The organism is Thioalkalivibrio sp. K90mix (assembly GCF_000025545.1).
Lineage (GTDB): Bacteria > Pseudomonadota > Gammaproteobacteria > Ectothiorhodospirales > Ectothiorhodospiraceae > Thioalkalivibrio.
This window is the reverse complement of sequence record NC_013889.1, coordinates 880019-1108788: the sequence shown is the minus strand read 5'-3', so window position 1 is coordinate 1108788 and position 228770 is coordinate 880019. Positions and strand designations below refer to the sequence as shown.

Annotated in this window: 223 protein-coding genes, 3 tRNA genes and 2 pseudogenes (1 of these 228 cut by a window edge); 114 read left to right on the top strand and 114 right to left on the bottom strand. The window is 65.4% G+C overall.

Features of this window, described 5'->3' with window-relative positions; genetic code table 11:
* The first annotated feature begins 111 nt into the window (after window positions 1-111).
* The 3 genes from TK90_RS05265 to TK90_RS05255 all read left to right on the top strand — a co-directional run bounded on the left by TK90_RS05265 (window position 112) and on the right by TK90_RS05255 (window position 3560).
* Window positions 112-786: a lysozyme-like domain containing protein gene (locus TK90_RS05265; protein WP_041444199.1), complete on the top strand. Its 675-nt coding sequence runs from the start codon at window positions 112-114 to the stop codon at window positions 784-786.
* Between the two features lie 229 nt (window positions 787-1015).
* Window positions 1016-1516, top strand: a complete 501-nt coding sequence (gene gloA, locus TK90_RS05260) for a lactoylglutathione lyase (protein WP_012982453.1) — start codon at window positions 1016-1018, stop codon at window positions 1514-1516.
* A 160-nt stretch (window positions 1517-1676) separates the two neighbouring features.
* Window positions 1677-3560, top strand: a complete 1884-nt coding sequence (locus tag TK90_RS05255) for a DEAD/DEAH box helicase (RefSeq protein WP_012982452.1) — start codon at window positions 1677-1679, stop codon at window positions 3558-3560.
* Between the two features lie 50 nt (window positions 3561-3610).
* On the opposite strand, the gene TK90_RS05250 is transcribed toward TK90_RS05255, so the two are convergent.
* Both TK90_RS05250 and TK90_RS05245 read right to left on the bottom strand, forming a co-directional pair.
* Complete coding sequence (locus TK90_RS05250; RefSeq protein ID WP_041444311.1) at window positions 3611-4372, bottom strand: TIGR01458 family HAD-type hydrolase; 762 nt, start codon at window positions 4370-4372, stop codon at window positions 3611-3613.
* Between the two features lie 114 nt (window positions 4373-4486).
* On the bottom strand, window positions 4487-5107 hold the full coding sequence (locus tag TK90_RS05245; RefSeq protein WP_012982450.1) for a methyltransferase domain-containing protein: 621 nt from the start codon (window positions 5105-5107) through the stop codon (window positions 4487-4489).
* A gap of 79 nt (window positions 5108-5186) precedes the next feature.
* Between TK90_RS05245 and TK90_RS05240 the strand changes: the two genes are divergently transcribed.
* The 5 genes from TK90_RS05240 to TK90_RS05220 all read left to right on the top strand — a co-directional run bounded on the left by TK90_RS05240 (window position 5187) and on the right by TK90_RS05220 (window position 7949).
* Entirely contained in the window at window positions 5187-5894 is a 708-nt protein-coding gene (locus TK90_RS05240) for an MBL fold metallo-hydrolase (RefSeq protein ID WP_012982449.1), read from the top strand.
* Window positions 5895-5959: 65 nt separating this feature from the next.
* Window positions 5960-6036: transfer RNA gene (locus TK90_RS05235), tRNA-Arg, on the top strand.
* A gap of 345 nt (window positions 6037-6381) precedes the next feature.
* On the top strand, window positions 6382-6771 hold the full coding sequence (locus TK90_RS05230) for a hypothetical protein (protein WP_041444310.1): 390 nt from the start codon (window positions 6382-6384) through the stop codon (window positions 6769-6771).
* A 120-nt stretch (window positions 6772-6891) separates the two neighbouring features.
* A complete protein-coding gene (locus TK90_RS05225) occupies window positions 6892-7212 on the top strand; it encodes a rhodanese-like domain-containing protein (RefSeq protein WP_012982447.1) in 321 nt (106 codons plus the stop codon).
* A gap of 8 nt (window positions 7213-7220) precedes the next feature.
* A complete protein-coding gene (locus TK90_RS05220; protein ID WP_012982446.1) occupies window positions 7221-7949 on the top strand; it encodes a glycosyltransferase in 729 nt (242 codons plus the stop codon).
* A gap of 14 nt (window positions 7950-7963) precedes the next feature.
* Here the strand turns inward: TK90_RS05220 and TK90_RS05215 are convergent.
* From TK90_RS05215 to TK90_RS05205, 3 genes and pseudogenes are all read right to left on the bottom strand, one after another.
* Window positions 7964-8335: pseudogene (locus tag TK90_RS05215) on the bottom strand (MBL fold metallo-hydrolase); the annotation flags it as partial.
* A gap of 255 nt (window positions 8336-8590) precedes the next feature.
* Window positions 8591-9412 carry a transglutaminase family protein gene (locus TK90_RS05210; protein ID WP_012982445.1) on the bottom strand — a complete coding sequence of 274 codons (822 nt, stop codon included), beginning with the start codon at window positions 9410-9412 and terminating at the stop codon, window positions 8591-8593.
* Window positions 9409-10278, bottom strand: a complete 870-nt coding sequence (locus tag TK90_RS05205; protein ID WP_012982444.1) for an N-formylglutamate amidohydrolase — start codon at window positions 10276-10278, stop codon at window positions 9409-9411. Before TK90_RS05205 ends, TK90_RS05210 begins: the two co-directional genes overlap by 4 nt.
* Before the next feature lie 385 nt (window positions 10279-10663).
* Between TK90_RS05205 and TK90_RS05200 the strand changes: the two genes are divergently transcribed.
* Together TK90_RS05200 and TK90_RS14640 are read left to right on the top strand one after the other, a co-directional pair.
* A complete protein-coding gene (locus tag TK90_RS05200) occupies window positions 10664-10984 on the top strand; it encodes a rhodanese-like domain-containing protein (RefSeq protein WP_012982443.1) in 321 nt (106 codons plus the stop codon).
* A 13-nt stretch (window positions 10985-10997) separates the two neighbouring features.
* Window positions 10998-11426 (top strand): annotated as a pseudogene (locus TK90_RS14640) (hypothetical protein).
* A 30-nt stretch (window positions 11427-11456) separates the two neighbouring features.
* On the opposite strand, the gene TK90_RS05190 reads toward TK90_RS14640, so the two are convergent.
* A complete protein-coding gene (locus tag TK90_RS05190; protein WP_026148112.1) occupies window positions 11457-12386 on the bottom strand; it encodes an MBL fold metallo-hydrolase in 930 nt (309 codons plus the stop codon).
* A 239-nt stretch (window positions 12387-12625) separates the two neighbouring features.
* Here TK90_RS05190 and dapC point away from each other — a divergent pair, with 239 nt between their 5' ends.
* From dapC to TK90_RS05175, 3 genes are read left to right on the top strand one after another with little or no spacing between them, the layout of a single operon-like run.
* Entirely contained in the window at window positions 12626-13819 is a 1194-nt protein-coding gene (gene dapC / locus TK90_RS05185) for a succinyldiaminopimelate transaminase (protein WP_012982441.1), read from the top strand.
* 32 nt (window positions 13820-13851) lie between these two features.
* The gene (gene dapD / locus TK90_RS05180) at window positions 13852-14673 is read left to right on the top strand and encodes a 2,3,4,5-tetrahydropyridine-2,6-dicarboxylate N-succinyltransferase (protein WP_012982440.1); all 822 of its coding nucleotides are present in this window, start codon (window positions 13852-13854) and stop codon (window positions 14671-14673) included.
* Window positions 14666-15019, top strand: coding sequence for an ArsC family reductase (locus TK90_RS05175; protein WP_012982439.1), 354 nt, complete (start codon window positions 14666-14668; stop codon window positions 15017-15019). Before dapD ends, TK90_RS05175 begins: the two co-directional genes overlap by 8 nt.
* A gap of 263 nt (window positions 15020-15282) precedes the next feature.
* On the opposite strand, the gene TK90_RS05170 is transcribed toward TK90_RS05175, so the two are convergent.
* Both TK90_RS05170 and TK90_RS05165 read right to left on the bottom strand, forming a co-directional pair.
* On the bottom strand, window positions 15283-16518 hold the full coding sequence (locus tag TK90_RS05170; RefSeq protein WP_012982438.1) for a methyl-accepting chemotaxis protein: 1236 nt from the start codon (window positions 16516-16518) through the stop codon (window positions 15283-15285).
* A gap of 181 nt (window positions 16519-16699) precedes the next feature.
* Complete coding sequence (locus TK90_RS05165) at window positions 16700-18025, bottom strand: DEAD/DEAH box helicase (protein WP_012982437.1); 1326 nt, start codon at window positions 18023-18025, stop codon at window positions 16700-16702.
* A gap of 475 nt (window positions 18026-18500) precedes the next feature.
* On the opposite strand from TK90_RS05165, the gene TK90_RS05160 reads away from it, so the two are divergent.
* Both TK90_RS05160 and TK90_RS05155 read left to right on the top strand, forming a co-directional pair.
* Window positions 18501-21029 carry an EAL domain-containing protein gene (locus tag TK90_RS05160; RefSeq protein ID WP_012982436.1) on the top strand — a complete coding sequence of 843 codons (2529 nt, stop codon included), beginning with the start codon at window positions 18501-18503 and terminating at the stop codon, window positions 21027-21029.
* Between the two features lie 248 nt (window positions 21030-21277).
* Entirely contained in the window at window positions 21278-23614 is a 2337-nt protein-coding gene (locus TK90_RS05155) for an EAL domain-containing protein (RefSeq protein WP_041444197.1), read from the top strand.
* 57 nt (window positions 23615-23671) lie between these two features.
* Here the strand turns inward: TK90_RS05155 and TK90_RS05150 are convergent, their stop codons facing one another.
* A complete protein-coding gene (locus TK90_RS05150) occupies window positions 23672-24043 on the bottom strand; it encodes a hypothetical protein (RefSeq protein ID WP_012982434.1) in 372 nt (123 codons plus the stop codon).
* Window positions 24044-24228: 185 nt separating this feature from the next.
* On the opposite strand from TK90_RS05150, the gene TK90_RS05145 reads away from it, so the two are divergent.
* The 6 genes from TK90_RS05145 (at window position 24229) to TK90_RS05120 (ending at window position 28390) form a co-directional block, all read left to right on the top strand.
* Window positions 24229-24876 (top strand): ERCC4 domain-containing protein, encoded by a 648-nt coding sequence (locus TK90_RS05145; RefSeq protein WP_012982433.1) that lies wholly within the window; start codon window positions 24229-24231, stop codon window positions 24874-24876.
* 153 nt (window positions 24877-25029) lie between these two features.
* On the top strand, window positions 25030-25353 hold the full coding sequence (fdxA, locus tag TK90_RS05140; RefSeq protein WP_012982432.1) for a ferredoxin FdxA: 324 nt from the start codon (window positions 25030-25032) through the stop codon (window positions 25351-25353).
* A gap of 440 nt (window positions 25354-25793) precedes the next feature.
* Window positions 25794-26699, top strand: a complete 906-nt coding sequence (locus TK90_RS05135; RefSeq protein ID WP_012982431.1) for a hypothetical protein — start codon at window positions 25794-25796, stop codon at window positions 26697-26699.
* A 137-nt stretch (window positions 26700-26836) separates the two neighbouring features.
* Entirely contained in the window at window positions 26837-27169 is a 333-nt protein-coding gene (locus TK90_RS05130; protein WP_018993558.1) for a hypothetical protein, read from the top strand.
* A gap of 10 nt (window positions 27170-27179) precedes the next feature.
* Entirely contained in the window at window positions 27180-27887 is a 708-nt protein-coding gene (locus tag TK90_RS05125) for a C39 family peptidase (protein WP_012982429.1), read from the top strand.
* Window positions 27884-28390, top strand: coding sequence for a hypothetical protein (locus tag TK90_RS05120; RefSeq protein ID WP_020146169.1), 507 nt, complete (start codon window positions 27884-27886; stop codon window positions 28388-28390). Before TK90_RS05125 ends, TK90_RS05120 begins: the two co-directional genes overlap by 4 nt.
* Before the next feature lie 25 nt (window positions 28391-28415).
* Here the strand turns inward: TK90_RS05120 and TK90_RS05115 are convergent, their stop codons facing one another.
* From TK90_RS05115 to TK90_RS05095, 5 genes are all read right to left on the bottom strand, one after another.
* The gene (locus TK90_RS05115) at window positions 28416-29432 is read right to left on the bottom strand and encodes a transporter (RefSeq protein ID WP_018174524.1); all 1017 of its coding nucleotides are present in this window, start codon (window positions 29430-29432) and stop codon (window positions 28416-28418) included.
* A gap of 97 nt (window positions 29433-29529) precedes the next feature.
* Window positions 29530-30960, bottom strand: a complete 1431-nt coding sequence (locus TK90_RS05110; RefSeq protein ID WP_020146171.1) for a sigma-54 dependent transcriptional regulator — start codon at window positions 30958-30960, stop codon at window positions 29530-29532.
* 341 nt (window positions 30961-31301) lie between these two features.
* Window positions 31302-31691 carry a DUF4870 domain-containing protein gene (locus TK90_RS05105; protein ID WP_018174522.1) on the bottom strand — a complete coding sequence of 130 codons (390 nt, stop codon included), beginning with the start codon at window positions 31689-31691 and terminating at the stop codon, window positions 31302-31304.
* 94 nt (window positions 31692-31785) lie between these two features.
* The gene (locus TK90_RS05100; protein WP_012982424.1) at window positions 31786-32676 is read right to left on the bottom strand and encodes a DMT family transporter; all 891 of its coding nucleotides are present in this window, start codon (window positions 32674-32676) and stop codon (window positions 31786-31788) included.
* A gap of 42 nt (window positions 32677-32718) precedes the next feature.
* Window positions 32719-33234 carry a hypothetical protein gene (locus tag TK90_RS05095; RefSeq protein ID WP_012982423.1) on the bottom strand — a complete coding sequence of 172 codons (516 nt, stop codon included), beginning with the start codon at window positions 33232-33234 and terminating at the stop codon, window positions 32719-32721.
* Window positions 33235-33407: 173 nt separating this feature from the next.
* Between TK90_RS05095 and TK90_RS05090 the strand changes: the two genes are divergently transcribed.
* The 15 genes from TK90_RS05090 (at window position 33408) to TK90_RS05020 (ending at window position 47421) form a co-directional block, all read left to right on the top strand.
* Window positions 33408-34283 (top strand): decaprenyl-phosphate phosphoribosyltransferase, encoded by an 876-nt coding sequence (locus TK90_RS05090; RefSeq protein WP_012982422.1) that lies wholly within the window; start codon window positions 33408-33410, stop codon window positions 34281-34283.
* On the top strand, window positions 34280-35251 hold the full coding sequence (locus TK90_RS05085) for a lysylphosphatidylglycerol synthase transmembrane domain-containing protein (protein ID WP_012982421.1): 972 nt from the start codon (window positions 34280-34282) through the stop codon (window positions 35249-35251). Before TK90_RS05090 ends, TK90_RS05085 begins: the two co-directional genes overlap by 4 nt.
* Window positions 35248-36546, top strand: a complete 1299-nt coding sequence (locus tag TK90_RS05080; RefSeq protein ID WP_012982420.1) for an FAD-binding oxidoreductase — start codon at window positions 35248-35250, stop codon at window positions 36544-36546. The genes TK90_RS05085 and TK90_RS05080 overlap by 4 nt, the downstream gene beginning before the upstream one ends.
* Complete coding sequence (locus tag TK90_RS05075; protein ID WP_012982419.1) at window positions 36543-37307, top strand: SDR family oxidoreductase; 765 nt, start codon at window positions 36543-36545, stop codon at window positions 37305-37307. Before TK90_RS05080 ends, TK90_RS05075 begins: the two co-directional genes overlap by 4 nt.
* Complete coding sequence (locus tag TK90_RS05070) at window positions 37307-37960, top strand: HAD family hydrolase (protein ID WP_012982418.1); 654 nt, start codon at window positions 37307-37309, stop codon at window positions 37958-37960. The genes TK90_RS05075 and TK90_RS05070 overlap by 1 nt, the downstream gene beginning before the upstream one ends.
* Window positions 37957-39468, top strand: coding sequence for a glycosyltransferase family 39 protein (locus tag TK90_RS05065; RefSeq protein WP_012982417.1), 1512 nt, complete (start codon window positions 37957-37959; stop codon window positions 39466-39468). Before TK90_RS05070 ends, TK90_RS05065 begins: the two co-directional genes overlap by 4 nt.
* A gap of 118 nt (window positions 39469-39586) precedes the next feature.
* The gene (locus tag TK90_RS05060; RefSeq protein ID WP_012982416.1) at window positions 39587-40117 is read left to right on the top strand and encodes an invasion associated locus B family protein; all 531 of its coding nucleotides are present in this window, start codon (window positions 39587-39589) and stop codon (window positions 40115-40117) included.
* A 34-nt stretch (window positions 40118-40151) separates the two neighbouring features.
* Window positions 40152-40706, top strand: coding sequence for a Na+/H+ antiporter subunit E (locus tag TK90_RS05055; RefSeq protein ID WP_012982415.1), 555 nt, complete (start codon window positions 40152-40154; stop codon window positions 40704-40706).
* A complete protein-coding gene (locus tag TK90_RS05050; protein WP_012982414.1) occupies window positions 40703-41020 on the top strand; it encodes a monovalent cation/H+ antiporter complex subunit F in 318 nt (105 codons plus the stop codon). The genes TK90_RS05055 and TK90_RS05050 overlap by 4 nt, the downstream gene beginning before the upstream one ends.
* Entirely contained in the window at window positions 41010-41306 is a 297-nt protein-coding gene (locus TK90_RS05045) for a monovalent cation/H(+) antiporter subunit G (protein ID WP_012982413.1), read from the top strand. Before TK90_RS05050 ends, TK90_RS05045 begins: the two co-directional genes overlap by 11 nt.
* A complete protein-coding gene (locus TK90_RS05040) occupies window positions 41303-42298 on the top strand; it encodes a hydrogenase subunit MbhD domain-containing protein (protein WP_012982412.1) in 996 nt (331 codons plus the stop codon). The genes TK90_RS05045 and TK90_RS05040 overlap by 4 nt, the downstream gene beginning before the upstream one ends.
* Complete coding sequence (locus TK90_RS05035; RefSeq protein ID WP_012982411.1) at window positions 42298-42699, top strand: cation:proton antiporter subunit C; 402 nt, start codon at window positions 42298-42300, stop codon at window positions 42697-42699. The genes TK90_RS05040 and TK90_RS05035 overlap by 1 nt, the downstream gene beginning before the upstream one ends.
* Window positions 42696-44180: a complex I subunit 5 family protein gene (locus TK90_RS05030; RefSeq protein ID WP_012982410.1), complete on the top strand. Its 1485-nt coding sequence runs from the start codon at window positions 42696-42698 to the stop codon at window positions 44178-44180. Before TK90_RS05035 ends, TK90_RS05030 begins: the two co-directional genes overlap by 4 nt.
* The gene (locus TK90_RS05025) at window positions 44177-45700 is read left to right on the top strand and encodes a complex I subunit 5 family protein (RefSeq protein WP_012982409.1); all 1524 of its coding nucleotides are present in this window, start codon (window positions 44177-44179) and stop codon (window positions 45698-45700) included. Before TK90_RS05030 ends, TK90_RS05025 begins: the two co-directional genes overlap by 4 nt.
* Complete coding sequence (locus tag TK90_RS05020; RefSeq protein ID WP_012982408.1) at window positions 45697-47421, top strand: complex I subunit 5 family protein; 1725 nt, start codon at window positions 45697-45699, stop codon at window positions 47419-47421. Before TK90_RS05025 ends, TK90_RS05020 begins: the two co-directional genes overlap by 4 nt.
* Window positions 47422-47479: 58 nt before the next feature.
* Here the strand turns inward: TK90_RS05020 and TK90_RS05015 are convergent, their stop codons facing one another.
* Window positions 47480-48379 (bottom strand): alpha/beta hydrolase, encoded by a 900-nt coding sequence (locus TK90_RS05015; protein WP_012982407.1) that lies wholly within the window; start codon window positions 48377-48379, stop codon window positions 47480-47482.
* A gap of 272 nt (window positions 48380-48651) precedes the next feature.
* On the opposite strand from TK90_RS05015, the gene TK90_RS05010 reads away from it, so the two are divergent.
* From TK90_RS05010 to TK90_RS04985, 6 genes are all read left to right on the top strand, one after another.
* Window positions 48652-50148 (top strand): FAD-linked oxidase C-terminal domain-containing protein, encoded by a 1497-nt coding sequence (locus TK90_RS05010; RefSeq protein WP_012982406.1) that lies wholly within the window; start codon window positions 48652-48654, stop codon window positions 50146-50148.
* Between the two features lie 124 nt (window positions 50149-50272).
* Window positions 50273-51247, top strand: a complete 975-nt coding sequence (locus TK90_RS05005) for a sensor domain-containing diguanylate cyclase (RefSeq protein WP_012982405.1) — start codon at window positions 50273-50275, stop codon at window positions 51245-51247.
* Between the two features lie 134 nt (window positions 51248-51381).
* Window positions 51382-52686, top strand: coding sequence for a citrate synthase (locus TK90_RS05000; protein WP_012982404.1), 1305 nt, complete (start codon window positions 51382-51384; stop codon window positions 52684-52686).
* Window positions 52687-52775: 89 nt separating this feature from the next.
* On the top strand, window positions 52776-52979 hold the full coding sequence (locus TK90_RS04995) for a DUF2892 domain-containing protein (protein ID WP_012982403.1): 204 nt from the start codon (window positions 52776-52778) through the stop codon (window positions 52977-52979).
* 109 nt (window positions 52980-53088) lie between these two features.
* The gene (locus tag TK90_RS04990; protein WP_012982402.1) at window positions 53089-53292 is read left to right on the top strand and encodes a DUF2892 domain-containing protein; all 204 of its coding nucleotides are present in this window, start codon (window positions 53089-53091) and stop codon (window positions 53290-53292) included.
* A 139-nt stretch (window positions 53293-53431) separates the two neighbouring features.
* Window positions 53432-54166 carry a hypothetical protein gene (locus TK90_RS04985; protein WP_012982401.1) on the top strand — a complete coding sequence of 245 codons (735 nt, stop codon included), beginning with the start codon at window positions 53432-53434 and terminating at the stop codon, window positions 54164-54166.
* Here the strand turns inward: TK90_RS04985 and TK90_RS04980 are convergent.
* The gene (locus tag TK90_RS04980; RefSeq protein ID WP_026148110.1) at window positions 54158-55210 is read right to left on the bottom strand and encodes an acyltransferase family protein; all 1053 of its coding nucleotides are present in this window, start codon (window positions 55208-55210) and stop codon (window positions 54158-54160) included. The two genes, TK90_RS04985 and TK90_RS04980, sit on opposite strands and share 9 nt — an antisense overlap.
* A 213-nt stretch (window positions 55211-55423) precedes the next feature.
* On the opposite strand from TK90_RS04980, the gene TK90_RS04975 reads away from it, so the two are divergent.
* Window positions 55424-55927, top strand: a complete 504-nt coding sequence (locus TK90_RS04975) for a heme-binding protein (RefSeq protein ID WP_012982399.1) — start codon at window positions 55424-55426, stop codon at window positions 55925-55927.
* A 69-nt stretch (window positions 55928-55996) separates the two neighbouring features.
* Here the strand turns inward: TK90_RS04975 and TK90_RS04970 are convergent, their stop codons facing one another.
* The 3 genes from TK90_RS04970 to TK90_RS04960 all read right to left on the bottom strand — a co-directional run bounded on the left by TK90_RS04970 (window position 55997) and on the right by TK90_RS04960 (window position 60143).
* On the bottom strand, window positions 55997-57118 hold the full coding sequence (locus tag TK90_RS04970; protein WP_017925425.1) for a PQQ-dependent sugar dehydrogenase: 1122 nt from the start codon (window positions 57116-57118) through the stop codon (window positions 55997-55999).
* A 137-nt stretch (window positions 57119-57255) separates the two neighbouring features.
* Window positions 57256-58662 (bottom strand): sigma-54 dependent transcriptional regulator, encoded by a 1407-nt coding sequence (locus TK90_RS04965; RefSeq protein ID WP_012982397.1) that lies wholly within the window; start codon window positions 58660-58662, stop codon window positions 57256-57258.
* Window positions 58659-60143: a sensor histidine kinase gene (locus tag TK90_RS04960; protein ID WP_012982396.1), complete on the bottom strand. Its 1485-nt coding sequence runs from the start codon at window positions 60141-60143 to the stop codon at window positions 58659-58661. The genes TK90_RS04965 and TK90_RS04960 overlap by 4 nt, the downstream gene beginning before the upstream one ends.
* 206 nt (window positions 60144-60349) lie before the next feature.
* Here TK90_RS04960 and TK90_RS04955 point away from each other — a divergent pair, with 206 nt between their 5' ends.
* From TK90_RS04955 to TK90_RS04945, 3 genes are all read left to right on the top strand, one after another.
* Complete coding sequence (locus TK90_RS04955) at window positions 60350-60928, top strand: hypothetical protein (RefSeq protein ID WP_012982395.1); 579 nt, start codon at window positions 60350-60352, stop codon at window positions 60926-60928.
* Between the two features lie 96 nt (window positions 60929-61024).
* Complete coding sequence (locus tag TK90_RS04950; protein WP_012982394.1) at window positions 61025-63157, top strand: SulP family inorganic anion transporter; 2133 nt, start codon at window positions 61025-61027, stop codon at window positions 63155-63157.
* 65 nt (window positions 63158-63222) lie between these two features.
* Complete coding sequence (locus TK90_RS04945) at window positions 63223-63693, top strand: PepSY domain-containing protein (protein WP_012982393.1); 471 nt, start codon at window positions 63223-63225, stop codon at window positions 63691-63693.
* Between the two features lie 47 nt (window positions 63694-63740).
* On the opposite strand, the gene lysS is transcribed toward TK90_RS04945, so the two are convergent.
* The 4 genes from lysS to TK90_RS04925 form a co-directional block, all read right to left on the bottom strand.
* Window positions 63741-65231: a lysine--tRNA ligase gene (gene lysS, locus TK90_RS04940; protein ID WP_012982392.1), complete on the bottom strand. Its 1491-nt coding sequence runs from the start codon at window positions 65229-65231 to the stop codon at window positions 63741-63743.
* A 24-nt stretch (window positions 65232-65255) separates the two neighbouring features.
* A protein-coding gene (gene prfB, locus TK90_RS04935; RefSeq protein WP_148216245.1) for a peptide chain release factor 2 occupies window positions 65256-66351 on the bottom strand; the annotation gives its coding sequence in 2 pieces (ribosomal slippage) (window positions 65256-66278 and window positions 66280-66351; 1095 coding nt in all).
* A gap of 73 nt (window positions 66352-66424) precedes the next feature.
* Window positions 66425-67699 (bottom strand): IS256 family transposase, encoded by a 1275-nt coding sequence (locus TK90_RS04930; protein ID WP_012981820.1) that lies wholly within the window; start codon window positions 67697-67699, stop codon window positions 66425-66427.
* A 174-nt stretch (window positions 67700-67873) separates the two neighbouring features.
* Entirely contained in the window at window positions 67874-68821 is a 948-nt protein-coding gene (locus TK90_RS04925; protein ID WP_041444194.1) for a hypothetical protein, read from the bottom strand.
* 166 nt (window positions 68822-68987) lie between these two features.
* Between TK90_RS04925 and TK90_RS04920 the strand changes: the two genes are divergently transcribed.
* Window positions 68988-70598 (top strand): DUF255 domain-containing protein, encoded by a 1611-nt coding sequence (locus TK90_RS04920; RefSeq protein WP_012982389.1) that lies wholly within the window; start codon window positions 68988-68990, stop codon window positions 70596-70598.
* A 1-nt stretch (window position 70599) separates the two neighbouring features.
* On the opposite strand, the gene TK90_RS15240 is transcribed toward TK90_RS04920, so the two are convergent.
* The 3 genes from TK90_RS15240 to TK90_RS04910 are packed head-to-tail and all read right to left on the bottom strand — an operon-like array spanning window position 70600 to window position 72321.
* Entirely contained in the window at window positions 70600-70773 is a 174-nt protein-coding gene (locus tag TK90_RS15240; RefSeq protein WP_012982388.1) for a hypothetical protein, read from the bottom strand.
* Window positions 70773-71522, bottom strand: a complete 750-nt coding sequence (locus TK90_RS04915) for a type III pantothenate kinase (protein WP_012982387.1) — start codon at window positions 71520-71522, stop codon at window positions 70773-70775. Before TK90_RS04915 ends, TK90_RS15240 begins: the two co-directional genes overlap by 1 nt.
* Window positions 71515-72321 carry a biotin--[acetyl-CoA-carboxylase] ligase gene (locus tag TK90_RS04910; protein WP_041444309.1) on the bottom strand — a complete coding sequence of 269 codons (807 nt, stop codon included), beginning with the start codon at window positions 72319-72321 and terminating at the stop codon, window positions 71515-71517. Before TK90_RS04910 ends, TK90_RS04915 begins: the two co-directional genes overlap by 8 nt.
* Before the next feature lie 59 nt (window positions 72322-72380).
* Between TK90_RS04910 and TK90_RS04905 the strand changes: the two genes are divergently transcribed.
* On the top strand, window positions 72381-73166 hold the full coding sequence (locus tag TK90_RS04905) for a lytic transglycosylase domain-containing protein (protein ID WP_012982385.1): 786 nt from the start codon (window positions 72381-72383) through the stop codon (window positions 73164-73166).
* A 33-nt stretch (window positions 73167-73199) separates the two neighbouring features.
* On the opposite strand, the gene TK90_RS04900 is transcribed toward TK90_RS04905, so the two are convergent.
* The 6 genes from TK90_RS04900 to TK90_RS04875 all read right to left on the bottom strand — a co-directional run bounded on the left by TK90_RS04900 (window position 73200) and on the right by TK90_RS04875 (window position 77900).
* Window positions 73200-73514 carry a DUF2007 domain-containing protein gene (locus TK90_RS04900; RefSeq protein WP_012982384.1) on the bottom strand — a complete coding sequence of 105 codons (315 nt, stop codon included), beginning with the start codon at window positions 73512-73514 and terminating at the stop codon, window positions 73200-73202.
* A gap of 26 nt (window positions 73515-73540) precedes the next feature.
* Window positions 73541-74167, bottom strand: coding sequence for a hypothetical protein (locus TK90_RS04895; RefSeq protein WP_012982383.1), 627 nt, complete (start codon window positions 74165-74167; stop codon window positions 73541-73543).
* A 132-nt stretch (window positions 74168-74299) separates the two neighbouring features.
* Window positions 74300-75730: an FAD-dependent oxidoreductase gene (locus TK90_RS04890; protein WP_012982382.1), complete on the bottom strand. Its 1431-nt coding sequence runs from the start codon at window positions 75728-75730 to the stop codon at window positions 74300-74302.
* A complete protein-coding gene (locus TK90_RS04885; RefSeq protein WP_012982381.1) occupies window positions 75730-76110 on the bottom strand; it encodes a DUF302 domain-containing protein in 381 nt (126 codons plus the stop codon). Before TK90_RS04885 ends, TK90_RS04890 begins: the two co-directional genes overlap by 1 nt.
* Before the next feature lie 68 nt (window positions 76111-76178).
* Window positions 76179-77318: an acyl-CoA dehydrogenase family protein gene (locus tag TK90_RS04880; RefSeq protein ID WP_012982380.1), complete on the bottom strand. Its 1140-nt coding sequence runs from the start codon at window positions 77316-77318 to the stop codon at window positions 76179-76181.
* 33 nt (window positions 77319-77351) lie between these two features.
* On the bottom strand, window positions 77352-77900 hold the full coding sequence (locus tag TK90_RS04875; protein ID WP_012982379.1) for an OsmC family protein: 549 nt from the start codon (window positions 77898-77900) through the stop codon (window positions 77352-77354).
* A gap of 434 nt (window positions 77901-78334) precedes the next feature.
* Here TK90_RS04875 and TK90_RS04870 point away from each other — a divergent pair, with 434 nt between their 5' ends.
* From TK90_RS04870 to cynS, 8 genes are all read left to right on the top strand, one after another.
* Window positions 78335-79165, top strand: a complete 831-nt coding sequence (locus tag TK90_RS04870; protein ID WP_012982378.1) for an ABC transporter ATP-binding protein — start codon at window positions 78335-78337, stop codon at window positions 79163-79165.
* A gap of 60 nt (window positions 79166-79225) precedes the next feature.
* Window positions 79226-80509 (top strand): ABC transporter substrate-binding protein, encoded by a 1284-nt coding sequence (locus TK90_RS04865; protein ID WP_012982377.1) that lies wholly within the window; start codon window positions 79226-79228, stop codon window positions 80507-80509.
* Window positions 80506-81345, top strand: coding sequence for an ABC transporter permease (locus TK90_RS04860; protein ID WP_012982376.1), 840 nt, complete (start codon window positions 80506-80508; stop codon window positions 81343-81345). Before TK90_RS04865 ends, TK90_RS04860 begins: the two co-directional genes overlap by 4 nt.
* Window positions 81346-81487: 142 nt before the next feature.
* Entirely contained in the window at window positions 81488-83128 is a 1641-nt protein-coding gene (locus TK90_RS04855) for a sigma-54-dependent Fis family transcriptional regulator (RefSeq protein ID WP_012982375.1), read from the top strand.
* Window positions 83129-83318: 190 nt separating this feature from the next.
* Complete coding sequence (locus tag TK90_RS04850; RefSeq protein ID WP_012982374.1) at window positions 83319-84779, top strand: ABC transporter substrate-binding protein; 1461 nt, start codon at window positions 83319-83321, stop codon at window positions 84777-84779.
* A 3-nt stretch (window positions 84780-84782) separates the two neighbouring features.
* Entirely contained in the window at window positions 84783-85628 is an 846-nt protein-coding gene (gene ntrB / locus TK90_RS04845) for a nitrate ABC transporter permease (RefSeq protein WP_012982373.1), read from the top strand.
* 30 nt (window positions 85629-85658) lie between these two features.
* Window positions 85659-86573, top strand: a complete 915-nt coding sequence (locus tag TK90_RS04840; RefSeq protein WP_012982372.1) for an ABC transporter ATP-binding protein — start codon at window positions 85659-85661, stop codon at window positions 86571-86573.
* Window positions 86574-86613: 40 nt separating this feature from the next.
* Window positions 86614-87060 (top strand): cyanase, encoded by a 447-nt coding sequence (cynS, locus tag TK90_RS04835; RefSeq protein WP_012982371.1) that lies wholly within the window; start codon window positions 86614-86616, stop codon window positions 87058-87060.
* 63 nt (window positions 87061-87123) lie between these two features.
* Here the strand turns inward: cynS and TK90_RS04830 are convergent.
* Window positions 87124-87199, bottom strand: a tRNA-Ala gene (locus tag TK90_RS04830).
* A 357-nt stretch (window positions 87200-87556) separates the two neighbouring features.
* On the opposite strand from TK90_RS04830, the gene TK90_RS04825 reads away from it, so the two are divergent.
* From TK90_RS04825 to TK90_RS04775, 11 genes are all read left to right on the top strand, one after another.
* Complete coding sequence (locus TK90_RS04825; RefSeq protein WP_012982370.1) at window positions 87557-88360, top strand: MBL fold metallo-hydrolase; 804 nt, start codon at window positions 87557-87559, stop codon at window positions 88358-88360.
* A 106-nt stretch (window positions 88361-88466) separates the two neighbouring features.
* Window positions 88467-89156, top strand: a complete 690-nt coding sequence (gene phoB, locus TK90_RS04820; protein WP_012982369.1) for a phosphate regulon transcriptional regulator PhoB — start codon at window positions 88467-88469, stop codon at window positions 89154-89156.
* 45 nt (window positions 89157-89201) lie between these two features.
* Window positions 89202-90524 (top strand): phosphate regulon sensor histidine kinase PhoR, encoded by a 1323-nt coding sequence (gene phoR / locus TK90_RS04815; RefSeq protein ID WP_012982368.1) that lies wholly within the window; start codon window positions 89202-89204, stop codon window positions 90522-90524.
* 123 nt (window positions 90525-90647) lie between these two features.
* The gene (locus TK90_RS04810) at window positions 90648-91622 is read left to right on the top strand and encodes a PstS family phosphate ABC transporter substrate-binding protein (protein WP_012982367.1); all 975 of its coding nucleotides are present in this window, start codon (window positions 90648-90650) and stop codon (window positions 91620-91622) included.
* Window positions 91623-91829: 207 nt separating this feature from the next.
* On the top strand, window positions 91830-94100 hold the full coding sequence (locus TK90_RS04805; RefSeq protein WP_012982366.1) for an ABC transporter permease subunit: 2271 nt from the start codon (window positions 91830-91832) through the stop codon (window positions 94098-94100).
* A gap of 10 nt (window positions 94101-94110) precedes the next feature.
* Window positions 94111-95778, top strand: coding sequence for a phosphate ABC transporter permease PstA (pstA, locus tag TK90_RS04800; protein ID WP_012982365.1), 1668 nt, complete (start codon window positions 94111-94113; stop codon window positions 95776-95778).
* A gap of 190 nt (window positions 95779-95968) precedes the next feature.
* Entirely contained in the window at window positions 95969-96799 is an 831-nt protein-coding gene (gene pstB, locus TK90_RS04795) for a phosphate ABC transporter ATP-binding protein PstB (protein WP_012982364.1), read from the top strand.
* Between the two features lie 26 nt (window positions 96800-96825).
* Window positions 96826-97548 (top strand): phosphate signaling complex protein PhoU, encoded by a 723-nt coding sequence (gene phoU / locus TK90_RS04790; protein WP_012982363.1) that lies wholly within the window; start codon window positions 96826-96828, stop codon window positions 97546-97548.
* Window positions 97549-97637: 89 nt separating this feature from the next.
* A complete protein-coding gene (locus tag TK90_RS04785; RefSeq protein ID WP_012982362.1) occupies window positions 97638-98204 on the top strand; it encodes a DsrE family protein in 567 nt (188 codons plus the stop codon).
* Between the two features lie 60 nt (window positions 98205-98264).
* Window positions 98265-98708, top strand: a complete 444-nt coding sequence (locus TK90_RS04780) for a glutathione S-transferase N-terminal domain-containing protein (RefSeq protein ID WP_012982361.1) — start codon at window positions 98265-98267, stop codon at window positions 98706-98708.
* Between the two features lie 89 nt (window positions 98709-98797).
* The gene (locus tag TK90_RS04775) at window positions 98798-99667 is read left to right on the top strand and encodes an amidohydrolase 2 (RefSeq protein ID WP_012982360.1); all 870 of its coding nucleotides are present in this window, start codon (window positions 98798-98800) and stop codon (window positions 99665-99667) included.
* Between the two features lie 63 nt (window positions 99668-99730).
* On the opposite strand, the gene TK90_RS04770 is transcribed toward TK90_RS04775, so the two are convergent.
* Together TK90_RS04770 and TK90_RS04765 are read right to left on the bottom strand one after the other, a co-directional pair.
* Window positions 99731-101641: a methyl-accepting chemotaxis protein gene (locus tag TK90_RS04770; RefSeq protein WP_012982359.1), complete on the bottom strand. Its 1911-nt coding sequence runs from the start codon at window positions 101639-101641 to the stop codon at window positions 99731-99733.
* Window positions 101642-101772: 131 nt separating this feature from the next.
* Window positions 101773-103302: a DASS family sodium-coupled anion symporter gene (locus tag TK90_RS04765; protein ID WP_012982358.1), complete on the bottom strand. Its 1530-nt coding sequence runs from the start codon at window positions 103300-103302 to the stop codon at window positions 101773-101775.
* 167 nt (window positions 103303-103469) lie between these two features.
* On the opposite strand from TK90_RS04765, the gene TK90_RS04760 reads away from it, so the two are divergent.
* The 4 genes from TK90_RS04760 to ppk1 all read left to right on the top strand — a co-directional run bounded on the left by TK90_RS04760 (window position 103470) and on the right by ppk1 (window position 108405).
* Entirely contained in the window at window positions 103470-104051 is a 582-nt protein-coding gene (locus tag TK90_RS04760) for a superoxide dismutase (RefSeq protein ID WP_012982357.1), read from the top strand.
* A gap of 96 nt (window positions 104052-104147) precedes the next feature.
* Window positions 104148-105344, top strand: a complete 1197-nt coding sequence (locus TK90_RS04755) for an acetylornithine transaminase (protein ID WP_012982356.1) — start codon at window positions 104148-104150, stop codon at window positions 105342-105344.
* Window positions 105341-106255: an ornithine carbamoyltransferase gene (gene argF / locus TK90_RS04750; RefSeq protein ID WP_012982355.1), complete on the top strand. Its 915-nt coding sequence runs from the start codon at window positions 105341-105343 to the stop codon at window positions 106253-106255. The genes TK90_RS04755 and argF overlap by 4 nt, the downstream gene beginning before the upstream one ends.
* Window positions 106256-106332: 77 nt before the next feature.
* Complete coding sequence (gene ppk1 / locus TK90_RS04745; protein ID WP_012982354.1) at window positions 106333-108405, top strand: polyphosphate kinase 1; 2073 nt, start codon at window positions 106333-106335, stop codon at window positions 108403-108405.
* Here the strand turns inward: ppk1 and TK90_RS04740 are convergent.
* Genes TK90_RS04740 through egtD form a run of 3 tightly spaced genes read right to left on the bottom strand, consistent with a single transcriptional unit; the run spans window position 108398 to window position 111432 of the window.
* Complete coding sequence (locus TK90_RS04740; RefSeq protein ID WP_012982353.1) at window positions 108398-109897, bottom strand: exopolyphosphatase; 1500 nt, start codon at window positions 109895-109897, stop codon at window positions 108398-108400. The genes ppk1 and TK90_RS04740 overlap by 8 nt on opposite strands.
* A complete protein-coding gene (locus TK90_RS04735; RefSeq protein WP_012982352.1) occupies window positions 109898-110410 on the bottom strand; it encodes a histidine phosphatase family protein in 513 nt (170 codons plus the stop codon).
* The gene (gene egtD, locus TK90_RS04730; protein ID WP_012982351.1) at window positions 110407-111432 is read right to left on the bottom strand and encodes an L-histidine N(alpha)-methyltransferase; all 1026 of its coding nucleotides are present in this window, start codon (window positions 111430-111432) and stop codon (window positions 110407-110409) included. Before egtD ends, TK90_RS04735 begins: the two co-directional genes overlap by 4 nt.
* Window positions 111433-111514: 82 nt before the next feature.
* Here egtD and egtC point away from each other — a divergent pair, with 82 nt between their 5' ends.
* The 3 genes from egtC to TK90_RS04715 all read left to right on the top strand — a co-directional run bounded on the left by egtC (window position 111515) and on the right by TK90_RS04715 (window position 114271).
* Entirely contained in the window at window positions 111515-112297 is a 783-nt protein-coding gene (egtC, locus tag TK90_RS04725) for an ergothioneine biosynthesis protein EgtC (RefSeq protein ID WP_012982350.1), read from the top strand.
* Window positions 112298-112362: 65 nt separating this feature from the next.
* Window positions 112363-113517 (top strand): SUMF1/EgtB/PvdO family nonheme iron enzyme, encoded by a 1155-nt coding sequence (locus tag TK90_RS04720; protein WP_012982349.1) that lies wholly within the window; start codon window positions 112363-112365, stop codon window positions 113515-113517.
* Window positions 113518-113536: 19 nt separating this feature from the next.
* Window positions 113537-114271 (top strand): SIMPL domain-containing protein, encoded by a 735-nt coding sequence (locus TK90_RS04715; RefSeq protein ID WP_012982348.1) that lies wholly within the window; start codon window positions 113537-113539, stop codon window positions 114269-114271.
* A gap of 23 nt (window positions 114272-114294) precedes the next feature.
* Here the strand turns inward: TK90_RS04715 and TK90_RS04710 are convergent, their stop codons facing one another.
* The 14 genes from TK90_RS04710 to TK90_RS04645 all read right to left on the bottom strand — a co-directional run bounded on the left by TK90_RS04710 (window position 114295) and on the right by TK90_RS04645 (window position 127893).
* Window positions 114295-114981 carry a hypothetical protein gene (locus TK90_RS04710; RefSeq protein ID WP_012982347.1) on the bottom strand — a complete coding sequence of 229 codons (687 nt, stop codon included), beginning with the start codon at window positions 114979-114981 and terminating at the stop codon, window positions 114295-114297.
* Between the two features lie 92 nt (window positions 114982-115073).
* Complete coding sequence (flgL, locus tag TK90_RS04705; RefSeq protein WP_012982346.1) at window positions 115074-116324, bottom strand: flagellar hook-associated protein FlgL; 1251 nt, start codon at window positions 116322-116324, stop codon at window positions 115074-115076.
* 17 nt (window positions 116325-116341) lie between these two features.
* Window positions 116342-118264 carry a flagellar hook-associated protein FlgK gene (flgK, locus tag TK90_RS04700; RefSeq protein ID WP_012982345.1) on the bottom strand — a complete coding sequence of 641 codons (1923 nt, stop codon included), beginning with the start codon at window positions 118262-118264 and terminating at the stop codon, window positions 116342-116344.
* Window positions 118265-118320: 56 nt separating this feature from the next.
* Window positions 118321-119376, bottom strand: coding sequence for a flagellar assembly peptidoglycan hydrolase FlgJ (gene flgJ, locus TK90_RS04695; protein ID WP_012982344.1), 1056 nt, complete (start codon window positions 119374-119376; stop codon window positions 118321-118323).
* Window positions 119376-120545 carry a flagellar basal body P-ring protein FlgI gene (locus TK90_RS04690; protein WP_041444308.1) on the bottom strand — a complete coding sequence of 390 codons (1170 nt, stop codon included), beginning with the start codon at window positions 120543-120545 and terminating at the stop codon, window positions 119376-119378. Before TK90_RS04690 ends, flgJ begins: the two co-directional genes overlap by 1 nt.
* Window positions 120546-120595: 50 nt before the next feature.
* Window positions 120596-121294, bottom strand: a complete 699-nt coding sequence (flgH, locus tag TK90_RS04685) for a flagellar basal body L-ring protein FlgH (RefSeq protein ID WP_012982342.1) — start codon at window positions 121292-121294, stop codon at window positions 120596-120598.
* Window positions 121295-121298: 4 nt separating this feature from the next.
* Window positions 121299-122087 (bottom strand): flagellar basal-body rod protein FlgG, encoded by a 789-nt coding sequence (gene flgG, locus TK90_RS04680; RefSeq protein ID WP_012982341.1) that lies wholly within the window; start codon window positions 122085-122087, stop codon window positions 121299-121301.
* Window positions 122088-122118: 31 nt separating this feature from the next.
* On the bottom strand, window positions 122119-122859 hold the full coding sequence (gene flgF / locus TK90_RS04675; RefSeq protein ID WP_012982340.1) for a flagellar basal-body rod protein FlgF: 741 nt from the start codon (window positions 122857-122859) through the stop codon (window positions 122119-122121).
* A gap of 29 nt (window positions 122860-122888) precedes the next feature.
* Window positions 122889-124115, bottom strand: a complete 1227-nt coding sequence (gene flgE / locus TK90_RS04670; protein WP_012982339.1) for a flagellar hook protein FlgE — start codon at window positions 124113-124115, stop codon at window positions 122889-122891.
* Window positions 124116-124140: 25 nt separating this feature from the next.
* Window positions 124141-124812: a flagellar hook assembly protein FlgD gene (locus TK90_RS04665; RefSeq protein WP_012982338.1), complete on the bottom strand. Its 672-nt coding sequence runs from the start codon at window positions 124810-124812 to the stop codon at window positions 124141-124143.
* Between the two features lie 14 nt (window positions 124813-124826).
* Window positions 124827-125246, bottom strand: coding sequence for a flagellar basal body rod protein FlgC (gene flgC, locus TK90_RS04660; protein ID WP_012982337.1), 420 nt, complete (start codon window positions 125244-125246; stop codon window positions 124827-124829).
* A gap of 36 nt (window positions 125247-125282) precedes the next feature.
* Complete coding sequence (gene flgB / locus TK90_RS04655) at window positions 125283-125693, bottom strand: flagellar basal body rod protein FlgB (RefSeq protein ID WP_012982336.1); 411 nt, start codon at window positions 125691-125693, stop codon at window positions 125283-125285.
* 181 nt (window positions 125694-125874) lie between these two features.
* Window positions 125875-126690, bottom strand: coding sequence for a protein-glutamate O-methyltransferase CheR (locus TK90_RS04650; protein ID WP_012982335.1), 816 nt, complete (start codon window positions 126688-126690; stop codon window positions 125875-125877).
* 273 nt (window positions 126691-126963) lie between these two features.
* On the bottom strand, window positions 126964-127893 hold the full coding sequence (locus tag TK90_RS04645) for a chemotaxis protein (RefSeq protein WP_012982334.1): 930 nt from the start codon (window positions 127891-127893) through the stop codon (window positions 126964-126966).
* A 242-nt stretch (window positions 127894-128135) separates the two neighbouring features.
* Here TK90_RS04645 and flgA point away from each other — a divergent pair, with 242 nt between their 5' ends.
* The 4 genes from flgA to TK90_RS04625 all read left to right on the top strand — a co-directional run bounded on the left by flgA (window position 128136) and on the right by TK90_RS04625 (window position 130663).
* Window positions 128136-128870, top strand: coding sequence for a flagellar basal body P-ring formation chaperone FlgA (gene flgA / locus TK90_RS04640; RefSeq protein ID WP_012982333.1), 735 nt, complete (start codon window positions 128136-128138; stop codon window positions 128868-128870).
* Between the two features lie 133 nt (window positions 128871-129003).
* Window positions 129004-129318 carry a flagellar biosynthesis anti-sigma factor FlgM gene (gene flgM / locus TK90_RS04635; protein ID WP_012982332.1) on the top strand — a complete coding sequence of 105 codons (315 nt, stop codon included), beginning with the start codon at window positions 129004-129006 and terminating at the stop codon, window positions 129316-129318.
* 24 nt (window positions 129319-129342) lie between these two features.
* Window positions 129343-129828, top strand: coding sequence for a flagella synthesis protein FlgN (locus tag TK90_RS04630; RefSeq protein ID WP_012982331.1), 486 nt, complete (start codon window positions 129343-129345; stop codon window positions 129826-129828).
* Window positions 129829-129946: 118 nt separating this feature from the next.
* Window positions 129947-130663 carry a flagellar brake protein gene (locus tag TK90_RS04625; RefSeq protein ID WP_012982330.1) on the top strand — a complete coding sequence of 239 codons (717 nt, stop codon included), beginning with the start codon at window positions 129947-129949 and terminating at the stop codon, window positions 130661-130663.
* Between the two features lie 100 nt (window positions 130664-130763).
* Here TK90_RS04625 and TK90_RS04620 read toward each other — a convergent pair.
* The 11 genes from TK90_RS04620 to TK90_RS04570 form a co-directional block, all read right to left on the bottom strand.
* Window positions 130764-130840 (bottom strand) — tRNA-Pro (locus TK90_RS04620).
* Window positions 130841-131111: 271 nt separating this feature from the next.
* The gene (locus TK90_RS04615; protein WP_012982329.1) at window positions 131112-131468 is read right to left on the bottom strand and encodes a MerR family transcriptional regulator; all 357 of its coding nucleotides are present in this window, start codon (window positions 131466-131468) and stop codon (window positions 131112-131114) included.
* Window positions 131452-131751: an integration host factor subunit alpha gene (locus TK90_RS04610; RefSeq protein WP_012982328.1), complete on the bottom strand. Its 300-nt coding sequence runs from the start codon at window positions 131749-131751 to the stop codon at window positions 131452-131454. The genes TK90_RS04615 and TK90_RS04610 overlap by 17 nt, the downstream gene beginning before the upstream one ends.
* 4 nt (window positions 131752-131755) lie before the next feature.
* The gene (gene pheT / locus TK90_RS04605) at window positions 131756-134116 is read right to left on the bottom strand and encodes a phenylalanine--tRNA ligase subunit beta (protein ID WP_012982327.1); all 2361 of its coding nucleotides are present in this window, start codon (window positions 134114-134116) and stop codon (window positions 131756-131758) included.
* Window positions 134116-135144 (bottom strand): phenylalanine--tRNA ligase subunit alpha, encoded by a 1029-nt coding sequence (gene pheS, locus TK90_RS04600; RefSeq protein ID WP_012982326.1) that lies wholly within the window; start codon window positions 135142-135144, stop codon window positions 134116-134118. Before pheS ends, pheT begins: the two co-directional genes overlap by 1 nt.
* A 143-nt stretch (window positions 135145-135287) precedes the next feature.
* Window positions 135288-135647, bottom strand: coding sequence for a 50S ribosomal protein L20 (gene rplT / locus TK90_RS04595; RefSeq protein WP_012982325.1), 360 nt, complete (start codon window positions 135645-135647; stop codon window positions 135288-135290).
* Between the two features lie 20 nt (window positions 135648-135667).
* A complete protein-coding gene (gene rpmI / locus TK90_RS04590; RefSeq protein WP_012982324.1) occupies window positions 135668-135865 on the bottom strand; it encodes a 50S ribosomal protein L35 in 198 nt (65 codons plus the stop codon).
* Window positions 135866-135967: 102 nt separating this feature from the next.
* Window positions 135968-136501 carry a translation initiation factor IF-3 gene (gene infC, locus TK90_RS04585; protein ID WP_083767890.1) on the bottom strand — a complete coding sequence of 178 codons (534 nt, stop codon included), beginning with the start codon at window positions 136499-136501 and terminating at the stop codon, window positions 135968-135970.
* Between the two features lie 7 nt (window positions 136502-136508).
* A complete protein-coding gene (gene thrS / locus TK90_RS04580; RefSeq protein WP_012982322.1) occupies window positions 136509-138425 on the bottom strand; it encodes a threonine--tRNA ligase in 1917 nt (638 codons plus the stop codon).
* Window positions 138426-138574: 149 nt separating this feature from the next.
* On the bottom strand, window positions 138575-139567 hold the full coding sequence (locus TK90_RS04575) for an MBL fold metallo-hydrolase (RefSeq protein ID WP_012982321.1): 993 nt from the start codon (window positions 139565-139567) through the stop codon (window positions 138575-138577).
* A 147-nt stretch (window positions 139568-139714) separates the two neighbouring features.
* Window positions 139715-140395 (bottom strand): TVP38/TMEM64 family protein, encoded by a 681-nt coding sequence (locus TK90_RS04570; protein WP_017925353.1) that lies wholly within the window; start codon window positions 140393-140395, stop codon window positions 139715-139717.
* Between the two features lie 88 nt (window positions 140396-140483).
* On the opposite strand from TK90_RS04570, the gene TK90_RS04565 reads away from it, so the two are divergent.
* Window positions 140484-141509, top strand: a complete 1026-nt coding sequence (locus TK90_RS04565) for a serine/threonine protein kinase (protein WP_012982319.1) — start codon at window positions 140484-140486, stop codon at window positions 141507-141509.
* A 3-nt stretch (window positions 141510-141512) separates the two neighbouring features.
* Here TK90_RS04565 and TK90_RS04560 read toward each other — a convergent pair whose 3' ends face one another.
* Window positions 141513-141995, bottom strand: coding sequence for a hypothetical protein (locus tag TK90_RS04560; RefSeq protein WP_012982318.1), 483 nt, complete (start codon window positions 141993-141995; stop codon window positions 141513-141515).
* 178 nt (window positions 141996-142173) lie between these two features.
* Window positions 142174-142614 carry a nucleoside deaminase gene (locus TK90_RS04555; RefSeq protein ID WP_012982317.1) on the bottom strand — a complete coding sequence of 147 codons (441 nt, stop codon included), beginning with the start codon at window positions 142612-142614 and terminating at the stop codon, window positions 142174-142176.
* Window positions 142615-142733: 119 nt separating this feature from the next.
* Here TK90_RS04555 and TK90_RS04550 point away from each other — a divergent pair, with 119 nt between their 5' ends.
* Window positions 142734-144017: a phosphatidylserine/phosphatidylglycerophosphate/cardiolipin synthase family protein gene (locus tag TK90_RS04550; protein ID WP_012982316.1), complete on the top strand. Its 1284-nt coding sequence runs from the start codon at window positions 142734-142736 to the stop codon at window positions 144015-144017.
* Between the two features lie 17 nt (window positions 144018-144034).
* Here TK90_RS04550 and TK90_RS04545 read toward each other — a convergent pair whose 3' ends face one another.
* The 3 genes from TK90_RS04545 to TK90_RS04535 form a co-directional block, all read right to left on the bottom strand.
* A complete protein-coding gene (locus TK90_RS04545) occupies window positions 144035-144610 on the bottom strand; it encodes a histidine phosphatase family protein (protein WP_012982315.1) in 576 nt (191 codons plus the stop codon).
* Between the two features lie 73 nt (window positions 144611-144683).
* Complete coding sequence (locus tag TK90_RS04540) at window positions 144684-145070, bottom strand: thiol-disulfide oxidoreductase DCC family protein (RefSeq protein ID WP_012982314.1); 387 nt, start codon at window positions 145068-145070, stop codon at window positions 144684-144686.
* Window positions 145071-145074: 4 nt separating this feature from the next.
* Complete coding sequence (locus TK90_RS04535) at window positions 145075-145404, bottom strand: hypothetical protein (RefSeq protein WP_012982313.1); 330 nt, start codon at window positions 145402-145404, stop codon at window positions 145075-145077.
* A gap of 209 nt (window positions 145405-145613) precedes the next feature.
* On the opposite strand from TK90_RS04535, the gene mtgA reads away from it, so the two are divergent.
* The 10 genes from mtgA (at window position 145614) to TK90_RS04485 (ending at window position 156546) form a co-directional block, all read left to right on the top strand.
* Entirely contained in the window at window positions 145614-146336 is a 723-nt protein-coding gene (mtgA, locus tag TK90_RS04530) for a monofunctional biosynthetic peptidoglycan transglycosylase (protein ID WP_012982312.1), read from the top strand.
* A 133-nt stretch (window positions 146337-146469) separates the two neighbouring features.
* Entirely contained in the window at window positions 146470-148770 is a 2301-nt protein-coding gene (locus tag TK90_RS04525) for a mechanosensitive ion channel domain-containing protein (RefSeq protein ID WP_012982311.1), read from the top strand.
* Between the two features lie 72 nt (window positions 148771-148842).
* Entirely contained in the window at window positions 148843-149529 is a 687-nt protein-coding gene (locus tag TK90_RS04520; RefSeq protein WP_012982310.1) for a zinc metallopeptidase, read from the top strand.
* A 14-nt stretch (window positions 149530-149543) separates the two neighbouring features.
* Window positions 149544-150197, top strand: a complete 654-nt coding sequence (locus tag TK90_RS04515; protein WP_012982309.1) for a class I SAM-dependent methyltransferase — start codon at window positions 149544-149546, stop codon at window positions 150195-150197.
* 443 nt (window positions 150198-150640) lie between these two features.
* Window positions 150641-151225, top strand: coding sequence for a hypothetical protein (locus TK90_RS04510; RefSeq protein WP_012982308.1), 585 nt, complete (start codon window positions 150641-150643; stop codon window positions 151223-151225).
* 317 nt (window positions 151226-151542) lie between these two features.
* Window positions 151543-153615: a SulP family inorganic anion transporter gene (locus TK90_RS04505; RefSeq protein WP_012982307.1), complete on the top strand. Its 2073-nt coding sequence runs from the start codon at window positions 151543-151545 to the stop codon at window positions 153613-153615.
* Between the two features lie 95 nt (window positions 153616-153710).
* Complete coding sequence (locus TK90_RS04500; protein WP_012982306.1) at window positions 153711-154400, top strand: Bax inhibitor-1/YccA family protein; 690 nt, start codon at window positions 153711-153713, stop codon at window positions 154398-154400.
* A 181-nt stretch (window positions 154401-154581) separates the two neighbouring features.
* Entirely contained in the window at window positions 154582-155562 is a 981-nt protein-coding gene (locus TK90_RS04495) for a D-2-hydroxyacid dehydrogenase (protein WP_012982305.1), read from the top strand.
* Window positions 155549-155791, top strand: a complete 243-nt coding sequence (locus tag TK90_RS04490) for a SlyX family protein (protein ID WP_012982304.1) — start codon at window positions 155549-155551, stop codon at window positions 155789-155791. Before TK90_RS04495 ends, TK90_RS04490 begins: the two co-directional genes overlap by 14 nt.
* A gap of 2 nt (window positions 155792-155793) precedes the next feature.
* On the top strand, window positions 155794-156546 hold the full coding sequence (locus TK90_RS04485; RefSeq protein WP_012982303.1) for a class I SAM-dependent methyltransferase: 753 nt from the start codon (window positions 155794-155796) through the stop codon (window positions 156544-156546).
* A gap of 33 nt (window positions 156547-156579) precedes the next feature.
* Here the strand turns inward: TK90_RS04485 and TK90_RS04480 are convergent, their stop codons facing one another.
* Window positions 156580-157140, bottom strand: a complete 561-nt coding sequence (locus tag TK90_RS04480; protein WP_026148099.1) for a ubiquinol-cytochrome c reductase iron-sulfur subunit — start codon at window positions 157138-157140, stop codon at window positions 156580-156582.
* 131 nt (window positions 157141-157271) lie between these two features.
* Between TK90_RS04480 and TK90_RS04475 the strand changes: the two genes are divergently transcribed.
* The 3 genes from TK90_RS04475 to cyaY all read left to right on the top strand — a co-directional run bounded on the left by TK90_RS04475 (window position 157272) and on the right by cyaY (window position 158563).
* Window positions 157272-157544, top strand: coding sequence for a hypothetical protein (locus tag TK90_RS04475; RefSeq protein WP_026148098.1), 273 nt, complete (start codon window positions 157272-157274; stop codon window positions 157542-157544).
* 205 nt (window positions 157545-157749) lie between these two features.
* Entirely contained in the window at window positions 157750-158142 is a 393-nt protein-coding gene (locus tag TK90_RS04470; protein WP_012982300.1) for a DUF423 domain-containing protein, read from the top strand.
* A 97-nt stretch (window positions 158143-158239) separates the two neighbouring features.
* Window positions 158240-158563, top strand: a complete 324-nt coding sequence (gene cyaY, locus TK90_RS04465) for an iron donor protein CyaY (RefSeq protein ID WP_012982299.1) — start codon at window positions 158240-158242, stop codon at window positions 158561-158563.
* 296 nt (window positions 158564-158859) lie between these two features.
* On the opposite strand, the gene TK90_RS04460 is transcribed toward cyaY, so the two are convergent.
* From TK90_RS04460 to TK90_RS04440, 5 genes are all read right to left on the bottom strand, one after another.
* On the bottom strand, window positions 158860-159267 hold the full coding sequence (locus tag TK90_RS04460) for a hypothetical protein (protein WP_012982298.1): 408 nt from the start codon (window positions 159265-159267) through the stop codon (window positions 158860-158862).
* 127 nt (window positions 159268-159394) lie between these two features.
* Window positions 159395-160423, bottom strand: coding sequence for a thioredoxin fold domain-containing protein (locus tag TK90_RS04455; RefSeq protein ID WP_012982297.1), 1029 nt, complete (start codon window positions 160421-160423; stop codon window positions 159395-159397).
* A 21-nt stretch (window positions 160424-160444) separates the two neighbouring features.
* Window positions 160445-161734 carry a serine--tRNA ligase gene (gene serS / locus TK90_RS04450; protein WP_012982296.1) on the bottom strand — a complete coding sequence of 430 codons (1290 nt, stop codon included), beginning with the start codon at window positions 161732-161734 and terminating at the stop codon, window positions 160445-160447.
* Window positions 161735-161820: 86 nt separating this feature from the next.
* Complete coding sequence (crcB, locus tag TK90_RS04445; RefSeq protein ID WP_012982295.1) at window positions 161821-162237, bottom strand: fluoride efflux transporter CrcB; 417 nt, start codon at window positions 162235-162237, stop codon at window positions 161821-161823.
* Entirely contained in the window at window positions 162234-162629 is a 396-nt protein-coding gene (locus tag TK90_RS04440; RefSeq protein WP_012982294.1) for a CrcB family protein, read from the bottom strand. Before TK90_RS04440 ends, crcB begins: the two co-directional genes overlap by 4 nt.
* A 139-nt stretch (window positions 162630-162768) precedes the next feature.
* On the opposite strand from TK90_RS04440, the gene TK90_RS04435 reads away from it, so the two are divergent.
* The 7 genes from TK90_RS04435 to ettA all read left to right on the top strand — a co-directional run bounded on the left by TK90_RS04435 (window position 162769) and on the right by ettA (window position 174894).
* Entirely contained in the window at window positions 162769-165477 is a 2709-nt protein-coding gene (locus TK90_RS04435; protein ID WP_012982293.1) for a cation-transporting P-type ATPase, read from the top strand.
* Window positions 165478-165598: 121 nt separating this feature from the next.
* Window positions 165599-166873: an IS256 family transposase gene (locus tag TK90_RS04430; protein ID WP_012981820.1), complete on the top strand. Its 1275-nt coding sequence runs from the start codon at window positions 165599-165601 to the stop codon at window positions 166871-166873.
* 244 nt (window positions 166874-167117) lie between these two features.
* Window positions 167118-168800: an NADH-quinone oxidoreductase subunit L gene (locus TK90_RS04425; RefSeq protein WP_012982292.1), complete on the top strand. Its 1683-nt coding sequence runs from the start codon at window positions 167118-167120 to the stop codon at window positions 168798-168800.
* Window position 168801: 1 nt separating this feature from the next.
* Window positions 168802-169554 (top strand): hypothetical protein, encoded by a 753-nt coding sequence (locus TK90_RS04420; RefSeq protein WP_012982291.1) that lies wholly within the window; start codon window positions 168802-168804, stop codon window positions 169552-169554.
* Complete coding sequence (locus TK90_RS04415; RefSeq protein ID WP_012982290.1) at window positions 169551-172685, top strand: DUF2309 domain-containing protein; 3135 nt, start codon at window positions 169551-169553, stop codon at window positions 172683-172685. Before TK90_RS04420 ends, TK90_RS04415 begins: the two co-directional genes overlap by 4 nt.
* A complete protein-coding gene (locus tag TK90_RS04410) occupies window positions 172682-173008 on the top strand; it encodes a P-II family nitrogen regulator (protein ID WP_012982289.1) in 327 nt (108 codons plus the stop codon). Before TK90_RS04415 ends, TK90_RS04410 begins: the two co-directional genes overlap by 4 nt.
* Window positions 173009-173226: 218 nt before the next feature.
* Window positions 173227-174894, top strand: coding sequence for an energy-dependent translational throttle protein EttA (ettA, locus tag TK90_RS04405; protein WP_012982288.1), 1668 nt, complete (start codon window positions 173227-173229; stop codon window positions 174892-174894).
* Window positions 174895-174942: 48 nt separating this feature from the next.
* Here the strand turns inward: ettA and TK90_RS04400 are convergent, their stop codons facing one another.
* The 24 genes from TK90_RS04400 to TK90_RS04285 all read right to left on the bottom strand — a co-directional run bounded on the left by TK90_RS04400 (window position 174943) and on the right by TK90_RS04285 (window position 198465).
* Window positions 174943-175941 carry a phosphotransferase gene (locus TK90_RS04400; protein ID WP_012982287.1) on the bottom strand — a complete coding sequence of 333 codons (999 nt, stop codon included), beginning with the start codon at window positions 175939-175941 and terminating at the stop codon, window positions 174943-174945.
* Window positions 175934-176416: a hypothetical protein gene (locus tag TK90_RS04395; RefSeq protein WP_012982286.1), complete on the bottom strand. Its 483-nt coding sequence runs from the start codon at window positions 176414-176416 to the stop codon at window positions 175934-175936. The genes TK90_RS04400 and TK90_RS04395 overlap by 8 nt, the downstream gene beginning before the upstream one ends.
* Window positions 176417-176493: 77 nt before the next feature.
* Window positions 176494-177060 carry an SgcJ/EcaC family oxidoreductase gene (locus TK90_RS04390; RefSeq protein ID WP_012982285.1) on the bottom strand — a complete coding sequence of 189 codons (567 nt, stop codon included), beginning with the start codon at window positions 177058-177060 and terminating at the stop codon, window positions 176494-176496.
* Between the two features lie 83 nt (window positions 177061-177143).
* Window positions 177144-178121 carry a LysR family transcriptional regulator gene (locus TK90_RS04385; protein WP_012982284.1) on the bottom strand — a complete coding sequence of 326 codons (978 nt, stop codon included), beginning with the start codon at window positions 178119-178121 and terminating at the stop codon, window positions 177144-177146.
* Window positions 178122-178179: 58 nt separating this feature from the next.
* Window positions 178180-180501, bottom strand: a complete 2322-nt coding sequence (locus TK90_RS04380) for a nitric oxide reductase activation protein NorD (RefSeq protein WP_012982283.1) — start codon at window positions 180499-180501, stop codon at window positions 178180-178182.
* 25 nt (window positions 180502-180526) lie between these two features.
* Entirely contained in the window at window positions 180527-181330 is an 804-nt protein-coding gene (locus TK90_RS04375; RefSeq protein ID WP_012982282.1) for a CbbQ/NirQ/NorQ/GpvN family protein, read from the bottom strand.
* An 81-nt stretch (window positions 181331-181411) separates the two neighbouring features.
* Window positions 181412-181834: a hypothetical protein gene (locus tag TK90_RS04370; RefSeq protein WP_012982281.1), complete on the bottom strand. Its 423-nt coding sequence runs from the start codon at window positions 181832-181834 to the stop codon at window positions 181412-181414.
* Window positions 181831-182466, bottom strand: a complete 636-nt coding sequence (gene parA / locus TK90_RS04365; RefSeq protein ID WP_012982280.1) for a ParA family partition ATPase — start codon at window positions 182464-182466, stop codon at window positions 181831-181833. The genes TK90_RS04370 and parA overlap by 4 nt, the downstream gene beginning before the upstream one ends.
* Window positions 182467-182616: 150 nt before the next feature.
* Window positions 182617-182898, bottom strand: coding sequence for a 4a-hydroxytetrahydrobiopterin dehydratase (locus TK90_RS04360; protein ID WP_012982279.1), 282 nt, complete (start codon window positions 182896-182898; stop codon window positions 182617-182619).
* A 32-nt stretch (window positions 182899-182930) separates the two neighbouring features.
* A complete protein-coding gene (locus TK90_RS04355) occupies window positions 182931-183356 on the bottom strand; it encodes a bacterioferritin (RefSeq protein ID WP_012982278.1) in 426 nt (141 codons plus the stop codon).
* A 10-nt stretch (window positions 183357-183366) separates the two neighbouring features.
* Window positions 183367-183681, bottom strand: a complete 315-nt coding sequence (locus tag TK90_RS04350; protein WP_012982277.1) for a BMC domain-containing protein — start codon at window positions 183679-183681, stop codon at window positions 183367-183369.
* 68 nt (window positions 183682-183749) lie between these two features.
* Complete coding sequence (locus tag TK90_RS04345; RefSeq protein ID WP_012982276.1) at window positions 183750-184043, bottom strand: BMC domain-containing protein; 294 nt, start codon at window positions 184041-184043, stop codon at window positions 183750-183752.
* Between the two features lie 31 nt (window positions 184044-184074).
* Window positions 184075-184374 carry a BMC domain-containing protein gene (locus TK90_RS04340; protein ID WP_012982275.1) on the bottom strand — a complete coding sequence of 100 codons (300 nt, stop codon included), beginning with the start codon at window positions 184372-184374 and terminating at the stop codon, window positions 184075-184077.
* A 44-nt stretch (window positions 184375-184418) separates the two neighbouring features.
* Window positions 184419-184751: a carboxysome peptide B gene (locus tag TK90_RS04335; protein ID WP_012982274.1), complete on the bottom strand. Its 333-nt coding sequence runs from the start codon at window positions 184749-184751 to the stop codon at window positions 184419-184421.
* Window positions 184752-184755: 4 nt separating this feature from the next.
* Window positions 184756-185007, bottom strand: coding sequence for a carboxysome peptide A (locus TK90_RS04330; protein WP_012982273.1), 252 nt, complete (start codon window positions 185005-185007; stop codon window positions 184756-184758).
* Window positions 185008-185023: 16 nt separating this feature from the next.
* A complete protein-coding gene (locus tag TK90_RS04325) occupies window positions 185024-186439 on the bottom strand; it encodes a carboxysome shell carbonic anhydrase (RefSeq protein WP_041444306.1) in 1416 nt (471 codons plus the stop codon).
* A gap of 182 nt (window positions 186440-186621) precedes the next feature.
* Complete coding sequence (locus TK90_RS04320) at window positions 186622-189561, bottom strand: CsoS2 family carboxysome shell protein (protein ID WP_041444186.1); 2940 nt, start codon at window positions 189559-189561, stop codon at window positions 186622-186624.
* A gap of 161 nt (window positions 189562-189722) precedes the next feature.
* Entirely contained in the window at window positions 189723-190055 is a 333-nt protein-coding gene (locus tag TK90_RS04315) for a ribulose bisphosphate carboxylase small subunit (protein WP_012982270.1), read from the bottom strand.
* Between the two features lie 69 nt (window positions 190056-190124).
* Window positions 190125-191546: a form I ribulose bisphosphate carboxylase large subunit gene (locus TK90_RS04310; protein ID WP_012982269.1), complete on the bottom strand. Its 1422-nt coding sequence runs from the start codon at window positions 191544-191546 to the stop codon at window positions 190125-190127.
* A 300-nt stretch (window positions 191547-191846) separates the two neighbouring features.
* Window positions 191847-194948, bottom strand: a complete 3102-nt coding sequence (locus tag TK90_RS04305; RefSeq protein WP_012982268.1) for an efflux RND transporter permease subunit — start codon at window positions 194946-194948, stop codon at window positions 191847-191849.
* A gap of 14 nt (window positions 194949-194962) precedes the next feature.
* A complete protein-coding gene (locus TK90_RS04300; RefSeq protein ID WP_012982267.1) occupies window positions 194963-196075 on the bottom strand; it encodes an efflux RND transporter periplasmic adaptor subunit in 1113 nt (370 codons plus the stop codon).
* Window positions 196072-196806, bottom strand: a complete 735-nt coding sequence (locus TK90_RS04295) for a TetR/AcrR family transcriptional regulator (RefSeq protein WP_012982266.1) — start codon at window positions 196804-196806, stop codon at window positions 196072-196074. Before TK90_RS04295 ends, TK90_RS04300 begins: the two co-directional genes overlap by 4 nt.
* A 103-nt stretch (window positions 196807-196909) precedes the next feature.
* A complete protein-coding gene (locus TK90_RS04290) occupies window positions 196910-197584 on the bottom strand; it encodes a type 1 glutamine amidotransferase domain-containing protein (protein ID WP_012982265.1) in 675 nt (224 codons plus the stop codon).
* A 116-nt stretch (window positions 197585-197700) separates the two neighbouring features.
* Complete coding sequence (locus TK90_RS04285) at window positions 197701-198465, bottom strand: HAD family hydrolase (RefSeq protein WP_012982264.1); 765 nt, start codon at window positions 198463-198465, stop codon at window positions 197701-197703.
* A 136-nt stretch (window positions 198466-198601) separates the two neighbouring features.
* On the opposite strand from TK90_RS04285, the gene dksA reads away from it, so the two are divergent.
* The 6 genes from dksA (at window position 198602) to thpR (ending at window position 205372) form a co-directional block, all read left to right on the top strand.
* On the top strand, window positions 198602-199054 hold the full coding sequence (dksA, locus tag TK90_RS04280; protein WP_012982263.1) for an RNA polymerase-binding protein DksA: 453 nt from the start codon (window positions 198602-198604) through the stop codon (window positions 199052-199054).
* 314 nt (window positions 199055-199368) lie between these two features.
* On the top strand, window positions 199369-200310 hold the full coding sequence (gene gluQRS, locus TK90_RS04275; RefSeq protein ID WP_012982262.1) for a tRNA glutamyl-Q(34) synthetase GluQRS: 942 nt from the start codon (window positions 199369-199371) through the stop codon (window positions 200308-200310).
* Window positions 200311-200402: 92 nt separating this feature from the next.
* The gene (locus TK90_RS15230; protein WP_012982261.1) at window positions 200403-200576 is read left to right on the top strand and encodes a hypothetical protein; all 174 of its coding nucleotides are present in this window, start codon (window positions 200403-200405) and stop codon (window positions 200574-200576) included.
* On the top strand, window positions 200566-203511 hold the full coding sequence (locus TK90_RS04270) for a sensor histidine kinase (protein ID WP_012982260.1): 2946 nt from the start codon (window positions 200566-200568) through the stop codon (window positions 203509-203511). Before TK90_RS15230 ends, TK90_RS04270 begins: the two co-directional genes overlap by 11 nt.
* Window positions 203508-204821: a sigma-54 dependent transcriptional regulator gene (locus tag TK90_RS04265; protein ID WP_012982259.1), complete on the top strand. Its 1314-nt coding sequence runs from the start codon at window positions 203508-203510 to the stop codon at window positions 204819-204821. Before TK90_RS04270 ends, TK90_RS04265 begins: the two co-directional genes overlap by 4 nt.
* Before the next feature lie 29 nt (window positions 204822-204850).
* Window positions 204851-205372: an RNA 2',3'-cyclic phosphodiesterase gene (gene thpR / locus TK90_RS04260; RefSeq protein ID WP_012982258.1), complete on the top strand. Its 522-nt coding sequence runs from the start codon at window positions 204851-204853 to the stop codon at window positions 205370-205372.
* Here thpR and TK90_RS04255 read toward each other — a convergent pair.
* Window positions 205362-205652: a P-II family nitrogen regulator gene (locus TK90_RS04255; RefSeq protein WP_012982257.1), complete on the bottom strand. Its 291-nt coding sequence runs from the start codon at window positions 205650-205652 to the stop codon at window positions 205362-205364. The two genes, thpR and TK90_RS04255, sit on opposite strands and share 11 nt — an antisense overlap.
* Before the next feature lie 4 nt (window positions 205653-205656).
* The gene (locus TK90_RS04250) at window positions 205657-206604 is read right to left on the bottom strand and encodes a sodium-dependent bicarbonate transport family permease (protein ID WP_012982256.1); all 948 of its coding nucleotides are present in this window, start codon (window positions 206602-206604) and stop codon (window positions 205657-205659) included.
* Between the two features lie 172 nt (window positions 206605-206776).
* On the opposite strand from TK90_RS04250, the gene TK90_RS04245 reads away from it, so the two are divergent.
* Together TK90_RS04245 and codB are read left to right on the top strand one after the other, a co-directional pair.
* A complete protein-coding gene (locus tag TK90_RS04245; RefSeq protein ID WP_012982255.1) occupies window positions 206777-207355 on the top strand; it encodes an NAD(P)H-dependent oxidoreductase in 579 nt (192 codons plus the stop codon).
* 45 nt (window positions 207356-207400) lie between these two features.
* On the top strand, window positions 207401-208663 hold the full coding sequence (gene codB / locus TK90_RS04240; protein WP_012982254.1) for a cytosine permease: 1263 nt from the start codon (window positions 207401-207403) through the stop codon (window positions 208661-208663).
* A gap of 9 nt (window positions 208664-208672) precedes the next feature.
* On the opposite strand, the gene TK90_RS14625 is transcribed toward codB, so the two are convergent.
* Window positions 208673-208990, bottom strand: a complete 318-nt coding sequence (locus TK90_RS14625) for a hypothetical protein (protein WP_012982253.1) — start codon at window positions 208988-208990, stop codon at window positions 208673-208675.
* A 222-nt stretch (window positions 208991-209212) separates the two neighbouring features.
* On the opposite strand from TK90_RS14625, the gene TK90_RS04235 reads away from it, so the two are divergent.
* Window positions 209213-209593: a DUF2237 family protein gene (locus TK90_RS04235; RefSeq protein WP_012982252.1), complete on the top strand. Its 381-nt coding sequence runs from the start codon at window positions 209213-209215 to the stop codon at window positions 209591-209593.
* A gap of 10 nt (window positions 209594-209603) precedes the next feature.
* Here the strand turns inward: TK90_RS04235 and TK90_RS04230 are convergent, their stop codons facing one another.
* Complete coding sequence (locus TK90_RS04230) at window positions 209604-210359, bottom strand: DUF3581 family protein (RefSeq protein WP_012982251.1); 756 nt, start codon at window positions 210357-210359, stop codon at window positions 209604-209606.
* Between the two features lie 78 nt (window positions 210360-210437).
* Entirely contained in the window at window positions 210438-212318 is a 1881-nt protein-coding gene (gene recQ / locus TK90_RS04225) for a DNA helicase RecQ (protein WP_012982250.1), read from the bottom strand.
* 208 nt (window positions 212319-212526) lie between these two features.
* Between recQ and TK90_RS04220 the strand changes: the two genes are divergently transcribed.
* Complete coding sequence (locus TK90_RS04220) at window positions 212527-213525, top strand: diguanylate cyclase (RefSeq protein ID WP_012982249.1); 999 nt, start codon at window positions 212527-212529, stop codon at window positions 213523-213525.
* Window positions 213526-215337, top strand: coding sequence for an ABC transporter ATP-binding protein/permease (locus TK90_RS04215; RefSeq protein ID WP_012982248.1), 1812 nt, complete (start codon window positions 213526-213528; stop codon window positions 215335-215337).
* A gap of 1 nt (window position 215338) precedes the next feature.
* Here the strand turns inward: TK90_RS04215 and iscX are convergent, their stop codons facing one another.
* The 10 genes from iscX to TK90_RS04165 all read right to left on the bottom strand — a co-directional run bounded on the left by iscX (window position 215339) and on the right by TK90_RS04165 (window position 222678).
* On the bottom strand, window positions 215339-215542 hold the full coding sequence (gene iscX / locus TK90_RS04210) for a Fe-S cluster assembly protein IscX (RefSeq protein ID WP_012982247.1): 204 nt from the start codon (window positions 215540-215542) through the stop codon (window positions 215339-215341).
* A 10-nt stretch (window positions 215543-215552) separates the two neighbouring features.
* A complete protein-coding gene (fdx, locus tag TK90_RS04205) occupies window positions 215553-215891 on the bottom strand; it encodes an ISC system 2Fe-2S type ferredoxin (RefSeq protein WP_012982246.1) in 339 nt (112 codons plus the stop codon).
* A 4-nt stretch (window positions 215892-215895) separates the two neighbouring features.
* Window positions 215896-217779, bottom strand: coding sequence for a Fe-S protein assembly chaperone HscA (gene hscA, locus TK90_RS04200; protein WP_012982245.1), 1884 nt, complete (start codon window positions 217777-217779; stop codon window positions 215896-215898).
* Window positions 217780-217818: 39 nt separating this feature from the next.
* Window positions 217819-218343 carry a Fe-S protein assembly co-chaperone HscB gene (gene hscB / locus TK90_RS04195; protein ID WP_012982244.1) on the bottom strand — a complete coding sequence of 175 codons (525 nt, stop codon included), beginning with the start codon at window positions 218341-218343 and terminating at the stop codon, window positions 217819-217821.
* A 121-nt stretch (window positions 218344-218464) separates the two neighbouring features.
* On the bottom strand, window positions 218465-218788 hold the full coding sequence (gene iscA / locus TK90_RS04190) for an iron-sulfur cluster assembly protein IscA (RefSeq protein ID WP_012982243.1): 324 nt from the start codon (window positions 218786-218788) through the stop codon (window positions 218465-218467).
* A gap of 7 nt (window positions 218789-218795) precedes the next feature.
* Window positions 218796-219197, bottom strand: a complete 402-nt coding sequence (iscU, locus tag TK90_RS04185; RefSeq protein WP_012982242.1) for a Fe-S cluster assembly scaffold IscU — start codon at window positions 219195-219197, stop codon at window positions 218796-218798.
* Between the two features lie 55 nt (window positions 219198-219252).
* A complete protein-coding gene (locus TK90_RS04180) occupies window positions 219253-220476 on the bottom strand; it encodes an IscS subfamily cysteine desulfurase (protein WP_012982241.1) in 1224 nt (407 codons plus the stop codon).
* Window positions 220477-220503: 27 nt separating this feature from the next.
* Window positions 220504-220998 carry an Rrf2 family transcriptional regulator gene (locus TK90_RS04175; RefSeq protein WP_012982240.1) on the bottom strand — a complete coding sequence of 165 codons (495 nt, stop codon included), beginning with the start codon at window positions 220996-220998 and terminating at the stop codon, window positions 220504-220506.
* Between the two features lie 57 nt (window positions 220999-221055).
* A complete protein-coding gene (gene cysE / locus TK90_RS04170; protein ID WP_012982239.1) occupies window positions 221056-221883 on the bottom strand; it encodes a serine O-acetyltransferase in 828 nt (275 codons plus the stop codon).
* A 57-nt stretch (window positions 221884-221940) separates the two neighbouring features.
* Window positions 221941-222678 (bottom strand): RNA methyltransferase, encoded by a 738-nt coding sequence (locus TK90_RS04165; protein ID WP_012982238.1) that lies wholly within the window; start codon window positions 222676-222678, stop codon window positions 221941-221943.
* A gap of 149 nt (window positions 222679-222827) precedes the next feature.
* On the opposite strand from TK90_RS04165, the gene TK90_RS04160 reads away from it, so the two are divergent.
* Window positions 222828-223646: an inositol monophosphatase family protein gene (locus TK90_RS04160; protein ID WP_012982237.1), complete on the top strand. Its 819-nt coding sequence runs from the start codon at window positions 222828-222830 to the stop codon at window positions 223644-223646.
* Window positions 223647-223700: 54 nt separating this feature from the next.
* Window positions 223701-224872 (top strand): IS3 family transposase gene (locus tag TK90_RS04150; RefSeq protein WP_148216244.1). Its coding sequence is split into 2 segments (ribosomal slippage): window positions 223701-223959 and window positions 223959-224872, totalling 1173 coding nucleotides; the frame shifts between segments, so codons are not numbered across the junction.
* Window positions 224873-225734: 862 nt separating this feature from the next.
* Here the strand turns inward: TK90_RS04150 and TK90_RS04145 are convergent.
* Complete coding sequence (locus TK90_RS04145) at window positions 225735-227591, bottom strand: thioredoxin domain-containing protein (RefSeq protein ID WP_041444305.1); 1857 nt, start codon at window positions 227589-227591, stop codon at window positions 225735-225737.
* Window positions 227592-227844: 253 nt separating this feature from the next.
* Here TK90_RS04145 and TK90_RS04140 point away from each other — a divergent pair, with 253 nt between their 5' ends.
* Window positions 227845-228770 carry the 5' portion of a MerR family transcriptional regulator gene (locus TK90_RS04140; RefSeq protein WP_012982234.1) on the top strand. Its footprint extends 58 nt past the window's final position, so only the first 926 of its 984 coding nucleotides appear in the window; the start codon lies at window positions 227845-227847; its stop codon lies off the right edge, out of view.

The following is a 228770-nucleotide window of genomic DNA, read 5'->3' as shown; positions in this document are numbered from 1 at the left end:
CGCGGGGGCCGCGGCAACCTCCCCAACCGGGAACGGCGCATGGCGCGCTCTTGGCCACTGTGGCGGGTGCTTTATACTGCCGGCCACTGGGGAACCGGGCGGGAGATTCGGGTGGGCAAGGCATATCAGGGGGAATGGCGGGCCGTAGCGCTCAATGGGCTGCGCGTGGGCCTGCTGCTGGCGCTGGCCGCGATCACGGCGGGCTGTGCGACGCTGGCGCCATCGCCGCCGTCGGATCAGAGCAACATCTGCGAGATCTTCCGCGACCAGCCGCGCTGGTACGACTACGCGCGCGACTCCGAACGCGAATGGGGCACCCCCATCGCCACACAGATGTCGTTTATCCAGCAGGAGTCGTCGTTCCGCAGCCATGTGCGACCGGATCGCGAACGCCTGCTGGGATTTATCCCGTGGCGCCGTCCCTCCTCTGCCTATGGCTATGCCCAGGCGCAGGACCCGGTCTGGGGCGAGTACCGCGAGGATGCCGGAAGCCGGATGGCGCGGCGCACACACATGAAGCACGCGACCGACTTTATCGGCTGGTACAACGCGCGCACCCAGCGCATCACCGGGGTCTCCCTGCACAATAGCGAGCACCTGTACCTGGCTTACCACGAGGGCCAGGGCGGCTATAACCGCGGCAGTTACCGCAGCAAGCCCCAGGTCCAGGCCGCGGCACGACAGGTCGCGCAGCGCGCAGGCCGCTACGAGTCCCAACTGCAAAGCTGCGAGTCCGAGTTCCGCTGCCGCCGCTTCTACCAATTCGGTCCGTTCTGCCGACAGTAGCCGGACCCCCACGGACCACGTTCAACCCCCGTCATCGCGAGCAAAGTGAAGCGATCTCCCAGCGCAGGCACCGACGGTGGGGCAAACCCGGCCAACTGCCGCGTCGGCTGCGCCTCCTCGCAGTGACGGGGGATCGCGGACGGTGTGATGGTGGTACTTGAGGGAACCTCGGGCCCTGTGTTCCAGTCTTCCGGGACACCCCCCCCTTTAGCCGATACAAGGACGCACCATGAGCGACAATCCCACCGCAGGCTTTCGCTTCAACCACACCATGCTGCGCGTGAAGGATCCGCAGAAGGCACTGGACTTCTATCAGCGCGTGTTCGGCATGCAGCTGGTCAAGACGCTGGACTTCCCGGAGTTCGAGTTCACGCTCTACTTCCTGGCGCAGATCGGCGAGGACGAGCCCCACCCGCCCAAGGACGGCGGCGAGGCCACCCGCTGGATGTTCAGCCAGCGCGGCATCCTGGAGCTGACCTACAACTACGGAACGGAGAAGGACGCCGACTTCCACTACCACGACGGCAACGAGGAGCCGCAGGGCTTCGGCCACATCTGCTTCTCGGTCCCCGATCTGGACGCGGCCGTACGCTGGTTCGACGAGAATAACGTCGAGTTCGTGAAGCGGCCGGACGAGGGTGGGCTGAAGGACATCGCCTTCGTGAAGGACGTGGACGGCTACTGGATCGAGATCCTGGAGCCGGCCCGGCTGACCGGGCTGGGGCAGTAGCAGACCCCAAGCCCACGTAATGCCCGTGTTTTGCGCGGGCAAGAGTTTTATTGCATATGCGCAGACGTATTTCGTTCCGCAATTCGTGTATGATGCGCGCTGAGTAGATTCATCCGATTTTCGCCGGGCCTTTGTTCCGGCCCGCCCGAGTACCCCCAGCATGTCCGAATCCCCCTCCTTCGCCGAACTCGGCCTGTCCGAGTCGTTGGCCCGTGCCCTGTTGCAACTGGGCTTCACCACCCCGACCCCGGTCCAGGCCGCGTGCATCCCGGCCCTGCTGGCCGGCGACGACGTGCTGGGCGAGGCCCAGACCGGCACCGGCAAGACCGGCGCCTTCGGCCTGCCGCTGATCGACTCGATCGATCCCGCGCAGCGTCGCGTGCAGGCGCTGATCCTCGCGCCGACCCGCGAGCTGGCCGGCCAGGTCGCCACTGCCCTGGAGGGCTTCGCGGCCAGCATCGACGGGCTCGAGATCCTGCCGGTCTACGGCGGCCAGCCGATGGGCGTGCAGATCCGCGCCCTGCGCGATGGTGCGCAGGTCGTGGTCGGGACGCCCGGCCGCGTGGTTGACCACATCAAGCGCGGCACGCTGACACTGGATGCGCTGCGCATGGTGGTGCTGGACGAGGCCGACGAGATGCTGCGCATGGGCTTTGTGGAGGAGATCGAATGGATCCTCGAACAGACCCCGGCCGAGCGCCAGACCACGCTGTTCTCCGCGACCATGCCGGCACCGATCCGCCGTATCGCGCACCGCCACATGCGCGAGCCGCAGGAAATCCGCATTGGCGCGGGCAACGAGGCCGGCACCGACATCGACCAGAGCTACTGCCTGGTCGACCAGCGCCACAAGACCGAGGCCCTGGGCCGGATGATCGAGGTGGAAGCGGGACTGGACGCAGCGATCGTGTTTGCCCGTACCAAGGCCGCGACCGCGGAGATCGCCGAGGCCCTGAATGCCCAGGGCGTGCAGTCCTCCCCGCTTAATGGCGACATGGAACAGGGCGAGCGCGAGCGCGTAGTCGCCGACCTGCGCGATGGCCGTCTGGACGTGATCGTGGCCACCGACGTGGCCGCCCGCGGCATCGATGTCCCGCGCATCACCCATGTCTTCAACTACGACGCCCCGGGCGATGCCGAGGTGTACGTGCACCGCATCGGCCGCACCGGCCGCGCCGGACGCAAGGGCCGTGCGATCCTGTTCCTGGAGCCGCGCAAGCGGCGCATGCTGCGCGATATCGAACGCCTGACCGGCAAGCCCGTGCGCGAGCAGAAGGTCCCGGATCGCGCCGCCGTGATCGCCCGCCGCGAGGAGCGCCTGGCCGAACGCCTGCAGGCCGAGCTGGCCGGCGAAGCATCGCCACAGCTCGACGCCCTGCTGGACCGACTGCTGGCCAACGGCCAGATGGGCGAACGCGATCTCGCCCGCGCCCTGCTCGCCCTGGCAACCCAGGGCACGCCGCTGGATGGCACGCCCAACGCGCACGACCCGGTGACGGCGGCCGCCAGCCGACCCGAGCGCGACAGTCATCGTGCGGATCGCAACCGTGACCGCGCCCCCCGCCCCAGCCGCGGCAAGGACCGTGGGCCGGAAGCGGACATGGTGCGCTACTACATGCCGGTCGGTCGCAATCACGGCATCGCGCCCGGCGCGATTGTCGGCGCGCTGGCCAACGAGGGTGGCCTGAACGGCCGCGACATCGGCCGGATCGGCCTGCAGGACGACCACAGCCATGTGGACCTGCCGGCCGCGCTGGACGAGGCCGCAGTGCGCCGACTGGGCAATATCCATGTCGCCAACCGTCGCCTGGAGATGGCGCGCTCCGTGCCGACCCGGGACTCGCGTGCGACCGAGCGCCACGCCCCGGCCGCGCGCAAGCCCCGTGGTCCCGGCAAGCCGGCCGCCAAGCGGCGCGGCCCGGCCCCGGCCAACGGCAAGCGCCCGGCCTATGCGGCTGCCGGAAAGCCGCGCAAGGCGCCGAGCCGCAAGGCCGCCGACAGCCGCGGTGACGGCACCCTGTCGGTCAAGCGCCGCTCCGCCTGATCAAGGCCAGGACCCGCGCACCGGCCGTTGATGGCCGGCGCGCGGTCACCTCAACCCAATAAAGCATCCACGATGTCGGCCAGGCGATCCGCCAGGCCGGCACCGCGGTGTTGTGCCCGCTGTTCGTCGCCGTCCTGATACTTGCCAGTGCGCACCAGACAGGCTGCCAGACCCGCGGCGCGCGCGCCGTCCACGTCCCCCAATACATCGTCGCCCACCATCAGCACCTGCTCCGGTGGCAGATCGAGATCCGCAATCGCCGTGTGGAACAGCCGGGCATCCGGCTTGCCGAAGTTCTCGGCCTCCACATCGGCCGCATACTCCAGTGCGCGCACGAACGGGCCGATATCCAGCGACAGGCCATCCGCCTCGCGAAAGTAGCGGTTGGTCCCCATCACCCATAGCGGTGCGCCCTCCATCAGCACGCGAAACGCACGGTTGAGCACCGCGTAGTCGAACGCGGCGCCCATATCGCCCAGCACGACGACATCCGGCTCGCCCGTGGGCACGCCCTCGAACTCGGGTTCCAGCGCCGGGTGTACCAGCAGTAGCGGGGTGCGGGACTCGGCCTCGAGCCGCTCGCGGATCGCGGAGGGGGCTGTCGTCAACTGCGCGGACTCGAACGCGAACCCGAGGCCGGCCAGCTTGTCGATGATGGCCGCGCGCGGCTCGCGCGTGGTGTTGGTGATCAGACGGATCGGGAGCTCGGCGGCCTGTGCCCGCTGCACCGCCTCGATGGCGCCAGGGAGGGCCTCGTCGCCCACGTACAGCACACCGGAGAGGTCCAGCAACAGCGCGCGGACCTGCTCCATCCCCTGCGGAGTCGACTCAAGCATGGGTACCCCCCTTGCCGCGGCACGTCACGCGGTATCCGACCGGGATCCATGGGCCCCGGCCCGGGGCACGGATGTGCCCCTTCACCCGATTCAACGCCGAATCAGCCGATGAAGCAACTCGAACTTGCCATTGGTGTGCTCGGTGCGCCCGGCGTCGTTGTGCCACTCCCAGCGGCTGTCCGGGAACAGCGCCCGCATGTCGGCTATCTCGCAGTGAAACGGCGGCCCGCCCTCGCCCCCGGTCTGCATGAAGCACGCGAACAGCTCGCCGCCCGGACGCAGCCAGGCGTGCAGCTGCTGCTCGTAGGCGGGCCACTGCTCGGGCGGGATCGCGCACAGGGAGGTCTGCTCGTAGACGCCATCCACCGGCATCTCCGGCTGCCATGCCAGCATGTCGGCCTGAACGACCTCCGCCTCCAGCCCCTCCCGCTCCAGCTGTTCGCGCAGATGCCGCACCGGGGTAGGCGCCACATCCAGACCGATCGGGTAATAGCCAAGGCGCGCCAGAGCCGGGACTTCGTGCCCGAAGCCGCAGCCCGGCACCACGATCCGCGAGCCATTCGCCAGATCGGTGACCGCCAGCCAGGCCTCCAGCGACGGGCTGGGGCCACCGCGATCCCAGCGCGTGGAGCCCTCCTGATAGCGGGACTCCCAGTCGGCCTCCGCATCCAGGGCGGCGTTATCGGCAGACGACTCTTCGGAATTTTGCATCTCTCTCCTTCCGTGCGGACGATGGAACCACTCGAGTAGTAGAGCCTACCAACATGGAAACGACTCAATGGAGAAGCCGATGGACCGCAACGACCTGCCCTACCGCATCCACCGCCAGGAACTCGGCCCGATGGAAAACTTTGTCTACCTGATCGAGGACATGGCCAGCCGTCGCGCGGCCGTGGTGGACCCGGCCTGGGAACCGGATGCGATCCTCAGCCAGGCGCGCGAGAAGGACGTGACCATCTCCGACATCCTGCTGACCCACAGCCACCACGATCACATCAACGGCGTCGAGGCGATCCTGGAGCAGTACCCGAATGCCCGGCTGCATATCCTCAAGCCCGAGGCCGAGTTCTGGGGCAAGGAGCTGGAGCGCCCGCAACTCCACCACGGCGGCGACACGATGAAGCTGGGCGACACCGAGATCCGCTTCCTGCACACGCCCGGCCACACCCCCGGCTCCGCCTGCTTCCACATGCCGGCCGGCGACGACCTGATTACCGGTGACACGCTGTTTGTGTTCGGCTGCGGCCGCTGCGACCTCTCCGGGGGCGACCCGGAGCAGATGTTCCATACGCTGAACGGGCTGCGCGAAGGCCTCCCGGCGCATACCTGCATCCACCCGGGACACAACTACGCAGAGAAGGCCGAATCCACCCTGGCGGAACAGGACGAGTGCAACCCGTTCCTGCACTTCCAGGACAAGGACGAATTCGTCCACTACCGCATGAACGAACACGACCGGGTGCGCTCCACGCCCTACCATCCCATCCCGCGCGGCTGAGACAAATGCCTCATGGCGCTTGCATCCCTCGGGACCAATCGCGATAATGCGCGCCTTCAGTCGATGCGCCCGTAGCTCAGCTGGATAGAGTACCTGGCTACGAACCAGGTGGTCGGAGGTTCGAATCCTTCCGGGCGCGCCATATTCCCGAGAGAGGGCACTCACACCAGGGTGCCCTTTTTCATTAGTAGAAAGCCCCAAAGGATTCGAACCTCCGTTCAACAATCCGGTTCGATCCCGAGCGCAGCGAGGAACGTGTCGGCCCACGGCCGACACCCGGAAGGGCCAGGCGCGTAGCGCCGCCGCTATCCTTCCGGGCGCGCCATATTCTTGGAGAAGGGCACTCACATTTGGGTGCCCTTTTTCGTTTAACGAAGCCGAGAGAGAGCCGCGACCCAATCGGTTCGATCTACTCAACAAACAGCCCCTCATGTACCAGACCACTGCCCCCGCCCCCGACTCCATCCCCGGCCTCCGTCCCTGCTGGATGGATGCGCTGATCACACCAAAGGCCTCCACCCGTCTGCGGCACGTCGCCCTGGGCCTGGTACTGGCGATCGCCCTGCTGGCCGCGGAGTTTGAAGCCGCGGCGACGGGCTGGATCCTGCTTGGCCTGCTGGGCTCTGTTACGGTGCTGGCGCTTTCGGTCGATCCGCGCTGGCTCTACCGCATGGCCTATCCGGGCGTGGTCGTACTGGCGGTGGCCGTCGCCGTACCCGCCGCCTATTCCGCCTACATCCTGGGCCTTGCAGGGGCTGTCGCCCCCGCGATTGTGTGCGCCCTGATCGCCCTGGCGGCCACTCTGCTGGGCCCCGAGGAAGGCAGCCGCTGGCTGGAGCACCGTAGCCGCGAAGAGGACCGCCTGCGCCGCGGTTGAGACAGCCGCCACCGTCCATCCGCGCGTCCTCGCACCCACCATCCCTGCGTAGCAGCCGGCCTCTTGCGGCCAACCCCCTGTGAACTTAGCGTGTTGGCATCCACCGACACGGAATTCGCCATGCGCCAGATGTCTCCCCGGGAATTGCAGGACCACCTCGCCGAGACGGACCAGCCGCCGGTGCTGCTGGATGTACGCGAGCCCTGGGAGTACCAGCGCTGCCGCATCGACGGCTCGAAGCTGATCCCTATGGGCGAGATTCCGGCGGCATACCAGGAGCTGAACCCGGACGACGAGATCGTGGTGATCTGTCACCACGGGGTGCGCAGCCAGCAGGTGTGCTGGTTTCTGCAGCGGGCCGGGTTCAGTAAGGTGATCAACTTGGCCGGCGGCATCGACGCCTGGGCGCGGGACGTCGATCCCCATATGGCGACCTACTGATACCCCCTGTGCGCGGGCTCCCGGCCCTGTCGGTCATCATCCCGGCCTGGAACGAGGCGCAGTGGCTGCCGCACACCCTGGCGGCGCTGCGGCAGGCCCTCGCCGACGTGGATCGACGAACCGAGATCATCGTCGTCGACAATGCCTCCACGGATTCCACTCCGCAGATCGCGCAGCAGGCCGGTTGCCGGGTCGTGTTCGAGCCGGAGCGGCGCATCAGCCGCGCCCGCAACGCGGGTGCCCGGGCCGCCTGTGGCGACTACCTGCTGTTCGTCGATGCCGACACCTGGCCCGACGCCGACCTGATCCGCGCGACACTCGACGCCCTGGACAGCGGCGCGGTCTGTGGCGGCGGAGCCCGCGTCGCGTTCGATCACCTGACCCATCGCATCTACCGCTGGGGCGCGGCGGCCTGGAACACCCTGTCGGCACGGCTGGGACTCGCCGCCGGCTGCTACGTCTTCTGCACCCGCGAGGCCTTCGAGGCAGTCGGGGGGTTCAGCGAGCGGGTCTATGCGGGCGAGGAAGTGTTCCTGTCGCGAGCGATGGCGCGCTGGGGCCGCCAGCACGAGCAGCGGTTCCGGATGCTGGAGACACCCGTGATGACCTCGGGGCGCAAGGCGGACTGGTTCAGCCCCGCCCAGCACATCCTGGTAGTGCTACAGGCCCTGCTGCTGCCCTGGAGCCTGCGCTCGCGCCGGCTGGCCTGGTTCTGGTACACGCGCCCGAAGGGATGAGCGCCCGTTGCGCGCTACTGGCGACGGGCGGTGTCGAGACGCGCCATTAACGTGAGCAGGCGCATGATGTCCGGGGGTGTGGTATCGCCGCGATATTCGCGGTACAGCGTGTCCACATTGACCGCGATCCGCTCGGCATCCCCCCAGTTGGCGTAGTCGTCCAGCGCGATGTCGAACGCGGCCTCCTCCGCCGGCATTCCTGCTTCGAAACGCGCCCGCGCCTGCGCATCGATATACACCAGATAGTCGCGCACGCGCCGGGCACCGGCCTTGTCGGTGATGGGCCCGTGGCCGGGCACAATCAGCTCGACATCCATCGCCAGGATCCGGTCGATCGCCGCGATCCAGTTGCCCACCGGACCGGCCCACATGATGGGTGTCCTTTCGTTATGGGTGTCCTTTCGTTATGGGTGTCCTTTCGTTATGGGTGTCCTTTCGTTATGGGTGTCCTTTCAGTATCGCCGGGGGCACATCGTCGCCCTCGACCGACCCGGGCTGGAGGCGCGTGTCTGCGAGTGCTACGCAACCGTCCGCAGTGAGTACGATCGCCTTCTGTCGCCTCCATTCTAGGGAGACGCCCGCCAACGTAACGTGCAGGGTCGTCGTTCCCCTGGGTCTCCCACAGCGGTTGGCCCTGGACATCACGCGGACGGCCCCTCACCAATCTCCTCGGCGTAGACCTTGAATCCGCGCAGGGTGTTCGGGCCGAACGTATTGCTGATCGCAACATCGGCGGCATCGCGTCCACGGGCGATCAGAACGCGACCTATACGCGGGGTGTTGTTGCGGGGGTCGAAGGTGTACCAGTGGCCGTCCAGATACGCCTCGATCCAGCCGGCGAAATCCATCTCGCTGTAGGGCGGTGGCACGCCGATGTCGGTCAGGTAGCCCGTACAATAACGGGCGGGAATATTCATGCACCGGCAGAACGTAATCGCCAGATGCGCGTAGTCACGGCATACCCCAACACCCTCCTGGTACACATCGAACGCGGTCTTGGTCGGTCGCGCATGTTCGTAACCGAAGGTGATATGTCGGTGGACGAAGTCGCAGATTGCCTGGACGCGTCCCCAACCTTCCGGGGCGTGTTCGAACAGATGCCACGCGGTTTCCGAGAGCCGGTCGGTCTCGCAGTAGCGACTTCCCAGCAGGAATTGCAGGGTCTCGTCCGGCAGATCCTCCGCCCGAATCTGTCGCGCCTGCGGGACTACCACATCGGGCTGGCCGGTGTCGTTCACCAGGGTGCTCGCAGACAGCCGGAGAAGCCCCTGCGGCGCGACGATACGCGAGCACCAGTTACCGAAGCTGTCGCGATAGGCGGTGACCGGCACTGGCGGGTCGGCAATCATGTGATCGGGCGCGAGGAGATCGGAGATCCTTGTGTAATGCACATTCAGCGTGAGGATCATCGGGGTCGGCTGGGGACAGTCGTAGACAAGCTCGTAACCGATACGGATCTTCATTGCAGTACTCCCTTGGCATGCCGTTCATCCCTGGGTACGGCGGGAAGCTGTGGGGCATCCAGGTCACGCCGCTGACCCCCTTCGTTTGCCGTCTCCAGGCTGCCCGTGCCGCGTGGAGCGAATGCGGTCCGCAAGGACGCGATGACCGTCTCGCGCAGGGCGGCCCAGTGCCGCCCACCACGCAGCACGTGCCGCTGATTGATCTCCAGTTCGACCCCGGCATAGCACTCGGGTGAGAGGCCCTTGCGCAGCGAGGTGGTCAGTCCGTCGTTGCGGCCCGCATAGGGGTAGTTGCGGCGCACCGTGAGCTCGGGGGCGCATGCCTTGATTGCGGCCTTCCAGCGTGCGGCCAGAGCCACCTCGCCTGGCCGGGCCGGGTCGTACAGCAATCCGATATCGGCCGTGCGGACCTTGCCATCCAGCTCGGGGGTGAAACTGTGACTGGAAACGTGCACCACTTGGCCATCCCGGGCGATTCCCTCCCGCACGAGAAGCTCGACCTGAGAGCGATAGGGCTGATAGTGACGTTCCACGATCCGCGCCCGTACAGACGCAGGCAGCTTCCGGACCGCCGCACAGTGCAGTTGGGGGTGCCCGAGCGAGCGGTTCAGATCGACCAGCAGGCGAGTGACCGTGGCCGCCGCCAGGGGTGCACCAAATGCCCGCGCCAGATCCCGCGCCATCTGCAACGACCCGGCATCAAACCCGCGATGGCTTTGCAGTATGGCCCGGTACGGCCGCAACAGGTCACGATAGGGCGCAGGGATGCGATTGCCACCGTGCTCGCACGTAATCACCAGCCCGGCATCTGGTGGACCATCCGGGAGCTCATTGTGGGCCCTTCCAACCACGCCCTTCACCTGCATGCCTGCTCCGCTATCCATTCCGTGAGGACCAAAGCGCCGGGCCGGGCAACCCTTGCCTTGGCCTGCTTTTCGCCCCGCTCGTAGGAAAAACCGTCATTCGCTTGGACCCGCATCCGCCCGACCCGTGCGACTCTTTCTTCGATCCCCCGAACCAGCCGGAAGGAATGACCCGCGCAGGGGCACCGATTGCTCATCCGGATGAGCCTACTCCGGGGACGCCGGCATCCTCTGTGCGCTGGCGCGCTGAGGGTCGAATGACCCAGGCCCGCGTCTTCGACGACGGCTCGCTCGCTCCACAGCCCCCTGCCCTCATCCGGCACCCGCTCCATTGCAAAATCGAACCCTCGACGCCAGCCTGAACCATTCCCCCATCACGGAACGAACCATGCGACAGATGTCTCCCCGGGAATTGCAGGACTACCTCTCGCAGGCCAAAGCACCGCCGTTGCTGCTGGACGTGCGCGAACCCTGGGAGTTTCAGCGCTGCCGCATCGACGGCTCGCGGCTACTCCCGATGGGGCAGATTCCGACCGAATATCAGGACCTGAATCCGGACGACGAGATCGTGGTGATCCGCCACCACGGGGTGCGCAGCCAGCAGGTGTGCGGATTCCTGGCCCGTGTCGGTTTCAAGAACGTGATCAACCTGTCCGGCGGCATCGATGCCTGGGCGCGTGACGTTGACCCCCACATGGCGACCTACTGACCCTCGCCGCTACGTGACCCGCGCTCCCGCCGTTTCGGTGATTATCCCGGCCTGGAACGAGGCCGAGTGGCTGCCACGGATGCGGCCCCATATGTCGCCCAGGGCGCCGGGTGCCGCTTCATCTTCGAGCCGGAGCGCCGAAGGGGCCAGCGGGGACTACCTGCTGTTTGTCGATGCCGATACCTGGCCCGCCGCCCGGCTGCTGAAGGCCACGCTCACGGCACTGAATAGGGGCAGGGTCTGCGACGGTGGCACACTGGGGCCCGACACGCACGGCCAGCGCGTCGAGGTCCTGGACACGCCGGCACTAACCTCCGGGTGCAAGGCCGAATGATTCAGTCCCGCGCGCCACGTCCCGGTCGTTTTACCGGCGCTCCTGTTCCCCTGGAGCCTGCGCTCGCACCGTCTCGCCTGGTTCTCGTACACGCCGCCGAAGGACTGAGGGGTCATTGCCGGCGTCTCGCGAAACCGCTCAGCGAGAACCCCGCCGCGCCGCATCCAGCCGCGCCATCAGACGCAGCAGCTGCATGATGTCCGGCGTTGTAGTGTCTCCGGCGTATTCGCGGTACAGGGTGTCGACGTTGACCGCAATGCGCTCGGCATCGCCCCAGTTGGCGTAATCCCCCAGCGCAATGTCGAAGGACGCCTCCGCTGCCGGCATCCCGGCGTCGAAGCGCGCCCGCGCCTCGCGATCGATATACACCAGGTAGTCGCGTACCTGCCGGGCACCGGCATGGTCAGTGATCGGACCATGTCCCGGGACGATGGTCTCGACATCCATGCCCAGAATACGGTCGATCGCCGCGATCCAGTTGCCCACCGGACCGGCCCACATGACGGGCGTACCCTCGATAAACAAGATATCGCCGGTATACACAACGCGATCGGAGGGCACATGCACCAGCACATCGCCACGGGTATGCGCCGGCCCGACCTCGATCAGTTTCACGTCCTTGTCACCGACCTTGAGTCCCAGCTCGCCGCTGAAGGTGCGCGTCGGGAGAGTCAACTCCACCCCACCGAAATCGAACGCACCGAAGGAGCGCTGCAGGTATTTCCCCACCTCGCCCATCGCGCCGCTTTGCGCCATCAGTCCGGCCAGCATCGCCGGCGGCAGCTCCGGCATCTCGTCGGCACTCGCCTGAGAGGCAATGATCTCGGCCTGATGCACCAGGCGGTTGCCGAAGGTGTGGTCACCATTGGCGTGCGTATTGACCAGGAGGTTGATATCCCCCGCGCCGATCCCGGTCGCGGCATCCATTTGTGCGAGCATCTCGGCGGTCAGGCGCTCGTCGAACAAGGTGTCGACCAGCAGGGCCTCTTCGCCATCGCGGATCAACCCGGCATTGCTCCAGCCCCAGCCACCGTCGGGTTGCAGATAGGCCCAGGTGCCGTTCCCCAGGTCATGCAATCCCTTGCGGTAGGTTGTCGCGCCGCGCTTCCCCTGCGCCGTGTGGTCATGACTGCACGCCATGCATCGCCCCCGATCGGAAACGGCTAAGCCTGCCGCATGGCCCGCTCGAGAGCAAAACCAGCGCCTCCATACTGGCCGCACAGGAAGCGTGTGGATCGCCCATTGGTGTTTGGCTCCGGTATACTGCGCGGTCTTTCGTTTCCCTCGAACACGACGCCCGAGCCGCCATGAACCCAAGCCTGGACCGGCTACAGCCCTATCCGTTTGAACGCCTGCGTCGGCTGTTCGCGGACCTGGAACAACCCGCCGACCGGGAGCCGATCGCCCTGTCGATCGGCGAGCCGCGCCATGCGCTGCCGGGGTTTGTCGAACCGGTACTGCGCGACGCCCTCCAGGGCTACAACCACTACCCCACCACCCGCGGCGAACCCGCGCTGCGCGAGACCATCGCCGCATGGCTGCAGCGGCGCTTCCAGCTGGACGAGGTGGACGCCAACCGGCAGGTCCTGCCCGTCAGCGGTACGCGCGAGGCCCTGTTCGCGATCGCGCAGGCCGTCGTTGCGGAGAAGTCCGGGGCGCGTGTGCTGATGCCGAATCCCTTCTATCAGATCTACGAAGGCGCGGCCCGGCTGGCCGGGGCGGAGCCGGCCTTCTACGACCTGACGCCGGAGAACGGCTACCTCCCCGACTTCTCCGCGGTCGATGCCGCGACCTGGGATGCGGTGCAGCTGGTCTACATCTGCAACCCCGGCAACCCGGCCGGGGCCTGCATGTCCGAGGCGGCGATGCAGGAGCTGATCCGCCTCGCCGACCGGCACGACTTCGTGATCGCGGCGGACGAGTGCTACTCCGAGATCTACCACCCGGATGCCGAACCGCCGGCCGGCCTGCTCGGGGCCGCTGCGCGCATGGGCCGGAGCGGCTTCGAGCGTTGCGTGGTGTTCCACAGCCTGTCCAAACGCTCCAACCTGCCGGGCCTGCGCTCGGGGTTCGTCGCCGGCGATGCCGATCGGCTCGAACGCTTTGCGCTGTACCGCACCTATCATGGCTGCACCCTGCCTCCGCCCACGCAGGCGGTCAGCCGCGCGGCCTGGGCGGACGAGACCCATGTCGCCGATAATCGCGCGCTGTACGCCGAAAAGTTCGCCGCGGTCGTGCCGATCCTGCAGGAAGTCCTGGACGTGGAACCGCCCGCCGCGGGCTTCTACCTCTGGCCACGCGTGCCGGATGGCGACGACGAGGCCTTCGCCCGTCGCCTGTATGCCGAAGCCGGCGTCACGGTGCTGGCCGGACGCTACCTCTCCCGCAGCGACCCCGAGACCGGGCACAATCCCGGGGCCGGACACGTGCGCATGGCGCTGGTCGCCGAACCGGCGGCCTGCATCGAGGCGGCCGAACGCATCGCCAAACTCTACAAATAACGCATTTTTTAAAAACTTAAAAGGACTGCTTCATGTCGGACATCAAGAGCATCATCGAGACCGCCTTCGAAAGCCGCGCCGAGATCAACCCGCGCAACGTGGAAACCAACGTGCGTGATGCCGTGAACGAGGCCATGGCGATGCTCGACAGCGGCCAGGCCCGCGTTGCCGAGAAAAAGGGTGGCGACTGGGTCGTCAACGAGTGGCTGAAGAAGGCCGTGCTGCTGTCGTTCCGCATTGCCGAGAACGAGTTCATCAAGGGTGGCTTCACCAACTACTACGACAAGGTGCCGTCCAAGTACGCCGACACCTCCAGCCGCGACTTCCGCGAGGGCGGTGTGCGCGTCGTGCCGCCGGCCACCGCCCGTCGCGGCAGCTACATCGCTCCCAACGTGGTGCTGATGCCCTCCTACGTGAACATCGGCGCCTATGTTGACGAAGGCACCATGGTGGACACCTGGGCGACCGTCGGTTCCTGCGCCCAGATCGGCAAGAACGTGCACCTGTCCGGCGGCGTCGGCATCGGTGGCGTGCTGGAGCCGCTGCAGGCCGCCCCGACCATCATCGAAGACAACTGCTTTATCGGTGCGCGCTCCGAGGTGGTCGAGGGTGTGATCGTGGAGGAAGGCGCGGTGATCTCCATGGGCGTGTACCTCGGCCAGTCCACCCGCATCTACGACCGCGAGAACGATGAGATCCTGTACGGCCGTGTGCCGGCCGGCGCGGTGGTGGTGCCGGGCAACCTGCCGTCCAAGGATGGCAAGTATTCGCTGTACTGCGCGGTCATCGTGAAGCGCGTGGACGAGAAGACCAAGGCCAAGGTCGGCCTGAACGCCCTGCTGCGCGATGTCTGAGCGGGTCGTCTACGGGATCGCCAACTGCGACACCGTGCGCAAGGCACGCCGGGCGCTGGATGCGGCCGGCGTAGACTTCCGCTTCGTGGACTTTCGCAAGGACGGGCTCGAGGAGGCGCGCTTGCGCCGCTGGGTGGATGCCGTGGGCTGGGAGGCCCTGGTCAACCGCCGTGGTACGACCTGGCGCCAGCTCCCCGAAGAGACGCGTGTGGCCATCGACCAGGAGCGTGCCATCGCCCTGATGCTCGAGCATCCGACGCTGATCAAGCGCCCGGTCGTCGAGCGTGGCAGCGACGTGTACGTTGGCTGGAATGCGGCGACCGCGAGTAAGCTTGGGGCTGGCTGACCGTTTCTAGCGGGCTCCGGCGCTCGTGGCTCTCTTCGGCGTGGTCATGGCTGGGCCTGGTTCGGCATCGGGGGTTTACGAGCCTTCGTCCGGCCGCCTGCCAAGCGCTGTTTCGGCAGCGCACCCCGCCCTTTGTTGATCAAAAACGGGCGCGGCGCGCTGGCGAGACAGCGCAGGCAGACGGTGGACCGAAGCCACCGTAAACTCCAGATGCCGAACCAGGCCCAGCCCCAAGGACGCTAGTAGAGGGCTGACCCCGGGTGTCAGGCGGGTTGCTGGCGGAAGCCGGCTACCTCGGCCTGGAGGCGTTCGGCCAGGCCTTCCAGGGCCTCGACAGCCTCCTGCATCTCGCGGGCGCCGTCGGCGCTGCGTACCGCGATGTCGTTGATGTGGTGGATGTTGCGGTTGATCTCCTCGGCGACCTGGCTCTGCTGCTCGGTGGCCGAGGCGACCTGACGCGTCATGTCGTCGATGGTGGTCACCGAGTCATGGATGTATCCCAGGGTCTCCTCCGCTTCGCCGGCCTTGCTGACCGAGGCCTCGGCCTGCTGCTGACTCACCTCCATCGCCTGCACCGCCTTGCCAGCCGCACCTTGCAGACGCTGGATGATCTCGCGGATCTCGCCGGTGGAGTCGTTGGTGCGCTGGGCCAGATGGCGGACCTCGTCGGCGACCACGGCAAAGCCGCGACCGGCCTCCCCGGCCCGGGCCGCCTCGATCGCGGCGTTAAGCGCCAGCAGGTTAGTCTTCTCGGCGATCTCCTCGATCACCTCGAGGATGGACCCGATGTTGTCGGAGTCCCCCTTGAGCTCGTCGATCACCGTACTGGCCTTGCGGATCTCGCTGGCCAGGGCATTGATCGAGCCCTGGGTCGCCTGCACTACATTGCGCCCGCCCTCGGCCGCACGGGTCGCCTGACCGGCGCTTTCCGCCGTGCTCTGGGTGTTGTTGGCGACCTCCTGCACGGTCGCGGACATCTGGTTCATTGCGGTGACCACCTGCTCGACATCCGAGCGCTGCTCGTTGGTCTCGCGACTGAGCTCGTTGCTACGACCCTCCAACTGGCGCGCCGAGGCGGCGATGCCGTCGGCCGCATCCGCCACCTGCGTGATCAGGCCCGACAACCGCTCCATGACCGCGTTGAATGCGGTGCTGGTGCGACCAATCTCGTCGTCGGTGGTGACCTCGACCCGGTGGCCAAGGTCCGCCTGACCGGATGCGATCGCCTCCAGCCCCGAGGCCAGCCGTTCCAGCGGCCGCACCAGCATGTTGGCCGCAAACCAGCCGATCGCCAGCGCAATCAGAAAGGCCACCACCCACAGGCCCCAGAGGAGCCACCACAACTGATCGACCAGCGCCGCGTCGACATTCGTCGCCAGGTCGCCTTTCATGGTGTGGAAGGTCACCCCACCCATGATCGAGAGCGGGATGGTACTGACGAGAATCACAAGGATCACAAGCTTGAGGCGCAGTCCGCCGATCTTCAGAAGCCGGTTCATGGGGTCCCTCCTTTCCCCGCTATAACGGCCAGAGTGGCCGCTTCTTGATAGCACGCCCATCTTCGCGCAAGCGCCTCCAAGAGCAGGTGATCCGGATCAAGGCGACCGCAGGTTCGCGAACACAAAAAAGCCCGCGTCCCCATGGGAGACGCGGGCGGAGTTGGTCAGAACGGCCGAGGGTCTAGCGGCTGCGTGCAGCCCGGTTGCCCTGGGCCGCGCGGCCCTGACCGCCACCGCGATTGCCGCCGGGCTTGCCGCCGGGCTTGCCGCCACGGCTCTGGCGCGGCTTGCCATTACGCGCACCACCGCCCGGCTTGCCGCCACGGCGTTGGCCATTGCCATCGTTGGCCGCCGGCTTCGGGGTCGCGAAGCCATCGGTTTCGATGCGCTCGATCGGGCGCTGAATCAGGCGTTCGATGCCCTTCAGGAGCTTCATCTCTTCACCATCCACCAGCGACAGGGCGGCACCAACGGAACCGGCACGACCGGTGCGGCCGATGCGGTGTACGTAGTCTTCCGGCACATTTGGCAGCTCGAAGTTGACCACCTGCGGCAACTGGTCGATGTCCAGGCCGCGCGCCGCGATGTCCGTCGCGACCAGGACCGGAACGGCCCCGGTCTTGAACTGCTTGAGCGCCTTGGTACGGGCCGCCTGGCTCTTGTTGCCATGGATCGCCTCGGAGGGCACGCCATCCTGCGTCAGCTTCTGTGCCAGGCGATTGGCGCCGTGTTTGGTACGGGTAAACACCAGCACCTGGCCCCAGTCGTTGCTGCGGATCAGGTGGCTCAGCAGCTCGCGCTTTCGGCTGCTCTCCACCAGATGCACGGTCTGCTGCACGGTCTCGGCGGCGGTGTTGCGCGGGGCCACGTCGACCTCGGCCGGCTTGTTCAGCAGGCTCGACGCCAGTGTGCGGATCTCGCCGGAGAAGGTCGCCGAGAACATCAGGTTCTGACGCTGCTTGGGCATCAGGCCAATCAGACGACGAATGTCGCGGATGAAGCCCATGTCCAGCATGCGATCGGCCTCATCCAGCACCAGGATCTCCACGCCGGAGAGGTCGATCGTCTTCTGGCCAGCATGGTCCAGCAGGCGACCCGGGGTCGCCACGACGATATCCATGGGGCCCCGCAGTGCCTTGATCTGCGGATTCATGTTCACGCCACCAAAGATGGTCATCGACTTCAGCGACAGGTGGCGGCCATAGGTACGGACGGAATCGTGGACCTGAGCAGCCAGCTCGCGCGTCGGCGTCAGGATCAGTGCCCGCGGACGCCCCGGCTTGCGCTCGGGCGTTTGCCCGGTGGTCAGTCGCTGCAGGATCGGCAGGGTAAAGCCGGCGGTCTTGCCGGTCCCGGTCTGCGCGGCGGCCAGCAGATCCCCGCCTTTAAGAACTTCCGGGATCGCCTGGGCCTGGATCGGGGTCGGCGTCTTGTAACCGGCCTGGTCCAGCGCACGCAAAAGGGATTCGGCCAACCCAAGGTCGGCAAAAGAAGAAACAGAAGACATGCAATACTCCAACGGCTACCCGCCGCTCGTACTCGAGGGGCACCCATCGGGGTATGACGAAATCGGGGGGACGGGAACCGAGAGGGTTCCGAATCAGTGAACGGACGCTGACGGGCGGGGCGTTCGGTGCGGTCACTATACCGGGTCAGAAGATGAAAGCAAGTGATTCTCCGCGGATTTTCTCTGAATACCCAATTCCCACGGTAAAGAATCTGGGCTGATTCCAAAAACGATCGTATAATACGAAGATTATAAGAATAAACGCGCCAGGGATGGCCGGGTGACGAAGGTCCAGCGATACGGATCCGTTGCACCCCGTGTCAGACGCGCGTGCCTCACGGCAACGGCATACATCCAGGAGTTCGATCGTCCGTTGCCGACTGTGGAGGGGCACGATGGCGCAGTACGTCCGGTGCAGCTACCCGAGCGAAGGGTCGCCAAGCGTGCACATGAGTCGTGTCGCTCAGGGGCCCCGATGAACGCCCTTCCCCGCTCCCCGGCTCTACCCCATATGCCCCTGATGTGGCTGACATTGCTGGCACTGTTCATGCTGCCCGCGCTCCTCTGGATGGTCGGCATCCCCGTCCCGCCTCTGGTCCCGCTGGAGCACATGACCGCGTTCCACACGGCCACCGAACTGTTCGCGGTGGTCGTGGCAATCGGCGTGTTCGCGGTCGCCTATCACGTGCGCGACCGCCGTCGGCTGATGGCCACTCTGGTCCTCGCCACAGCGTTTCTGGCGGTTGGCCTGCTCGATTTCCTGCACCTGATGACCTATCCGCAGATGCCGGATTTCATCACTCCCAACTCCTCGCAGCAGACGATCTTTTTCTGGCTGGCCGCGCGGCTCGTCGGCGCGCTGGCTCTTCTGCTCTACGTAGCACTTCCCCTGGTCCCGAGAAGCCAGGGACCCGCTCCCAGAGGCATGCTGGCGGGTGCGTTGGTACTTGTTGCGTTGCTTGCCTGGGTAGGGCTGTGGCATGAGCAGCGCATCCCGGCACTGTTCATCCCGGGCGAGGGACTGACGCCGTTCAAGATCGCGCTGGAGGGCGTGGTGGTGGCACTGCATGCGGCCACCCTGGTGATCCTGCTACTGCGCCCGCAGCTCATGCAGCGCCCGGGCATGCCGCTGGTGGCCGCCGCGCTGATGATCCTGATGGCCAGCGAGGTGTTCTTTACCCTGTACGACAACCTGTCCGACGGCTTCTTCGTACTCGGCCATATCTACAAGGTGGCGGCCTATGCGCTGATTTACTGGGCCGTATTCATCGAAAGCGTGCGAGCGCCCATGGCCCAGCTGAGGGCTGCCCACCGGGATATCGAGCTGCGCCAGCAGCGCTACGAGCAACTGATCGACACGGCGCCGGACGGGGTGCTGGTGACCGACGGCGGCGGCACCATCCTGATGGCGAATCGCAACCTCGAACGGCTGTTCGGGTACCCGCGACGGCATCTGATTGGCCAGCCCGTGGAGAACCTGATCCCCGAGCGCCTGCGCGAACACCACCGATCGGTCCGCTTGCAGCAGGGCGACAACATCTCGGAACGCACCATGGGCCAAATACCCGACCTGCGGGGACGTCGGCTGGACGGTACCGAGTTTCCAGTCGACATCAGCCTGAATGCCTTCGAGGACCAGGGCGGGCGGCGCATCACCGCCTTTATCCGTGACATTACGGACCGCCAGCGCCGCGAGGCCCGTATCCAGCACCAGGCGACTCATGACAGCCTGACCGGCCTGCCCAACCGCTGGCTCCTGCACGATCGGCTTGCCCAGAGTATTGCCCATGCCAGCCGGCACGAACACCGCATTGCGGTGATGCTGCTCGATCTCGACCACTTCAAGATGATCAACGACACCTTCGGGCACCACGAGGGTGACGAACTGCTGCGCGAAGTGGCGCAGCGCCTGAAGGACGCAGCGGGCACCGACGCCACGATCGGGCGTTTTGGCGGCGACGAGTTCATGATCCTGCTCCCCGAGATTACGGATGAACTGCAGGTCGGAGAGCGCGGCCAGGAGATCCTGGCGCAGTTCGACCGGCCGTTTCACACCGGCCCCACGCGCCAATTCAGCTCCAGTGCCAGTCTCGGGATCGCGCTGTTCCCGCAGGATGCGCGGGACGCGAACACCCTGGTGCGCTATGCCGACATGGCGATGTACGAAGCGAAGCGGTCCGGGCGCAACACCTACGCATTCTATTCCGAACACCTGGATGCCCAGGTACGTGCGGAACAGCAGCTCCAGGAGCGACTGAAACACGCACTGGAGCACGACCAGCTGGCACTCCACTTCCAGCCGTTGATCGATGCCCACTCCGGGGCCGTTACCGCCGCCGAGGCCCTGCTCCGCTGGAACGATCCGGAACTGGGTGCCGTACCACCATCGCGCTTTATCCCCAGCGCCGAGGCGAACGGGTTGATTCTGCCGCTCGGCGACTGGGTGATCCGTCGCGCCTGCCAGCAACTGGCCGACTGGGCACAACTGGATGTCGACACCTCCATTTGCATCAATGTCTCGGCGCTTCAGTTCCGACAGCCGGATCTCGTCTCCCGACTCGCTGCGGCCCTGAAGGAGGCCGGCGCTTCGCCCGAACATCTAGAGATCGAGGTGACCGAGACCGTGGCCATGGCCGATGTCGCCCTGACGCGCGAGCACCTCTCCGGGCTCAAGGCCCTCGGTGTGCGCGTATCGCTGGATGATTTCGGCACCGGGTATTCTTCGCTCGCCTATCTGAAGTCGTTGCCGATCGACAAGATCAAGATTGACCGCTCGTTCATCGCGGGGATCGGCCACGACCGCGACGCCGAGATGATTCTGCGTTCGGTGATGGGCCTCGGTCACAGCCTGCATTTGAAGCTGGTGGCAGAAGGCGTCGAGACAGCCGAGCAGCTCGCCTTTCTGCGCAGAGAAGGCTGCGACCTGTACCAGGGCTGGTTCTATTCGCCCGCGCTTTCGGTGGAGGAGTTCCGTGCCACGGTCCACTCGCAACTGGATGCCTGAAACCCGCCCTGCTGGCTGCATTTTGAACATACATTAGCATTCACTGTTTGACACTCAGCTAACACTCCCATTGAATCAGCAACATAACGCCTGGAATGAACGGGTCATAAAAAGAAGGAAGGGGGACGCCAGCTCGGCCGAGCCCCCTCGCGACACAGGGAGTGGGCGTGGCAGGGAGATTCCTCAAAGGGCCGGCACCCGGGCCTGGCGGTAGCGCGCCGGCGGAGCCGCGCAGCCGTTCCGCATGGGTGATTGGGCTCGGGTTTACCATCGTGCTCGTGCTGATGGCGGCGTTGATCGCGCTGGGCCTGAATCGTATGGCTCAGGTGCACGACCGCCTTGAGCTGATTGTCCACGAACACAACGTGAAGACTGAGCTGCTGGGCAACATGCGCAACGCCGCCCGCGAACGCTCGGTAACCCTGCTCCAGCTGTCGATCACCACCGACCCGTTCGACCTCGATGAAGGGATCATGACCTTTCGTGGCCATGCCTCGAAGTTCATGTACAACCGCCAGCAGCTGGATGCGATGCCGATGACGGCGGCCGAACAGCGGCTGCTGGACGAGTCCCGCGGACTGACCGAGCGCGCGGTTCAGGTCCAGGAACGCGTGCTCGACCACATCCTGGACGGCGAGACCGACGAGGCGACGAGCTGGCTGCTCGCGGAGGCTATCCCGAAACAGGGGCGCGTGCTGGAACACCTGGACGCGATGATCAACCTTCAGCAGGAGGCCGGACTGACAGCCGTGCGCGACACCGCGCGTCAATACCGTACCGCGGTCGTTCTGATGCTGGTGCTCGGCGGCGCCGCCCTACTGATAGGTGTGCTGATCACGCTAGGTGTCCTGCGTCATACGCGGCGGATCGAATCCGCACTGCACGAAGAAAAGGAACGCGCCCAGGTCACATTGCACGCCATTGGCGATGGCGTGATCACCACGGACCTCGAGGGCCGGGTCGACTATCTCAACCCGGTCGCCGAGCACCTGACGGGGTGGGACCAGGCGTCCGCCTACAACCAGCCCCTTGCAAGCGTGTTCCACATCATCCGGGAGTCCACCGGCGAGCGGCTCAACCATCCGCTGACCGAACGCATGCCGGATGGCACGGCCTGCACGCTGGACCAGGAGGCCATCCTGATCTCGGCCGAGGGTCGCGAACACGCCATCGAAGAGGTCTCGGCCCCCATCCGCGACCGCGATGGCACCATCATCGGCGCGGCCCTGGTATTCCGTGATGTCTCCAAGGCACGCGAGATGGCCCGCGAACTGTCCTGGGCCGCCACCCACGACTGCCTGACCTCGCTGGCCAACCGTGCGGAATTCGAGCGGCGCCTGAGCCAGCTGGTGGCCACAGCCCAGCAGGAAAACCGCGAACACGCCCTGCTCTACATGGACCTGGACCAGTTCAAGCTGGTCAACGACACCTGCGGACACGGGGCAGGCGACGACCTGTTGTGCCAGCTGACCTCGCAGCTGCACAGCCAGCTGCGCGAGAGCGACACCCTGGCACGCCTGGGAGGCGACGAGTTTGGCGTGCTGCTGTCGAACTGCCCGCTGGTACAGGCGGAACGCATCGCGGAGACCCTGCGCACAACCGTCGACAACTACCGGTTCGAGTGGCAGGGACGAATCTTCCGCGTCGGGATCAGCATCGGGGTAGTCCCGGTGTTCGGGCACCTGAAAGACACGGTGCAGTACATGAGCGAGGCCGATGCCGCCTGCTACCTGGCCAAGGAACAGGGACGCAACCGCATCCATGTCTCGCGGGCCGGGGACGCCGAGCTGTCGCATTGCCAGGGCGAGATGAACTGCGTCCAGCGCATTACCCATGCCCTGCAGCACAACCGATTCTGGTTACACGGGCAAAGGATCGTTCCGGTCTCCGGCGACGAACCCACACACACCGAGGTCCTGCTGCGGATGGTCGAGGAGGACGGCACGGTCGTCCTGCCGGCCACCTTCATCCCCGCCGCAGAGCGCTACGGGCAGATGCCCGCAATCGATCGCTGGGTGATCAAGCGGGTGCTTCAGCACGTGGCCACCGACACCGATACCGAGGGTCACTTCGCCGTGAACCTGTCCGGCCAGTCCCTCTGTGACCGGGGCATGCTGGACTATATCGTCCATCAGCTGCAGAACAGCGGCGTCGAGCCCAGCCGAATCTGTTTCGAGATTACCGAGACCGCCGCGATCGCCAACCTGAGCCAGGCCAGCCGCTTCATCCGCGAATTGAGGGGCATGGGCTGTCACTTCTCGCTGGACGACTTCGGGACGGGTATGGCCTCGTTCGGCTACCTCAAGACACTGAAGGTCGACTACCTGAAGATTGATGGCAGCTTCGTGCGCGATATGGCGGAGGACCGGGTCAGCCGGGCGATGGTCGAGAGCATTCACCACATCGGCCGCGTGATCGGGGTCAAGACGGTCGCGGAGTGTGTCTCGCACGAGCGCCTGATGGACGCCCTGCGGCTGGTGGGGGTGGACTATGCCCAGGGCTTTGGACTCCACGTGCCGGAGCCCCTGGAACCCTGTCCTGTTCCGGTCGCGGAAAGCCGGCGTTCCGGATCGGTCGCCGGCTGAATACCGCAGAACACCGGTGCGGCCGGGAACGAACCCCGACCGCCTGTTTAACCCCGGTCAGTAGCCCATGTTCGCGTGGACGTCCGGCGGGGCCTCGTGCGTCAACAGCGACCAGGTCAGATGCGCCATGACCTCGGGCGCCACCACGGTGTGGCAATTGCCCCCGCGCTGCATCCCCTCGCGCAGGCGCTGGCGCACCTCGGCCTGCCCCGTCAGGTCATAGACCACATCCACCTGATCACCACGGGCCAGGATCTCCTCGACCGATTCCACCGGAATCCCGCGCGCCTGCGCCAGTTTGCGGCCGTCGGTGTCGCCCTGCTCCGATACCGCGGAAATCTCCATTCCCGGCGTATCGCTGTCCAGCAGCAGTTCCAGAAAACGGCCCCCTACGCGGCCCAGCCCCACAATCGCGATCTGAATCGCCATCACTCCCTCCTGTGTTTTCGTTATATCCGGCATGCATCGTTCGGCATGCCCATCGGAGTATAGGGGACATTCTCGCTTTCGCACGCGTGACAGATGCTGGCGGAGACATGGGGAAGATCGGGCCTTTTGGGCCCCGAGCTCGAGCCCCCTACACTCGGCGCATTCACTGCAATGGAGTACACCGCATGAGTCAGTTGCATCTCCCGATCCGCGTGGATCGCCGCGAACAGGGCAAGATCATCCAGCGCCTCGAGCGCCTGGAGGGCGTGGAGCTGGAGTTCGTCGATCTTGATGTCGGCGACTACGAACTCCCCGGTGGGGTCGTCGTGGAGCGCAAGTCCGCCACCGACATGGTGCTGAGCGTCGTGGACCAGACCCTGTGGGAGAACGCCGCCAAGCTTAAGGCGACGCACGACAAGGTGATCTACGTAGTCGAGGGGGACCTCTACGAACCACGCTTCCACCAGCAGGCGCTGGACATCCACCGCGCCCTGACGCATCTGACGATCGCGCTCGGGATCAGTGTGCTGCCCTCCAATGACGAAGACACCAGCGGCATGCTGATCTACCTGCTAGGCATGAACGCCCAGGTGGACCCCGACCCAATCGCACGCCCCGCCAAGCCCGAAAAGCGCCGTGCAGCGGCGGAGTTCATTATCAGCGGCCTGCCCGGTGTGGAACCCGATCTGGCCCGCGACCTGCTGCGCCAGTTCGGCAGCGTGCGCGACGTGCTGAACACGGATGCCGAGCAACTAGCCGAGGTCGATGGCATGGACCTGGAACGCGCCCAGCGCATCGAGTCCGTCGTGACCCATGGCAGCCGCAAAGGGTAATCCCGCAGGGTGCGGGGATTCACGTGTCTCGCCCCTCGCCTGACGTTACAATGCGCGCTGCAGCCCATGCGCAGGCCCCGGGGGCACGCGCGGCGGCGCTCGCCAGACCACCGGAAGGCGGGACCGCAATTAACTGATTTCAGGGAGAAACCAATGGCGTTCATCGTTCTCGAGAACTGCATCAAGTGCAAGTACACCGATTGCGTCGAGGTCTGCCCGGTCGACTGCTTCCACGAAGGCCCCAACTTCCTCGCGATCGACCCTGACGAGTGCATCGACTGCACGCTCTGCGAGCCGGAGTGCCCGGCCGAGGCGATTGTGCCGGAGGATGATGTCCCGGAAGACCAGCTCCAGTTTATCGAGCTGAACGCCGAGCTCTCGCGCACCTGGCCGGTGATCACCGCGCGCAAGGATCCGCCGGAAGACGCCGAGGAGTGGGACGGCGTCGAGGGCAAGCTGAAGCATCTGGAACGCTAAGTCCGCATCAATGGGGCTGCCAGGCAGCCCCACAATCTCGCTGCATCCGCCTGGCCAGGCGCCCCCCTCTGCATCTCCCGATGCGCTGCAACGGCCTTCTTCCCGACCGCCACCCACCCTCCTCGTCCCTGCAAGTCAGCCCGCGGCAACCGTAGCTGGGGTACCCGGTGTCTCCTCGTTGAGTCACTCACGCGAAACCCGATTCCCTCGTGATTTCAATAGGTTCAACCTCGAATGGCCGCGCCCGAGCGCACGCACTGTATCGCGGATGGCACAGATTGGGTCCGATCGCGATACCCCTTGACTCTATAAGTCATTGTTCTCCCGGACAAACCGTCCGCTGGCCCAAGTCCTGCTAGTTGGGTTGTTGCGTAGCACGGGCCACGTGCACCGGGGCTACGACAACCGTCTATTGCTGGCTAGCCAATGGAGACAAAGCCATGAACTTCAAAAAGACCCTGATTGCTTCCGCTATCGCCCTGGCCTTCGGCCTGAGCTCGGGCCTGGCCCTGGCCAACCCGACCAATACCGCCGATGGCGAAGTCGGTGATCAGACCGCCACCGCCACCTCCTCGGCCGATGGCGGCGGCGCCTCGGCGAACGAGTATTCCCAGGCGTTCGCAATCAATGACTCCGACCTGTCGAACAGCTCGGACAACAGCACCGCGATCTCGGACTCGGGCAATGACAGCTCCGACAACAGCACGAGCATTTCGGATTCGGGCAATGACAACTCGGACAACAGCACGAGCATCTCCGACTCGGGCAACGACAGCTCCGACAACAGCACCGCGATCTCCGACTCCGGCAACACCACAGTCTCGGATTCGGGGAACGACAATTCGGACAACAGCCTGAATGTCTCGGATTCGGGCAATGACAGCTCCGATAACAGCACGAATGTCTCCGACTCCGGGAATGACAGCTCCGACAACAGCCTGAACATCTCCGACTCGGGCAACGACAACTCCGACAACAGCATGGCCCACGCGGACGACAACAGTGCAGCCGCCAACAACGGTTCCACTGCCTCGGTGACCCGTGATCAGAGCGACAACTCCGACAACAGCTCGGCCATCATGGATTCCGGCAACTACACCGCAACGGACAGCTTCAACACGTCGCTGCAGGTGAACGCCGTGGTCAGCCAGAACGAACTGTCGGGTACTGTGACCGGGAACTACGTCGACATCGCCGGTCGTGCCAACCAGGAGAGCCACAACTACATCGGCTCGGATTCCTTCGTGGCCCCGGCGGGGATTACCCAGGTGTCGCAGAACAGCGGCGCGAACAGCCTGACCCAGCAACAGGTCTCGGTGCAGGCGCATCTGAACCTGGGCAACTAACCGACACGGCGTGTCGGAACGGCATGCGGCGGGATCATCCCCGCCGCATTCTCCCTGCCATGCAAGAGGGTCCGGTCATGAGTAATCCGTCAGCTCACCGGGGCGGCATCGGTTCTGCTGCCTTTCTGTCCGCCGGCATGCTGCTGGTGACAGCCATCGCCCATGCCGAAGTCCCGCCGGCCGGCGATGAACTGCTGTTCGGCTCGGCTCCCGACGCCTATGAGGTGGTCGATCTGGCCACACTGGACGCGCAACGGGCACGCCAGGGCGTGACCAATATTCAGCTCGGTCAGATCCACTCGCGCATTGACCTCGCGAACAACCACGCCGTGAACTCCACCACCGGCAAGAACTTCGTGGCGGCCGGGGCCTTCGACAATGCCCGCGGGATCTCCACGGTCATTCAGAACAGCGGCAACAACGTCGCCATACAGGAATCGATGATCGTGAACATCACGATCAACCCCTGAGGAATCACCAATGCCCATCCGCCGTTGGTTCCTCTGCGTAGTCATCACCACCGCGCTGATGCTTTCGCCTGCCCTGTCCGCATGGGCCGGCGGGGCCCAGTTCCCCGGCATGATCGGCAGCATGAACGTGCCGGTGGAGAGCCTGAAAGACCTGCGCTTTCGCTCCATCGTCCCGCAGCGATACGACTTCAGCTGCGGCTCCGCCGCCCTGGCTACGCTGCTCACGTACCACTACGACCGCCCCACCACAGAGGTCGAGACCTTCGACAGCATGTTCCGACGCGGCGACCAAGACCTGATCCGCGAACAGGGCTTCTCCATGCTCGACATGAAGCACTACCTGGAGGCCGAACAGGGCATGCCCGCCGACGGCTTTCGCATCGGGCTGGATGACCTCGACAATCTCGGGGTGCCGGCGATCGCGATGATCGAGACTCGGGGCTATCGCCACTTCGTGGTAATCAAGGGGCTCGAAGGCGGACGGGTACTGGTGGGAGATCCGGCTCTCGGGGTCAACAGCTACACCCGTAACGAGTTCCAGCAGATCTGGGTCAACGACATCCTGTTCATCATTCGCGAGGACGTGGACCTCGCCCGGCATCGCTTCAATGCCTCCGAAACCTGGGCCGCCGTGACCCGCGCGCCGATCGAGTCGGGTGTCGTGCGCAGCGACCTGGCGAGCTTCACCCTGCATCTGCCCCGCGCGAGCGACTGGTGAGCGCCATGATGAAACGCCTGCCCTGCTGCATCCTGGGCGTCATCCTGGCCAGCGCGACATGGGCTACAACGGCTCATGCCCTGGATGTCCTGCCCCCCCTCGGCGACGAGCGCGTAGTACCGGATTCGGTACTGGAGGCCCAGCGCGGCGGCTTCTTCGGGCGCGATGGTCTGGAGATCTCGATCGGGCTGGAGCAGATCACGTCACTCAATGGCGAGGTGATCAATCACTCGACACTACGCCCCCTTAGCGATATCGCCAGCGGCTCCCACTGGCCCGGCACCGACCTGCGTTCGGTCGTCATCCAGACCGGGGGCGCGATGCCGGCGGAAAGCTGGACCTCGGGCATGGGCTGGGTCACTGCGATCCAGAACGAGCTCGACGGACAGGACATCCGCCACCAGACCATCCTGCAACTGGAGCTTGGCAATCTGCAGATGCCGCGCGGGGACCTGGGCCGGGCACTGGAACAGCACATGCTCGAGCGTGGCGGAGGCTTCTGAACCCTCCGCCACGGCAACGCGCCCCTCAAAAACGGATCGGCACCCGCAGGGTGGCCTGCACATCCGGTGCGGCCTCGGTCGCCCCGACACCGAGCGAGAAATTCACACTGGTGCGGTCCGTCAGCCGGTGCGAGATACCCCACAGTACGGTCCCCACCTGGCGCCGCCCGAACACGGGCTCCAGCCCGCTTTCGTTCTCCACCCGCGTGCGGAATACCGTGCTGTGGTCGTAGCCAAAGCTCATCGAGGTGCGGTCGTTCAGGCTGATGGCCATCCCCAGGCTCATGCCGACCGCGTCGCCGGGATTGACCTTGCCATAGCCATCGCCCACATCGCGCTCGATGTTCCAGAGATAGCTGACGTTCGCAAAGATCACGGCCGGGTCGGTCGGATAGATCATCGTCACGCTGGGCTGGATACTCCAGAACCCGGAACCGGTGGGCTGCTCGAGGAAGATCTCGCCCAGGCGATTGCCCTCGTCATCCAGGATCTCGCGGCGGGCGACATCGAAGGGCCCCTTACCAGTCGTGCTCTTCGCCTTGAGGTTGCCGATAAAGAACGGCCGACCTCGATCCGCCATGTTGAACTGGTAAGACACGCCGAACTCGATATCGCCCAATCCCTGCCCGGTGGAGCCCGTCACACGCTCCAGCGCGGTCGCCTCGAGGATGTCGCGCCGGCGCACCTGCTGCTCGCGGTAGACATACGGGATCTTCATCCCGACCTCCAGCCGCTCGGTCAGGCCATAGCGAAAGCTCACCGCCGCGGTCAGCGTGTCGCGCTCCGTCTCGCTGACATCAATCAGCCCGATCGCCAGGGCCGGGATGATGGTGAACCCCTCGATCGACACATCCAGCGAACTGCTGTGCACGTACGACAACGACGGCTCCACTACCCACTGCCCCTTCGGTGTGAGCACACCACGTTCCTCGAAGACCGTCACCTCGGGGCCCGAATCCACCGGGGCGTCCCCGACCGCCTCGCGAGCCTCCTGGCCCACGGCCGGCCCGGCCAACCCGATACAAAACGGTACGATCCCCAACCCACTTCTCCTGACCCATCGCTTGTCCACCGTCGTTCTCCATGGCCCCAGGGGCCGAACTGTTACGCAAGGGCCACTCTCTTCCCCGTCACAAGATTCAGGGCGCATTGGAACGCAGCCCGTACTTGTCGAGCAGGCGGTAGAGCGTCATCCGGCCCACCCCCAACTGGCGCGCGGCCCGCGAGACATTGTTGTCGCACTGGCCCAGCACCTTGATCAGCAATTCCCGTTCGGCGGTCGAGCGCGCCTGGGCCAGCGTTTGCGGCTTCTCGGCATTGCCCGAAGCGGCCAGTCCCAGATCCTCCGGCCGAATCAGGCGTCCCTCCGCCATCGTCACCGCCCGCCGCACCCGGTTCACCAGCTCGCGTACGTTTCCGGGCCAGGCATGTGCATACATCGCCTGCCACGCGGCCTGGGTAAAGCCGCGCAGCCGAGGGTTCTGGCTGCGGAACTGTTCGAAATAGAAGCGCGCGAGTTCTTTCAGATCCGTGCCCCGCTCTCGCAACGGGGGCACATCCAGCTGGATGACATTCAGGCGGTAGTAGAGGTCCTCGCGGAAACGACCGCTCTCGACGGCCTCGTCCAGCGCGACATGGGTCGCCGCGAGCACGCGCACATCCACCTTGATAGGCTGCAACCCGCCGACCCGCACCAGCGTTCCCTCTTGCAGGAAACGCAGCAGATTGACCTGTAGCTCCAGGCTGAGATCGCCAATCTCGTCCAGCAGCAGCGTGCCGCCATGCGCCAGCTCGAACTGCCCGATCTTGCGTCGACCCGCCCCGGTAAAGGCGCCTGCCTCGTGGCCAAACAGTTCCGACTGGATCAGCTGCGCCGGCAATGCCCCGCAGTTCACTGCCACAAAAGGCCCGTTCGCCCTTCGTGAATGTCGGTGCACCGCCAGCGCAGCCAGTTCCTTGCCGGTGCCGCTCTCGCCCTGAAAGAGCACCGGTGCCTCGGAGCCCGCGACGCGCTCGATCTGGCGGGCCAGTCCCTGCATCGCCGGGCTATGCCCAACGATGGGAATATGGTCCGACTCGGCATCCTGATTGGGACGAGTGGGCCGCGCTTCCAGCGCCGCCATGCCGCATGCCCGTCCCAGCGTGATTTCAAGGCGCGCCTGGTCGAATGGCAGGGTATGAAAGTCGTAACAGGACTCGCGGATCAGCTCGCGAACGTCGTCGCGCAGTAATAGATCCGGGTGAACGAGCGCGATCCACTTCACATGCTGATGAGTGTGTACAAACTCGGTCACCCAGTTCGGGATGGGGCTGCCCAGGTCGACAAGCCCAACACGCACCTTGCTGAGTGTCCCCTCCGTTACCCCACCCGGCCCCGGGACGCGCCACAGCGTCCAGGCATCGGAGAAGCTCGGCATCGATTCCCCCGCGCCGCCGCCACCGTCTACCCATGCCACCTCGCGCACCATCGCAGTCGCACAGGCGCGCTGCAGTGCATAACGCGATTCGTCGGAATCCCCCCGGGGCAGGAAAGTCCCGCCATCCACCGACCGCAAAAAGGAACCATTCAACCTTCGCGATCCGGCCATGCCCGTCCCTATTGTTCAGATCCAGCTTTACTTGCCGGTTCGACGCAACCGACCCATCGCTGGAAATTCAGCGTTGTCTCTGCCGGAATATAGGGGAAAAGAACGATCGAAACATTAAACAAGGAGCGCGAAATTAACCACCAAAAAGACTTACAATTTATTTTAATGAAGGGCATTAATATTCCCGAAGCCAGATTCGCCCGAAAATAAAAAGGGCCGCTCGAGAGCGGCCCTTTTTGTGATGCATTTAAAATCCCCGACCGTATGATACGGGGACACTACGTCTCAAACACGAGACAATTCCTGAGTATCACTAACCAATGTCACCACAGCCAGGTCTCCGGCTGCTCGATCGACCGGTCTTCGTTATTCGCCAGCAGACCCTTGATGCAACGCACCAAAAGCCAGACGATCATGAACAGCAAGACCAGGAATCCAATACCGATCGGGGTCAAAACAGCCCCTACGATCACGCCGAGCAAGCCAATCCAGAATGTACGAATCTGGTAGGTAAAATGCGTGTCGCTGACCGCGTCCCCATCGTTGCGCTTGATGTAAGCAATAATCAAACCGGCGATCGCGGTGAGCGCGGTCAGAAAGCTGACCAGATACAGTACGTACACCACAGTCACCATCGTGCGCTCCTTGCGCGGACCCGGCACGGGGCGGCTCACATCGCTCGGTTCGACTTCCGGTCGTGTTCCTTCGCTCACCTTGCACCTCCTGTCGGCATGGTCATGCTCATTGCGAGCCTGTTCGCCGAGACTAGCACTTCTGCTACTGACCCAGTGACAGGCGCAAGCCCCCCTACGCTGGACCCGCCCAGACGATCAGCACGATCCCGAGCAGGGCGAACACGAAGCCTGCCAGTTGCACACGCGACATACGCTCGGCCTGAAACAGGCGGGCCATCAGCGCGGTCGGCGCGGGCGACAGCGCCCCGGCCACCGCAATGATCGACAGCAGTCCCATGCGTACGGCCACGACAAAGGCCAGGGTCGCTGCCGCCTGGAACAGCCCCGCCAGCGCCAGCAGCACGAAGGTGGAGCGGCTCATCCCGCGTTCGGGCCGCAAGACCAGCATGACAAGGGCAAGCGTCAGGGCCCCGACCGCCGAGGTGGCCACCACGGGCCACAACGGTGATCCGGCCTGGGCCTGATCGAGAAACACGAAGACCAGGCCGAAGCAGACCCCGGCGATCACGGCGTCCAGCAGCCCCTTGACCGGATGCTCACCCCGCGCCAGCGCAATCAGGCCACGAACGGGTTGATCCAGACGCCGCGGGCTGGCCTTGCGCGCCCCGCCCGAGATCATGCCGATGGCCACCACGATGGCGGCAATGCCGACCAGCGCCAGCACGCCCGGCCGCTCACCGAGGGCCAGGCCCACCCCCAGCGGCACCAGAGCGGAGATCACACCAGTAATCGCCGCCACCAGGCCCATCGAGCCCTCGGCCAGCCCGCGATAATAGGCGAGAAGGCCCAGCGCCAGCGCCAGCCCGGAGGCACCCCCCCAGATCAACGCCTGCGGGCCCGGCAGCCCCGCAAGCGGAACGGCGATCAGCAGCAGCGCGCCGGTGGCCAGGAACTGCGAATAGCAGGCCACCACGAGCGCGGGGATTCGGCGCGAGGCCAGGCCACCAAAGAAATCCCCAGCGCCAAACCCGAGCGCCGTCAGGAGTCCGAGGAAAAAGGCCATCAGCGACGCCGCCGCGAAACCGGCGCTCGCCGCTTCAGGGGCTTATTCACCCGCCTGTTCGAGCAACTCCTTCAGCCGGTTCTCGTTCGCGGCGCTATGAATACCGGTAACGGTGCCGTCACCGTCCAGCAGGATCACGGTGACCTCTTCCGGTGTGTGCGGCATGAAGCCCGCGTCCTGTTCGGACTGGGTCACCACCGTCGGGTATTCACGTGCCTGCATGCGCGGCAGCACGACGTTCTCCATCACGTGCGGCGGCATCTGGTGGATATCCGCGATGTAGATCACACCGATCTCGTTGCGCTCTTCCTCGGTCATCTCGCCGAGCACGGCGTTGGCGATATCGGCCGGGGCCATCTCCACCGTCTTGAGGATCACGCGCGCATCACCCGGTATCTGCAGCGGGTTGCCGTGCTGGTCATTCAGCGTGCGCTCGGGGAAGGCCTCGCCTTCGGCCACTTCGTCGGCCGAGGCGTTGGCACCGCCGTCGCAGGCCGCGAGGAACAGGGTGGAAGTCGCCAATAGCGCGGCGAGCAGGAGTGCGGACAGTCGGTTCATGGGGGTTCCTCCAGGGCTGTGAAACAATGCGCGCCGTGAACGGTCGGTCGTTCGCGGCAAACGCCGCCGATGGTAACGCATCCCTGGCCCCAGTAGACTTCACGGACTCGCCGACCCATGTACCCACTCGCGTTGGTCCGTGTTTCCCAGAGCAAATGCCCCGGAACCCCTCGATGCTTCAGCCACTGATCAAACTGCTGCGGCCGCACCAGTACATCAAGAACGGGTTTGTCCTGCTGGGCGTCGTATTCGCCCACGAGTGGGAACCGGCGATGCTGCTGGCCGCGGGGGTCGCCTTTATCGCCTTCTGTGCGATTGCGAGTGCGGTGTATGTGCTGAACGACATCGTCGATGTCGAGGCCGACCGCCAGCACCCGGTCAAGTGCAACCGGCCCATCGCCAGCGGGGCAATCCCGGTCGGGACGGCCTGGGCGATCTTCGCCACACTGGTGGTGGTCGCCCTCGTACTGGCGGCCATGGTCAGCACCGGCGTGACCGCCCTAGTGCTTGCCTACCTGGTGCTGAACGTCGCCTACTCCTGGTGGTTGAAGCATGTCGTCATCCTGGATGTGTTCAGCATCTCGGCGGGCTTCATGCTGCGCATCCTGGCCGGCACGCTCGGGCTCGGGATCGAGCCCTCGCAGTGGCTGCTGCTGTGCGGCCTGATGCTCACACTGTTTCTCGGCTTCGCCAAGCGCCGCGCGGAACTGGCGGATACCGCAATCGAGCGCTCTCCCGAACGGGAAGGCCCGCGCCGCGTACTCAATGACTACAGCGTGGGCCTGGTGGACCAGTTCATCGCGATCAGCGCGGCCTGCACAGTCCTGTCGTACGGGCTCTACACGGTCAGTGCCCAGACGATCGACCTGCACGGCACGGATGGACTGATCTACACGCTGCCGTTCGTGATCTACGGCATCTTCCGCTACCTGTTCCTGCTGCACGCCCGTGGTGGCGGCAACGACACCTCGCGCGACCTGGTCACCGACCCGCACCTGCTCGCAACGGTTGCCGTCTGGCTGGGCGTCACCATCGCCGTACTCGCATGAGTGCGGTCCTGCTGTCCGGCTGGCGCATGCGGGCCGTGATGCTATCCGTCATCGCGGCCGTTGTGCTGTATCTCGGGGTTGCGCTGTGGGCGGGGGCCGCCGAGGTCTGGCATGCCCTCGCGCTGGTGGGGATCGGGGGCCTGCTGCTGGCCCTGTCGCTCTCATTGGTGAACTACTCGCTGCGTTTCACACGCTGGCAGCTCTATCTGCGCCGGCTGGGTCACCACGTGCCCCTGCGCAGGAGCGCCCACATCTACCTGGCGGGCTTTGCCCTGACCACCACACCCGGAAAGGCCGGCGAGGCCCTGCGCGGCGTATTGCTGAAGCGACGCCATGTTCCCTATCCCGACAGCTTGGCGGCCTTCGTCAGCGAGCGTCTGTCCGATCTGATCGCGGTCGTGCTGCTGTCGATGCTGGGCTTCACCCTGGTGGCCCAGGGTGGCTGGCTGATCCTCGCCGGGGCCAGTGCGGTGGCGCTCGCGCTGGTCATCCTGTCGTGGCGCCGACCACTCGCACGACTGCAGACGTGGACGGACCGGCCCGGCCAGCGCCTGTGGCGGACCGTTCATCACCTGGCGACTATCCTGCTGCAGGCCCGGCGCTGCCACCGCCCCACCCTGCTGGCCGGGGCGACCATTCTGAGTGTGGTCGCCTGGAGCGCGGAGGCGCTCGCCTTCTGGTGGATCCTCAACGCAATGGGCTTCGAGGCCAGCTTTGCCTTCGCCGCATTCGTGTTTGCGCTGGCGATGCTGGCCGGCGCGCTGAGCTTCCTGCCCGGCGGGCTCGGCGGGACCGAGGCCGTGATGGTCGGCCTGTTGCTGCTGCACGACATGCCCGCGGCCGATGCGGTCGCCGCCACCATGCTGATCCGCTTCACCACCCTGTGGTTCGCGGTCATCCTGGGCCTGATGGCCCTGGGCACCAACCCCGAGGCTCGCGGCCGCGAACAACCGGAGGCCACGGCATGACCACGAGCTGGAACCGCATCCCGCGTGTCGCGCACGCCGCCGAGGTCACGCTGAACCGGCGCGGCCAGCCCCTGCCCGGGGCTTCACACCCACTGCTGGCCTACGGCCTCGGCCGCAGCTACGGCGACGTCTGCCTGAATCCCGGCGGGAGCCTGCTGCATACTCGCGACCTTGATCGCTTCATCGCCTTCGATCCCGATACGGGCCGCATCACCGCCGAGGCCGGCCTGACCCTGGACGACTTGCTGCGCTTCGCGGTCCCGCGCGGCTGGTTCGTGCCGGTGGTACCCGGCACGCGCTTTGTCACGCTCGGAGGCGCGGTGGCCAACGACGTGCACGGCAAGAACCACCACCATGCCGGCAGCTTCGGCGAGCACGTCCGCGCCATGACCCTGCGCCGCTCGGCCGGCGAATGCCTCGAGGTGACCCCCGACGACACCCCGGACTGGTTCGCCGCGACCGTCGGCGGGCTCGGGCTGACGGGCCTGATCGAGACGGTCACGCTGCAGCTCGTGCCCGTACGCACGCCCTGGATGCGCGCGTGGTCGCAGCGCTTCGACAGCCTGGACGAGTTCTGGGAGCTGGACGCCCGGGCCGAGCGCGAATGGCCCTACACCGTCGCCTGGATCGACTGCCTGAACCCGGGCCCGCGCGGCGAGGTCGGGCGCGGCATCTACAGCGGGGCGCGCCACGCCACCACCGCACCGGCGCGCAGCCAATACCGGGAGCCCCGCCGTGCCATACCGCTGGACCCGCCGGTTTCACTGGTCAACCGGGTGACCCTGCGGCTGTTCAACCAGCTCTATTACCGCCAATCCGTACACCCGACCGCCCGCGCCGTCCATCACCTGCCCTGGCTTTTTCCGCTGGACGCGATCCGCCACTGGAACCGCATCTACGGGTACAAGGGCTTTTACCAGTACCAGTGCGTGCTGCCCCCGCATGCGCAAAAGGACGGCATGCAGGCGTTGCTCGACGCCGTGGCCGCCAGCGGCCAGGGCTCGTTCCTCGCCGTGCTCAAGCGCTTCGGGGATCGCGCGGGGCCGGGCATGCTGTCATTCCCCCGTCCTGGGGCGACCCTGGCGCTGGACTTCCCCGAACGCGGCAACGAGACCGAGCACCTGTTCCGGCGCCTGGACCACATCGTGCAGGAGGCCGGCGGCGCGCTGTACCCGGCCAAGGATGCGCGCATGTCACCCGACCTGTTCCGCAGCGGCTTTCCCCGCTGGGAGGAGTTCGCTAGCTTTGTCGACCCCGAATTCTCCTCCGGCTTCTGGCGCAGGGTGACCAAATGAACCGTTTGCAGTCTGTCGTGATCCTCGGCGCCACCTCGGCGATCGCCACCGCCGTCGCGCGCGAACTCGCCGAGCACGGGGCCCGACTGTTTCTGGTCGCGCGCGACGGCGAGCGCCTGGAGCCCCTGCTGCAGGATCTGCGCGTACGCGGCGACGATGCCTCCGGCACGCGCATCCTCGGCACGACGGCCGACCTGGCGGACATCGACGCCCACGCGGATGTTTGGGCGCAGGCCCGCGAAGCGCTGAGCGATAACATCGATGCGGTGCTGCTGGCCTGGGGCACGCTGCCGGATCAGGAGGCCTGCAACACGTCGGTCGCGACCACACTGGAGGCGATCCATGTGAACGGCACCAGCGCCATCGCCTTCCTGGCCTGCATCGCACCCGACTTCGAGCAGCGCGGCCGTGGCGTGATCGCCGCCATCGGCTCGGTCGCCGGCGACCGCGGGCGTCAGAGCAACTACGTCTACGGCACCGCCAAGGGCATGCTGGCCACCTATCTCCAGGGGCTGCGCAACCGGCTGTTCTTCAGCGGCGTGGATGTGGTCACGATCAAGCCGGGTTTCGTGCGCACCCCGATGACCGAGGGCTTCAACCGCGCCGGCGCGCTGTGGGCGGAGCCCGATACGGTCGCGCGCGGGATCGTCAAGGCCATGCGCCGCGGCCGCGATGTCGCCTACCTGCCCTGGATCTGGTGGGGCATCATGACCGTGATCCGCCTCATCCCCGAATACCTGTTCAAACGCCTGAAGCTGTAATGACGGCGCCGCAACGCATCGTGCTGTTCGACTTCGACGGGACCCTGACCCGACGCGACAGCCTGTTCCCGTTCCTGCGCTTCGCGCTGGGTACGCCGCGCTTTGTCGCGGCCCTGCCCGGCTGCCTGCCGACCCTGGCGGGCTTCGCGCGCGGCCGCATCGCCAACCAGGTCGCCAAGGAGGCCGTGCTCCAGCGGATGATCGGCGGCGCATCCCTGGACGATCTGCAGGCCCGGGGCCATGCCTTCGCGGATCGCGTGCTGGACCGCCTGCTGCGACCGGCCGGCATGGAACGCCTGCAACACCATCAGGCGGCCGGCGACACCTGCGTGCTGGTCTCGGCCTCGCTGGATCTGTGGCTGCAGCCCTGGGCCGAGCGCCATGGCCTGGCCGACGTGATCTGCTCGCGCCTGGCGGTCGACGAGCACGGCCGCGTCAGCGGGCATCTGGACGGAACCAACTGCCAGGGCGCGGCCAAGCCCGCCGCGATCGCCAGCTGGCTGGGTCGCTTTGACCCGCACACGCCCGTCGACCTCTACGCCGCCTACGGCGACAGCGCGGGGGACGAACCCATGCTGCAGATGGTCACCACGGGTTACCGACTGCGGGGCGGCCGCTTCGAGCCAATCCAGACGGACACGCACAAGGCATGAGTGCCGATCGCCTGCCTCCCGGCGCGCCCTGGCTCGCGCGCCACTACGGTGCGGTGCTGCTGACCGCCCTGGCCGCCAAGATCCTGATCGCCTGGACCCTGCCGATCACGGGCGATGAGGCGTACTTCCTGATCTGGGGGCAGCACCCCGATCCTGGCTACTACGACCATCCCCCGATGGTTGGCTGGTGGCTGAGCCTGGTGCTCGCGATCTCGGACCACCCGCTCGCGATCCGGGCGCTGGGGATCGCCGTATCCATGGCCCCCGCCCTGCTGATCCTTGCGCTGTGGCGCCGGCAGGACCCGGTTCGGGCGCGGCTGGTCTCGCTGATCGCCCTGTTCGTGCCGCTGCTGTTCATCGCGGTACTGACCGCCACGGACACCCCGCTGCTCCTGTTCGGCCTGCTGGCCACCGGTCTGACCTGGCACGCGCTGCGCACCGGGCGTCCGGGCTGGTTCCTGCTGGCGGGATTCGTGCTGGGCCTGGCCTTCCTGTCGAAGTACTTCGCGGTGCTGCTCGGGATTGCGCTGGGGCTGCACATCCTGCTGTTCGCGCCGCGCCACTGGCGCGGACTGCTGCTGATCATCCTCGGTGTCGTGCCGGCGGTGGCCCTGAACCTGTACTGGAACTGGGACAACTGCTGGTACAACGTGATGTTCAACATCGTGAACCGGCATGGCGGCGACGGGATCGACCCGACCAACCTGCTCGCCTACGCGGCGATGCTGGTCTACGTTTTCACCCCCTGGCTGCTGTGGTTCATCGCCCGCGAGTTCCGCGCGCTGGGCCCCGGCATCCGCGAACATCACCTTGACGTCTTCCTGAGCGCCGGACTGATCCCGCTCGCGGTGTTCGCCCTGCTGGCGCCGTTCAAGAGCATCGGCCTGCACTGGCTGGCGGTGTTCGTACCCTTCCTGCTGCTGCCCGCCCTGTTCCTGAGCACCCGCGCACTGAACATCAGCGCCTGGCTCTCGGCCATCCTGGCCGGCGTACACGCAGCCGTACTCCTGACCATCGCGCTAATGCCCGTGGAATGGCTCGAGGACCACGGGCGCTACGCCGATGCGGTCTACTATCTCGCCCCGGAGTCCGTGGCCGAGGCCGTGAACGAATACGAGCCGGACTGGCACGTATTCACGCGCAGCTATTCGCGCTCCGCCGTACTCGCCTACTACGCCGGACGCGACGTCGGGGTACTCGGCTCCGGCTCGCACTACGGCCGTCAGGACGACCTGCTGACCGACTTCCGCGCCCTGGACGGCGAGAACCTGCTGTACGTCGCGACCCGCGGCGAGGTCGACCCGGGCGACCTGGAACCCTTCTTCGACGAGGTCGTGATCCGCCGCCAGCCGATCCGCGGGATCGACTGGGAATTCGCCGAAGGCCACGGATTTCGCTATGACGCCTACCGCGAGCAGGTCCTGACCGAGATCCTGGCCGACTACTACGCCATCCCCGCCTGGCTCCCCGAAGGCCGCTGCGACTTCACCGATCGCTACAGCCCGTAACGCCGCGAACGTCGGTGCGGTATTACGGTCACACAGGCACGGCGATATGCTTGAACCCGGCGCAACGCGCGTTCAAGCTGACGCGTTTGTTTGCCAATGCAATGACGGAGATCCCTACATGAAGCCTTACCTGGCATTCGCTGGTGCGCTGCTGCTGGCCATCCCGGGCCTGACCCTGGCCCAGGCCCAGACCGACCCGCAGATGGAAGAGCAGATGCAGCAGCAGGAGCCGGAGACCACGACCTACCAGGACTGGGAGGTCGCCTGCATTGAGGTTCAGGGCGGCGAGCGCTGCCGTATGCAGCAGACCCTGCAGATCCAGGACGAGCAGGCGCAGGGCGCCTACCTGCAGGCCTCGCTGTTCCGCGATGGCGACAGCTACATCATCGAGATCCTGCTGCCGCTGGGCGTGGATCTGCGCCCCGGCATCCTGATGCAGGTCGATGAGGACGGCGAGGAGATCGAGGCCCCCTACATCGCCTGTGTGGAGCAGGGCTGCGTGGCAGGCCATGAGCTCACGGAAAGCCAGTTCAGCGCGATGCGTGGTGGTAGTGCGCTGACAGTCGGCTTCTGGCCGCTGCATGGCGACCAGCCGCTGGCCTTCGACGTCTCGCTGATGGGCTTCACTGACGCCAGCGAGCGGCTCTAGGCCTTCGCTTGGCTTCGCCACACGGGCCGGTACAATGACCCGTGTGGCGAAGCACAGGGACGCAACGAGCCGGGCCGGCCTCAACCGCGCCCGGGCACGCTGGCGGCGGGCAGCCTGGACTGTCCTGGCCGCCGCCGTGCTGTGGTGGATCCTGGCCGGGCTTGATGCCCTGCTGGAACCCCTGGCACTGCTCGCGGTTCTGCTGGCCGGGGCCGCCAGCCTCGTACTGCCCAGCGGTCGCCCCCTCGGCGTCCGAATCCGGGCCATACCGGGCCTGATCGGCTATTTCCTGCGAGCCTCCTTCCTCGGCGGCATCGACATCGCCCGACGCGCACTGGACCCCAAACTGCCCATCGCACCGGACTTCATCGAGTACCGGGCCGACCTTCCGCATGGACCACCTTTGACCCTGTTCATGGCCGTGCTCAGCCTGCTCCCGGGGACCCTCAGCGTTCGCCTCGAGGGGCGCCTGCTGACTGTCCATGTGCTGGATCGCCATGGCCAGCCCGAAGTCGCGCTGCGCGAGCTCGAGCGGCGTATCCACGCGGCCTTCGAGGATCCGCGGCGCCGTAAGGAGGGGGGCACATGAGCGCGTTCTATCTGGGCGCGGCGCTGTTCCTGCTGGCGACCATTCTCCTGGGCCTGATTCGCGTGTTGCGCGGCCCCGGCTCCGGCGACCGCATGCTGGCCGCCCAGCTGTTCGGGACTACCGGGGTCACCATCCTGCTGTTGCTGTCACTGACGCTGGAGACCCCGGCACTGGTCGACGTCGCGCTGGTCTTCGCATTGCTGGCGGTGGTGGCTGCGGTCGCGTTCGTCCGCCAGCACGGCCTGCCGGAACCCTCGGGCACGCCCATCCATCAGCGCCACGGCCAGAAAAAGGAGCCGGACGATGATCGCTAACACCCTGACCGTGATCCTGATCCTCGCCGGACTGGTGTTCTTCGCGGCCGGCACGGCCGGGCTGCTGCGCTTCCCGGATGTCTACTCCCGCCTGCACGCGCTGACCAAGGCGGACAATGTCGGGCTGGGCCTGGTCATCCTTGGCCTGATGCTGCAGGCCGGCGGGCCGGCGGACATCCTCAAGCTGTTCCTGATCTGGGTACTGGTCCTGGCGGCCGGCACCACGGCCGCGCACATGGTGGCGCAACGCACCTGGACCCACGGGGAATTCGAGTCCGACCGATGAGCGGCCTGCTCCTCGTCGTCTTCGACCTGGTCCTGCTGGTCGGACTCCTCGGGGTCGCCTGGCGCTGCCTGGCGAGTACCGACCTCTTCCGGGCGGTGGTGCTGTTCATCACCTTTGGACTGCTACTCGCGCTGGCCTGGGTGCGTCTGGAGGCCCCGGACATCGCCCTGGCCGAGGCCGCGATTGGCGCCGGCATCACCGGCGCCCTTTTGCTGGTCACGCTGGAGAGGCTGCGCAGCATCGCGGTCGAACGCCGGCGTGGACGCCCTGACGAGCCACCCGACCCGGCCGGCGCCGATGCCCTGCTGCACGCCCTGCATGACCCCCCGCCGCCACGACGGACCTTTGTTCCGGCACTGACCTTCGCCCTGGTGGTTGGCGGGCTGATGGTCACCGCCCTGTGGCATCAGCCGGACGCCGTGGGCCTGGAGCCCGTGGTCGACGAACACATGGGCGTCTCGGGCGTGGATCACCCGATCACCGCCGTGCTGCTGAACTTTCGCGCCTATGACACCTTCCTGGAGCTGGCGATCGTCCTGATCGCACTGCTCGGGGCCTGGTCGCTGGGCCGCTACGACCGCCTGCCGGCACGCCCGGCGCCCGGCCCGATCCTGCCCGGCACCCTCCGGCTCCTGGTGCCGGTCGCGATCGTCACCGGCGTGTATATCCTCTGGGCGGGAAGCCATGCCCCGGGCGGGGCGTTTCAGGCGGGGGCCATCCTGGGCGCCGCGGGCATCCTGCTTGTACTGGCGCGGCCGCGCGACCTGCCGATGGCGCCGAGTACGCCACTGCGGCTGGGCCTGGCCGCAGGTGTGGGCCTGTTCCTCGCGATTGGGGTCATTGGCCTGTTCATCGGCCCGGGCCTGCTCGGCTATCCGCCCGAGTGGGCCTATCCGCTGATCATCGTGATCGAGGTGGCGGCCACGCTGTCGATCGCCCTCACCCTGGTGGCGCTGTTCATTGCCGGACGGCCTGCCGGAGACGATCACTAATGGAATGGCTTGCCCAGCAACTGGCTCCGGGCCTGATCTATCCGACGGCCGGCGCGGTCCTGTTCGCGCTCGGCCTGTACGGGCTGATACGCCGCCATCACCTGGTCCTGCGGATTCTTGCGCTGAACATCATGGGTTCCGGGGTATTCATGGTGCTGCTGGGCATTGCGGCCCGCGGCGAGGGCCCACCGGACCCGGTTGCGCAGGCGCTCACGCTGACCGGCATCGTGGTCGCGGTCAGCGCGACGGCATTTGCCCTGGCGCTGGTCGTGCGCCTGGCACGCATCACGGGGCAGGCGATGATGCTACCCGGCCCACCAGACGACGACGCACCGGTGGACGACATCTCGCGCGAGGAGCACGCCCCTTCCGCGGAGTACGAGCGGGAGCATCGCGAATGAGCGAGACACCCGCCGCGATGCTCCCGCTGGCGATCAGCGGACTGGTGGCCCTGTCACTGGCGCTGGCCATCCTCGCCACGATCTGGCCGCGCCAGGCGCACCGGATTGGGGGTTATGGCGCGGTTCTAATGGCCGCAGCCGTAGTCACACTGAGCGCCCTGTTCCTGGCTGCGGGACCCGAGCCGGAGAACGCGGCCACACGCGTGGCGCTGGGCGGCTGGGAGGCCCCCCTCGGCGTGATGCTGCACCTGGACGGGCTGTCGATGACGCTGCTGGTCCTCACCGGCGTGGTGGGGCTGGCGACCAGCCTGTACAGCCTCGGGTACGTGCACGACCCGATCGAACGCCGCCAGTTCTGGCCCCTGTGGCTGTGGCTGTGGGCCGGGCTGAACATGCTGTTGCTGTCCGGCGATGCCTTCAACCTGTATATCTCGCTGGAGGTGGTGTCGCTGTCGGCGGTGGCACTGGTGGCGTTCACAGGGACCGCGGCCGCCGTATCCGGGGCGATGCGCTATCTGCTGATCAACATCCTCGGCTCGCTCAGCTTCCTGATGGGGGTCGTGCTCCTGTTCGGGGAGCACGGGGTGCTCGACCTGGTGCTGCTGGAGGCCCGTACGGAGATCGGCCCCACCGAACGCATGGCCGCGGTACTGATGACCGCCGGGCTGATGCTGAAGGCGGCGCTGTTCCCGCTGCATGTCTGGCTCGCCCCCGCACACGGCTCCGCCCCGGCCCCCGTCAGCGCGGTGCTCTCCGGCCTGGTGGTCACCGGCTCGTTCTACCTGATCCTGCGCCTGTGGATGGGCCCCTTTGCCCCACTGGCCACACCGGCATTCGGCATCCTGGTGGGGCTGCTTGGCGTGGCCGCGCTGATCTGGGGCTCGGCCCAGGCCCTGCGCTCCGGGCGCCTGAAATCCATCGTTGCCTACTCCACCGTGGCCCAGTTTGGCTACCTGCTGATCGCCTTCCCGCTGATGCTGGTGGACTCCGGGGCATGGAAGGTGGTGGTGTTCTTTGCCGTCGTGCACGCCCTGGCCAAGGCCTCCGTCTTTCTCGCCGCCGGCACACTGCAGCACGCGGCCGGGCATGACCGTCTGGCCGACATGGGCGCGGTCCTGCGCGCCCGCGGCCGCACCGTATTCGCGCTGGGCCTGGCCGGGGTGAGCCTGATGGGCCTGCCCTTCACCGGCGGCTTCATCGCCAAGTACCTGCTGCTGGAGGCGGGCCTGTCCACGATCCTGGCAGGCAGCCTGATCGGCGTGCTGTGGGTGATCGCGATTGCCGGGGGCGGGCTGCTCGCGGCCGGGTACGTGCTGCGCATGGTGGCCCCGGCCTTTCACCGTGGTCCCCAGAACCCTGGCGAGGCGGTCTCGCCGTGGATGGACTGGGTGCCGCTGGGGCTGGCCGTGGTCGCGGCCGCCGCCGGCTTCGCCGGCACCCTGACCCTGCACACCCTGACACTGACGCCGGGGGCACCATGAGCGACGGCGGCTGGCTGCTCCTCGCCATCCTGATGAGTTCGCTGGGCCCGGGCCTGGCGATCTTCTTCCTGCCCGAGCGGCGCTACGGGCTGCGGACCCTGCTGAACCTCGGCGGGGCCGGGACCAAGCTGGTGCTGGTCGGCTGGCTTTTGGTGAGCGTTCTGCGTGGCGACGAGTACCGCCTGGTCCTTCCGCTCGTGCCAGGGATCGACTTTGTGCTTGCGGCGGACGCTTTGTCGCTGCTGTTCGCCACGCTGTCGGCGGTGCTGTGGTTCGTCACCACCGTGTACGCCATCGGGTATCTGGAAGGTTCGCCCCGACGCAGCCGCTTTTTTGGGTTCTTTTCCCTTTGTGTCAGTGCCACGGTCGGGATCGCGCTGTCGGGCAACCTGATCACACTGCTGATCTTCTACGAGCTGCTGACGCTGGCCACCTGGCCACTGGTGGTGCATCGCGGCACCCCCGCCGCCCTGCGCGCCGGACGGCTGTATCTCGCCTACACCCTGACCAGCGGACTGGTGCTGTTCACCGCCATCGTCTGGCTGACCCTGCTGGCCGGTGCCGAGTCTTTCGTGCCGGGTGGCTACCTGGGCGACCTCGCGACCACACACGAGACCACGCTCAAGGTCCTGTTCGTGATGCTGATGATCGGGTTCGGGGTCAAGGCGGCCCTGGTACCGCTGCACTCCTGGCTGCCGATCGCGATGGTCGCGCCCGCCCCGGTCAGCGCCCTGCTGCACGCGGTCGCGGTGGTCAAGGCCGGGGCCTTCGGGATCGTGCGGGTAGTGAACGACGTCTATGGCGCCGAGGTCGCAATCGAGCTCGGGCTGGCGGCTGGACTGGTGGTGATCGCCGCGATCACCATCCTGTACGGCTCGATCCAGGCCCTGCGCACGGACGACCTGAAGCAGCGGCTGGCCTTCTCCACCGTCAGCCAGGTCTCGTACATCGTGCTGGGGGTCGCGCTGGCCGGGCCGCTGGGGGTCATCGGCGGGCTGGTGCATCTGGTGCACCAGGGGATCACCAAGATCACGCTGTTCTTCTGTGCCGGCAACTTCGCCGAGACCCTCGGCATCCACAAGATCAGCGAGCTGGACGGCGTAGGCCGCCGCATGCCCCTGACCATGCTGGCCTTCACCCTTGGCGCCCTGGGGATGATCGGGCTGCCGCCGCTCGCCGGTTTCGTGACCAAATGGCATCTGGGCCTGGGCGCGCTGGAGGCCCAGTTCCACTGGGTGCTGGCGGTGCTCGTGGCCAGCAGCCTGCTCAATGCCGCGTACTTTCTGCCACCGGTGATCCGGGGCTGGCTCGGCGAGCGCCGCACCCCCTGGCACGAGCACATGGTCGAGCATAGCGGCCCCACGCGCTTCGAGACGCACTGGATGCTGCTCGTCCCGACGTTATTCGTCGCAGCGCTGAGCCTGCTCGGCGGTCTGCTGGCCGGGATGAGTCTGAGTCCGCTCGACTGGGTGACCCTGATCGTGGAACGCGACTATTCGATCCCGGGGTTCGCGCCATGAACGCCCTGGTCTGGCTGGCGATCCCTCTGGTCCCGTTGCTGCTGGCGGTGCTGATCGGCCTGCGACCACACCGGACCCGATTCAACCGCTGGCTCCCGTGGGCCGCATTGCCCGGTCTTGTGGTCGCGGCGGTTGGAGGCGATGTCGAACCCGCCGTCCTGGACTGGCTGATGCTGAACACCCTGCTGGGGCTGGATCCCCTGGGGCAGGCCTTTCTGGCGCTCACCTCGGGGCTGTGGCTGGCCGCCGGCCTGTTCGCCCTCGGCGACCGCCAGGATGACCCGCTGCGCCACCGCTTCTACGTGTTCTGGCTACTCGCGCTGTCCGGAAACCTGGGCCTGATTCTCGCGCAGGACGCCCTGAGCTTTTATCTGTTCTTCTCGCTGATGAGCCTGGCCGCCTATGGGCTGGTGGTGCACTCCAATACCGCGGAGGCCTGGTGGGCCGGGCGCATCTATCTGATTCTGGCCGTCGTTGGCGAGATCCTGTTGTTTGCCGGCTTCGTAATGGCGATCCACCAGGCGGGTGGCGATACGCGGCTGACCGCGATCGCCGAGGCGCGGCCCGAGGGCTGGGGGCTTGCATTGCTGGTGCTCGGGTTCGGTATCAAGGCCGGCATGCTTCCCCTGCATTTCTGGCTGCCACTGGCCCATCCGGCCGCACCGGTCGCAGCCAGCGCCGTGCTATCGGGGGCGATGATCAAGGCGGGCCTGCTGGGCTGGCTGCGGGTATTGCCACTGGACGAGACCGGCCACGTGCTGCTCGGCGAGACCCTCGTGCTGCTGGGTCTGTCGGCGGCCTTCCTCGCCGCACTCGCCGGGGCCGTGCAGTCGCGTCCCAAGACCATCCTCGCGTACTCCAGCATCAGCCAGATGGGACTGATGACGGCCGGGGCCGGGCTGGCGCTCGTCCTGCCCGACCTGCGGGCCTGGCTGCTGATGGCCGTTACCCTCTACGCGGTGCACCACGGCTTTGCCAAGGGTGCGCTGTTCCTGGCCGCCGGGATGACCACGCAACGCCCCGCGGGTGGTGCAGCCCGCCTGGCGTTTTTCCTGTTCGCGGTGCTGCCGGCTCTCGCCCTGGCCGGGATGCCAATGACCAGCGGAGCACTCGCCAAGAACATCCTGAAGGAACCGCTGTACGACGCCGATCTGGCCGGCTGGATGGCTCATACGGAATTCGCGCTGACGCTGGCGGCCGCCGGCACAACGCTCCTGATGCTGCGCTTCCTCTGGCGCTGGTATCAGGCACAGCAAGGCACACAGGCGCCCCCGCGCGCGGACTCCCGCCGCTGGTGGGCCTGGGGTGGCCTGGCGTGCATGTCGCTGGTCTTCCCCCTGCTGGGGGTCGCGGTCGCCCCACCGGAGCAGGTTCCGGCTTGGGTCGTGCTGACGGGCCTGAGCCTTCTCTGGCCCATCGGTGTCGGCCTGGTGTTGGGGCTGCTGGCCTGGCGATGGGCCCGGGATCGCGATCGGCCGTGGCTGCCGGAAGGCGATCTTGTCGTGCCCCTGGAGTGGCTCGCGCAGACCGGCCAGCGCCTGTGGCACCGCCACCCTGCACTCATCAGCGTCGGGCGCCACCCGGCGCGCCTGCGCTGGGTACGCTACCGGCTGCGCGAACGGCTGGAACTGGCCGAGCGCGTACTCACGCGCTGGGAGACCATTGGCCTGCTGTTCGCCGCCGCGATGCTGGGCCTGTACCTGACCCTCTGGGCCGGTTGAGACACACACAAAAAAGGCCGGCCCGAAAGGGCCGGCCTGATGGGCTCGGATCAGCCGATCAGTGCTGATCGAGGAAATCGACGGTGAAGTCCACCACGTCGTCGGCGAAGAAGTCACGGAAGAAGTGATCCGCGCCATCGACGGTGTTCACGGTGATGTGCTCCTTGTCCTCGACCGCATCCATCCGCTCCGGAAGATCCGCCACCACGTCATCCTCGGACCCGATCACCACCAGCGTCGGGGTCTGAATGCCGTCGATCACGCTGGGCGTGTTGTGGACCGGAGCCGGATCGTAATAGCTCAGGAACGCATGGGGCGCGACATCCAGCTCGCCACACTGCAGGAAACGCACGCCTTCGAGCATGGAGCCGTCGCCACGATCGTGCTTTTCCTGGGCTCGGGCCAGGACCTCACCCAGTGGTTCGCCGGCCTGCTCTTCGTAATCGGCGGAGACCTTGTCCGCATCGAAAGTCGACGGGGCGACCAGCACCATCGCGCGAATGTCGTCCGGATCATGCTCGGTCAGATAGCGCGCGACCTGGTTGCCGCCACGCGAATGCCCGAACAGCGTGACCGGGCCATAGCCTTCACCCTGCAGCCATTCCTGCCAGGCGGCGACCTCCTTCAGGTGCTCGTCCACCCCATGATGGATCGGCGCATCACATTCGAACATGCCTTCGCGCTCGTCGATCCCGTAACTCAGGTTGATCGACAGCGTGTTATGGCCGCGGTCGGCCAGTTGATCCTGGACCGCCTGCATGACCTCCATGCGGCCGTGGGCCAGCGTGCCGTGCAGCATCAGCACCACACCGTCTTCAGGCGAGGCGCCGGCCCCCTCCTGGAAATGACCGATCAGGGTCAGGTCGTCGTGTTCCAGCGTGACCTTGTCGGCCGCAAACGCCGGGGCTGAAGCCAGGGCAGCGGCCGCACAGGCCGTCGTGATCCATGAATACCGCATCGCAATCTCCTTGGGTCGGGGTTGGAATCATTCTAGTAATCCCGCGAATGACTAGACCGTCACGCAACAGGAAAAATTCCCAACCCGCACTCGGTTTATTGCATCTGCCTTCACCGCGCCTGGTCTCGTAAAACCTGGGTTGCCAACGCGAGTGTGTACATCGATCAGTTCTTCCCCAGAGACAACACGAAGTGACACGGACATTTCCTGTGCCGCCCACGGCCTGTAACCTGAAGGGTCCATCACCCAATCCGGACGCCCCTGACCACACCATGAGTGCCGCACAGCCCCTGCCCCCGGATTCCACTGCGCTGGATGCGCTGGCGGCTGCGATCGCGGTCTTGCAGCAAGAGCTGCCCGCGGATCGGCTGATACTGGAGGCCCACGAGCGCCGCACCTACGAATGTGACGGGCTGTCCGCCTATCGCCAGACCCCTGGTGCCGTCGCGCTGCCCCACACGCGAGAGGAACTACTTACCTGCCTGCGGGTGTGCCGCGAGCACCAGGTCCCGATCGTGCCCCGCGGGGCCGGCACCGGACTCTCGGGCGGGGCTTTGCCCAGTGCCACCGGATTGCTGCTGTCCCTCGCCCGCTTCAACCGCATCCTGGAGATCGACGCCGACAACCGCTGTGCGGTCGTGCAACCCGGCGTACGCAACCTCGCCATCTCCGAGGCGGCGGCCCCGCAGGGCCTCTACTATGCCCCGGACCCCTCCTCCCAGATCGCCTGTTCGATTGGCGGCAACGTCGCCGAGAACGCCGGCGGCGTGCACTGCCTGAAATACGGCCTCACCGTGCACAACGTGCTGGGACTGGAAATGGTCACGCTGGATGGCGAGATCATCCGCCTGGGCGGCAAGACCCTGGACACCGCGGGCCCCGACCTGCTGGCGCTGATGATCGGCTCCGAGGGGATGCTCGGCATCGTCACCGAGGTCACGGTACGCCTGCTGCCCCGTGCGGAACGCACCCAGGTCCTGCTGGCGAGCTTCGACGATGTGGAGGCCGCCGGGCGCGCAGTGGCCGGGATTATCGCGGCCGGACTGATCCCGGCCGGCCTCGAGATGATGGACAACGCCGCCATCCGCGCCGCCGAGGATTTTGTGCATGCCGGCTACCCGGTGGATGCCGCCGCGATCCTGCTGTGCGAGCTCGACGGCACCAACGCCGAGGTCTCCGAGGACATCATGGTGGTGCGCCGCAAGCTGCTCGAGCTGGGCGCCACCGAGGTGCGCACCGCGCGCGACGCCCAGGAGCAGGCCCTGTTCTGGGCCGGGCGCAAGGCCGCCTTTCCGGCCGCCGGCCGAATCTCGCCGGACTACTACTGCATGGACGGGACCATCCCCCGTCACCAGCTCGGTACCGTGCTGGAGCGCATCAATGCGCTGTCGCGCGAACATGGCCTGGGCGTGTGCAACGTCTTTCATGCCGGCGACGGCAACCTGCACCCCCTGATCCTCTACGACGCCAACCAGCCCGGCCAGCTGGAAACGGCCGAGACCTTCGGACAGCAGATCCTGGAGTTATGCGTGGCCGTCGGTGGAACCGTTACTGGCGAACACGGCGTGGGCGTCGAGAAGCTCGACGGCATGTGCGTGCAGTTCGCCCCCCTCGAACTCGAACAGTTCCACCGGCTGCGGCAGGCCTTCGATCCGCTCGGCCTGCTGAACCCGGGCAAGGCGGTGCCCACACTGGCACGCTGCGCCGAGTTCGGTCGCCAGCACGTCCATGGCGGCCAGCTCCCGCACCCCGACCTGCCTCGACTGTAAGGCGCCGCCGATCCCGTCGCGCATCCACAAAATCTGGAATTGCTGCAGTCCGGATGACACTCTAATAAGGTGCAGCGACAGTCCAAAGTAACGGGCTATCGCCAAGAAGCCCGTGCGCGATCGAATGAAACGTTCCCACGACCGGTGCGACGCCGCCCACGACTCGTTCACCCAGGGCGTCGACAACACGCTGCGGCTCCTGCACTTGCTGGCCCCGCTCGACACCTGGATGCTGACGCGGGTGGAAGGCAACGAACAGATCGTGGTTCGCGCGGACGACCACGGTTACGGCATCGAGGCCGGCTCGGTCTTCGACTGGAGCAGTTCCTTCTGCATCCGCATGCTCGAGGGCCGCGCCCCGCGTATTGCACCGGACGCCGCCAGCGAACCCTCGTATGCCGAGGCCCTGGAAGCGCTCGCCGCGGCCGGTAACGAGGCCCCAATCAGCAGTTATATCGGCTACCCCATCCGTGACGTCGATCACCAGCTGTATGGCGTCCTGTGTGCGATCCATCCGGAAACCATCGCCATCTCGCCGGAGGAACACGACGCGCCGATCCAGGCCGCGGTGGGGACCCTCGAGTCCCTGATTCACATGCGCCATCAGGTCGACAGCCTGGAGCGCGAGCAGGAAACGCTAAGGCTTGAGGCCCACACCGACACCCTCACCGGCGTTTACAACCGCCGCGGCTGGTCGTTCGCCCTCGCTTCAGAAGAGGATCGTTGTGCACGACACGGTCTGCCGGCTGGCGTCGTCATGGTCGACCTGAATGGACTGAAGCTTGTCAACGACAGCGAGGGGCACGACGCCGGTGATCGGCTGATCGCAACCGCCGGTCGTGTCCTGCGCGAGACCGTGCGTGACATCGACACAGTCGCCCGCCTCGGGGGCGACGAATTCGCGATCCTGTTCCCCGAGACACCCATCGACTACGTTCCGGATATCATCCGGCGCCTCCGCGAAGCCCTCTCCCAGGCCGGGGTTTCCGCCGCACTGGGGGCATGCTCGCGCGATACACGTGGCGATCTGCAAGCCACCCAGGCCCATGCCGACAAGGCCATGTACGAAGACAAGCGCAACCAGCGCAACGCCCACTGACATAACGTGGTGGAACCCGTCCAGGATTCGGGGAAACCGTCCGGAACGACGCTGCCCGGCCCGTGTCGATGGTTTACCATGCTCTTTTAGACTCCGCGCGTTCGGGCGCCCCAGCGAATCTTCGAGGCCGTTTCATGAGCAAGACCGTCACGCTGACCGACAACACCACCGGCAAGAGCATCGAGCTGCCGATCCAGGAAGGTGCCCACGGGCCCAACTGCATCGACATCCGTGCGCTGTACAAGGAACTCGGCTACTTCACCTACGACCCCGGGTTCATGTCCACGGCCAGTTGCCGTTCGGATGTGACCTTCATCGACGGGGACGAAGGCACCCTGCTCTACCGTGGTTACCCGATCGAACAGCTGGCGGAAGAGAGCACCTATCTCGAGGTCTGCTACCTGCTGCTGAACGGCGAACTGCCCTCCTCCGACGACCTGCACGACTTCTCGCGCATCATCAAGGAACACTCGATGCTGCACGAGGCGGTGCGCCGCTTCTTCGACGGTTTCCGTCACGATGCACACCCGATGGCGATCATGGTCGGCGTGGTGGGCGCGCTGTCGGCCTTCTATCACGACAACGTCGACGTGCATAACCCGGAGCACCGCCGCATTGCCGCGCACCGACTGATCTCCAAGATGCCCACCATCGCCGCCTGGTCGTACAAGTACGCCCACGGCCAGCCGTTCATGTATCCGGACAACAACCTGTCATACACCGCCAATTTCCTGTCGATGATGTTCGGCGTGCCCAGCGAGCCCTACCAGCCAAACCCCGTGTTCGTGCGCGCGCTGGACCTGATCCTGATCCTTCACGCCGACCACGAGCAGAACGCCTCGACCTCCACCGTGCGCCTGTCCGGCTCCTCCGAGGCCAACCCGTTTGCCGCGATCTCGGCCGGCATCGCCTCGCTGTGGGGCCCGCTGCACGGCGGTGCGAACGAGAAGGTCGTGCGCATGCTCGAGGAGATTGTGAACTCCGACAAGAGCGTGCAGGACTTCGTCGCCCGCGCGAAGGACAAGAACGACCCGTTCCGCCTGATGGGCTTCGGCCACCGGGTGTACAAGAACTACGATCCGCGCGCGAAGATCATCCGCAAGATGTGCCACGAACTGCTGGCCGAGATGGGCGATATGGGCGCCGACAACCAGCCGCTGTTCGACGTCGCGATGGAACTGGAGCGTATCGCGATGGAGGATGACTACTTCATCGAGCGCAAGCTTTATCCGAACGTCGATTTCTACTCCGGCATCATCCTGCGCGCGATGGGGATCCCGCTGAACATGTTCACCGTGATCTTTGCGCTGGCCCGTACGGTGGGCTGGATCTCGCACTGGAACGAGATGATGCAGGACCCGGAATCGCGCATTGGCCGTCCGCGCCAGCTCTACACCGGGCACCCTTCGCGCGAATACATCGCGATCGAGGAACGGTAGGAACCTACGGGGTGATTCCCCTCCCTTGCCCTTCAACAGCGCCGGTGCTATCTACTGAGTAAACAATGGACACAAGGGAGGGATCGTCCATGAATCTTGATCGCTTTTTCCTGGTCTTCGCCGGGATCGTCGTCCTGATCAGCGCCTTGCTGACCTGGGCCGCCAGTGGATGGTGGCTGCTGCTGACGGTATTCATCGGCGTCCACCTGATCCAGTCTGCCTTTACCGGATTCTGCCCGCTGGCCATGGTGCTGAAGAGCTTGGGCATGAAACCTGGCGAGATCTTCCGCTGACCCCACCTGTTCCGACACGTGCACGGGCCCATTGATCGATGGGCCCTTGTGTTTCTGTGTCCGCGCGCCCATATTAGTTTTGTCTAATAGATCAATCGGGAGGAACCCCATGAGCATCGATCGCATTGTCCTTGCCTTTGCCGGCACCGTCGTCATCATCAGTGCCATCCTGGCCTGGGTATTCAGCCCCTGGTGGCTGCTGCTGACCCTGTTCGTCGGCTTCAACCTGCTGCAGTCGGCGTTCACCGGCTTCTGCCCGCTGGCCATGATCCTGAAGGCCATGGGCGTCAAGCCCGGCGAGGCCTTCAACTAGACCCGCCATCTGGCAAGGCCCGGGCCGAGCGGCCCGGGCCTTATTGCGTCAAGGGAACACCGAACCGTGTTTCCATAAAGACCTGCAAACCACCCCGTCCTGGCGCACAATGGAGGGGCACCCAAGCCCGCCTCCCGCAATGCTCTCGCTGATCCCGCGCCTGTTCCAGCGCGCCCCCGAACCCGACACCGAGGCCCGCCAGTGGGTCCGCGCCGTAACCCTGTGGGCGCGACGCCAGTCCGTCTGGGCGCGCCCGCTAGGCCAGGCCCACCTGGTCCTGCCGATTCGCGAGCATTTTCCCGGACAGGCCGATACCCGCCACGGGATGGCGCAGATCGTGTTCGACGCCGTGTGCCACCACGCCGGCTTTGCCGACGGCCCGTTTCGGCTCGCGCAACCGGACGACCTCCTGGACGACCCGGTGCCGATGGGGTCCTGGGGCCACGCACCCCGGCCCGAATCCATCCCGATTCCGTACGACCCCCGGCTGGTCGGCGAAAACGAGGCCTTGATCGGCCACTTTGCCCGCGAGATCGCGCTGAGACTGCTCCCCACCTCGGAAGAGCCTGCCCCCTCGCAGGCCGGCAACGAGGGGCATGTGGCCGAACTGCTGGCCACACAGATGGGATTCGGCGTGATGCTCGCCAACACGGCCTTCCACGTGCGGGTCGGTGGCTGTGGCTCGTGCAGTGGCCCGAGCGCAGAACGCCAGGCATCGCTCGGGCGCGACGATCTCGTCTATGCGCTGGCCCTGTTCTGTCACTATCAGGGCATTGCCCCGAGCCGGGCGCGAACCTTCCTCAACAAGCCGCTGCGACCGGTATTCCGTCAGGCCACACGCAGCCTGGCGCAGCAGGCTCGCGCATCAGCCTGATCCGGTCTTCGCCGAGCGCCTCCATGTCCACGGCACGACCAGCAGGCTCTCCAGGGGACCCTTGCGGAACAGCCGGCGCCAGCCCACCGCAAACAGCATGAACAGCCCGGTGAAGGCCCCCGCCACCAGCAGCGCGGGCCCGACCTCCTGCTTGAAGACCAATTCATCGCGCCACAGGGCGATCACGACCAGGTGCAGCACGTAGAAGGTCAGTGCCAGCTGGCCCGTCGCGACCAGCGGCCACAGCGCACGCCCGAGACGATCCGCCGCCACCAGACTCACGGCAAGCACGGCCACCGCCACCCCAGTCGCATTCAACAGCCAAAGCGGACGCTGGCTGTGGGCCTTCATGTCGGCCAGATCGGCCCAGCGCAGTCCCCCGCCCGGCTCGCCCCACCACGCAAAGAGCACCACATGCAGGCCCCAGGCCACCCCTGCGACCAGGGCCCCGACCAGCAGTATCCGCAAACGCAGCACGTCGCTGCGCAGATCGCAGCGACCCAGCCACAGACCCACCAGGAAGGGCACGATCCAGGTCACCAGCGGATAGGGGCCCGAAAACACCAGGGCGTGCAGCATCACGCCCGGCGGGTTGTTGGGTCCTATGCCGACCCGCTGGAACGTATCGGGATCCAGCATCTGACCATACAGATACAGCGGAGGGCCCAGGGTGAAGGCCACCAGACCGATCAGGAGGAGAACGGAGGTATGCAACCGTACCAGCCCGATCGAGAGCACAAAGAACAGCGCGTACGTCTGCAGAATCACGTTCAGCTCGTCCTGCATGGCCTGCAGGGCCAGGCCCAGCGGGAACAGCAACAGCGCCCGCCACAGGAGCTGTCCGGCCAGGCCCTCGGCCGCGACACGCCGCGAGGCCGCCAGAAACGAGATCCCGACCCCGGCCACCAGCATGAACAACACCGAGGCCCGCCCGTGCGGCAACGCATACCACTGCCCCGCGACAGACTCCAGGCGCGTGGGCCCCACATGCACCATCAGCATGCCGATCATGGCCAGCGCACGGGCCACATCGACCCCTTCCAGCCTGCGCCTGCCCTCCCTGGCCTTACTGTGTTCCACCCGTCGTCCTCCATGCGCTGTCGACGCCTGCATTAACAGCCCAACCGTGCCCGATCCGCACGCAAACATCACTCATCACGCGCGGGTTTCGCCAACTATGTTCGCCCCCCCCCACCATTGCGGAACACTCGATCAATGACTAGATAACAAATGGGATCTAAACCAAGGAGTATCGCCATGCGTATCGCCAAGCTCACCCCCCTGTTCCTTGCCGGCGCCCTGGCCTTCGCCGCAAGCCCGGCGCAAAGCAGCGAGGGCACCTTCAATACCCCGACGCTCCTCCCCGAACTGGCCGTAAAAGCGGTCCAGGCAGCCGTGGAGGCCTGTCGTGATCGGGATACCCAGGTCGCGGTGGCCGTTGTGGATCGTCACGGTGTAACCCAGGCCGTGAAACGCGACCGCTTCGCCGGTGCCCATACCGTCGATACCGCCGTGTCGAAGGCCTGGACAGCGGTCAGCTTCCGTACCGACACCCTGGAGCTGCGCGAAATGACCATGCCGGGCGAGCTCGGCTACGGCATTCAGCACCTGCCGAATGTGACCATCCTGGGCGGTGGTGTGCAGATCACCGATAACGGGAGCATCATCGGTGGCATCGGCGTCTCCGGCGCCCCCAGTGGTGAAGTCGACCACGAATGTGCGGAAGCGGGTATCGACGCCATCCGCGACGACCTGTTCTAGCGCCAAAAAACAACAGGGCCCTTCCCGCTGGAAGGGCCCTGCTTGCTGAACCCGGGTTACTCGATCGCTCTACCGGGCCTCCATCCGATACAGGCCCCCATCGGACTCGTCCGTCAGTACGTAGATATGACCGTTCGGGCCCTCGCGCACATCGCGGATGCGCCCGATCTTGCCGTGCAACAACTCTTCCATGTGCACGACCTCGTCGTCCTCGATCACGATGCGCAGGATACGCTCCGCGCGCAGGCCGCCGGCCAGCAGATTACCCTCCCAGGCCTCGAAGCGATCCGAGGTGACCAGCGCCAGACCCGAGGGCGCCAGCGTGGGCAGGAACTCGTAGACCGGGGGGATCACATCGTCCGCTTGACGGGCATCGCCAAACGGGCGCTCGGTCGGATATTCACGTCCACGGGTGACACCCGGCCAGCCGTAGTTACCGCCAGCCTCCATCCGATTGAGCTCGTCCCCGCCACGTGGGCCATGATCGGTCAGCCAGATCGTGTCATCGGCGGGATCGACCACCAGCCCCTGCGCGTTGCGCAGGCCGTAGGCATAGATGTGCGGCTGGGCATCTTCACGGTCGGCAAACGGGTTGTCTGCCGGGGCCTCGCCATCCTCGGTCAGGCGCAACAGCTTGCCGCTGTGGCTGGACAGGTCCTGGGCCGGCTCCTCCTGGCGGCGGTCGCCGATGGTCATCAGCAGGGTGCCATCGGAGAGCCAGGCGAGGCGAGAACCGAAATGGCCGTGATTACTGCCCCCGCGATCCTGCTCGAAGAGCTTCTCGAAGTCGTGCAGCTCGCCATCCTCCAGCAGGCCACGCCCCAGCGCGGTGTAGGACTGATCTTCGTCACCAGAGGAATAGGTCAGGTAGACCCAGCCGTTGTCACGAAAATCCGGATGAAGCGACACATCCAGCAGCCCGCCCTGGTCGCGGGCCACCACATCCGGCACGCCCGCCACCTCGCGGACCTCACCGTTCCTGCGGATGTGCTTCAGCGCGCCGGTACGCTCGGTGACCAGATAGCCTCCACCGGGCAGGAACGCCACCGACCACGGGTGTTCCAGATCGCCCGCAACCCGCACCAGGTCGAACTGTTCGTACTCGGTACTGATGCCAGACTCGACCGTCTCGCCCGCCCCGGCTGACATCGCCAGCGCCATGCCCGCCAGCAACCCGCCAAATCGTGTCATGGGTGCGTCCACAATTCCGTCTCGCATGCTGTGTCTCCCTATCCTGGTTCTTCGAGAAAATGGGACACCCAGGCAACGGGATTGTTCACTCGCGGACGGCACAACCGTGGCGGTCCAACGGCACCGAGACGAGTCCCTCAATGAGAGCCCACATCGATGCCCAGACGCTTGATCTTGCGCCACAGCGAGACACGGTCGATGCCCAGCAGGCGCGCCGCCTGCGTGCGGTTACCCCCGGTCTGCTCCAGGGCCTGACGGATCTGTATCGCCTCCTGCTCCTCGAGCGTCCTCAGCGGCGCCTGGGTCTCGTCGACCACGCGCACCGTCGTCTCGCGCAGGCTGCGCGGGAGGTCCGCAAGCGCCAGACGGGACGTGCGGGCCAGAGCCACACCACGTTCAATGATGTTGGACAGTTCGCGCACGTTGCCGGGGTAGTCATGGTCAACCAGGCGTTCCAGCGCCTCCGGCTGGATGTCGTCGATGCGCTTGCCCATGGCCAGCGCATGGCGCTTGAGAAAGTAGTAGGCCAGCAGCGGGATATCGTCGCGGCGCTCGCGCAGCGGTGGCAGCACGAGGTTCACCACGTTCAGGCGAAAATACAGGTCCTCGCGCATCTCGCCGCGGTCCACCGCCCGATCCAGACGGCGGTTACTGGCGGCAATGACACGGACATCCACCGGAATCGGCTTGCGTCCGCCGACCCGTAACACCTCCCGTTCCTGCAGGACGCGGAGCAGACTCACCTGCATCGCAGGACTCGTCTCGGCAACCTCGTCGAGAAACAGTGTCCCGCCCGCGGCGCTCTCGAACAGGCCTTTCTTTTGCTGGGTGGCGCCGGTGAACGCACCCTTCTCGTGGCCGAACAACTCGCTCGCCAGGAGTTCGTCCTGCAACGCCCCGCAGTTGACCGCCAGAAATGGCCCCGCCGCGCGATTGCTGTGATTGTGGATGTAGCGGGCCAGCAGCTCCTTCCCGGTCCCGCTCTCGCCGGTCAGCACGACATTGCAGTCCGTGGGCGCAATCTGGCGGGCCGTCTCCAGCAGACGCTGCATCGCAGCATCCTGCGCCACCAGCGTCGCGCGCCGCCCCCCCTGTTCCACCTGATCACGCAGGGCATGGTTCTCGCGGCGTAGCCGGGTGAACTCCACCGCCTTGGCCACGACCTCCCGCACCTCGTCGATCCGGAATGGCTTGGCGATGTAGTGAAACGCCCCGGCCTTCATCGCCTCGACCGCGGAATCAAGGGTCGCATGCCCCGTGATCATGATGACCGCCAGGTCCGGATCCAGCTCACGGGCCCGGTGCAGGATCTGCATGCCATCGACGCCAGCCATGCGCAGGTCCGTCAGAACCGCATCGAAACGTTCCTGTTCCAGCGCCTGCAGACCGGCCGCGCCATCCTCGTGCGTCACCACCGTGCAGGGCGATCGACGGAACACCTGCTCCAGCTGGCGGCAGGCGATCGGCTCGTCATCGATCACCAGCAGCCGGGCATTGCCAGGCTCCGCCGCAGGCCCTCGCGTCGGCTCCGAATCCATACTCATGTCCGGTCCTCGTCCTCGCAATCACAAGGGAGCCAGAGGTGGAACCGCGTCCCGCCGAGCGGACAGCGGCTGACGCCGATCGCCCCCCCGTGGTCCTGCACGATTTCCTGCGCCACGAACAATCCGAGGCCGGACCCGCTCCCCTCCTCGCGCCCGCGGAAAAATGGCTCGAACACGTGGTCAAGCGCGGCCTCCGGTATGCCCGGCCCGTCATCATCGATGGCGATCCGCACCACCGGGGTTGCCGCGTCGCGGGTCAGGAGATCGCCCACTACGTGCTCCCCCGTACCCGGCCGGAGGTCACCCAGACGACCCCTTTGCGCCTGGATACGCACCTCCACCTCTTCGCCCCCCGCCTCGAAGGCGTTACGGAGCAGATTCACAAACACCTGCTGCAGCCGTTCGGGATCGACCGTCACCTGCAGGGCACTGTCGATCCGCATGTCGATCCGCTCCACCGGCAGGGTGGCCCGAACCAGATCGAGTGCCCCGTCCAGGATGGTGCCGAGTGGGCGGCACTCCTCGCGCCGGGGGCTCTGGGGCTGCTGACGGGAGTACATCAGCAGACCACGCACGATATTCTGGGCCCGGGACGTTTCCCCCTCGGCCTGCTGCAACCACTCCTGCAGCAGGACCGGATCGCCCCCCGGCCCCTCTTCCGAGACCAGCTGCAATGCCGTGGAGATATTGCCCAGTGGGTTATTGAGCTCGTGGGCCACTCCCGAGACCAGCACACCCAATGCCGCCAGACGCTCGGAACGACGCAGGTCCGCCTGACGCGCATCCAGCTCGTCCAGCATTCCGTTGAAGGCCCGTGTAAAGGACACCAGTTCGCGGTCCCGGGTGGGCGCAGTCAGGCGACTGCGCGTACCCGCCCCGATCGCGCGCAGCTGTTCCTCCATCGAGCGCAACGGCGCCAGGATGCGCCGTGCCAGCCACCAGCCACCCAATAGCACCAGCAGCAACACGATGCCGGTCGCCACCAGCAGCTCCGTCCGCGACACCTGCACACCCGTACGCAAGCTCTCGCGCTCGCGCTGACTCAGTACCTTGGTCAGGGCCGAGGCCTCGCCACCGGCATTGCGGATCGATTCGATGACCTCCTGGCGTTGTGCCCCGGCCAGACCGGGATAGCGCTCCAGCCCGCTGCGGTAGGTCTCCAGCGCCCCGCGCAACTCGTCCAGTTCGCCTGTGGTGGCATGCCGCGCCAGCGCCTCCTCGTTATCGCGTACACGCTCCAGCGCGGCCTCCGCATGATCCCGGGCGGCTGCCAGGTCGCCATGCTCGCCGGTGCTGTAGAACTTCTTCTCGAAGCGGCGCATCTCGAGACTGTCCTGCAGCAGCTCGGCCACCACGTCGCCCTGTTGCAGGCGGGTCTCGATCGTCGAGAGCACCACGTACTGGGCGACGACGAGCCCCAGCACCAGGACCAGGACTCCGGCGTATACCCAGCGAACCTTGCTGCGCAAGCTGCGACCCATGATGTTACTCGTTGCAATATGGATTGTTACATATTGCAACTATCTGCAACCGCTTGGCAATGGCGTTTCCGGGCCGCCGAACGAAATCGATGCAACCTGCAACACCCCACCAGCTGGAACGCACCCGGAACTGATGTAAGTCATTGTTTTTACGATCTGGCACGCAGCGTGCAATAACTCCGTTGACCAACCCAATGGAGACACCAATGCCTGCCCTGACCCGCGCGATGAAACAGATGCTGGAAGGTCTCGCCTACGCAGACCTCGCCGAGATGCAGCCAATGACCGACAAGTACCGCTCGCTCGCTCACGAACCAACGAACTCGACGAAAGCCGCGAACCGCTTGGCGGAACCCGCCCCACAGCCGGAACCACGCCGCCGCATCGGCCTGTTCGTCGGGCCGTTCGCTTCCCGCCATGTCTTCGATTACGCCGCCGACAGCTGCGAGCGCCTGGACGCCGAGCTCGTCGTCCTGACCTTTCTCGGCGAAAGCGAGGCGCGGACGTTGATCAACGGATTCACCCGGGATCAGCCCTCCCTGCCGCACGGCGTACACATCGAGGCCCTGACCGGCGATCCCGAACGTGCCTTGCGGCGGGTACTCGGTCGTGGCCTGCGGCTGGACTTCCTGGTCTGTGACGAACAGGGCTACCTCGGACACCAGATCCTCGGCACCGAGACCGCCACCGAACTACCGGTTGTGATGGTCGCAGCCCCCCGTACCGAGGGACGCAAGGAACGCCGGCCGGCTGCCCTCGGCGCTGCGGTCCCATCGGCGGGCTAGAACCCGCCCTGTGTTTTCGCGCAACCGGCCCGGGACCTCCGGTCGCCGGCATGCCCCCGATCGGCCCCTCGACTAAACAAGGAACGCCACCCCTAGATGAATAGCAACTGGACCTACCGACTGTTTCCCTTTCTTGCCTGGTTCCCGATGCCGGGAACCTCCATCCGCGCCGATGTAGTGGCCGGGCTCAGCGTCGCCATGATCCTGGTACCCCAGGGCATGGCCTACGCGACGCTGGCCGGCCTGCCTGTGGTTTATGGCCTGTACGCCTCGGCCATTCCGGCGATCGTCGGCTCGCTGTGGGGCTCTTCGCGCTTTCTGCATACCGGCCCGGTGGCGATGCTGTCGCTGCTGTCGGCGGCATCACTGGCCCCCTTCGCGGTAGCCGGCACGGACTACTTCATCCAGCTCTCGATCCTGCTCGCGCTGATGGTCGGCATCATGCGGCTGCTTCTGGGGGTGTTCCGCCTGGGCATCCTGATGAACTTCGTCTCGCAGCCGGTAATTGTGGGTTTCACGAACGCCGCCGCGCTCATCATCGGGCTGTCCCTGATCAACACCTTCTTCAATGTGCCCAAGCCCGATACCGGGGCATTCCTGACCGACTTTGCCGGGGTCGTCACCCAGCTCGAACAGGCGCACTGGCCCACCATTGCATTCGGTGCCGGGACCCTGCTGACCCTGATCGGGCTGCGCCGAGTCATGCCGCGCCTGCCGGGGGTGCTGGTAGTCGTCGTGCTGGGAACCCTGATCAGCGCGCTGACCGGATTCCAGAACAACGAAACCATCACGCCGGAGCAGATTGAGGCCACGGAGAGCCGCGAGCTTTACCAGAATGTGGCCGACACCCGCGCCGCGCTGAACACCACCTCGGAAGACCTGAGCGAGAGCAGCCGCAAGCTGAAGGAGGCCGAGAAGGCGGGCGAGGAATCCCCGGAGCTGGCGGTGCAGGTCGCCCGCCTGGAGGTGCAAGAGGCACGGCTGAAACGCGAGTTGAGCGACCTGCGCATTGCCGCGCACGCCGAACGCCTGGAACGTACCGAGGACGCGGACGGCAATAGTCGTTTCCGCGCCTGGGAGGACGATGCGGCAGGCCGCCCATGGCGACTCTCCGGCTTCGACGGGGACCGCATCATCGTCGCCTCCGGCGGACAGGTTGTAGGCACCATCCCGCAGGGTCTGCCCAGCCTGCAGTTGCCGGTCCTGGACTGGGGGGTCATCCCCGCTCTGCTCCCTGCCGCTTTCGTGATGGCCCTGATCGGGTTCATGGAGGCCACTTCCATCTCGCGCGCCCTGGCAGCCCAGCGCCGCGAAAAGCTGAACCCCAATCAGGAGCTGATCGGCCAGGGCCTGGCCAACATCGTGGGCAGTTTCTTTCAGTCCTACTCCGTCAGTGGGTCGTTCTCGCGCTCGGCCGTCGCGGCCCGCTCCGGCGCCCAAAGCGGCCTGTTCGCGGTGGTCAGCGCGATCGGCGTGCTGATCACCATGCTGTTCCTGACCCCCTACCTCTACCACCTCCCGCAGGCCGTACTGGCTGCCATCGTGATGTCCGCGGTCTTCGGTCTGCTCGATTTCCGGACCCTCGCACGATCCTGGACGATCAGCCGTGCCGACGGCCTGGCCGGCTTTCTGACCTTCGGCGTCACGCTGTACATGGCGCCGGACCTTGCCAACGGGGTGATCGTCGGGGTGATCCTGTCATCGCTGTTGTTCCTGGTCGGCACGGTACGCCCGCGATCGGAGATTCAGGGCCTGCGCCCGGACGGTGCCCTGGCCGGGGCCATCAGCAACGACCTGCGCCCGGCGGGGGACCGGTTCACCGTGCTGCGCTTCGATGCCTCGCTGGTGTTCATGAACGTCGCCCATTTCGAGGACGCCGTGATGGACGCCGTCGCGCGCAACCCGAATGCCCGCGCGGTACTCGTACTCGGCAACAGCATCAACCGTATCGATGCCTCGGGTGTGGACAAGGTGCGTGCCCTGATCGGCGACCTCGCGGCGGCCGACTGCAGGCTGATGTTCAGCGGCCTGAAGAAACCTGTCCGCGAAGCCATGGAGCGCGCGGGCCTGCTGGACGAGATCGGCCGCGAAAACATCTTCCCGAACAAGCAGATCGCTCTCGCCGAGCTCCAGCAACGCGCACTCGCCACGCCCGACCGCACGGAGCCTCAAGAGCGTGATCATGGCGGGAAAGACGTGACCCGAACCCCGGCTGGCGCAGCCTCGTGACCGGCCGGAACCCATCCCGCGAAACAGGTCTAATCTTTGCTTCAGTGCCTCACGGAGGGCCCGCCATGAAACCGACTTTGCGCTGTACCCTTGCCTCCACCCTGCTGTTCGGGCTGCTGCTTCTATCCCCAGCGCAGGCGGACTCCCTGCCGCTCGACACCGTCGAACGCATCCTCGAGATCGGGAAGGAATACGGCGTTTCCAGCTACAAGGAGATCGAGGCAAAGGGTGACGACCGCTTCGAACTGGAAGGCTGGAAGGCAAGCGAACGCCGCATCGCGGTCAAGTTCGATCTCGACGGGCGCATCCTGGAAGAAGAGACCAAACGCGGCTCCAATCGCAAGCGCGGGCTGACCGATGCCGAGATCCTGCAAGCGGTGGCCATTGCCCAAGAACACGGCATGAAACGGTTCGAGGAGATCGAACTGGACGAGCGTGATCGCATCGAGATTGAAGGACGCACAGATGATGGCACCGAGCTGGAGCTAAAGCTGGAACGTCGCAGCTATACCGTGCTGGAAGTCGACCGCGACTGACCTTGCCCCCCGGGCCCTGACCGGCCCGGGGGATTTCCCGTAGCCGGTCAGGCCTCCGGGCGCAGGTGCGGGAACAGCAGCACGTCGCGGATGGACGGGCTGTTGGTCAGCAGCATCACCAGGCGGTCGATGCCGATGCCCTCGCCGGCGGTGGGCGGCAGGCCGTATTCCAGGGCGCGGATGTAGTCGGCGTCATAGTGCATCGCCTCGTCGTCGCCGGCGTCCTTCTCCGCGACCTGGGCCTGGAAGCGTTCGGCCTGGTCCTCGGGGTCGTTGAGCTCGGAGAAGCCGTTGGCGATCTCGCGCCCGCCGACGAACAGCTCGAAGCGGTCGGTCACGAACGGGTCGTCGTCGTTGCGCCGCGCCAGCGGCGAGACCTCGGTCGGATACGCGGTGATGAAGGTCGGGTGGCGCAGTTTGTTTTCGGCGGTGTATTCGAAGATCTCGGTCCACAGCTTGCCGAGGCCGAAGCTCTGCTTGATCGGGATTTCCAGGCGCTCGCAGTGGGCGCGTACCTTGTCGATATCCGCCAGGTCCTCGCTGCTGATCTCCGGGTTGTGCGCGAGGATCGCCTCGCGCACGGTCATCCGCGTGAACGGCTGGCCGAAATCGTAGGTCTCGCCCTGGTACTCGATGGTGGTCGTGCCCAGCACGTCCTCGCACAGCCCGCGCAGCAGCGTCTCGGTGCGGTCCATCAGCGCGTGGTAGTCCACGAACGCCTCGTAGAACTCGAGCATGGTGAACTCGGGGTTGTGCCGGGTGGACAGCCCCTCGTTGCGGAAATTGCGATTGATCTCGAAGACCTTCTCGAAGCCACCGACCACCAGGCGCTTCAGATACAGCTCCGGCGCGATGCGCAAGTACAGCGGCATGTCCAGCGCATTGTGATGGGTGGCGAACGGCCGCGCGGTCGCGCCCCCGGGAATCACCTGCATCATCGGGGTCTCCACCTCGATGAAGTCCTCGCGCTCGAAGTATTCGCGGATGTAGCGCACGATCCGGGTACGGGTGCGGAACAGCTCGCGGCTGTCCGGGCTGGTGATCAGGTCCACGTAGCGCTGACGATAACGCTGTTCCTGGTCGGTCAGCCCGTGAAACTTCTCCGGCAGCGGGCGCAGGCTCTTGGTCAGCAGGCGCAGCTCGTCCAGCTGCACCGTCAGCTCCCCGGTCTTCGTCTTGAACAGCGTGCCCTGCCCGCCGACGATGTCGCCCAGGTCCCAGTGCTTGAAGGCCGCGTAGACGCCCTCCGGCAGGCTGTCGCGCTGAGCGAACAGCTGGATGTCCCCGGACTGGTCGCGCAGGCGGACAAAGCTCGCCTTGCCCATTACGCGCTTGCCGATCATGCGCCCGGCCACGGTCACGCGGATCCCCTGCCCCTCCAGCGCCTCGCCTTCGGTGGCGTCATGCGCGGCGTGCAGATCGGCCGCCAGGGCATCGCGGCGGAAGTCGTTGGGGAAGGCCGGGCCGGCCTCGCGCAGCTCGTTCAACTTCGCACGACGCTGGGCGATCAGCTTGTTCTCGTCGGTAATCTCGGTCATCGGGAATCCCGGTAAAAGAAAGCGTTACAGCCCACTCTTCAGGCTGGCTTCGATGAACTGGTCCAGGTCGCCGTCGAGCACGGCCTGGGTGTTGCCGACCTCCACGCCGGTGCGCAGGTCCTTGATCCGCGACTGGTCGAGCACATAGGAGCGGATCTGGCTGCCCCAGCCGATATCGGACTTGGCATCCTCGGCCGCCTGCTTCTCGGCGTTGCGCTTCTGGATCTCCATCTCGTAGAGCTTGGCCTTCAGCTGCTTCATCGCCGTATCGCGGTTTTTGTGCTGCGAACGGTCGTTCTGGCAGGCCACCACGATGCCGGAGGGCTCGTGAGTAATGCGGATCGCGGACTCGGTCCGGTTGACGTGCTGCCCGCCCGCCCCGGAGGCGCGGTAGGTATCCACGCGCAGATCGGCCGGGTTGATCTCGATCTCGAAGCTGTCGTCCACCTCCGGCGAGGCGAACACCGAGGCAAACGAGGTGTGCCGGCGGTTGCCGGAGTCGAACGGCGACTTGCGCACCAGGCGGTGCACGCCGGTCTCGGTGCGTAGCCAGCCAAAGGCGTACTCGCCTTCGATGCGCACGGTCGCGCTCTTGATGCCGGCGACCTCGCCCTCGGAAAGCTCGATGATCTCGGTCTTGAAGCCGTGGGCCTCGGCCCAGCGCAGGTACATGCGCAGCAGGATGTTGGCCCAATCCTGGGCTTCGGTGCCGCCGGAACCGGCCTGGATGTCGAGATAGGCGTTGGCCTCGTCCATATCGCCGGAGAACATACGCCGGAACTCCAGCGCCTCGACCCGCGCGGTCAGGGCTTCGACGTCGGCCTCCACCGCCGATGCGGTCTCGGCATCGTCATCGGCCTCGGCCATCTCCAGCAGGTCGCGGCTGTCATCCAGCTGCGTGCCAATCTCGCGGATGTTGACGACGATGTTCTCGAGCTGGGCGCGTTCCTTGCCCAGCGCCTGGGCCCGGTCCGGGTCATTCCAGATATCCGGGTTTTCCAGCTCGCGCTGGACCTCTTCTAGGCGTTCTTCCTTGACCGGGTAGTCAAAGATACCCCCTAAGGCCTTCCAGGCGGCCTTTCAGGTCATCAATCTGGGTATACAGCGGATTCAGTTCCATGATGCGTCGATTTCCGGTGTCCGGGTGGGCGGAAAGAGTTATGGTCAAGTCTGGTGTATGAGCGATGGCGGGTTCAGGCGGCGCTCCGGTCGGTGATGGAGGATGCCTCGTCGTTGGTCGGTTCGGTCTGCTCGATGCCGTCGATGAACTTGACCCCGCGCTCGAGCTTGTCGAGCCATTCGTAACCCCGGAGCCGACGCCAGCGCTTCTGCGTGCTCTGACCGAGCTTGAACGTCAGGCTCAAGACGGTGTTGCGGGTCACGCAGCCCCGGGTCTTGTCGGTGCGCAGCCGCACGGTGGCGAAGGTCGATTCGATCGGATTGGTGGTCCGGATCGACTGCCAGTGCGCGGCTGGGAAGTCGTAGAACGCGAGCAGGTCTTCCCGGTCCTTGGCCAGCGTCTCGGCGGCTTTCGGGTACTTGTCGCCGTAGGCGGTCAGGAAGGCGTCGAAGGCCTGTTCGGCGTCGGCGCGGGTCTCGGCCATCCAGATCGCCTGCAAGGCGGACTTGGCCTTGGGCTGACTGCGCTTGGGCAGCCGGTTCAGCACATTGGCGGTCTTGTGGACCCAGCAGCGCTGGCGGCGGGTGTCCGGGTAGACCCGGGCCAGGGCCTTCCAGAAGCCCAGCGCGCCATCGCCGATGGCGAGCTTCGGGCCGTTCGCGAGGCCCTGATGATCCCGCAGGCGCACCAGCAGTTCGTACCAGCTCTGCTCGGACTCGCGCATCCCGTCGTCGAGGGCAACAAACTCCTTGGTCCCGTCGGGCAGGACCCCGATGATGACCAGCACACAGGCGCGTTCGTCGTCCTCCCCGCGCAGGTTGAAGTGGATACCGTCCGCCCACCAGTAGCTGTAGCGGTAGGCGCGGAGATCACGCTCGCGCCATTCGGCGTGCTCGGTCAGCCACTGCTGCTTGAGGCGGCCCAGTGTCGAGGCCGACAGCCCCTGGGCCTGCTCGCCCAGCAGCGCGCTCAGCGCCTCCTGGAAGTCGCCCGAGGACACCCCCTTGAGATAGAGCCAGGGCAGCAGCTCCTCGACCGAGCGCGCCCGGCGCAGATACGGGGGCAGCAGGCTCGACGTGAAGTGCCGGCCACCGCCGGACCGATCCCGGGTCTTCGGCACCTGCACCGGTACATCGCCGATGCCGGTCTGAACCCGGCGCTGGGGCTGATAGCCATTGCGTACGACCGCCCGGCGACCGTCCGGCATGCGATCCTCCGCGTAGGTCTCCATGAACGTCCGCAACTCTGCCTCCACCGCTTGCTGGATCAGATCCCGCGCCCCGCGGCGCAGCAGATCGGTCAACGGGTCCTCTGGTCCGTTCGGGTTCTCTGTCGTATCGTGAGCCATGTTGGCGTATCTCCTCTGGCTGGCTGGTTGGTCGCACTTCCATTCCAGCCGGATACGCCGCCTTCCTCAATCCCCCCGTACACCACTTTTGACAGTAACTCGGGCGGAAAAGCCGCGCAGTATAACACCCCTGACCTGGCGTCTGGCGCACTCGGGGCAACCGGACAGGGTGCGTCAGAGGGCTCGCGCGCGCCGCCAGAACGCCAGGCTGTCCCGGCGTTCCAGCACTCTGGGCGGTTCGGAGCGCGCGAGCGGATCGTGAAACTCCAGCGCCTCCAGGCGCCCCCTCCGGAGCAGGGGCAGCAGGGGCTGCACAACGTCGTCGGCCAGCGACTGCATGACCTCCGCATGGCGTTCGAGGTCGCGTGCGCCTGCCAGGGCATCCAGCACCACGACGGTATCGCGCGCCATCTCCGCGGCGGATGCCGGGTCGGGGGACCAGTCAAGCGCCGTCCAGTCCGCCAGAAAATGCGCGACGGGCCCGCCGCCACAGACCGCGCGCACGGCCGTGGCACCCTCCGGACGCCCCGGTGACCAGAACCACAGCCCGTGAACGGGTGCCCGCCCGGACTGCTCGCGCGCCTGGTTCACCGGATGCTGGAACCAGCTCATCTGCAAGGCGTTGTTGAGGACTTGCAGGCGGCGCGCGACGTCACTGTCCATCGCACCTCGGCTCATCGAGCGACCCCAGCCCGTCGAGGGTGGCTCGCCCGTGCCATCCCCCTCGCCCTCCATTTCCAGGAGCCACAGTCCACCCGACGAGAGCCGCAGCGTAGCCCCCGCCGCCGCCAGATCCGGACGGGCCGCCTCCCACAGTGCCTCGCGTTCTTCCTGATGGACCTCGAAGACCGGATCCGCGACGAGGTCCTTCATCCCCGGTGTGAGCCGCACGGGCCACGCCAGCCAGAGGCGCGGTCCCGAGACCGGCTGTTCGAAGCCCAGTCGCCTCGCGAGCTGGGCCTCCCAGCCATCCCGAGCGCCCGCCGGCGCGGGCGACAGCGGCCGCGCCCGGCCCATCCAGCGGGCCAGGTGGCGGATACCCGGAGGATCCTCGCCGTCCTTCGGCAAGCCCGCCTCGGCCCGCCGAAACAACCCGGGCAGCAGGAGCGTCACCCTCGCCATCTTGGGTACCCCCTCGTCGCGGCCGTCCCTCCCCTGCAAAGGCGCATCTCGATCCCCTGTGGCCTGATCCACGGCCATGCTACCACCGAGGCAGGCGTCGCCCGAGGAACAGCAAGCCCTTGATTGTGGTCTACCGTAATAAGCAGCCCAAATCTCCAGGTGCGCCATGGACGAGCACAAATCCCTTGCAGTCACCACCATCGGCGGATGGACCAGTTCCGTCGTGGGCCTTGTTCTGCTGGGCCTTGCGGGCACTGCTAGTGCCCAAGGTGCGGCCGGGCCCGCCGAGGCCCCGGATAACGGGCCCGACAACGGTTTCGAGGTGGATGACTACCCGGAAGGTTCGCAGATCGACTGGCAATCCTGGGACAGTGAACTGTTCGAGGAGTCGAAGGAGCGCGAACGGCCGATTTTCTTCTATTTCCACGGGCAGTGGTGCACCTGGTGCCGCGACTTCCAGGACGAGTCGCTGGAGAACCCCGACGTGGTCGACACGATCGACCGGCACTACATTCCGGTTCTGGTCGACCTCGACGAGCGTGCTGACCTGTTTCGCCGCTACGGCGGTCGTGGCCTGCCGTTCGTGGTGATCGTGAACCACGAGGACGAAATGCTGACCCGCTTTACCGGGCACGTGAACCCGCGCGACCTGCAGGGCATCCTGGAGGCCCAGCGCGACATGTTTTCTGTCACCGGGCGCGAGATCACGCCGGACGATGCCGCGATCAACGATCTTTCCGCCTTCCGCGAGATGCTCGACGAGGTCTACGACAGCTCCGCCCACCGGCTGAGCGGGAGCGCGGCGTTCGGTACCCTGAGCAAGCGCCCGCAGCCCTGGACCTATCGCTTCCTGCTCGACGAGGAGGACTGGGAAGAGCGCATGCCTGCCATGCTCGACCAGATCGCCGCCGACCTGTACGACGGCGTGGAAGGCGGGTTCTTCTTCTTCCACGACTGGGACCAGCGCGATCCGGTTCTGGCGCTCGAGACTTCCAAGCGGCTGGACCAGAACGCCGCATTCCTCTGGCTGTACGCCGAGGCCTACGAGCGCTTCGGCGAGGAACATCACGCCGAATTCGCACGCGGAATCCGCGACTATCTGCGCGACCAGCTCTGGGACGAAGAACAATCACGCTTCGGCAACAGCCAGTACGCGGATCGCGACTACTACCAGCTCGACCCGGGCGAACGGCTGGAGACCGATCCCCCGCGGGTGGATCGCAACACCTATGCAGATACCTCCGGCCAGGCAATCGCCGCCCTGGCCAACATGGCCCGGGTCATGGAGGACGAAGACACCCTCGACTGGGCACGCGAGGCCATGCAAGCCCTGGACCGGTACCTGGGCACGGAGGCCGGCTTTCTCCATGGCCTCACCGCTGATGGCCGCCCGGCGATGGAGGGCTACCTGCCCGCCCAGATCTGGCCGGAGATCGCTCGCATCGAATTGGCCCGCGCGATCGAGGCGCTGGAGGGCGAAAAACCCGATCTGCCCGATCCAGTCGCCGCGCTGGACCGCCTGGAGCCGTTCTTTGACGAGGAGCTCGAGGCGCACGCCGAGCGTGTCGGATCGGACCTTGAACCGTGGTCGGAGACGCGCAGTCAGGCCGCACTGGCCTGGTGGCTGCACCGTCTGCCGGAAGAGGTCGTGGAAGAATCCCACATCGATCCGGAGAAGGTTCGCGCGCGGCTGCACATCGAACCCGGCTCTGACCCCGACGACGTGGCTATCGGTTTCCAGGCCCTGCGCACCGGCATCCCGGGACTGGACGACTGACTCAGTCGCCCGCGTCCAGCGGGCGAATCCGCATATCGCCTTCGTCGAGCGTCTGTGTCCCCCGCTCCGGTGGTGGCACATCGGCATAGGGGTCTCCGTTCCAGTGCCCCTGTTGCCAGCTCCAGCCAAACAGGGCCAGATTCGCCAGCAGCAGCAGCGCGACAAGCCAGCGCATCACGAGCCCTCCTCCATACGCGCGATCTGCCACAGACCCTCAAGCACGAGGTTTTCGCGCAGGGTAAAGAACTCGGTGAGTTGCCCGGCAAGCCACGATGCATCCCCGCCGTATAGCCAGCAGACGGTGTCATTGCCCAGGTGGGTGCGGGCCTCGACGATCAGACGATCAACCGCACCGGACAGGCCCAGCATCAGGCCACGTTCCAGGCCCGGTTCGCTGCCAAGCCCCGGTGTGGAGTCGAAGGTCGCAGGCCAGCCAGCCGGATCACGCGGAGTGACACGGTCGGCCAGCCGGGCCTGCAACGACTCCCAGCCCAGCTGTCGCCCCGGCAGCAGGTACCCGCCCCTGTGCCGACCCTCGGCATCCAGCAGATCGACCGTGACCGCGGTCCCTGCATCCACCAGTACGCAGGGTCCCGGCCCTTCCGCCCGGGCCGCCACCAGTGCACAAAAGCGATCCACACCCAGCTGGCCCTCGGCGTAATCACTGCGCACGCCATAGCGCCCGTCCCCGTGCGTGCCGACCCAGTGGATGGGTACCGCCGCCCCTATCGCGGCCTCCAGTGCCGCCTGGCGCTCCGGGCTGCCGACCCGGGCGGCCCAGATCGCCAGACCGGTGTCCTTTAGCGCCTGGGCGCAATCCTCGATCGCGAGGCTCGCGCCCTCGTCCAGCACATGACCGGCCGCGTCGCGGCGCTGCCACTTGACTCGGGTACTGCCGATGTCGATCAGTGCGCAGTCAGGCATGCCCGGCCCTCCGGATGGATACTTCTCCCGCGTCGAGATGATGCAGGAGGCCCGCCTCATCCTCGACGCGCAGACGGCCCGAATCCAGGCAAATGCCCCGGGCAACGCCCGCCAGGCCCGTATCCGGCACTTCGATCGTGCGTCCGGCCAGCACATCGAGGCGGTCGAGGTCGTCCCCCAGCGCCGCCAGCCCCTGTGCCATCAGCACCCGATGCAGGCGCATCTGCCACCCTGCCACCTCGGCCGCCAGCGCCAGCCAGTCGGGCCCCTGCCCATCCAACAGGGCTTCCAGGTCGGTCACCTCGCGGTCCAGACCAAGCGCGCCGGAACCCCGGCGATTGAGCCCGACCCCTACCACCAGGCGCCCGGGCCGGTCCGACCGGGGGAGCCGCTGTTCGACCAGAATACCGCCCAGCTTCGCAGTGCCCACCACCACGTCGTTCGGCCACTTGAGGCCCGGGCCCTCCACACCGAGCGCCTCCAGCGCGCGGATGACCCCGATCCCCACACCGACCGGGTAGGCCGCGGGCACCCGCTGGTCGGCGGCAATCGGCCAGGAGAGCGACAGGGCCAGGCCGGCATCCGGGGGCGCCACCCAGGCCCGGCCTCGTCGCCCCCGCCCCGCCAGCTGCGCGCGCGCCAGACACACCCTGGGCCCGGCATCCATCCGCGCGGCCTCGAGCAGTCGCGCATTGGTGGAATCCACCCGTTCCAGCACCTCCGTAAGCGGCGGTTCCAGCGCGGTTCCCGCCAGGGCCTCGCGCAGCAGCCCTTCCAGTTGCGCGGTTTCCGGCGCCATAATGGGATCGGTCGTCTGGGGAACGTTCATGTGGACGTGGGCGACAAGGGGGGATTCGGTTGCGCAATCGTGCACATGGTAAGCGTTTCGCGGGCGGACTGCCGGCGTTGCTGCTGGCCGCCGGCATCCTCGCCGTACCTGCCCAGGCCGAGCTGTACACCTATTACGACGCCACGGGTGCCCGCGTGATCACGGACCAGCGCCCCGAGGGCATCGACTACGAGACCGTGCCCTCGCCCCAGCGTCCCGGCACGTCGGCCAGGCAGAGCGGAACGGCTTCGGGCGGTAGCTGGTCGCCCAGCGAGATCTTCGTGTTCGAGGGCCCCGACGGCCAGCGCCTGGTCACCAACCAGCGCCAACAGAACGCCAACATGAACCTGATTGCCACCTACGGCCGTCCAACGGCTCGGGCGCGCTGCGGCGAACGCGCCCGCCAGGCGCTGGCCAGTGGTGGTGGCGAGTTCGCCGGTCTGATCCGCGACGCCGCGGGCCACAACGGTGTCGACCCGGCCCTGGTGCAGTCAGTGATTCACGTCGAGTCCTGCTTCGACCCGGAGGCCGTGTCGCGGGTGGGCGCACACGGCCTGATGCAGCTGATGCCGGCCACCGCCGCCGACCTTGGTGTGACCGACCGCTTTGACCCGGCCCAGAATATCCATGGCGGCACACGCTACCTGGCCGAGATGCTGCAACGCTTCGACGGGGATCTGGATCTGGCCCTGGCCGCCTACAACGCCGGCCCGGGCGCCGTGGAGCGCCACGGCGGCGTGCCGCCCTTCCCCGAGACCCAAACCTACATCCAGCGGGTACGGGCCCAGTACGGCTCGGGGAACGGGATTCGCTAGAAAGACGCCCAGCGGCACGCCGTGGCTGGAGAATCAGCGCCGCTCGCGCCCGCAGTTCCAGCACTGGGTAAACTGCGGCTCGATCTGCTCGCCGCAGCGCGGGCACTTCCACTCCTTCCCGTCGTGCTCGGGCTCGCCTTCCAGATACTCCACGATCAGCTCGCGGGCCTGCTCGGCCTGGGCCTCGTGCACCACCATCACCCGTCCCCAGCACTCCGTCGGCGGAATCTCGCCGGCGGCGCCGTAAAGCCCGGCCTGGGCGACATAGGCGGGGATGCCAGCCTCCTGCAGGAGGTTCTCGATAAACCCGGCCATCACCGGGTCGGCGGCGGTGTAAACGGTGCGCATGACCCGACCCTAGCAGTCAGTACGTCCTATTGCACCGTGCCCTGGTTGGCCGCCTGGAAGTATTCCATCGCCTTCTGAATGGCGTAGAACGGGGCCTCGTCCAGGGCCTCGCGGGTGTGCGGCTCGTGGATATCGGCGTGGTACTTGCGCATCGCGAGCACATGGATCGGCAGCTCGCGCGCAAACATCGGGTTGTCGAAGTTGAAGAACTGCCCCAGGCCCAGCACGAGGTTCTTGCGCTCCTCGGCCTCCAGTGCCTCCGGGCTGACTGCGACATCCGGCAGCTGGCCAGCCTGACCGGTCACGGTCACGATGATCTCGCGGTCGCCGTCAGCCGCGGTCGGGCGTTCCTCGTCACCGTTGACCAGCTTCAGGTCTTCCGACAGGTCCAGGTAGCCCTTCGCCAGGATGTGACCATGCGGCTGGAACACCTTGCTGGACATATTCACCGCCCACAGCTCCAGGGTCTCCTTGAGCTCCTGAGCCGGCTGCGTCTCGCCAAGGGCAAACAGCTGCTGGGCGTAGAGGATGTCCCATACCCAGACCTGGCCATATTCCGGCAGCTCCTCGTCGCCGCCCGCGGTCACGGACACGCGCTGAAATTCGGGCTCGTCCGCGGTGCGGGCATGCAAGGTGATCGTAAAACTGGCCAAGGCGCTCTCTCCTGCCGACGATGGACCGGCCATCGCGTAAATGCATCAGCGCCCCAGTATAACGAACACCCCGCACAGCACTCGGTTCTTCCACGCCGGTCGGGGCCTTGCCGCCAACGGCCATCGCACCGGTTAGCTGGCCATGCGCGGGCGTTCGGCGCCCACGGGTTGTCCCAGCCGGGTCTCCAGCTCTGCCGCGCGCCGAGCCAGGGACCCCGATACCGCGAATCCGGCCAGCACGCCGTCGGCGTGAAACTCCAGCTGGCGACCCGAAGGGGTGGATTCGGTCTCGACCCACGTACCCCGAGTGACGTCGCGCGGTGGACACACGTTCAGGGGCAGACTCGCCGTCTTCATCTGGACCGTACCGGACCCGGGCACGTACTCCGTCACTTCGCCACAGAGGGTTCGAGCCAGCACCGCCGCCTGGTCGCGCAGCGTCTCCACGTACGGGCGCAACCGGCCGGCAAACTCGCAGCCGTCGCCGAGGGCAAAGATCGACGCATCGGAGGTGACCAGTTGTGCATTCACGCGGATTCCGAGGCCGCAGTCCAGACCCGCGGCCCGAGCGATATCATTCTGGCCCTCCAAGCCCAGCGCGGACAGGACCACCTCGGCCTGGACCGGCTCGCCATCCTGCAGCTCGATGGTCGTCCCCGACTCCCCCTTGTTCAGGCGGGCGATATTCGCGTCCAGACGCAAATCGACACCCCTGTTCTCCAGCGCGGCGGCGAGGTCGCGGCTCATGGGCGACGGCAACAGTCCCGCGAGAGGCTGTTCGGCACACTCGATCAGTGCGACCGGGAAACCTCCCCTGGCCAGGTCATCGGCCAGCTCGCAGCCCACCAGACCCGCCCCAATGATGGCCACGGGTGTCTCGGCCGGGCTCTTTCCCGGCGCTTCCAGTGCCTCGCGCAGCAGACAGTAGTCATCCAGGGTATTCACGGACAGCGGGGCCGCCGCATCCCCCGGAAAATCGATGTGGCGCGGCCGGGCACCGGTGGCCAGCACCAGCTGGCCATAGGGTATGCCCCCGCGCGCCGTGATCACGCGCTGCCGGTCGCGATCGATACCCAGCACGCGCAGAAATGGCATCAGCTCCACACCCAGACGCCCCGCGCGCTGCTGCCCACCCTCTTCGACCAGTTCGTCGAGCGCGGTCTCGCGGCCAAACGCGTTCGACAGCCGCGGCTTGGTGTAATAGTCGCCACTGTCCGCGGTAATCATGCGGATGGTGCGGCGCGGGTCCAGTTCCCGCAGGCGCTCGGCCAGGGCCCAACCGGCCATGCCGGCACCCACGATCACGACCGCGTCGGGGTCGTCGCCGCGCGGGCCACTCCAGGCGCTTGCGGCGGAGACGGCATCGGTGGACTCGGCCCGGGGCTCGAAGGGGCTGAAATCCGCCTTGGTCACGTTACAGTCCGGGCAGTACCAGTCGTCGGGAATGTCCTCGAAGCGGGTGCCCGGCGCGAGGCCGGAGTCGGGGTCACCCTTCGCCTCGTCGTAGATGTAGCCGCAGACCTTGCAGATATAGCGTTTGTAGTCGTCGGTTTCGGTGGTCATCACGCGGCCTCCAGGGTGTCCAGAATCGCCTGCAGCTTCGGATCCAGCTCCGCCCCAATGGCGTCGAGCTCAGGGCTCGCCCAGGGCTTGAATACCTCCCGCGCCGAGCGCGTGCGGATGCACAGAACACCGCCCTCACCCGATACATGGATGCGCAGCGGGATATCGATTCCGGCGTGCTTGCAGGCTTGCCATACGCGCACCGCGTAGCTCGGGTGAAAGACCTCGAGGATCTGGTCGGTAGGGACCTCGACCCCGATCTTTGCCGCATTGGCCTGGCCGTTGATGTGCGAGACCAGTTTCAGGCCCTGGGCTTCGATCGCCTGCTTCAGTCGTTCCACGGCGGTCTCGGGGTCCAGTCGGGTGGTGGTTTCCAACATGGGGATTCCTTGCGTTCGGGGCGCGGTCCCGGCCTCACCGGGGCCGCGCAGGTTCGATGGGCACCGGTTCAGTGGGCGTGGATCCGCGCAAGCTCCTTGCGCAGGTGCTTGATCGCGGGCGTCACAATGGCGACGAAGTACGATTCGCGCAGCTTGCGCTGGGCCGCGGCGTCCGCCTTGTAGCCCCGCGCGCCGCAGTGCAGCAGGGCCGACTGCGAGGCCCGCAGGGACAGCTCGGAGCCGGTCAGGCGCATCTGCAGTACATCGGCAAAGAAGCGCTCGGAGTCATCGAACGGGGTCTCCGCCAGCGCGTAACAGGCGCTGCGGGCATCCGCCAGGGCCTCTTCCAGCTCGCCGACCTGGTCATCCAGATAGCCATTCACGTGCGCGAGGGTCTCGTTGGACTCGCGCATGGTCTCGATACAGCCATCAATCAGGCCCAGTCCCATGCCCATCTGCAGCAGCACGAAACCGGGGCGAATGCGGCGGATGTACTCCGGCAGCGGGTCCGCAAGGATATGGGCATCCGGCACGAACACCCGGTCGAAGTGGCAACCGAAGGTGCGTGAGCCCTCCAGCGCGGTGAACTCCGGGCAGGCCGTCAGGCTGAAACCGGGATCGGCACAGTTGATCAGCGCCATCAACGGACGCGGGTTGGCATCGGTGGTGCGGAAGATCGCGCCGAAATAATGGTCCTCGCCCAGGTTGGACACCCAGGGCAGCGCGCCGGAGACCCGATAGCCGCCATCGACGCGCTCGGCATTCAGCTTCAACTCCTCAATGTTGGCGAACCACTTCATCGGATTCGACAGAGCGGTCGCGCCCAGCGCCTCGGCATTGGCGAGCTTCGGCAGGGCCTCGCGCTTGAGCACCTCGGAGTCGCTGTTCTCCGCGTACCAGGCGCAGGCGTTCTGGCACCAGGCCACAAAGCCTGTGGTCATGCACTCGGCCGAGATCACCTCGGTCGCCCGGATCGCGCCGGCAAGGTCGGTAGTACCGGTCGCATTCTGGCTGGCCAGGTGGCGATTGAATGCGCCGAGGCGACCCGCCTCGCGCAGGAAATTCTCGGGGTAGACGCCCTCGCGATCGATGCGGGCGGTTAGCGGCGCGAGTTCGCGTTCCACCAGCGCCTTCAATGGGGCATCGGCGTCCGCCGGCCCTGCGGCCGGCGACACCCCCGTCTGTTCGTCAGTACGGGTTTGCAACATGGGTTCTCTCTCCCGTTCGGGATGGCAGGTGGTTCAGGCCAGCTCGACGCTGACACCAACCGGGTTGCGCATGGTGTTGGCCACGGGCGACCAGAAGTCGGCATGGGCCACCAGCTCTTTCAGTTGTTCCTCGCTGGCATCGCCCTCCAGGTGGGCCTTCACGCGGATATCGGTGAAGCCGAGGCGCTTGTTGACGTCGGTGTCGCCCACACCCCAGACGGCGGTCACGTTGATGTCGCCCTCCAGTGTCAGCTCCAGCTTGGTCAGCGTGATGCCGCGGTCAATGGCATTGGCGTGCATGCCGACCGACAGGCAGGCGCCCAGGCTGGCCAGCACGGCCTCGGAGGGGTTGGGGGCGGTGTCGTCGCCCAGCAGGTGCGGCGGCTCGTCGATCACATGCGCATCCAGGTCGCGCACATAGGTCAGGTTGCGGAACTTGCCCTCGCAGACCGTGGTGGCCTTCAGGGTGACGATGCTCTCCGGGTTGGCCTTGCCCTTGGCGGCCAGATCGTTGAGACCGTTCTGGTCGATCGGCTCCAGCGCGTTCATGGACAGGGTGGTGGTGGCTTCGGCAGTGGACATGGTGTAGCTCCTCTCGATGGTTGGCGGTTAAGGCCACCGGCTGGGTGACCGTCCCGGATTACGCCGGGTCGACCAGCACAGTGCAGAAGCTGTGCCAACCGCCGAAAAACGGCTCCATGAAGCGATTTCCGCCTGAACGCGCCAAATTGACCAATCACCCGGACCGGACGATGTGTCCGCTTTGTCGGCCAAGGCGGACACTTTGTCGTCTTTGTCCGCGACGTGCCGGACGCCCAAGGCTGCTCGACACCAACAGAGATCCCAGCCCCGCCGCGATTCAAGACCTGCGGAACGGCTCCACGTCGCCATTTATCGGGGGGACCGGGAACCCTCGGGGAATCACATCGCGAGGTTTGGCACGCGCCTTGTAAGGACCCCTGTGAACGCGCCGTCCACCGGGCGGCGCATGAACGCAGGCTAACGAGGGACATGCCATGGGCGCCGCCATCTCCATCGACTACATCACCCATCACTATCCGGGTCAGGAGCAGCCGACCCTGAAGGACATCGAGGTCACCGTCGCACCGGGCGAAACGGTCGCGCTGATCGGCCAGAGCGGATGCGGCAAATCCACCCTGCTGCACATGCTCGCCGGGCTGCTGCTGCCCAGCGACGGCTGCGTGCGCATCAACGGCCAGCAGGTCATCAAACCCAGCCCGCGCTGGAACATGATGTTCCAGAAGCCCTCGCTGTACCCCTGGATGACCGTGCGCAAGAACGCCTCCCTGGGGCTGATCTTCCAGGGTCGCCGCAAGGGTCTGAAGGACCGCATCGATCAGCTCCTGGACACGGTGGGCCTGGCGGACAAGGCCGAGGTGAACGTGCAGTCGCTCTCGGGCGGCCAGCAGCAGCGCGTCGCCCTGGCCCGCAGTCTGGCGACGGACCCGGAACTGCTGTTGCTGGACGAGCCGTTCTCCGCGCTGGACGCCTTTACCCGTGTCGCCCTGCAGGACGAAGTCACCCGCCTGGCACGCGAACGTGGCATCTCCGTGGTGTTCGTGACCCACGACATCGACGAGGCCGTCGCCATGGCCGACCGCGTGCTGGTGATGGGCTCCAACCCCGGCACGATCACCGCTGAGCTGAAGGTGGAACTCCCCTACCCCCGTGATCGCGCCAGCCACCGCTTCGTCGATCTCAAGAGCGAGCTCATGGAGTTCTTTGGTGCCACCCGCCACCCGGGCGGCTCCGGGGTGCAACCCCGCGCCGAAGCAGAACCCGAAAGCGAGTCCAGTCGTCGTCAGGCGCGGATCCGCGCGGCCTGAGAAGCCGCAACCAACCGTTACCCGTCGTCACCGTCACCGCGAAAAAAAGGAACCACCGTCATGTGCAACTGCGACCACCACCACGACATCGACCGCGAGCTCGACCAGCTGCTGTCGACCAACTTCTCGCGGCGCAACTTCCTGCGCACCGCCGCCGTCGGCGGGCTGGCCGGCACCGGTCTCGCCCTGCCGGGATCATTGTTCGGCGCCGAGCCGGACGGCCTGGAAGAGCCCGAAGGGATCACCCGTGACTTCGACGGCGTGGTGCGAATCGGCTACATCCCGATCACCGATGCCGCCGCGCTGCTGGTGGCCCACTCCGAGGGCTATTTCGAGGACGAAGGCCTGGAGGTCGCCGATCCGACGTTGATCCGGGGCTGGTCGCCGCTGATCGAATCCTTCGCCGCCAACCGCTTCAATCTCGTGCACCTGTTGAAGCCCATCCCCCTGTGGATGCGCTATCAGAACGATTTCCCGGTCAAGATCATGTCCTGGGCCCATATCAACGGATCGGCCGTGGTCACCGGGCGCCATGTGGAGGTCAAGGACTTCTCGGACTTGGGCGGCAAGAGCGTAGCCGTGCCCTACTGGTACTCGATGCACAACGTGGTGATGCAGATGGCCCTGCGCGACGCCGGGCTGACCCCGGTGATCCGTGACCAGGGAGCGGCACTGGAGTCGCACGAGGTCAACCTGATGCTGATGCCGCCGCCGGACATGCCGCCGGCCCTGGCCGCGCGCTCTATCGATGCCTTTATCGTGGCCGAGCCCTTCAACGCGGCGGGCGAGATGCTGGCCCATGGCAATCTGCTGCGCTTTACCGGCGACATCTGGAAGAACCACCCCTGCTGCGTAATTTGCATGAACGAGCGCCTGACCAACCGCGAGCCGGAATGGACGCAGAAGGTCATGAACGCCGTGGTCCGCGCCCAGGGCACCATCCAGGAGGACAAGAAGGCGGTCGCCACCCTGCTCTCGCGTGACGGCAAGGGCTACCTGCCAATGCCGGCCGGCGTGGTCGAACGGGCCATGACCAACTACACCAACGACGCTACCTACACCGACAGCGGCGCGATCCGCAACGCCGACTGGGGCAACGGTCGCATCGACTTCTCGCCCTGGCCCTACCCGTCCGCGACCAAGTATCTGGTCAGTGCGATGAACGAGACCCTGGTCGGTGGCGACACCACCTTCCTTCAGGACCTGGATCCCGACTTCGTGACCGACGACCTGGTGAACTACGAGTTCGTGAAGAAGGCGATGGAGAAGCACACCGCCTGGCACGGCGCGCCCGGCGTGAACCTCGATTCGCCATTCGAGCGCGAGGAGGTGATCGCGCTATGAACCGCGAAGCCACGATGAACGAGCTGAACCCGGCCCTGGAACGGATGCTCCCGTTCCTGCGGCTGGCGGATCAGGTCCGGCGCCGGGTGCAGTACCCGGCGGTGGGCATCGCCGGGCTCTTCGCCCTGTGGTGGTGGGGCGGCTGGCTGATTGCCAATAACGAGGACACGATGGCGTTCGCCAGCTTCGCCCCCGGGCCGACCCTCACGGCGTTCTGGGACCTGGTCAGCTCCGGCAACGTCTGGAAACCGATCGAGTCCAGCCTGTACCGCGTGGGCTGGGGCCTGTTCTACGCCATCGCCATCGGGGTACCGCTGGGTGTGATGATCGGCTACTTCCTGACGCTGAAGCAGATCACCCATGTGCCGTTCCAGTTCCTGCGCATGATCTCGCCGCTGGCCTGGATGCCGATTGCCGTGCTGGCCTTCGCCACCTGGGACGGGGCGAGCATCTTCCTGATCGCGATCGCCGCAATCTGGCCGATCACCTATGCGACTGCCCATGGCGTCCAGCGCATCGACCCGATGTGGCTCAAGGTGGGCTCCAACCTCGGAGCCAATCCGATCCACACCCTGCGCTACATCGTGATGCCCGCGATCGCGCAGGACGTATTCGCCGGCATCCGCCTGGCAGTGGGTGTGGCCTGGATCGTGCTGGTTCCGGCCGAGTACCTCGGCGTGACCTCCGGGCTGGGCTATGCGATCAACGATGCCCGCGACACGCTGGAGTACGACAAGCTGGCGGCCTTCGTGCTGGTGATTGGCATCATCGGCTACATGCTCGACGCGATCTGCGTGCGTCTGATCAAGCGCAGCAGCTACCACGCCGAGAGCTAGCGGGCGGCAGGCCTCGCCGCGCGGTGGTGCAAGTCGCGCCCCGCGGCGAGGCAGACGGCACCACAACGGACCACAAAATCGCCTGCCAGACCGCCTTATGACAGGAAATACGGGCTGGCAGGCTTTCTGCATATACCCAACCATGGCACTGCACTCGCTTTCCGAACCGGCCGCACCCGACCTGGCCACCCGCGAACAGGAGATCACCCTGTTGCTGGAGGTGGCCAAGCTGATGGGCCGCTCGGGCGATCCCGACGCCGCGATCTACCGCATCCTCGGGATGATGTCGCAGTTGCTGGGGCTGAACCGGGGACGCGTACTGCTGCCCGACCCGGACACCGGAAAGCTGCGTATCCGTCATGCCTACGGGCTCACCGACGCCGAGCGTGAACGCGGGCGCTACAGCCTCGGCGAGGGGGTCACGGGGCGCGTGATGAAGACGGGCCAGATCGCGCTGATTCAGGACATCGACAACGAACCGGAGTACCTGGCGCGTGCGATCGACCGCGCCACCCTGCCACAGGAGACGGTCGCCTATATCGCCGTACCCATCGTGCAGGACGAACACGCGATCGGCGTACTCGGCGTGCATCGCCTGCGCCGGCGCTCACGACAGTTCCAGGACGACCTGAACGTCCTGCGCGTGATCGCCAGCATGATCGGCCAGGTCCTGCGCATTAATCAGCTGATCGCCGAGCGCACCGCCGAGCTGGTATCGGAAAACCGTTACCTGAAAAGCGCACTGGATACGCAAGGCGGGCAGTACGGCATTCTCGGCGAGAGCCCCGCGCTCAAGCATGTACTCAAGCAGGTCCACCGCATCGCGGATACCCAGGCCACGGTCCTGATCACCGGGGATTCGGGGACCGGGAAGGAAAAGGTCGCGCGCATGATCCACCGGATCAGCCAGCGCAACGCCCGCCCCTTCATCTCGCTCAACTGCGCGGCCATCCCGGCCGATCTGCTGGAGTCGGAGCTGTTCGGTCATGAAAAAGGCGCGTTCACCGGAGCCAGCAGTGCCAAGACCGGGAAGATCGCCCTGGCGGATGGCGGCACGCTGTTCCTGGACGAGATCGGTGACATGCCAGAGGCGCTGCAGTCGAAGATCCTGCGCGTGCTGCAGGAGCGCGTGGTCCAGCCGATCGGCGGCAACCGCGATATTCCGGTGGATGTACGCATTGTCGCCGCCACTCACAAGAACCTGCAGGCCGCTGTCAACGCCGGCGAGTTCCGGCTGGATCTGTTCTACCGCCTGAACGTCATCCCGCTGCACATACCCGCACTGCGCGACCGGGCAAGCGACATCCGACTGCTGACACGACACTTCCTTGACCGTTTCACCCACCTGCACGGCTGGAACGTGGTGCTGGACGAACGCGTGCTGGAACGGCTTGAGGCCTTCGACTGGCCGGGCAACATCCGTCAACTGGAGAACGTGCTGGAACGCGCCGTTCTGCTCTCCAGCGACGGCCGCATCACGACGGCACTGATCGACGAGATCCTGCACGAGGAATCGCGCATCAGCCCCCACGAGCCCACTCGAACCCCCGCCGAGGCGGCTGCCCCGCCAGCGGTCAATCCCGCACCCCTGGCGCCCAACGATGACGCACAGCGCACCAGCGTGGTGCGTCCCTACCAGCGTGTCCATGCATCCGAGGCCGAGCGTCTGCTGCGCGCCATCGAGGAATCCAGCGGCAACAAGACGCGGGCCGCACTCGGCCTGGGGCTGACCCCGCGCCAGCTACGCTACCGCCTGAAAAAACTCGGCATAGAAGTCACTTAGAAGCGATCAAGCCGTTTAATAGGGACACTTTGTCCACTCTGTCCAGAGTGTCGACCAAGTGTCGCCAGACACCTCCCCGCCGCCTCCCCACAAATCGTCATTTCCCTTCTTGGCATGGCTTCTGCAACCCCTTGGGCATGGGCGGCGCAACCGCCCCGTTTTGAATCCGTCCACCCAGGAGAACATCGCCATGCCGACCAAGAGCCTAAGCGACCCGTTTGACGCCAATTCGGACCTGCGCCACGACAGCGCTTGCCGCCACGGCCACCACGGCCCAGGTCAGTGCAGCTGCTTCGACACGGCCGACCCCAACCTCGAACGCCGAATGGACAACGGCGAATTCGCCACGACCGAGCCGCACCATGCGGAGCACAAGGCCCAGGACACGCTGGACGAAGAGGCCCTGATCGACCGCGCGGTCGAGAGCGCGGTAGTGCGCGGCATGTTCGGCCACAACGAGATCAATCGTCGGCGTTTCCTGCAGATGCTGGGTGGCGGCACCCTGGCCGCGGCGCTGGGTTCGGTCATGCCGCTGGACAAGGTCAAGGCCGCGATCAAGGACGGCGGTCCGCTGGAGAAGACCAAGCTGCGGATCGGTTTCGTGCCGATTACCTGCGCCACGCCGATCATCATGGCCCACCCGATGGGCTTCTACGAGCGCTATGGCCTGGATGTCGACGTGATCAACACGGCGGGCTGGGCGGTCGCGCGCGACATGTCCCTCTCGGGCGAATACGACGCCTCGCACATGCTCTCGCCAATGCCGCTGTCGATGACGCTGGGCACCAGCTCGTCCAGCCGCGAGCACTTCATCATGCCGGCGATCGAGAACATCAACGGCCAGGCGATCACCCTGCACAACAAGCACAAGGACAAGCGCGATCCCAAGGACTGGAAGGGCTTCCGCTTTGCGGTCCCGTTCGAGTACTCGATGCACAACTTCCTGCTGCGCTACCTGGTCGCGGAACACGGCCTGGACCCGGATCAGGACATCAGCATCCGCGTGATCCCGCCGCCGGAGATGGTGGCCAACCTGCGCGCCGAGAACATCGATGGCTACCTGGCCCCCGACCCGTTCAACCAGCGCGCGGTCTGGGACGAGATCGGCTTCATTCACATGCTGACCAAGGAGATCTGGGACGGGCACCCCTGCTGCGCCTTCGCCTGTTCGGCCGCCTGGGCCGAGGAACACCCGAACACCTTCGGGGCGTTGTTCCGCTCGCTGATCGAGGCCACGCAGTACTCCTCCGACATCGAGAACCGGGCCGAGATCGCCGAGGCCATCTCCCCCCGTGCCTATCTCAATCAGCCGCAATCGGTGGTCGAGCAGGTCCTGACCGGACGCTACGCCGATGGCCTGGGCGAGGTGAAGGAAGACCCGCACCGGATCGATTTCGACCCGTTCCCCTGGCATTCGATGGCGACCTGGATCCTCACGCAGATGAAGCGCTGGGGCTATGTCAGCCGCGACTTCGACTACAACCAGCTCGCCGAGGATGTCTTCCTCGCCAGCGAGTGTGCCGAAGTGATGACCGAGCTCGGCTACGAGCCGCCGAGTGACACCTACAAGAACTTCGAGATCATGGGGAAGGTGTTCGACTACACCGACCCGGAAGGCTATCTCGACAGCTTCGAAATCCGCAGGAGCTAAGCCATGTTGAGCAATCTCAACTTTCGCGCCGGGGTTCTTTCGGTTGTGATCCTGCTGTTCTTCCTGGGCGTGTGGCAGATGGCCACCGCCCCGGAGGTACTGATGGTCCAGGAGGAAGAACTCAGCGAGTACGAAATGCTGACCGGGGGCGGCGGGCAACGCGGCTCCAGCGGCATCCCCGCACCGTCCGAGGTGATCAGCCACGCCGTTTCCGAGCTGAGCAACCCCTTCTACGATGCCGGCCCGAACGACAAGGGCATCGGCATCCAGCTGGGGTACTCGATCTATCGCGTGCTGCTGGGCTTCTTCCTGGCCGCGCTGATCGCCATCCCGTTCGGCTTCGTGATCGGCATGTCGCCCCTTCTGAACAAGGCCTTTGACCCGTTCATCCAGGTGCTCAAGCCCATATCCCCTCTGGCCTGGATGCCGCTGGCCCTGTTCGTGATCCGTGACTCGAACATCTCGGCGATCTTCGTGATCTTCATCTGTTCGATCTGGCCCATGCTGGTGAACACGGCCTACGGCGTCGCATCGGTGCGCAATGACTGGCTGAACGTGGCCAAGACCCACGAGCTGTCCAAGGTGCGCACGGCGTTCACCGTGATCCTGCCCGCCGCGGCCCCGACCATCCTGACCGGGATGCGCATCTCCATCGGCATCGCCTGGCTGGTGATTGTGGCCGCCGAGATGCTCGTGGGCGGCACCGGCATTGGCTACTACATCTGGAACCAGTGGAACAACCTTGACCTGGCCAGCGTGATCTTCGCGATCGTGATGATCGGCATCATCGGTTTTCTGCTGGATCTCAGCCTCGCCCAGGCCACCAAACTCGTGCGCTACGCCGACTGACGTCGGCGCAGCCCAACCAGGAGTACAACCATGAGCAAGGGCTTCCTCGAAATCGAGAATCTGAGCCAACGCTTTCCGCAGCCCGACTCGGACGACCTGATGACGGTCTTCGAGGGGGTGGATCTGGATATTCAGAAAGGCGAGTTCGTCTGTCTGATCGGCCACTCCGGCTGCGGCAAGTCCACCATCCTCAACGTGCTCGCCGGCCTGGCCTCGCCCACCGACGGCAACGTGATCATGGACAACAAGGAGATCAAGGGTCCGAGCCTGGACCAGGGCGTGATCTTCCAGAACCACAGCCTGCTGCCCTGGCTGTCGGCGCGTGACAACGTGATGTTCGCGGTGCGCGCCCGCTGGCCCAACTGGAGCAAGCAGAAGCGTCTGGACCATGCCGAGAAGTATCTGAAGATGGTCGGGCTGGATCACGCGATGGACCGCAAGCCATCACAGCTCTCCGGCGGCATGCGCCAGCGCGTCGGCATCGCACGCGCCTTTGCGATCGAGCCGAAGCTGCTGCTGATGGACGAGCCGTTCGGGGCGCTGGATGCCCTGACCCGCGGCGTGATCCAGGAGGAGCTACTGAAGATCTGGCAGGAGACCCACCAGACGGTATTCATGATCACGCATGACGTCGACGAGGCCATCCTGCTGGCCGACCGCGTGCTGCTGATGACCAACGGCCCGCACGCCAAGGTCGCGGAGTCGGTGAAGGTCGACATCCCGCGTCCCCGCGAACGCGCCACGCTCCACCAGCACGAGCACTACTACAAGATCCGCAATCACCTAGTGGACTTCCTCGTGCACCGCGCGAAGGACATGTCCCTGGAGGCCCAGCAGGAAGCCGCGCAGGGCGCGGACCCGCGTCACAAGCCGCGTCACGTGAATCCCGCGAAACCCGCGGAATCCGCACCGGAACAGGAACGGCCCGCGATCCGGGCCGTGTGAACACCATTAATCCACCAATACGACCAAGAGGACTTACCCGATGAGTCTCAGCAAGACCGCCATGACCACCACCATCCTCGAGGCAAAGGAGAACCGCGACACCACCTGGGCCGCGATCGCCGAGGCCACCGGCCTCCACGAGGTTTATGTGACCTCCGCCTGCTATGGGATGAACCACCTCGAGGCAGACCAGGCCGAAAGGCTCGCAAGTTTTCTCGGCCTCGGGCCCGAGGTCGCCCAGGCGCTGCAGGCCTTCCCGCACAAGCACTGGGACAAGACCATCCCGACCGACCCGGTGATCTACCGCTTCTACGAAGCCATCAATGTCTACGGCGACACCATGAAGGCGCTGATCCACGAGAAGTTCGGCGACGGCATCATGAGCGCGATCGACTTCACCATGGACATCGACAAGGTCGAGGACCCGAAGGGCGACCGCGTCAAGATCACCTGGAACGGGAAATTCCTGCCCTACAAGAGTTGGTAGCGCCCCTGCGCCTAGCCACAAACGAAAAAAGGCCTGCAAACGCAGGCCTTTTTTCTGGGAATGTGGTGGAGCGGAGGAGGATCGAACTCCCGACCTTCGCATTGCGAACGCGACGCTCTCCCAGCTGAGCTACCGCCCCAATCAAGGCGCGCATTCTAGCAACTCCCGACGAGCGCGGGAAGAGACAGACGCGTGATCGCTGCCGGGCGCCCTTGCCCGGGCTGACCAAGCGACGTTACTAATCCCATCCCGCGTTTCTGCACGGGCCCGGAATCGGGTGGAAAACGCGATGCCTAGCACCTTTTTCAGCCGTTGCGCGACCACAGGTGCCATTTTCGTGGTGCAGGTCACGTCAAACACGCTTAGACTTGATCTAGCCTTAACGTATGTTAGAAATACGTCGGAAATCCGTCGTAGCTACCGTCTCTCCAAGGAGGCGTCTCTGCCGCATGGTCTGCCGAGACATTCACAACTTTCAGTTGCAGTCAGATCCCGCATGAGTCTCTCTGTCCGCATATTGGGCGCCAGCGGCGGCATCGGCCCCAACCGCCGCACGACATCGATCCTGATCGACGAAGATATCCTGATCGACGCCGGTAGTGGGGTCGGCGACCTGACTCTGGGCGAATTACAAAAAATCCGTCACGTATTTCTGACCCATTCGCACCTCGACCACATCGGTTTTCTGCCGATGCTCGCGGACATGGTGTATTCATCGAACGCGCCCCCCATCCAGATCCACGCGCTACCGCCCACCTTGAAGGCCCTGCGCGAGCATGTGTTCAACTGGGTCATCTGGCCCGACTTCACCTGTCTCCCGTCCCCCGAGCAACCACTGCTGCAGTTTCGACCGATCCGGCCCGATCAGCAGGTGTCCATCGGATTGCGCGAGGTTCATACCCTGCCCGCCTTGCACACGGTGCCCGCCATTGGCTATGGCGTGATGCACAACGACGGTGTGGGCTTTGCCTTCACCGGGGACACTTCGTCGTCCGAGGCCCTGTGGGAGGCCTTGAACGCGCTGCCCTATCTGGATCTGCTGATGATCGAGTCAGGGCTGCCGGACGAAATGGACGGCATGGCCGATCTCGCCAAGCATTACACCCCGCACCGCCTCGCGGATGACTTGGATGCGCTCCGTCACCAGCCACGGATCGCCATCACGCACCTGAAACCCGGGCACGAACGGGCCATCCGCCAGCAACTCCAGCAGTCGCGGCATGCCAGCCGTATGGTCCTGCTCGAGGGCTCCGAGCGGTTCGAACTGCACGCCCAGAACAGGGCTCTCAAGGCCGGGTAGGGCCTCAGGCTCGACGCATTCCTGCATCGGGCCGCTCCCCCCGCCGTCACACAGCTGTAACATCCCTGTTATCTAATGCAGGGCATCCTGAACTCGGGAATGGGTCATGGCTGTGAAGATTCTGCTGGTCGAGGATGACACCGCAATCCGCGAAATGCTCCAGCTGCCGCTGCACAAGGCCGGATACGCGGTGCGAGAGGCTGGCGATGTTCGCGCTGCCAAAGGCCTGCTGCTGGAAGACCCACCCGATCTGATCCTGCTCGACTGGATGCTGCCGGATACCAGCGGCCTCGACTGGGCGCGCACGCTGAAGGCCAGCCCGATCACCAAGGACATCCCGATCATTATGCTGACTGCCCGCGGCGAAGAAGAAGACCGCGTCCGCGGGCTGGACGTGGGTACCGACGACTACGTGACCAAACCGTTCTCGCCGCGCGAACTGGTTGCCCGCATCAAGGCGGTACTGCGGCGTACCGCCCCGATCACCAGCGAAGAACCAGTGGAGGTCGAGGGTCTGCGCCTGGACCCGGTCTCGCACCGCGTGAGCGGCCACGGAGAGGCGCTATCGATGGGCCCGACCGAATACAACCTCCTGCACTTCTTCATGACCCACCAGGACCGCGTATTCACCCGCGGCCAGCTGCTCGACCAGGTATGGGGCACCAATGTGTACGTCGAGGAACGCACCGTGGATGTACACATCCGGCGCCTGCGCAAGGCACTGGCGCTGACCGGGCACGACCACCTCGTGCAAACCGTACGCGGATCGGGGTACCGTTTCTCCCAGACTCCCTGATCGCGGCCGACACCGCGACCTCCAATCACCCCACTCGGTCGTCCGATGCAATCACGCAACCCCTGGCCCGGCGTCATCGCGGGCACCCTGCTGGTCGGTGTCCCGATCGCGCTGCTCGGCTGGAGCATGGGGCAATTCTGGGCCACGATCGCGTTCCTGCTGGGAGCGGCCCTGTTCTGGAACCTGTCGCATCTGTTGCTGCTGGAGCGCTGGCTGCGCCAGGGCGGGCGCAGCGAACCACCGGACGTGCGTGGGCTGTGGGGGCTGGCCTTCGATCATCTCTACCGCCGCCGCCGGCGCCACGAACATCGTGTGCACCGGCTGCGCCAGTACCTCGAGCGCTATCGCGACTCGGCCCGGGCGATGCCGGACGCGGTCGTGGTTCTGAATGACGATCTGCGCATCGAATGGCTGAACGAGATGGCCACGCAACTGCTGGGGCTGAACTGGCCGGACGACGAGGGCCAGCGCATCACCCACCTGCTGCGCAACCCGGCATTCATCGCATTCATGGAGAGCGCGCGCACCACACCGGGCAGCGTGACCACGGCCTCCCCGCTCCACGACGACCAGCAGCTGGAGTTTCGCCTGGTGCCCTACGGCGATGCACAGTTCCTGCTGCTGGCGCGGGACACCACGCATCTGCACCGACTGGAAGTGATGCGGCGCGACTTCATTGCGAACGTCTCGCACGAATTGCGCACGCCGCTGACCGTGCTCTACGGCGTTGTCGAGACGCTGGAGGACGAACTGGCCGATCAGCCCGACAAGGCCAGGTCGGTGAAACTGCTGCGGGAGCAGTCCGAACGCATGAAGCTGCTGGTCGACGACCTGCTGACCCTCTCCCGCCTGGAAACCGGCAGCCCGAAGGGCCCGCCACAATGGGTCGATGTCGGCGCCATGCTGGAAACGCTGAAAGATGAGGCCGAACTGCTCTCCGGCGACCAGCACCACCGGATCGAGATCCACGCCCGGGCCGGGCTCGAATTGCGAGGCGCCGAGAACGAACTGCGCTCGGCCTTCGCCAACCTGCTGTTCAATGCGGTCAAGTACACCCCGGCCGGGACCCGCATCGAGCTCCGCTGGCAATCCGACGCGGACGGGGCTCGCCTGAGCGTGATCGACGAGGGCCCGGGGATTGCCCGCCACCACCTCCACCGCCTGACCGAACGCTTCTACCGCGTAGATGCCGGCCGCGACCAGCGCCGCGGCGGGACCGGGCTCGGACTGGCCATCGTCAAGCATGTACTCGCGCGCCACGGCGGACATCTGGAGATCGACAGCCAGGTCGGTCGCGGCACGCGCTTCACCTGCCTGTTCCCGCTGTCGATTACCCGCATCGAACCCACCGAGTCCGCCAAAAACTGACGCCATGCGATGTCACACGGCTGTCACACACCCGTCACAGGAGCGTCAACCCGGCTGCGCATAATTCCCCACCAAGGTCGCTTGAAGCGTCCTTGCAAGAATTCCATTCAAGGGGAGATTCCCATGTTGTTGAAGCGCAGCCTTCTGGCCCTGGCCACCGCCACTGCAATGGCCATTACGCCGTTTACCGCCTCTGCCGAAGTCGATGCCGACATCCCGGCCTATGAGGCGGTCTCCGGGATTTCCGGCAACCTGTCGAGCATCGGCTCCGACACCCTGAACAACCTGATGACGCTGTGGGCCGAGGAGTTCCAGAACTTCTACCCGAACGTCAACGTCCAGATCCAGGGCGCCGGCACCTCGACCGCACCGCCCGCCCTGACCGAGGGCACCGCCGACTTCGGCCCGATGTCGCGCATGCCGCGTGACAGTGAACACGCCGAGTTCGAACAGCGCCATGGCTACGAGATGACGGCCGTGCCGGTCGCGATCGACACCATCGCCGTGTACGTGAACCGCGACAACCCGATCGAGGGCCTGACCATCGAACAGGTCGATGCGATCTTCTCCTCCACCCGTCGCTGCGGTGGTGCCGAGGACATCACCCGCTGGGGCCAGGTCGGCCTCGACGGCTCCTGGGAAAATCGCGACATTACGCTGTACAGCCGTAATGCCGTCTCCGGGACTTACGGCTTCTTTCGCCAGCACGCCCTGTGCGACGGCGACTTCAAGGATGCCATCAACGAACAGCCCGGCTCCGCCTCGGTGGTCCAGGGTGTCTCCGAGTCCCTGAACGGCATTGGCTACTCCGGTATCGGCTACATGACCTCCGGCGTGCGCGCTGTCCCGCTGGGCGAGAATGAGGGCGAGTACTACGAGCCGACTGCGGACAACGCCTCCTCCGGCGACTACCCGCTGGCCCGCTTCCTGTACGTGATGGTCAACAAGCACCCGGAAGACGGCCTGACCCCGCGCGCGGCCGAGTTCCTGAGGATGGTGCTGTCGAAGGAAGGTCAGGAAGTCGTGGTGCGTGACGGGTTCATCCCGCTGCCGGCCGCCGTGGCCGAACGCGAGCGCAAGAACCTCGGTCTGGAATAATCCCGGTCCCGCTCAGGCCATCTCCGGATGGCCCGAACCGGATCCCTCGCGGGGTCCGGTTTTTTGTGCGCACTCCATACGGGCAGACCGATCGACCCGCAATAAAGCGTTCAACCGTCCGTCACATGGCTGTCACGTCTCTGTCATGAAGCGGCCGTAGCATGCCGGCCAGTTGCACCTTACACCCGCCGCATCAGGGGACCCTGAATGTCCAGCCTATCCGCCACCTCGACGCTCGGCCGCTTCCAGCGCTGGCGTCGCACCAAGGACCGCACCGCCCGTTACACCATCGGCTTTTTCGGTGTGGCCGTGATTGGTGCCCTGACCCTGATGTTCGTGTATCTCGCCAGCGAAACGCTGCCGATGTTCCAGGGGGCGACTCTGGAACCACGCACCGAGTACGCGGCTCCCGGCGGTGCCGACACGCAGACCATCCATCTCGCGGTGAACCGCCATCGCGAGATGGCGGTGCGCCTCACCGAAGACCGACGCGCCCTCTTCTTCCGCCCCTACAGCGGCGACATCGTGAAAGAAGAGTCGCTACCGATCCCGGAGGATGTGCAGGTCACGAGCTTCAGTGCCGCCGAGCCGCGCACGCGCCTGGTGGCCGCGGGCCTGGACAACGGGCAGGTACTGGCCATCGAGTACGAATACAACGAGCGTTTCAGTCCCGAAGGCCGTCTGTACGACCCGGGCCTGGTGTACCCCCTGGGGGACGAGGACTCCGCGCTGCTGGACGTGGACGACGACGGCCGCGCGATCTCGGTGGTTGGGATACAGCGCGGCTCCAGCGGCATCCGCGTCGCAGCCGCAACACAAGACGGCGATCTGAAGCTGGTGCGCTTCGAGAAACGCACCTCGATGATGACGGGCGAGACCGAAGTGCGACGATCGGCCTACGACCTGCCCTCGCTCCCGGATGGCGCGACGCCGACCCGCATTCTGCTGGATATCACCGGCCGCCACATGCTGGTCGGCGACGACCAGGGGCAGCTGCACTTCTTCGACATCAATAACCCCTCACGCGCCAGCCTGGTCGACAGCAAGCGCGTGATCCGCGGCGATGATGCCGAGGTAACCTCGCTGGAGTATCTGCTGGGCACGGTCTCCATCATCGTCGGGGGCTCCGACGGCACGGTCTCCCAGTACATGCTGGTACGCGACGACGACAACGTGAACCGCATCACCCGGGTGCGCGACTTTCCCTCGCACGCCGGCGCGATCCGCAACATCCAGCCGGAATACATCCGCAAGGGCTTCCTGACCGCCGACGATCAGGGCGAGGTGAAGATTCACTATTCCACCTCGCAGCGGACCCTGATCGAACGCCAGATCACCGACCAGCCACTGCACCGGGTGTATGTCGACCCGCGCAACCGCCTGCTGATCGGAATCGACGATCACGAGACCTGGCATCTGCAGGATCTGTCGAACCCGCACCCGGAGGTCTCCTTCCACGTGCTGTGGCAGAAGGTCTGGTACGAGGGACGCTCCGGGACCGACTACGTCTGGCAGTCGTCCTCCGCCACCGACGAGTTCGAGCCGAAATTCTCGCTGGTGCCGCTGACCATCGGCACCATCAAGGCCGCCTTCTACGCGATGCTGTTCGCCACGCCACTGGCGATCATGGGGGCGATCTACAGCGCCTATTTCATGTCACGGCGCATGCGCAGCATCACCAAGCCCTCGATCGAACTGATGGAGGCTCTGCCGACGGTCATCCTCGGCTTCCTCGCCGGGCTGTGGCTGGCCCCGTTCATCGAGGCCAACCTGCCGGCGATCGCCAGCATCCTGATCCTGATGCCGCTGGGCATGCTGGCCGCCGCGTTCCTGTGGACACGGGTGCTTCCGGAGAACCTGCGCAACCTCGTGCCCGCCGGCTGGGAGGCCGCGATCCTGATCCCCGTGATCCTGGCGATCGGCGGGTTCTCCGTCTCCATGAGCCCGCTGATCGAGGTCTGGATGTTCGGTGGCGATGCCCGCCAGTGGCTGACCGATCACGGCATCACCTACGACCAGCGCAATGCGCTCGTGATCGGTATCGCGATGGGCTTCGCGGTCATCCCGACGATCTACTCGATCTCCGAGGACGCGGTGTTCAACGTGCCCAAGCACCTGACGCAGGGCTCGCTGGCCCTGGGCGCGACCCCGTGGCAAACGGTGGTGCGCGTGGTGCTGCTGACCGCCAGCCCCGGCATTTTCTCGGCGGTGATGATCGGCTTCGGCCGCGCGGTGGGCGAGACCATGATCGTACTGATGGCGACCGGCAACTCGCCGGTGGTCAACTTCAACATCTTCGAGGGCATGCGCACGCTCTCCGCGAACATCGCGGTGGAGATGCCGGAGGCCGCCGTCGGCAGCACCCACTTCCGCATCCTGTTCCTGGCCGCCCTGGTCCTGTTCGCGCTGACCTTTGCGGTAAACACGGTCGCCGAGATCGTGCGCCAGCGCCTGCGCCAGAAATACAGCTCCCTTTGAGGCATAAGCGATGAATCGTTGGTTCAAATCCGGCACCCCGTGGATCTGGCTGAATGCCGGAGCAGTCGCTGCCTCGCTGGTGATGGTCTTCGGCCTGATTCTGATGATCGCCGTGAACGGCCTGTCCTTCTTCTGGCCCTCGGAGGTCATCGAGTTCGAATACCAGACGGAGCAGGACTCCGAGCCCCGGCGCGTCATGGGTGAGCTGCAACGCTCGGAGACCATGACCGCCCAGGCCATGCGCGACGCTGGATTCACCGTGCCGGAAGGCCAGGACATCGTCGTCCGCCACCTGATCAAGCGCGGCAATCGCGACCTCGACAGCCGCGACTTCCAGTGGTACCTGGACGACTTCATGTCCGAATGGGAACGCCCGCGCGACGTGGTGGTGCTGGAGCGTCTGCAATGGGGCGATTTCTACGGCTACATCCGCGAATATCAGGAAGACGGCGAAACCGTCGCCGAGGGGGAACAGGCGCGCACCGCGTTCGAGGAACGCATGCCGCAGACCCGCGAACTGGTCCAGCAGATCGAACGCATCGAGCGCATCGAGATCGGCCGGGTCAACTTCGACCTCGAGCGCCTGCGCATCGCCCAGCGCGGTGTCGAGCGGGCCGACGAACTGTCGCTGGAAGAACGCGGCCAGCGCCAGGAAGAGCTGGACGCCGAACGCGCGGAGCTGGACGCGCGCTACGCCGAGCTGGAGGCCGAGCGCAACGCCCTGCGTGACGAACTGGGCCGCTTTGCGATCGTGCTGGAAGCCGCCGACGGGCAAGAGGCGACGATCCCGCTCTCGCGCATCGTGAACGCCTGGTGGCCAAACGACATGAGCGTGCCGGCCAAGCTGCGCCACTATGTCGTCGCCTTCTGGGACTTCATGACCGGGTACCCGCGCGAGGCGAACACCGAGGGCGGCATCCTGCCGGCGATCTTCGGCACCGTGCTGATGGTCATTCTGATGTCCATCGTGGTGACCCCGTTCGGCGTGCTCGCTGCGATCTACCTGCGCGAATACGCCAAGCAGGGCCCGCTGGTGCGCACGATCCGCATCTCGGTCAACAACCTCGCGGGTGTGCCGTCGATCGTATTCGGGGTGTTCGGTCTGGGTTTCTTCGTCTACCTGATCGGCGGCAACATCGACCAGATCTTCTTCCGTGATGCCCTGCCCTCGCCAACCTTCGGCTCGCCCGCGATCATCTGGGCCTCGTTGACGCTCGCGCTACTGACCCTGCCGGTGGTGATCGTCTCCACCGAGGAAGGCCTGACCCGCATCGGTGCCAGTATCCGCCACGGCTCGCTGGCGCTGGGCGCGACCAAGGCCGAGACCCTGTGGCGCCTGATCGTGCCGCTGTCGGCGCCGGCGATGATGACCGGGCTGATCCTCGCGGTCGCTCGGGCGGCCGGCGAAGTGGCCCCCCTGATGCTGGTGGGCGTGGTCAAGCTCGCCCCGACCCTGCCGCTGGATGGCAACTTCCCCTATCTGCATCTGGACCGGGCGTTCATGCACCTGGGCTTCCATATCTTCGACGTCGGTTTCCAGAGCCCGAACGTCGAGGCTGGCCGCCCGCTGGTCTACGCGACCGCCCTGGTGCTGGTGATGCTGATCATCGTGCTCAACCTGACCGCGATCTCGATCCGCAACTACCTGCGCGAGAAGTACCGCGCCGACAGTGACTGAGACACGACATGCATAACCTCTCTCGCACACATCGTCATTGCGAGGCCCCCAAGGGGCCGCGGCAATTGCCCGACGCGGCCCCGGACATCCGCCGGACCCAGCCCCCGAGCCTGCCACGGAGATCGCCACGCGCCTGCGGCGCTCGCGAGGACGGGATGCGTCGAACCCTGTTCCCCATGGAGTACCCGAAATGAGTGACACCGCTACCCACGCCGTCAGCGTGACGCAAGGCGACCGACCCGACCGCGGCCTGCGGCTCTCCAGCGAGGAGATCTGTCTGACCGCCGAGGACCTGAAGCTGTTCTACGGCGAGGATCAGGCCCTGAAGGGCATCGACATCCAGATCCCGAAGAACCGGATCACGGCGTTCATCGGCCCCTCCGGCTGCGGGAAATCGACGTTCCTGCGCTGCTTCAACCGCATGAACGACCTGATCGATGCCGCCCGCATCGAGGGGACGATCCGGCTCGACGGCGACGACATCTACGACAAGACCGTGGACGTGCCGGAGCTGCGCCGCCGCGTCGGCATGGTGTTCCAGAAGCCGAATCCGTTCCCGAAGTCCATCTACGAGAATGTCGCCTACGGCCTGCGCCTGCAGGGCGTGAAGAATCGCCGACGTCTGGACGAGGTGGTAGAAAAGTCACTGAAGCGTGCCGCGCTGTGGGACGAGGTCAAGGACCGCCTGCACGAGAACGCCTTCGGCCTGTCCGGCGGCCAGCAGCAGCGCCTGGTGATCGCCCGCGCGATCGCGATCGACCCCGAAGTCCTGTTGCTGGACGAGCCCTGCTCCGCGCTGGACCCGCTGGCCACGCTGAAGATCGAGGAGCTGATGATCGAACTGAAGAAGGACTACACGCTGGTCATCGTCACCCACAACATGCAGCAGGCCGCGCGCGTGTCCGACTACACCGCCTTCATGTACATGGGCGAGCTGATCGAATACGCCGACACCGACACCCTGTTCACCTCGCCTGCCAAGAAGCAGACCGAGGACTACATCACCGGCCGTTTCGGTTAGGCCATTTCGGATCAGGAGTCCGGATCATGGACAAGAGCTTTTTCAAACAGCACATCTCCCAGCAGTTCAATGCCGAGCTGGAGGACATCATCAAGAAGGTGATGACCATGGGAGGCCTGGTCGAGCAACAGCTCGGCGATGCGGTAACCGCGATGGTCGAGGGCGACACCGCGCTGGCGGAAACCGTGATGACCTCCGACTACAAGGTCAACGCGCTCGAGGTCGAGATCGACGAGGAATGCACCCACATCCTCGCCCGTCGCCAGCCCACGGCCTCCGACCTGCGTCTGGTGATCGCGGTGATCAAGACCATCACCGACCTGGAACGCATGGGCGACGAGGCCGAGCGTGTGGGCCGTATGGGTCTGCAACTGCTGGATTCCGATCGCCGCGAGGCACCGATGGACGAGATCGCGAAGATGGGCCAGCTCGTGCGCGAGATGACGCGCGGCGTGCTCGATGCCTTCGCACGCATGGACACCGAGCAGGCGGTGCGAGTCGCACAGCAGGACATCCAGATCGACAGCCTCTACGAGGCCATCACGCACAAGCTGATGAAACAGATGACTGCCTCCCCCGATGCGGTGCCCCGCCTGATGGACATCGTCTGGGCGACCCGCTCGCTGGAGCGGATCGGCGATCGCGCGCGCAACATCTGCGAGTACGTGGTGTATTTCGTAAAGGGCAAGAACGTCCGCCACACCAGTTACGACCAGATGGCAGCCGAAGCCACGGGGGATCGTCACTAGGAGGCGACAAACCCGGCCGAGTAGACAACCACCCGGCGATCAGGCTCAAAATAGGGCTCAGCACATTCATACCCGGACCCTGCGACCCGATGCCGCGTTTCATCTCGACGTTGTTTGCCCTGGCCGGCCTGACCCTGTTCGCGGCGGTTGGAGACGTGTGGGGGGCGGATGACGTCGAAGAGGCCGCACCCTCTTTCGAGGTGAAGGCACTGTTCGAGAAGGACGAACTCCCCGATGGCGTCGCATTCGAGATTGTCGAGAATGACCGCGCGGCCCTGAGCGCGCTGCTGCCCGAGATCCAAGCGAATATCCGAGTGCTGCGCCAGCGCGCTCCGGACCTGCCGATCGCGGTCGTCACCCACGGGGCGGAGCAGTTCACCCTCACCCGTGCCCAGGCCGCGGCACATGGCTCGCTCCACGCCGAGATCGAGTCACTGGTGATGGATGACGGCGTCAACGTCGTGGTCTGCGGGACCTTTGCCGGCTGGCGCGATCTCGAGCCCGATGCATTCCCCGAACATGTCGAGGTGGCCACTGCCGCACCGGACCGACTGGAGGACCTGAAGGCAGCAGGCTATACCGTGATTCGCCTGCGACCGTCCCTACTGGATGCCCCGGCGGAAGACCCGTGGGAGTTCGACTTCGGCCAGCCGTGACGTGCCACGCCCGATGCGGGCTCTGTCACCCGCCGGGGGGCTTGTGGCATCCTTTCGCGCATGCGATTTCTGATCCGATGGTTTTTTCGCGGCGTACGCCTGATCCTCACCCCGTTCATGCTGATTGGCGAGCGTCTGTCGCGACCGCGCGGCATCGAGCGCGACCCCGCCGACCAGGCCCGCGTTGACGAACAGACGCGCCACCTCGCGCTGTACCATTTCCCGGCCTGCCCGTTCTGCATCCGGGCCCGCCGTACCATGCAGCGGCTGTCGCTGGACATCGAGTTGCGCAATGCCCAGGCGGCCGGCCCGCACCGCGAGGCGCTGCAGACCGAGGGCGGCAAGCTGCAAGTGCCCTGCCTGCGCATTGAGGAACCGGACGGCCAGGTACGCTGGCTGTACGAGTCGGAGGCGATCGGCGAATACCTGCGTGAGCGCTTCGACCCGAACCGTCCGGATGGGCGCTCCGGAGATGCCGCGGTGTCCGGGGACTCCCACGCCTGACCACGACACCTGAAGAACAGGCCACCGACTCGGGCCTGACGGCACAGCGCGGTATAAAATTGGGGCTCCATACCCGAGGAACCCCCTGGATGGCTGCCCTGAACCGCCCTCGAAGACTGCCCCGTCTGTTCATTCTTCCGGCCGCGGCCCTGCTGCTCGGCTCGCTGCTTGGTGGAGCCTCTGCCCAGGCATTTGAACCCCTGTTCGATGCCCACCTGCACTACCGCGACCGGCAGATGGAACACTTCCCGCCAGAGGCTGTTGCACGCACGCTCGAAGAGAATTCGATTCAGTCCGCGATCATCATGGCCCCGCGCTCGAAACTGATCGAAGCGCTGGAACCGAAGGTGGGTACGCGCATCGTCCCGTTTCTCGAGATCTCCCAGCGCCTGGGGCGCAAGATGGACTGGATGTACGAGGACGGCCTGCGGGAACAGGTCGAGGCCATCCTCGACCGAAGCCCAGTCCAGTGGCGCGGGATCGGGGAATTGCACATCCAGGCCGATGACCGCTTCGCCCCCGGCTTCGAGGATCTGCTGGCATTGGCGGTCGAGCGCGATCTGTGGATCGTGATCCATGGCGATCCCGCCGTGATCGACCATGCCTACGCCGTCCAGCCCGAGGTACGCATCCTCTGGGCGCACGCCGGTTCCTATGCCTACCCGCCCCTGGTGCGTGACTACCTGGACCGGCACCCGAACATGGTCATGGATGTCTCCATGCGCAACCCGCGCATCAATCCCGGCGGCATCATCGACGCCGACTGGTTCGAGCTGTTCCTCGACTATCCGGACCGGTTCCTGATCGGCAATGACACCTTCAGCCTCGCCCGCTGGGAGCACTTTACCGTGCTGAAGGACAGCACCCGAGCCTGGCTCCAGCAGATGCCACCCAACGTACAGCGCATGATCGCCCGAGAAAACGGCGAGCGCCTGTTTCCGCCCGTCGAGAGTCCGTAGCCCGACCACAAAAAAGCCCGGGACCGTCTCCGGACCCGGGCTTGGCATCAACTGGCTCGGGGTTTATACCTTGAATTGCGCCACCCGCTGCTGCTGCTCGGACGCCAGCTTGGACAGCTCCTCCGAGGCATTGCGGATCTGTTCCGATCCAGCCGCGGTCTGATCCAGCACCTCGGTCACGTTGGCGACGTTGCGGTTGATCTCCTCGGCCACCGTGGACTGCTCCTCGGCGGCACTGGCGATCTGCGTGTTCATGTCGCTGATGCGCGTCACGGACTGGGTGATCGCCGTCAGCGATTCGCCCGCCAGGTTGACCTGCTCCACGCTCTGGTGCGCCTTGGAACGACCATCTTCCATCGCCTGCACCGCCTCGCGGGTACCGCTTTGCACGCGCTCGATCATCTGCTGGATCTCGTGGGTCGAATCCTGCGTGCGGCTGGCCAGGGTACGCACCTCGTCGGCGACCACCGCGAACCCGCGGCCCTGTTCACCCGCTCGCGCGGCCTCGATCGCCGCGTTCAGCGCCAGCAGGTTGGTCTGATCAGCGATATCGCCGATGACTTCCAGGACCTTGTTGATCTCCTCGGCATCCTGCGACAGGCGGCTGACCACCTCGGCGGCACCATCGACCTGCTGCGACAGCGCGTTGATCGCGGCCACGGTGCGTTGCACGACCTGCTGCCCCTCGGTGGCATCCTGGTCGGTGTTCTGTGCCGCGGCGGCGGCATCCGCCGCGTTGCGGGCCACCTCCTGCACCGTGGCCGTCATCTCGTTCATGGCCGTGGCAACCTGATCGATCTCCGACTTCTGTCGCCGTACCTGCTCGTTGGTTTGCTCGCTGGTGGCGGACAGCTCGTTCGCGGCCGCGGCGACCTGATCGCCCCCGGCCGCGACCGTGGAGACGAGACCACGGATCTTCTTGACGAAGTTGTTGAACGCCTCGGCCAGCTCGCCGAGTTCGTTCTTGCCAGAGACCTCCAGCGTACGGGTCAGATCGCCCTCGCCACCCGCGATATCGTTCAGGCGTGCGACCGTACGGTTCAGCGGACGAACAATGCTTCGGGTCAGGAGCCAGGCCAGGAGGGCGCCCAGCGCCACGGCCACCACGCCGACCGCGACCACGGTACCGGTTGCGTTGCGCGCCATCGCTACATACGCGCTGCGGTCCACCATCACCTCGAGTACACCTACTGCATCACCGGAGAAGTCCGTGACTGGACGCGCGACCACGGCCATCGGGTTACCTTCGTAGGTCACGTTGCGCACCAGTTCTTCGCCCTCCATGACCTCGCGCATTTCGGCATCGCTGAAGGTCGGGTCGCCGCTGATCGTGCCGCGGAAACGGCTGAACGAACGGCCATCGCGCAGATAAAGCGCGACCGGTGAATTCGTATCCGCAGTAAACTCCTCGAAGAAGGAGTCGCCGAACGAAAGACCGATCTCCACCGAACCGACGTGGTCGCCATTGTGTTCGATGGGCACAACCCCGCGAATGCCGAGACCCGCTACCCCTTCCTCAAGCCCCGAGATCGGGGTGCGCTTCTCGTTGGTGTCGACCACCGTCTGGCGGAACCCGGACAGGTCGTCGCCATAATTGTCGGGGGAGTGAACGCGCAGGAAGGAAGTCGCCGGCGGGGTATGGAACTGGTACTGATGCACGCCGTACTGCTCGCTGAGCGAGGCAAAACTCGGAACAGTCATCTCGGCCAGACGCTCGCGATCGCCCGTCGCCATCGCCTCCTGCACGTCGGGGATCTTCGCCACGGTCTCTGCCATTGCGGTCGCGCGCGCGGCTTCCTGGTCCAGACGACCGACAAGCTGCGCGGCCAGATCGGTCAGTTCGCGCTGTTCGGCACGATCGGCCATGGTGCCAAGGCTGTTCATCACGACCACAAGGGTCAGGATCACGGCCAGCAGCACCACCGTGATAATCCCGACCATCAGCCGGACTCCGATTCGGATGTTATCGAACATTTTGAAGACTCTCCCCAATAAGGCTTTGCGGGCCAGCGGCATCCTTGCTGCGGCATTTCATCGACGTTAGCGGCGGCGCAGCATAAAACTTGAGGGGCGTCACAGGAAGCCTGAAAGGCCGGGAGACGAACCTATCCCTGCATCAGGATGACCTCCGCCAGGGCGTAGACCGCAAGCGTAATCACGGCAATCGCCACCATGGAGAGCAGCGCCCCGCCACGGATCATGTCGATCACCCGCAGTCGATTGCTGGCGAACACGATCGCGTTTGGCGGGGTCGCGACCGGCAGCATGAAGGCCACTGAGGCCGCAAAGGCCACAGGGATCGCGAGGAGCACGACCGGGATCTCCATGTGCATCGCCAGCGCGGCCACCAGCGGCAGCAGCGTCGCAGCGGTGGCTGTGTTGCTGGTCACATGCGACAGCAACATGGTCACCACCACGGTCCCGGCAATAATCAGCAGCAGCGGCCATGTCTGGGCGGCACCCAGACCCTCGGCGGCCAGCTCCGCCAGGCCGCTCGCCTCGATGGCCGCGCCCAGGCTGAGGCCCCCGCCGACCAGCAGCAGCACCCCCCAGGGGAGCTCGCGCGTGTTGTCCCAGGCCAGCAGCCGGCGCTGGTCGGCTGCGCCCGAGGGCAGCAGGAACAACAGCCCGGCACCCAGGATGGCAATCCCGGCATCGGTCAGGTGAATCGGCAGGAGACCCTCCAGAAAGGGACGCGACAGCCAGGCCAGCGCCACCAGCAGGAAGACGCCGGCGACCCGGTATTCGGCCCGCGACCAGGCTCCGACCTCGGCACGCTGCTGGTCCATCATTGCCTGCAACCCCTGCAGGCGTACGCGATGGACCGGGAAGACCCAGCGCGTCAGCAGCCACCAGGCCAGCAGTAGCAACGCGGTGGCCAAAGGCAGGCCCAGCATCATCCACTGCACAAAACCGATCTCGATGCCATGCCGGTCGCCCAGATAGGCGGCGGTCAGCGCGTTCGGCGGCGAGCCGATGATCGTCGCCATGCCCCCGATGTTGGCGGCAAAGGCGATCCCCAGCAGTAGCGCCAGTGCGGGCCGGCGCGAATGGGTGCCGATCTCGTTACCCGCGATGTGCGTATCACGATCCATCAGCGCCAGAACGGACAGGGCAATCGGCAACATCAGCGCGGCAGTCGCGGTATTACTGACCCACATCGACAACCCTGCAGTGGCCAGCATGAACGCCCCCACCAGAAGATGCAGGCGGTCCCCCGCCCGGCTGACGATCGCGAGCGCAATCCGCTGGTGGAGCCCCCAGCGCTGCACCGCCAGCGCGATCGCAAAGCCGCCCATGAACAGGAAGATGATGGGATTGGCATAGGGCGCGGTCGCCGCGTCCATCGGCATCACGCCGAGCAGCGGCAACAGGGCAATCGGCAGTAGCGCCGTGACGGGTAGAGGCAAGGCCTCGGTAATCCACCAGGTCGCCATGAACAGGGTCAGCCCCAGCACCCACCAGGCCTCGCGTGCAACGCCTTCTGGCGGCGAGAAAAGCAGGAACGCGAGCATCAGGAGCGGGCCCAGGAAGAGCCCAATGCGCCCGCGCCAGGCATAGGCGCTGCGGGTGGGGCTCGCACCCGCCGCCGGAGAGTCGCCGTCCGATTGTTGATCGGCATCGGGTGCGGACATGCCGTGGCTCCTTCACAATTCCGCAAACGTTGGCTGAACGATAACCAAGCCGTGCCATCGGAAATTGCATCCCCCGGGCAACGTGACTATCGTTGACGGGTTTCCTGGCGCGGCCACCGATGGCCGGCCAGCCGCAGTCTCGCATGTTTTATTACAAGGAGTCTTTCATGGCCTACGAACTGCCCGATCTGCCCTATGCCAAGAACGCGCTGGAGCCGCACATCTCCGCCGAGACGCTGGAATACCATCACGACAAGCACCACGCGACCTACGTGACCAAGCTGAACGGCCTTCTGCCCGGCTCCGAGTTCGAGAATGCCTCGCTGGAGGACATCATCAAGAAGGCTCCGGCCGGCGGCATCTTCAACAACGGCGCCCAGGTCTGGAACCACACCTTCTACTTCAACTGCATGGGCCCGGACGCCGGTGGCGAACCGTCCGGCAAGGTGGCCGACGCGATCAACAGTGCCTTTGGCTCGTTTGATGGCTTCAAGGAGAAGTTCAACGAGGCCGCGGTCGGCAATTTCGGCTCCGGCTGGACCTGGCTGGTGCAAAATAGCGACGGCTCGGTGGAGATCGTAAACACCTCCAACGCCGCCAACCCGATGCGGGATGGCAAGACCCCGCTGCTGACCTGCGATGTCTGGGAACACGCCTACTACATCGACTACCGCAACGCGCGGCCGAAGTATCTGGAAAACTTCTGGAACGTGGTGAACTGGGATTTCGTCGCCCAGCAGATGAAATAAGTCGCGCAAACGCGATTGGGGGCCGCCCCAGTGCGGCACCCTGGGCAGAAGCCGGCGGCTCGCTCGCCGGCTTCTTCATTTGGGAGAGCTTTGCTAATGAGTGACGTCCTGCAGAATACCTATAGCCGGCTGCCGGTTGCCTTCGAACGGGGGGAAGGCGCCTGGCTCTGGGATACCGAGGGCAAACGCTACCTCGATGCCCTGTCCGGCATTGCGGTCTGCGGCCTTGGGCACGCCCACCCGAAAGTGGCACATGCGATCTGCGATCAGGCTCAGACGCTCGTCCATACCTCGAACCTGTTCCGCATTCCCCTACAGGAACAGCTCGCACGGCGTCTGTGCGCGCTCGCGCAGATGGACCAGGCTTTTTTCTGCAACTCCGGAGCCGAGGCCAACGAGGCAGCGATAAAGCTGGCCCGGCTGCATGCCCGCCGCCGCGGCATCGAGAAACCGAAGGTCATCGTGATGCACGGCAGCTTCCACGGGCGTACGCTCGCAACGCTGTCGGCCACCGGTAACGAAAAGATCCATGCCGGATTCGAACCCCTGGTCGAGGGCTTCGTGCACGTCCCCCATGGCGATGCCGAGGCCGTCGCGGCCCTGGGCAGCGACCCCGACGTGGTCGCCATCCTGGTCGAACCCATCACCGGTGAAGGCGGCATCCACGTACCCCCGCCCGGATACCTGCGGCGCCTGCGCGAACTGGCCGACCAGCACGACTGGCTGCTGATGCTGGACGAGATCCAGGCCGGGATCGGCCGCACCGGACACTGGTTTGCCTTCCAGCATGAAGGCATCACGCCCGATGTGATATCGCTCGCGAAGGGCCTGGGCAACGGCATCCCGATCGGGGCGAACCTGGTGGCCGGCCGTGCGTCCGGCCTGTTCACCCCGGGTACCCACGGCACCACCTTCGGTGGCAATCCCCTGGTCTGCCGGGCGGCCCTGGCCGTGCTGGACGTGATGCAGGACGAGGGCCTGTGCGAGGAAGCTGGACGACAAGGCGAGATCCTCCGCCGCCGCCTGGCCGACCGGCTCGAAGACAAACCGGGGGTCGTCGCCGTACGCGGACGCGGACTGATGATCGGCATCGAGCTGGATCGCCCGGCCGGGACACTGGTTCAGGCCGCCCTCGACGCAGGGCTGATTCTCAACGTGACTGCACAGCGCGTAGTCCGGCTGCTGCCGCCACTGATCGTGGACGACGCCCAGGTCGACCAGATCGCCAGCACTGTAGCCGATCTGGTCGACACCCTGCTCGCATCCGAAGATTCCCGGGAGGCCCAGGCATGAAACCCCGCCATTACCTGTCGTTCCACGACCTGTCCGCGGACGAGACACGCGCCCTGCTCGAACGTGCCGTCGAACTGAAGCGCCAGACCCACGCGGGCGAGCACCACGACGACATCCTGCGCGGCAAGACGCTGGGGATGATCTTCGAGAAGTCCTCCACGCGCACGCGGGTCTCGTTCGAGGTTGGCATGCAGCAACTGGGCGGCAACGCCCTGTTCCTGTCCCCGCGCGACACCCAGCTGGGCCGCGGCGAGCCGATCGAGGACACCGCCCGCGTCCTCTCGCGCATGGTGGACTGCGTGATGATCCGCACCTACGAACACGAGAAGATCGAACTGTTCGCCCAGCACTCCTCGGTCCCCGTGATCAATGGTCTGACCGACCGGGAACATCCCGCGCAGCTGCTGGCTGACCTGCAGACCTATCTTGAACACCGGGGCGACATCCGGGGCAAGCGCGTGGCCTGGATTGGCGACGGCAACAACATGTGCCACAGCTACATGTATGCCGCGCACCTGCTGGACTTCCAGCTGGTGGCGGCCTGCCCCGAGGGCTACGACCCGGAAGAGGACGTCGTGGGTGCCACGCGCGACCATTTCGAGCTCACCCGCGATGCGCGCGCGGCGGCCGAGGGTGCCGACCTCGTCGTCACCGACGTCTGGGCCAGCATGGGGCAGGAGCAGGAAAAGAGCGCCCGCCGCCGGGCCTTTGCCGGGTTCTTCGTGGACGCCGACCTGATGCGTCTGGCCAACGACGACGCCCTGTTCATGCACTGTCTGCCCGCACACCGCGAAGAAGAGGTCTCCACCGAAGTGCTCGAAGGCCCGCAAAGCGTGGTCTGGGACGAGGCGGAGAACCGGCTGCACGCGCAGAAGGCCCTGATGGAATTCCTGCTGACCCGCGGAGCCTGAGACCTTCGCCCGGCCTGTCACGAAACTGACATAATGCAGGCCTACACTCGGGACCCCACCCTTGCCCCGAGTCGTGCATGCCGGATGCCGACGTGACCGATACCGAGCTCTTTCTCAACCGCGAGCTGTCACTGCTGGAATTCAACCGGCGCGTGCTGGAACTGGCACGCGACCCGGGCTTTCCCCTGCTCGAACGCTTGCGCTACCTGAGCATCTCGTCCACCAACCTCGACGAGTTCTTCGAGGTACGCGTGGGATCTCTGCGTCAGCAGATCGACCTGAACGTCCAGACCCCCGGGCCGGACGGCCTCTCGGCGGCGGAGCAGCTGCGCCAGATCGCGCCCCGCGCGCATGCGCTGGTCGACGATCAGTACCGCACCCTGAATGACGAACTGATCCCGGCGATGGCCGCCGAAGGTATCCATTTCGTGCGTCGATCGCACTGGAACGAGCAGCAAAAGGCCTGGGTGCGCCAGTTTTTCCGCGAGCAACTACAGCCGGTGCTGAGCCCGATCGGGCTCGATCCCGCACACCCCTTTCCGCGCATCCTGAACAAGAGCCTGAATTTCATCGTCACGCTGAAAGGCAAGGATGCATTCGGCCGCGAGTCCGGGCGCGCGGTGGTCCAGGCCCCGCGGTCACTGCCGCGTCTGGTCCACCTCCCGCGCGAGGTGGCCAGTGGCGATTCCGATTTCGTGCTGCTTTCGTCCATCCTGCACGCCCATGTCGACGAACTGTTCAAGGGCATGAAGGTTACCGGCTGCTACCAGTTCCGGCTGACCCGCAACTCCGATCTGTTCGTGCAGGAGGAAGAGATCGATGACCTCCTGAACGCCCTGGAGGGCGAACTGCCCCAGCGCAACTATGGCGCCGGGGTGCGCCTGGAAGTTGCGGACAACTGTCCGGACGAGGTCGCGCAGTTCCTGCTGCAGGAATTCCACCTGGAGGCGGACGACCTCTACCAGGTCACCGGTCTCGTCAATCTGAACCGCATGATGGCGGTGTACGACCTGGTCGACCGGCCCGACCTCAAGTTCCCCCCGTTCGTCCCCTCCCTGCCACGCCCGGATGCCAGCGGCGACAGTATCTTCGCCTCCATTCGCGCGCACGACCTGCTGCTGCATCACCCCTACCAGTCGTTCATGCCAGTGGTGGATTTTCTGCGCCAGGCCGCCAGCGACCCCCGCGTGCTGGCGATCAAGCAGACGCTTTACCGCACAGGTACCCAGTCCCCGCTGGTGGAGACCCTGATCGAGGCGGCGCAGTCGGGAAAGGAGGTGACGGTGGTCATCGAGCTGCGCGCCCGTTTTGACGAGGCGGACAACATCGAGCTGGCCAACCGGATGCAGGACGCGGGCGTGCATGTCACCTATGGCGTGGTGGGTTACAAGACGCACGCGAAACTCGCCCTCGTGGTGCGCCGCAATGGGGACAAGCTGGTGCGCTACGCGCATCTGGGCACTGGCAACTACCACTCGGGAACCGCCAAGGCCTACACCGATTACGGCCTGCTCACGGCCGACCCGGTACTGACCGAAGACGTGCACCGCGTATTCCAGCAGCTGACGGGACTGGGCAAGGTGGAACGCCTGCGCGAGCTCATCCAGGCCCCCTTCCGCCTGCACGATGCCATGTGCGAGAAGATCGAGCGCGAAGCGGAAAACGCGCGCGAAGGCCGTCCGGCGCGGATCGTCGCCCGCATGAACTCCCTGAACGAGGCGCGTATCATCCAGGCGCTTTATCGCGCATCACAGGCTGGGGTCCGTATCCAGTTGATCGTGCGCGGTATCTGCAGCCTGCGCCCGGGGGTTCCAGGCATCTCCGAGAACATCGAAGTGCGTTCGGTACTGGGCCGCTTTCTGGAGCACTCGCGGGTGTTCTATTTCGAAAACGGCGGCGAGCCCGAACTGTATCTGTCCAGCGCCGACTGGATGCCCCGCAATTTCTTTCGCCGGGTCGAGGTCGCCTTTCCGATACGCGATACCGCCATGCGCGACCGAGTCGCCGAAGAGTCGCTGTTCAACTACCTGCGGGACACCGCCAGCGCCTGGACGCTACAGGCCGACGGCAGTTACCGACGGGTCGAACCGGCCGCGGACGAGCCCCCCCATTCTGCCCAGCAGGAACTCCTCCACACCCTCGCTAGCTGAAGGCCAGTTCCAGGTCGTGGCGCACCCACTGCCCCGCCTCCTCCTCGAGGTCGGCCCGCGTCAGCGGATGGGCCTCCAGCCAGCCCGTGGAAAACCCCAGCACCAGCCCGCGCTCGCGTGCTTCGATGCGCTCCAGCGGCGGGGGCTCCGGTGAACGCGAGCGGTGCAGCAGCACCGCCAGCCGCAGCAGACTGGCCAGCCGCAGCACAGGCTCGACCCGGGCCTCTCGTACGTCATTGAGCAGCTTCGGCTTGAAGCTCCTGCGGTGCAGGCGCACCAGCAGCGCCAACTCGTGCTGCTCGGGTTGGGAGAACCCGGGCAGGTCGGCCCAGTTGAGGATGTATTCGCCGTGCTTGTGGTACTTGCTGTGCGCCAGGGCCAGCCCCACCTCGTGCAGCTCCGCCGCCCAGTCCAGGCGATCGCCGTCGTTCTCGTCCAGTTCCCAGCGGGCCCGGACCGCCCCCAACAGGCGCGCGGCCATGGCCTGCACCCGCGCGGACTGGGCCTCATCCACCGCGAAGCGCCGCCGCAGGTTGTGAATGGTCAGGCCACGCACATCCTCGTGACGGAAACGGCCCAGAAGATCGTGGATCACCCCCTCGCGCAGGGCACCGTCGGAGGGGTGGAGGCGCTCGATCCCCAGCGCCTCGAATGCCCCGATCAGCACCGCCAGCCCGCCCGCGATGACTGGTACCCGGTCCTCGGCAAGACCGGGCAGCTCGAGTTGGTCCAGGCGCCCCACTTCGATCATGCGCTCGCGCAGGGTCCGCAGCGCGGCAAGTGTAATGCCCGGTGCCTCGTCGATCCCCGTCTCGCGCACGATACGATCCAGCGCCAGGATGGTGCCGGAGGCACCCAGCGCATGGTCCCACCCCGCTTCGCGGTATGTAGCGGCGATCGGTTGCAGTTCCTGGCCAGCATGCAGCTCGGCGGTGGCAAATGCCCTGGGTGTCAGGCGACCGTCGGAGAAATGCCTGCGGGTAAAGGTCACGCAGCCCATCTCCAGGCTCTCGGCGAGCATGGGCTGAAAGCGCTCGCCGATGATGAACTCGGTGCTGCCACCGCCGATGTCCATCACCAGGCGCCGCCCCCCGTCATCGGCGAGCGTGTGAGCCACCCCCAGGTAGATCAGCCGCGCCTCCTCGCGCCCGGCGATGATCTCCACCGGATGACCCAGCGCCTGCTCTGCGGCGGCCAGGAAAACATGACTGTCGGCCATCTGCCGAAGGGTATTGGTCCCCACGACGCGCACACTGCCTTGGCGTAACTGGCGCAGCCGCTGGCCAAAACGCTCCAGGCAGTCCAGTGCACGGCGTTCAACCGTTGGATCCAGGCGGCCTCGAGCGTCCAGACCACTGGCCAGTCGCACCGTTTCCTTCAGCCGGTCCATCTTCAGGACCTCGCCTTCGTGACGGCGGGCCACGATCATGTGGAAGCTGTTGGACCCCAGATCGACCGCCGCGACGGTCTCGCCCTGCCCGTTCATGCCCATCTACCCGCGCTCTCCCGAGAGATCCTCCAGCACCCGGCGAGGCAGCAGCCAGACCAGCTGCATGGGGCCCGGCAGACCGCCGCCCAGCGCGCAGACCGAACCCTTGCCCATATGCACGCCGCCCGCCCCCGGCCGACCGCCCATCAGACGCCCTGCCAGAGACGAAAGATCCGGCTCGTGGCCGACCACCACCAGACTGCCGTCGGCCGGCAGTCGCGCGGCCAAAGCCTCCAGTTCCACCCCGGCCACCTGTCCGGGTGCGAGCCATTTCTTCTGACGTACCGGGACGGCGAGCGCATCGGCAAGGGGTGCCGCCGTCTGGCGGGCGCGCAGGTAGGGACTGGTGAGCAGTTCCGTATGACCGGCAAGCAGGGTGGCCAGCGACCCCGCCATGCGCCGGGCACTCACCTGTCCGGCCTCGCTCAGCGGCCGGTCGCGATCATCACCCTCCCAGTCCCCCGCGTTACCCGCCTGGGCGTGGCGTACCAGTACAAGACGCGGGCGCAGGCTCACGCCGGCCCACTCCCCGGTGCCAGGAGGAACAGGCTGTAGGCCTCGTCCGGCGCCGACCACTGTGTCACCAGTGACAGCCCGGCACCGGAAAGCAGCTGACCGACCATGGGGCGCGTGAACTTGCGCGAGATCTCGGTGCGGATGGTCTCGCCATCCGCGATATGCAGGGTCGCCATGGGCTCGGACACCTGGACGGTCTGAGCACCCTCGGCCACCAGGTGCATTTCGATTCGGGAATGCGCCTCGACGAACGGGGCATGATGACGGAAACCATCCGGGTCGAAATCGGCCCCCAGCTCGCGATTGAGAACGGACAACAGGTTCAGGTTGAACGCCGCCGTCACACCGGCCGCGTCATTGTAGGCCGCCTCCAGCACGGGAATCGCCTTGACCCGGTCCAGTCCGAGCAGGAGCCGGTCCGCTTCACCCATGGCTGCGCGAATCTGCGACAGCAGCGCAATCGCCTCGTCGTCCTCGAAATTTCCCAGGCTCCCGCCGAGAAAGGTAAAAAGGCGCGCGCCACCCGGGCCGGAATCCAGCGTCGAAAGAGCCGAAAGTGCGGCGACATAGTCACCACACAGGGCCTCGATCGTAAGCGAAGGAAATCGCCCCAGCAGACGTTCGGCCGCCTCGTCGAGGATCTCGCCACAGACGTCGTTGGCGACGTAATACGGATCGTCGACCCGCTCGTTCAGCGCCGCCAACAGGTACTCGGTCTTGCGCGAAGTCCCGCTGCCGAGCTCGATCAGCGTGTGGGCGCCCGAGGTGTCAATGATCTCGGCCGCGCGGGATTCCAGCAGGTCCGACTCCAGGCGCGTGGGGTAATACTCCGGCGTGTCGCAAATGGCGTCGAACAGCTGCGAACCACGGGCATCGTAGAAGTACTTGGGTGGCAACCAGCGCGGCGCCTCCAGCATGCCCTCACGGAAGTCTGCCACCAGTTCCGCATGCGGGTCGCGCACCTGCACCACATGCCGGGTATAACGCTCCGGGAGCGGTATGGCGGGACTCTCGGGCTTCATGGGCACATCCGTGCTTCGGGGTTCCCGGCACGCTACCATGAAACCCCGGACGCCCCAACTGCCCTCAGGGAAGCGCTGATCAATGTGCCGACATCTTGCCTATCTGGGTCCCGCGCTTGCGCTTCGGCGGGTACTGCTGGATCCGCCGCACAATCTCATCGAACAGGCGATTGCGCCACAGGAACTGGTCTATGCCCGGGTCAACGCGGATGGGTTCGGCTTTGGCTGGTTCAGTGAAGATGGCACCGCTCGTTGCTATCGCCGCGCCGACCCCCTGTGGCAGGACCCGAACCTGCAAACCCTTGCGAGCACACTGGAGGAACCCCTCTGGATCGCGGCCATCCGCAGCGCAACCCCCGGCTTCGGGGGTGGCACGGTCAATGCCCAGCCCTTTGCCAGAGACGGACTGCTCTACAGTCACAACGGGCTCATTGGCGGATTCAGACCGAACATCCGCCGCCAGATCGAAAATCTGCTCACCCCGGAGATCGAGGCAGGCATCCAGGGCACCACGGATTCCGAGTACCTGTTCGCGCTGGTCCGCCAGTTCCTCGCGGACGACGAGAACGCGACACTGGAAGGGGCCCTGGGCGAGGCCTTCTCCACACTCGAGACCTGGCTGGGCGAGGATATGGCACTCCTGAACGTCATTCTGTCCGACGGACGCCGGGTGATCGCCAGCCGACACGCGGTCAACAGCGCCTGCCCCAGCCTCTATTACACCAGCGACGATGACGACTTCCCCGAGGACTCGGTCGTCGTCGCCTCGGAGCCACTCACCGACCGCGAGCGCTGGCGTCCGGTGCCTTCGGGGCACATCCTGATTCTCGATCCCGACGAGCCCCCGGAACTCCTGGCGCTTTAGATCCTCCACCGGGTATGAGCGCGCGGGAATTTCAACACCCAACGACCCCTGTCCCTTTTTCGCCCATGCTGGACGCACTCGCGCGCCAGCACGAGCGCTTGAACATCGCGCTGGAGACAATCCCACCGCACATGTGGCGCAACCAGTACCATCCGGACCTGAGTCCGATCGGCTGGCACTACGCCCACTGCCATTTCATCGAGGCCGTGTGGTTGCGCGAACGTGTACTGGGTCTCGACGCGCACAGCACCCATGACTGGCATGACCTCTATTTCCCGGAATGGAGCCCGAAGTGGCGCCGTGGCGGGCGGCTTCCGGCGGGCGAAAGCCTGCTTGCCTGGGGGCGCGACTGCCAGGCGCGGCATCGCGACTGGCTGGCCACGGAACCCGACATTCGCCGCCATCCACTGCTCGACGACGGATACCTCGTGGGCTTCCTCGCCCAGCATCACGCCATGCATCTGGAAACGCTCGCCCAAGTCCTCTGGTTTGCGCGTCTGCGGGAGCCGAACGCTGGCGCCAGCGTGTCCCACCGCCCAACCCTCCACTCCCCCACAGCAGGTGCATGGGTCGAGTGGGACGCCACGTCCACCACCGTGGGCACCACGGACGTACTTGCGTTTGATAACGAACAGGGCGTCCACACGGTCGCACTCGCCCCCTTTGCCATCCGGCGGGACCCGGTGACCAACGCGGAATGGACCGCGTTCATCGAGGATCATGGCTACAGCCGTGATGAACTCTGGAGCGACGAAGGACGGGCCTGGCGCGACACCCACGCCATCCAGGCCCCACTCGGGTGGCGGGAGTCGGGGGCAGGCATGGGCCTGCAGGTTCTCCCGGAGGACACCATCCAGCGCCAACCCGATGCCCCGGTGGTGGGCATCTCCCAGTTCGAGGCCGAGGCCTTTGCCCGATGGGCCATTGCCCGGCTGCCCCACGAACACGAATGGGAACACGCCTGTCGCGAGGGAGCACTGCAGGGCACCGGGCGGGTGTGGGAATGGTGCGCAAATCCATTCGCACCCTACCCCGGATTCCGCCCATTCCCCTACCACGAATACTCGGCACCATGGTTCGATGGCCAGCATTACGTCCTGCGCGGCGGCAGCGACTGGAGCGACCCCTTGTTGAAGCGGCCGAGCATGCGCAATTTCTTCACGCCGGAAAAACGCCACGTCTTTGCCGGCTTGCGACTTGCACGTACTCTGGAACCCTGACCCTACCGGATATCATCCCATGCGCCGCACCACATCCCTGCGTCCTCTTGTCGCATGCCTCTGGCTGAGCGCCCTGCTGCTGGTCCCACCCCTGGCGGCCGCCGATGGCAACACCACCCTGATGCTTTCCGGCCATGCCGAGCGCCAGGTGGAGAATGACCGAATGACAGTTCAGATGCAGGCCCAGGCCCGCGCGCCGGACGCCCGCGACGCCGCGGCCACGGTAAATCGCCTCATGGAACAGGCCCTGGCGCGAGCAGAGGACTATGACGCTGTCGAGGCCTCGACCCGCAGTTACACGACGCAGGCCATCCATGACCGCGATGAACCGGGCCAGATTACGGCCTGGCAGGTTCAGCAGACACTGGAGCTGGACAGCCCTGACTTCGAAAGCCTGACCGAACTGGTGGGTGCCCTGCAGTCGGACGAACTCACCGTGGGCCAGATTCGCTTCTCCCTCAGCCGCGAGACCCAGCAGGAGCACCGCAAGGCATTGCTGGAGGCTGCGATGGACGACTGGAAGGATCAGGCCCGCACGATCGCACGTTCACTGGGGGCGACTCACCTGCGTCCCGTGGAAATCGAGCTCGTCGACAGTGGCTACGACCGCCCGCAGCCGATGATGGCGATGCGTGCAATGGACGAATCCGCCAGTCCACCTGCCCTGGAGGCCGGGACCTCCACGGTGTCCGTCACCGTTCGGGCCAGGGTCGAGGCGCTGGGAGGGGAGACGCTGCGCGTCGACCCGAGATAAGCCCGCTGTCCGCGACGCTGAGTCTAGCGCGCGAGATGCAGGGCCAGCTCACCTTCGCGAACATCGATGCTCTCGATCCCCGCGCGCAGGTGCTGGAAGGGCTCCAGCGCCAGCAGGTCCTCGTCTTTCAGGCCGCCCAGCCAGGCATCCGGAAGGGGGATCCCGGCAACGGACACACCGACCAGCCGGGCGCGCAGTTCGTCGCCCTCGGTCTCGAAACGCACACCGGAACGCACGTTGAGGACGCGCCCTCCCATTAGAGGTACGTCCGCGGGCACGTCGATGCGCACCCGGGTGCTCACCTGCCCCGGCGTCAGGCGGACCGCCACCCGTCCGGCCAGGTCCGGGTCACGCGCGATCAGGGCATTCAGCTCGCGTTCCGTGAACTGAACGATCCGCGCCTCGTCGGTCTCTTCATAGAGCTCGGGGATCAGCGGCTCCGCTTCCGCCTCGAGATCGATGATCGGTTCGCTGGGGGCCTGGTCCGGGCGCGGCGCATCGGGTGCGGAGATCGCCTGCAGCTTGGCCTCGAGCTCCACCTGTTCCTGCTCGCTCAGGGTCACCGGTTTCGGCTCGCCGGACTGCAGCATGATCACGCCCCAGAACCCCGCCCAGATGAACGCCAGCACCAGCAGGACGATCAGATAGCGCGGCGGGCGCCCGGTGGAGCGGTACTGGATTGGAGCAGAGGGTTCCTGGGATTTGGCCATTGCTAGGTCCCGTCCTGGATGGACGCATCATGGGGATCGCAATATGGTCGCACAGACGCCTGCGCCTGTGCGCAGGCTCATCGCGTGCCGCTTCAGATGAAGTCGAACAACGAGAGCCGGTTGACCTGGGTATAGGTCTGCTGGGCTGCCTGAAGCGCCACCTGCTGCTGATTGAAGCGGCTGATCGCCTCGGCGTAGTCGAGATCACGAATCTGCGATACCGCACTCTCGAGATCCAGCAGGCGATCCTCGTTCAGGTCCTTTTGCTGGTCGAACGCCTTCAGCTTGCCCCCCAGATCGGCGCGCTTGTCGCCAAAGTTGCCGAGCACGGCATCCAGGTCGGCCAGTGCGGCATTGGAGGCACTGGCCAGGTCTGCCCGCGCACTGGCGGAATCACCACTGCGCTCCAGCGCATCGATGATGCGATCCAGGGTCTGGAACACACTGAAGTTCTCGGCCGGTCGCGAAACGACCCCGTCACCCGGCTCGGGCATGCCGCTAATGGTCACGCTGCGGCCGGCGAATTCGATCGACTCACCCGGCACATAGGGGTACTGGATCGGTTCTCCGTCACCATCTTCCTCCAAGCCCACGACCTCACCATCCTCGTCGATATAGGTGACGGTATAGACAAGCTCTCCGTCGTCATTCTCGTCGAAGGTGATGCTGTACTCGCGGTCATCCAGATCGGAGACACGGGTGACGCCGGTCTTCTCCAGGACGAGGGACCCATTGTTCTGAAGCACCTCGGCTCCGACTCGGCCATCGTTCTCCGGGATATCCATAAATACGGCCGCGCCATCGTGGCCCACCGCAATCTTGCGATCGGCCGAAACGGCCACCTCGCGCACGCTCCCCGCACCCGAGGCCCCCTCGTACCGGATCTCGCCATCGCCATCCTGCCGGAAGGGCTGATTCTGGGACTTCGTTCCGGCGAAGATATATTCACCATTGGGATCTTTGGTATTGGCGATATCCAGCATCCCGTCGCGAATCTGGCGCAGCTCGTCCGCCAGGTATCCGCGGGTCTCGCGCGTCTGGCTGTCGTTGTTGCCGGTGACGACCAGCTCGCGCGCCCGCTGCAGGGCATCGGTGCCCTGCGCAAGCAGCGACTCCTGCTGCTGCATGCGCGGCTGGGTGTTCTCCATGTTGCGCTGAAACTGCTTGGTGGCCTTGATGATACGCTCGAACTGGTTGATCTGGGTCGCGCCACTGGGGTCATCCGAAGGCGACAGGATGCGCTTGCCGGAACCCAGCTGCAGCGAGGTGCGGTTGAGCTCGCCCTGGCCAGCCTGGATCTGGTTGATCCCGCTCTGGAAGATCTGGGTCGTGGAGATACGCATCTTGGGCTCCCGGGTCGCTAGCGGCGGAACGCGCCGAGCAGGCTGTCGAACAGCGAGTTGCTGACCTGAATCACTTGGGCGGCGGCCTGATAGGCCTGCTGGTAACGGATCAGGTCGGCGGCTTCTTCGTCCAGGTTCACGCCCGAGATCGACTCGCGCTGGGCCTTGGCCTGCTCCAGCTGGGCATTCGCCGAATCCAGCGCCACGTTGGCCTGGCGCGTGCGCGTCCCAACGTTCGCGATCAGGCTGTTGTAGGCATCGCCAAAACCGGGGACCCGCCGATCGCCATTATCCGTCTCGATCGTGCGCGCCTCGGACAGGTCGGCCATCTCGAGCATGTTGCGGTTATCGCCAGGGCGGTCACGATCCAGTTCGACGACAAATTCATCGCCTTCCTCCGGCGTCCCTTGCAACGTCAATTCCCAGCCATCCAGCTCGATAACAGTTGGGCCATCATCATTCACCGGAAACTGTTCGCCATTGACCTCGTAGAAGAGGTCACCGCCGTCCTCCACAACCGTCACCGTGATCGGATCATCCAGAACGGCAGGATCAAAGGCGTCCCCCGTAACCTGGATTCCTTCGATCGTTGCATCGCCGCCATTCCCGTCAGCAGCGGATGCCTGCAGGGAAGCGCCCGCCGCCGCGATACCCGAGGGGTCATCCAGGACGACGTCGAGATCGCGTGCGCCATTGCGCGTCGGCTGGATCAGCCAGTTGTCGCCCGCCTCGGCATCATCCAACTCGCTGATGTCCACGACCAGGCCATCGGCCTCGAGGGTATCCCCATCATCCGGGTCGAGTTCTGCGACGACCTGATTGTTGGACAGGCGCACGAGCTGAAAGTCGCCATCGTCGGTGACCCGCAGGCGATAGTCCGATGTCGTCAACTCGTCGACATTGCCAAAGCTCACCTCGGGTACATCACCTGTGCTGTTGCTGGAGCGACCCCAAACCGCAGGCGAGCCAATCCCGAAGATGTCACCGCCGATCTGCCCGTCGGCGTCCAGGCCCTGGGCGTTCTGGTCATTGGAAGCCTGCCCGAGCTGGATCGCGATCTGGCCCAGGGTGTTCTGTGCGGTGTCGATGACCGAGTCGCGCATCTCCAGCAAGCCGCCGAGTTCGCCCCCCTGCAGGAAGCGCGTGATGTTCGCCACACCGCTACCCGACTGAATCCCGACCTCAAGCTTGCCGGGATCGCCGGAGAAGGAATCCGCCACCAGCGACTGGCTGGTTCCGCCCAGCACCAGCGCCTGACCATTCCCAATGAACACATTCAGCGCGCCGTCGTCCTGCTCGACCGTGGTCAGGTCGACCTTCTCCGCCAGTTGATTCAGCACACGGTCGCGCTGATCCAGCAGATCGTTCGGCGTGCCCTGGGTGCTCTTGGCAACGATCTCGCGGTTGAGCCCGGCCAGGGATTCGGCCAGCTGGTTGATCTCTTTGACGTTGGTCTCGATCTGCCCGTTCACGATACGACGCTGTTCCTCAAGGCGCCCGTCGATCGCCTTGAAGCGCTCCGCCAGCGATTCCGCCTCGGTCAGGAACACGGTACGCGCCGCATTGGAGGTCGGATCGTTGGCCACGTCGGAGGCGGCATCGAAGAAGCCCTGCAGCACGGGGGCCAGGCCACTGGCGTCATCTGCCAGCAGATTGTCGATGCGCCCGGCCAGGTCCGCCTTCGCCTGCGCATTGGACTGCCCGGAGATGCTCGTGCGCAGCTGAGTGTTGACGAAGTCATCGGAGATGCGGCGGATCGCATCCACGCCCACACCCTGGCCCTGATAGGAACCGCCCAGGAACTGCGGGCTCAGGTTGCCGAGCTCGGTGCGCTGACGGCTGTAGCCCTCGGTCGCGGAGTTGGCGATGTTGTTGCTGGTCGTGCCGATCGCGCGCTGAAACGCCAGCAGTGCGGAGGTCCCAATGCCGGAGACGCTCATACCCCGCCCCTCCCGGTCAGGCTCACCCAGCTGGATTTACGTGTTCGCGACATGGTCTACCCCTCGTTTCGGGTAACGGCCGGCTCGGCCAATGCTTGAGTCGGTTCGGGATTCACATATCCCGACAACTGATCGCGCACGCGCAGCACCTTGTCCGCGTAGGCGGGATCCGTCGCGTAACCGGCGTCCTGCAACTCGCGGATGTACTGCACATCGTCGCCCGCCTGCAGGGCGCGGTGATAGCGCGGGTTGTTACGAATGAAATCAACGTAGTCGGCGAAGGAGTCCGCCGGGTCGGCATAGGCGCGAAAACGGGCCTGCTCGCGCTGGGCCACACCATCGCGGTATTCCAGCGTACCCACGGCCACCTGATCACCGTCCCAGCGGGCGTCGGCCTTGATCCCGAACAGGTTGAAGCTCGGCTGACCGTTGTCGCGCGAGGGCACGTGGCGGCCCCAGCCCGTCTCCAGCGCGCTTTGTGCCAGCAGAATACCGGGGTCCACACCCAGGTCGGCGGCCGCCTCCCGTGCCAGTGGTTCCAGTGTCGCGACAAACTCGGACGGGTCACGGGGCGGCCAGTCGATCGCCAGCGGGCTGGCCTGCCCCCCCAGCCGCCGCAATTCACCGGTCCCGGCCTCGACATCACCCCGTGCAGGACGCATGGGTACGACCGGCTCGAGCTCGCGTTGCTCGTCGGAAAGGCGCTTGAAGTTCAGGTCGCCCCGACGTTGCGGGAGATCCAGGGCCGCCAGACGCTCCGGATCGCGCAGCGCCTGTCCGTCCTGCGACTGGCCCTGCTGCGACAGTTGTTGCATCAGCACCTCGCGCAGGCCGATCCCGTCACCCTGGCTCATGGCCTTGGCGAATTCCTGGTCCTGCATCTCGAGGTACATCTTGCTCTGCTCGTTATCGAACAGGCCATCGCCCAGCGAGGCCTCGCGCATCTGCTTCAGCATCTGCCCAATCAGCATGGCCTCGAACTCGCGTGCAACGGCCTCCAGGGCCTCGTCACCGCCGGCCTGGGCGGCCCGCCCAAGATCACGCAGACCGCTCGGGTCGCTGGCCAGGGCCGAGCGCGCCTGCATGGTCAGGTCCTGGCCGGAGGAGATCATCAGATGACCACCAGCTCCGCGCGCAGCGCACCCGCCTCGCGCAGGGCCTCGAGGATCGCGACCAAGTCGCCAGGGGCAGCACCCACGTTGTTCACCGCGCGCACAATCTCATCCAGCGAAGTGCCCGGGTCAAACAGGAACATGGTGCTGTCATCCTGCTGAATGGCGATGTCCGTCTGCGGTTGCACCGCGGTCTCGCCCTCGGCAAAGGGCATTGGCTGCACCACCTGCGGGGCCTCGCTGATGGTGACGGTCAGGCTGCCGTGGGATACCGCCGCCGGGGTCACCTGCACACGGGAGCCGATCACCACAGTACCCGTACGCGAGTTCACGATCACCCGCGCCGGGGGCGCCCCGCGCTCGATGGGCAGGTTCTCCAGCTCCGCGACGAAGCCCACCCGCTGATCGGGATTCTGGGGTGCGCGCACGCGTACCGAGGATCCATCCAGCGCATGGGCCACGCCGGGGCCGAATGTATCGTTGACCGTTTCCACCAGACGGTTGGCCGTGGTGAAGTCCGGTCGGTTCAGGTTCAGCGTGACATGATCGCCCTGGGCAAAGGCGGTCGGCACCTCGCGTTCCACCGTGGCACCGTTCGGTATGCGCCCGACGCTGGGCACGTTCACCGTAATCCGCGAGCCGTCCTGGCCCTCGGCACCGAAACCGCCCACCACCAGATTGCCCTGGGCGATGCTGTAGGTCTGACCATCCGCGCCCTTCAGCGGCGTCATCAGCAGCGTCCCGCCCCTCAGGCTGGTCGCGTTGCCCATCGAGGAAACGGTCACGTCGATACGCTGGCCCGGCTTGGAAAACGGTGGCAGTTCGGCCGTCACCATAACGGCGGCGACGTTGCGCAACTGCGGGTTGCCGGCATCCGGCGTCAGGCCCAGCTGACCGAGCATGTTGTTCAGGCTCTGGATGGTGAACGGAGTCTGCGTAGTCTGGTCACCGGTACCGTCCAGGCCCACGACCAGTCCGTAGCCCACCAGCTGGTTCTCGCGCACGCCGAACACGCTGGCCACGTCCTTGACCCTCTCGGTGTAGGTACGTTCCTGCATCGCCGCCTGCTGCTGGATAGCCGTCTGCGCCTGCGCACCGGCGATTCCGCCCAGCAGCAGCCCCAATGCGGCCACCAGCCCGGGAAGCGCACGACCCGTGACGCGACGCATGATGCACTGATCCGACTGATGCACTGTTCGCTGCATGTCTGCTCTCCCGCTCAGAACGGCCACCAGGGGCTATTGAAGAAGCGGGTGATCCACCCGGGTGTATTGCTGTCGGCGAGCACGCCCGTGCCGCCGTAATAGACGCGCGCATTGGCCACCTGGGTGGACAGCACGGTGTTGTTGGTTGTCACGTCCACCGGGCGCACGATGCCGCGAAAGCGCACGTATTCCTCGCCCTGATTGATGCCCAGCCATTTCTCGCCCTGAACCACCAGATTGCCGTTTGGCAGCACCTCGGCCACGGTCACGGTGATCTCGCCATCCAGTTGATTGCTCTGCGAGGAATCGCCGGAGCCATCGAAATCGCGGGTACTCGTATTGCTGGCGCCGAACAACGGGCGGCCCCGGTGGGTCGCCTCGCCACCAAAGGCCTGCAGGTTGCCCAGATCGAGGCTGGAATCCTTTTGCGTGGAGGTCGAGGCGGACTTCTGCGCCTGGGTGCTCTCGGCGAGGATCACGGTCAGGATGTCACCGACCTGGCGTGCCTTGTAGTCCTCGAACAGCCCCTGGGACTGCGCGACCTGATAGATGCCGCCATTGTTCTGGGCCTGCGGCACCGGTTGTGGCGGCATCACCGGGTTGTAGTCCGGGTTGTCACCCGGCATGGTCGGCTGCGTGGCCGCGCAGGCGGACAGCACCAGCACGGCCGCCAGGCCCAGGATGGGGCGCACAAGGGTTTCAAGGCGGTTCATGGCGTTACCCGATCGTCTGGTTGACGAACTGCAGCGACTGGTCGGCCGCGGAAATCGCCTTGGAGTTGACCTCGTAGGCGCGCTGGGTCTCGATCATGTTCACCAGCTCCTCGGCGATGTTCACGTTCGAGGTCTCCAAAGAGCCCTGTACCAGGGTTCCGGTACCGTTCAGGCCGGGCTGGGCCTGCTGGGCCACGCCGGAGGCTGCGGTCTCCTGAAACAGGTTTTCACCGATCGCCTGCAGACCCGCCGGATTCACGAAATCCGCGAGCTGGATGTTGCCCAGCTCCACCGGCTCCGCCTGACCCGGGATCTGCGCGGTCACGGTGCCGTCTTTGCCGATCGCCAGCGACTGGGTGTCCGGCGGCACGAACAGGCCCGGTTGCAGCGGATAGCCGTTGGACATCACCACTTCGCCATCGGCATTGAGCTGGAAGCTGCCGTCACGCGTATAGCCGATGTCACCATTGGGCATCAGCACCTGGAAGAAGCCCCGCCCCTCGATCGCAACATCCAGCGAGTTGTCCGTCTGCTGCAGGTTGCCCTGGGTAAACATCTTCTCGGTCGACACGGCGCGCACACCGGTCCCGATCTGCAGCCCCGAGGGCAACTGCTGATCCTGGGTGGCCTGTGCGCCCGGCTGGCGTACGGTCTGGTAGATCAGGTCCTCGAACACCGCGCGATCTTTCTTGAAGCCCGTGGTGTTCACGTTGGCCAGGTTGTTCGAGACCGTCGACATGCGCGTGTGCTGCGCGTCGAGGCCGGTCTTGGCGATCCACAGTGCCTGGTTCATGGTGTTCTCCTGTTATCTCTCAAATGCCGTGCTAGCCAATGCCGAGCAGGCGGTTACTGCTTTGTTCCAGCGTGTTGGCGCTGTCCATCATCTTGACCTGCATCTCGAAGTGGCGAGACAGCTCGATCATGCGCGTCAGCGCCTCGACGGTGTTTACGTTGCTGCCTTCGAGCATGCCCGAGACCACCCGCACCTCGGCGTCGGGCGGCGCCTCGCCGCCATCGGCCATGCGGAACAGACCGTCATCGCCGCGTTCCAGCTCGTTCACGTCGGGATTGACCAGACGGATGCGTTCGATCGCGGCCAGGGCCTCCGGCCCCACTCCCTGCGGGCGCACGCTGATCGTGCCGTCCGTGCCGATCTCGATCTTCTCCGACGGCGGGATCGCGATCGGGCCGCCATCCCCCAGGACCTGGTGCCCCTGTGCGGTGCGCAAGAGCCCGAACGCATCCACATGCAGGGAACCCGCCCGGGTGTAACCCTCCTCACCGTCCGGGCCCTGCACCGCGATAAAACCCTGGTCTTCAATCGCGATGTCCAGATCGCGACCGGTGCTTTGCATCTGGCCCTTGGAGAAGTCCGTGCCGTCGGTGCCCAGCTGTGCGTAGTCGCGCGAATCGAATACCGGACCCCGCACGGGGACGGTGTTCGCGTTGGCCAGTGCCTGGCGAAAGCCGTCGGTATTGGCATTCGCCAGGTTGTGGTTGTTGACCGACTGCGCGTGCATGGTCTCCTTCGCGCCGGACATCGCGATGTAGAGGAATCGATCCATGCCTGTGCCCTCGTGTCCCTGTCCCTGACCTAGCGGATGTTGATGATGGTCTGGGTGACCTGGTCGGCCGTGGAGATCGTCTGCGCGTTCGCCTGGAAGTTGCGCTGCGCGGTGATCAGATTCACCAGCTCCTGGGCAATATCGACGTTCGAGGCCTCCAGAGCGCCGGCCTGGATCTCGCCCAGGTTGCCGGTGCCCGGAGAGGCAAACACTGGATCACCGGCCGCAAAGGTCTCGGCCCAGTTGTTGTTGCCCAGCTGCTCCAGGCCCTGTGGGTTGGTGAAGTTGGCCAGAGCGACCTGCCCCAGAACGGAAGATTGGCCGTTGGTGAAGCGCGCGAACACCACCCCGCTGGAATCGATGTCGACCCCCGTCAGCCGGCCCGAAGCGAACCCGTCCTGGCCAAGATCGTTCACCGCAAAGTCGCCACCAAACTGAGTGGTCCCGGCAAAGTCGATCGTCCCGTCCAGACCTTCGGCCCCGTTGGTAAAATCGTCCGTGGAGAACGGGAATTCCGTGTTGCCATCCAGCTGGCCACTGGCATCAAAAGAGAGTTCGAAGCCTTCTTCCTCGTTGATCGGCTCGCCGTCAACGCTCATGAAGGCCGTCCACTCTCGTTCGTCGCTCTTCACGAAGTAGATGCGCGCATCGCGGGACGTCCCCAGCGAGTCATACACCGTCAGGGACGTCGAGTAGTTGTAGCTGTCCGGATCATCGAACTCGAACTCGCCCGGATCCAGGATTGGAGCATCCGACTGGAGATTGACCAGGGCCTCAATGTCGCTGGTGGCCTGCGGCGCGGAGGCCCCTGTCTGCAGACGCAAATCCCCAAGCTGTCCGGTATTGAAATCGGTATCCGTGCTGCCCGGGTTGATTGGCGGATAGCCCTGCAGCTGCTGACCCTGGTTGTTCACCAGGTTGCCGTCGCGGTTTACCTGAAACTCGCCAGCGCGCGTATAGACACGATTGCCACCATCGTTCATCACGAAAAAGCCCTCGCCATCAATCGCGAGGTCGAGACCGTTCTCGGTGAACTCCGTGCGTCCCTGCGAGAACTGCTGTGTCACCGCCATGAGACGCGAACCACCCCCAGTCGCGGTCTGGCTGACGCCACCAAAACTCTGCGCAAAGACATCACCGAACTCGGCGCGCGAGCGCTTGAAACCGGTCGTGCCGGCATTCGAGACGTTGTTGCCGGTGGTCTGCAGATCGGCCTGCGCCGAGTTCAGTCCGCTCAATCCGATATTGAAGGGCATACTGGTCTACCTCCGTTAGAGTCCGTCAGCTGCTGATGCGCCGGACATCCGAGAAATTGATCTCGCCCAGGCCACGGACCATCAGGCCCAGGCTGGAATCGTCGCCTACCGAAACGCTCTCGACGCGGGCGTCGAGGAAGACATCTACTGATTCACTACTGGAACCGCTCTGGGCCGATGCGCGGAACTCGTAAACGCCCGGCGCTGCCGGGGTCCCGTCGTCGCGCATGCCATCCCAGGTGAATTCCTGCAGGCCCTCACTGGCCGAGCCAAGATTCATGCTGCGGATGCGTTCGCCCGTCGGGCTGTACACCTCGACCTGCAACTGGCCGGTCGACTGATCCAGCTCCACCGCCCCACGCACCATTCCATCCGTCCCGAGCTCGCTGAAGTCCGTCGGGACCAAGACGTCCTTCCCGACCAGGGACGCCGCCTGCAGGGTCTGACTCTGCCCCATCGACTGCGCCAGCTTTTCGAACGACTTCGACAGTTCCTCGATGCCCGTCACCGTCGAGAACTGCGCCATCTGGCCGATGAATTCGCCGTTCTCCATCGGTTCAAAAGGATCCTGGTTCTGCAGCTGGGTCGTCATCAGCTTGAGGAAGTCGGACTGCCCCAGGCGATCCGCGGGCCCCTCGTCCTTCTGCTGGCGAGACAGGCCCAGGCGATCCAGCATGTCGGGTGAGATCTGCGTCATGTGCGAACTCCGGTTTAGCCCTGGCCGATCTGAAGCGTGCGCTGCAACAGCTGGCGCGAGGTCTCCATCACCTCGACGTTCGCTTCGTAGTTGCGCGAGGCGGACATCATGTTGGCCATCTCCTCCACCACGCTGATCGCGGGCCGGAAGATGTAGCCGTCTTCGTTGGCCTGCGGGTGATTCGGTTCGTAGTGCGGCTGCGGCGGCGCCTGCGATTCGTCGATGCCCGCCACCCGCACGCCGTTGGACGCGCCGTTCGGGTCGGCCTGGTTCATCACGGTCTGAAACAGCACCTGCTTCGCCCGATAGGCCTCGTCGGGATTGGTCGCCACCGTGTTGGCGTTGGCCAGATTCGACGCGACCGTATTCAGCCGCACCGACTGCGCGGTCAGCGCGGAGGCCGAGGTGTTGAACAGATTAAACAGATCACTCACGACATCACTCTCCTGTTCCCAGCGTTGGCGCTCGCATTAGCGCTCGCCCCGCAGAGCATCACGGATACCGGAAACCCGGCGGTTCAGGAACTCGAGGCTGCTCTGGTACTGCAGGGAATTCTCGGCAAAGGCAGCCCGCTCCAGCTGCGGGTCCACCGTGTTGCCATCCAGAGACGGCTGCGACGGCACGCGATAAAGCGTCTCCATCGACCCGTTGGCACCACCCGCCCCGCCGGCGCCGATATGGCCCTGATGTGTGCTCGCCATCGGCATGTTGCCGCCCTCGCCGGCCGCCGCCTGCAGCACCGAGCGAAAGTCGATATCGCGCGCTTTGTAATTCGGCGTATCGGCATTCGCGATATTCGAGGCCAGCAGCTCCATCCGCTTCGCACGGACGTTCACCGCCTCCGGGAGAATGCCCATCGCCTTGTCGAGAGAAAGACTCATCCGTCGTGCCCCGTCCGCCACTGGCGGCTCTCAGGTTCCTCGGGACGAAACCGCTTCGCCCCGCTCGACAGGGACGATGCAATTGGTGTGCCACTATGGGCTGGAGGGGTTTGTGAAGGCGGCGCCGAGGGTGGGCGCCGGGGTCGCGGGCGCGACCTTATGGCGAGGCAGAAAGGGCCGATCAGCCCTTCAGGCGCAGGACAGATCCGTATTCGGTGCGAACCGTCTCGAAGGCCTGGGTATAGGGACCCGCCGTCTCGGAAGCGCCAAGAAACAGATAGCCGCCCGGGTTCATCTGGCGGGCGATTCCGTCAAGAACCTGTCGCTTGGTCTCGGCGGAGAAGTAAATCAGCACGTTGCGACAGAACACGATGTCGAACTTGCCCAGTGCCGCGTAGCGGTCGACCAGATTGAGCTTCTGGAAGCGGCAGCGGCGCTGAATCTCCGGGCGGACACGGTGACCTTCCGCTACCGTCTCGAAGAAGCGGGCGCGACGTGCCTCGCTCAGGCCCCGCACAATGCTCAGGCCGTCGTAGACCGCGCGGCGGGCGTCGTCCAGGATCTTCTCCGACAGGTCCGTACCCAGGATCGAGACCGGCACCACACGCTTGGGCCGCGACTCCTCCCACTCGGATACCACCATCGAGATGCTGTACGCCTCCTGCCCGCTGGAGCATCCGGACGACCAGACCTTGATCCCCGCGCCCTTCTCCGCGCGCTCCGGGAGCAGCACATGGCGCAGGATCTCGAACGGGAAGCCATCACGAAACCAGGAGGTTTCATTGGTCGTCATCGCGTCGATCACACGTGTGCGCAGGCGCGGGTTGGGCGCCTGACGCATCGCATGCAGCAGTTCCGGGACCGACTTGTAGCCGAATTCGTCCAGTAGCCGCGACAGTCGGCTCGACACGAGGTATTGCCGGCTGTCGCCCAGCACCAGGCCACAGCATTCGGAAAGGAACCGCGAGAACTCCTCGTAGTCGCGCGAGTCGATCACGAAGTCATCCTTGAAAGTCGACGAGACGGGCGGACAGGCACGTTGATGACGAATCCTTGACAGCGTGTCGGAAAACCCGGCCGGGGAGTGCGCTCTCCCCCGTACCGTACCGGTACAGTATACGTGCAACCGCACGGGTGCCGACAGCATCCCGACAGGTGACGCATGCGGCGTGCCATGGCCGCTGATGCTCACGCAGCCGGCAATCCGTTACCGCCCCCTTGCCGCAAAGCTCCGGCCTGTCGATTAACACAAACCGCCAAGGCACCGGCTTCAATCCTTGCGGGTTTGATCAAGCACGGCCTCGGCCAGCTCGTCGGGGTTGAACTTGGACAGGAATGCGTCCGCCCCGGCACGCTTGACCATATCCGTATTGAACTCCCCGCTCAGTGACGAGTGCAGCAGAACACGCAGACCTTTCAGGTGATCGTTCGCACGGATTCGGGCCGTGAGGGTATAGCCATCCATACGCGGCATCTCGATATCCGAGATCACCAGCTCCACCACCTCGTTTACGGTCCCGGCCTCGGCCTGTTCCTCAAGGAAATCCAGCGCCTCGCGACCGTCCTTGAAGACCAGATATTCCCAGCCCAGGCCCTTGATGGCACCCTCGATCTGCTTGCGCGCGACCACCGAGTCATCGACGATCACGATCTTGCGCTGTCCGATCCTTTCCCGTTCTTCGTCGGCCTCTGCGCGCACCGAATCGGACACGTTAATGGGCAACGGATTGACGATCGACAGCACCCGCTCGACATCGATGATCTCGACCAGCTTGTTGTCGATCTCGGTGACGGCGACCAGAAAGGACTCGCGCCCGGTCCCCCGTGGCGGCGATTTCACGTCTTCCCAGTTGACGTTGACGATCCGGTCCACGGCCGACACCCAGAAGCCCTGAACCGACCGATTGAATTCGGTCACCACCACCTTGTGATCATCCGTCCCTCCCACGGCCGTGCGCAGCCCCATCGCGCGCGCAAGGTCGATGATGGGGACGGTGCCGCCACGCAGGCTCGCGACACCGCGCACCACGCTCATCGAACCGGGGATCTGTCGCAGCGGCGGCGACGGGATCACCTCGCGCACCTTGAACACGTTGATACCGAAGGTCTGGGAACTCCCCAGATGAAACAGGAGCAGTTCCATACGGTTCTGCCCCACCAGTTGGGTCCGCTGATTCACATCGTCAATGAATTGACTCATTGTCCTGCTCTCCCCCTCGCCCAGCGGCCAGCCACCTCGACTCGCCAGCCCCAGTGTGCACCCCGGTGCCCGACGCTGTCATGCCACAAACCGCCGTCGCATGCCGATTGCACACGGTCTTGACCCGATAACGGCCAGGCGTCGTCACTCTTGAGGGTGTACACCGGATCCGCTGGCATGTTTTCTGCTTGCAAAGCGATACCAACCTCTCGAAACCTGACGAGCCGACACGCACCCAGACCATGAACCAGCCCGCCCCCCAACCCTTTGTTCGCACCTGGTGGCTGTCTGCCGCCCTCGGCGTCGTTCTGGCCCTGGTCTCCATAACGGCGCAGGCCGAGATCGAGGCAGTGGAAAACATCCGCCTGGCGGCCGAGCGTTTCATCCAGGAAGAGCTGAACATCAAACCCGGCGACGAAGCGGTCGAAGTCCAGATCGGTCGGCTGGACAACCGCCTGCGCCTGGCCCGATGCAGCGAGGCGCTGGAGACCCGATTCCCGCCCGGCGGACGACGCGATGGCAATACGGCGGTCCAGGTGCAGTGCGAGGCGCCCGTAAGCTGGTCGATCTATGTCCCGGTCACGGTCGAACGCTATGCCGAGGTCCTGGTCGCCAGCCGAACCCTGCGGCGCCAGCACACGATCCTGCCCGGCGATCTGCGCACCAAGCGCATCCAGACTTCACGTCATGCCGGGAGCTATTTCGAGAGCAAGAACGAACTGGTGGGGCTGCAGACCCGGCGCAACATCCGTTCGGGCCAGATCCTGGGCCAACAGCACGTCACCCAGCGCGAAGTCGTCAGCCGCGGCCAGCGCGTCACCATCCTGGCCGAAAACGGCTCGGTGGTGATCCGCATGCAGGGCGAGGCCCTGGAGAACGGCATTCTGGGCGATCGAATCCGCGTGAAGAACAGCTCGTCCGGACGCGTCGTCGAAGGCGAGGTGCTGGAGTCCGGACATGTACGCGTGGCCCCGTAAAATGGCGAGGCGCCTCGCGTAACCATCCACAAACTGTGAAGCGACTCGTAAATTCACGGCTCAAGGGGCTACAGTTTCAGCCGGTGCTGCCGCTAACCCCTGCAGTAGAATTGCAAAAACAGGAAACCGAATGATGGATATCAAAGGCCCGAACTCCCCCGGCCTGCGCCCGGATGGCAACACCTCCAGCGTAAAGGGCCGCGACGAGACCTCCCGGCCCGACGCAGGCGCTCAGGGCAATGCATCGACGCCCGTGCGACAGGATGACTCCGTCACCCTGACCGGTGCGGCGCAGGCGATGAACGCCGCCTCCGGCGCCGCCAGCAACGCCCCGTTCGACGAGGCGCGTGTCGCCGAGCTGCGCGAAGCCATCTCCAGCGGCCAGTACCCGGTCGACAACGAGCAGCTCGCCGATCGCATGATCGAACTGGAAAGCCTGCTGCGCTAGGCACCCCTGACAGAGACCCCGACGATGTCGCCCGAACAACGCCACGCCTTCCTCCGCTCACTGGAAGCCTCGATTCGGCTCAGCCACCAGATGGAGGACATCCTGCTGCAGGAGACCCGGGCTGTGGAGTCCCGTGCACCCGAGGCCCTGCGCGAGGTCGTGGCGCAGAAACAGACGCTCCTGCAGGACCTGGAAACCGAGAGTCGCCGGCAGCGCGAGACGGTCGAGGCTGCTGGCGAAAGCTACACGCCCGAGGGGCTCGCACGGCTGTTCAGTCGGCTCGAGAGCGGTGCCGAGCTGGAGGACCACTGGCAGGCTCTGCGCCGATCGGTGGAGCGCTGCAACACCCTGAACCAGGGGAATGCCCGGCTGATCGATCGCGACCGTCGACGCGTGGAGATGTCCATCCAGATCCTGCGTGGCGAAGAACCCGGTCCGGCCCCGACCTACGACCCCTACGGCCGCACCCAATCTGGCAGCCGTACGGGTCGGCGCATCACTCGCGCATGAGCTGCGCGCGCCCTGCGCGACACCGCCTCACACCACACCGACCGGCACCCGGGGCTGGTATTCCAGAGCGCCGGGCAGTACCGTGCGGCTTGGCCCAATAATTACAACAACGCCACGCATGGACGAGACCGACTACACCGTCGACAAGCCGGAGCGGATTGCCGGCATCCTCAAGGATCTGGATCACAAGCTCACCCTCGTCAACGTCCGTCTCGACGACGATGGGCCGCTATACAACTCCGCCCTGGTCCGCCTGGATTCCGCTGCACGCGAACTCTTCCTTGACGAACTCACACCCGTCGAAGCCAATCGCCATGTCCAGGAAGGCACCCGCATGCGGGTGTTCGCCAGCCTGCGCGGGGTCGCCGTACGCTTCTCCACGGCCGTCTCGCGCAGCGAGCGCGAGGATGCCGGCGCGCTCTACGTCTGCCCCTACCCCGAGACCCTGGAATATCTGCAGCGACGGGAGACCTTTCGCGTACATATCCCGATGGGCGAACGTCCGCGCGTCGAATTGCAGTATGGCGAATGGAAAGAGCCCGGTATCGGCGACCTGGCCGACCTCTCGGCACAGGGGATGTGCGTGGAGGTGCCACAGGAGTGGGTTGAGGCCCTTGAGGTCGGGACGCCGATGCGTTTCGAAAACCTGTTGCTGCCCGATGTCGGTGAACGCCTGGGCGGCGACCTGCGCCTGGCCAATCGTCGCCGCAGCCCGCGCGATGGATACGTATATGCCGGCTTCCAGGTCACCGGCATGAACCAGTGGCTGGAACGCCAGTTCAACATCGCCCTGCTGCACTACCAGCGCGAGGCGCGGCGACGCTCGATGGAGTAGCCCAGGCCGGTCCAGCCCCCCACATTGCTTCAGACACAAAAAAGGCCGCTGCATGCGGCCTTTTATTTCACCTGAACATCCACCATCAAGTGATTGAATTTGGTCGGGACGGCAGGATTTGAACCTGCGACCCTCTGCACCCCATGCAGATGCGCTACCAGACTGCGCTACGCCCCGAAGCCGCGAATCATATCCGATTCCCCGCCTTCACGAAAGCATCGGCCGCCCACATGCAACCACATTCTTGCGCAAAACCCATTCCCCCTGGGATCGATCGGTTGGGAGCATATTGGTGCGATTCGCTTGGCTCATCGCACCCTACAGCGGACGAGTCGTTGAAGTGGACTTGGGGGCAAGAAGGCAAGAACCAGCGCAGGGTGCGACGAGCCAAGCGAATCGCGTCAACACGACGTTCCGTTCCGAAAGCCAACCCCGCCGGGTCGGCGCCTCAGGCGCGTAATACGCGCAATACCGATTCCAGCTCCGAGATCGTGTCCTGGATGATCTGGCGCGCCTGCTGACGGTCGCCCTTGGCCTCGTCGCCAGACAGCTTCTGTCGCGCGCCATTGATCGTATAGCCCTCTTCGTACAGCAGGGCCCGAATCTGGCGGATCAGGATCACGTCCTGGCGCTGGTAGTAGCGCCGATTGCCCCGCCGCTTGACCGGCTCGAGCATCGGGAACTCCTGTTCCCAGTAGCGCAGTACGTGAGGCTTCACCTGACACAGCTCGGCGACCTCGCCAATGGTGAAGTAGCGCTTGCCCGGGATCGCGGGCAGTTCCTGGTGGTTACTCGCTTCCAGCATAGCTTTCGACCCTCTCGCGCAGCTTCTGCCCCGGGCGGAAGGTGACGACACGACGAGCGGAGACCGGGATTTCCTCGCCGGTCTTCGGATTGCGACCAGGCCGCTGGTTCTTGTCGCGGAGGATGAAGTTGCCGAAGCCGGAGAGTTTCACACCCTCGCCATCCTCCAGCGACTGGCGCATCTCCTCGAAGAACATCTCGACGAACTCCTTGGCCTCACGCTTGTTAAGACCCAGTTCTTCGTTCAGCGTGGCGGCAAGATCCGCCTTCGTCACTGCTGCCATGGAATCACTGCCTCAGGGTTGCCTGGAAGCGAGCGTGCAGATGCTCGACGACCTTGTCGGTGACGCTTGCGACGTCCTGTTCGCCTAGGGTGCGATCAAAAGCCCGCAAAATCAAGCCCAAAGCGAGGCTCTTTTCGTCCGGATTCAAGCCCTTGCCCTGGTACACATCAAACAGCCGGACATCCTGGACCAGGCCCAGCGCCAATTCCTCGATCGCGCTCAGCACATCGCCCGCCGGAACGGTCTCCTTCACCACCAGGGCCAGATCGCGCCGGATCGAGGGATACGGCGATAACGGCGCGAACTGCACAACCGGTGTATGCAGGATCGCCCGAGCATCCAGATCGAACAGATAAACCGGCTCCACATCGAATTGCTTGCAAAGGGCCGGGTGCAGGCGCCCGACCCAGCCGATGGGGCGATCACCCGCCAGAATCCGCGCGGACTGTCCATCATGGAGGGCAGGATGTTTTTCCGAACGAAATCCCAGCGGCCCATCCAAAGAGGCACATAACCCCTCGACCACACCCTTGGCATCAAAGAAATCGACTCGACGCGACGGGGCCTCCCAGTGCTCCGGATGCGCCCGCCCACCCAGCAGGCCCGCGAGACGCGGCTCCTGGCGCAGGCCGGAGGCATCCGGCACAAAACGCAGGCCATGCTCGCACAAGCGCAGATCCGGCTGCTGGCGCGCCTGGTTATAGGCCGCCGTGGCCACCAGACCGGGCCAAAGGCCAGGGCGCATCACCGCCAGATCACTGGAGATCGGGTTCGCCAGCGCCAGAGGCTCCACGGCCGGATAAAAGGCCCGCGAAGCCTCGGCGTCGATAAAACTGAAGCTGATCACCTCGTGAAAGCCCTGGCGCGCCAGCTGATCGCGCAGCCCGCGCAAGGATGGAGAGCGCTCGGCAGGCGCCACCGGGGACGGCAGGCGCTGCGGCAGGCGGTCATAGCCATGCACCCGGGCCAGCTCCTCGATCAGGTCCTCCTCGCGCTCCAGATCGAAGCGCGCCCGCGGCGCACGGACCTGCCAGCCGCCTTCCACGGACTCGACCCGGCAGGCCAGTGCACCCAGAATGCGCTCGACCTCGGCATCCTCGAACGTCGTACCCAGCAGCCGTTCGATGCGCGGCCGACGCAGCCGGATCGGCTGATCGAAATGCGAAGACGGTAGCTCGCCGGCACGTTCCACCGGCCCGCACTGCCCGCCACAGATCTCCAGCAACAGGCGCGTGGCGCGTTCCATGGCCTGCTCGACCAGTGTGGGATCCACGCCCCGCTCGAAACGATGCGAGGCATCGGTATGCAGACCATGGGCCCGCGCGCGACCGGCCAGCGCCAGCGGGGCAAAGTGGGCACACTCCAGTACCACCCGGGTCGTGTCGTCATCCACGGCGCTGTCCGCACCGCCCATGATTCCGGCCAGCGCCACAGGCGCGGTAGTCGAGGCGATCACCAGGTCCTGCTCGGCAAGCTCGACTTTCTGCTCACCACCCAGCAAGGTCAGCGACTCGCCGGATCGCGCCCAGCGCACCTCGATGGTGTCGCCCACGCGACCCGCGTCAAAGGCATGCAGGGGCTGCCCGAGTTCCAGCATCACGTAGTTGGTGACATCCACGATCGCGCTGAGCGGCCGCACACCGGCCCGTCGCAGGCGCTCGGTCATCCACAGCGGCGTGGGCGCACGTGCATCCAGGCCGTCCAGCACCCGTGCGGCGTAAAGCGGGCAGGCCTCGGCATCCTCGACACGGACCGCGACCCGTTCGTCCAGCTCGGCCGCGACCGGATCCGCCATGGGCTCGGCCAGTGGCCGGTCCAGGAGCGCCGAGCATTCGCGCGCAATGCCCCGCATCCCGAGACAGTCCGCCCGGTTCGGCGTCAGGTCCACCTCCAGGATAGTGTCATCCAGACCCAGTGCCGCACGCAGGTCCGCGCCAATCTCGAGATCGGCCGGGAGTGCGAGCAGCCCCTCGGCATCTTCGGCAAGCCCCAGCTCGCGCGCCGAGCACAGCATCCCCGCCGAGGCGACCCCGCGCAGCTTGGATTTCTTGATCTTGAAGTTGTCGGGCAGCACCGCGCCCACCACCGCGACCGGTGCCACCATGCCTTCGTGGACATTGGGGGCGCCGCACACGATGGTCAGCGGTTCGGCCTCACCCGCCTCGACCTGACAGACACGCAGGCGATCGGCATCGGGATGCGGCTCCACCTTCGTAACGCGTCCCACACGCACACCACTGAACGCCGGGGCCGCCGCCTCAATCGCGTCCAGCTCGAGGCCCGCCATAGTGAGGCGATGACCGAGCTCCTCCGGGGTTTCGTCAACCTGCAGCCACTCCCGCAGCCACTGAATACTGATGCGCATTAGCCGGTCCGTCCGAATTGGCGAATGAAACGGATGTCGTTGTCGAAAAACAGGCGCAGGTCATTCACGCCGTGGCGCAGCATCGCCATGCGCTCGACCCCCAGGCCGAACGCAAAGCCGGTGTACTGCTCCGGGTCGATGTCCACATGCCCCAGCACATTGGGATGCACCATCCCGCAGCCCATCACCTCCAGCCAACCGGTGTGGCTGCACACGCGGCAGCCCTCGCCACCGCAATGCACACACTGGATATCCACCTCGGCCGAAGGCTCGGTGAACGGGAAGTACGACGGGCGAAAGCGCGTGGCGAGGTCGTCGCGGTCGAAGAAGCTTTGCAAAAAAGCGCTCAGCACACCGCGCAGATCCGCGAAGGTGATGTCCGTGTCGACACAGAGCCCTTCCACCTGATGAAACATCGGGCTGTGGGTCAGATCGGAGTCGCAGCGATACACCCGGCCCGGCGCGATCACGCGCAGCGGCGGCTTCTGCTGCTCCATCGTACGAATCTGCACCGGCGAGGTATGCGTGCGCAGCACGCGATGGGCGTCGAAGTAGAACGTGTCGTGCATCGCCCGTGCCGGGTGATGCTCGGGGATATTCAGCGCCTCGAAGTTGTGGAAGTCGTCCTCAACCTCGGGTCCTTCGGCCACGCGGAATCCCAGCCCGGCAAAAAACGCCTCGATGCGCTCCAGGGTATGGGTAATCGGGTGCAGCGAGCCCTCGGGAAGTCGGCGCCCCGGCAGGGTTACGTCGACCTGCTCGCTGGCCAGCTGCTCGGCCAGGGCGCTGTCGGCCAGGGCCTGCTTGCGTGCCTCAATCAGGCCGGCCACCTCGGTCTTGGCCTCGTTGACCTTCTGGCCGGCGGCCGGGCGTTCCTCCGCCGGCAGCTTCCCGAGTTCCTTGAGCTGAGCGGTAATCGAGCCCTTCTTGCCCAGATAGTGCACCCGGACATCATCCAGCGCCTTCAGGTCCGTGGCCGCGTCGATGCGGCCGCGGGCCTCGGCGACGAGCTGTTGCAGTTGCTCCACGTGCGTTCCCCGAAAGTGATGGGCGACGGTTGCCCGCCACCCCGGTGTTCCTTATTCCCGAAACAAAAAAGGGAGGGCGTGTACCCTCCCCTTTTCGGGACCCTCCGGGCACAGCCCGGAGGGTAATCCTGCAGGACCTCGTATCAGGCCGGCAATGCGGCCTTGGCCTTATCGGCGATCTTGCCGAAGGCGGTCAGGTCGTGCACGGCCAGATCGGCCAGGGTCTTGCGGTCGATCTCGATCTCGGCCTTCTTCAGACCCGCCATCAGGCGGCTGTAGGAGAGATCGAACTGACGGGCCGCCGCATTGATGCGGACGATCCACAGCGACCGGAACTGGCGCTTCTTCTGGCGACGGTCACGGTAGGCATACTGGCCGGCCTTGATAACGGCCTGGTTGGCAACGCGGAAGACGTTCTTCCGGGCGCCGTAGTAGCCCTTGGCCTGCTTGAGGACCTTCTTGTGACGGGCGTGAGCGGTTACACCGCGCTTGACTCGTGGCATGTCTTTCTTCCTCGGTCAGATCAACGGTACGGCAGCATTTTGCGCACGGCGGCGACATCCGCCTCGTGCACCATGGCCGGACTGCGCAGTTGACGCTTACGCTTGGTGGATTTCTTGGTCAGGATGTGGCTGCGGTGCGACTGAAACCGCTTGAACTTCCCGGACCCGGTGCGGGTGAAGCGCTTGGCCGCACCCCGATTGGTCTTGATCTTTGGCATTACTCTCTCCGGCATTTGGGGCCGTACCCGATTCGGGCCGACCGTTTATGGGAGGACCGGCAGGTATGCGGAGACCTGCGCGATCCTTGTTGTCTGACCGGCCTACTTCTTCTTGCCGGTCAGCACCATGATCATCTGGCGTCCTTCCATCTTCGGCCGCTGCTCGACGACCGCGATATCGGACATGTCCTGCTCGATCTTGTCCAGCAGCTCGCCACCCAGCTCCTGGTGGCGCATTTCGCGACCGCGGAAGCGGATGGTCACCTTGCCCTTGTCGCCCGCCTCGATGAAGCGGCGCAGATTGCGAAGCTTGACCTTGTAGTCGCCCTCGTCCGTCCCCGGACGAAACTTCACTTCCTTGATCTGGATCTGCTTCTGTTTCTTCTTGGCTTCCTGCGCCTTCTTCGCCTGCTCGAACTTGAACTTGCCGTAGTCCATGATCCGGGCCACGGGTGGCTCGGCGTTCGGCGAGATCTCGACCAGGTCCAGGCCGCTTTCCTGGGCCATTTCCAGGGCCTCTGCAGTACTGCAGACCCCGCGATTCTCGCCTTCGGCGTCGATCAGCCGGATTTGCGGACAGGTGATCTGATCGTTCAGGCGGACCGTTTTCGCTGCGCTAATAGCCTTCTCTCCAATTCAAGGTTCAGTGTTGGCGACTGGCGACCTCCTCCCGGAGGCGCTCGCCAAAGGCCTCGACGCTCATGACGCCGAGGTCTTCTCCGCTTCGCGTACGCACCGCAACCTGGCCGTTTTCCATTTCCTTGTCACCAAGAACCAGCAGGTACGGCACGCGCTTGAGCGTGTGCTCGCGAATCTTAAAGCCGATCTTCTCGTTTCTCAAGTCGGACTCGACCCGGAAACCCTTGTCCCGCAGCGCCCTGGTGACCTCGCGGGCGTAGTCGTCCTGGCGCTCGGTGATGGTCAGCACCTCGGCCTGCACCGGAGCCAGCCAGGTCGGGAAGTGCCCGGCGTAGTGCTCGATCAGCACGCCGAAGAAGCGTTCCACCGAACCCAGCAGGGCGCGGTGGATCATGATCGGGCGCCGGCGCTCGTTGTCCTCGGCGACGTATTCCATGTCAAAGCGCTCGGGCAGGTTGAAGTCCAGCTGCACCGTGGAACACTGCCATTCGCGGCCGATCGCGTCGTGGATCTTGATGTCGATCTTCGGCCCGTAGAAGGCGCCGCCGCCCTCGTCCACCGAATATTCCAGCCCCTTCTTCTCGATCGCCGAGCGCAGCGAGGCCGTCGCGTGCTCCCAGATTTCGTCGGAGCCGACCGCATCCTCGGGCTTGGTCGAGAGGTTCACGTCGAACTTCTCGAAGCCGAAGGTCTGCAGCACCTCGAGGGTCAAATCGATCACGGCCATCACCTCGGCCTCGATCTGGTCCTCGCGGCAGAAGATGTGGGCATCGTCCTGGGTGAAGCCGCGCACACGCATCAGCCCGTGCAGCGCGCCGGACATCTCGCGACGGTAGACCGTGCCCATCTCCGCCCAGCGCAGCGGCAGATCGCGGTAGGAATGCAGCCGGTCCTTGTACATCAGCACGTGGAACGGGCAGTTCATCGGCTTGAGCTGGAAGGCCTGGTGCTCGTCTTCCATCGGCTCGTACATGGACTCGGCGTAGAAGTCCGCGTGGCCGGAGGTCTTCCACAGCTCGAGGTTCGCGATGTGCGGCGAGACCACGAAGTCGTAACCCGCCTTCTCGTGCATGTCGTACCAGTACTTCTCGATCTCGCGGCGGATGCGCGCGCCCTTCGGGTGCCAGAACACCAGGCCGCCGCCGGCCTCGTCCTGGATCGAGAACAGGTCCAGCTCCTGGCCGATCTTGCGGTGATCGCGGCGCTCGGCCTCCTTCAGGCGTTCCAGGTATTCCTTCAGCTGGTCCTTGTTCGCCCAGGCGGTCCCGTAGATGCGCTGCAGCATCTCGTTGTCGGAGTCGCCGCGCCAGTAGGCACCGGCCACCTTGGTCAGCTTGAAGGCCTTCAGCTTGCCGGTGGACGGGATATGCGGGCCGCGACAGAGATCGACAAAGTCGCCCTGCTTGTACAGCGAGATGTTCTCGCCCTGCGGGATGGAGGCGATGATTTCGGCCTTGTACTCTTCTCCCATGTCGCGGAAGTACTTCACCGCCTCGTCGCGATCCATCAGCGAGCGCTCCACCGGCAGGTCCTGCTTCGCCAGTTCCTTCATGCGCTTCTCGATCTTCTCCAGATCCTCCGGCGTGAAGCCGCGGTCATAGGCGAAGTCGTAGTAGAAGCCGTTCTCGATGGTCGGGCCGATGGTGACCTGGGCCTCGGGAAAGAGCTGCTTGACCGCCTGCGCCATCAGGTGCGCGGTCGAATGCCGGATGATCTCCACCCCCTCCGGGTCGCGGTCGGTCACGATCGCGAGTTCGGCGTCGGCGTCGATCTCGTGGCGGGCATCGACCAGCTGGCCGTTCACCTTGCCGGCCAGGGTCGCCTTGGCGAGGCCCGGACCGATGTCCTTGGCCACATCCAGCACGGTGACTGGATGATCGAACTCGCGGCGGCTGCCGTCGGGGAGGGTTACTGCGGGCATTGCGAGGCTCCTTCGCCGACCCATACGCGGGGTCGAACGTCGCGTGTCAAAAATTGGACTTGCCGGAAACGACAACGGCGCGAAGCGTATCACACGCCCCGCGCCGCGGCAGGTTTCCCGGCCTGCAGCCGGGATTCCCGGATAGCCCCTTACATGTTCTCTTCGATGAACAGATAGGTCCGGTTCACGTTGGGGCGGTGCCAGTCGTCGTAATGGCGCAGGTGCTTGAACTCTTCAAGGTCCGCGAGCCGCTCCACTACCTCGTCCAGCGACTCCCAGTCCTCGATCCCGGCGCTCACCTCGCGCACCAGCAACTCCAGGTAGTCGCCGGTATCCTGGCGCGCCTCGGCCATGTCGGTGGCCCGCCCGTGGCCCGGCACCACGATCTCCGGATCGATGGATTCCAGATGTCGGAACGCCTCCAGCTTCTCCATCGGGTTGCTGAACGGATGGATCCCCAGCATGCGCTCGGTGTAGACGATGTCGCCGGTGAATACGACATCCTCGCCCGGCAGGTGGACCATGATATCGCCCGGGAAATGGGCGTCCCCGGCATAGATCAACTCGAAGTCGACCTCGCCCACCGTCAAGGTGTATTCGTCGGCATCAATGGGATTGGGTGCCGGCACCGGCTCGGTGCCTTCCATCGCCTCTTCGCCGACTGCATTCGCCAGCGAGGCGATCTGACTCTCGCCTCGCTCGGCCTGGGTGCTGGCAGTGCGCTTGAGCGCAACCAGCTCCGCACCCTGCTCCTGGAAGAAGCCATTGCCCAGCCAGCGATGATCCTGCGAACCCACCGAGATCACATGCGTGATCGGCTGATCCGTGACCTCGGCGATGGCCTCGGCCATGCGTTCGGCGACCTTGTAGCTCGGCCCCGAGTCGATCAGGACCACGCCCTCGTCGGTCACGACAAAGCCCGTGTTGTTGGTGAAACCAAGATTCTCCGGCGTGCGGTTCTCCAGCGAGCCGTAGAAATACCAGAGGCGATCCGTCAGCTGGATCGGCTCCAGCACCGTCTCGATGGGCCGGTCGTGGGGCTCGTCGTTTTCGTCCCCAGCCTGCGCAATCAGGGCCAGGCCCATCAGCACAACGGCCAGCACTGGCCCTACGGTCCAGCGCCTCTTCAATTGCCTATCCATCCAAACATCCTCATTAAGCGGGTTTCGCCCCCGGTTGGAGAGCCTGCAAACGTGTCGCGCGTACCCCGGCCTTGGAACGCCCGTTCGGACCGTTATTGGTTTTCAGCGATTATATGCGCTTTCGCACATATTTAGACAGGGTTCACATCAGCACCGTGGCTGCGAGTCTCCTGTCGAACCATGCAGCGCACGAACGACCCACCGCGCCGCCAGCGGGAACAGACCGACCGCTACCAGTGAGGCAATCAAGCCGGGCGAGAAAATCCCTTCGGGCCCGTCCAGTCGACTGATCTGAGTACCGGCATTGGCAAAGACGATCGTGGCCGGGAGCATTCCCAGTTGCGACACCCAGTAATACGTCCACGTCCGGATGTGCATCAGGCCCATGCCTGCGTTGATCACAAAGAAGGGGAAGGCCGGCGTCAGACGCAGCGCGAACAGGTAATAGGCCCCCTCGCGCTCGAAGCCACGATTGATGGGGTCCAGGCGATCCGCGAACCGGCGCTGCAGGGGCTCGCGCGCGATCGTGCGCGCCACCAGAAATGTTAGCGTCGCGCCCAGTGTGGAGGCGAAGGACGACAGCACGCTGCCCCAGAAAACGCCGAAGATAGCCCCGCCCGCCAGCGTCATGATCACGATACCGGGCAACGACAACGCCGCCACCACCACATACACAAGGAAGAACACCACCGCCACCAACAGCGGGCGGGCCGCACGCTGATCCTCCAAATCGCCCTGCGCCGCCTGCAGGCGCTCGAACTCCAGGAAACGGCCCAAATCGAGCGCGAAGAACGCGATCAATGCAGCCACCGCAAGGATGGCCACCACCCAGTACGCTCGATTCACCGGCCCTCTCCCGACACACATTCGTCAAAACGCTGGACCCGGACGCTGCCCGCGTGCGTACATTGGCCGCATGAATACACAGCCCCACCCATACGATGCCCTCAAACCCACCGTTATTCTCGATGCGGTGGAAACCACCGGCCTGCGCTGCGATGGCCGCCTGCTCGCGCTGAACAGCTACGAAAACCGGGTGTACCAGATCGGCATCGAGGATGCGACGCCGGTCATCGCGAAGTTCTACCGCCCCGGCCGCTGGAGCGACCAGGCGATCGTCGAAGAACATGCGTTCAGCCAGGAACTGGCCGCTCGGGAGGTTCCCGTGGTGGCGCCCTTGGCTGGGCAGGACGGGGAAACGCTGCACCATCATCAGGGCTTTCGCTTCGCGGTTTATCCGCGCTGCGGCGGCCGCACGCCGGACCTGGAGCAGTCCGTTACGCTGCAGCGCATCGGACGGTTCATTGCGCGAATTCACGAAGTGGGCCACAGCACGCCGTTCCACGAACGCATCACGCTGGAACCGGGGACTCTGGGTGAGCAGGCGCGGCAGGACGTGCTCGCCTCCGGTTACCTGCCCCCGGGGCTGCAGACGGTCTACCGTGACCTCAGTGCGGACCTGATCAGCCGCATGCAGCGAAACACCGAGGCCGTGGGCCCCGTCCCGCAGCTGCGGCTGCATGGCGACACCCACCCGGGCAACATCCTGTGGACCGACGACGGCCCCCACTTCGTTGACCTCGACGACGCCTGCAATGGACCCGCAATGCAGGATCTGTGGATGTTTCTCTCCGGCGAACCGCCGGAGATGGCGGGGCAGCTACGCGATCTGCTGGGGGGCTACGAGACGTTCATGCGCTTCGACCGCCGCGAGCTGGGCCTGATCAACACCCTGCGCACGCTACGTATCCTGCGCCACGCCGCCTGGCTGGCCCGCCGCGCGGACGATCCCGCGTTCATCGACGGATTCCCCGTGTTCTACACCCCGCGCTACTGGGAAGAGCACATCCTGACCCTGCGGGAACAGGCGGCCGCACTGGACGAGCCTGCACTGGAACTGGACAGCCCGGGGGCCGTGGCCAGGGGCTACTGGGATCTGTAGTCCTCAGGCCTGCAGGTCAAAGTGCGATCCGAGGTGCTCGTTGGAGTTGGACTGCACCGAGCCATCGGGCATGAAGGTCTGGCCCATGTCCGCTTTGTCGTCCGGATCGGCGTCCATCCGGGGGGCATCGTCAGCCTGCTGGGTCCCATTGACCTGACCGCCAGCCAGCGGCATCGCGGTGGCCTGGGTTGGCGGGGACGCGTTGATGCCCTGGGGCGAAAATGCCGCCTCGTGTGCCGTGGGGGCGTGCGTGGTGGCCGCAGGCTGAGCGACATGCGGGGAGGTCGAGACGCCCGCGCCCAGCCCGTTGACCGGACCGTTCCCCTGCGCTTGCATGGCGGCCTGTGCCTGCTGGGCGGGCTGTGCGTGTGCCGCGGGCCCCGCCTGTGCCGCCTGGTTGCCGGCCTGCCCGGCGTTGTTCGTGGCCTGCGCCGAATGGGCCGGCCGCGCCAGGGCCGCCTGATTCATGCCAATGCCGTCGATCATGGGGTGCTCCCGGTTTTCATTGCATCCGGCTCCCAAGCAGCGACCATGCCAGAACAGTGGCATTGACCGCGAAGGGCACCATGAGGCGCTCCCCGGGGCGCCTGCCCCTTGTCGCTGCCTTGTCCGGGGCGGCAACCAATATCCGCCCGCCAGCAAGGGTGTTCCGGTCAACCCGGGGTTATTCGCAACCGATATCCTCGTGCCAGAGGTCCGGGTGGCGTTCGATGAAGGCGGTCATCAGTTCCTGGCAGGCGGCATCCTGCAGCACATCGACCTGCACACCATGCGAGCGCAGCCAGTCCTCCTCCCCCATGAAGGTGGCGTTTTCGCCGACCACCACACGCGGGATGCCATACAGTACGATCGCCCCGCTGCACATCGCGCAGGGCGAGAGCGTCGTATAAAGCGTGCATTCTCGGTAGACGCTCGCGGGCTGGCGTCCGGCGTTTTCCAGAGCATCCATCTCGGCATGCAGGATGGCGCTGCCGCTCTGAACCCGCCGATTGTGCCCGCGGCCGACGATGCGGCCGCCGTGCTCGATGACCGAACCAATCGGGATACCCCCTTCATCCCAGCCGGTTCGCGCCTCGTCCAGTGCTGCTTCCAGAAACGGATTCATGACATTCGTCCAGGGTTGCTCGCAGCGCATTGTGTACACTCAAACACGCGGGTTCTACACCGGCACCACCCAATCCCTCCCCGCCCTCCCTGTAGCGGGTTCGATACAAGAGGCCTACCATGCGCCGCCGCGTCATCGGCATTCCTGTCGGTATCCTCCTGGGCCTCGCGCTTGCCTTCGTGCTGGTGAACGTTGCCCTCTTTAACCTCCTGCCGAAACCCGACCGGGTGAAGTCTCCGGTGGCCATCGACTACGGCACCTCGGACAGTGCATTTCGCCGCGGGATGGGGCTCACGCTGCAACAGCCGATTGTTTCCGGCAATGCACTGGAACTGCTGCGTGACGGCGAGGCGATCTACGACGCCAAAATCGAGGCCATCGAGGCTGCCGAGCATACAGTCACGTTCGAGGTGTACGAGTTCTGGGGCGACCAGGCCGCGCGCTTCGCAGAGGCGTTTGCACGCGCGGCAGAACGCGGGGTTAGGGTGCATGTGGTCATTGATTACATCGGCTCGGTCCACGCCTCTCAGGAAAAATTCGACCGCATGACCGATGCCGGCGCGGAGGTTGTGCGCTGGCGCAAGCCCTCCTGGTATCAGATGTCACGTTTCAACCACCGCACCCACCGCAAGATTCTGGTGGTGGACGGTCGCACAGGATTCATTGGCGGCGCCAATGTGGCGGATTCCTGGGTGCCCGGTGAGGATCGCGAACCCTACCGTGACAACCACTTCCGCGTTACCGGACCTGTGGTGGGCAATCTGCAGGCCGCGTTCATGGAAACCTGGCTGGATGCGATGGGCGAACTACTGCTGGGCGATGCCTACTACCCAGAGCTGGAGGCTGAAGGCGAGCTGGATGCGCAAGTCGTCAACAGTGCCCCGCGCGAGGGGCGCCATCGGGTCCGCAAAATGTTCCTGCACGCACTGGCCGCCGCAGAAGACCAGGTGACCATCGCCACGGCGTATTTCTATCCCGACCCGGACTTTCTCGTCGCCCTGACCGAGGCCGCGGAGCGCGGCGTGGAGATCCGGGTACTCATGCCGGGCGACACCATGTCCTTCGGCTTCGTGCGTCACGCCTCGGTTAATCGCTGGCGACCGATACTGGAAGCCGGCGTGGAACTGTACGAATACCACCCGCGGATGTATCACTCCAAGCTGGTCAGCGTGGACGACCGCTGGGCCAGCATCGGGTCTGCCAATCTGCATAACCGATCATTCCGCCTGAATGACGAGACCAACCTGAACATTTTTGATGAAGACTTTGCCCGCTCGATCCGTGAACTGATCGAGGAAGACAAGGCCGATGCCGAGCGCATGACGATCGAGGCCTGGGAGAATCGCCCCTGGAAGTACCGGATCTATGGCTGGATCGCGCGCATTATTGGGCCCTACATATAGAGGGCCCGCGCGCTGGGTCAGTCGGTGACGGGCCGAGCCCGACCGTCGGCATCGAGCTGTACCACCAGCATATCGCCCGCACCGAGACTGCGCCCCGACAGCCCCATGACGTTCGCGCGATGCGTGACATATACCGCCGGTCCCGCATCGCGCGCGACCTCCGCCGCCAGATGTGCGTGCCACGCGCGCATCCAACGCTCCCGATCGGATTCGTTAGTGCGAAAGATCGAGCCCAACGCACCCAGGATCTGCGGCTCGCCATAACCCAGCAAACGGGCCGTATCCGCATTCCGGCACCATGGGCCGGCGAACACCCGGATTGCGTCCAACCCGGCCGCGCGCAGGCGCTCGCCAATCTCGCGAGCCTGCTCCCGCCCCGCCGCAGAGAGGTTGCGCTGGGTGGAACAGTCTTCCAGTTCGAAGCCCGCGGGGTCGCCGATCCCCGGCGCGGCCGCATGCCGCATCAACAGGATCCGGTGGGGCTCCTGTAACTGGGCCACGAGCGCGCGCTCGCTGGCCAGGTCATTCGCCCACAGCGGGGCCATGAGGATCCACCCCAGTACACAGACCACACCAACCAGCAGCCGCTTCACGGACGCGTTTTCCTCGAACGGTGACGCCAACAGGCGTCGAAATACCGGGGAAATGCGGTGGCCCCGTATATGCCTAGCGATTGGGGTGACAGACCCCGTGATCGCAGCGCGCCCGCCAGCGTCGACGGGCAATCCAGTTATAGGCCCGATCCATCAGGCGCACCACGGGAGGCAGCCGCGCGAGCACCGCCCCCAGCGCGCGGTAATACGGCAGCTGCCGCCAGACAACGACAAACGCCCAGGCGCCACTGTGGATCTGCCCCGTGGCGTCGACCGCGTGCATCCGCCGCATCGCGGCATCCCAGTCGATCCCCCACGGCTCGAGTGGCGAGGCGTCGGCATGGATATCTCGCCAGTCCACGTGACCCGCGTGATCCAGACGCTGGTAGTGCCCGATCTCGCGACGGCAAAGCGGACAGCCACCATCAAAAAAGACCACTGGACGCCGCGGGGAACCCATGGGGTCAGGCGTGACCCACCGGGCCCAGGTACTGGTGCTCGGACTGCTGCAAGGACCCCAGCGCGCGTTCGACGACATCCCGCGCCAGGTCACGCGTCATCTCCGGATGTGCAGGGATCATGTCCGTGCGCACGGCGAGTGCCATCGCCAGCGCCTGGAGCACGTCACCATTGCAGGTGTCGCCCAGCACCCCGATCTCGTGATCAAGGGTATCGACCAGCCGGTCAAGCAGCTGCTGTACGCGTACAGCGGAGCCGGTTTCGGGGTGCAAACGAAACTCGAAGGAAACAGCCTCACCGCTGGGTGTCGTATACCGATAGGGCATTACGTCCATGAGTCTCTCCTTCTCTTTCGCGTGGATGGGGTGGGGTCACCAGACAATACTCCGGCTTGCAAGGTTGGGCCACGTACGACACAAACAGTTCACCCGATGACGAGATTCCTCACCGGACGTCACTGAATGGGTATCCACGTGAAGGGCGCTAGTCGAGGTATTCTTTTGCCCATGAACGCCGTTTGCTGCTTGCACCCAGGGAGATACTGATGGCCCGTCAACAGCGCGGACTCATCGCACCCCTCCTGAGCGCGCTGGCCTGGCTGCTGGCCGGGGCGCTTGCTCTTGTGATTACCGTCGCACTCGGGCTGATTGTCCTGTTCGCCAAGGTCAACCCGCCTTATGGTATGGCCATGGTGGTCGCCACGGACTGGCAGACCGCCTCGCGCCTGCGCCCGGAATGGCAGCGACTGGATGATCTGCCACGCCACTTGATGCTCGCGGTGATCGCGGCGGAAGACCAGAACTTCCCCGTGCATCGCGGTTTCGACTGGGGATCCATGCGTCAGGCCGTGGATGACCACATGCTGCGGGGACAGCGCCTGCGCGGGGCCAGTACGATCAGTCAGCAAACGGCCAAGAACCTCTTTCTGTGGCACGAAAGATCCTGGATGCGCAAGACACTGGAAGCGGGCCTGACCGCGGGCATGGAGACCGTCTGGCCCAAGCGACGCATCCTCGAGGTGTACCTGAACCTGGCGGAATGGGGCCCCGGCATCTACGGCATCGAGCACGCGGCCCAGCACTACTTTGGCGTCCCGGCGCGCGAGCTGGACCGCCACCAGGCTGCACGCCTGGCCGCGATCCTGCCCAGCCCCGGTGCCTACAACCCGGTGCACCCGGGACCGCGGCTGACCCAGCGCATCGCCTGGATCGAACGCCAGATGAATCAGCTGGGGATCGCCTGGCTGGATCCCATGCTGCTGGAATAGTCCCTGCGCTCGCTCCGCGGGCGTGAAAATGCCTTGTCGTTTCCCTAGACTACATGCCTCCGCTGTCGCACGGATGCTCGCACTGGCGTCCTCCTGGCGACCCGCGAACCCCGTCCAAACCCGAGGTCCGCCCGTGTCCCCCAGCCGCTTTTTGCGTCTCCCCATCTTCCTCCTCCTGACCCTCTTCTTGCTGTCGCTGCTCATGCCCCTGGGGACCGTTCAGGCCCAGGAGGGCGGTGACGGACGCGATCTGCATGACGCGCTGATCGAGGCACTGGAAAACGAAGAGGCACGCGAGCGCCTGCTCGAGACATTGCGTGCCGAACGGACCGGGAACGACGAAAGCACGGCAGACGAGGCGGCCGTCGACACCGACGAGCCGATGTCGATCCCGCGCCAGATCGCCCAGGTCACACAATCGCTCGCAGAAGGCACGGTGCAGGAGATTCGGGCGCTGAACGAGATCGCCACGGACATTGGCGAACAGATGCGCACGATCGATCTAGTGGTGTTTGGCGCCGGCGTGCTGGACCTGGCGATCCTGATTGTGCTGACGGTTGCCGGCTTTCTGATTCTGCGACGCCTGGGCCACCCGATGTTCGCCGCCCTGGATCGCTGGGTGATTCACTCACCGAGGCAGTATCACCTGCTGCGTGCGCTTCCGGCGGTCCTGCTGGCGGCGCTGATCGACTTTCTGGTCGTCCTTCTGGCCTGGGTGGGGGGCTATGGGCTCGCACTCTTTGTCCTCGGGGAATCCGGCGAGATGCTCATGCGGCATTCGTTGTTCCTCAATGCCTTCCTGCTGATCGAAGTGACCAAAGCGGCGTTGCGTCTAATTTTCGCGACGCGCTATCACGGCCTGCGACTGCTGCCGATGGCCGGCGACGAGGCCGCGTACTGGAATGCCTGGCTGGCACGCCTGGTGACCTACATCGGTTACGGCCTGCTTCTGCTGGTACCGATCACCAACAATCACATCTCCAGCGAGGCCGGCCGTTCGCTCGGCCTGCTGGTGATGCTGACCGCCTTCCTCTATGCAGCGGTCATCATCCTGCAGAACCGACACCGGGTGCACGACCGCCTGATCCTGGTCGCTAACCGCGCCGGCTTTGCGTTTACGCGCATGACCCTGACCTTTCTGGCGAATGCCTGGCACTGGATCGCGCTGATCTACTTCCTGACGCTTGCGGTCGTCAGCATTACCCGGCCGGAGGATGCCCTTCCCTTCATGGCGAAGGCCACCGGACAGACCGTACTGGCGGCCTTCATCGGGGTATTCGTCGCCAACGTGCTCACCCAGATCATCGGACGCGAGATTCGCGTCCCGGACGAGACGCGCGTCAAGTTCCCGCTGCTCGAGGCGCGCCTGAACTCCTATATCCCCAAGGCACTCAAGACCATGCGTCTGGTGATCCTGCTGATCGTGCTCGCGGTCATCGCGGATGCCTGGGGCATCTTCAACCTCGCCGACTGGATCGCATCCGACACGGGTATGTATGTCCTCGGCACTGCGATCTCGGTCGCCCTGATCCTGCTCGGCGCACTGGCCATCTGGCTGGTGTTCGCCAGCTGGATCGAACACCGCCTGAGCCCGAGTACCGGCGAAGGCGAGCCGGGCGCGCGCGAGAAGACCCTGCTGACCCTGTTCCGCAACGCGGTCGCTGTGGTGCTGGCGGTGATGACCACCATGATCGTGCTGGCCGAGATTGGCGTGAACATCGGCCCGCTGCTGGCCGGTGCCGGTGTCCTGGGCCTCGCCGTTGGCTTTGGCGCGCAAAAACTGGTGCAGGACATCATCACGGGCGTATTCATCCAGCTTGAAAAGGCCATCAATACCGGGGACGTGGTCACGGTGGCGGGACTGACCGGGGTGGTCGAAAAACTCACCATCCGTTCCATGGGCCTGCGTGACTTGTCCGGCACCTATCACCTGATCCCGTTCTCGTCGGTGGATGCCGTGTCCAACTACATGCGCGAGTTCGCCTACCATGTGGGCGAGTACCGCGTGGCCTATCGCGAGGACATCGACGAGGTCATCGTGCGCCTGCGCGAGGCTTTCGAGGAACTCAAGGAAGATCCGGATCAGGGCCCGAACATCCTCGACGAGATCGAGGTGCACGGCGTCACTGCACTGGCCGACAGCTCGGTCAACGTGCGCATCCGCATCAAGACCCTGCCGGGCACGCAGTTCGGGCTGGGCCGCGCGTTCAACCGCCTGGTGAAAAAGCACTTCGACGCGGCCGGCATCGAGATCCCGTTCCCGCACCAGACGATCTACTTCGGTCAGGAAAAGGACGGGACCGCCCCGCCCGCGCATCTGCGGCTCACGCAGGAAACGGGCGAAGACACCGAGGACGGTCGGGACTACTCGAAAGACCGGCGCGCACGCCCCAATCCGAAACACAAGGGCGATTACGACGAGGCCGACGACTGAGCGAGAAAGGACGGGTGTGCGGATTCACGCGGACGACTTCCCCTGGAGGGGAAGTCGCGCCATGATGAAGGCATGCGACTGCTGATTCTGCTCGCACCGCTCGTGCTGCTCCTGGCCTGGGCCCCGAGCTGGTGGGTACGCCAGACGATGAAGAAGTACAGCCAGCCGGAGGACCGCTACGACGGGACCGGCGCAGAGCTGGCGCGTGATCTGCTGGATCGCCATGGCCTGCAAGACGTGCGTGTCGAATCCACCCGCGACGGCGACCACTACGACGCCTTTGATCGCGCGGTACGGCTGTCGGAGGACAACCACGATGGCCGCTCGCTCACCGCAATCACCGTGGCCGCGCACGAAGTGGGTCATGCGGTGCAGCATGCTCAGGAATACCCGCCCCTGCGCATGCGCAGCAACCTGGTCTGCCTTTCCCGTTACGGCCAGCAGATCGGGGCCTGGCTGATGGTCGCAATCCCCGTGATCACTCTAATCGCCAGGCATCCGGCGCCGGGCATCCTGTTTTTCCTGGCCGGGATCCTGTCGATGGGGCTCGCCGCGCTGGTGCACTTCGTCACCCTGCCCACCGAATTCGACGCGAGCTTCCGCCGGGCCCTGCCCATGCTCCGCCGGGGCAATTACCTGCACCCGCCGGACTACCCGCATGCCCAGCGCATCCTCAAGGCCGCGGCCTATACTTACCTCGCTCAGTCCCTGATGAGCCTGTTGAACATCGCGTCCTGGTTCCGCTTCCTGCGCCGTTAGGGAAACACTGACGCATGGCCCGATGTCCGTTGTGCGCCAGCCTTCTGCACCCGTTCTTCAGCCGCGGGGTGCGTGATCCCTCGCCCGGGGGTTACCAGCGCTGTCGCCATTGTTCCCTGATCGTCCTCGAGCGCGAGTACTGGCCCACACCCAACTTCGAGCGCGACTACTACCAGACGCACGAGAACCGCCCGGATGATGCCGGATATCGGCGCTTCCTGGGCCGCCTGCTTGCGCCGCTGGAGGCGCACTGTCCACCGCCAGCACAGGGCCTTGACTGGGGCTGTGGCCCTCATCCGGTACTGGCGGACATGCTGCGTGCGCGGGGCTATTCCATGCAGGCCTTTGATCCGGTTTTTGCGCCCGACCGCCCGCACGCCGGCGAATGCTTCGATCTCGTCACCTGTACCGAGGTCCTCGAACACCTGCATGACCCGATCGCCACACTTGCGGGGATGGCCGCCCTTCTGCGCCCCGGCGGCACGCTGGCGATCATGACCGGCTGGCCGCCTCCCGCGGCGGCCTTTCATCGTTGGCACTATCGCCGAGACCCCACCCATGTGGCCTTCTACGGGCCCGACACCCTGCGCTGGATCGCCGCGCATCTTGGCTGGGAGATCCACCTGACGGCGCCGGACATTGCGCTTTTCGGAACCCCACGGCCCTAGGGAGACGCTGATTGAATCGCACGTCCGCGTTGGTGCCCCCTGTTTTCCGAGACAAGGCGCGTCGTGCAGCGGGTAGTGGTTCTACCCACAAGCGGCGCAACGCAGGATCGGGGAACAGGGGGCACCAGCCCCACCAGCCATTCAAAGCAGGGGCTCGGCCGCCCGTTGTTGATCAAAAACGGGCGCGCGCACAACGTTGCGGTTCCCTTGTGCAGAATGACTGCACGGCAGTCACCGCGCCTTGTTCGCACGCAAAAGCGACTCGAGCGCGGACGCGCGATTCAATCAGCGTCTCCCTAGTCAGCGTCTCCCTAGAGCGTCGAAAAACGAGAAGCCTGCAACGAAAACCGGGGTGCCCCGGAAACGCACGCTCGCGCCTGTTAAGCTGTTGTTAAGTCGCCACGCACTAAGCTTCCCACCGTACTTTCATGAGGAGAATTGTTATGACGAACCGTTCCCGGCCTCTCGCCGGTTTGATTGCCGCCGCCGCGCTCGCGCTCGCCAGCCCGCTGGTCATGGCCCAGGGCATGGGTCAGGAAGGCATGGGCCAGCAGGGACAGCAGCAAGGCGGTGCCGACCCGCAAATGGAAATGCAGCAACTGCAGCAGACCCTGGCCGAGACCCAGCAGCAGGCGATCGAGAACAACCCCGATCTGGAACAAAAGGGCGAAGAGCTTGAAAACCTGGTGCTCAACAAGATGGAAGAGGCCGGCTATCAGCCGCGCCAGGATCTCGAGACCCTGGAAGGTGCCGAAGAACGCCTGCGCGACCCGGACCTGAGCGCCGAGGAACGCCAGCAGGTAATTCAGTCCGAAGACGTCCAGCAGGCGCAGATGAACCTGCAGGAGGCCCAGCAGGCCGTGGCGCAGGACGAGGAGATCATCTCCGCTCAGGAATCGCTGCGTGAAGACCTGATGGCCGCGATGCGCGAAGAGAATCCGGACATCGATGATGTCATCGCGCGTCTGGAAAACCTGCAGCAGGAAATGCAGCAGGGCGGCAGCCCGGGCATGGCACCCCCGCAGTAAGCCACGCCGAAGCATACGCCGAAAGCCCCGGTCACCGTTGGTGACCGGGGCTTTTTTGTTTGAACCTCGACGGTCCATCACGCCCCGTTACATTTCTTATGCTCTATATGTCGCATTGAATACCTTTGATAGAAGAAAATAAGCCAACCTTCTATAATCTGCGCTCCCCTGACTGCGCCCGGCCCAAGCCCGGGCCAGACATGGCTGCCAATCACGTGACGACGGCCCTGGCAGCCATACGGCCCGGGTGCGCCGGGCACGCGGGATCGCTCGACTAGCCGTCGTCTTCGTCACGAACAGGCCAAGCGAGTACCGCCATGAATTCGATCCTGCTGCGCATCTTTCCGTTCCTGAGCTGGCGCCCCACCAAGGAAACGCTCAACGCGGATCTGATCGCCGGGATCTCGGTGGCCCTGGTCCTGATTCCGCAATCCATGGCCTATGCGCAGCTGGCCGGCCTGCCTCCGGTATACGGGCTCTATGCCTCGCTGCTGCCGGTGATGGTGGCCGCGCTGTGGGGTTCCTCGAATCAGCTCGCTACCGGCCCGGTCGCAGTGGTATCCCTGCTGACGGCATCGGCCCTGGTGCCGCTTGCGGCCGAGGGCTCCTCCGAATTCATCATGCTGGCAATCGCACTGGCCCTGATCGTGGGCGTGATCCAGCTGGTCATGGGCCTGTTCAAGCTAGGTGCGCTGGTCAGCTTCATCTCCCACCCGGTGATCGTCGGTTTTACCAACGCCGCCGCGATCATCATCGGGCTGTCCCAGATCAACAAGCTGCTGGGGGTCCCGATCGACACCTCCGGCCACTTCCTCCTGGGTCTCTGGGGCGTCGTACTGGAACTGGGCCACACCCACTGGCCCACCCTCGCCTTTGGCCTGGGCGCGATCGCGCTGATGGTTGGCATGAAGCGCGTCACCCCGAAGATTCCGGGCGTGCTGGTCGCAGTGGTCGTCACCATCCTGATCTCCTGGCTGATCGGGTACGAGCGCAAGGCCGACACGACGCTGGCTCAGATCGCACCGAGCGAGCTGGTCGAACTCGCCCAGCAGATCGAAGAGAAGCGGTCGCAAGCGGCCGATCTGGACGACCGCGTGCGCGAACTGGAAGTCGAGATCCAGGAGGCGGCCCGCGGCGATGCGCCCGCCTTGCGCTTCCAGCAGGAGCAGGCCGAACTGCAGCGCGATGAACTGCGCGCCGAGCTCGTCCCGCTGCGCGACGAGTTGCGCAACACGACGTTGCGCCGACTCCCGGCGACGGACGACGAACCCGAGCGCTTCATCGCCGATGATCACTTGACGGACGCCGAACGCGAACGCGCCGAGCGCACCGCGTGGCGGATCGAGCGAGTGGACGGCGACGAGGTCTCGCTGAATGGCGGTGGCGCTGTGGTGGGCAACGTACCCCAGGGCCTGCCATCGATCACCGCGCCGGAGATCACCTTCGGGACGATCACCACGCTCCTGACTACGGCCTTCGTGATCGCGCTGGTCGGCTTTACCGAGGCCATTGCGATTGCCAAGGCCATGGCCGCGCGCACCGGCCAGCGTCTCGATCCGAGCAAGGAGCTGATGGGACAGGGCCTGGCCAACATCGCCGGCGGCTTTACCCAGGGCTACCCCGTCAGTGGTTCGTTCTCGCGCTCGGCGGTCAACCTGAATTCGGGTGCCCGCACCGGTCTGGCGTCAGTATTCACGGCCGTGATCATCGGGATCGCACTACTCTTTCTGACGCCGCTGATCTATCACCTGCCGCAGTCGGTGCTGGCGGCGATCATCATGATGGCGGTGGTCGGACTGATTAACTTCAAGGCGATCAAGCACGCCTGGGTGGCCAACAAGCATGACGGGGCGGCCGCGGTGGTCACCTTCATCGCCACCCTGGCGATGGCTCCGAACCTCGACTACGGCATCCTGATGGGCGCCGGTCTGGCGATCGTGCTGTACCTGTACCGCACCATGCAGCCGCGCGTGTGCGAACTGGCCCGCTTTGAGGACGGGACGCTTCGCGAGGCCCAGCGCTACGGCCTGGAGACCAACGAGAAGGTCGGCCTGATGCGCTTCGACGGCTCGCTGTACTTCGCCAACGTCCCCTACTTCGAGGACGCGGTACTCGACCTGATTGCCCGCCACCCGCAGGCCAAGTATCTGATCGTGGTCGGCAAGGGCATCAACGAGATCGACGCCTCCGGCGAGGAAGTGATCCACCAGCTGGTCCACCGCCTGAAGGCGCGTGGCATCACCCTGGTGTTCGCCGGCGTGAAGGCACAGGTCCTGGAGGTCATGCAGCGCACCGGACTCGAGGACATCATCGGCAAGGACAACATCTTCAAGTCCACCGACCATGCGGTGAAGGAGATCTCCGAACGCGTGGGCGAACCGATCAAATGATGGCGAAAGCCCGCGCCAAGGACGGCGAAAAGGGCTGCAACCACCGACGTCAGTCGCTACACTGAGCAGGCTACGAACCCAAGAGGAGTTGACCCGTGTCCCGAGACCAGATCGTTCGCTCGAGTCGCAACCCGTCCAGTACCGGTTCCATCAGCGAGACCATCTCGACCAACAAGGTCATCCGACAGACCTACATGCTGCTGTCGGTCACCCTGGCGTTCAGCGCGGTGATGGCCTTTGTGGCAATGGCCGTGGGCGCCCCGGCGGTGCACTGGCTGGTCCTGCTGGCCGTGCTGATTGGCGGTCCGTTTGCCATCCATGCCGCGCGCAATTCCGCGCTCGGGCTGGTGCTGACCTTCGCCTTCACCGGCGTGTTGGGCTTCTTCCTCGGCCCGATCCTGAGCATGTACCTGGGCCTGCCCAATGGCCCGCAGATCGTCGGCAATGCCTTTACCGCCACGGCGGTCGCCTTTGTCGCGCTGTCCGGCTACGCCCTGGCCACCAAGAAGGACTTCAGCTTCCTGGGTGGCTTCCTGGTGGTCGGCCTGATCGTCGCCCTGCTCGCGATCGTCGCCAACCTCTTCCTGGCGATCCCGGCGCTGTCGCTGACCATCTCGGCGGCCGTGGTGCTGCTGCTGTCGGCGGCGATCCTGTTCGACACCAGCCGCATGATCCACGACCCGGAGGCCAACTACATCATGATGACGGTCTCGCTGTACGCGAACCTCTACGTGATGTTCCTCCACCTGCTGAACCTGTTCCACGCCTTCATGGGCGACAACTAACCGTCGCAGGCTGACAGGCAAGCGATTCGGGCCCCGCGATGCGGGGCCCTTTTGTTGGGAAACACTGATCAATGTACACGCTCGCGTTGGCACCCCAGGTTTTCCGAGGCAAGCCGCGTCGCGCCGGGGGTAGTGCTCCTATCCGCAAGCGTCGTAACGTCATTTTCCCTTGGTAACCGCCATGACTGAACTGCGACACGGGGTATTTCTCGACCTGTCCACGGTGGATCGTGACGACCTGGACCTCGCCCCCCTGCGCGAGGCCCTCCCCGAGTGGGATCTGCACCCGCGCACAGAGGCAGATGACATCGCCGCCCGCATTGCGAATGCCGAGGTGGTGGTCACGAACAAGGTGGTACTGGACGAGTCACGTCTGGGCACCGCCGCAAACCTCAAGCTGGTCTGTGCCGCGGCCACCGGCACCAACAATATCGATGTTGCCGCTGCAAACCGGCTGGGCATCACCGTCAGCAACGCGCGCGACTACGCAACGGACTCCGTGGTACAGCATGTATTTGCCCTGCTGCTGACGCTGGTCACGCGGCTGGACGACTACCGCGCCGATATCCGCGCCGGCCACTGGAGCGCCTCCGACCAGTTCTGCCTGCTGGACCATCCGATCCGGACCCTGGCTGGCATGCGCCTGGGCATCATCGGCTACGGCGTACTGGGGCAGGCCACGGCACGCGTCGCCCGGGCCTTCGGCATGCAGGTCCAAGTGGCCGCAAGCCTGCGGAAGGCAGTGCCCTCGCCCGCGGATGACGCGTATCGAATCCCGCTGCCGGAGCTGCTTGCGACCAGCGACGTGGTCAGCCTGCATTGCCCGCTGTCGCCCGAGACGCGCAACCTGATCGATGACAACGCTCTGCGGCAGATGCCACCGGGGGCAATCCTGCTCAATACCGCCCGGGGCGGTCTGGTCGATCCCGAGGCCCTCGCACGGCATCTGCACGAGGGACATTTGGGTGGTGCCGGCATCGACGTCCTGGAGCCCGAGCCCCCACCCGCGGACCACCCCCTGCTGGCAGCGGACATCCCGAACCTCGTGCTGACCCCGCATACGGCCTGGGCGGCTCGCAGTGCCCGCCAGCGCGTGATCGAGGAGATCGCGGCCAACATCCGCTCTTTCGCCCAGGGACAGCCCCGCCATGTCGTCAGCTGATCCATCCCGCACCGACCACGAACTCATCGCGCGGATCGAGGCGCTGGAGGTTCGCCTGGCCCATCAGGAGTACACCCAGGAAGTGCAGGCTCGCGTCCAGCACGCGCTACAGCAGGACAACCAGGAACTGCGCCGCCAGCTCCAGTGGCTCCGCGACCGGTTGCGGGAACTCGAGGACCAGGGTGGCAGTCCTGGAGCCGACAACGAGCCGCCTCCGCCGCACTACTGACCGTGACGCTTCAAATCCGCGCAGAACCCGGGCAGGAGGCCCGAGCCGGGGAGATCGACCGCGACCTGCAAGCCCATGGCTATCGTCACCTGGGCGCACCCCTGGTACTGGAGGTCGGCGCGGACGGGCTGTCGCTGATCCGCGAGGAGGGCCGGCGCGAACTGCGTCTGCATCTGGACTTTGCCACCGGCCGTCAGGGGTATCGTCTGGCGCACAGCGGGCGCCAGCGAGAGGGCCTGATCCGGGCCATGGGCAATATCCCGCGGGACAGCCATGTGGTAGACGCCACGGCGGGCCTGGGGCGCGATACGCTGCTGCTGGCCGCGCACGGCTTCCGCGTGGACGCCTGGGAACGCCACCCGGTCGTCTACCTGCTGCTGGCGGATGCCCTGCAGCGCGCCGCCCATGACGAGGCGCTGGCCCCGATCGTCGAGCGCATCACGCTGCACGCGGGCCTGGCCGCGCCGGGCACCCTGAGCACGCCGCCCGTCGCCGCCGTATTCGATCCCATGTTCCCGGAGCGGGCCAAGCGCGCCGCGGTCAAGAAGGACATGCAGCTGACCCAGGCCCTGATGGAGGGCGACCCGGATCCCGAGCCGGAAACCACACTGCAGACGCTGCGCAACGCGGCCACGCGACGGGTCGTCGTCAAGCGGCCCCTGCATGCCCCTGCCCTGGGTCCCGACACGCCCCAGGGCAGCGTCAGGGGCAAGAGCGTGCGTTTCGACGTCTACGCACCCACCGCGCAATCCTGAATCCGGGCCGCGGGACCCACGCCCGCCTCGGGATTACGAACCACCCAGAATCAGCCGGTCGTCTCCAGAGAAGCGATACTCGGGGATGGACAGGTTGCGCCGGGCATCCTGCCCGTCATACACCCGCCCGGCGGCGTCGTAGCGACCGCCACGGCAGCGATCGACAAACCCGCCGGACCAGCCATCGGCCTCGTCCGGATGAACCAGATCCAGCTCGCAGCCGAGATCGGTGCTCTCGCCGATCACCACCAGCCACTGTGGCCGCAGGCTGCGCAGTGGCAGCTCCAGCCCGTCCGGCTGCTGACCGCGACGGGCGCGCGGATCCACCAGCTCATCGTCCTTGCCCAGCGCCTGCTGCAGGTCGGAATCACGGTGCAGAACAAGGATGCGCCGGCCTTCCCAGTCCAGTCGCTTGAGCTCGCCGGGCCCGATCCCATCCAGCTCCACGATGCGACGCTCGCTCTCCCCACCCCCCAGCACGGACAGCGCGTAACTCCCCAGCACACCGGCAAACACGATCACAGCCCCCAGCACCATCAGCTTCAGCAGAGCGCGGATCCGCATTCGATTCAGGCTGTCGCCCGCGGGCTGTATCATCAGGTCTCCACCAATAACGAAATGTGCTTTGCGGCTGGCCGGCGTGCCTCTACACTACGCGGATGACTACAGCCAGACGCTCCGGAAGCCGCCACTACGTCGGCATCCACAATGACTTGTACGGCGGCATGACGCCGGTCGGCAATATTATCCGCGATGCCTGGGTTTTCGGCTTCCTGCCGGAGACCGAGACCTGCGAGGGCTGGGACCTCGGCCGCATCCAGCAGCTGCACGACCAGGTCAACGCCGAATGGGACAAGTACGACCTGCGCATTGCCAACCTCCCGCCCGATCTGCGTGAACGCCACACGCGCATCCACGATGCAGCGATCGCGCGGGCCCGGGAACACGGCTGGGTGCCCGGGCAGGACTACGATAGCGACATGGGCGACGACGCCTAGGGAAACACTGATCGATGTACACACTCGCGTTGGTACCCCACAAACCATTCAATGCAGGGGCTCGGCCGCCCGTTGTTGATAAAAACGGGCACGCGCACGGCGCTGCGGCTCCCTTGTGCAGAATGACTGCACGGCCGTCGCCACGCCTTGTTCGAACGCAAATGCGACGAAGCGGCGAGCGTGTACATCGGTCAGTGTTTCCCTAATGCCGGGCACGGAAAGCGAACCGCTGATCCGCGCACTGATCGTAATCGCGGCCCTGCTCGCCGCGATCGCGGTCGTGCTCGGTGCGTTCGGGGCACACGCTCTGCAGGACCGGCTGTCCGAACGCGCGCTGGCCACCTGGCACACCGGCGTCCAGTATCACTTCATCCACGCCCTCGCCCTGCTCCTGCTGGCGGCGCTGTGGGCGCACCTGGCCACCGGCTGGGCCACCGCCAGTGCCGTGGCCTTCGTGCTCGGCATCCTGCTCTTTGCCGGCAGTCTGTATGCCCTGGCCCTGGGGGCCCCGCGCGTACTGGGCGCCATCGCGCCACTGGGCGGCACCGCCTTCATCCTCGGCTGGGTGGCCCTGGCGATCGCCGCCTGGCGAGCATAGGAAGACGTTGACCCCGTCCGGAACGCCGACATCGCTTCATTCAGCGCTTCCTCCTTTATACTGCCCGCGCCAAAGCATCGACCGAACCGAGAGACCCATGAGCCAGCCCTCCTTCGCCGTATTTGCCGAACAGACCCTCGACGAGATCTACAACCGCCTGAGCGACCAGGACGGTCTCGACGACCTGGACATCGACCTGATCGACGGTGTCCTGACCCTCGAGTTCGAGGACGGGGCGCAGATGATCCTGAACCGCCAGGAGGCCGCACAGCAGATCTGGCTGTCCTCGCCCGAGGGACCGGCCCACTTCGGCTACAACGAGGACGAAGATGCCTGGCTGGATGACCGTAACGGGGACGACCTGCACGAGACCGTGGCCCGCGTGATCGGGCAGAAGCTGGGCGTACGCGTCGAGCTCTAGGGAGACGCTGATTTAATCGCACGTCCGCGCTCGAGTCGCTTTTGCGCGGGAACAAGGCGCGGTGACTGCCGTGCAGTCATTCTGCACAAAGGAGCCGCAACGCCGTTCCCGCGCCCGTTTTTGATCAACAACGGGCGGCCGAGCCCCTGCTTTCAATAGCTTGTGGGGTTGGTGCTCCCTGTTCCCCGATCCTGCGTTGCGCCGCTTGCGGGTAGAACCACTACCCGCTACACGACGCGCCTTGTCTCGGAAAACAGGGGGCACCAACGCGGACGTGCGATTAAATCAGCGTCTCCCTAGTCCCGGCCCGACCGGCCGTCTTCACTCTCTTCCGACGGCGCCTCCGGGGATCCCTCCTCGTCCAGCGCCCGCAGGTGGGCCTCCAGCTCCGCCAGCACCGGGTGCGGCCGGTCCTCTTCCAGCGCGTTATCCAGTGCCCGGGTCGCCTCCAGCGCCGCGGGGTCCCCTCGCAGCGGCATGCGCGCGATCCCCAGCGCCAGCATCCGGAACTGGCGAAACACCAGGTAGCTGACGGTCGCGGTAATTAGTGCCGCCCACATCTGCTCCTGGAACCACAGCCAGACGGCGATGCCGTAGCCACTGAAGGTCAGCACGAAGATCCCCAGCGCGACACGATGGGCACGGGCCACAATGCCCTCCAGCACATCGCGATTGCGCAGGACGAAGTCACGTTCGAAATGCATGCAGTTCGGTCCTCGGCCGCCAGGGAAACACTGATTAATGCGCGCGCCCATTCTTGATAACAACGGGCGGCCGAGCCCCGTGGGGTACCAACGCGAGCATGTACATTAGACAGTGTTTCCCTTACGGCTATGGTTGCTGGGCGCGCCAGCGTTCGAAGGTCGGATAGTCCTCGTAGCCGCGCGTGAGCACATAGTCCATCACGTTGCGCAGCCGGTTCAGGTGCACGACCGAGTCGATGCGGATGATCTCCTCGCCCGCCTCGTCAAAGAAGATCAGCGTCGGCGCCCAGTGCACATCGAGTTCCGCCGCCCAGTCGCGCGGATTGGTGCGCTGACCGTCCGGGGTCAGTACCGGCGTGTCACTGTCCTCGGCGTCCAGCTGGACGGCATCCATCAGGGCGATGCGGTCCAGCACCTCGTCTTCCTGCAACGGCTCGGTGTGCAGGATATCGCAGGCATGGCAGGCCTCGCGCTCGAAGAACACCACCAGGGGCCGTTGAGCGGGAATTCTGCTGCGATCCAGCGCATACGGCTCGTTGATGAAGAAGTCGCGCTCGTTGATGTCGTCCGTGTCGAACTTGGGCGGGGGATCGGCGCGGTCGAGATAATCACGGAAACTCATCTCGCGGTCGTGGCGCTCGGTCACATAGTCGAGCAGCGCGCGGAAGCGATACGGCGGGTAATAGCCCCGCATTTGGTGAATGCGCTCGCCGTCAGCATCGTAGAAAGCAATTGAAGGTGTAAAGTTAAGCCGTTGTTCAGAAGCATATTCGCGTTCGAACCGGACCTCGCCATCGAGCCCCGTGACCTCGCGGTTTCCGAGCACGTCGATCGCCACCACGTCGAAATTGTCCGACAGCTGCGCGCGAATGTCCTCCTTCTCGAAATTCACCTCGAACAGCTGTTCGCAGTACGGGCAGTCGTCCATCCCGTAGTACACGGCCAGGCCCTGCTTGCCGCGCTCCACGGCGCGCTCCAGGTCTTCCGGCAGATCGAGAAAGCTGAGCTCGAACCAGTCCGGGGTGTGCAGGCCGATGATGCGCGGCGCATCGTCGAAATCGAAACCCTCCTCGATCTCGGCCTGCGCCCACAGCGGCCAGCACAGCAGCAGCGCCAGCAGGCTGGCGATCGCGACTGGCTTTCCGATTGGTTTCACACCCACTCCGTCTGAATCAACTTACTGTTCAGACGGCGGCTTCAGCAACGAGGTTCCACCGAGATAGGGACGCAGGCGTTCCGGGATCGCGATCGAGCCATCCGCCTGCTGGTGGTTCTCGAGCAGGGCGACCAGCGCACGCCCCACCGCGACGCCGGATCCGTTGATGGTATGCACCAGCTCGGGCTTGCCGCCCGCCTGCGGACGGAAGCGTGCCTGCATGCGCCGCGCCTGGAAGGCCTCGAAATTGGAGCACGAGGAGATCTCGCGGTAGGCCTGCTGGCCCGGCAACCAGACCTCCAGGTCATAGGTGCGCGCCGCCGCAAAGCCCATGTCGCCGGTACTCAGCAGCATCACGCGGTAGGGCAGCTCCAGCGCCTGCAGCACCGCCTCCGCATGCCCGAGCAGCTCTTCCAGGGCCGCCTCGGACTGCTCCGGATGCACCACCTGCACCAGCTCCACTTTCTCGAACTGATGCTGGCGAATCAGGCCGCGCACGTCTCGGCCATAGCTGCCCGCCTCGGAGCGGAAGCACGGGGTGTGGGCGGTCATCTTCAGCGGCAGCGCACCGGCCTCGAGGATCTGCTCGCGCACCAGGTTGGTCAGCGTGACCTCGGCGGTCGGGATCAGCCGGAAGCGCTGGTCGCAGTCCACCGAGAACAGATCCTCGTCGAACTTGGGCAGCTGACCCGTCCCCTCCAGCGACTCCGGATTCGCCAGGTACGGGACATAGGTCTCCTGGTAGCCGTGCTGCTGGGTGTGCAGGTCGAGCATGAACTGGGTCAACGCCCGGTGCAGACGCGCCATCTCGCCACGCATCACGACAAAGCGGGAGCCGGCCACGCGTACCGCCGCCTCGAAATCCAGCCAGCCGCCGGGCAGGCCCAGATCCACATGGTCGCGGGGCGCGAAATCGAACTCGCGCGGGGTACCCTCGCGGCGCAGTTCGACGTTCGACGCCTCGTCCTTGCCAACGGGCACGTCCTGCTGCGGCAGGTTCGGGATGCGCATCAGCAGCGCGTCCAGTTCCTGCTGCACCGCCTGCAGATCGGCCTCGCACTGCTTGAGCTCGTCACCCAGACGGCCGACCTCGGCCTTCAGGGGCTCGATATCCTCGCCCCGCGCCTTGGCCTGCCCGATCCCCTTGGAACGGGTGTTGCGCTCGTTCTGCAACTCTTGCGTGCGCACCTGCAGGGCTTTCCGCCGTGCTTCCAGCGACTCGAAGCGCTCGCGATCAAGCTCAAAGCCGCGGCTGGCCAGCGCCGCCACGGTCGCATCCAGATCCTGGCGCAGACTGCGAATATCCAGCATGTCGGTCATCCGTTCACAAACGACGGGGAAGTCTACGGTCGCGGCCGCGCCCCGTCCATGGCCGGCTCTGTCAGGCCCGCGCGGCCTCAGCCGCGTGATGCAGCGGCATTCCAGCGACGCCCCTGCGTGCTGCCCAGCCACACGCCCGCCAGCCACAGCACCAGAGACACGGACACATACAGCACCGCGCGTCCGGGATCGCCCGCCTCGAACAACCACAGGCTCTCCAGGCTGAACACCGAAAACGTCGTAAAGCCCCCGCAGAAGCCGGCCAGGACAAACTGGCGGGTCACCGGGTCGGCGGGCCGGCAGCCCTCCGGGGCACTGATCACGGCGTAAAGACCGATCAGCCAGGACCCGGCCACATTCACCGCCAGCGTGTCCCAGGGAAACCCGGTGGCCATCAGGTGCAGCCCGGTCCACGACAGGCCATAGCGCGCCATGCTGCCCAGCGCGGCGCCCAGGGCGACGAACGCGGACAGGCGCCACGAATACCCCGTCATGCCGCACCACCCACGACACGGCCCAGCGCATGGCCGATATACACCAGCGCCAGCCCGCCACCTAGTGTGAGCAGGACGTAGACGATCGCAGGGCGCGGGCCGTCCCGTTTCGCGACTCCCACCGTCTGCAGGCTGAACGAGGAGACCGTGGTGAAACTGCCGAGCACGCCCACGACCAGCAACAACCAGAGCCAGGACGCGCCCGAGGGATCCACCACCAGCCCAAGCGCTACGCCAATCAGCAGCGCGCCCGAAGTATTCACGGCCAATGTCCCCCACGGGAAATGGCCCCCGGTGCGGCTGTCGATCCACTGCGACAGCCCGAAGCGCGCCAGCCCCCCCAGCGCGCCCCCTGCCCCCACCAGCAAAAGTCCCTCCCACCACGCGATCATGCCGGCATTGTCGGTGCCCCCAGTCGGCCTGTCGAGCGATCGCACTCGGTACGCGATACACCCTGACAACGCGTCCGCCCCGGCGCATGATGAGTACACACCAGAACACGGCCATCATGGTCATGCATCAGGGAAACGCATGAGCGAACGCGAACGTCCCCGCAACTGGCACAGCCTGACCATCGCCCAGGTCCTGGATGCCCTGGGCAGCGATGCCCACGGGCTGGATGCCGACGCCGTGCGCCAGCGGCTGGAAGAACACGGCTACAACCGCCTGCCCCAACCCGCACGCCGTGGCCCGCTGCTGCGCTTTCTGGCGCAGTTCCACAACGTACTGATCTATGTACTGATCGCTGCCGCCCTGGGCACGGCCTTTCTCGGTCACTGGCTGGATACCGGCGTGATCCTCGGGGTGGTGCTGATCAACGCCATCATCGGCTACATCCAGGAAGGCAAGGCGGAGAAGGCGCTGGACGCCATCCGCCAGATGCTCTCGCCGCGTGCCCAGGTGCTGCGCGACGGCCAGCGACGCAGCGTCCCGGCGGAAGAGCTGGTCCCCGGCGACATCGTCTATCTGCAGGCGGGCGATCGCGTCCCGGCGGACCTGCGCCTGATCGGGGCGCACAACATGCGCATCGACGAGGCCGCCCTGACCGGTGAGTCGGTGGCCAGCGACAAGCAAACCGACCCGGTGGAGGCCGAATCCGACCTGGGCGATCGCCGTTCGATGGCCTACTCCGGCACGCTGATCGCGTTCGGCCAGGGGCGCGGCGTCGTGGTCGGCACCGGGGCCGATACCGAGATCGGCCGCATCTCCACCCTCATCGGCGAGGTGGAGACCCTGACCACCCCGCTGCTGCGCCAGATCGCCCAGTTCGGCCGCTGGCTGACGGTAGCCATCGGCATCCTGGCGGCGGCAACCTTCGCCTTCGGCTACTGGGTGCGCGACTACGACCTGGTGGAGACCTTCCTCGCCGCGGTCAGCCTCGCGGTCGCGGCCATCCCCGAGGGCCTGCCGGCGATCATGACCATCACCCTGGCGATCGGGGTGCAGCGCATGGCCGCCCGCCACGCGATCATCCGCCGCCTGCCGGCGGTGGAGACTCTCGGCTCGGTCACCACCATCTGCTCGGACAAGACCGGCACCCTGACCCGCAACGAGATGACGGTGAAGAGCATCATCACCACGCAGGCGGAGTACGCGCTGGGCGGGGTGGGCTACGAGCCACACGGCGGGATCACCCGCGGCGGCCAGGAGGCCGACCCGGAGTCCGATCCCCTGCTGGCCGAGACCCTGCGTGGCATCCTGCTGTGCAACGACGCCGAGGTCTATCTCAAGGACAACCAGTGGACCATGGAAGGCGACCCCACCGAGGGCGCCCTGATCGCCGCCGCCATGAAGGGCGGCCTGGAGCCGAAGGAGATCAATGAGCTCTTTGTGCGGGACGACGTGATCCCCTTCGAGTCGTCCTACAAATTCATGGCCACCCTGCACCACGATCATGAAGGGGGCGCCTTTCTCTTTCTCAAGGGCGCGCCGGAACGGGTGCTGGCCGTTTGCAGCCACCAGCGCACGGCCGACGGCGACGAGCCGCTGGACGCCGAGCACTGGCAGCAGTGGATGGATGGCGTCGCCGCGCGTGGCCAGCGCCTGCTCGCCCTGGCCACGCGACGCATGGAGAACCACCGCCGCGAGCTCGAATTCGCCGACGTCGAGGATGGCGGACTCACCCTGGTGGCCGTCTGCGGGATCATCGATCCGCCGCGCGAGGAGGCAATCGAGGCGGTGGCGCACTGCCAGGAGGCCGGTATCCGCGTGAAGATGATTACCGGCGATCACGGCGTGACCGCACGCGCCATTGCCGATGAACTGGGCATCAGTACCGAGGGCGGCGTAGTCGTCGGCCACGAGCTGGAAAACAGCTCGGACGACGACCTCAAGGCCATGGTCCGACGGGTGGATGTATTTGCCCGTGCCACACCGGAGCACAAGCTGCGCCTGGTACAGGCCATACAGAGCCACGGTGACGTGGTGGCGATGACCGGCGACGGCGTCAACGATGCCCCCGCGCTCAAACGCGCCGATGTCGGCGTGGCCATGGGCGTCAAAGGCACCGAGGCCGCGCGCGAGGCCTCCGAGATGGTGCTGGCCGACGACAACTTCGCCTCCATCGCCAACGCGGTCGAGGAAGGCCGCACCGTCTACGACAACCTGAAAAAGGCGATCCTGTTCCTGCTGCCCACCAACGGCGGCCAGGCCTTCACCATCGTCGCTGCGATCCTGCTGGGGCTCACCCTCCCGCTAACCCCCGTGCAGGTCCTGTGGGTGAACATGGTGACCGCCGTCACCCTCGCGCTGGCCCTGGCCTTCGAGCCGACCGAACCCGGCACCATGCGCCGGCCGCCGCGCCCGCCCAACACGCCCCTCCTTTCGGGCTTCCTGATCTGGCGCGTAGTGTTCGTCTCCGCGCTGCTGGTCGCCGGCACGTTCGGCCACTTCCTGTGGCTGGAACAACAGGGCGTCCCGGACGACTTTGCCCGCACCGTCGCCATCAACACCCTGGTCATGGGACAGCTGTTCTTCCTGTTCAACAGCCGTTACATCCTGGAACCGGCCCTCAACCGGGAGGGCCTGCTCGGCAGCCGTCCGGTCCTGATCGCCGTCGGCGTACTCGTCGTGCTGCAGGGCCTGTTCACCTACGCCCCGCCACTGCAGTTCCTGTTCGGCACCACCGCCATCGGGGCGGAAGAATGGCTGCGCATCCTCGTCTTCGGGCTGATTCTCTTTGCCCTGGTGGAGCTCGAGAAGGCCCTGTTGCGCCGCAGGGGCTTTAACCCGCACCAGTAAAGGAGCCCCGCCCCAGCCACGAGTTACTGTCAAAAGTGGTGTACGGGGGGATTGAGGAAGGCGGCGTATCCGGCTGGAATGGAAGTGCGACCAACCAGCCAGCCAGAGGAGATACGCCAACATGGCTCACGATACGACAGAGAACCCGAACGGACCAGAGGACCCGTTGACCGATCTGCTGCGCCGCGGGGCGCGGGATCTGATCCAGCAAGCGGTGGAGGCAGAGTTGCGGACGTTCATGGAGACCTACGCGGAGGATCGCATGCCGGACGGTCGCCGGGCGGTCGTACGCAATGGCTATCAGCCCCAGCGCCGGGTTCAGACCGGCATCGGCGATGTACCGGTGCAGGTGCCGAAGACCCGGGATCGGTCCGGCGGTGGCCGGCACTTCACGTCGAGCCTGCTGCCCCCGTATCTGCGCCGGGCGCGCTCGGTCGAGGAGCTGCTGCCCTGGCTCTATCTCAAGGGGGTGTCCTCGGGCGACTTCCAGGAGGCGCTGAGCGCGCTGCTGGGCGAGCAGGCCCAGGGGCTGTCGGCCTCGACACTGGGCCGCCTCAAGCAGCAGTGGCTGACCGAGCACGCCGAATGGCGCGAGCGTGATCTCCGCGCCTACCGCTACAGCTACTGGTGGGCGGACGGTATCCACTTCAACCTGCGCGGGGAGGACGACGAACGCGCCTGTGTGCTGGTCATCATCGGGGTCCTGCCCGACGGGACCAAGGAGTTTGTTGCCCTCGACGACGGGATGCGCGAGTCCGAGCAGAGCTGGTACGAACTGCTGGTGCGCCTGCGGGATCATCAGGGCCTCGCGAACGGCCCGAAGCTCGCCATCGGCGATGGCGCGCTGGGCTTCTGGAAGGCCCTGGCCCGGGTCTACCCGGACACCCGCCGCCAGCGCTGCTGGGTCCACAAGACCGCCAATGTGCTGAACCGGCTGCCCAAGCGCAGTCAGCCCAAGGCCAAGTCCGCCTTGCAGGCGATCTGGATGGCCGAGACCCGCGCCGACGCCGAACAGGCCTTCGACGCCTTCCTGACCGCCTACGGCGACAAGTACCCGAAAGCCGCCGAGACGCTGGCCAAGGACCGGGAAGACCTGCTCGCGTTCTACGACTTCCCAGCCGCGCACTGGCAGTCGATCCGGACCACCAATCCGATCGAATCGACCTTCGCCACCGTGCGGCTGCGCACCGACAAGACCCGGGGCTGCGTGACCCGCAACACCGTCTTGAGCCTGACGTTCAAGCTCGGTCAGAGCACGCAGAAGCGCTGGCGTCGGCTCCGGGGTTACGAATGGCTCGACAAGCTCGAGCGCGGGGTCAAGTTCATCGACGGCATCGAGCAGACCGAACCGACCAACGACGAGGCATCCTCCATCACCGACCGGAGCGCCGCCTGAACCCGCCATCGCTCATACACCAGACTTGACCATAACTCCCCAGCCACCGCCGCCAGCAACTGGCTCACGCCGGACCACCCGCCGAGGCCCCGTACGCCTCCCGTGACGAAGGGCCAGACTTTGCAATCGGCCCTCTTGTTTTGTATCCAGACGGCGTGTTTTTGGGTGTTTCTTTACCTATCATCCGGTAGATCGAAGTCAACACCCCGACGGTCAGTCAACAGCGCCAACCAAGGTCAACACAATGATCGAGACGCAGTGGCTGATCCCTCTCCTTCCCTTTCTCGCGGCGCTACTGGTCCATTTGTTTGGTGCCCGGCTGGGCAAGCGCGTCGCGCAACTGAGTGTCGGCCTCAACCTGGTCGTGGTGCTGGTGGCCGCTTTCCAGCTGACTGCCTATATCGTCAACGACACAGGGCCCCAATGGGCTGGCCTGGCCGGCGGCCTGGGCAGTCTGCAGATCGATCCGCTGAGCGCGATCATGGCGCTGGTGGTCGCCGGCATCAGCCTGGTGGTCCACATCTACTCGATCCGCTACATGATCGAGGAACCGGGGTACGCCCGTTTTTTCATGCTGCTGGACCTGATGACCGGCTCGATCCTGCTGATGGTGATGGCCGGCGACCTGATCACCCTGCTGGTGGCCTGGCACCTGATCGGCGTCTTCCTGTATTTCCTGCTGGCGCACAACACCGAACCTCTCAACGCGCAGCGCTACGCCTTCTGGACGTTCATCACCTATCGCCTGGGTGATCTGCCGCTGGTACTGGCCGCGATGGTGCTGTTCCAGGCCTACGGCGCGCTGGACTTCCCCACCCTGTTCGCCCGCATCGAAGCGACGCCGGACGCCCGCACGTTCCTGGACCTGCCGGTCGCCGGAACCGTGGCCTTCCTGGTGGCATTGGCGGCCTTTGCCAAATCCGCGCAGTTCCCACTGCACACCTGGCTGCCCTATTCCATGGAGGGTCCGACGCCGGTTTCGGCATTGATGCACGCGGGTATCGTCAACGCGGGTGGCATCATCATCAATCGCTTCGCACCGGTATTCGTCCACAGCAGCGAGGTCCTGCATCTGCTGTTCATCGTGGGTCTGCTCACGGCGATACTCGGCTCGATGCTGATGCTCGCCCAGAACGACATCAAGAAGTCGCTCGGCTATTCCACGGTGGGTCAGATGGGATTCATGATCATGGAGACGGGCGCCGGCGCGTTCGCGCTGGCAATCTTCCACCTGATTGCCCACGGACTGTTCAAGGGCACCCTGTTCCTCGGTGCCGGCAAGGTGATTGGCGCCGCACGCAAGCACGACGGCGTGCCCAACGACCCGCTCTACGATTTTCTGGTCGAACGCAAGCCGGCCCCCACCCGCCTGCCGTGGCTGCTGATCGGTGCGGCGATGCTGATCGTGCCGCTGGTGATTCTGGTGCTGGCACATGCCTGGGTGGCCCCGGACTTTTTCCAGAAACAGGGCGCGATCGTGCTCCTGTTCTTTGGCTGGATCACAGGCGTTCAGGTGCTGTTCGCCACGCACCGGCTGGATACCGAGAACCCATTGCGCATGATGGCCCTGATCGTGCTGTCGTTCGCGGTGATCGTGATCGGTTACAGCTTCATCGGACACAGCTTCGAGAGTTTCCTGTATCCGGATGCCGAGTTCCGCGCAGCGCTTTATGCCGCCGCGGGCATTGATCAGATCACCTTCGGTGTGCTCATCGTGCTGCTGGCGCTGGTCATGGTGGCCGGCTGGCTGGGTGCCTACCTGACCCATGTGCGCCGCCAGCGGGTCGACAGGGAACATGGACGCACCTGGCTGACGCTGTACGCGCTGTTCTCCCGCGAGTTCTATATCGCAGACCTGTACCACCGCATGACGGTCTCGATGCTGGCGCTGTCCCGGCGCCTGAACATCTGGCTGAGATGGGGTTGAGATGTCCGTTCTGCTGATCTTCCTCGCGGCTGTCTTCCTGCCACTGTTCCCGATGAGCCTGGTGTTCAATGCTCTGGCCGCGCGTATCACCAGCACCTACGTGCAGGTCTTCCTCTTCGTTATCTGGCCGCAGATCGGCGTCGCGATCATCCTTTGGGGTGATCTGGCACCGGCCCACGGACTGCTTATCGCCTGGGCGGGCCTCAGTGCGATCCTGTACGCCTTTCGCCTGCTGACCATACGGGAAGTCGGGCGCTGGGCGGCCATGCTGGCCAGCTCGGCCTGGCCCTTGGTATGGCTGTTCGTGATGCAACGGCCGACTGATGCCAACGTGATCGGCTTCGCCCTCGCGATGACAGCCGCCCCAGTGCTGATGCTCCTGGTACGCGATGCGCTTGCTCGACGGCTGGAGTCGGCCTATACCGGACTGCATGGCGGATTGGCCCGCGACCTGCCGCGTCTGTCGGGCGTGATCGTGGTGACCACGCTGGCAGCCATGGCCCTGCCACTGTTCCCGGGCTTCTTTGCCCTGCTGGCGCTGCTGGGCAGCGCCACGCCCGGGATCGCCCTCGGGGTGCTGCTGACCTGGTTGCTGTGGAGCTGGGCGGGAGCGCGGCTGCTGCAAGGCACGGTGTTCGGCCCACGCAGCGGCCCCGTCGCCGAGGACCTGTCGGCCACCACGACATGGGCCTTCACCAGCCTGTTGGTATTGCTGGTGATATCCGGCCTGCTGTGGACTGGAGGTGCCCTGTGAAGCTGACGCTAGGACGCAAGCTCAAGATCCGCTCGATGGTGCACATGGCGGCCGAGCCCATTCCCAACTTCTGGCCCATGCGCACCTTCATCCATCACAACCCGCTCCACGGGCTGGAAGACCTGCCGTTCCCTGAAGCCATCCAGCGCGGTGAAGTACTGTTTCACGGGCGGGGGTTCCTGCCCCGGGCCGACTACCAGCGACTGTTCCGCGAGGGCCACGTGGACCGCGACACCCTCGAGACGCGCGTCGAGGCCGCCCTCGAGAACCGCCCGGCCCTCCAGGCGATCGGCGGGATCGACCTGCTCTGCACGCTGCTGACTGGATATCATGATCCGGTCATCACACCGCGCACGCTCGCCGATGTCGACGACGTGGCGGCCGCCCTGAACGGTCGCGAACACACCCCCTCTGCGACCGATACCGGGATACTCGCCGAACGGCTGCATGCCGCCTTTCCGGTCATACAGCCGCTCTACGAGGCACTCGATTCGCTGTTCGGCACACGTATCGGCACCACGCTGGACGAACAGCTCACCAAGATCTGCCTGGATTACTTCGACGAGGGTCAGTCAGCATGGCAGATGCCCGGACGCGAGCACGGCCTGTTTGCCGCATGGAAGACGATCGTCCATCACCACCCGCGCCTGCTCCTGCGTGGCCAGCACACCCAAACGATCCTGGCAGACCACGACAGCCCCGAGGCGATCATCGCCCATGTCCTGGACGAGATCGGCATCCCCGAAGAGGCCTGGCCCGATCTGATCGTGCGCGAACTGACCCGCCTGCACGGCTGGGCCGGCTTCATCCGCTGGCGCTCGACGGCAAACCACTATCACTGGGCACGCGAGCATCCGGCCGACCTGATTGATTTTCTCGCCATCCGTCTAGTGCTCGGGCTGTCCCTGATTCGCGAGCACAGCCGTCGCCACAAGATGCCGGGCGACCGCAAGGCCCTCGAAACACTCCTCGATGAGCGCCCCGCCGAGTGCTACCTGCGCCGCGAGTTTTTCGGCGGCGAGGTACTGCCCGTCTACGCCGAGACCGTTGAGGCCGTCATTGCACGCGGCAAATCCAACGAGATCGCCCGGCAGCTGGACCAATACCTGCCGGCCAAGCGCCGCGCCGAAGGCCGCGACCAGGCCCGTGCCCTCGGCTCGCTGGCCTCGCTTACTGGCAATCCGTCGCTGTTTGCCGATCTCGATCGTAGCCAACTCGCCGCAGTGCTTGAACAGCTGGGCGACTTCGAGCAGCACGAGGGTATGGTCTGGCTGGAAGCCATGGAGGCGACCTACCGCCGCAGCGTGCTGTCAAGCCTGCGGCTCGAACCGCCCGCGCCGCGCGCGAAACGCCCGTTCGCGCAATTGCTCTTTTGCATCGACGTACGCTCCGAACGCGTGCGCCGTCAACTCGAGACCATCGGCGACTACCAGACCTACGGCATTGCCGGCTTCTTCGGCGTCCCGGTGAGCTTCATCGCGCTTGGCAAGGGCAGCGAGGATCACCTCTGTCCGGTCGTCGTTACACCCAGGAATGTCGTACTGGAAGTCACCACCGGTGGCGAGCCGCTCGACCTCGACCTGTACTCCTCGGCCGAGCATCTGCTGCACGACCTGAAGAACTCCGTTCTCTCGCCGTACTTCACCGTCGAGGCCATTGGCCTGCTGTTCGGCTTTGACATGATCGGCAAGACCATCGCTCCGGCGGCCTACCATCGATGGCGCGACAGGATCGAAGCGGATCAGCCCTCGACCCGTCTGATGGTCGACAAACTCACCCGCGAGCAGGCGGACTCGGTCGTTCGCGCCCAGCAACGGGCCATCATCGTCCAGGCCATCCACCAGGCGTTCGACATCGAGCGTGAAGCCATCACCGATGCCATGATCCGCGAGCTGCGCGAAACGGCATTGGGCCACTGCAGCGGACAGACCCATTTCGCCCGCGACTTTGGCCTGAACGAGCGTGACGAGTCGGCTTTCATCAAGACCTTGCAAGATGACTACCGCATCAACCGTTCCTATGCGCAGATGCAGCTGGAGCGCCTGGGCCGGATCGGGTTTTCGCTGGACGAGCAGACCTATTTCGTTGCCCAGGCGTTGCGCTCGATCGGCCTGACCGAACAGTTCTCGCGCTTCATCATCCTCACCGGCCATGGCAGCCGGTCGGACAACAACCCCTACGAATCAGCGCTCGACTGTGGCGCCTGCGGAGGCAGCCACGGGATCGTCAGCGCCCGGGTACTCGCGCACATGGGCAACAAGCCGGAGGTGCGCCGACGGCTGCGTGCCCAGGGCATCGACATCCCGGATGACGCCTGGTTTCTGCCGGCCATGCACAACACCACCTCCGACGAGATCCGGCTGCACGATCTCGACCTGCTGCCGACCAGCCACCTGGTCTACCTCGAGCGCCTGCGCAACGGCCTGCGCGCCGCCACGCGCCTCGTTGCCCGCGAGCGCCTGCAGGCCCTGGACCCGGACCGCGAGCCAGCCCCGGATGCTGTCAAGGCCGCGCGCAAGGCACAGCGCAATGCGGTCGACTGGGCGCAGGTACGCCCCGAATGGGGTCTGGCGCGCAATGCAGGCTTCATCATCGGCCGACGGCACCTGACCGAGACAACCGATTTGAAGGGACGCACCTTCCTGCATTCCTACGACCACCGGGTCGACCCCAGGGGCCGATTGCTGGAAAGCATCCTCACCGGCCCGCTGATCGTCGCCCAATGGATCAACATGGAACACTACTTCTCGGCGGTCGACAATGAACACTACGGTTCAGGCAGCAAGGTCTACCACAACGTTGCCTGTCGCATCGGGGTCATGACCGGCAACCTGTCGGACCTGCGCACCGGGCTGCCCGCGCAGACCGTGCACTACAACGGTTTGCCCTACCACGACCCGATCCGTCTGCTGGCCCTCATCGAGGCGCCGCTCGCGCACGCGCGCCGGGCCATCGAGAACGTGCCCAAGGTGCGCAGCCTGATCGCGAATGGCTGGGTGCAGTGCGTCGTCCTGGACCCCGAAACCGGCGGACTGCACCGATACGTCGACGGCAACTGGCACGACGAACCCCTGCCCAACACCGCGCAAGGCGCAACCGATCGACCTGCTGAGGAGGACCACCCTGCATGAACGACCTGAATCTCAAACCACTGAAAAAACTCGAGATCATCCTCGAAGGCGAACACCAGGCCTTCGCCACCGATCTGCTGGACCGCGCCGGAGTGAAGGGTTACACAATCATTGGCAACCTCTCCGGCAAGGGCAGTCAGGGCTTCCACGAAGGCCACTTGATGTTCAACGAGGACGAGGTGCTGATCATGATCATCGCCGCGATCCCCGAAGAGCTGGTCGAGCCGATCCTCGAAGGGTTCACGCCCTTCTTCAACCAGCACAGTGGTGTCGTCTTCATCTCCGACATCCAGGTCAGCCGTCTGGTGAAGTTCAAGGGCTGAAGGCGGTGATTTCATGCCCGGGAACGCAGCGCCCGACCCCCTGTACACGGGTAGCGGGTACTGACCCGGTCACCCCAGCAAACAGGCCCTGAGTCCCCAATCGCTGTTTAGCGCCGGGATCATGCGCCCCTGTACCCCTCGGGATGGTAAAGTGCGGACCCAGCGCGGGTCGTCAGTGGCCTGCCCCTCATTCAAACCGCATTGGTCGCAGGAGCATCATGGCGCAGTACATCTTCACGATGAACGGCGTGGGCAAGATCGTCCCGCCGAAGAAGTACATCCTCAAGGACATCAACCTGAACTTCTTCCCGGGCGCCAAGATCGGCGTGCTGGGCTACAACGGTGCGGGCAAATCCACCCTCCTGCGCATCATGGCCGGCGTGGACACCGAGATCGTCGGCGAGGCGCGGCCGCAGCCGGGCATCAACATCGGCTACCTGCCGCAGGAGCCACAGCTCGACGAAAGCAAGGACGTGCGCGGCAACGTCGAGGAGGCCGTGGCCCCAATCAAGGAAGCGCTGGCCGAGCTGGACCAGGTATATGCGGCCTATGCCGAGCCGGAGGCGGACTTCGACGCCCTGGCCGCCAAGCAGGCGGAGCTCGAGGCGAAGATCGAGGCCGCCGACGGCCATAACCTCGAACGCAAGCTGGAAGTCGCCGCGGACGCCCTGCGCCTGCCGCCGTGGGATGCGGACGTGACGACCCTGTCCGGTGGTGAGCGCCGCCGCGTGGCGCTGTGCCGCCTGCTGCTGTCCAGCCCCGACATGCTGATCCTTGACGAGCCGACCAACCACCTGGATGCAGAGTCCGTGGCCTGGCTGGAACGCTTCCTGCAGGAGTTCCAGGGCACCGTGGTGGCGGTCACCCACGATCGCTACTTCCTCGACAACGTGGCCGGCTGGATCCTCGAGCTGGACCGCGGCCAGGGCATCCCGTTCCAGGGCAACTACTCGCAGTGGCTGGAGCAGAAGGAAAAGCGCCTGAAGCAGGAAGAAAAGGCCGAGGCCGCCCGCGTGAAGGCGATGGAATCCGAACTCGAGTGGGTGCGCTCCAACCCGAAGGGCCGGGGTGCGAAGAGCAAGGCCCGTCTGAAACGCTTCGAGGAGATCGCTTCCAGCGACTACCAGAAGCGCTCCGAAACCAAGGAAATCTACATCCCGCCGGGACCGCGCCTGGGCGACAAGGTGCTGGAGGTGGAAAACCTGTCCAAGCACTTTGGTGACCGTGTGCTCTACCAGGGTCTGTCGTTCTCCGTGCCGCGCGGCGCGCTGATCGGCGTGATCGGCCCGAACGGCGTTGGCAAGACCACCCTGTTCCGCATGATCGCCGGGCAGGACCAGCCGGACGACGGCTCGATCGAACTGGGCGAGACCGTGCAGCTGGCCTATGTCGACCAAAGCCGCGATGCGCTGCAGGACGAAAAGACCGTCTGGGAGGAGATCTCCAACGGCCAGGACATCATCCAGGTCGGCAACTTCCAGATGCCGTCACGCGCCTACGTCGGCCGCTTCAACTTCAAGGGCACCGACCAGCAAAAGCGCATGAAGGAACTGTCCGGCGGGGAACGCAACCGCGTGCACCTGGCCAAGCTGCTGCAAAGCGGCGGCAACTTCCTGCTGCTGGACGAACCGACCAACGACCTGGACGTGGAAACCCTGCGCGCGCTGGAAGAGGCCCTGCTGGACTTCCCCGGCTCCGCGATCGTGATCTCGCATGACCGCTGGTTCCTGGACCGCATCGCCACCCACATCCTCGCGTTCGAGGAGGACGGCAACGTGGTGTTCTTCGACGGCAACTACCAGGAATACGAGGAAGACCGCCACAAGCGCCTGGGCGCCGAGGCCGACCAGCCGCACCGGGTCAAGTACAAGCGACTGGCCTCCTGACCGGACCCACTCTCCGGGCGTCCCGCACGGCGCCCGGAGAGCCCGGCCCTACAACTGATCCAGCGCCTTGCGTGTCACGCGCTCGGCGTAATCGTTGCGTTTCCAGTGCTCCGGACTCCAGCCGGCCAGAAAACGCTGGAAATCCGCCTGGGCCAGCGGGAAGAGCGCGCGCCATTCCTGCTCCAGTGCGTCCAGGTCCGCGCCAGCTCCGTGCGTGGCGACAACCTCCGAGCGCAGCGCCGCGAAATATCCCCCCAGCAGTTCCTTCTCGAAGCGTTCCTGATCGGCCTCGTCCAGACAGCTGCCGATGAAGTACGCAACGTCCTTCATCCCGCAGCCACCCCCGACATACTGGAAATCCACCGCGGCCACCCGATCACCGCGTTCGCTGAAACAGAAGTTCGCGACCTTGGCATCGCCATGCACCAGCGTCTGAAAGCGCGCCGCACTGAGTCGCTGATCGAGCTTCGGGGCCGCTTCGCGCAGTTGGGGATCAGCAATGGCCGCCCACTCGTCCGGCCGGGTCGCGAGGTGCCAGTAGGTGCCCGTAGTCCAGAGCCCCGAGGACCTGGCACCCAGAAAGGTCGCGTGAAAGGCCGCGAGCCATGCCAGGCAAATGCCGGCCTGCTCCACCGACAGGTGATCGTGGCGAAGCGGAAAACCGGCGGCATCCAGGTCCTCCAGCACAATCAGGTGGGCATCGCCCAGGTCCTGCGCGAGCTGGCATCGCGGGACACGACAGGCGTCGCTGCAACGCCCCGCCCAGTCGCGATACCAGTGCATCTCGACCTGATAGGAGTGTCGCTTGCGCTCATGACCTCGCGTCCCCGACCAGCCGCGTGGGTGGCGACGATCATCGGGGAACACAATGTGCTTGGCGATCACGGTGGGAACGTACGCGTCTTCCAGATGATAGCGAACGATCTCGCCATAGCCGCTCCAGAGGGTCTGGACACGCTCGACGGGGATGGCGCGGCGGGCGCCCGTGGCTGCGCATACTGCAGCGGCGACCGCCGCCTGCGATCGGTCGCGGCCTGGCTCAGACACCCGGGTCGTTGCAGGTCGCGGTCAGGCGCCCCTCGACCGGATCCCGCGTCATTCCGGTATCGGAAAAGAGCCCGTCGGCGATCAGGTCCGCGCCGTCGATCCGGATCAACGGTTCGGAGGGGCCATCGGCGGCGGAGAACCACTGATCGCCGGAACGGCTGCGGTTGGCCTCCAGCACCTCGCCCTCGGGGGACATCACATCCCCGATCTGAACACTGACCGTGTGCATCAGCATGCCGCTGACCTCATTGCGCGAGACAAACACACGCATCGGGCCATCATCGGTCTCGGCATCCCCGACCAGGGTCTGAAGATCGCCCTCGTCTGCCTCGCCCGAGAAGTCACAGACCTGAACATCCAGCGTGTAGGTCTCGCCGTCCAGTTCCAGCTCGGCGCTGTTGGAGGCCTGCGCACTACCGGCACCGGCCAGTGCCAGGCCAGCAGCGGCCAGGATCACGAATGAGCGTTTGGACATTCCCTTTCTCCCGATGGTGGCGAGCGTCCAGTATCGCGACTCGCCCTGCCGGGAACAAACGTTCACCGATTACCGGGTCACGCAGTGGGCATCATCGAGGAGTGGTGGTGCACGATTTTCCATTCCCCTTCGCGGTTCTCGTAGACGAAGGTATAGCGAGCGGGGACTTCCTGCGTCTCGCTGCCGTCGGTCACGCGGAAGGTATAGGTGCCCGCGTCGGTCAGCTTGTTGCAGCCGAGCTTCACGTTGCGCGTGTTGATGGTGCCGAAGGGCTTCTTCTCGAGGAAATGCTCGAAGTAGTCCTGGATCTCGGCATGGTTGGTGCGCGGAACATTGGACACGGTCGGCAGCAGCACCGCGTCGTCGGCGTACAGGGCGGTCACGCGGCGGGCATCACCCGTCTGCAGGGCGTCGTTCCAGGCGTCGAACAGCTCCTCGGCCAGGCGGCGCGTGGCCGGAGCACAGACCACGCAGCTCTCGTTCGGCGGGGTGTCGATGGCGCCGGCGAACATGCCGCTGCCCGTCCCGGTCACCGGGTGGTGCTGGTCACGGTGCGAGGCGCTCAGACTCAGGCGCGAACGCGGCGCCTCGTCGGCGTTGATGAACTGGGTGCCGCTGATGCGCGGCCGGGTGACGGTGCTCACTGCGTGTTCTCCCACTCGGGCCGATGGCGGCCGGGCAAAGCGTGAATTGTAAGGGACCCTCCAGGGCCTGTCATGGCAGCCACTCAGCCGGCCTGGGCCTTGAACGCAGCCAGCAGGTCTTCGACCTGCGCCCGCACCCGGGCCTCGTCCTGGATGGCAAAGTCGAGAAAGGTCTGGGCGACGACGGACAGGACCTTCTTCTTCGGGTAGACGATATGCCACTGGCGATGGATCGGGAAGTGTTCGACATCCAGCAGCGCCACGGGGCCCTCGGCCCCCTCGGCGCTGAGGGTGTGCAGCGACAGCACGGCGATCCCCAGACCGCCAATCACCGCTTGCTTGATCGCCTCGTTACTGCCCAGTTCCATGCGCACGGGCGGGCTGATCCCGTGTTCCTGGAACAACTTGAGCGTCGCCTCGCGGATCCCCGAGCCCGGCTCCCGCATCAGAAAGGTTTCCTGCTCCAGCTCCTTGAGCGGGATGTTGCGTCGGCCGACCAGTGGGTGATCGCGGCTGGCCATCACCACCAGCGGGTTCGGAGCGAACGGGTGCACGGCGACATCGGTCAGCCGCTCGGGGACATGCCCGATGATGTAGAGGTCGTCGTCGTTGTTCGACAGCCGTTCCAGCACCCGGTCAAAGTTGCTGACCTCCAGCGACAGTTCGATATCGGGATAGCGCCGGGCGAACTGTCCGAGAATGCTGGGCGCGAAGTACTGCGCGGTGGTGATCACCGCCAGGCGCAGACGCCCCCGCTTGAGCCCGTGCATCTCGGCCAGTTTCATCTCGAGGTTGGTCAGCGCGCCGAGCATCTCGCGGCAGGTGTCGTACAGCAGCAGCCCGACCTCGGTCGGGAAGGCCTTGCGCCCCACGTACTCGAACAGCGGGAGCCCCAGTGCCGTGGAGAGCTTCTTGATCTGGATCGAGACCGTTGGCTGGGTCAGATGCAGCTCTTCCGCCGCGCGGGTAAAGCTCCCCAGGCGCACGATCGCCTCGAACACCTGCAGCTGACGCAGCGTCGCATGCCGGATCAGGTGCGCCGGAAGCTCCGATTTAAGCATCACCTGGGGGAGACCGGACTCCTTCTGCGTCGGGGACTGTGCCATGCGTCGCAACCGGTTACCGCGTAAGACCGGCGTACAGCATCGGCAGCTTTTCCGGCAGCCGCTCGATCTGGTCCAGCACCATGAAATGCTGGGCCCCGAAGATGCGCTCGACGTATTCATCCGCCTGCGGATCGAGACTCATGCAGAAGGTGTACACGCCTTTGCGCCCGACCTCCTCTACCGCCCGCTTCGCATCCTGACGCAGGTACTGCGGGTCGCGCACATCGGTATCCGCCGGCTCGCCGTCGGTGATGATCAGCAGCAGCTTTTTCGCCGTGCCCTGATTGTGCAGCAACTGGCCGGCATGGCGGATAGCCGCTCCCATGCGGGTGGATAGCTGGCCTTTCATCCCGGCGAGACGCGCCTTCGCGGTGTCGTCGAACGGGGCATCGAAATCCTTGAAGCGGTAATACTCGACGTCGTGGCGCCCATCGGAGGCGAAGCCGTGGATGGCGAACGGGTCGCCAATGCGTGAGATCGCGCCGGACAGCAGCGTGGCCGCCTCGCGCGCCAGTTGCACCACGGTCGTCTCGCCGTCGCCGATCGTCTCGTTGGTCGACTCCGACAGATCCAGCAGCACCAGTACGGACAGGTCGCGTACATGGCGCAGATTGCGCACATAGATGCGTTCGTCGGGCTGGCGCCGCATGCGGACATCAATCTGGGCCTCGACCAGCGCGTTCACGTCCAGCTCGTCGCCCTCCGGCTGCTTGCGCATGCGCTGCACGCCCTGGGGCTGCATCGCCTCGATCAGGAACTTCAGGCGCGAGACCAGCGGCTTGTGCTTGTCGTAGATCGCCTCGATCTCCTCGATTTCGCCCTTTCTCGGGCGCCGCTCCAGCAGTGTGACCCAGTGCGGACGTTCCAGCTGCATCTGATAGTCCCACTCGTGATAGTGGAACGGCAGCGAGATCGGCTCCTTGCCCTCCTGCTGGTTAATGCTTTCTTCTTCGCCGTCGCGGAACCACTCGGTCGCCAGCACCATGACCTGCTGGGCGTCGTCCCCGGCATTCGGCACGTCCAGGGTGTTAATCATCTGCATCGGGGTGACGTAGAATCGCTCCTGCCCGGAGCCATGCGCGGCCAGGACTTCCGCCGCTTCCTCTTCGCGGCCGAAGTTCCAGAGATAGCGGTTGTCGTCGCGATAGAGGACGTCCGGCGCGACCTTGGCCGGATTCATGTAGCCCTGCTCGGGGAACTCGGGCGCCAGCGCTTCGGCCAGCTCGCGGGCCAATCCAGCGGCCTCGAGGTCGTCTACCCGTTCCGCAAACGCACTCACGGCCTTCTGCACAAACGCATGGGGGTCGTAGTAATCCGGATCGAGCAGGGCACGCGCGGTGCGCGCCAGCAATGCCTGCGGGGTTTCTCCATCCTCCGCCGTGGCGGTATGCAGCGGCACCCAGATCTGGCGCAGGCCCGGGAACGCGGCGATCGCCAGGGCCTCGATGCGCGCATCCTCGAACAGCTCGGTCAGGATGCCAACCACGCCCCGTGGCCCCTCCTCCGACTGCATCTCGCGGGTATGCACCACATGGGATGCCGCATGCGCGGCCGCCGCGCGATAGAGATCCAGACCGGTCAGACCCTCGACATCGTCGTAGGCGTCCGGCAGGAAGATCGTGAAGCCCTCGATGTAGGGCCGATATCCCTCGCGCGACTCGAAGTCGCCACTGGTCGGGCGCATGAAAAAATCGCGCGCCCACAGCGAGCGCAGATAGAGGTTGATGCGTCGCTGCACGTCCACGAACAGGGTGCCGCGGCGCTCCTTCTGGAACACCGAGCGCGACTCCGGCGACTCCAGGCCGAAGTAGGCAATCTGCGCCTCCAGGTCCGTGCGGTGCGCCTGTGCGCCCCACGTCGCCCAGCGCCGAAGCCCACCCAGCGTCAGGTGGGTTAGCAGCTCGTCGAGGTGCTCCAGCATCGGGCGCACGCCACGCGGCGCCTGCCCCAGCAGGTTGTCCAGCAGGCGCAGATACCCTTCGAACAGCGAATAGTCGCCAAGCCGCTGGGCCGCAACCGGGCTGGTCTCGATCACCAGGGTAATGACCGCCGCGGAGGTCTTGGAGTACATCTTGATCGCGGAACCGAGCAGCTCCGCAACGGCATCCTCGCCCAGTTCCTGGGCCAGTGCCGGCGCCTCCTGCACGAAGGCGACGACCATCTCCGAACCGCGTCCCAGGGCTTGAAGACTCCGGGCCCCTTCAAGGTAGTAGCGCTTGAGACCACCGGCGCTGAAGGCACGGCTGGCCTCCTGCCAGGAACTCTCCAGCACCTCGGCGGCGTGGTTCCCCAGATCTTCGAGGAGGTCCTGGTAGTCCTCCAGATGAACGCTCATCGGTACGGGTACGCCGCGCGGTGCGCTAGAAGAAGGTGGTGACGGCCGAATCCAGCGCGTCGCGCATGTCCGGATCGTCGGTGATCGGCCGCACCAGGGCCATACGGCAGGCGCCCAGCGGCTCCACGCCCTTGGCGATCAGCGAGGCGGCGTAGACCAGCATACGGGTGGAGATGCCCTCGTCCAGCCCATGGCCTTTCAGGTTGCGTGCGCGCTCGGCCACGCTGACCAGCTTGCCGGCCATCTCTTCGTTGACCTTGCCCTCGTGAGCGACGATCTTCGCCTCGGTCTCGTGATCCGGATAGTCGAAATCCAGCGCGCCAAAGCGCTGCTTGGTCGACTGCTTCAGGTCCTTCATCAGGCTCTGGTAGCCCGGGTTGTAGGAAATAACGACCTGGAAGTCCGGATGGGCCTGGACCATCTCGCCCTTCTTCTCCAACGGCAGTACGCGGCGATTGTCCGTCAGCGGGTGGATCACCACCGTGGTGTCCTGGCGGGCCTCGACGATCTCGTCGAGATAGCAGATCGCCCCGTGGCGGGCGGCCAGGGTCAGCGGACCGTCCTGCCAGCGCGTGCCGTCGGCATCGAGCAGATAACGCCCGACCAGATCGGACGCCGTCATGTCCTCGTTACAGGCGACCGTAATCAGCGGCTTGCCGAGCTTCCAGGCCATGTGCTCGACGAAGCGGGTCTTCCCGCAGCCCGTCGGGCCTTTCAGCATCATCGGCATGCGCACCGAATACGCCGCCTCGTACAGCTCGATCTCGTCCGCGACCGGCTGGTAATACGGCTCTTCCGTGATCAGGTGATCGCGCAGATCGTCTTGCATTGCCCAGACTCCTCAATCAAAAAAGGCCGGGGGACGGGATGGTCTCCATCCCGCCCAGCCCCGGCCCCGAAACGCCCCGGCTCAGTCCGGCCAGATACGATTCGGGTGCAGGTTCTTCCACGGCTCGTCGGCCGTCGCCTTCGCCTTGCCCGGATCGAGCTCGGCGATGGTGCGGCCGCCGCGGCTGGCGCCGCTGGACTTCGTGGCCGCCGCCTTGGTGCCCGACGCCTTGCGTGCAGACTGTGCGACCGGCTTCCTGGCCGGTGCCTTGCGCTTGGCCGTCGACGCCTTGCGGGTCGCCGTCTTGCGTCCCGTGCTTTTGGGCGTCGCCGCCTTTTTCGTTGCGGCTGCCTTGGTGCTGGCCGCCTGATGCGTTTGTGCGCTCGCGGGGGTCGTGCTGGTGTCTTTCTTCGGCGCGCTGGCCGCCGCGGCGTTGTTGTCCTTGTTCTGGTCTTCCCGGGCGCTGCGCACTCCGGCCGCCAGCTTGTCTTGCAGATTGCTCATTGCGACACCTCCTCGATGATGGCTTCGATCTCGGCCGCCGCCGGTTCGCCCGGTTTGCCCAGGTCGTACACGGAACAGCCTTCCAGCGCGGAGCGCCGGTAGATGGCCCGCCGACGGAGCGACTGCTCCAGGGCGGGGATGTCGATCTCCATCAGTGCATGCTTCATCGCACGCGACAGCGCACTGCGGACCTCGAGCTGGTTGACCACGACATAGGGGCGCAGCGAACGATTCTTCATCTGCGCCTCCTCCAGACCGCGCCCCATCCGGACGCTGCCCCAAAGATCCACGGGGGATGGCAGAACGGGGATCAACACGACATCCGAACCCGCGAGGGCAGCGGTCACCGCCCCACCCTCCAGGGTTGGCGGGCAGTCGACCACGATGTGATCGTAGTCCTTGCGCAGCGCCTTGAGTTCGCGGTCCAGCGGCCCCGCGACGGAAAACACGGAGGCGGGAAAGGGACGGTCTTCCGAAGACATCCGCGCCCATTGGCCGGCCGATCCCTGCGGATCCGCATCGACCACCAAGGTGCGTCCTCGACGCGCCAGACCGGCGGCGAGATTCATGGAGAGGGTGGTCTTGCCGGTACCCCCTTTCTGATTGACTACCGCGAATACCCGGGAACCCACGTCTCAGCCTCCTGTAGAGCCACTGCCCGTTGCAAGACACGCCCTGTCTCGAAAAATCCGGAGAACCAACGCGCGTGTGTGCATCGACCAGCGTTTCCCGTTGCCAGGAACCGGCCGAGCCAGTCCCGTGGCCTCTGACGTGATGATCGATCAGCCAGTCGTTTCGCTGGCCAGCCGATCCACCTCTTGCGCGAAACGCTGATCCGCCTCGCCAATCCGGTCGCCATCGCGCGCATCAATGGTGATGTTCACATACGTCGTACCGAAACTGATATTCGGATGATAGCCATCCTCCTCCGACAACTCGGCGACACGATCGAGAAACTCGCGCGTGATGCCGTAACGGTCAAAGGTGAACTGTTTGCTGATGGTCGCCGAAGAGCCCTTGCCCGGCTCCCAGCCGGCCGGCACCACGAGATCGCTATCCGCCATGTACTACTCCAGAACGTTGGACGGGCGCGTCCTTAACGAACGGCCGCATCCTGTGCGTCGATCTCCCGTACATGCTCAAGCTCATCCTCCAGGATGCTCTCGAACAGCTCGGCGTCCGCCGCGGCACCCACGCGCCGACAGTACACCGCCGCCTCGTCATACAGGCGCACGGCGTCCATCTCCAGTTCGCGGTTGCGCTCCAGCAACTCGGCCATCGAGCGCCCCAGACGTACGGGTGCCAACTGGCTCCCGTTGGGGGCCACCCCATAGTGAAACATGCGGGTCATGAATCGATCCGCATGGTCCAGTTCCTCCTGGGCGTCCCGACGCAGGCATTCGCTGACATCGCTCATGCCCCACATCGCCGTTAATCGCGCCTGGGCCAGATACTGCTGAACCGCGGACAGCTCATGCGCCACCGCACGGTTCAGGTAACCCACGATCCGCGGATCCGCCATCGAGGTTGCCTCAGCTGGCCGAGCCGTCGGCGGTCGGGGCCTTCGGCAGGATGCTTTCCACTTCGGAGTGGACACGGGCAATGATATGCGCAGCGACCAGACCGTCACCCACACGCTCGCAGGAATCCGCACCGGCACGCACCGCCGCATTCACGGCACCGGTCTCGCCACGGACCAGCACGGTCACGTAACCACCACCGACGAACTGACGACCGATCAGGCGCACTTCCGAGGCCTTGGTCATCGCATCCGCCGCTTCAATTGCCGGCACCAGACCACGGGTCTCGATCATGCCGAGGGCCACACCAGAAATTTCGCTCGCCATTGCTAACCTCTTTTACAAACGGGCCGCCGGGCCGCTCGGCCACGGCGGCGTTGATCCGCCGTAGGGACTTACGGCTTTTCCGGGAGGATGTTTTCCACCTCGGAATGCACACGGGCGATGATGTGCGCAGCCACCAGGCCGTCACCCACACGCTCGCAGGAATCCGCACCGGCACGCACCGCAGCGTTCACGGCGCCGGTCTCGCCACGCACCAGAACGGTCACGTAACCGCCACCGACGAACTGACGACCGATCAGGCGCACTTCCGAGGCCTTGGTCATCGCGTCAGCGGCTTCAATCGCCGGCACCAGACCACGGGTCTCGATCATGCCGAGGGCCACACCAAAGTTTTCGCTAGCCATTACTCAACTCCTATCAAGCGTTACTGATGAATTACTTTTCAACCTGCTCGGGCAGGATGCTTTCCACTTCGGAATGCACGCGGGCAATGATGTGCGCAGCCACCAGGCCGTCGCCCACACGCTCGCAGGAATCCGCACCGGCACGCACGGCAGCGTTCACGGCACCGGTCTCGCCACGCACCAGAACGGTCACGTAACCGCCACCGACGAACTGACGACCGATCAGGCGCACTTCCGAGGCCTTGGTCATCGCGTCAGCGGCTTCAATCGCCGGCACCAGACCACGGGTCTCGATCATGCCCAGCGCCACACCAAAACGTTCAGTTGCCATTTCTCTTTCTCCTGGAGTTACAGTTTTTCCAATTAAAATGACGCTCAAGCCGCCTTGTGGGCACTAGCAGAGCGCTGTGCATCGGTCTGGTCTTGTCCAGCCTTGTTCGTCGACCCTTCCGCCTTCCTGCCACCATCGTCCCAGTGGTCGATGATGCCGCCGATCGTCAGATCGGTTGTCACCTTGGGGTCATCGAGCGCGTAGCGCGCGGCCGATCCAGAGATCGTGAACACCCAGTTGCCCGGGTGTGCACCCACTGGATCCACGGCGACGCTGAGCGCACCCTTTTGATCCACCAGCACGCGCAGTGACATGGTCTGGAGGCCGTCCACCCGACGGGTCACCACCAGTTCGTCCTGCACCTGCATAATTTCCATGGAGCTACTGCTCCTCCCAGTAATCGATGATCCCTACGATCGTCGCGTCACTGGGGTATTCCTTGCTGCCGGCCGCCTCGCGCGCCGCGGACGAGCCGACCACGATCACCCAGTCCCCGGGGACACAACCGACCGCGTCCACCGCGACCGTGCGCGGCCCGCCGGCCTTCTCCTGGACCACCAGCAAGGGACGGTGACCCAGATCCCGGATCCGGTTGGTCGAAACCAGCGTCTTCTCTACCTTGCAGATCTTCATTCCGTGTCCCGTTAGCTCAACCGGCGAGCGGTTCCAACTGGCTGCCGCTGCGCTTGTCGCGAATCACCATGTGGCACCCGATCAGGCCTTTTTCGGCCAGTTCGCGGTAGCGCGCCATGATCTGGTCGCGAATCCGCCGGCAACGGGCTTCAACCCGCTCGCGCGACCCCGGCACCTTGCGGTCGTAGCGGTAATGGATCACCACCGGTACCGGCAGGCCCCGCTCGACATTCAGCTGCCGAAAAATCTTGTTCACCCCCACGTCCATCCCGTGGGCGCCTTCTTCCATCGTTTCCAGGTGCGCGAAGTAGGCAAAATTGCGTACCTGCATCTCCTCGACTTCCTGGCCGACGATGATCACCCGCTCGCGGTGCCCCACATCGGCGTAATGCCCGTTGTGGTAGCGCGCCACGTAATCGAGCTGCGAAATATTGTTCAGCAGCAGCCGCGAGATCAGCCGAAGCATCCCCTCGTGCGGCGCCCCGTTGCCGTGTCCCCAGCCCTGCTGGTGGATCGCGTCCTGGATCGACTGATACACGCGCAATTCCGCCTCACGGCCGTCCAGCTCCTGCGTCTCCCGATACACCTTCGCGCTATCCACGAAGCGGTACAGACTCATCCGCGTATCGGCGTCGGGGATATGGATCTTCACGGCATCCGTATCCGTGTCCACGCCAATCAGCAGCGTGTCGACCGAGGCCCCACAACAGTAGGTATTCTCGATCGCCTGACGAAACGCCCGCAGCTGCCGCAGCGCGGCATCCGCCGCATCCCGTTCGCTGTTGCCGTGCGCCGCACACCCCTGGTGATGCGGGTCCGCACTGCTGTAGTGATACGCCGCGATCTTCAGGTAGCGACTCGGCACATCCGCCGTGGTCGGCCGTCCTTCACGAAAGCGCAACAGCTCGCGTTTCGTCCAGTGGCGGACATCCTCTTCGATGTCGAACTGCGCCCCGGCATAACTCTTCACTCGAACCGCCAGATCCGGCAGGCGCAGGATAAAACGCCGCAGGCTCAACAGCCGTCCATCCGAACAGGGCGAGATGTCCACTTCGTGGAAGTCGCAGTCGAGGAAATACGCGATCGCGCGTTCCGCCTCGTCCACCAGGTCATCCCGACCCGCCCAGTATTCATTGACCAGCTGATCGAACAGCTCGAACGTCCCGTGCAGGTACAGTTCGCGCGTGTCCAGATCATTGATCCACGCATCCTCCAGGACGCGTTCCGGCAACCGATAGCCGAGGTTATCCTCCACAATCCGTTGCGCCTTTTCCTCGAAGTCCCGCTCGTGTTGCAGCGCATGGACCTCTTTCAGTACCGGCACCAGATTCGCGAACCGATCGCGAAAGCCGCTTTCAAACGCATACAGCCGTTCGTTGTCGGCAACATCCGCCAGGGGATGCCCGGGCTTCAACACAGAAGGCACATCCAGCGGCGCCTGCGCCTTCGGCGGCACCGCGCTCACCAAAGGTTGCGCAGCCACCGAAGTGGCACCTTGTGCTACCGGCGACCGGACGGCACTTCCCCGTGGCGTCGCGTAACGCGTGCCAAAGGGCGAAGTCTTGCGGCGGCCTCGGCGCACCATCGTGGTCGTATTGCCTCCTTATTCGCCGCTTAGCCGCGGGCACCGCCGGACAAGGTCACCAGCGAACCGCTGCCACTGTTCCCGGAGGAACCGGTGATCTTGCTCATCGGCACTTCCTTGCGTTCCAGCTCGCGATTGGCATAGGCGCTCCGGCCTTCGCCCCGCGGGTTGCCCTTTTGCGTCGCATTGCGGCGCGTCGAGAACCCTTCGGTCCCGGTCACACGGTCACCCCGTTGCCAGTCATCTCCCGTGATGGAGACGCCGTTACTGCTGCCGTTGACCGTCACCCGCTCGGCACCGACCTTTTGGCCTTCTTCCACCGGTGCCGCCGCTACTTCCTGCTGGCCACGGTTGTAGCGAAATTCCTCGGTCCCAGATACCAGACCCATCGCCTTGTTGATCGAACCGGTCAGGCTGCTGCTGCTGCCATAAGCGGTTCCAGTGATACGTTCGCGGCGCTCCGCCGCACTCCGTGCGGGCGTATTGACACTGAACCCCGCGTTGGGCATCGGGCGGGCCGGGGCTGCCGGCTGCGCGGGTGCCGGACCCTGCATACCGTCCGGACGCAGACGCGGATGCAGCCTCCCGGCCACACTGGCGCAGGTCTGAACAAACTCGTTGGCACCGACATACGGGGCCCCGGAAACATCCTGGCACGCTCCACGCTCGGTACCGGTTACCCGCTCGTCGTAGCCCGGCTGGGAGCCCGACACCTCATGCGCGGGCGTCGAATGCCGTTCGGCTACGCGGACTTCCGCCGCCTGACTGTCGGACGTGTCGCAGAATGTCTCGTACTGATCCGGTCCAATGTACGCGGTGCCGCTCACGGGCTTGCAGGCCCCGTATTCGTCCCCGGTCACGCGGGCTGAGCGCCCAACTGCCGTCCCGGACACCATCTGCTGGTTCCACGTCCGACCCACCGTCACCTTCTCCGGTGCGGCTTCCGGACGACGGCCGCCGCAAAAGGCGTCGTAGTGCTCGGAGCCGGCATATTCCGTACCGGTGATCGGCTTGCAACCGCCGTACTCATCACCCGTTACATGGATCGAGTGGTCTACCTGAGTGCCAGACACTTCACGGCCCCGAAGGGTATGCATCACCCCCACCTTGGGCACACCACCAGCCGCCGGGCGATCACACACATCACCGAAGTCGGCCTGGTTGTAGTACGGCGTCCCGGTCAGCGGGCGGCAAGAGCCGGATTCGTCGCCGGTCACCTTCGGGCTTCGGCCCACAGCCGTACCCGTTACGCTCTGGTCTTCCATCGTGTGCAGCTCCTGCACCTTGGCCGGCGTCGGCTCCGGGCGGGTACCGCACATGCCCTTGAACTGTTCCGTACCAATGTATTCGGTCCCGGTGACCGGCTTGCAGCTGCCGTATTCATCACCCGTGACTCGCGAGGAGCGCCCGACTTCGGTCCCGGTCAGTTCACGACCGCGAAGCGTATGCATGACGCCGACCTTCATCGGCGCTCCGTTGGACTTTCCCGTGTTGCACGGAACCTCGCTTGCCTGCGTGTTCAGGTACTCGGTGCCGGTGATGTCTCGGCAGGAGCCCGATTCGTCCCCGGTGACACGCGGGCTACGGCCGACACTGGTGCCGGAGACACCCTCGCCGTGGCGCGTCACCATTACGCTGGTCCGGGGCTTGCTTGACGGCGCGCCCGTCCCGCAGAAGCCTTCGTACTGCTCGCTGCTCAGGTACTCGGTACCGGTGATCGCCTCGCAGGACCCAGATTCGTCCCCGGTCACGCGCACAGAGCGCCCGACCTCGGTACCGCTGACTTCCTGGCCGCGGCTGGTATGGGAGTGTCCCACCTTGGCCGGATTGGCACTCGGGCGCACATGGCAGTAGCGCTCGTAGTGCTCGAGACCCAGGTACTCGGTCCCGGTAATATTCGAGCAGCTGCCCGCTTCGGCGCCGGTGACGCTGCGCGTCGCCTCGACCTGCGTGCCGCTGATGTGGCCACCGGCGAGGGTGGTGCCCTCTTCTACCTTCGGCGGTGCTTCGCTCGTCTGACCACGGGGACGACCACAGGGGCGACCCGGATCGGACGAACCTCGCCCGATGGTGCACAGCTCTTCACGACGCTGGCGTGCCACCTCGCGAGTGGACATACCCTTGCGCTTCGCGGCCTTCCACGAGCCTTCCTGCGGCATGGCACCGCGACCCTTGGAGCCGTTGAAGCGGCGCTTGGTCGCACGCTTGCCGTTCTGAGCCATCGCCTCGCGGCGGGCCATGCAGATCGCGCGGACCTCGGAGATCATCGGATGCGGACCCGCGGACTCGCCACCGGACTCGACCTTGTCGCACAGCTGGTCGAGGCCGCTTTCCACGACGGTGTCGCTCTCGGCGCTGGCCGCGCTATAGGTGTCGTCGCGCCCGGACGTCTCGTCCTTGCAACCACAACCACAGCCCTTTTTCTCTTCCTGCGCGGACGGCGCGAAGGAACCCTCGCCTTTCAGCAGGTCTTCACGGCGCGGCTCGGCGGCCATGGCCTTTTTGCCGTCGGTCGCCAGTGCCTGACGGCGCAGGCGGCAGATTTCGCGCCCGCTCATGTTGGAACAGTCGATCTCCATACCCTGGTTCTGCGACAACGCTTCGAGCTGACGCGAGCGGTCGGAACCTCCACGGGCCAACCCGCCCAGGGCCCGCGCACGGGTATTGGAACGACCGACGGCCTTCTTGCCCTGGCGCGCCATCTTCTGGCGGCGCTCAAGAGCGGCCTGGCGGCCGTTCGAGGCACCGGCGTGGGCGCCCGGTTCCGGGCGGCGCGCAGGTGCGCTGCTGCCGACCTCGAACGAGGTCGACGGCTGAGATTCGCTAGAGTGCGACTCCGGCTCCCGCGCCTGGGGGGCCGGTTCGGAAACACGCTGAGCCTGGCGCGCCTTTTGCGCGGCCGCGGCAGAACGCGACGTTCCCTTGGTTTGGCCGGTCGGCTTCACGGCAGCCTTGCCATTATGAGACATGGCCTTGCGCCGTTCCCGGGCGAGTTCTCGACCCGAGAGACCTTCAGACGCGGATGTCGGATTACTCATGGCACTTCCTTACAGTTGGCGGCAGCAACGGTAATAACGCTTGATGGACGGGCCGGGTGCCACAGACACCCGGCCTCCACCGAACCGGGGTCCTAGCGACCGCGGTCGACCACGAAGGCCATGCCCTGACTCTGGGCGTAGTTATCGTACGCAATGAAGCGCACCATCATGCCCGGGTTGGCACGACGGCATTCTTCGATCTCCTGCAGCACCGCCTCGACGGACTGCTCGCCGAAGAACGGCAGCTTCCACATGTACCAGTAGTGGGCCATGGCGTTTTCTTTTTCGCTGTACTCGATCGCCGGGTTCCAGCCCTGCGCGAGGCAGTATTCGATCTGCTTGCGCACCTGGTCGGCATTCATCTCCGGCAGATAGGAGAAGGTCTCGTACTTCTGCGACTGCTTGAAGTTCTGGATATCAGACATGTCGGTAATCCTGTGCTCTGGTTCTTTCTGGGCACGAACGGCGCCCTAGCGCCGCCCGTGCTCGGACGATCACTTGTGCTGGGTATCCAGCTTGTCGACGGTGTCGAACTCGAACTTGATCTCTTTCCACGTTTCCATGGCGATCTTCAGTTCGGGGCTGTGCTGCGCCGCCTGAGTCAGGATGTCCTTGCCTTCCTTCTCGATGTCCCGACCTTCGTTACGCGCCTGGACACAGGCTTCCAGCGCCACACGGTTGGCTGCCGCACCCGGGGCGTTGCCCCACGGATGGCCCAGCGTACCGCCGCCGAACTGGAGCACGGAGTCGTCGCCGAAGATGGAGACCAGGGCCGGCATGTGCCAGACGTGGATACCACCAGAGGCCACGGCAAACACGCCCGGCATGGAACCCCAATCCTGATCGAAGAAGATGCCGCGCGAGCGGTCTTCCGGAATGAAGGATTCACGCAGCAGGTCGATCCAGCCCAGGGTCGCGGCACGGTCGCCTTCCAGCTTGCCGACCACGGTGCCGGTGTGCAGGTGGTCACCACCGGACAGGCGCAGAATCTTCGCCAGCACACGGAAGTGGATACCGTGCTTCGGATGACGGTCGAGCACCGCGTGCATCGCACGGTGAATGTGCAGCAGCACGCCGTTGTCGCGGCACCAGTTGGCCAGACCCGTGTTGGCACAGAAGCCGCCAGTGATGTAGTCGTGCATGATGATCGGCGCACCAATTTCCTTGGCGAACTCGGCACGCTTGTACATCTCTTCCGGGGTCGGCGCGGTAACGTTCAGGTAGTGACCCTTGCGCTCGCCGGTTTCGGCTTCGGCCTTTTCGGTCGCTTCCTGCACGAACTCGAAGCGATCACGCCAGCGCATGAACGGCTGCGAGTTGATGTTCTCGTCGTCCTTGGTGAAGTCGAGGCCGCCACGCAGGCACTCGTACACGGCACGGCCGTAGTTCTTCGCGGACAGACCCAGCTTCGGCTTGATGGTGCAACCCAGCATCGGACGGCCGTACTTGTTCAGCTTGTCGCGCTCGACCTGGATACCGGAAGGCGGGCCACCGCAGGTCTTCACGTAGGCCATCGGGAAGCGCACGTCTTCCAGACGCAGGGCACGGATGGCCTTGAAGCCGAACACGTTACCGACCAGCGAGGTGAACACGTTCACCATCGAGCCTTCTTCGAACAGGTCGATCGGGTAGGCGATGAACGCGTAGAAGGACTCGTCGTCACCCGGCACGTCCTCGATGGAGTAGGCACGGCCCTTGTAGTAGTCCATGTCCGTCAGGAGGTCGGTCCACACCGTGGTCCAGGTACCGGTGGAGGACTCGGCGGCCACAGCGGCCGCGGCTTCTTCGCGGTCGATGCCCGGCTGCGGGGTGATCTTGAAACATGCCAGCAGATCGGTATCCAGCGGCATGTATTCCGGCATCCAGTAGGTTTCGCGGTAATCCTTGACGCCCGCGGAGTACTTCTTGGCGGCCATGTGGCTTTCTCCTACGCGTTGGTTAATCGTGACGGTCGCCTAGATTAGGAAGGCGCACTGCTAATAACAAATAAATAATCTAGATACGACCAATAGACTTTCGTTTATAGAAGGGCCGCTCCGCAGAGTTCCGCGCAGCGGCATGGGGGTTCTGTTCGCATCAGCGCCCGGCGCCTGCCCGGCAGCCTCAGCCGGGAATGCGGTCGCTGATTGTAGTCCATGACCGCAGTCAATGCATGCCTTTTAGGCCACACCGTGATCGGAGCCCTTGCCCCCGATGCGGGGGGACCGCAGCGAAGGTCAGGCGGGACCTGCGTCGGGCTCCTGCGCCTCCAGCGTGTCGGCGTAGTGATCGCGCGCGACATAGGTGTAGATGGCCGGAACCACGAACAGCGTGAACAACGTGCCGATCGCCATGCCCGCAGCAATCACCAGGCCCATCGCGAAGCGCGAACCCGCCCCGGCACCGGTGGCCATCAGCAGCGGCACCATCGCCACCACGGTGGCCGTGGTCGTCATCAGGATGGGCCGCAGACGCAGGCTGGCCGCCTCCTCGATCGCATCGCGCAAGGGGCGCCCCTGACGCTGCAACTGGTTCGCGAACTCCACGATCAGGATGCCGTGCTTGGCGATTAGCCCGATCAGGGTCAGCAGACCCACCTGTGTATAGATGTTCAGGGAGGTCACGCCCAGGCTGATGAAGATCAGGGCACCGGCAATCGACATCGGCACCGTGGTCAGAATGATCAACGGGTCACGGAACGACTCGAACTGCGCGGCCAGCACCAGGAAGATCACCACCAGCGCGAAGAAGAACGTGACGACCAGATCCCCGCCCTCGGCCTTCAACTGGCGCGACTCGCCGGCATAGTCCACGTTCACATCCGGCGGCAGCACCTCGGCAGCAATCCGGTCGATGATGTCCAGGGCCTCGCCTAGCGTCACGCCCGGGCGCGGCACCCCCTGCAGCGTCACTGCATTCAGCTGCTGGAAGCGGTTGAGCTGGCGCGGCGTGACGGTCTCCTCCAGCGTCACGATACTGGACAGCGGCACCGGCTCGCCGTCCGCGGTGCGCGTGTACAGCTCTTCGAGTTGCTCCGGCGTCAGACGATCGGAGCGCTGAACCTGCGGGATGACGCGATAACTGCGGTTCTCCATCGCAAACCGCCCGGCGAACCCGCCGGACAGATACGTCGCCAGGTCGGCATTCAGCGTCGCCATGTCGATCCCGAGCTGCGAGGCACGCTCGCGGTCGATCTTCAGATCCACCCGTGGCTGGTCGAAGTTGAGATCGGTATCCAGAAAGATGAACCGACCCGTGGCCATCGCACGATCCTTGATCTCCTGGCTCAGTTCGTTCAGTTCCTCGAACGAGCTGGTCGAGCCGAACACGACACTCACCGGCGCGCCCTGCCCCGGGGTCGGCAGCTGGGGAGGCTGGATCGCGAACACCTCCAGCCCTGGCAACCCTTCCAGCGCCGGCTGAAGGTCCTCTTCCAGGATCTTGGCAGTCGTTCGTTCACGCTGATCCCAGGGCGCCATCACAAAACCGCCCAGGGCCTGGTTGGTCGCCCCGGCCATGCCGGGCCCGCCGCCAAAGCCGTTCACGATAAAGATATTGTCGAGCTCGGGGATGCGGTCGAAGAAGCCGTCCGTCAGCGCGGTGTTGCGCTCCAGATAGTCGATCCCCATGTAGGCATCGCCTTCCATGATCGAGAAGGCGAAGCCCTGGTCCTCCTGGGGCTCCAGCTCCGTCTGGGAGGTCACAAACAGGAAGTAACAGGAAACCAGCACGATGGCACCGAATACGGCGACCGTGAAGCGGTCATTCAGTGCCCCGTGCAGGCGTCGGCGATAGCGCTCGCGCAGGCTGTCGAAGCGAGCGTCCAGCCACGACTCGATGCGCCCGCGTCGCTCGACCGAACCATCGCGCAGGATCTTCGAACACATCATTGGCGAGAGCGTGATCGCGACAATCCCCGAGATCACGACCGTCGCCGCGAGGGTAAATGCGAACTCGATGAAGAGCGTGCCGGTCAGGCCGCCGATGAACCCCAGCGGCAGGAAGACCGCCACCAGCGTGGTCGACATCGCGACAATCGGCCAGGCGAGTTCGCGCGCCCCCTGGATCGCCGCATCCATACGCGACATGCCCTCCTCGATATGCCGCGAGATGTTCTCCAGCATGATGATCGCGTCATCGACCACGATGCCGATCGCCAGCACCATCGCCAGCAGCGTCAGCAGGTTCAGCGAGAACCCCATCAACAGCATCAGCATGAAGGTCCCGATCAGGGACAGCGGCACCGCCACCGCCGGGATCAACACGCTGCGCCACGACCCCAGCAACAGATAGATCACCACCAGTACGATCAGCAGCGCCAGCACGATGGTCGTCAGTACCTCGTCGATCGCGCTCTCGATGTACTCGGTGGAGTCATAAACGATCTCGCCCTCCAGCCCCGAGGGCAAGCGCGGCTCGATGCGCTGCTCGAAGATCTCGCGTACATCCGCGATCACTTCCAGAGCATTGGCATCCGGCGCCAGCTCGATGCCGATGAAGGTCGCCGCCTGACCGTTGAAGCGCACCGAGGTATCGTAGTTCTCTGACCCCAGCTCCACCTCGGCAATGTCGCCCAGGCGCACCAGGTCGCCATCCTGCTCGAACAGGATCAGCTCCTCGAAGGCCTCCGGGGTCTGCAGATCGGTATCCGCAGTCAGATCCAGGCTCACCATCGAGCCCTTGGTCTGCCCCACCGCGGAGAGGACGTTGTTGCCCTCCAGTGCGGAGCGCACGTCGCGTCCGGTCACGCCATAGGCCGCCATGCGGTCGGCATCCAGCCAAGCGCGCATCGCAAAGCTCTGGTCACCGAGGATTTCGGCCCGCTGCACACCGTTGACGGTCGCCAGCTCGGGCTGCACCTCTCGGATCAGGTAGTCGGTGGTCTGGTTGTTGGAGAGCCGCTCGGAATAGAACGACATGTACATTGCCGCCACGTCCTGACCCACGGAGAGATCCACCACCGGATCCTCCGCCTCGGACGGCAGGTCGCTGCGAATCTTGTCCACCTGGGCGGAGATCTGTGTCAGGGCCTGGTTCGGGTCGTAATCGAGCTCCAGGAACGCCTGCACCGTGCTCATCCCCGGCAGGCTGTTGGAGACGATGTAGTCGATCCCCTCTGCCTCGGCGATCTCGCGCTCCATCGGCGTGGTAATGAATCCCTGCACCAGGTCCGCATCTGCTCCGATATAGGCGGTGCTGACCGTGACGACGGCGTTCTGCACCTCGGGGAACTGGCGCACGTTCAGGTCGAATACCGCGCGCACCCCGAACAGCAGGATGAACAGGCTGACCACAGTGGCCAGCACGGGCTTCTGGATAAAGACATCGGTAAAGCGCATCGTCGCGGGCTCGCTCAGCGATTCGCCGGCCGCGGATCGCGTTCGGCATCCGGCTGGGCATCCTCCGTGATCTTCACGGGGGTATCGTTCTGCAGCTTCAGCAGCCCGCTGACGGCGATCTCGTCACCCTCTTCCAGACCATCTACGATGCGCACCAGGTCACCGCGCCGTTCGCCGATCTCCACCAGGCGCTGTTCCACGCGCTTGTCGCCGTCATCGTCCTCGTAGATCACGAACACCGAGTTGCCCCAGGGCGCAAAGCGAACCGCCGTCTGCGGGACGACCAGGCCTTCCTCCGGCTCGCCACGCTGCAGCGTGACCCGGGCGAACTGGCCGGGGCGCAGGCGATGGTCCTCGTTGGTGATCATTGCCTGCACGCGGAACATCCTTGAAGCAGCTCGGACACGTGGCTCGATCGCGGTAATCTGCCCCTCGAAGGTCTCGCCATAGGCATCGACGGTGACCTCGACCGACTGCCCCAGTTCGACATTCGCCAGCCGGCGTTCGGGCAGCGTGAAGTTCACATAAAGTGGGTCCAGGGACTCCAGCACCACGATCGGGTCGCCCGGGCCGACAAACTGGCCCTCGTTCACCTGGCGAATACCCAGTTGCCCGTCAAAGGGCGCCCGCAGACGCTTCTGACGAATCCGCGCCTCCTGCGCATTGACCGCCGCCTGCGCCTGTTGCGCCTCGGTGGCACGGCGCTGGAACTCCGAGTCGGAGATATCGTTGCGCTGCACCAGGCCCCGCGCCCGTTCCAGCTCGCGTGCGGACAACTGCGCCTCGGCGCGCAGGCTTTCCAGCTCCGCCTCGTCCAGCTCGGTGTCGAGCTCGACCAGCGTCTCGCCCGCCTCGGCGAAGGCCCCGTTGGCGAAGTGGATGCGATCGACAATGCCCTGCGCCTCGAAACTCAGCGTGGCGCCCTGCACCGCCTCCAGATCCCCCACCGCGCGCAGCTGCGGGGCCCAGCGATCGGTTTTCACGGTCGCCGCATTGATGGTCGCGGTCGGCTCCGGCATTTCGTCAAAGAACTCCGCGATCTGCTGATCCACGAAGGCCTTGAAACCGAAGATGCCACCCAGGACCAGGGCTACGCCCAGCAGCATCAGAAAGAATCGCTTGCTCATGAAGTTGCCTCGGGAATGTGCTCGCGCAGGACCGCGCGCACCCGCTCCGTCTCGGCGCGCACGACCGAGGGTTCGTCCGGATCGATCCGCGGTTCCCAGCGCCAGCCGGTCAGCAGTGCATGGGTGTGGCGAATCAAGTGTTCATACGGGCGGTGGATGTCGTAGGCATCCAGCAACCCCTGGGCATTGGCAAGAGTCTGCATTCCGGTATTGAGCGCCCACGGGCCCAGCCCCATCTCTTCCTCGCCCAGTTCCTGGGCCAATGGAAGGTCCTGGTTGGCCCGAGCCTCGGAAACAATCACGGTCACCGCCTCGCTTATGGGCTGCGCGGCCTCCAGCAACTCCTCCCGGCGCGCCTCCGACGTACTCGCCCAGACCACCTCTGTCGTCACGAACTGAGTCAGGCGATAGTAATCCGGATTCACCTGCGCGAAATCGATATCGGCCAGCACCATGGCCAGCATTCGTGAACGCGTTCCCAAAGGCAGCCGCGGAATCCGCCGAAAAACCTCGGCACGCTGGCGCGTCGTCCGGGTGGCGACGGCCGCCAGCAGGTCCTCCTTGGAGTTGAAATGCTGGTACAGCGTGCCGGTCGCGTACTCGCACGCGGCCGCCAGACGCGACATCTGCAACGCCAGAAGGCCCTCCGAGCGGATCAGCTCGTGGGCCTTTTCGACAAAGAGGGTCTCACGCGCCTCGCGCTCGCGCTGCTTTCGGTTCTCGGTACCCATCGGCGCAGCCTACCGAATTGGAACCAAGATTTGAACCTCGTTCACGCATTCAGCAAAAAAACCGGGGCCCAGAAGACCCCGGTCGCCTGTCGTCGGCACCCAGTCAGCCGGCTTCGCGCAGAAGGCGCACGATCGCGTCGGCCACGCTCTTGCTGGACTGCGGGTTCTGCCCCGTCACCAGCTTGCCATCGACCACGACATGGTCGGCCCAGTCCTCGGCAGTCTCGACCTCCCCGCCCAGTTCGGCCAGGCGGTCCTGAAGCAGAAACGGCACGGCCTGGTCGAGCTGTACCGCCTTCTCCTCACTATTGGTGAACGCGGCCACCTTACGACCCTTCACCGCCGGGCTGCCGTCCTTCAGCATCGCGCCGACCAGGCAGGCCGGCCCGTGACACACCGCGCCCACGACCTTGTCGTTTTCCAGAAACTCGGCCACCAGGCGCTGCACATGCGGGTTTTCCGGGAGATCGAACATCGTCCCGTGCCCGCCGGGGAAGAAGATCGCCGCGTACGCATCATGGTGCATGCCTTCATCGAGATGGATCGTGTCGTCCAGGGCCTCCTGCGCGGCGACCGCGGCCGGGCCGGGATGATTCGACTCCAGGCTCTTGGGGTCCAGCGGCACGGGCCCGCCCCTGGGGCTGGCCACCTTGATCTCGAAACCGGCCTTGCGGAAGCGGTCATACGGCACCGAGAACTCGTCGAACCACACGCCCGTCGCGTGGCCATCGCCGATCTCGCCGTGACTGGTCACCACCATCAATATCGTCTTGCTCATCCCGCGAACTCCTGTTGCGTCCGTACAAGTCGGTGGACTCGTCATGCGGCCGGCGGGTTCCGGGGATTCCAGGTCATTGAGCCGCCCATCAGCACGGATACGGTGTTGGCAGCCCCTCAGGCCGCCGCCCACCACGCGCGCAAGGCCGTCACGTCCACGCAAGACCCCGGCAACGCCGGACCCTCCAGAACGGTTGCGGGCTGATCTGGCTCGCCGAACCCGTCGAGTACCGCCAGCGCACCGGCAAAATCCTGCCGGCGGGTGTAGTCGTTCGTGGTCACCACGACCTTCAGGCCCGCGCCCCGCGCCGAGCGTACGCCGTTGTCCGAGTCCTCAAGGGCCAGGCACTCCTCGGGACCGAGATTCATCGCCTCCATCGCGTGCTGGAAGATATCCGGGGCGGGTTTCTTCTCCGGGACGACGTCACCAGCCGAGATCACCTCGAATCGGTACGGGCCCTCTTCGCCCAGCGTCGCCACCAGCAGCGCAGTGACGTTCTCGGGTGTCGTGGTGGTGGCAATCGCCAGGCGCAGGCCCGTGGCCGCCGCTTCGTCGAGCAGGCGCTCGACGCCTGGACGCAGCGGTATCGCACCCGTCTCCAGTAGCGCCACGTAGTGCCGTGTCTTGGCCGCATGCAGATCGCGGATGCGCTGATCGATGCCGGGCTCGGCCAGGATCTCCGGGTGCTCCTCCGAGAGGTACTGGCGGATGCGTTCCTTGCCACCCGTGACGCGCAGCAGCTGTCCGTAGCGCTCGACGCTCCACTCCCAGTCCAGCCCGGCCTCGGCAAACGCCTTGTTGAAGGCCACGCGGTGGCCGTCACGCTCGGTATCGGCCAGTGTGCCGTCGACATCGAAGATCAAGGCCTTCAGTTCCTGCATCCGAGTTCCTTTGATATCAGTCTGATAAATGGGCATTCACGCTTGGACACACACAAAAACCCTGGCACGGGACTTGCCCGCCCGCACCGTCTCTGGTACTAAGTGCGCCTCATTTTTCCAGCCGGAGAATGCCCGCATGGCTGCCGACAAGAAACAGGACCAACCCTCCACCAAGCACATGGTTGCCGGAGGTATCGCGCCCTACGAGCCGAAGTCCGGCGAAGAGTACATGAATCCGGAACAGCTCGATCATTTCCGCAGCCTGCTGCGGGCATGGCGCCAGGAGCTGGCCGAAGAGGTCGATCGTACCGTGGGCCACATGCGCCAGGACGCCGCGAATTTCGCGGACCCGGCCGACCGCGCCACCCAGGAAGAAGAGTTCGGCCTGGAACTGCGTGCCCGCGATCGCGAGCGCAAGCTGTCGAAGAAGATCGACGAGGCGCTGCGCAAGATTGACACCGGGGACTACGGCTACTGCGAGACCTGCGGCGTCGAGATCGGCATCCGCCGCCTCGAGGCACGCCCGACCGCCACGATGTGCATCGACTGCAAGCAGCTGGCGGAAATCAAGGAAAAGCAGATGGCCTAGGGAGACGCTGATTTAATCGCACGTCCGCGCTCGAGTCGCTTTTGCGTGGGAACAAGGCGCGGTGACTGCCGTGCAGTCATTCTGCACAAGGGAACCGCAACGCAGTTCCCGCGCAAAAGCGGCCGAGCCCCTGCTTTCAATGGCTTGTGGGGTTGGTGCCCCCTGTTCCCCGATCCTGCGTTGCGCCGCTTGCGGGTAGAACCACTACCCGCTACACGACGCGCCTTGTCTCGGAAAACAGGGGGCACCAACGCGGACGTGCGATTCAATCAGCGTCTCCCTAGCAGGTCATCCGGCGGCAGGATGGCGGTGCCATGACGACCGCCAGCCCGAATCAAGGCACCCCCTATGTGGGGCGCTTTGCCCCCACCCCCTCCGGCCCGCTGCATGCGGGTTCCCTGTTCGCCGCCGTCATCTCGTGGCTGGATGCCCGCAGCCACCATGGCCGCTGGCATCTGCGTATCGACGACGTCGACAGCCCGCGCGTACAGCCGGGGGCGGAATCCGCGATCCTTTCAGCACTCGAGACCTTCGCCCTGTACTGGGACGGCCCGGTCACCCGCCAGAGCAATCGCACCGCGACATACCAGGCCGCGCTCGAGCATTTGCTGGAGCGGGACCTTGCCTTTGGCTGTTCCTGCACCCGGCGCGACCTTGCCCATAACGGCAAACCGGGCTGGGAAGGCCCAATCTACCCCGGCACCTGCCGCCATGGCCCGCCCGCCGGGCGCCCACCACGCGCCATTCGCGCCCGTGCCTTGCAGCCGCACTGGCTCGTGGAGGATCGTTTCCTGGGCTCCGTCGCCTTCGACCTGGAGACCCTGGGCAGCGACTTCGTGATCCGCCGCGCCGATGGCCTGTTTGCCTACCAGCTGGCCACGGTCGTGGATGATATCGAACTGGGCGTAACCGACGTCGTGCGCGGGGTCGACCTCCTCGGGTCGACCCCGCGTCAGATGCAGCTCTACCGCTCTCTGGACGCCCACCTGCCGCGCTACGCGCATCACCCCGTGGTGGTCGCCGGACGCGGCCACAAACTTTCGAAGGCAACGGGCGCCAAGGAACTGCACGAGGACAAAGCCCGTGCCCAGGTCGCCTCCGTTCTGGACTGCATCGGACTGCCGCCCAGCGATCGCGATCGACCCGACCACCCGGCCACACAACTGGCCGAGGCCCTGGATCAACTGGCCGGACACCCTCTGGCCACGCGCCTGCCACTTGCCACGGAAGTGCCCACCCGCGATCACGCAGGGTAGACTGCCGCCATGCTGCCCGCCCCCATTACAGCAACCGCGCCACCCCATGTGACCAGCGGCGCGCGGCTTCACACCCCCCGGAGGCGCTGACAGTGGGTGCCTCACGCGCGATCCTGATCGCCCTGCTTGGGGCACTGCTGTTCCTCAGCCCGCTGGTGATCTGGGTCGCGCACCTGACGCCGGCCTGGTGGTGGCCGTTCGCCGGCTGGGCCGCATTCATCGTCCTGGTCGCCGTCGCCTTTGCCGGAGGCCGCCGTGACCCTTAGCCTGGGCCTGATCTATGCAGTCGGCGTTGCCTACCTGGCCCTGCTTTTCGGGATCGCCTTCCTGGCCGACCGGGTCCCGCGCATCGGGCGTATCGCAGCTAATAGCTGGGTGTTCAGCCTGTCGCTCGGCGTCTATGCGACATCCTGGACCTTCTACGGCAACCTCGGCTTTCTCGCGGACCATGGCTACCTGTACCTGACGATCTACCTGGGTGTGACGCTCGCCTTCGCCGCCACCCCGTGGCTGCTGCGCCCGATCCTGCGCCTGACCCGCGAGCAGCAACTCACCTCGCTGGCGGACCTGTTTGCGTTTCGCTATCGCAGCCGCTGGACCGGGCCGATCGTCGCGCTGTTCATGCTGTCCGGGGTACTCCCGTACATTGCACTGCAGATCAAGGCGGTCGCCGAATCCGCGGGCGTGCTGACGGCCGAGACGCCGCCGCACCTGCTGGCCCTGACCTTCAGCGCCACCATCGCGTTGTTCGCGATCCTGTTCGGTGCCCGCCATATCGCTCCGCGCGAGAAACACGCCGGACTGGTACTGGCCATCGCGTTCGAGTCCATCGTGAAGCTGCTGGCGATCCTCGGCATCACTGCAGTCGCTCTTTACGCAGTCTTCGGCGGGTTCTCCGGCCTGGACACCTGGCTGACCGAGAACCCAGAGGCCGTGGATGCGCTGTATGCGCCGGTGCGCGAGGGCGGCTGGTTCGCGATGATGATCCTGGCGTTTGCCGCCGCCTTCCTGCTGCCGCGCCAGTTCCACATGCTCTTTACCGAGAACATCAACCCGGCGGCGCTCAACCGGGCCGCCTGGGCCTTTCCCGCCTTCCTGCTCTTGCTGAACCTGCCGATGCCGGTGCTCTACTGGGCCGGCGAGGCGGCGGGCCTCGGCATCGACACCAACTACTACGCGATCGGTATCGCCGGTATGCTCGACTCGCCGTCGCTGGCCCTGCTGGTGTTCATTGGCGGGCTCTCCGCCGCCAGCGCGATGATGATCGTGACCACGCTGGCCCTGGCCCACATGGGGACCAACTACCTCTCGCCACTGACGCGCCTGCACGACGAGGACAGCGCCGCCGCCAACCTCTATTCCCGGCTCCTGTGGGGGCGCCGCCTGTGGATCGTGTTCATCATCGGTCTGGGTTATGCGTTCTACGGCTTGCTGCAGGTGGTCGAGGGCCTGGCCCAGCTGGGCCTGATTTCGTTCGCGGCCGTGGCCCAGCTGCTGCCGGGGCTGATCGGGCTGATGCTGTGGAAACAGGCCAACCGCGTCGGCTTCCTGCTGGGGCTGGGCGCGGGCATCACCGGCTGGCTGTTGACGCTGGTGCTGCCGCTGATGGCCAAGGCAGGGATCATTGCTGGCTACCCGGACCCACAGGCAATGCTTCGGGCCGAGGCCCTGGACCCATGGACCTTTGCCCTGATGTGCAGCCTTGGCATCAATGCCGTGCTGTTTGTGCTCGGATCACTGCTGACCCGCCCCAACCGCGAGGAGACCGAGGCCGGGCGCGCCTGCTGCCCCAACGAATCGGCCGGGACCGGCGGCGGCCTGCCGCTGGCCGGCGATGTCACCGAGATGGAGACCGCACTGGCCGCCACGCTCGGTGCCAGCGCCGCCCGTCACGAGGTCCAGCGTGCACTAGACGACCTCGGCCTGCCGCGCCACACCCGCTCGCGCGGCGACCTGCGCACACTGCGCGAGCGCATCGAGCGCAACCTGTCAGGCCTGCTGGGCCCGGTGCTCGCCCGCATGATTGTGGACCAGCACCTGCGTCTCGACGCCGCCGGGCGCCACACCCTGAGCGAAAGCCTGCGCCGGGTGGAGGAGCAGCTCGAGACCCGAGCCCTGCCCCTGTCGGGTCTGGCGGCCGAGCTGGACGCCCTGCGCCGCTTCCACCGGCAAATCCTGCACGAACTGCCGCTGGGGGTCGCAAGCCTTGGCACCACCGGCGAGATCACCGGCTGGAACCAGGCCCTGGCCAAACTCACCGCGATCAGCACCGAACAGGCCGTCGGATGCAATCTGCAGCAGCTCGAAAGCCCCTGGGCGGGGCTGCTGACCGCCTTTATCGAAAGCCCGGATCGCCAGTGGTACAAACTCAATGTCGACCTGCCCGATGGCAACCGTCGGCTGAATCTCCACAAATCCGCACTCCAGGACGAACATGGCCGGCTGGAGGGCCGCATCGTCCTGATCGAGGACATCACCGAACGCGCCCAGCTGGAATCCGAGATCGCCCACGGCGACCGCCTCGCCTCGATCGGACGCTTCGCGGCCGGGGTCGCACACGAGATCGGCAACCCCCTGACCGGCATCGCCTCGCTGGCGCAAAACCTCCCACTGGAGCAAGACCCCGAGGAGGTGAGGGGCACCGCCGAGGACATCCTCGCGCAGACACGCCGGATCAACGCCATCGTGCAGTCACTGGTCACCTTCGCCCATGCCGACGAGGGTCCCTCCGCCGGGCATTTCGAGACCATCGCGCTGGATGCCATCGTCCAAGAGGCGATCCGCCTCACCCGCCTGGCCGGACGCAAGGACCTGCGCTTTGATCTGGACGGCCTCGAAGGCCACTACCTGCGCGGCTCGCACGCGACCCTGCTGCAGGTATTCATCAACCTGCTGACCAACGCCGAACAGGCCTCGCCCGAGAATGCGACGGTATCGATCAGCGCGAGCGCTCGCGGTCGCAATATCCACCTGATCATCGACGACCGCGGGCCAGGGATCGAGGAATCCAGCCTGGAGCGGCTGTTCGAGCCGTTCTTTACCACCAAGCCCGCGGGCCACGGCACCGGACTCGGTCTGCCAGTGGCCTACAGCATTGTGCGCGACCACGGTGGTACCCTGATGGCCGCGAACCGCCCGGAGGGCGGGGCGCGCTTTATCCTGATCCTGCCGCGACACAAACCCGATGGCGACCACGCATGACGCGCATCCTTCTGGTTGACGACGAAGCCCCGATCCGCCGTGCCGTGCGCCGGTTCCTGGAGCATCACGGTTTCCAGGTACGTCTGGCCGAAGACCTCGCCAGCGCCCGTGCCGCCCTGCGGGAGGAATTGCCGGATCTGATGCTGGTGGATCTGCGCCTGCCCGACGGCGAGGGCATCGAACTACTGGCCGAGGCCGGTCATACGCCCACCGTGATCATGACCAGTTACGCCTCGGTCCCATCGGCCGTCACCGCGATGAAGGAAGGCGCGGCTGACTATATCGCCAAGCCATTCGATCACGATGCCCTGTTGCTCACTCTTCGCGCCGCACTGCGGGCCGGGACCCCCGCCGCAACAACGGCGGGGAACGACCGCGATCCCGACGCTGATGGCCTGGGCCTGATAGGCGACAGCGTGGCCATGCAGCGCCTGCGCGATCAGATCCACCGGGTCGCGACCACCCAGTCCACCGTACTGCTGCGTGGCGAGTCGGGCACCGGCAAGGAGCTGGCGGCACGGGCCCTGCATCGGCTCAGCTCGCGCGCAACCGGGCCGTTTATTGCGGTCAACTGCGCAACCATCCCCGAAGGTCTGGTCGAGGCCGAGCTGTTCGGCCATGCCCAAGGCGCCTATACCGGCGCCGTCAAGGCGCGCACCGGCCTGATCCAGGCCGCTCACGGCGGCACGCTGTTCCTGGACGAGATCGGCGAACTGGCCCCGGCCGCGCAGGCGCGGCTGCTGCGCGTGCTGCAGGACGGCGAGATCCGCCCGGTGGGCGCCAACGAAAACCTGAAGGTCGATGTCCGCCTGCTGGCGGCCACGCATCGCGACCTGGAGGCGATGATCGGCGAGCAGGCCTTTCGTGCCGACCTGTACTACCGCTTGCGCGTACTGGAGCTGTCGATCCCGCCGCTGCGCGAGCGGCGCGAGGATATCCCGGCACTGGCCCGGCATTTCCTCGCCGATCTGGCAGGGAACGGCGGACCACCCGCCGAACTTACCCCAGCCGCGCAGAAATCCCTCGAGACCCACGACTGGCCAGGCAACGTGCGCGAACTGGCCAATGCCCTGGAGCGCGGCTGGGTGCTGAGCCCGGACGGCCGGATCGAACCGGACCACCTGGGGCTGGCCCCGGCTGCGGGCAATGGCGACACGCCCCCTGAAGGATCGAGCCTCAATGACTACTTCCGCCGCTTCGTGCAGCAGAATCAGGATCAGATGACCGAGACCGAGCTCGCCCGTGCCCTGGGTATCAGCCGCAAGACCCTGTGGGAACGGCGCCAGCGCGAGAACCTGCCCCGCCCCTGAGCCGCCTGACCGGCTCGAGGAGAGACGCTTTGAGCAACCGGCGCCGCGTGTTCATTGCGCTTTGGCCTGACGAAGCCACGCGGGAGATGCTGGATGAAGAGGCGAAACGCCTGGGCGGCCCCGGCCGGCCCATACCCAAGGCCCATCTGCATCTGACCCTGGCCTTTGCCGGCACCATCCCCGCCACCCAGGTCGACTGCATCGCCCGGGAGATCGGCATGCTGGAGCAGGAGGCCTTCCCGCTCACGCTGGACCGGCTGGGGCATTTCGAGCGGGCGCGCGTCAGCTGGATCGGGCCCTCCGAGACACCGGCCGCGCTCGACACGCTCGCGGCCCGGGCGCGCGACCTCGCCCGGGCCTGTGGCGTCACGCCGGAGGATCACCCGTTCCTGCCGCACGTCACCCTGCGCCGCTTCGCGCGTCCGCCCGAAAGCGACCGGCCCGAACACCCGATCCACTGGAACGCGGCGGAGGTCGCGCTGATCGAATCCGGCCAGGATGGCAACCCCGGCCTCTACCAGGTTCTCGCGCGGGTTCGGTTCAGTTCTTGAGCGTGACCGGAGAGGTGAACATCAACAGGCCATAGTCCGCCTCGTACTGCTCCTTGAACTGTCTGGCAATGCGGTCGCACAGGTCCGGGGAACCGACCACCTCCAGCTTGATGTTCCCGCCCTGGCGCCAGTTGCCCCGGCGCTTGCCATGCTTGCCCCAGCCACGGGTGTCGGACACGGTGTAGCCGGCCGCGCCCTGGCGGCGAACCTCGTCGATCAGGATGTCCTCGAGGATGGCCTCGGCCACCACCGTCAACAGCAACATCTCGTCCGATTGCATTGCCCTAGCCTCCCAACGAGTAGAGCCACTGGGTCATCCAGAAATACAGCGGGACGCCCAGGAAAATATTGAACGGGAAGGTAACCCCCAGCGAGGCCCCGATCGACAGCGCGGGGTTGGCCTTGGGGACCGCGATCCGCATGGCCGCGGGTGCGGCGATGTAGGACGCACTCGCGTACAGGGTAGCCAGCAGCAGCGTACCGCCCAGGCTCATGCCCAGGCCCCAGCCCAGCAGGATCCCGAGGATCGCCGAGACCACCGGCATCACGATCGCGAACACTACCAGGAACAGCCCGTACTGGCGCACCTCGGCGATCCGGCTCGAGGCGACCAGCCCCATCTCCAGCAGGAACAGGGCCAGCACGCCCTTGAACAGATCGAAGAACATCGGCTCCAGTGGGTCCATCAGTTCGGGACCGGCCACGAATCCGATCACCAGCCCACCGGCGAGCAGGAAGATGCTCTTGCCGAAAAAGACCTCGTGCATGGTCTTGCCCCATTGCACCGGTCCCTTCGTGCCCATGCGCGCCAGCAGGATGCCGATCACCAGTGCCGGCATCTCCAGCAGCACCAGGAAGACCACCATGTGGCCCTCGTAGTCGATCCCTCGGGCCGCGAGAAAGGCCACCGCCACCGAGAACGTCACCACACTGACCGACCCGTAGTGCGCGGCGATGGAGGCCGAATCCGCGCGCGGCATATGCCCCAGCCAGCGCAGCACCGGGAACGCCAGCAGCGGGATCAGGGCCCCGACCATCAGCACCGCAAGGCCAGGCAGGATGAGCGGCACCAGCTCGCTTTCCGCCAGCTTCACGCCACCATGCAAGCCGATGGCCAGCAGGAGGTAAATCGACAGTGCCTCGTAGATCGCCATCGGGATCTTGAGGTCCGACTTGGCCAGCCCGGCAATCGCCCCGAGCAGGAAGAACAGAACTACCGGATCAAAAGCCATTTCAACCCGTCTCCGTTACTGCACTGCACTGCAGCACCCGAAATATCGTAGGGCAAACTCGAATCGATGTGCACCGATCCGCCGCTGCTACTGCCAGTAAAACCAGACGGCTGCAGTGATGGGCTACGCTCGTATTCAAGTGCTTTGTTCCCGAGCAGTCGGAGGCTGGCCGATGACACGCATCCTGATCCTGCAGGGCCACCCGGACCCGGCCGAAGGCCACTTCGACCATGCGCTGGCCGACGCCTACCGCGAGGGCGCCGAGCGTGCAGGTCTCGCAGTGGACACGTTCCCGATTGCCCAGCGGGACTTCCCATTGCTGCGCAGCCAGGCCGAGTTTCTGGACGAGACCGTACCCCCGGCGATCCTCGAAGCACAGGAGCTGATCGAGGTCGCCAACCACCTGATGCTGATCTACCCCCTGTGGATGGGCGACATGCCCGCGCTGGTCAAAGGCTTTCTGGAGCAGGTCTTTCGGCCATCCTTTGTGGGCGACGGCGACATGAATCAGTTGCGCCATACCCGCCTCAAGGGCCGCTCGGTACGTATCGTCGTCACCATGGGCATGCCGGCCCCGATCTACCGCTGGTTCTATCGCGCGCACAGTCTGAAGAGCCTGGAACGCAACGTCTTCCGCTTCTGCGGTTTGGGCCCTGTGCGCCACACCCTGATCGGGCAATCCGGGGGTGACGACGCCTCGCGCACACGCTGGCTGGAGAAGATGCGCGCCCTGGGCGCCGAAGCGAAGTAGGCCCAGCACCGGTACACTCCCCGGACTCCCAGCCGGCGGCCCCGTGTGAACCACAACGACCACCCCCTGAGCGAAGTACCGGATCATGCCCGCAAGGGGTTCTTGTCCATGACCGTGGTCCTGTTCGGGTTCACCTTCTTCACCTCGACTCTTTGGGCTGGCGGCTCGCTGGGCACCGCCTTCAGCTTCGGCGAGCTGATGCTGGTAATTGCGCTGGGCAATCTCCTGCTCGGAGCCTATGCCGCCACCCTCGCCTACATCGGCTGCCGAAGCGGGCTGCACACGGTGCTGATGGGGCGCTTCTGCTTCGGCGAATGGGGCAGCAAGCTCTCCGACGTGATCCTCGCATTCACCCAGATCGGCTGGTACGCCTGGGGTACCGCGACCGTCGCGATCATCCTGGTGGAGACCACGGCCCTGCCGGACGCCATGGAAGTCGGGCTGATGGTGCTGTTCGGCTTTGCCTTCTGCATCACCGCGATGATCGGCTACCGCGGCCTCGACTGGCTCTCCCGCGTTGCCGTTCCGGTGATGCTGCTGTTTATCCTGTTCACGCTGTTCATTGGCGTCGGCGAGGTCGGCGGCCCCGGCGGTCTGCTGGGACAGGTCCCGGCAACAGAGATGGGCTTTGGTGCCGCGCTCACCATCGTGATCGGGACGTTTGTGGGCGGTGCGACGCTGGCAACCAACTGGACCCGCTTCGCCCGCACACCGCGCATTGCGGTAATCGCCACCCTGGCGGCCTTCGTACTGGGGAATGGGCTGATGGTACTGACCGGCGCACTGGGCGCGCTGATCTATCACGAGGCGGACATCGTCCACGTGATGCTGGCGCAGGGGTTCGTGACCTTCACCCTGCTGATGCTGCTGCTGAACATCTGGAGCACCCAGGACAACACCATCTACAACTTCGGCGTGGCCGGCTGCAATCTGCTGCGCACGCAACGCAGGCGTCTGGTGACGGTACTCGGGGCGGCCATCGGCACAGCACTGGCGGTGGCCGGGATGTATGACTACCTGGTGCCATTCCTGATCCTGCTGGGGACCTTCATCCCGCCGCTGGGCGGCGTAATCATGGCCGACTACTGGCTGCGCCACCGGGGGCAGTATCCACAACTGGCCGAGACCCGGCTCCCAAGCGTTCACTGGCCGGGGCTGCTGGCCTACGCCGCCGGCTCGGCGTCGGCATACTACTCGCCCGTCGTGCCGCCCCTGGTCGGCGTGGTGGCCGCCACCATGGCCTATGCGGTCTTGATGAACCCGGCCCTGCCCGCCGCGCTACGTGCACGGCGGGCAGGAAGCCGTTAGAGAGACCGATCAGAGATCGGGCGTGGGCGGGGTCGGTGGCTCCGGGAGATCGGACGGGTCCGGCAGCGGGCCATCCCCCGGCTCGGGCGGGCTCGGCGGGCCCGACGTCCGCGGCGGCTCCGGCAGGTCCGGGCTGCCACCCCCGCGCTGCTGCCCCGGAGGCGTCCCACCATGGCCGGGCGGCGGGTTGCCTCCGGCCGGCGTATCGCCACTGGCCCCGGGCGCACCACCCGGCGGTCCACCGGGTCCTGGTTGTGCCTGAGCGGTACCCACCGCAAACAACGCGCCCAGTGCCGCCGCCATTACCCAACGTTTCGTCGACATCATGTCACCTACTCCTTGCGTGGGTTCCTGCCCGTGAGTCCGTTTGCCAGGTCGGGGCGTTCCGGTCCACCCGAAAAACTGCCGACCACCTCACGTTTCGACCCGTGTAAAGAGCCCCGAGGATGCAATCCGGGATGATCGCTTACCAAGCGTGCAGGAACCGCTCGGTACGCTGACGACTTCGATATCCTGCAGGGCAGATCATTCGACAGGAGATGCTGACTGATGCAGCGCTTCGAATCCCGCAACGTCTTTGGTCGTCCACTGGAACCCTGTGGCACCGATCCCGTCACCGGTTTCTATCGCGATGGTGACTGCGCCACCGGCCATGACGACCAGGGCATTCACACCGTCTGCGCCGAACTGACCGAGGAATTCCTGGAGTTCTCGCGCGCGAAAGGGAACGACCTCAGCACACCCAACCCGGCATTCGGATTCCCGGGCCTGAAGGCCGGGGACCGCTGGTGCCTTTGTGCCGGGCGCTGGCTGGAGGCCTACAAGGCCGGCTGTGCGCCCGGGGTGTTCCTGCGCGCTACGCACGAAGAGACGCTGGCGATCATCCCACGCGATATCCTGGCCGAACACGCGCGCGACACCGCCGACTAGGCGGTCTGTTTTATCCGACCACCCGCCGTGCGCGGACCTCGCCGATGTAGGCGGCCTTCCAGCCCTCGTAGTCGGCCACCAGTTGTTCGACGTCCGCCGCATCAAACGGCCGCAGCCCGCTCAGCACCAGATGCTTGCTGCCTTCGGCCACCACGGCCTGGTCGATCACCAGCTCGTAGTCGAGGCGGATTTCCCCGCGCTTGCCATGGACGGTCATCACCGCATCCTTGAGCCGCGGCTCGGGAACACCCGCCGTCGCGGCCAGTGGCTCCGGCAAGCGGAACCCCATGCGCTCGTACATCACCAGCGGGCGTTTGGGGTTCACCATCACCCCGTGCTCCTCCATCAGCGGCACGAGCACATGCGGGAAGTTCTGCCCGGAGAAACTGACGTAGCTGCGGATCAGCGACTCGATCACATCCGGATCATTGATCACACGGCCGGAACGCTCGACCTCGATCACGCTCTTGCCGCCGTCCGCCGTAATGGCAAAGGCATCACCCGGGTTGTCCGGGAAGATCAACGGCACATGCCCGCCCACCATGCTGGTGAAACGGAAATGCATGTTCGCGCTCGCGCCGAACGTATCCAGCACCAGGGCAAACAGCAGATCACCCGGCACACAGAAGCGCCGATTGTCGGCGTCATGGATCGGGTTGAAATCGCCCGCCAGCGTCTTGGCGAAGTCGCTGCCCTGTTCGGGAGTAACCACCAACTGGCCATCCCGGAGTTCGTAGAAATCCTTCAGAAAAGGGGTATGGCTCACGCGGTCTCCCCGGCTGTTGTCGTCTTGTTATCGGGCCTTTCCCTGCTTGATGGGACAGACCCCGTCGCGTTTGCACCACTATAGCCCGAAATGCCCCTCGATGGCCCGAATAAAGGCATCCCCGTAGCGCTCGAGCTTGTGCTGCCCCACCCCGGTAATCCCCGCCATCTCTTCCGGCGTACGCGGGGCGCTGGCGACCATTTCCAGCAAAGTCGCGTCGGAGAAAATCACATACGGCGGCACACCCTGCTCGCGCGCCAGATCGGTGCGCAGGGCTCGCAGGCGCTCCCAAAGACCCCGGTCCTCCGGGTCCATGGCCGACACACTGCGGGCGGTATCCCGCCGCGCCGGCCGGGCTGTGCGTGACGGGCGCGCCTGTTCCTCGCGCAGATGGATGGATTCCTCCCCGCGCAATACGCCGCGGCAGGAGGGATCCAGTTTGAGCCCTCCATGGCCCTCGTCGTCCAGCCGCAGCAGGCCTCGGGCCAGCAACTGGCGCACCACCCCACGCCACTGCATCTTGTCCAGTTCCGCGCCGATGCCGTAGGTGCTGAGCCGATCGTGCCCCAGCCGCTGCAGGCGCTCGCTCGACGAACCTCGTAGCACATCGATCACATGCCCGGCCCCGAAACGCTCACCGGTGCGGTAGATGCAGGACAGAAGCTTCTGCACCGGCACACTGGCATCCCAGGTCGCGGGCGGATCCGTGCAGTTGTCGCAGGTCCCGCAGGGTTCCGGCATGTGTTCGTCGAAGTACGCCAGGAGGGCCTGACGGCGGCAGCTCGTGATCTCGCAAAACCCGAGCATCGCGTCCAGTTTCTGCTGCTCGATGCGCTGGCGCTCCGGGCCGGCCTGAGAGCCCTCCAGCATCTGCCGCAGCGTAACCACGTCCTGCAGGCCGTAGACCATCCAGGCATTGGCCGGCAGCCCGTCGCGCCCCGCGCGCCCGGTCTCCTGGTAGTAGCCCTCCAGGCTCTTGGGCAGGTTCATATGCGCGACAAACCGAACATTGGGCTTGTCGATCCCCATGCCGAACGCGATCGTGGCCACCATGACCACGCCTTCCTCACGCAGGAAGCGGGTCTGGTTCTCCGCGCGCGTCCGAGCAGAAAGGCCCGCGTGGTAAGGCAGCGCGGGAACCCCCTGCTCCGCCAGCCACTCGGCTACCGCGTCGACCTTCTTGCGCGACAGGCAATAGACGATGCCCGCCTCGCCCGCGTGCTCCTCGCGGATAAAGCGCAGCAGGCGGTCGCGCGGGGCACCCCCGCGCCCGCCATCGGCCTGGGCCACGCGATAGCGGATATTGGGACGGTCAAACGAACTGATGAACGCGCGGGCCTGTTCCAGTCGCAGCCGTTCGCGGATCTCCTGGCGGGTCGGCCCGTCGGCCGTGGCGGTCAGCGCCATGCGCGGGACATCCGGGAAGTGTTCGGCCAGCACCGCGAGCTGGCCGTATTCCGGCCGGAAGTCGTGGCCCCACTGGGAAACGCAGTGCGCCTCGTCGATCGCGAACAGGGCCAGCTCGATCCCCTGCAGACGCTCCAGCATGCCCGAGGCAAACAGCCGTTCCGGGGACAGGTACAGGAGATCCAGCTCGCCCGCATGGAGTGCGGCCAGCACGCCGCGCGCGGTCTCGGCGTTCTGACCAGAATCCAGGCTGGCCGCGGCCACCCCGTTCTGGCGCAAGGCCGCCACCTGGTCCTGCATCAGCGCAATCAGCGGGGAGATCACGACCGCACAGCCCGGCCGTGCAAGCGCCGGAATCTGGTAGCACAGCGACTTGCCGCCGCCGGTGGGCATCAGCACTACGGCATCGCCGCCGGCGGTCACATGCTCGATGACCGCCTGCTGCTGGCCGCGAAAATCGGAATAGCCGAAGGTCTCGCGCAGGATGTCCAGCGGCGCGGTGGCCGGTGCGCTTCCCTGCGCGTGCCCGGCGGCGAGACGTGTCGGTTCCAAGGGTAACTCCAAGGTTCAATGCATAACGCAGCCTGCCGAAACCCCCCGGAGCCTGCAAGCCTGGCACCGGGCAAGCCACACCGAGAAGGACAATTCGCCGAACGCTGGTCACGTTCTCGCACGGGCGTGTAGATTCATTACAATCGTCCACCTCGCAGGATGCCGAGCGTCACCCGCCAATCGCCTCCCCACCGCAGGACCCGAACCCATGCCCGACCCAGCCCACGAGCAGGTGCACGCCGCGGTGCGCGACTACCTCGATACCTGGTTGCGCCGCCGTGATACTGACAGGCTACTGGCGCTCCATTCAGCCGAAGTCTGCGGTTTTGGCACCGGGGTCGACGAGGCCGCATTCTCCCCCGAGGACGTCGTGCGAATCGTCCGGCGCGACATCGAGCAGGCCCCGGAACCATTCGACTATGCGATTCATCGGGAACACATCACTTTTCCGCACCCGGACGTCGCACTCGCGATGATCGCCTTTGACATGAAGACCCGCATTCACGACCAGTCCGTTCACCTCCATCACCTGCGTGGCACGCTGGTCTTTCGGCGGGAAGGCAGCGCCTGGCGCCTGGCTCACCTGCATGGGTCGTTCCCGACCACCATCCACGGTGAAGGCGAGCCCTATCCCATCAAGGAACTGGAGGACCGCGCACAGGTACTGGAACGCATGGTCCGCGACCGCACGCAGGACCTGGAAAACGTCCAGCGACACCTGGAACACCTGGCGACCACGGATCCCCTCACAGGGCTGCACAACCGAATGAAGGGAAACCACGCCCTTGAGGACGAACTTGAACGCGCACGGCGGCAATCGAGCCCGCTGGCCACCATCATGGTGGATCTCGATCACTTCAAGGCCATTAACGACCACCAGGGCCACGCGCAAGGTGATCACGTACTACGGGCTGTTGGACAACTGCTGCATGAACGTCTTCGCGAGACGGATACGGCGGCGCGATGGGGTGGCGAGGAATTTCTGATCCTCTGTCCCCATACCACCGCCGGACAAGCTTCCAGCCTCGCCGAGACCCTGCGCCAGTCGATCGAGCAGCACGATTTCGGGACCGATCCGCCGCTCACCGCGAGCTTCGGCGTCGCCGCCCTCGAACCGGGCGATACGGCCGAGGGCCTGATCGCGCGCGCCGACCGGGCGCTCTACGCGGCCAAACGCGCCAGCCGCAACTGTGTCGAGCACGCCTGAATGCGCGGCCACGCGAGCCATCCGGACGCCCCAACCCCCGGGGCGGTGAACTGGCGCATCCTCAAGAGCCTGCTCCCCTATCTGGCGGAGTTTCGCGGGCGGCTGATCCTGGCGCTCGTGCTGATGGGGCTGGCCAAGCTGGCCACGGTCGCGATCCCGCTGGCGCTGAAATACATCGTCGAGCACTTCGAGGACGCCGGTACCGAGGCACTGGTCGCCGTACCGGTGGCCCTGGTGATCGGCTACGGGCTATTGCGCTTTGGCAGCACGCTGTTCGGCGAGCTGCGCGACGCAGTCTTCGTGCGCGTGGCGGAACGCGCGATGCGCCGCGCCTCGCTGCGCGTCTTCCAGCACCTGCACCGGCTGGAACTGGGTTTTCATCTGGCTCGCGAGACCGGCGGCCTGGCGCGCGACATCGAGCGCGGCACCAGCGGCATGAGCTTCCTGCTGCGCTTTACCGTATTCAACATCCTGCCGACCCTGATCGAGATCGCGCTGGTCGCGGTGATCCTGCTGATCGCCGTGGGGCCGGTGTTCATGGTCACGGTGCTGGTGGCCGTCGCGGTCTACATCGCCTTCTCGATCTGGATCACCGAATGGCGCACGCGCTTCGTGCGCGAGGCCAACCTGCGCGACAACGAGTCCAACACCCGCGCGATCGACAGCCTGCTGAACTACGAAACCGTCAAGTACTTCGGCAACGAGTCCTTCGAGGCCGAACGCTACGACCGCGGGCTCGCGGCCTGGGAACAGGCACGCACCAAGAACGTCCTCACGCTCGTGCTGCTGAACTCCGGACAGGCGCTGATCATCGCCGCCGCGATCACCGTGATCATGCTGCTGGCCACGCGTCAGGTGGCTGCCGGCGAGATGTCACTGGGGGATCTGGTGATGGTCAATGCCTACATGATTCAGCTGTTCATGCCGCTGAACTTCCTCGGCTTCGTCTATCGCGAGATCCGCCAGTCGCTGGCCAACATCGAGCGTTTGTTCGGCCTGCTGGAAAAGCCCGTGCAGGTGGAGGACCGCCCGGATGCCCCCGATCTCGAAGTCCGGGCGGGCACGGTGCGCTTCGAACATGTGGATTTCGGCTACCACGGCAACCGGCGCATCCTCGACGACGTCTCGCTGGAGATCCCGGCCGGGCACAAGCTGGCCGTGGTCGGCCCCAGCGGGGCCGGCAAATCCACTCTGGCGCGGTTGCTGTTTCGGTTCTACGACGTGGACGGCGGGCGCATCACCATTGACGGTCAGGATATACGCGAGGTCACGCAGGCCAGCCTGCGCCGCGCCATCGGCGTGGTGCCGCAGGATACCGTGCTGTTCAACGACAGCATCCGCTACAACGTCGCCTACGGCCAGCCAGGCGCGGACGAGCAAGCCATTCGCCGCGCGGTGCGCCTCGCCCACCTCGACGACTTCATCGCGCAGCTGCCGGACGGGCTGGATACGATTGTGGGGGAACGGGGGCTGAAGGTCTCCGGCGGGGAAAAACAGCGGATCGCGATCGCCCGCATGCTGCTGAAGGATCCACCGATCCTGGTCTTCGACGAGGCGACTTCGTCGCTGGATTCAGGATCGGAGAAGGCGATCCTGCGGGCGCTGAACGAGATCTCGGTGCGCCGGACCACGCTGGTCATTGCCCATCGGCTGTCCACTGTGATGGACGCCGAACAGATCGTGGTGATGGAGCACGGCCGGGTGGTCGAGCGCGGCACGCATCGCGAGCTGCTGGCAAAGGGTGGCGCCTATGCGCGCCTATGGCACCATCAGCAGGAAGAGGCCGAGCACACCCTCGAAGGCGACGGGTAACTCAGTCGTCGACGTCGGCCTCTTCCATCCAGGCGAGCTGGATCGCCTCGAGGATGCGCTCGCCGGAACGGTTCGGGTCATCGTCGAACTCCGGCAGCTCCATGACCCACTGTCGCAGGTCCATGAAGTTGACGTTGCGCGGGTCCACGTCCGGGTGTTCATCCGCCAGCTGGATCGCGATTTCCTGCGTATCGGTCCATTTCATCGTGCTGTCCTCAGTGGTTCTCGGAGACCTGGTTGATCGTGTACTTCGGCAGTTCGACCACGAGATCGTTATCGGCCACGATCGCCTGACAGGAGAGCCGGGAATCCGGTTCCAGCCCCCAGGCCTTGTCGAGCATGTCTTCCTCGTCCTCGGTCGGCTCCTCGAGGCTGTCGAAGCCCTCGCGCACGTAGACGTGGCAGGTCGTGCAGGCGCAGGACTTCTCGCAGGCATGTTCGATCTCGATCCCGTTCTTCAGCGCGAGATCGCAGATGCTGACACCCGGCTCAGCCTCGATGGAGGCCCCCTCCGGGCAGATTTCCTCGTGGGGCAGAAAGATTACCTGGGGCATATGGTCAGTTCCCTGCGTCGTATTCGCTAACGTTGTGTCCGGCGAGCGCGCGCCGGATGCTGTCATTCATGCGCCGCGCGACAAAGGCCTCGGAGGCCTGCTCCACGCGCTTGCGCGCAGCCTCGATGGCGTCGGGATCGGCACCCTTCTCGCGTTCGGCGCGCAGGGCGTCGCGCGCCTGTTCGATGGTCCGGCGCTCCTCGGCCTCGAGGTAACGATCGCCGTCCGTCTCCAGCGCGGCATCCAGTGCCTCCAGCACGCGGTCCGCCTCGACCTGCTCCTCGCGCAGGCGCCGCGCCTCCATGTCCTCGCGCGCGGAGGAGGCGGAATCGCGCAGCATCTGCTCGATCTCGCTGTCGGTCAGGCCGTAGCTCGGCTTGACCTCGATATGCGCCTCCACGCCCTGGGTCTGCTCGCGTGCGGTCACGTTCAGCAGCCCATCGGCATCGACCTGGAAGGTCACGCGGATGCGCGCGGCCCCGGCGACCATCGGCGGGATACCGGACAGGGTGAAACGCGCCAGCGAGCGGTTGGCATCGACCACATCGCGCTCGCCCTGCACCACGTGCAGCGACATCGCGGTCTGGCCGTCCTTGAAGGTGGTGAAGTCCTGCGCGCGGGTGGCCGGGATCGTGGTGTTGCGGGGGATGATGAACTCGACCAGCCCGCCCATCGTCTCCAGACCCAGCGACAGCGGGATCACGTCCAGCAGCAGGAGCTCGGTATCCGGCTTGTTGCCCGCCAGGATGTCCGCCTGCTGGGCCGCCCCGATGGCGACCACGCGATCGGGGTCGATCCCTGCATGCGGCGCACGACCAAAGAACTGCTCCACCGCCTCACGAACCGCCGGCATGCGCGTGGAGCCCCCGACCAGCACGACCTCGTCGATGGCATCGGGCGCGAGATCGGCATCCTCCAGCACCTGCTGGCAGGCCGTCATAGTGCGCTCCAGCAGGGGCTTGGCCAAGTCCACCAGTGTCGCGCGGTCGAGATCCGCGGTGAAGCTCGAACCATTGGCGCGCACGACCTCGACCCGGGTGCTGTCGGCATCGGTCAAGGCCTCCTTGGCCTTGCGTGCGGACAACAGCACGCGGCGCAGACGCTGCGGGTCGGTTTCGCCGGTCATCCCGGCCTGATTCAGCAGCCAGTCCGCAATTGCACGGTCAATGTCGTCGCCGCCGAGAGCCGAATCGCCCCCGGTCGCCAGCACCTCGAACACCCCGCGGCGCAGCTGCAGGATGGAGATATCGAAGGTCCCGCCACCGAGGTCATAGACCGCAATGGTGCTCTCTTCGGCCTGGTCCAGCCCGTAGGCGACCGCTGCGGCGGTCGGCTCGCTGATCAGGCGCAGGACGTTCAGGCCCGCCAGTTGCGCTGCATCGCGCGTGGCCTGGCGCTGGGGGTCATCGAAGTACGCGGGCACGGTAATGACCACGCCCTCCAGCTCGTCACCGAGTGTCGCTTCGGCACGTTCGCGCAGGGTATTGAGGATGTCGGCCGATACCTCAACCGCCGTCTTGTCCCCGGCGGCCGTCTCGATCCGCGGAACGCTGGAGTCCCCGGTCTTCAGCCGAAATGGCAACTCGCCGGACAGCGTGGCCACATCCGCCGCGCCCCGGCCGATCAGGCGCTTGACCGAGGCAATGGTGTTGTGCGGATCATCCGCCGCATGCTCGGCCGCCTCGTACCCGACGCTGACCGCATCCGCACCGTAGTGCACGACCGAAGGCAGGATATGGCGGCCCTGCTCGTCCGGCAGGGTGTCGGCCACGCCACTGCGCACGGTGGCGACCAGCGAATGCGTGGTGCCCAGGTCGATCCCGGCCGCCAGGTGCCGCCGGTGCGGGGCGGAGTCGGCTCCGGGTTCGGTGATCTGCAGTAACGCCATGGAAAATCGGCTCCTTTGGAGGCCGCGGCTGGTTATGGACTAGCCGCGCGCCAGGTTCTGTCGGGTTCGTTTCAGCTCGGTCAGCAGGCGGTCGAAAAAGCGCAGTTCCAGCACGCGATCCTTGGCTTGTGCCCCGGGCGATGCCGGATCGGCCAGGGCCTCGGCGACCTTCGAGCGCGCTTCATCGCGGGCCTTTTCCAGCTCCATGCCCACCGCGTCCAGTTCCTCGCGGTCGCCGGCGGATTCGGCCTCCTCCAGGCGTTCACGCCACTCGATCTGGGCCTCGATGAACTCGATGTTCTGGCTGGTATCGCGTTCGGGATCGAACGTGACACCCGCACGCTCCAGCAATGCCACCGCACGGCGGTAGTCATCGTCGAGGATGGCATAGGCCTCGTTGACATCTGCCGCCATGGCTGCGGCCATGCGCCGCGCCTGGTCGCCCTGGCGGACAAAGCGGTCGGGATGCAGCTCCGCCTGCAGGCGCTTGAAGCGCTCGGCCAGCTGCTGACGGTCGATTTCGAAGGCGACCGGCAAGTCGAACTGCTCGAAGGGATCGGTCATGACGTCCTGCTGTCCTCGCAACGAGAGACTGGCAACGGGGGCGGCGGGCACCCAACGCAAAACGGGGTGGGACAGTGGTTGCCAGGCAACCACCATGCACCACCCCGGATGCGAGCATCACTCAGATGCTGAAGCTTTCACCACAGCCACACCGGGCCTTCTCGTTCGGGTTGTTGAACTTGAAACCCTCGTTCAGGCCTTCCTTGCCAAAGTCCAGCTCGGTGCCATCCAGATAGACCAGCGATTTCGGGTTGACCACGAGCTTCACGCCACGATCCTCGAACACCGTGTCAGTGTCTTCGATATCGTCCGCGAACTCGACCACATAGGCCATGCCCGAGCAGCCGGTCGTCCTGACCCCGAGGCGCACGCCCAAGCCCTTGCCCCGTTGGGCAAGAAAGCTCTGGATGCGCTCGGCCGCCGGTTCGGTGAGTGTAATCGCCATAGGCACCTCAGGCGGTCTTCTGCTCGTTCTGACCATGCCGCTCCTGGTAGTTGGAGATGGCCGCCTTGATCGCGTCCTCGGCCAGCACGGAGCAGTGGATCTTCACCGGCGGCAGGGCCAGTTCTTCGGCGATCTGCGTGTTCTTGATCTGGCTCGCCTCTTCCAGGGTCTTGCCACGCACCCACTCGGTGAGCAGCGAGCTGGAGGCGATGGCCGAGCCACAGCCGTAGGTCTTGAACTTGGCGTCTTCGATCACGCCGTCGTCGTTGACCTTGATCTGCAGCTTCATCACGTCGCCGCAGGCCGGGGCGCCGACCATGCCGGTGCCGACGGACTCGTCGTTCTTGTCGAAGCTGCCGACGTTGCGCGGATTTTCGTAGTGGTCCAGAACCTTGTCACTGTAAGCCATGACCGTTCTCCTGTTGCGTAGTACGCGTTTGCGTTCGTGGTGCCGAGCCGGTGGCCTAGTGGGCCGCCCACTCGACGGTGCTCAGATCGATGCCGTCCTGGTACATCTCCCACAGCGGGGAGAGCTCGCGCAGCTTGGCCACTGCGGCGCGCACGATCTCGACTGTATGGTCGACCTCCTCGACGGTCGTGTAGCGACCGATGGAGAAGCGGATCGAGCTGTGCGCCAGCTCGTCGTCACGGCCCAGCGCGCGCAGCACGTAGGACGGCTCGAGGCTCGCCGAGGTACAGGCGGAACCGGAGGACACGGCGATGTCACGCAGCGCCATGATCAGGCTCTCGCCCTCGACGAAGTTGAACGAGACGTTCAGGTTGTGTGCGACCCGCTGCTCGGCGTCGCCGTTCAGGTAGACCTCTTCCATACCATCGAGGCCCGCCCACAGACGGTCGCGCAGCATGCGGATGCGCTCGAGTTCGGTGCCCATTTCCTCGCCGGCGACGCGGAAGGCCTCGCCCATGCCGACGATCTGATGAGTCGCCAGGGTGCCGGAACGCATGCCGCGCTCGTGACCACCGCCGTGCATCTGCGCCTCAATGCGCACCCGCGGCTTGCGGCGCACATACAGCGCGCCGATACCCTTCGGGCCGTAGACCTTGTGCGCGGAAAAGCTCATCAGGTCGACCGGGAGTTTGGACAGATCGAGCGCAACCTTGCCAGCGGACTGAGCGGCGTCCACGTGGAACACGATTCCGCGCTCGCGGCACAGGTTGCCGATTGCCTCGATGTCCTGGATGACGCCGATCTCGTTGTTCACGTGCATCACGGAGACGACAATCGTGTCATCGCGGATTGCATCCCGCAGCTCATCCATGTCCACCAGGCCGTTGTCCTTCACGCCCAGGTAGGTGACCTCGAAGCCTTCGCGCTCCAGCTGGCGTGCGGTATCCAGCACGGCCTTGTGTTCGGTCTTGACCGTGATGATGTGCTTGCCCTTGCGCTGGTAGAAATGCGCGGCACCCTTGATCGCCAGGTTGTCGGACTCGGTGGCGCCGGAGGTCCAGATGATCTCCTTCGGGTCGGCGCCAACCAGCGCGGCAACCTGTTCGCGGGCATTCTCCACAGCCTTTTCCGCACCCCAGCCGAAGCTGTGGCTGCGCGAAGCCGGGTTGCCAAACAGGCCGTCCTTGGTCAGGCAGCCCGTCATCTTCTCGGCCACACGCTCGTCGACCGGCGTGGTCGCGGAGTAGTCCAGGTAGATGGGCAGTTTCAGGTCACTCATTTCGTGTTCACTCCTTTCGCGACCGCCTCAGGCGGTCGCATTGCTCGATTTCGTTGCACCGCCCTTGAGGGCGTCGCCGTGCATGACCACTTTCTTCACGCCGTCCTGTGCCATCTGCGCCTGATGCCGTTCCAGCACGTCCGCCAGCGTCCGACTGCTGAGAAAGTCGTAGAGCTGCTGGCTGAGATCCGTCCACAGGTCGTGCGTCAGACAGCGTGACTCGGAATTGCAGTTAGCCTTGCCGCCGCAGCGCGTGACATCCACCGGCTCGTCCACCGCGACAATGATATCGGCCACCGAGATACCCTCGGGCTCCCGACTCAGCGCATAGCCGCCACCCGGGCCGCGACTGCTGTTCACCAGGCCTTGCCGACGCAGCCTGGAAAACAGCTGCTCCAGATAGGACAATGACAGTTTCTGGCGTCGCGCCACCTCGGCCAGCGATACCGGGCTGTTCTCGGTGTGCATCGCCACGTCCAGCATGGCGGTGACGGCGTAGCGTCCTTTGGTCGTCAGTTTCATGGCTGTGTTTGTTTCCTGCTCATTTGCCGCGCAGCTTAGAATACCCGACCAAAACGATCAAGTATTCCCCTGCTGTTTACGTTCTTGTTGGCTTTCCGCAGGCCGGGGCACTTCACATTCGTCCGGCTCCAGCCCCTCCAGATCGCAGGGCTCGATCGGCCTCGAGTCCACATCGCCCACCACCTCGCCGGGGTCGATCCCCGCACGCTTCAGGGCCTGGCAGGCCTTGTCCATGCGCTCGTCCAGTTCGTGCACCCGATGCACGATCCGGTGAATCGCGTTGGCCACCGGGTCGGGCATGTCGCGGGCCACGCCATAGGCGTCGAAGCCCATGCGGTCGGCCATCTGCTGAAACCGCGGGTCCGGCTCCGGCCGCGGACCGATGACCCGCGCCGGGATTCCCACCGCGGTCGCATCCGCGGGGACATCCTTCAGCACCACGGCATTCGAACCGATGCGCGCACGGTCACCCACGTGGATCGGGCCGAGCAGTTTGGCCCCCGCACCGATGACCACCTCGTTGCCCAGCGTCGGGTGGCGCTTGCCGCCCTCCCAACTGGTGCCACCCAGGGTCACCTGGTGGTAGATCGTGCAATCGTCGCCGACCTCAGCAGTTTCGCCGATCACCACGCCCATGCCGTGGTCGATAAAGAAGCGCCGCCCGATCTTCGCGCCCGGGTGGATCTCGATCCCGGTTACCCAGCGGCTGAAGTTGGCGATCACCCGCCCCAGCCAGCGCATACGATGGTTCCACAGCCAGTGCGCCAGCCGGTGATACCAGAGCGCATGCAGACCGGGATACGCCGTCAACACTTCGAAGGCGTTGCGGGCGGCGGGGTCGCGTGCGAACACGCAGCGGATATCCTCGCGCATCCTGTCAAACATGGTCCGGCCTCATTCCTGAGTCATTTACTAAGGTATCACTTCCGCGCGCGGCCCGCCTCAGCGGCCACGCTCCGTGTGCGTCAATATGCCGCGCAGCATGCGCACCTCGCTGGCACTGAGCCCCGCGCGCATATAGAGGTGGCGCAGACGCCGCATCAGATGACGCGGGTTCTCGGGATCCAGCACTTCGATGGTCGTCAGCGCCTTTTCAAAATGGCTGAACAGGCCCTCCATCTCCGCCTGGCTCGCCAGCGGGTCGCGCGCATCCTCCGGTTCGGCTGCCGTTCTGGCCGACTCTCCGGCCAGGGCGGCCATGCGCAAGGCATAGGTCATCACCTGCACGCTGCCAGCGAGATTCAGGGAGCTGAAATTCGGGACAGTCGGGATCTGTACAAAGGCGTTGCAGTGATCCAGCTCGGCGTTGGTCAGCCCGCTGTGCTCGCGCCCGAACACCAGCGCGACCGGCCCCTCGGCCGCTTGCGTCAGCACCTGTTCGGCCGCGATGTCCGGACCCAGCACGGGCACCGAGTGCGTGCGCAACCGGGCGCTGGTGCCAATGACCCACACACAGTCCGAGACCGCAGCCGCCAGGTCGTCCACTACCCGTGCCCCCGCCAGCAGGTCATCGGCCCCGGAGGCCAGCGCCGTGGCATCCGCATGCGGGAACCGCTCTGGCGCTACCAGCACCAGATCGGTGATCCCCATGGCCTTCATCGCGCGTGCAGCGGAGCCGATGTTGCCCGGATGCGTCGTGCCCACCAGCACGACCCGCACCCGGCCCAGGCATTGCTCCATATGCGGAACCCCCTTCGTTCAAGGCGTCGGATTGTACACACCGGTGCCTGCGACTTCCCAAAAAAGAGCCGCTTGTGTATTGTTCGCGGCCTTTCCGCGGCACGTGCGCGCGCCCGCTGGACACCCCTCAGGACACCAGGAGACACCCCATGCACCCCATGCTGAACACGGCGGTATCGGCGGCTCGCGAGGCCGGACGCATCACCACCCGCGCCTGGGGAAGACCGGATCGTATGAACACGCGCGAGAAGGCCCGCAACGACTGGGTGTCGGATGTCGACCTCTCCGCCGAGCAGGCGATCGTGCAGGCCCTGCGCCGCGCCTACCCCGATCACACCATCATGGCGGAAGAAGGCGGACAGCAGGACGGGGCTGACGGCGAATACGTCTGGATCATCGACCCGCTGGACGGCACCACCAACTACCTGCGCGAGATCCCCCAGTACGGCATTTCCATCGCACTCAAGCACAAGGGACGACTGGAACAGGCAGTGGTCTACGACCCGCTGAAGGAAGAGCTGTTCACCGCGACGCGGGGTGCCGGGGCATTTCTCAACAGCCGTCGCATCCGCGTCTCCGACCGCAAGGACCTCAACGGCGCCCTGCTGGGCACGGGCATCCCCTTCCGCGAAGGCCAGGATCTGGAGCGTTACCTCAGCAGCCTGCGCCACCTGGTGCCGGGTACCGCCGGTGTGCGCCGTCCTGGCTCCGCCGCGCTGGATCTGGCCTGGGTTGCCTGCGGGCGTTTCGATGGCTTCTGGGAAATGGGCCTCCAGCCCTGGGATATCGCGGCGGGCCTGCTGCTGGTGCAGGAGGCGGGTGGCGTGGTCAGTGACTGGGCCGGCAACCCGGATGTGCTGCGCCGCGGTGATGTCGTCGCCGGCAACCCGAAGGTGCTCAAGGCCATGCTGCAGCGCCTGCACCAGGCCGAAAAAGAACGCGCCGCCCAAGCGAGTGTGCTGGTCTAATGTTGGTGGACACCTCGATCGGTGGAATGATTGGGATCTGATCGAGGAGACGATATGGGACGCAGGAATTTTGATCCGGAGTATAAGCTTCGGGTTGCCCGGATGGTGGTGGACGAGGGCCAGGGTGTGCCGCAGGTGGTGCGGGATACGGGGGTCGGCGAGACGGCGGTCCGGCGCTGGGTCGAGCAGCTCAAGGCGGATCGATCCGGCGAGGCGGGTGATGGTCGCCCCCTGACGCCGGAGCAACGCCGGATCCGGGAGCTGGAGGAAGAGAACCGCCGACTGCGAGAGGACAAGGCCCTACTAAAAAAGGCTTCGGCCTTCTTCGCCCGGGAACTGCTGTGATGGTTCGCTGCATCACGACGCTGGCGAAGAAGGCTCCGGTGAAGCGGGTGTGTGATCTGCTGGAGGTGAACCGGTCGGGCTACTACGCGGCGCAGACGCGCCGCCGGCGGCCGCGCCAGCCGTGTGCACTGGAGGCACGGGTCAAGGAGGCGTTCGAGCAGTCGGAATGGACCTACGGCAGCCGCCGTGTGCAGGCCGCCCTGCGTTCGGACGGTGTGACGGTGGGCCGCTACCGGGTCCGCCGTCTGATGCGGGAACAGGGCCTGCGCCCGGTCTGGAAGCGGGCGTTCGTCGTGACCACCCAGCGGGATGCGACCGCGCCGGTGGTGGAAAACCACCTGGACCGGCAGTTCCAGCCATCGCGCCCGAACGCGGCCTGGGTGACGGATATCACCTACATCCGGACCCGCACCGGCTGGACGTATCTGGCGGCGGTGCTGGACCTGTTCAACCGCAAGGTGGTGGGCTGGTCCATGAGCCGAAGGCTGGATGCCGAGTTGGCCTGCAGTGCGCTACGCATGGCGCTGCAGAGCCGGCAACCCGAGCCCGGTCTGCTGGTCCACTCCGACCAGGGCTGTCAGTACACCAGCGACGCCTGGCGGCGTGTGCTGGCGCAGCACGGCGCCCGGGCCAGCATGAGCCGGCGGGGTAACTGCTGGGACAATGCGGTGGCCGAGCGCTTCTTCCTGAACCTGAAGATGGAGCGGGTCTGGCGGCGGGACTACGCCAACCATGGCGAGGCCACCCGGGACATCACCGACTACATCGTCGGCTTCTACAACGAGCGCCGGATGCACTCGACCTTGGGCTACCTGTCGCCCAACGCCTACGAGCGAAAATGGACAGCCGAACCTCCTATCGAGGTGTCCGAAATCGCTTGACCACTACAGAGCGACTGAGCCCCCCTTCGACCGCCCTGCCGGGCTAACACCCAGGTAGCCCCCCCGGCCACCTTTCGCGCCGTTAAGGCTGGACCTGGTTCGTCCTCTGGTGTTTATCGTGGCTTCGGTCCGCCGCCTGCCGCGACCCCGGCCCGCACAGCGGGCCGGGGTTTCCCTCGCTCCGAGGCTTTTCGCGGGCGGCGCTGAAACTCGCTGCGCCTTCGGCTTCGCTCAGACAGTCAGCGCCTCTCTTCCCGCGAAAACCCTCTCCACTCGGCGCGACGACAACGGGGGTGAAGGTCAAGACAACAGCTGCTCTGGCGCTTGTGCTTATGGATGGAGGCTAGGTCTTCGAACATCTTGGGCAAGCTCGGCCTTCGGCCTTGGCGTGCCGCGCCCGCTAGCGGGTGCCAGACCCAATGTAGGATGCGGATGAGCGCGGCGAATCGCATCAGGGTTGCCCCGACGTCGGAACGGTGCGTTTCGCTGTAGTCAACCGCACCCTACGGCGCTGGAGTTGGCTGCAGGCGTGGGGATACCTTCTGTTTTGACCTTCATCCCCCCGTATGAAGCCCCTTGCGGAAGGGTCCTCGGGACGGAAGAGAGGCGCTGACTGTCTGAGCGGAGCGTAGCGCAGCGAGTTTCAGCGCCGCCGTCCCGAGGACCCTGGAGCAAGGTCCCCGGGCGGAATCCGGGTGCCCTTCTTTGGGTACTTTCTTGGGCAAGCAAGAAAGTACCTCGCGGCGCGCTGGCGAGACAGCGCAGGCAGGCGGCGGACCGAAGCCACCGTAAACACTGAAAGACGAACCACGCCCAGCCTCAACGGCACCGGACAGGTGCGACACACGCCGGGCGCTGGCGATCAGTCGCGTTCCTCGAACCAGAGGATCAGCCGCGCATGATGCTTCGGCTGCCCTTCGACTCCGCGCCCCGGGCGCAAGTCGTATTCCTCGAAGGCCGTCCTGAGCGCCTCGCTGTGCTCCAGCCACTCTTCGGTCATCCGCAGGATCAGCGTGGTCGGCGACGGCCGATGCACCGCCGGATGGAAGCGCTGCGAGATCATCCCGGGCAGCGGGGGTTCCGGCTCGGACCGAAAGCCGTCGTCATCACGGAAACGCTCCCAGGCCGTCTCCAGCAAGGCGATCGCGGCGTCGCGATCACCACTGTCGCGTACCGAATCCCAGTCACGAAGCCCTTGGGCAACATAGGCGTAGTCGTTCAGCGTCGCACCGCCGGCATCGTCGCTCGGCAGGCCCATCAGCGTCGGCAAGTCGTCGGGCGACTCGGCCACCTCCAGCAACCACGAGCGCACGGCCTCTCCGGCCTCCTCGAAGCGCTCGTCGTGGTCGGCTGCAAGCGACAGCGCGGAAAGCAGCAGCCCATGCGCCCCGGTCAGGACCTTTTCGTCGCGCGGCAGACCGCGCTCCTCGCGAGCCTGGATCAGGGCCTCGCGGCCACTGTCCACCTGCTCCCGCACCACCTCCTCGTCGAGCTCGAAGCGCTCGGCCAATTGCGTGATGGAATCGCCTCCACGCGGCAGGTATCCGAGGTCGAACACCGAGGGCCCTTCCATCCCGAAATAGGCCCGCACCAGTTCCGGGTGCTCGTGCTCCGCCAACGCAGCGTCGAGGTCCTCCTCAGGCCACAGGTACGCACCGCCCTCGCGCCCCTGCTCGTCGATGGCCGAGAGACTGGCCGCGAATCCACGAAAGCCCTCGGGACCGACGTCGGCCTGTTCGCCCAGGTCATCCTCGCGCAGGGCCATGTCGCGCTTCACGAAATCGAGGTTCTCCAGGCCGATATCGACCCAGTCATCGCGATCGAAGTGCTTGCCCGCCTTGAGGTAAATCCATGCCAGCTGGGCCTGGTCCTCCAGCATCACTTCGAAATGCGGCTCGTCCCAGTCCGGCGATTCGGAATAACGAAAGAACCCGCCACCCAGGACGTCACGCAGCCCGGACCCGCTCATCTCGTCCAGCGTGATCTCGAGAAATTCCGGGACCCAGTCCGGTGCCTTGCCAGCCTGTTCGGCCTCGAGCATCGCGCGCAGCCACGGCGAATGCGGGAACTTGGTCGAACTCCCGAACCCGCCCTGGAGGTCATCGGCCTCGCGTTCCATTGCGTTCCAGAGGACCTGCGGCAGACGCGCCGCCCGACTGTCCGACATGGGCTCTTCGCCCTTGCGCAGTTGTTCGGAGAGCTCGTCACTGCCGCGGCGAGCGAGCTCCAGAAGCCTGTCGTAGTCTGCCGCGAGGCGATCGGTAATGCCGTCCAGGAACTCCGCGAACTGATCACGCGGGGCATACACCACGCCTGTGAGCGCGTACCCCTCGGGCGTGACCACCACGTTCAGCGGCCAGCCGGTTGCCCCGGCGGTCGCGCGCTGAAACTCGAGCAGATAGGTATCGAGCGCGCCGTTCACCTCGCGATCGACCTTGACCGGGATGAAATGCTCGTTCAGGCGCTCGGCAATGCCATCGTCCTGGAAACTCTCCTCCTGCATGACATGGCAGTAATAGCAGGAGTAGTACCCACTCGAGATCAATAGCGGGCGCTGTTCCTCACGGGCTTTCTCCAGCAGCGCAGGATCCCAGGCACGCCACTGTACCGGGTCGTCGACATGCAACCGGAGGTACGGGGAAATACTCTCTGCCATTTCGGGATTGGCCTGCACCGGCATGGCCACAGCCAAGGACAGGGCTGTAATCACGCCCAGCATGGAACTGGCCCGAATGACCGGATGTCGCGCTCTGTGTCCGTCCTGCGGCATGGTTCGCCTCCATATGGGATCCTTTGCCCTATTAGGGGACTAAACCCCGTTCGGGTTCATTCCAACGGAGATACCCCATGAAGGCCTGGTGGCCAATCGCGAGGGAGCGGTCGAGCTCGGGGTTGACGGCAACCATCAGTACGGCCGATGCTCGGCCCGAATACGTAGTACATGATCCGTACAGATGCTGTACAATTAACCAATGGCCAGCGCGACACAATTGGGCACATCCGAACAGGAAGGTCTTTATCCCATCCGCCACGTGTGCGCGGAGACCGGGATCAATGACGTCACTCTGCGCGCCTGGGAGCGCCGCTACGGGCTGATTCGCCCGATGCGCACGCCCAAGGGTCATCGGCTGTACAGCGCAGACGACATTGCCCGCATCAAGCGCATACTGGAGCTGCTCGACCAAGGGATTCCGGTCTCCCAGGTCCATCGGGTCCTGGCCAGCGAAAACGCAACGGTGGAACTGCCCTCCTCGCCGCACACCGAATCCGAAGCGCCCGCCAACCACAATCGCACGGGCAGCAGCAAACCCGGTATTGCCCCTCACACGCTCGACCCACTGGCCGAGGCGCTCTATGCCTCTGCCGCGGAACTGGACGTTAGTCAGCTGGAAAGGACCTACGCCCGCCTGGTCATGCGCCACGGCTGGAACGGCGTGCACGAAAGCGCCTTTCTCGACGTCTATCGGCGTCTGCGCGAGGAATCGCGGCACTCGCCCGAAGGCGAGGTTCGCCTGGCGGTTTTCGCGGCCTGGGCGACCGCGGCCTTTTCCGACCAGCTGCGCGCCGCGATCCGGGCCTGCGAGGGCCCCTCGATCCCGTGCCTGGTACTGGGGGGCGGGCACCAGCAAGTGGGCGGGATGTTACTGCAGCTGGCCTGCGCCCGACGGGGCCTGAAGACCCTTCCGCTGTTCGACGCCACCAGCCCCCAGGCCCTAGAGGCACTGGTGCAGCGTCTGTCGGCCCCTGCGGTGATCATCCATGGATCCTCGCAGCTGATGCGTTCGCCCGAACTGCCGCGCGTCGAGGCCATCCTGAGTCGTCCCGGTCCGCGCTGCTATCTGGCGGGTTCCGCCGCGCTGGAACTCGCCCAGATGGATCATCAGCGCGAGATCGAAGT

Bases quoted from the DNA above. Each gene is read 5' to 3' on its own strand.
- TK90_RS05075 (WP_012982419.1), top strand. From the start codon at position 36,543: ATGAACCGTTTGCAGTCTGTCGTGATCCTCGGCGCCACCTCGGCGATC.
- TK90_RS04160 (WP_012982237.1), top strand. From the start codon at position 222,828: ATGCACCCCATGCTGAACACGGCGGTATCGGCGGCTCGCGAGGCCGGA.
- ppk1 (WP_012982354.1), top strand. From the start codon at position 106,333: ATGCCGGATGCCGACGTGACCGATACCGAGCTCTTTCTCAACCGCGAG.
- TK90_RS04975 (WP_012982399.1), top strand. From the start codon at position 55,424: ATGCGTATCGCCAAGCTCACCCCCCTGTTCCTTGCCGGCGCCCTGGCC.
- flgL (WP_012982346.1), bottom strand. From the start codon at position 116,324: ATGCGTATCTCCACGACCCAGATCTTCCAGAGCGGGATCAACCAGATC.
- ettA (WP_012982288.1), top strand. From the start codon at position 173,227: ATGGCGCAGTACATCTTCACGATGAACGGCGTGGGCAAGATCGTCCCG.
- TK90_RS04870 (WP_012982378.1), top strand. From the start codon at position 78,335: ATGGGCGCCGCCATCTCCATCGACTACATCACCCATCACTATCCGGGT.
- TK90_RS04850 (WP_012982374.1), top strand. From the start codon at position 83,319: ATGCCGACCAAGAGCCTAAGCGACCCGTTTGACGCCAATTCGGACCTG.
- TK90_RS05145 (WP_012982433.1), top strand. From the start codon at position 24,229: ATGAGTCAGTTGCATCTCCCGATCCGCGTGGATCGCCGCGAACAGGGC.
- TK90_RS04505 (WP_012982307.1), top strand. From the start codon at position 151,543: ATGAATTCGATCCTGCTGCGCATCTTTCCGTTCCTGAGCTGGCGCCCC.
- TK90_RS04250 (WP_012982256.1), bottom strand. From the start codon at position 206,604: ATGGCTTTTGATCCGGTAGTTCTGTTCTTCCTGCTCGGGGCGATTGCC.
- TK90_RS05000 (WP_012982404.1), top strand. From the start codon at position 51,382: ATGAGCAAGACCGTCACGCTGACCGACAACACCACCGGCAAGAGCATC.
- TK90_RS04340 (WP_012982275.1), bottom strand. From the start codon at position 184,374: ATGGCAACTGAACGTTTTGGTGTGGCGCTGGGCATGATCGAGACCCGT.
- argF (WP_012982355.1), top strand. From the start codon at position 105,341: ATGAAACCCCGCCATTACCTGTCGTTCCACGACCTGTCCGCGGACGAG.
- TK90_RS04965 (WP_012982397.1), bottom strand. From the start codon at position 58,662: ATGAGTATGGATTCGGAGCCGACGCGAGGGCCTGCGGCGGAGCCTGGC.
- TK90_RS04320 (WP_041444186.1), bottom strand. From the start codon at position 189,561: ATGTCTCATAATGGCAAGGCTGCCGTGAAGCCGACCGGCCAAACCAAG.
- phoB (WP_012982369.1), top strand. From the start codon at position 88,467: ATGGCTGTGAAGATTCTGCTGGTCGAGGATGACACCGCAATCCGCGAA.
- TK90_RS04395 (WP_012982286.1), bottom strand. From the start codon at position 176,416: ATGTCCAAACGCTCATTCGTGATCCTGGCCGCTGCTGGCCTGGCACTG.
- TK90_RS05240 (WP_012982449.1), top strand. From the start codon at position 5,187: ATGGACCGCAACGACCTGCCCTACCGCATCCACCGCCAGGAACTCGGC.
- TK90_RS05100 (WP_012982424.1), bottom strand. From the start codon at position 32,676: ATGGCCTTTTTCCTCGGACTCCTGACGGCGCTCGGGTTTGGCGCTGGG.
- TK90_RS04740 (WP_012982353.1), bottom strand. From the start codon at position 109,897: ATGGGCATGAACGGGCAGGGCGAGACCGTCGCGGCGGTCGATCTGGGG.
- hscB (WP_012982244.1), bottom strand. From the start codon at position 218,343: ATGACCGATCCCTTCGAGCAGTTCGACTTGCCGGTCGCCTTCGAAATC.
- TK90_RS04495 (WP_012982305.1), top strand. From the start codon at position 154,582: ATGACTGAACTGCGACACGGGGTATTTCTCGACCTGTCCACGGTGGAT.
- TK90_RS04300 (WP_012982267.1), bottom strand. From the start codon at position 196,075: ATGAGCAAGCGATTCTTTCTGATGCTGCTGGGCGTAGCCCTGGTCCTG.
- TK90_RS04710 (WP_012982347.1), bottom strand. From the start codon at position 114,981: ATGGCCAAATCCCAGGAACCCTCTGCTCCAATCCAGTACCGCTCCACC.
- TK90_RS04900 (WP_012982384.1), bottom strand. From the start codon at position 73,514: ATGCGCACCGTTTACACCGCCGCCGACCCGGTGATGGCCGGGTTTATC.
- TK90_RS04330 (WP_012982273.1), bottom strand. From the start codon at position 185,007: ATGAAGATCTGCAAGGTAGAGAAGACGCTGGTTTCGACCAACCGGATC.
- TK90_RS14625 (WP_012982253.1), bottom strand. From the start codon at position 208,990: ATGATGTCGACGAAACGTTGGGTAATGGCGGCGGCACTGGGCGCGTTG.
- rpmI (WP_012982324.1), bottom strand. From the start codon at position 135,865: ATGCCAAAGATCAAGACCAATCGGGGTGCGGCCAAGCGCTTCACCCGC.
- thrS (WP_012982322.1), bottom strand. From the start codon at position 138,425: ATGCCCGCAGTAACCCTCCCCGACGGCAGCCGCCGCGAGTTCGATCAT.
- TK90_RS04245 (WP_012982255.1), top strand. From the start codon at position 206,777: ATGACACGCATCCTGATCCTGCAGGGCCACCCGGACCCGGCCGAAGGC.
- TK90_RS04565 (WP_012982319.1), top strand. From the start codon at position 140,484: ATGAATACACAGCCCCACCCATACGATGCCCTCAAACCCACCGTTATT.
- TK90_RS05200 (WP_012982443.1), top strand. From the start codon at position 10,664: ATGCGACAGATGTCTCCCCGGGAATTGCAGGACTACCTCTCGCAGGCC.
- TK90_RS05080 (WP_012982420.1), top strand. From the start codon at position 35,248: ATGACCACGAGCTGGAACCGCATCCCGCGTGTCGCGCACGCCGCCGAG.
- TK90_RS05020 (WP_012982408.1), top strand. From the start codon at position 45,697: ATGAACGCCCTGGTCTGGCTGGCGATCCCTCTGGTCCCGTTGCTGCTG.
- TK90_RS04350 (WP_012982277.1), bottom strand. From the start codon at position 183,681: ATGGCGAGCGAAATTTCTGGTGTGGCCCTCGGCATGATCGAGACCCGT.
- TK90_RS04780 (WP_012982361.1), top strand. From the start codon at position 98,265: ATGCGATTTCTGATCCGATGGTTTTTTCGCGGCGTACGCCTGATCCTC.
- hscA (WP_012982245.1), bottom strand. From the start codon at position 217,779: ATGGCGTTACTGCAGATCACCGAACCCGGAGCCGACTCCGCCCCGCAC.
- TK90_RS05085 (WP_012982421.1), top strand. From the start codon at position 34,280: ATGAGTGCGGTCCTGCTGTCCGGCTGGCGCATGCGGGCCGTGATGCTA.
- TK90_RS05225 (WP_012982447.1), top strand. From the start codon at position 6,892: ATGCGCCAGATGTCTCCCCGGGAATTGCAGGACCACCTCGCCGAGACG.
- TK90_RS04425 (WP_012982292.1), top strand. From the start codon at position 167,118: ATGATCGAGACGCAGTGGCTGATCCCTCTCCTTCCCTTTCTCGCGGCG.
- TK90_RS04690 (WP_041444308.1), bottom strand. From the start codon at position 120,545: ATGCGTCGCGTCACGGGTCGTGCGCTTCCCGGGCTGGTGGCCGCATTG.
- TK90_RS04175 (WP_012982240.1), bottom strand. From the start codon at position 220,998: ATGAAACTGACGACCAAAGGACGCTACGCCGTCACCGCCATGCTGGAC.
- TK90_RS04810 (WP_012982367.1), top strand. From the start codon at position 90,648: ATGTTGTTGAAGCGCAGCCTTCTGGCCCTGGCCACCGCCACTGCAATG.
- flgE (WP_012982339.1), bottom strand. From the start codon at position 124,115: ATGCCCTTCAATATCGGATTGAGCGGACTGAACTCGGCGCAGGCCGAT.
- TK90_RS04945 (WP_012982393.1), top strand. From the start codon at position 63,223: ATGAAACCGACTTTGCGCTGTACCCTTGCCTCCACCCTGCTGTTCGGG.
- TK90_RS04880 (WP_012982380.1), bottom strand. From the start codon at position 77,318: ATGTTGCAAACCCGTACTGACGAACAGACGGGGGTGTCGCCGGCCGCA.
- TK90_RS04665 (WP_012982338.1), bottom strand. From the start codon at position 124,812: ATGACGCAGATCTCACCCGACATGCTGGATCGCCTGGGCCTGTCTCGC.
- TK90_RS04785 (WP_012982362.1), top strand. From the start codon at position 97,638: ATGCCGCGTTTCATCTCGACGTTGTTTGCCCTGGCCGGCCTGACCCTG.
- TK90_RS04930 (WP_012981820.1), bottom strand. From the start codon at position 67,699: ATGGCTCACGATACGACAGAGAACCCGAACGGACCAGAGGACCCGTTG.
- TK90_RS04615 (WP_012982329.1), bottom strand. From the start codon at position 131,468: ATGCTGGAAGCGAGTAACCACCAGGAACTGCCCGCGATCCCGGGCAAG.
- dksA (WP_012982263.1), top strand. From the start codon at position 198,602: ATGGCTGCCGACAAGAAACAGGACCAACCCTCCACCAAGCACATGGTT.
- TK90_RS04575 (WP_012982321.1), bottom strand. From the start codon at position 139,567: ATGGATAGGCAATTGAAGAGGCGCTGGACCGTAGGGCCAGTGCTGGCC.
- TK90_RS05210 (WP_012982445.1), bottom strand. From the start codon at position 9,412: ATGAAGATCCGTATCGGTTACGAGCTTGTCTACGACTGTCCCCAGCCG.
- TK90_RS05015 (WP_012982407.1), bottom strand. From the start codon at position 48,379: ATGCGGTATTCATGGATCACGACGGCCTGTGCGGCCGCTGCCCTGGCT.
- iscA (WP_012982243.1), bottom strand. From the start codon at position 218,788: ATGGCGATTACACTCACCGAACCGGCGGCCGAGCGCATCCAGAGCTTT.
- TK90_RS04970 (WP_017925425.1), bottom strand. From the start codon at position 57,118: ATGACACGATTTGGCGGGTTGCTGGCGGGCATGGCGCTGGCGATGTCA.
- TK90_RS04555 (WP_012982317.1), bottom strand. From the start codon at position 142,614: ATGAATCCGTTTCTGGAAGCAGCACTGGACGAGGCGCGAACCGGCTGG.
- TK90_RS04560 (WP_012982318.1), bottom strand. From the start codon at position 141,995: ATGATCGACGGCATTGGCATGAATCAGGCGGCCCTGGCGCGGCCGGCC.
- TK90_RS05125 (WP_012982429.1), top strand. From the start codon at position 27,180: ATGCCCATCCGCCGTTGGTTCCTCTGCGTAGTCATCACCACCGCGCTG.
- TK90_RS04630 (WP_012982331.1), top strand. From the start codon at position 129,343: ATGTCGCCCGAACAACGCCACGCCTTCCTCCGCTCACTGGAAGCCTCG.
- cysE (WP_012982239.1), bottom strand. From the start codon at position 221,883: ATGTTTGACAGGATGCGCGAGGATATCCGCTGCGTGTTCGCACGCGAC.
- TK90_RS05070 (WP_012982418.1), top strand. From the start codon at position 37,307: ATGACGGCGCCGCAACGCATCGTGCTGTTCGACTTCGACGGGACCCTG.
- TK90_RS04995 (WP_012982403.1), top strand. From the start codon at position 52,776: ATGAATCTTGATCGCTTTTTCCTGGTCTTCGCCGGGATCGTCGTCCTG.
- fdx (WP_012982246.1), bottom strand. From the start codon at position 215,891: ATGCCCCAGGTAATCTTTCTGCCCCACGAGGAAATCTGCCCGGAGGGG.
- TK90_RS04285 (WP_012982264.1), bottom strand. From the start codon at position 198,465: ATGCAGGAACTGAAGGCCTTGATCTTCGATGTCGACGGCACACTGGCC.
- TK90_RS15240 (WP_012982388.1), bottom strand. From the start codon at position 70,773: ATGCGCTGGCTTGTCGCGCTGCTGCTGCTGGCGAATCTGGCCCTGTTT.
- TK90_RS04490 (WP_012982304.1), top strand. From the start codon at position 155,549: ATGTCGTCAGCTGATCCATCCCGCACCGACCACGAACTCATCGCGCGG.
- pheT (WP_012982327.1), bottom strand. From the start codon at position 134,116: ATGCGCATCAGTATTCAGTGGCTGCGGGAGTGGCTGCAGGTTGACGAA.
- TK90_RS04885 (WP_012982381.1), bottom strand. From the start codon at position 76,110: ATGTTGGAAACCACCACCCGACTGGACCCCGAGACCGCCGTGGAACGA.
- TK90_RS04435 (WP_012982293.1), top strand. From the start codon at position 162,769: ATGAGCGAACGCGAACGTCCCCGCAACTGGCACAGCCTGACCATCGCC.
- TK90_RS05205 (WP_012982444.1), bottom strand. From the start codon at position 10,278: ATGCAGGTGAAGGGCGTGGTTGGAAGGGCCCACAATGAGCTCCCGGAT.
- TK90_RS04610 (WP_012982328.1), bottom strand. From the start codon at position 131,751: ATGGCAGCAGTGACGAAGGCGGATCTTGCCGCCACGCTGAACGAAGAA.
- TK90_RS04920 (WP_012982389.1), top strand. From the start codon at position 68,988: ATGGACGAGCACAAATCCCTTGCAGTCACCACCATCGGCGGATGGACC.
- TK90_RS04950 (WP_012982394.1), top strand. From the start codon at position 61,025: ATGAATAGCAACTGGACCTACCGACTGTTTCCCTTTCTTGCCTGGTTC.
- rplT (WP_012982325.1), bottom strand. From the start codon at position 135,647: ATGCCACGAGTCAAGCGCGGTGTAACCGCTCACGCCCGTCACAAGAAG.
- pstB (WP_012982364.1), top strand. From the start codon at position 95,969: ATGAGTGACACCGCTACCCACGCCGTCAGCGTGACGCAAGGCGACCGA.
- TK90_RS05160 (WP_012982436.1), top strand. From the start codon at position 18,501: ATGAACGCCCTTCCCCGCTCCCCGGCTCTACCCCATATGCCCCTGATG.
- flgB (WP_012982336.1), bottom strand. From the start codon at position 125,693: ATGAGTCTTTCTCTCGACAAGGCGATGGGCATTCTCCCGGAGGCGGTG.
- cynS (WP_012982371.1), top strand. From the start codon at position 86,614: ATGAGTCTCAGCAAGACCGCCATGACCACCACCATCCTCGAGGCAAAG.
- flgM (WP_012982332.1), top strand. From the start codon at position 129,004: ATGGATATCAAAGGCCCGAACTCCCCCGGCCTGCGCCCGGATGGCAAC.
- TK90_RS04295 (WP_012982266.1), bottom strand. From the start codon at position 196,806: ATGGGTACCGAGAACCGAAAGCAGCGCGAGCGCGAGGCGCGTGAGACC.
- TK90_RS04355 (WP_012982278.1), bottom strand. From the start codon at position 183,356: ATGGCGGATCCGCGGATCGTGGGTTACCTGAACCGTGCGGTGGCGCAT.
- iscU (WP_012982242.1), bottom strand. From the start codon at position 219,197: ATGGCTTACAGTGACAAGGTTCTGGACCACTACGAAAATCCGCGCAAC.
- TK90_RS04840 (WP_012982372.1), top strand. From the start codon at position 85,659: ATGAGCAAGGGCTTCCTCGAAATCGAGAATCTGAGCCAACGCTTTCCG.
- flgH (WP_012982342.1), bottom strand. From the start codon at position 121,294: ATGAACCGCCTTGAAACCCTTGTGCGCCCCATCCTGGGCCTGGCGGCC.
- TK90_RS04755 (WP_012982356.1), top strand. From the start codon at position 104,148: ATGAGTGACGTCCTGCAGAATACCTATAGCCGGCTGCCGGTTGCCTTC.
- TK90_RS04760 (WP_012982357.1), top strand. From the start codon at position 103,470: ATGGCCTACGAACTGCCCGATCTGCCCTATGCCAAGAACGCGCTGGAG.
- phoR (WP_012982368.1), top strand. From the start codon at position 89,202: ATGCAATCACGCAACCCCTGGCCCGGCGTCATCGCGGGCACCCTGCTG.
- TK90_RS04430 (WP_012981820.1), top strand. From the start codon at position 165,599: ATGGCTCACGATACGACAGAGAACCCGAACGGACCAGAGGACCCGTTG.
- TK90_RS05245 (WP_012982450.1), bottom strand. From the start codon at position 5,107: ATGCAAAATTCCGAAGAGTCGTCTGCCGATAACGCCGCCCTGGATGCG.
- TK90_RS05175 (WP_012982439.1), top strand. From the start codon at position 14,666: ATGTCTGAGCGGGTCGTCTACGGGATCGCCAACTGCGACACCGTGCGC.
- TK90_RS04855 (WP_012982375.1), top strand. From the start codon at position 81,488: ATGGCACTGCACTCGCTTTCCGAACCGGCCGCACCCGACCTGGCCACC.
- iscX (WP_012982247.1), bottom strand. From the start codon at position 215,542: ATGAAATGGACCGATACGCAGGAAATCGCGATCCAGCTGGCGGATGAA.
- TK90_RS04765 (WP_012982358.1), bottom strand. From the start codon at position 103,302: ATGTCCGCACCCGATGCCGATCAACAATCGGACGGCGACTCTCCGGCG.
- TK90_RS04315 (WP_012982270.1), bottom strand. From the start codon at position 190,055: ATGTCTGATATCCAGAACTTCAAGCAGTCGCAGAAGTACGAGACCTTC.
- TK90_RS05005 (WP_012982405.1), top strand. From the start codon at position 50,273: ATGAAACGTTCCCACGACCGGTGCGACGCCGCCCACGACTCGTTCACC.
- TK90_RS05095 (WP_012982423.1), bottom strand. From the start codon at position 33,234: ATGAACCGACTGTCCGCACTCCTGCTCGCCGCGCTATTGGCGACTTCC.
- TK90_RS04265 (WP_012982259.1), top strand. From the start codon at position 203,508: ATGACGCGCATCCTTCTGGTTGACGACGAAGCCCCGATCCGCCGTGCC.
- TK90_RS04865 (WP_012982377.1), top strand. From the start codon at position 79,226: ATGTGCAACTGCGACCACCACCACGACATCGACCGCGAGCTCGACCAG.
- flgA (WP_012982333.1), top strand. From the start codon at position 128,136: ATGAACCAGCCCGCCCCCCAACCCTTTGTTCGCACCTGGTGGCTGTCT.
- TK90_RS05165 (WP_012982437.1), bottom strand. From the start codon at position 18,025: ATGTCTTCTGTTTCTTCTTTTGCCGACCTTGGGTTGGCCGAATCCCTT.
- TK90_RS04440 (WP_012982294.1), bottom strand. From the start codon at position 162,629: ATGATCGCGTGGTGGGAGGGACTTTTGCTGGTGGGGGCAGGGGGCGCG.
- TK90_RS04990 (WP_012982402.1), top strand. From the start codon at position 53,089: ATGAGCATCGATCGCATTGTCCTTGCCTTTGCCGGCACCGTCGTCATC.
- TK90_RS04385 (WP_012982284.1), bottom strand. From the start codon at position 178,121: ATGCTTAAATCGGAGCTTCCGGCGCACCTGATCCGGCATGCGACGCTG.
- TK90_RS04420 (WP_012982291.1), top strand. From the start codon at position 168,802: ATGTCCGTTCTGCTGATCTTCCTCGCGGCTGTCTTCCTGCCACTGTTC.
- TK90_RS04165 (WP_012982238.1), bottom strand. From the start codon at position 222,678: ATGGAGCAATGCCTGGGCCGGGTGCGGGTCGTGCTGGTGGGCACGACG.
- TK90_RS05065 (WP_012982417.1), top strand. From the start codon at position 37,957: ATGAGTGCCGATCGCCTGCCTCCCGGCGCGCCCTGGCTCGCGCGCCAC.
- TK90_RS04985 (WP_012982401.1), top strand. From the start codon at position 53,432: ATGCTCTCGCTGATCCCGCGCCTGTTCCAGCGCGCCCCCGAACCCGAC.
- lysS (WP_012982392.1), bottom strand. From the start codon at position 65,231: ATGACCGAGATTACCGACGAGAACAAGCTGATCGCCCAGCGTCGTGCG.
- phoU (WP_012982363.1), top strand. From the start codon at position 96,826: ATGGACAAGAGCTTTTTCAAACAGCACATCTCCCAGCAGTTCAATGCC.
- TK90_RS04305 (WP_012982268.1), bottom strand. From the start codon at position 194,948: ATGCGCTTTACCGATGTCTTTATCCAGAAGCCCGTGCTGGCCACTGTG.
- serS (WP_012982296.1), bottom strand. From the start codon at position 161,734: ATGCTGGATATTCGCAGTCTGCGCCAGGATCTGGATGCGACCGTGGCG.
- TK90_RS05150 (WP_012982434.1), bottom strand. From the start codon at position 24,043: ATGGCGATTCAGATCGCGATTGTGGGGCTGGGCCGCGTAGGGGGCCGT.
- TK90_RS04220 (WP_012982249.1), top strand. From the start codon at position 212,527: ATGCCCGACCCAGCCCACGAGCAGGTGCACGCCGCGGTGCGCGACTAC.
- TK90_RS05170 (WP_012982438.1), bottom strand. From the start codon at position 16,518: ATGAACCGGCTTCTGAAGATCGGCGGACTGCGCCTCAAGCTTGTGATC.
- TK90_RS04720 (WP_012982349.1), top strand. From the start codon at position 112,363: ATGCTGGACGCACTCGCGCGCCAGCACGAGCGCTTGAACATCGCGCTG.
- TK90_RS05135 (WP_012982431.1), top strand. From the start codon at position 25,794: ATGAACTTCAAAAAGACCCTGATTGCTTCCGCTATCGCCCTGGCCTTC.
- TK90_RS04145 (WP_041444305.1), bottom strand. From the start codon at position 227,591: ATGCTGGGCGTGATTACAGCCCTGTCCTTGGCTGTGGCCATGCCGGTG.
- TK90_RS05030 (WP_012982410.1), top strand. From the start codon at position 42,696: ATGAGCGAGACACCCGCCGCGATGCTCCCGCTGGCGATCAGCGGACTG.
- TK90_RS05050 (WP_012982414.1), top strand. From the start codon at position 40,703: ATGAGCGCGTTCTATCTGGGCGCGGCGCTGTTCCTGCTGGCGACCATT.
- flgJ (WP_012982344.1), bottom strand. From the start codon at position 119,376: ATGATCTCCTCCGGCCAGGACCTGACCATGCAGGCGCGCTCGGCCCTG.
- TK90_RS05255 (WP_012982452.1), top strand. From the start codon at position 1,677: ATGTCCGAATCCCCCTCCTTCGCCGAACTCGGCCTGTCCGAGTCGTTG.
- TK90_RS04360 (WP_012982279.1), bottom strand. From the start codon at position 182,898: ATGGCGGATAGCGATCTCGTGGTGCCGGCCGGCTGGGAGCCGGGCAAG.
- egtD (WP_012982351.1), bottom strand. From the start codon at position 111,432: ATGAAGCCCGAGAGTCCCGCCATACCGCTCCCGGAGCGTTATACCCGG.
- TK90_RS04370 (WP_012982281.1), bottom strand. From the start codon at position 181,834: ATGAGCAATCTGCAAGACAAGCTGGCGGCCGGAGTGCGCAGCGCCCGG.
- TK90_RS04550 (WP_012982316.1), top strand. From the start codon at position 142,734: ATGCGCCGCCGCGTCATCGGCATTCCTGTCGGTATCCTCCTGGGCCTC.
- TK90_RS04380 (WP_012982283.1), bottom strand. From the start codon at position 180,501: ATGAGCGTTCATCTGGAGGACTACCAGGACCTCCTCGAAGATCTGGGG.
- TK90_RS04825 (WP_012982370.1), top strand. From the start codon at position 87,557: ATGAGTCTCTCTGTCCGCATATTGGGCGCCAGCGGCGGCATCGGCCCC.
- TK90_RS04290 (WP_012982265.1), bottom strand. From the start codon at position 197,584: ATGAGCAAGACGATATTGATGGTGGTGACCAGTCACGGCGAGATCGGC.
- TK90_RS05055 (WP_012982415.1), top strand. From the start codon at position 40,152: ATGACCCGTGTGGCGAAGCACAGGGACGCAACGAGCCGGGCCGGCCTC.
- TK90_RS04345 (WP_012982276.1), bottom strand. From the start codon at position 184,043: ATGGCTAGCGAAAACTTTGGTGTGGCCCTCGGCATGATCGAGACCCGT.
- TK90_RS04955 (WP_012982395.1), top strand. From the start codon at position 60,350: ATGCCTGCCCTGACCCGCGCGATGAAACAGATGCTGGAAGGTCTCGCC.
- TK90_RS05040 (WP_012982412.1), top strand. From the start codon at position 41,303: ATGAGCGGCCTGCTCCTCGTCGTCTTCGACCTGGTCCTGCTGGTCGGA.
- flgF (WP_012982340.1), bottom strand. From the start codon at position 122,859: ATGGATCGATTCCTCTACATCGCGATGTCCGGCGCGAAGGAGACCATG.
- cyaY (WP_012982299.1), top strand. From the start codon at position 158,240: ATGAGCCAGCCCTCCTTCGCCGTATTTGCCGAACAGACCCTCGACGAG.
- pstA (WP_012982365.1), top strand. From the start codon at position 94,111: ATGAATCGTTGGTTCAAATCCGGCACCCCGTGGATCTGGCTGAATGCC.
- TK90_RS04535 (WP_012982313.1), bottom strand. From the start codon at position 145,404: ATGGACGTAATGCCCTATCGGTATACGACACCCAGCGGTGAGGCTGTT.
- TK90_RS04255 (WP_012982257.1), bottom strand. From the start codon at position 205,652: ATGCAATCGGACGAGATGTTGCTGTTGACGGTGGTGGCCGAGGCCATC.
- crcB (WP_012982295.1), bottom strand. From the start codon at position 162,237: ATGACGGGGTATTCGTGGCGCCTGTCCGCGTTCGTCGCCCTGGGCGCC.
- TK90_RS04715 (WP_012982348.1), top strand. From the start codon at position 113,537: ATGCGCCGCACCACATCCCTGCGTCCTCTTGTCGCATGCCTCTGGCTG.
- TK90_RS04475 (WP_026148098.1), top strand. From the start codon at position 157,272: ATGACGCCGGTCGGCAATATTATCCGCGATGCCTGGGTTTTCGGCTTC.
- TK90_RS04410 (WP_012982289.1), top strand. From the start codon at position 172,682: ATGAACGACCTGAATCTCAAACCACTGAAAAAACTCGAGATCATCCTC.
- TK90_RS04775 (WP_012982360.1), top strand. From the start codon at position 98,798: ATGGCTGCCCTGAACCGCCCTCGAAGACTGCCCCGTCTGTTCATTCTT.
- TK90_RS04515 (WP_012982309.1), top strand. From the start codon at position 149,544: ATGGCCCGATGTCCGTTGTGCGCCAGCCTTCTGCACCCGTTCTTCAGC.
- TK90_RS04875 (WP_012982379.1), bottom strand. From the start codon at position 77,900: ATGTCCACTGCCGAAGCCACCACCACCCTGTCCATGAACGCGCTGGAG.
- dapD (WP_012982440.1), top strand. From the start codon at position 13,852: ATGTCGGACATCAAGAGCATCATCGAGACCGCCTTCGAAAGCCGCGCC.
- TK90_RS04910 (WP_041444309.1), bottom strand. From the start codon at position 72,321: ATGGCGCCGGAAACCGCGCAACTGGAAGGGCTGCTGCGCGAGGCCCTG.
- TK90_RS05035 (WP_012982411.1), top strand. From the start codon at position 42,298: ATGGAATGGCTTGCCCAGCAACTGGCTCCGGGCCTGATCTATCCGACG.
- TK90_RS04215 (WP_012982248.1), top strand. From the start codon at position 213,526: ATGCGCGGCCACGCGAGCCATCCGGACGCCCCAACCCCCGGGGCGGTG.
- TK90_RS05060 (WP_012982416.1), top strand. From the start codon at position 39,587: ATGAAGCCTTACCTGGCATTCGCTGGTGCGCTGCTGCTGGCCATCCCG.
- TK90_RS04890 (WP_012982382.1), bottom strand. From the start codon at position 75,730: ATGACCACCGAAACCGACGACTACAAACGCTATATCTGCAAGGTCTGC.
- TK90_RS04335 (WP_012982274.1), bottom strand. From the start codon at position 184,751: ATGGAAATTATGCAGGTGCAGGACGAACTGGTGGTGACCCGTCGGGTG.
- TK90_RS05025 (WP_012982409.1), top strand. From the start codon at position 44,177: ATGAGCGACGGCGGCTGGCTGCTCCTCGCCATCCTGATGAGTTCGCTG.
- TK90_RS04625 (WP_012982330.1), top strand. From the start codon at position 129,947: ATGGACGAGACCGACTACACCGTCGACAAGCCGGAGCGGATTGCCGGC.
- TK90_RS04310 (WP_012982269.1), bottom strand. From the start codon at position 191,546: ATGGCCGCCAAGAAGTACTCCGCGGGCGTCAAGGATTACCGCGAAACC.
- egtC (WP_012982350.1), top strand. From the start codon at position 111,515: ATGTGCCGACATCTTGCCTATCTGGGTCCCGCGCTTGCGCTTCGGCGG.
- TK90_RS05250 (WP_041444311.1), bottom strand. From the start codon at position 4,372: ATGGAGCAGGTCCGCGCGCTGTTGCTGGACCTCTCCGGTGTGCTGTAC.
- TK90_RS05230 (WP_041444310.1), top strand. From the start codon at position 6,382: ATGGATGCGCTGATCACACCAAAGGCCTCCACCCGTCTGCGGCACGTC.
- TK90_RS04180 (WP_012982241.1), bottom strand. From the start codon at position 220,476: ATGAGTGACCTGAAACTGCCCATCTACCTGGACTACTCCGCGACCACG.
- TK90_RS04540 (WP_012982314.1), bottom strand. From the start codon at position 145,070: ATGGGTTCCCCGCGGCGTCCAGTGGTCTTTTTTGATGGTGGCTGTCCG.
- fdxA (WP_012982432.1), top strand. From the start codon at position 25,030: ATGGCGTTCATCGTTCTCGAGAACTGCATCAAGTGCAAGTACACCGAT.
- gloA (WP_012982453.1), top strand. From the start codon at position 1,016: ATGAGCGACAATCCCACCGCAGGCTTTCGCTTCAACCACACCATGCTG.
- TK90_RS04915 (WP_012982387.1), bottom strand. From the start codon at position 71,522: ATGCCTGACTGCGCACTGATCGACATCGGCAGTACCCGAGTCAAGTGG.
- ntrB (WP_012982373.1), top strand. From the start codon at position 84,783: ATGTTGAGCAATCTCAACTTTCGCGCCGGGGTTCTTTCGGTTGTGATC.
- TK90_RS04860 (WP_012982376.1), top strand. From the start codon at position 80,506: ATGAACCGCGAAGCCACGATGAACGAGCTGAACCCGGCCCTGGAACGG.
- mtgA (WP_012982312.1), top strand. From the start codon at position 145,614: ATGGCCCGTCAACAGCGCGGACTCATCGCACCCCTCCTGAGCGCGCTG.
- TK90_RS04375 (WP_012982282.1), bottom strand. From the start codon at position 181,330: ATGCAAGACGATCTGCGCGATCACCTGATCACGGAAGAGCCGTATTAC.
- TK90_RS04235 (WP_012982252.1), top strand. From the start codon at position 209,213: ATGCAGCGCTTCGAATCCCGCAACGTCTTTGGTCGTCCACTGGAACCC.
- gluQRS (WP_012982262.1), top strand. From the start codon at position 199,369: ATGACGACCGCCAGCCCGAATCAAGGCACCCCCTATGTGGGGCGCTTT.
- TK90_RS05130 (WP_018993558.1), top strand. From the start codon at position 26,837: ATGCTGCTGGTGACAGCCATCGCCCATGCCGAAGTCCCGCCGGCCGGC.
- TK90_RS04520 (WP_012982310.1), top strand. From the start codon at position 148,843: ATGCGACTGCTGATTCTGCTCGCACCGCTCGTGCTGCTCCTGGCCTGG.
- TK90_RS04770 (WP_012982359.1), bottom strand. From the start codon at position 101,641: ATGTTCGATAACATCCGAATCGGAGTCCGGCTGATGGTCGGGATTATC.
- TK90_RS05090 (WP_012982422.1), top strand. From the start codon at position 33,408: ATGCTTCAGCCACTGATCAAACTGCTGCGGCCGCACCAGTACATCAAG.
- TK90_RS04460 (WP_012982298.1), bottom strand. From the start codon at position 159,267: ATGCATTTCGAACGTGACTTCGTCCTGCGCAATCGCGATGTGCTGGAG.
- TK90_RS04925 (WP_041444194.1), bottom strand. From the start codon at position 68,821: ATGGCGAGGGTGACGCTCCTGCTGCCCGGGTTGTTTCGGCGGGCCGAG.
- TK90_RS04805 (WP_012982366.1), top strand. From the start codon at position 91,830: ATGTCCAGCCTATCCGCCACCTCGACGCTCGGCCGCTTCCAGCGCTGG.
- flgG (WP_012982341.1), bottom strand. From the start codon at position 122,087: ATGAACCAGGCACTGTGGATCGCCAAGACCGGCCTCGACGCGCAGCAC.
- TK90_RS05010 (WP_012982406.1), top strand. From the start codon at position 48,652: ATGAGTGCCGCACAGCCCCTGCCCCCGGATTCCACTGCGCTGGATGCG.
- dapC (WP_012982441.1), top strand. From the start codon at position 12,626: ATGAACCCAAGCCTGGACCGGCTACAGCCCTATCCGTTTGAACGCCTG.
- flgK (WP_012982345.1), bottom strand. From the start codon at position 118,264: ATGAGCGTCTCCGGCATTGGGACCTCCGCACTGCTGGCGTTTCAGCGC.
- TK90_RS04960 (WP_012982396.1), bottom strand. From the start codon at position 60,143: ATGGGTCGCAGCTTGCGCAGCAAGGTTCGCTGGGTATACGCCGGAGTC.
- TK90_RS04510 (WP_012982308.1), top strand. From the start codon at position 150,641: ATGACGAACCGTTCCCGGCCTCTCGCCGGTTTGATTGCCGCCGCCGCG.
- TK90_RS05045 (WP_012982413.1), top strand. From the start codon at position 41,010: ATGATCGCTAACACCCTGACCGTGATCCTGATCCTCGCCGGACTGGTG.
- TK90_RS04645 (WP_012982334.1), bottom strand. From the start codon at position 127,893: ATGAGTCAATTCATTGACGATGTGAATCAGCGGACCCAACTGGTGGGG.
- TK90_RS04470 (WP_012982300.1), top strand. From the start codon at position 157,750: ATGCCGGGCACGGAAAGCGAACCGCTGATCCGCGCACTGATCGTAATC.